Origin of the sequence: Stenotrophomonas sp. AB1(2024), from assembly GCF_037482345.1 — a bacterium.
GTDB lineage: Bacteria > Pseudomonadota > Gammaproteobacteria > Xanthomonadales > Xanthomonadaceae > Stenotrophomonas.
Genome location: NZ_JBBHKO020000001.1, coordinates 1,189,657 through 1,417,479, shown reverse-complemented (window position 1 = coordinate 1,417,479; position 227,823 = coordinate 1,189,657). Strand labels below are relative to the sequence as shown.

Sequence of the window (227,823 nt, the reverse complement as noted above, 5' to 3'; positions counted from 1 at the left end):
CGGTGCCAGCGGTTCCTGGTACTGCAGCTCGGCGTACACCGCATCTTCGATCAACGGCACCTGGTACTGGTTCACCAGCGCGGCCAGGCGCTGCTTGGCCGCCACCGGCATGGTGCAGCCCAGCGGGTTGTGCACGCTGGGCATGGCCACGATCGCGGCCAGCGTGCCCTGCTGCAGCTGCGCTTCCACGGCATCCACGTCGAGCCCCTCGCGCGGGTCGGTGGGCAGTTCGATCGCTTTCAGGCCGAGGTTGCCCAGCAGTGGGTAGAGGTTGAAGTACGACGGCGCTTCGATGCCGACCGCATCACCCGGCTGCGTAACGGCACGCAGCGCCAGCTGCAGCGCTTCCATCGCGCCATGGGTGAGCACCAGCCGCTCCAACGTGGTGTGCAGGCCGAGCCGCGGGCCGCGCCGCACGATCTGTTCCAGCAGCCGTCGCGCGCTGTTGGGGCGCGCATAGGTGCGCACCATGGCCGGGGTGCGGCGCAGCACCTGGGCGGTGGCGCGGGCCAGCCGCGCGGCGGGGTAGAAGCGCTCACCACGCGGCCCGGCGAAGGCCAGGTCGACGATACCCGGCTGCCGCTGGGCATCCAGCACCCGGGCCATCATCAGCTGCTGGGTCTGGGTGGTGGCCAGCGACGGCACCTGGCGCAGTGAACGGGTGGGTTCGGGCAGGCGCGCGCTGACGATGAAGCCGGCCTTGGGCCGGGGCATGACCAGCCCGGCGTCTTCCAGCTGCCGGTAGGCGGCAATCACCGTGTTCAGGCTGAGCTGGCGCTGCGCCGCCAGCCCGCGCAGGGAAGGCAGGCGCGCACCGGCCGGCAGGCGGCCGGTGTGGATGGCGTCGGCCATTTCGTCGGCCAGGAACTGGTAGAGGTTGGCGGCCATGGGATCTGTAACCATGAGGGTCGCCGGTATCGTGCCCTGTACCCGGATGTCCTGCAAGACGGATCGGAACGGCCATACCGCTCACCGCGCCGACAACGTCGAGACCAGTCGCGGCTTCTCGCGGTACAGCTGCGGGTACATCCGCTGCAGCGCTGCCACTTTGGGCTGGTCGTTGATGCGGATGTACAGCGACTCTGGATGCAGCGTCAGGTAATTCTGGTGGTAGCCCTCGGCGGCAACGAACGGCTTGCCGCCATCGACCGTGGTCACCACCGGCGCGGCATACGCGCGCGCTTTCTGCAGCTGCGCGATGTAGGCGCGGGTGGCATCACGCTGCGTGGCGTCGTCGGCAAACACCGCCGAACGGTACTGCGTGCCCCTGTCCGGGCCCTGGCGGTTGAGCTGGGTGGGATCGTGCGCCACCGAGAAGAACACCTGCATCAGTTGGCCGTAGCTCACCTGGCTGGGGTCGTAGGTGACCTGCACCGCTTCGGCATGCCTGGTACCGCCACCGCTCACGCGCGAATACGTGGCATCGGCCGGTTGCCCGCCGATGTAGCCGGACACCGCGTTTTCCACACCCTTGACGTGCTGGAACACGCCCTGCACGCCCCAGAAGCAGCCACCGGCGAACACCACCTGTGCACGCTTGCCGGGCAGCGTGGGATCGGCTGGGCCGGCCGGTGCGGGCACCGCGACCACCGCTTCGGCCGGCGCCGCATGTGCCGGGCGGTCCAGGCTTACCACGGCGCTGATCGTCAGCGCGGCGATGGCGGCGGCAATGCCGCCGGCCACCAGTTTGTCGAGGGAAACTCGCATGGGTGCCTCCTGGTTCAACCAAAGGTGAAGGCGTAGGCGTGCACGCCCGGGTCGAGGAACTCGATCTCGAAGGTGCGCTCGCCCACATCGCCGGACTGGCGGATCAGCTGGTACAGGCGGTGCTCGCTGACCGTGCCGCTGCCATCGGCGCCGACATCGCCACCGGCAGATGCACCGGGCGCCTGGCCATCGATCCGCACACGGAACCGCACCGGCTTCCCATCTGCGCCCGGTGCCAGCACCAGGTGCAGGTCGCGGGCATGGAAACGGAAGGCGATCCGGCCGCCGGCGCGTTGCAGCTGCGCGTCTTCGTCGCCCACCGTCCAGCGCCCGGCCAGCGCCCACTGGTTCAACGCGAACGCAGCCGGCAGCGTGTAATCGGCGGAGGCATCGCGGCGCTGACCGCCCGGCGAGGCGAAGTTCTCCGCGCGTGAATGGCCGAGGTAGGTTTCCGGCGACTTGAGGTTGGACATGTCGGCCTGCAGTTCCACCCCAGCGCGTGGCGCGGTGCCCGCCATCGCCATGGCCTGTGCCGGTTCGTCAGGCAATGTCGCACCGGCTTCGCGCAGCAGCTGGCGGATGATCTGTTCGGACTGCGCGTAGTTGCCTTCGCCGAAGTGATGGGCGCGGATGCGCCCCTGTGCGTCGATGAAGTAATGCGCGGGCCAATAGCGGTTGTTGAAGCCACGCCAGATCGCGAACTCATTGTCGATCGCCACCGGGTAGTCGATCTTCAGTTCCTTCACCGCGCGCTGCACGTTGCCCTGGTTGCGCTCGAAGGCGAACTCCGGCGCATGCACGCCGATCACCACCAGACCCTGGTCGCGGTAACGCTGTTCCCACTCGCGCACGTAGGGCAGGGCGCGCAGGCAATTGATGCAGGAGTAGGTCCAGAAATCGACCAGCACCACCTTGCCGCGCAGGCCCTCGGCGGTCAGCGGCGGGCTGTTGAGCCAGCCGGTGGCACCTTCGAGCGACGGCAACGTGCCTTCAACCGGCAGCTCCGCACCGGCCGGGGCGTCGGCAGCGCGCATCATCATCGCCGGGCCCGCGTCGGGCGCCTGGCCGGGCAGGGCATCGAGCAGGCCCTGTTCCAGCCGCGCGGTGCTGACCGACGACAGCCGGGTGAGCACGCCAGTGTCCCAACCCATCGCAATGGCCACCACCGCCAGCAGTGCGGCCACGCCGAGTGCGCGGCGGATCCATTCGCCCGCACCGAGGCGGCGCTTGAGCGCAGTGAACACGCGTCCGCCGATCCAGATCGCCAGCGCCAGCGAGGTCGCCGCGCCCAGCGCATAGGCCAGCAGCAGCCCGCTGGTGCCCACGCTGGCACCCTGCAGCGCCGCGCCGGTCAGGATCAGGCCAAGGATCGGCCCGGCGCACGGCGCCCACAACAGGCCGGTGGCCACGCCGATCAACAGCGCGGTGCCCACGCCGCCGCGACCGGCATCGGAGGCCGCGTCGGCCGATGCGCTCAGCCGGGCCCCCAGGCGATGGAACGGCGACAACAACCGATCGGCCAGCGCCGGCCACAGCAGCGCCAGCGCGAACAGCGCCATCACCACCAGCGCGATCCAGCGCCCGATCTGGTTGGCCTGCGCCACCCACTGGCTGCCCACCGCGGCCAGGCTGGCCACCACCGCGAACATCAGCGCCATGCCGACCAGCAGCGGCAGGCCACTGCGCAGGAATGGACGGTCCGAGCGCGCGAACACGAACGGCAGCACCGGCAGGATGCACGGGCTGAGGATGGTCAAAACGCCGCCCAGGTAGGCAAGTACAAGCAGGAACATGGAGCATCCTTGGTAGCGCCGGCCGTTGGCCGGCAACGTAAAAATCAAGCCGCGACGAATTGCATCGCCACGCCGTTCATGCAGTAACGCAGCCCGGTAGGCCGCGGTCCGTCATCGAACACATGGCCCAGGTGCCCGCCACAGCGCCGGCAGTGCGCTTCCACGCGCAGCATGCCCAGCGTGGTGTCGCGGTCCTCGCCCACGGCGTCATGCAACGGTGCCCAGAAGCTGGGCCAGCCAGTGCCGCTGTCGAACTTGGTGGACGAGGAGAACAACGGCAGCGCGCACCCGGCACAGGTGAACGTGCCGCGCCGGTGTTCCTTGTTGAGCGGGCTGCTGAAGGGGCGCTCGGTGCCCTGCCGGCGCAGCACGGCGTACTGCGCCGGGCTGAGCTGCTCGCGCCACTGCGCATCGGTGCGCATGACCTCGAAGCGGCGCGTCGGTGCCGGCGCGGCCGGCGCCGAACCACTGCAGGCGGTCAGCCCGAACAGGCCGGCCGCGGCGCCGATGGCGCCCATGCCGAGCAGTCTGCGGCGGGTACAACGCATGGCGATCTCCCGGTCTGGAAACGATGGGGCCATGCTGCGCCCGGGCCGATCAACGAATCCTCACGCAGGGTTAAATTTTCCGTGACACATTCAGGTCCGGATCTGGCCACAATGCGTTCACCTTCCTGCTGCCCGTCACCGTGCCAATGAGCAGTGCCAAGCGCGTCCTGATCGTCGAAGACGACGTCCACATCGCCAACCTGCTGCGCATGCACCTGCGCGACGAGGGCTATGAGGTCACCCACGCCGCCACCGGCGACGAGGGCCTGGCCCTGCTGGAGGCGCAGCCGTGGAGCGCGCTGGTGCTGGACCTGATGCTGCCCGGCGTGGACGGTCTGGAAATCTGCCGCCGCGCGCGCGGCATGGCGCGCTACACCCCGATCATCATCACCAGCGCACGCGCCAGCGAAGTGCACCGCATCCTGGGCCTGGAACTGGGCGCGGACGATTACCTGGCCAAACCGTTCTCGATGCTGGAGCTGGTGGCGCGGGTCAAGGCGCTGCTGCGCCGGGTGGAGGCGATGGCGCAGAACGCGCGCATCGATGCTGGTGAACTGGCCGTGGCCGGGTTGCGCATCGACCCGGTGGCGCGCACCGCACAGGTCGAAGGGCGCGCGCTGGAACTGACCCCGCGCGAATTCGACCTGCTGTACTTCTTCGCCCGCCACCCCGGCCAGGTGTATTCGCGCATGGACCTGCTCAACCAGGTCTGGGGCTACCAGCACGATGGCTACGAGCACACGGTGAATACCCACATCAACCGGCTGCGCAACAAGATCGAGCGCGACCCGGCCTCGCCACAGCGCATCCAGACCGTATGGGGCCGCGGCTACAAGCTTGTCGATGGCAGCGAAGGCGCAGCGGCATGATCCGGTTGTCGTTGTCGCAGCGGTTGTCGGTGGCGTTCTTCGCGTTGTTGCTGGTGTGTTGCGGCGCGCTGATGGCGATCCAGATGCGCAGCACCACCCTGCACGAGCAGGAAACCGTGCAGCGGCTGTCGCGCGGGCTGGCCGAGCACATCGCGCGCAGCGGCGAACTGATGGATGGCAGCGGCATGCGCACCGGTGAGGTGCGCGCGCTGTTCGGCAAGCTGATGGCGGTCAACCCCAGCGTGGAGGTGTACCTGCTCGACGACCAGGGCCGCATCCTTGGCCACGACGCGCCCACCGGCCATTTGAAGCGCGACCGCGTGGACCTGGCGCCGGTGCAGGCACTGCTGCGCGATGACCCGCTGCCGATCCTCGGCGATGACCCGCGCAGCAGCACTGGGCGCAAGGTGTTCAACGCGGCTCCGCTGTTCGTGCAGGGGCGCCAGGCCGGCTACATCTACGTGGTGCTGGTGGGCGAGCAGCGCGAGGCGCTGGCGGCCAACATCGCGGCCAATGCCACGCTGCGCACCACGCTGTGGTCGCTGGCGATCGTGGCCGGCATCGGCCTGCTGGCCGGTGCGGTGGCGTTCCGCTGGGTGACCCGGCCGCTGCGCCAGCTGACCCGGCGCGTGCAGGCGTTCGACGTGGATGCCGCAGCGCCGGCGCAGGCGTTGCCGCCCACGCCGCTGCGCAGCGGCGAGCGCGACGAGCTGGCGATCCTGCAGCACAGCTTCGGGCACATGGGCCAGCGCCTGGGCGAGCAATGGCAGCAGCTGCGCCAGCAGGACCTGCAGCGGCGCGAGCTGGTGGCCAACATTTCCCACGACCTGCGCACACCGCTGTCGTCGCTGCATGGCTACCTGGAAACACTGGCGTTGAAGGACGCCACGCTCAGCGCCGAAGAACGCCAGCGCTACCTGGGCATCGCGCTGTCGCAGAGCCACAAGGTGGGCAGGCTTGCCCAGGCGCTGTTCGAGTTGGCGCGGCTGGAGCACGGCGGGGTGGTGCTGGACCGCCAGGCGTTCTCGCTGCCGGACCTGGTGCAGGACGTATTCCAGAAATTCGAGCTGGCCGCGCAGGCGCGGCGACAGACGCTGGCGGCGGACATTCCGCCCGGCCTGCCGGGGGTGGACGCGGACCTGGCGCTGATCGAGCGGGTGCTGACCAACCTGCTGGACAACGCGATCCGGCACACCCCCGAAGGCGGCCGCATCACGGTGACGCTGCAGGCCGCGCAGGGTGAGGTACAGGTCAGCGTGGCCGACACCGGCCCGGGCATTCCGGCGGCGCGGCGCGAGGACCTGTTCCACACGGCACCGGCGTTCGGCAGCCAGCGGCCGGACAGTGGCGGGCTGGGGCTGTTGATCGTGCATCGCATCCTGCAGCTGCACCAACGCCAGATCCAACTGCTGGACAGCCGCGAGGGCGCGTTGTTCGTGTTCTCGCTGCCGAGTGCATGGGGGTCTGCCGGGAATGTATCCGGAGCCCAAGGTTGATTGATCCAGATCCCAATGGGCCCGTAACGGTTCCGGGCCCATGGTTGGTTAATCCCGATCCCAATGGGCACGCAACAATTCGTAGCCCCGGCCGTTGGCCGGACACCGCGCGCAGCGCGGCCCAAGCGTCCGAAGCCGGTTGCGTATTGCTCGCGGCCATCATCCCGACGTTTACACGTTCCGAAGAAGCCGTCAGGCGTTCATGGCGCCTGATACACGGTTTCGTTCTGGGTTGACGCCTGGATGCAGTGCCGCGGCGACGGCATACCGTGCTCCGGATGCTTGGGCCGCGCTGCGCGCGGTGTCCGGCCAACGGCCGGGGCTACGAATTGTTACGTAATGTCCGTAGATTGGGATCAACCCACCACAGGCCCCGCACATCCGGAGGTTTCATGCGCGCACTCGTCTGCTTGACCCTGCTGCTGTCCGTCACCCCGTCTGCATTCGCCCAATCCTGCCCGGACACTTCAGCGCTGGAACCGGCACGCGCGGTGGTACGCGACCTGCAACGGATCACCACACCGAACGGCATCCAGGAACAGTACGCCACCCCGATTGGCGGGGTGGAACAGTGGCTGACCATCCGCGGAGAGGACCGGACCAACCCGGTGATCCTGTTCGTGCACGGCGGCCCGGCCAGCCCGGTGACGCCCAGCCTGTGGCAGTTCCAGCGGCCGCTGGAGGAATACTTCACGGTGGTGGACTGGGACCAGCGCGGCGCGGGCAAGACCTACGCCGAAGCGTCGCCGGAGGCCATCGCGCCGACGCTGACCATCGAACGCTACGTGGATGATGCCATCGAAGTGGCCGAGCACCTGCGCACGCACCTGGGCCAGCGCAAGGTGATCCTGATGGCGCACAGCTGGGGCACGATCGTGGCGATGCAGGCGGCGCTGAAGCGGCCGGACCTGTTCCACGCGTACGTGGGGATCGGGCAGATCATCAACCAGGTGGAGAACGAGAAGATCAGCTTCGATTACGGCTTGGCGCAGGCAAAGGCACACGGCAATGCCAAGGCCGTGGCCGAGCTGGAGGCCATCGCACCGTACCCGGGCAACACGCCGATCACGCGCGAGCGGATCATCACCGCGCGCACGTGGCCGCAGTACTACGGCGGGCTGACGGCGTACCGCGATGACTCGAAGTACTACTTCGGCGCGGCCAAGCTGTCGCCGGACTACACGGATGCGGACCGCTGCAACATCGACAAGGGCAGTGTGCTGTCGCTTGGGCCGTTGCTGCCGCAGATGCTGAAGGTGGATTTCAACCCGGTCACCCGCTTCCCGATCCCGGTGGTGATGTTCATGGGCCGCCATGACTACACCACGCCCACCGCACCGACCGAGCGCTGGTTGAACCACGTGCAGGCACCGTTCAAGCAGGGCGTATGGTTCGAACACTCGGCGCACATGGTGCCGTGGGAAGAGCCCGGAAAAACGCTGTTGAGCCTGGTCCAGATCGTGCGCCCGCTGGCGCGGTAACCATCGCGACCATGCATCCAAATGCGCTGGTTGATTGATCCAGATCCCAATGGGCCCATGGTTGATTGATCCGGATCAATCAAACCCCCAAAAAAAAGACCCGACAGAGGGAGGGTTCTGTCGGGTCTTGGGATTGCGTGGGGGGAGGGACCCACGCAAATTCTGCTTGATGCAATGCAGCATACGCCGATCGTGATGCATTGCAACAATAAATTGCCGAAACGGTCCGGATTCAATGAAAACCGTTCAGGAACAACCGGTTGGGTCTAAAACTCAGCCCCGGTAGCGGCACCCGGAGGTGCAGGTCTCGTGCACCGTGACCTCGCTCAGCGCCGGCAGGGTGGGCTTGAGCTCGTTCCAGATCCAGATCGCCAGGCGTTCGCTGGTCGGGTTCTCCAGCCCCGGGATGTCGTTGAGGTAATGATGGTCCAGGCGGTCATGGATCGGCCGGAAGGCCGCTTTGACGTCGCCGAAATCCATGATCCAGCCGGTGTGTTCGCCCGGCTCGCCCTCGACCTTCAGTTCCACCCGGAACGAGTGGCCGTGCAGGCGCGCGCACTTGTGGCCCGGCGGCACGTTGGGCAGGCGGTGGGCCGCTTCGAGGGTAAAGACTTTGAAGATTTCCATGCGCGCATTGTAAGGCCTGTACCGCAACGCATTGGACCACCGGCTGGAATGGTTGCAACCAAAAACATATCCATCCGGATGAAGAGATGTTACTTTTCGTTATATCCGCATGAAGCGATGTTATTGGCTCGTTAAGCCCTTGGCATGGACTACTGCGGAACTCGTCGTCCACCACCCCCATTGAGTTCATGCCCAAGCACACCCTTCTTGTGGCGGCCCTTTCCGCCGCTCTGGCTACGCCTTTGTCCGCGTTTGCCCTCGACTCCGCCGTTGGTACCGATGCCAGCCCCGACCCCTCCGCCAGTGGCGAGAGCACCACCCTTGCCGCAGTGCGCGTCACCGGCTCCAACATCAAGCGCACCGACACCGAGACGGCCAACCCGGTGCAGGTGATCGGCCGCCAGGAGATCGAAGCGACCGGCAAGGCCACCGTCGCCGACCTGCTGCGCTCGATCTCGGCCAACACCGGCAACGCCAACAACGAAACCACCAACAACGGCTGGGCCTCGGGTTCGGCCGGCATCGGCCTGCGTGGCCTGTCGCAGAAGAACACCCTGGTGCTGCTCAACGGCCGTCGCCTGGCCAACTACGGTTTCCCGGCCGGCGGGTTGTCCGACACCTTCGTCAACCTCAACGCGCTGCCGATGGTCGCCGTGGAGCGCATCGAAGTGCTCAAGGACGGCGCCTCGGCCGTGTACGGCTCGGATGCGGTGGCCGGCGTGGTCAACATCATCACCCGGCAGAACTTCCAGGGGGCCGAACTGGGCGGCAGCGTCGGCACCGCCGACCAGGGCGGCCTGGACGAGCAGAACCTGAAGTTCATCGGCGGCATCGGCGACCTGGAGGCCGACGGCTACAACATCCTGGTCAGCCTGGAAGGCTACAACCGCGAGCGCCTGGACCAGGACCAGCGCGACCTCACCCAATCCGGCATCTACACCGACAAGCCCGGCGGCCGCTGGAACGGCTGGTCGGCCAAGGGCGCGCGCTTCCTGGTCGACGGCACCTCGGTGCCCATGCTCGACGCCAACGGGCAGTGCCCGGAAAACACCACACTGGTGCCCAGCGCGCCGATCGACGGCCTGGCCGGCGACACCTGCGGCTACAACCTGGCGCCGTACACCACGCTGATTCCCTCGACCAAGCGCTACCAGGCCTACGTCAACGGCACCTTCAAGGTGAACGACAACGTGGAAGCGTTCGGCGAAGTGATCTACAGCGAGATCAAGGGCGTGTCGTGGTTCGGCAGCAGCCCGTTCTTCACCCTGGAAAGCGGCCGCTTCGCGCTCAACGCCGATACCGGCCTGGCCGAGCCGGTGTCGTCCAACCTGCCGGCGAGCAGCCCGTTCAACCCGTACGGCCGCGCCATCCCGATCGAGTACACCTTCTTCAACCTCGGCCCGACCTTCAAGACCAACCGCTCCACCGCCTACCGCGGCGTGTTCGGCCTGCGCGGCAGCCTGCAGGACTGGGATTGGGAAGTGGGCGCGTTCGGCGCACGCAGCAGCGAGCGCGAAACCGTCTCCGGCGGCTTTGCCAACCGCTGGACCCTGGCCGATGCACTGGCCACCGGCAGCTACAACCTTCTCGATCCGTCGGCCACCCCGCAGTCGGTGATCGATGGCATCAACCTGAGCACCCTGCGCCCGGCCGAGTCCGTACTGCAGGGCGTGGACGCCAAGATCTCCGGCGGGCTGGGCAGCACCTGGGCCGGCCCGATCGGCTTCGCCGCCGGCCTGGAATGGCGCCGCGAAAAGCTGGATTCGGAAAACCCGTGGCAGATCGACGCGGGCCTGCAGATCCGCCCGGCCATCGCCGAAGTGCATGGCGAGCGCAAGGTCACTGCCGCCTACGCCGAAGTGAACGTGCCGCTGGCCGAGCGCCTGGAACTGCAGGCCGCCGCGCGTGCCGACCACTACAGCGATTTCGGCGATGCCTTCTCGCCCAAGTTGAGCCTGCGCTGGCAGCCGTTCGACATCCTGCTGGTGCGTGCCGCGGCATCGAAGGGTTTCCGTGCGCCGTCGCTGTCGGAGAACTCCAACAGCACCAGCATCGCCTACGGCAGCGTGATCGACCCGCGCGATCCGGACGTGCCCGGTTCGCGCCAGAACCCGACCTTCTTCACCGTCGGCAACAGCGACCTGAAGCCCGAGCGCACCAGGAGCTACAACCTGGGCCTGGTGCTGTCGCCGTGGTCCAACACCAGCCTGAGCGTGGATTACTACCGCATCGAACTGGAGAACCTGGTCGGCACCAACAACACCCAGACCCTGGTCACCGACGATGTGCCCGGTGCGGTCACCCGTGATGAGCGCGGCAAGCTGCTGGCGGTGTTCAACCGCTACCAGAATCTGAGCGAGCTCAAGACCTCCGGCTTCGACGTGGAACTGCGCCAGCGCTTCCCGACCGAAGCGGCGGGCGACTTCTCGCTGTCCACCGCGTTCACCCACGTGCGCGATTACCGCCGCCCCACCGTGGTGGGTGGCCCGCTGGTGGATTACGCCGGCAGCAACCTGAGCGCCACCCTGCCCAGGAACAAGGCCACCACCACGCTGGACTGGACCTACGCCGATTTCCGCACCGCGCTGACCTGGTACTACACCAGCGGCTACGACCAGAAGGCCAGTGCCGCAGCGGCGGCGGTGCAGGATCGGGTGGATGCCTACAGCCAGTTCGATCTGTACCTGGCCTACACCGGGCTGGAGAAGCTGACCCTGTACGCGAAGATCCAGAACCTGGCCGATGAGGAACCGCCCTACGACGCCTCGTTCCCCGGCATCCGCGCGCCGTACGACTTCAGCCAGTACGACCTGCGCGGCCGCTACTTCACCGTAGGCTTCGATTATCGCTTCTAAGAGGGGAGTTGCTGTGTCCTTGTTCCATGGTTTGTCGCGTCCCATCACCTGGCTGGTGGGTTCGCTGTGGCTGTTGGCCGCGCCGGCGTTCGCGCAGAGCGCTTACTTCTTCCCGCAGGGCGGTGATTTTGATCCGGCCATTCCTACCCCGCAGCAGTTCCTGGGCTACGAGATCGGCAGCCGTTACACCCGGCATGACCAGCTGGTGGCCTACTTCAACGAGCTGGCCAAACACTCGGACAAGATCAAGGTCGAGCAGATCGGCACCAGCTACGAAGGCCGCCCGCTGCTGATCGCCACGGTCACCTCGGCGCAGAACCAGCAGCAGCTGGAAACGCTGCGCCGCCAGCACGTGACCCTGGCCGACCCGGCGCAGCCGCTGTCGGCGGCCGGCAACAGCCCGGTGGTGGTGTGGCTGGGCTACAGCGTGCACGGCAATGAAACCTCCAGTGGCGAAGCCGCGCTGCTCACCGCCTATTACCTGGTGGCCAACCGCAATGCCGACACGGCCAGGTGGCTGCAGCAGGCCGTGGTGCTGTTCGACCCGGCGCAGAACCCGGACGGGCGCGACCGTGCCGCCAGCTGGCACAACGCGTATGCATCGTCGCCTGCATCGGCCGACCCGGCCGACAAAGAGCATGTGGAGCCGTTCCCGCAGGGGCGCACCAACCACTACTTCACCGACCTCAACCGCGACTGGCTGGCGCTCACCCAGCAGGACACACGGCCGAAGATCGCGTACTTCCACCAGTGGTACCCCAACGTCCAGATCGATTTCCACGAGATGGGCAAGGACAGCACCTACTATTTCGAGCCCTCACCGGCGAGCATGCACAGCCCGCTGCTGCCGGCCTCGTCGTACGAGTTCAACAAGACCCTGGCCAGGTACCACGCGCAGGCGCTGGATGCGCTGGGCTCGCTGTACTACACCGGTGAAAACTTCGACAACTTCTCGCCGGTGTACGGCTCGACCTACCCGGACTTCCACGGCGCGGTCGGCGTCACGGTGGAGCAGGCCAGCTCGCGCGGGCGCGTGCAGGAATCGGTCAACGGCCTGCTCACCTTCCCCTTCACCATCCGCAACCAGGTCGCCACCGGCCTGGGCACCGTGCGCGGCGCGGTCACCGAGCGCGATGGGCTGCTGAAACTGCAGAAGGAATTCTTCCAGTCCGCGCTGAAGCAGGCCAACCAGCAGCCGGTGAAGGCGTTCGTGTTCGGCGATGCCAAGGACCCGGGCCTGACCCGACGCCTGCTCGACCTGCTGCTGCAGCACCAGATCACCGTGCAGGCATTGAATGCGGCAGTAACCGTGGACGGCCAGCGTTTCGAGCCGGGCAGTGCCTACGTGGTGCCCACCGCGCAGGCGCAGTTCCGCCTGGTCCATTCAATCTTCGCCGAGACCCCGCCGATCAAGGGTGATGTGTTCTACGGCAGCACCTCCTATGCGATCGCACCGGCCTACGGCGTGGCCTTCGCCGGCAGCCGCAGCCGTGTGGACGGCGGCGCGCGCATCGCCACCCTGCCGGCCACGCGCGGCGGGGTGAGCGGTGGCCAGGCCGGCTACGCCTACGTGTTCGACTGGCGCGATTACAACGCCAGCCGCGCGCTGTATGCATTGCAGGCCAAGGGCGTGCTGACCCGCGCCGCGTTCCAGCCGTTCACTGCGGCCACTGCGTCGGGCGAACAGGCGTTCGCGCGCGGCAGCGTGGTGATTCCGGTCGCCGGGCAGACGCTTGCCGGCGAGGCGCTGCTCGCTGCCGTCGATGAAGCCGCGCGCAGCAGTGGCGTGCAGGTGCATGCGTTGGCCAGCGGGCAGAGCCGCAGCGGCATCGACCTGGGCAGCGACAGCGTCAGATCGCTGCGCAGGCCGGCGGTGGCGCTGGTGATGGGCGAGGGCGTGAGCGCCACCGAGATCGGTTCGGCGTGGTTCCTGCTCGACCAGCAGGTGCAGCTGCCGGCCAGCAAGCTGGACCCAGCGCAGCTGGGCAAGGTCAATCTGGACCGCTACACCACCATCGTGCTGTCCGGTGGCACCTACACCGGCGTGGATGCTGCGGCGGTGGCCGCGCTCAAGCGCTGGATCAACGCCGGCGGTTCGCTGGTGACCTACGGCAGCGCGGCCAGATGGGCGATCGAGCAGAAGCTCAGTGACGAGGTGTTGGGCGCGGAAGAGAAGGAACCCGACAGCGCCCGCCGTGCGTTCGGCGACCAGCGCGACATCGCCGCCATCGAGCGGGTCAGCGGCAACATCCTCAGTGCCGATGTGGATACCAGCCACCCGCTGGGCTTCGGCCTGCCGCGCACCCAGCTGGCCATCAACAAGGAAAACGGGATCAGCTTCAAGCCCAGCCGCAATCCGTTCTCCACCGTGGTGCGCATCGATGAAACGCCGCAGGTGAACGGCTACCTGTCCGAGACCAACCGCAGCCGCGTGGCCGGCGCCGCCTGGCTGCTGGTATCGCCGCAGGGGCAGGGCAACGTGGTGCTGTTCGCCGACGACCCGGCGCACCGCAAGTATTGGCACGGCACCGAGCGGTTGCTGTTGAACGCAGTGTTCTTCGGCAACCTGTTGAACCCGACCAAGCCCAGAGGGTGACGTATCGTAGAGCCACGCCCTGCGTGGCTTCGCGGTGCCCGGCGAAGAGCAGCCACGCAGGGCGTGGCTCTACGTGCCAAGGCAAACAGGCAACAAAAAAGGGCGACGCAATGCGTCGCCCTTTCTGCATTCCCGGTAGCGCCACCCGTAATCCGTGCGAACGGATCAGCTGGGACGACCGCCGCCGCCACCCTGGCCACGGCCACCACCACCACGGCGCTGGCCCTGCGGCGCACCGCCGCGCGGGGCACCGTTGCCGGCGCCACGACCTGCACCGCGGGCGGCGCCGTCACGCTGGCCGCCACCGGTCTTGGCACCGGCGTGGGCGTGGCGCGGCGCATCGCCGTGCGGACGACGCGCGTGCGAGTTCCTGCGCGGCGCACGATCGCCGCCCGGTACTTCAGCCTTGCCCGGCGCGCTGTTGCCCCAGCGGATCGGGGTCTGCGGCTCGAAGCCCGGCACGTCGCGGATGTCCATGTCCTTGTCCAGCAGGCGCACGATCTGGCGCAGCAGCTTGGCTTCGTCCTGGGCCACCAGCGAGATCGCCTGGCCGGTGGAGCCGTTGCGGCCGGTGCGGCCGATGCGGTGCACGTAATCTTCCGGCACCATCGGCAGGTCGTAGTTGATGACCTTCGGCAGTTCGTTGATGTCGATACCGCGCGCGGCGATGTCGGTGGCCACCAGCACGGTCACGCGGCCGGCCTTGAAGTCGCCCAGCGCACGCAGGCGCTGGCCCTGGCTCTTGTTGCCGTGGATCGCCGCGGTCTTGATGCCGGACTTCTCCAGGAACGTGGCCAGCTTGTCGCAGCCGTGCTTGGTACGGCCGAACACCAGGGTCTGCTCGCGGCTGTCCTGGGCCAGCAGGTGCAGCAGCAGGTCACGCTTGCGCGGGCCGTCAACCGGGTGCACGCAGTGTTTGATGGATTCAGCGACGGTGTTCTTCGGGGTCACCTGGATCTGCGCCGGATCGCGCATGAATTCCAGGGCCAGCTGTTTGATGCTCTCTTCGAAGGTCGCCGAGAACAGCAGGGTCTGGCGGTTCTGGCGCGGCAGCTTGGCCAGGATCTTCTTGATCGACGGCAGGAAGCCCATGTCGAGCATGCGGTCGGCTTCGTCCAGCACCAGGATCTCGATACCCGACAGGTCGACGCTGCGACGCTCCAGGTGGTCGATCAGGCGGCCCGGGCAGGCCACCAGCAGGTCCACGCCACGGCGCAGCACGTCGAACTGGTTGCCCATGCCCACGCCGCCGTAGATGCAGGCGCTGGGAATGCGCAGGTACTTGCTGTAGCCGCGCAGGCTGTCATGCACCTGCGTGGCCAGCTCGCGGGTCGGCGCCAGCACCAGCGCACGCGGCTTGCGCGGGCCATTCACGGCCTGCGGGTTGGTGCCCAGGTGCTGCAGCAGCGGCAGGCCGAACGCGGCGGTCTTGCCGGTACCGGTCTGCGCGCCGGCCAGCAGGTCGCGGCCTTCCAGGGCCAGCGGGATCGCCTGCTCCTGGATCGGGGTCGGGTTTTCATAGCCCTGCTCGGACAACGCGCGCAGCAGGAACGGGGCCAGGCCCAGGTTTTCAAAAGACATCGGGTGGAAGCTCCAAAGACAAAGTAACGCCAGGCCGAATGGCCGGACGCGAGGCAGATCGTTGTGATCGGCTGACTCGGAGCGTTCCCGTGAACCGCGCTGCGAGAATTGGGTGCAGCCCACGCGGTGCGCAGACTGGAATGCATGACGAATGGCGTCGGAGTGGGGGCGGGCGAGGGACGGTAATCCCGGTCGCCGGCGATCCCGAAGGGAAACGGACGGCCGCTGCAGACAATGGGATTGTAGCGGAACTGCGGCGCCCATACCAAATCCCCCGTTCAGCTTCGTAGAGCCACGCCCGGCGTGGCTGCGCGCCAATTCGGGGTCATGAACGTCTGATGCGTGGCTTCGGTCGTTGCTGAACGTCGGAAGGGAAGGCGGCATCTTCTGGTTTGGCGGCTCCGGACGATTGGGCCGCGCTGCGCGCGGTCTCCACGCAGGGCGTGGATCTACGCGGCCTTGGCACGAGCGCGGGGATAATCCGGCGCAGCATCAACCGGACGGTGACAGAGTACGGCGGCCTTCTGGATCGTTTATCGTGGTTTCGTGCCGCATCGCAGCTTTGGCGGTACCGCGTATTTGGTTACACTCGAAACCTATTTTCTGCGATTCCCGGATACCCACCCATGAAGCTTGGTTCTTTGAAGGAAGGCGGCCGCGACGGCACCCTGATCGTGGTTTCGCGCGACCTGCGCCATGGCGTGCGCGCCACCGGGATCGCCGCCACGCTGCAGCAGGCGCTGGAAGACTGGAGCCACCTGGCGCCGCGCCTGAACGCCCTGTCCGAATCGCTCAATGACGGCAGCGCCGATGGCGTGTTCGATATCGACCTGCAGGCGCTGGCCGCACCGCTGCCGCGCGCCTATGAATTCGTCGATGGCAGCGCCTACCTGCCGCACGTCGAGCGCGTGCGCCGCGCCCGTGGCGCCGAAGTGCCCGAAAGCTTCTACACCGATCCGTTGATGTACCAGGCCACCAGCGCCGGCTTCCATGGCCCGCGCGATGCGGTGAAGGTGATCAGCGAAGAGTACGGCATCGACCTGGAAGCCGAGCTGGTGGTGATCACCGATGACGTGCCGATGGCGGTCACCCCGGAACAGGCAGCGGGGCACATCCAGCTGGTCGGTCTGGTCAATGACGTCTCGCTGCGCAACCTGATCCCGGGCGAGCTGGCCAAGGGCTTCGGTTTCCTGCAGTCCAAGCCGCGCTCGGCGCTGTCGCCGGTGTTCGTCACCCCCGACGAGCTGGGCGAGGCCTGGCAGGACAGCAAGGTGCACCTGCCGCTGGTCACCCACGTCAACGGCGCCTGGTTCGGCGCGCCGGAAGCCGGCGTGGACATGCAGTTCAACTTCGCCCAGCTGGTCGCGCATGCGGCCAGGACCCGCCCGCTGGGCGCCGGTGCCATCGTCGGCTCGGGCACCATCGCCAACGAGGACACCAGCAAGGGTGCGTCCTGCTTTGCCGAACAGCGCACCGTGGAAACCCTGCGCGACGGCAAGCCGAGCACGCCGTTCATGTCCTTCGGCGACGTGGTCCGCATTGAAATGTTCGACGCCGCCGGCGACAGCATCTTCGGTGCCATCGAACAGCGCATCGAACCGGCGGCACGGCCCTGAACACCTCGGCTGATCGCATCGAGCTGTTCAGCTACTGGCGCTCCAGCGCGGCCTACCGCGTGCGCATCGGCCTGAACCTCAAGGGCCTGGAGCACCAGATCACCCCGGTGCACCTGGTCCGCGACGGCGGCCAGCAGCACAGCGAGGGCTATGCCGCGCTCAATCCGCAGGAGCTGGTGCCCACGTTGTGCCACGGCGAACGGGTGCTGCACCAGTCGATGGCGATCCTGGAATACCTCGATGAGGTGTTCCCGGAGCCGCCGATGCTGCCCGACGATGCCGCGGGCCGTGCCCGCGTGCGCGCACTGGCGCAGCTGGTGGCGTGCGACCTGCACCCGCTCAACAACCTGCGGGTGATGCAGTTCTTCAGCGATACCTGGCACGTGCCGCAACCCGAGCGCGACGACTGGACCCGGCACTGGATGCGGGTCGGCTTCGATGCGATGGAACGGCTGCTGGTCGAGTCGGTGGACACCGGGCGCTTCTGCCACGGCGACACCCCGACCCTGGCCGACTGCTGCCTGGTGCCGCAGTTGTTCAACGCCCGCCGTTTCAATGTGGATCTGAGCCCGTACCCGACCCTGGTGCGGATCGACGAGGCCTGCCTGGCATTGCCGGCGTTCGACGCGGCGCGGCCGGAAAACCAGGTGGATTGCGCGGGGTGATGGGCGGCTTCGGCGCCGTTAAACGTCGGGTGGTTGGCCGCGACGGGTAACCGTACCGCGTTCGGACACTTGTGCCGCGCTGCGCGCGGTTTCCGGCCAACGGCCGGGGCTACGAATTGTTACGGGCCCATTGGGATCCGGATCAATCAACCGAAGGCCGTGAACCGGTAGCGCCGGCCGTTGGCCGGCCCAGGCGGTCCCTGTCGGCAGGGACTGGCCGGACACCGGCCAACCCCATCGAAGCTGCCGTCAGAACCCGTGCGTGATCGCTGCCGGGGTCGCCGCCGAATAATCCGCGTACGGATCATGCTCGCCGCTGCCGCCTTCGGACAGGCGGAACTTCAGGGCCAGGCCATCGCGGGAATCGGCCGCGCGCAGCGCTTCCTCCTGCTCGATGATGCCGCCCTTGGCCATGCGGAACAGGCACTGGTCGAAACTTTCCATGCCTTCTTCCAGCGAGGCTTCCATCGCCGGTTTGATCTCGTGCACCTGGCCGCGGCGCAGCAGGTCGCGGATCATCGGCGTGTTGATCAACACCTCGGTGGCCGGCAGGCGGCGCCCGTCCTGGCCCTTGACCAGGCGCTGGGAAATCACCGCGCGCAGGTTCAGCGAGAGGTTCATCAGCACGTTGCGGTGCGCACTCTCGGGGAAGAAGTTGAGGATGCGCTCGATGGTCTGGTCGGCGTTGTTGGAGTGCAGCGTGGCCAGGCACAGGTGACCGGTTTCGGCGAAGGCGATGGCCGCTTCCATGGTTTCCGAATCCAGGATTTCGCCGATCAGGATCACGTCCGGCGCTTCACGCATCGCGTTCTTCAGCGCGTTGTGGAAGGCGTGGGTATCCAGCCCGACCTCGCGCTGGTTGACGATGGACATCTTGTGCTTGTGCAGGTACTCGATCGGGTCCTCGATGGTGAGGATGTGCCCGGTGGTGGTGCTGTTGCGGTGGTCGATCATCGACGCCAGCGAGGTCGATTTGCCCGAACCGGTCGAGCCCACCACCAGCACCAGCCCGCGCGGGGTCATGATGACGTCCTTCAGGACCTGGGGCAGGTTGAGCTCTTCAATGGTGGGAATCTTGCTGCGGATGGCGCGGATCACCATGCCGACCTCACCGCGCTGCTTGAACACGTTGACGCGGAACCGCCCCGCGTCAGGCAGGGCGATGGCCATGTTGAGCTCAAGGTCGCGCTCGAACTGGGGCACCTGGCCCTCGTCCATCAGCGAGTAGGCGATTTTCTTGACCATCCCGGGCGGCAGCCCGGTATTGCCCAACGGGTACAGCTTGCCCTCGATCTTGATGTACACCGGGGCTCCGGTGGTCAAGAACATGTCCGAAGCGTTCTTTTCGGTCATCAGCTTCAGGAAATAGCCGATATCCATGCGAAATGTTTCCCCAACAATCAGCCGCGTGCCATTGCAAGCACGCCGCAGGCTTCCGACAATGGCCGCGCACCTTCTTCTGGCGAACGGCACCCCCAATGAATCCTAGCTTCGCACAATTACGACGTACTCTGTATGTGATGGCGTGCGCATTCGCGCTCTCTGGGGCCGCCCAGGCGCAGGATGGCGCCCTGGAACTGATGCAGGCCCGGCAGGCCGTGGACAAGGCCACCCAGGCCGACGCCGACCAGTACGCCCCGGACCTGATCGCCGTGGCCCGCCAGGGCCTGGAGCAGGCCCAGCGCGCCGCCGGCGACCGCCGCGAGCGCAAGAACGCCCCGGCCCTGGCCGTGCGCGCCACCGCCGACGCCGACCTGGCCCGTGCCCGCAGCGAGGAGGCCACCGCCACCGCCCAGCTGCAGCTGCGCCGCAACGAGGTGACCCAGCTTGAACGCCAGCTTGCCGCCGGGGAGGACCGCCGATGAAGGCCGCCGCCCTGCGCATGTCGCCCCTGCTGCTCGCCGTTGGCCTGGCCCTGTCGCCACTGGCCGGTGCCGCCGAAGACCCGGCCGTGGCCCAGCTCACCCAGCGCCTGATGGCGATCCAGGCCAATCCGGACGCCTCCGAACTGGCCGCCTATGAGCGCCTGCAGGCCCAGCAGGCCATCGCCGCGCTGGCCAATGCCAAGCGCCGCGACCTCGACCAGGCCCGCTACCTGGCCGACCGTCGGGTGGAAATCGCCGAAACCAGCGTGCGCGCGGCCCTGGCCAAGCGCGAAGTGGCCCAGCTCGAGCGCACCCGCAGCGACCTGCTGATCGAAGCCAGCCGCCGTGATGCCCAGCGTGCCCGCCAGGAAAGCGAACGCCTGCGCGTGCAGGCGCAGATCCAGGCCGAAGAGTCCGAGCGCCTGCGCCTGGCGGCCGAGACTGAAGCGCTGGCCCGCCAGGATGCCGAAACCGCGCTCACCACCGTGGCCGGCAAGCAGACTGCCCGGCTCAGCGCGGCCCAGCAGAGCGCTGCCAAGCTGGCCCGCGAAGAGGCCGAGCTGGTCTCGGGCAACAAGCTGCCGGGCTCGAAGTTCGACAGCCGCGGCGAGGTGTTCACCTTTGCCGGCGATGCCTTTGCCAGCGGCAAGGGCGCGCTCTCGGGCGGCGCCCAGGGCCAGGCCAAGGCGCTGGCCGAGTACCTGAACATCGGCAAGAAGGGCCGGGTCCGGATCGAGGCCTATGACGCCGCCGCCGGGGTAGGGCAGCAGCGTGCCCAAGCCCTGCGCGATGCCCTGGTCGGCGCTGGCGTCAGCGCCAGCCGCCTGCAGGTCAGCGGCAAGAAGGCGGCGGCGACCAAGGCCCGTTCGGCCGAGGTCATCATCGCGCCCTAACCCTCTGTTTTTGTTTAATTTTCGTTGTACTGCGCGTTCAGCCTGAACATCGACTGGAGCGTGTCGCCGAATTCAAACGAAACCCTTGAACCGGCCCTTGGGCAGGCGTAGGGTCGGTTGTCCGGGTAGCCTTCCGCGACCCGGACGATTGGAGGGCCGGGCCGATGCATCAAGGGCACGAACCAGAGCAGTCTGCAGGCCGGGCGGTCCCGGCTGTGTGCCTGGGTTCGGCTGCGATGGCGGTGGATGCCGGCGCTCCTCCCGAAGCAACGCCCCGTGCCTTACCAGCCGGGGCGTTCTTGTTTGTGCTGTAGACGCGATAGGAGGTTCATCATGTTTGAAGGTCAGCCCCAGAGTGAGATCGACGCACGCCGCCAGCGTGACCCGGAATTCAAGGCGCTTTATGATCGGCACCAGAAGTTGAGCAAGAAGTGTATGGATGCCGAATTGCGCGTACTTCCGATCGACAGTGGAACTCTGGGCAAGATGAAGCGTGAGAAGCTGCTAGCCAAGCAACGGTTGCTGCGCATGTTCGAGTCTTCCTCCCCCGTACATTAAGGTCTCATCGTGCCGACCAACGGTCGGCACCTACCGCTGAACGTGCCGGCCCAAGGCCGGCACCCGCCGCCAAACGCCGCGGGCGGCGTCCGTCTCCTCGTCGACGGGCGCTGTCCGCGTCGCTCTTTCCGGGGTCTCCAGACACGCATGGCGTGTCTCTACCATCTGTCGGATAATCGGGGGTCAGGCCGCCCAGCGGCGCGAATCGATGTGACCCGATGGCAATCCACTCCTCCGTACTCGACCTCATTGGCAAGACCCCGATCGTCAAGGCCCAGCGGCTGGACACCGGTGTCTGCGAGCTGTACCTGAAGCTCGAAAGCGCCAATCCCGGAGGATCCATCAAGGACCGCATCGGCCTGTCGATGATCGAGGCCGCTGAAAAGCGCGGCGATCTCAAGCCGGGTGCGACACTGGTGGAAGGCACCGCCGGCAACACCGGCCTGGGCTTGGCGCTGGTCGCCCAGCAGAAGGGCTACAAGCTCATCCTGGTCGTGCCGGACAAGATGAGCCGCGAGAAGATCTTCAACCTCAAGGCGATGGGCGCCGAAGTGCGCCTGACCCGCTCGGACGTGGCCAAGGGCCACCCCGAGTACTACCAGGACATGGCCCAGCGCGTGGCCGAGGAAACCCCGGGCGCGTACTTCATCAACCAGTTCGGCAACCCGGACAATCCGGCCGCCCACGAATTCGGCACCGGCCCGGAGATCCTGGAGCAGATGGACGGCGACCTGGACGCCATCGTGTTCGGCTGCGGCAGCTCCGGCACCATGACCGGCCTGTCGCGCGCCTTCGCCACCCTGTCGCCGAAGACCGAGCTGGTCCTGGCCGATCCGGTCGGTTCGATCCTGGCCGAGTACATCAATGATGGCGTGCTCAACGACAAGTCGGGCAGTTGGCTGGTGGAAGGCATCGGCGAGGACTTCCTGCCCTCGATTGCCGATTTCAGCCGGGTCACCAAGGCCTACGCGATCACCGATGCAGAAAGCTTCCACACCGCGCGCGAGCTGCTGGGCAAGGAAGGCGTGCTGGGCGGCTCCTCCACCGGCACCCTGCTGGCCGCCGCGCTGAAGTACTGCAAGGAACAGACCACCCCCAAGAAGGTGCTGGTGCTGGTCTGCGACACCGGTAACAAGTACCTGTCCAAGATGTACAACGACTACTGGATGCTGGACAACGGCTTCCTGGAGCGCCCGCAGACCGGCGACCTGCGCGACCTGATCCTGCGCCCGTACGGCCAGCGCGACACCGTGGTGATCGGCCCGAACGACCTGCTGACCACCGCCTACCAGCGCATGAAGCTGTACGACGTCTCCCAGCTGCCGGTGATGGATGGCGACCAGCTGGTCGGCATCGTCGATGAAAGCGACGTGCTGCTGCACGTGTATGGCGACGAATCGCGGTTCCGCGACAAGGTGGCCACCGCCATGGTCAGCAAGTTGGACCGGCTGGACGTGAAATCGCCGATCGAGGCCCTGCTGCCCGTGTTCGACCGTGGCCAGGTCGCCATCATCATGGATGGCGGCAGCTTCCTGGGCCTGATCACCCGGATCGATCTGCTGAACTACCTGCGCCGTCGCGTCCAATAAGACCGCGATGGCCGACGATCGGCACTGAACCTCTGTTTATCCGAGTCAACGGCTGATTAAGCCTGCGCTGATAGACTTCCGCTCCATTTAATGCGGGCCCCAATTGGGGCTCTCAATCGCTGGGAACCCCATGTCCGATTCCGCTTCTTCCGGGCACACCAACCGCCCGCTCGCCCTGGCTACGCTGGCCATCCACGGTGGGCAGTCGCCCGACCCGAGCACCGGCGCGGTGATGCCGCCGATCTATGCGACCTCCACCTACGCCCAGTCCAGCCCCGGTGAGCACCAGGGTTTCGAGTACTCGCGTACCCACAACCCGACCCGCTTCGCCTATGAGCGCTGCGTGGCCTCGCTCGAGGGTGGCAGCCGCGGCTACGCCTTCGCCTCGGGCATGGCCGCCACCTCCACGGTGATGGAACTGCTGGACGCTGGCAGTCACGTGGTGGCGATGGACGATATCTATGGTGGTACCTTCCGGCTGTTCGAGCGTGTGCGCAAGCGCACCGCCGGCCTGCAGTTCGGCTTCGTCGACCTGACCGACCTGGCTGCCTTCGAAGCGGCGATCACGCCGCAGACGAAGATGGTCTGGATCGAAACCCCGACCAACCCGATGCTGAAGATTGTTGACATCGCCGCGGTTGCCGCCATCGCCAAGCGCCATGGCCTGATCGTGGTGGTGGACAACACCTTCGCCTCGCCGATGCTGCAGCGCCCGCTGGAGCTGGGGGCGGACCTGGTCCTGCACTCGGCCACCAAGTACCTCAACGGTCACTCGGACATGGTCGGCGGCATGGTGGTGGTCGGCGACAACCCCGAGCTGGCCGAGCAGATGGCTTTCCTGCAGAACTCCATCGGGGGCGTGCAGGGTCCGTTCGACAGCTTCCTGGCCCTGCGCGGCCTGAAGACCCTGCCGTTGCGCATGAAGGCGCACTGCGCCAACGCGCTGGCCCTGGCCCAGTGGCTGGAAAAGCACCCGGCCGTGGAAAAGGTGATCTACCCGGGCCTGGTCTCGCATCCGCAGCATGAACTGGCCACGCGCCAGATGAGCGGCTATGGCGGCATCGTCTCGATCGTGCTCAAGGGCGGGTTCGAGGCGGCGAAGCGGTTCTGCGAGAAGACCGAGCTGTTCACCCTGGCTGAATCGCTCGGCGGCGTGGAGAGCCTGGTCAACCACCCGGCGGTGATGACCCATGCGTCCATTCCGGTCGAGCGCCGCAACCAGCTGGGCATCAGTGATGCGCTGGTGCGGTTGAGCGTGGGGGTGGAAGACCTTGGCGACCTGCAGGTGGACCTGGAAGGGGCGCTGCAAGGCGGCCGTCCCTCTCCCTCAGTCGCCCACTCGTCATGACAGCGTCCGGGAATCACATTGAATTCTAGAAAAGACATGAAGTCGTCCTCCCCATTGGCGTTGTTCCGGACCCTCCGGACACACCGCGATCTGGTCAAGGGACTGGTCGTCCGGGAAGTGGTGGGGCGCTATCGCGGGTCGGTCATGGGGCTGCTGTGGTCGTTCTTCAATCCGATCCTGCTGCTCGCCGTGTATACATTCGTCTTCAGCTACGTGTTCAAGGCGCGCTGGACCGGTGGCGATGGTTCCAAGACGGAATTTGCGCTGGTGCTGTTCGCCGGCCTGATGGTGTTCAACATGTTTGCCGAGGTCTGTAACCGCGCGCCGACGCTGGTGACCGGCAATATCGGGTATGTGAAGAAAGTCGTATTCCCGCTGGAGATCCTGCCCATCGTTTCCCTGGGATCAAGCTTGTTCCACTTGCTGGTCAGTTTCGTGGTGTGGGCCGTCTTCTACACGATATTCGTCGGCATGCCTTCGGCTACGCTGATGCTGATGCCACTGGCCGTGCTGCCGCTGGTGCTGATGACCCTGGGTTTTTCGTGGATACTGGCCGCGTTGGGCGTGTACCTGCGTGACGTCGCTCAAGTGATCGGCGTGGTGACGCTGGTGCTGATGTACCTTTCGCCGATCTTCTACCCGGTGTCGATCATGCCGGAGCAGTACCGCCCTTTCATGAGGCTCAGCCCACTTACCACCACGGTGGAACAGGTGCGTGACGTGTTGATGTGGGGCAAGGTCCTGAATTGGCAGGCATGGGGTATCAGTATGGCGGTGGGTCTGTTCGTTGCGTGGTTGGGATTCGCGTGGTTCCAGAAGACCCGCCGGGGGTTCGCAGATGTCCTCTGATTTCGCCATCACCATCTCGGGCGTGTCGAAGTGCTTCGAGATGTATGACACGCCGCGTGATCGCCTGAAGCAATTCTTCGCACCCCGCGGCAGAAAGTTCTACCGCGAATTCTGGGCCCTCAACGATATTTCATTCGATGTCGCCCCTGGCGAGACGATTGGAATACTGGGGCGCAACGGCAGCGGCAAAAGCACATTGTTGCAGATCATTGCCGGTACCCTCGCTCCCACCGGCGGCGAGGTGCGTGTCAATGGACTGCTGGCGGCACTGCTTGAGCTGGGGTCGGGGTTCAATCCCGACTTCACCGGCCGGGAAAACGTTTTCCTCAATGGCGCGGTGCTTGGTTTCACACGCGCACAGATGCAACAGCGCTTCGCAAGCATCGAGTCCTTCGCCGATATCGGCGAGCACATGGACCAGCCGGTCCGCACCTACTCCAGTGGCATGTATGTGCGTCTGGCGTTCGCCGTCCAGGCCTGTGTGGACCCGCAGGTATTGATCGTTGATGAAGCGCTGTCGGTCGGTGATGAGAAGTTCCAACGGAAGTGCTTCGAGTACATCGAGGGACTACGTGCCCGTGGCTGCGCCATCCTGATCGTGACCCATGCAACGTCCACGGTTGAGAAGTTCTGCCAGCGGGCAGTGCTGCTGCACAAGGGGCGCATTCACGGGATCGGCGAGGCAAAGGTCATCATCGACCAGTACCACGCTTTGTTGTATTCGGATGAAAAAGCCTATCTGCGTTACGTGAACTCGCAGGCAGTCGGTGCGGTTGCATCGGGCCTGGCGACGATGGAGCCTGTGCCGGCGCTGGCGCAGGCCATCGAGGTCACCCCGGCCTCGGCCTCACCGGATGCTCCTGAAGCGGCCACGGCGAACGAGGTTGCCGATGAGGTGCCGGATGCAGCCGAGTACGGCATGCTGCGCGCCTACATCAAGGAATGGGTCGCGCTCGATGCTGGGGGCGAGCGATGTGAAGTCTTCATGGCCGGGCAGGAAGTAACGATCAGGGCCAGGGTGCATGCGCTCGATGCCATCGACGAGATGCAGTTCGGGTTGCTGCTGCGTACCGTTGAAGGCGTATCCGCCTTTGGCACCAGCACGATGTACCAGCGCGCAAACTGTCTGGACGTAAAGCCTGGCGATATCTGCGAGGTCGAGTTCAAGATCGGTTTGAACCTGTGCGAAGGCAGCTATTTCGTCACCTTGGCCTTGGCGGAAGCCATCAGTCACGCGGACATGGCCTATCTTGATCGTAAGACCGACGTCATCATCCTGAAAGTAAATGCGCCGCGCGCGTTGGGCACCGGCATCGCAGCGCTTCCCGTCAGCGTTGCCTTTGACAGGTACCCGGCCGCGTGACTACGTGTGATCTACGTACTGGAGATCCGATGAAGAAATCCCTGATGATCATCACCGAGGCGTTCGAACTGGGCGGGGTTGAAACCTACATCCAGAACGAAGCCATCGAACTGACGAGGCAGGGCTGGGACGTCCATCTGGTCTGCGGCCGTCGTTTCGCGCGGACCCTGCTCCCTGATGGGCTGGCATCGCTGACTACCGACATGGCGATCGGACCGGAAGCGAGCATCCACGAGTTTCTGGACGCGGTGGATGGCATAGTCGCGCTGGCCAGACGCCATCAGGTGAGCGCAATCCACGCGCATCCGTTCACATCGACGATCCCGGCGATGATGTGCGCGGCCCTGCTACGAGTGCCCTTCTTTGTCACATTGCACGGCCCCAGCTCCATTGCGGGCAGCTACGGTGCCGCCTACGACTTCATGCTGGCATCGTTGGTGCTCCCAGCGGCCAACAAAGTGATCGCTGTCTCGGAAGAGATCCGCTCACTGGCGACGGCTTACGTCGGCGCGGATCGCCTGGTGGTCCAGCACAATGCAGTTGCCGTACCCGCGCCCAGCGACGTGGTGGCAGGTGACCGTTGGCTGGCCGTGAGCCGCCTGGATCCAGCGAAGATCAATGGGCTGCTAAGTTTCGTGACCGCGGCTCTGGCCGCTGGAATTGCTGGCATCGATATTTGTGGAACGGGTCCTGCCAAAGGCGTGCTGGAAGAGAGCCTGGCAGAGGAGATCGCGTCCGGACAGCTTCGTCTGATCGGAAGCAGCGACCATGTGAATGAACTGGTGCTCCATTATGCGGGCGTCGCTGGCATGGGGCGCGTTGCCCTGGAGGGTCTGGTGGCGGGCAGGCCGGTGGTGTTGGTGGGATATGACGGCATCAAGGGAGTCGTTACTGAAGACCTGTACCACCAGGCCATCGAGTCCAATCTTTCAGGCCGTGGCATCGAATCGATCAGCGCGCTGGAACTCAGTCGGCAGCTTGGTGCGCTGCCCTCGATGGCGCCGGGCATCCAGGCCATCTGCGAACACGTTCGCGCCGCGCACGATCCGCGCGCCATCTGGTCGCATTTCGCAGAGCAACTCATCGCCAGCGAGTCTGTCGAACATGACGTGGCGACGAGTTTCATCAATCAACTGCGTGCAACCCATCCGCACTCGGAAGCATCTGCTTACTGGTCGCGGGAGGTGATGGACGTGATGGGCAGGGTGGTGGGATCACGCCAAGGCGAAGCAACGGGGTTGCTGGTGCCGTTCTCGTACTTCGCCACCGCCTACAACCGAGGTGTAATGGAGCAGGAAATCGAGCTCCTCCGCCAGCAGTCGAGGATTGAAGTTACAGACAATGTCGAATTGTTGCGGCGCGAAATAATCGGAATGCGCGACGCTGTAATGCAGCAGATATTTGCCGGCATCGAACAGACCAGGCTGGACAGCCGGCTGGCGTTTACAGACGTAGTCAGGGGGACGGAATTGAAGTTGGAACGTTCAATGGAAAGAATGGAATCCGAGATCAGAACGGACATCGCAAGGATAGCTGGCGAACTGGATCATAGCGCCGCTGCGGACCGCAGCCTGGTGGAGCTGCGCGAACACCTCATCGCAGTCGAGGGCGAACTCAACGACGTATACAGGAGTTCGTCCTGGGCACTCACCCGTCCGCTGCGGGTCCTGAAGCGCATGGTACTCAAGCCGAGGGAAACCACGCGCCTAGTCGTCGACAAGTTGAGGGGTGACAGTGGCAAACCTGGCAGCCAAAGCTCGCCCCCCGGCTTCTTGCAGCGTGCGATGAACTTCATCCGCCGCACGGCGAGAACCGGAAAGCTGGATCCTTCCGACAAAGCTCGTTTGATCAACATGGTGCGGACCAACTATTCTGCGGTTGCCCAGAACCTGGGGGTGCCGGTGCCGCTGCTGCCGTTGGCGCCTCGTGGCGAGCTGGAGGACGTGTTCGTGTGGTCGGTCATCGACTGGCATTTCCGGATGCAACGTCCACAGCACCTGGCGGCCGCGATGGCGGGCAAAGGACACCGGGTTTTCTACATTTCCAACAACTTCGTGGATTCCGCCAAAGCCGGGTTCGCCCTCGAGGCACTCGACAAGCATGGTCGCCTGTTCCAGGTGAATCTGCACGTCAAAGGCGCCCCGCAGATATACAGCGATCTTGCTTCGGAGGCGCAGGTAGCGGCCATTCGTGACAGCCTGGCCGAACTGCTGGGTTGGACGGAAACGCGCAAGTCGATATCGCTGGTACAGCATCCATACTGGATTGAGCCAGCGCAGTGCCTGCCCAACATGCGGCTCGTCTACGACTGCATGGACCACCATGGTGGATTCGAGAACAACGCGTCTACCGTCCTGGAAGGCGAGCGCAGGCTGGTTGAGAGGTCCGATCTGCTGATTGTCACCTCGCAGTGGCTGCGCGATGAGATGGAAGGCAGATCGCGCAACATGGCGCTCATCCGAAACGCGACCGAGTACGAGCATTTCTGTAACAGGCCGGACAACGTCTTCAGCGATCCGCAGGGCCGCAAGGTGATTGGTTACTACGGCGCCATCGCGGAATGGTTCGATGTAGAACTGGTGCGGAAAGTCGCGATCGACCATCCGGACGCGCTGGTGATCATGGTGGGTCGCGATACTGCGGAGGCCGAACAGCAGCTGTCGGATGTTCCGAACGTCCGTTTCGTCGGTGAGGTGGCATACAAGGACCTGCCTTACTGGGTGCACGGCTTCGACGCCTGCCTGCTCCCGTTCCAGGTGATTCCACTGACCCTGGCAACAAATCCGGTAAAGGTCTACGAGTACCTGAGCGCCGGCAAGCCGGTAGTTTCGGTCGATCTCCCTGAGATGTCCCAGTTCCAGGGGCTGGTCAAGTTGGCGGCCTCGCCCTCTGCGTTCTCTGCGGCGGTGGGAGAAGCTCTTGCTGATGACGAGGCGTCGGCCGAAGCCGTGGCTGCCCGCCAGGCATTCGCTGCGTGCCAGACATGGGCCCATCGTGCCGCGGATCTTGACTACGCGCTTGAGGCGATCACGGAGCCTGTCGTCAGCGTCGTCGTGCTCTGCTACAACAATCTTGAGTACACCCAAGCGTGCCTGGAGAGCCTGGAAAAATACAGCGATTATCCGAACCTGGAGGTGATCGCGGTGGACAATGCCTCCAGCGACGCCACCCCTGAGTACCTCGCCCGCTGGGAGCGCGAAGGGCGCAACCGCCGATACATCGCCAACGCCACCAACCTGGGTTTCTCGGCAGGAAACAACGTTGGTCTAGCGGCTGCAACGGGCGATTACCTGGTGCTGCTCAACAATGACACCCATGTCACCCCTGGCTGGGTGCGGACGATGTGTTCCCATCTTCGTCGCAACCCCACCGTTGGTCTGGTGGGGCCGGTGACCAACAACATCGGCAACGAAGCTCGCATCGAGATCGAGTATGCGGACATGGAAGAGATGATCGAGAACGCGGCAAGGCATACAAGGAAGCATGCCGGCCTGTCGTATCCCTTGAACACTGCGGCGTTCTTCTGCGTCATGATGACCCGCGCTGCGTATGAGACGGTTGGCGCAATGGATGAAGCGTTCGGGGTCGGATTTTTTGAAGATGATGATTACTGCCGCCGGCTCAACCAGCACAATCTCGACGTGATCTGCGCCGACGATGTCTTTGTTCACCATCACCTGTCCGCAAGCTTCAACAAGCTCAAAGCCGAGGCCAAGCAGGCGCTGTTCGAGCAGAACAAGGCTGTGTACGAAGCCAAGTGGGGACCTTGGACCCCACACGTGTATCGCGACCGCCAGTCGCGGGCGTGATGTTACGGCTGGCTGGAAAGCTGACTAAAAATGAACGCCCCGCGAGGGGCGTTCTTCGTAACGACAATGTGGCTGCCAATCAACTGCGGACGACCCGCTCCACGATCCTGCGGGATGCTGCACCGTCGCCATAGGGATTATGGGCACGGGCCATTGCAGCGTACGACTGGGAATCATCGAGGAGCCGGTTTGCTTCAGCCGTTATGGTCACAGCATGGGTTCCCACGAGCTTTACCGTCCCGGCATCGATAGCCTCAGGACGTTCCGTCGTATCCCGCATGACCAATACGGGCTTCCCGAGGGAAGGCGCCTCTTCCTGCACACCGCCGGAGTCGGTGATGATTACTGTCGAGCGCATCATCAGGTAGACGAACGGCAGGTAATCCTGCGGCGGGATCAGGAACACGTTCTCCTGGTCGCGCAGGATCCGGTTCACCGGCTCCTGTACGTTGGGATTGAGGTGTACCGGATAGACCACCTGGACATCACCACGCTGGGCAAGATCCTTGAGCGCAAGACAGATCTGTTCGAAGCCATCGCCGAAGTTCTCGCGACGGTGGCCAGTAACAAGTACCATTTTGCGGGTGGTGTCCAGGAACGGGAATCGTGCCTCCAGTGTCCGGGTAAGCTCAGGATCGTCGTCGATCTTGGCCGTGACCTCAAGCAACGCATCGATCACCGTGTTTCCGGTGACTTCGATCGCCTCGGGGGCCACACCTTCCCGAAGCAGATTGTCCCGGGAACGTTCGGTCGGAGCGAAGTGCAGCCGCGTCAGCGGAGCCGTCAGGCGCCGATTGCCCTCCTCGGGCCAGGGTGCGTAGATGTCCCCGGTCCGCAGCCCGGCTTCGACATGCCCAACAGGCACCTTGTTGTAGAAGGCCGCCATGGCTGATGCCAGCGTGGTAGAGGTATCGCCGTGCACCAGCACAAGATCTGGGGCATGCCGTTCAATCACCTCGCTCATGCCCGTGAGAATGCGTGAGAAGAGGCCTGGAAGGCTCTGCCCGGGCTGCATCACATCCAGGTCTTCGTCCGGAACGATGGAGAACAATTCAAGGACCTGGTCCAGCATCTGTCGATGCTGTGCGGTCACGGCGACAATGACGTCCATCGAGCCGTCACGCTTGAACGCTTCCACCACCGGTGCCATCTTGATGGCCTCGGGTCGTGTTCCAAAGGCGATCACTACTTTCTTTCGTCGTTCAGTCATTTCTGCTCAGCTGGTCGGCTAGAAGGGGCTGGACCTATTCTAGCCAGTCCGCAATCCAAATGAGGAACGTGCTTCCCGGGGCTGGGTTCGATCGCGGTCAGGCCATCGACTGCAAGAAAAGGAGAGACAGAAACTGCCTCACCTACTTTCGCATTTACATCTGGCCAGGGCAGTCACTCGATGGTGAAGTCGACCTTGCTGCTGCTGAGCGTGCTGCCGTCTTCACCGATGCGAATTTCCAGGCTCAGCGTGCCCGCAGCGGTCAGCATCGAGGCCGAAATCGAGCCGGTCACCGTTGAACCGGAGATGGCGCGATTGTCCAGGCGCTTGCCGCCCAGCCACAGCGCAGCGTCGTAGCCTTCCAGATCGCGGTCGGCCTTGACCCATACGTCCACCCGCCTGTCATCCTGGGCCTCGGACGCGGTAAGCGCCTTGGTGGTCGTCGGGCCGTACCGGACAATCGACAAACCGGTCAGGGCTTCAATGGACTTGACGTCGGGCTCTGCTGCGACTGGCACCGCCTCCAGGGCGTCATCCTTCTCGGTCGCGGGCTGTGAAGGCGGAGAGCACGCGGCCAGCGCAAGGGCGCCAGTAACAGCGGCGCCATACATCCATTGTTTGGTGCGAGTGATGCTCATCATATTCTTCTGCGCGTATTTTCGTCAAAAATCCGACAAGAGCCCCGACTATCAATGCGGAGCCCGCTTCGCCTGGACCTGCGATAATGTATGGCAGGCGCCGGGATATGCTAGCCGTTTACTGCTCGCAATACACGGTCCGGGCAGAAATGGCCTCCGGGGCAGGCTTTGAGCCTTTTCCGGGGCCAGCAGACACCCACGTGGCCACGATCCGGCACGCACTGCATAATGGCGCTGCTTTCCAGGGGGAGCTCAGACGTGAATGCAGGCACGACGGCAATGGTATTACTCATGGTTCTCCTGGCGGGTTGCCAGCGAGAATCCGCGGACATATCCGCTGTGCATTACCGGGTGGTCGACGAAGCTCGCCAGCGTGGGCAATGCAGGTTTTGTGTCGCGCCTGTTCCTGATGCCCGCTGCGAGCAGGGTGGGGGGCATGCCGCCGAGGCTCGCTGGCATTTGCCGGCGGCGACGGAAGGAAAGCATCTGCGCATAAAAGCAGTGCGCATGGGCGATGACATTTTTGAGATGCCTATAGCAGGCCCGACCGGCCGTGCAATGCTGTCCTTGACCCTGCAACCGGATGATCGGATCGTCCTCGTGGACGCAGATGCGTTACGAGAGCTGGTGTTCATCAGGATAACCGAGTCGATTGGATGCGACCTGCGGTCGCCTGGCGTTCCGTCGCGCTGATCAAGGCGCGGGGACAAGCTCTGCTGGTCCCGGATCGGCCTTGAGGGACTGCATGGAATGGCGGTTGAGCACCCGGTTGGAGAAGGCATTGAGGTGATGCGTGCGCAGCAGCTCGATGGAACGGACTCGTTCGGCGCGGCTGGCCTTGCATACGGTGAGCATCGGCTCGCATCGCGCAAGCTGTGCAGCCGGGTCATGCCCGAGCAGGATTATCTGTCGACCGATGGTGTTCCCCCAGGCCTGCACATAGGGCGCCTCGCGCCAGGTAGCGTAGGTCAATGGAAACTGCAGCATCACAACCCCGGCCAACACCAGAGCAACAATGCCGCGTTGAGGCAATTGCCACGTGCGCCAATCGGCGCCTGCAGCCATGAGCGCAAGTGCGACCGTGCCGAGCTGGTACATCAACAGATAGCGCTGTTGCGAGACATATCCAGGCCCAAATACCGGGACGCGGGTCAACACGATTCCTGCGGCCGCGCCATAGCAGAAGAGCATGAGGGTAACCGCAATAAACTGGCTCTGGTTCCAGCGGTCACGTACAGCACGCCACCAGAACCATCCATGCGCCACCACCACCGCAGCGCCTAGAAGCAGATGCAGCAGCTCTGCCTTGCGCGGGAAAACATGCTGGAGCAATGGGCGATCCGACACCGAAAGGGCCGCGATGGAAAGAACCATCTTCAGGAGTTGTTCCGGGCCAAAGGCCAGCAATGTATGTACCGTCGATGGGCCGGCGTGCGTGGAAGCGATGTACGTATGCAGATAGTAGTGGCTGGCGAGGCGGTACCCGATCGCAGCGACGACAATCACTACCAGCGCGGCTGACGTGCTGCGCCAGCTTTTTCCCCGTAGTTTGAGCTCACGCAGCGCCAGCGCGCAGGTGGCGCTGATTGCGCAAATCAGTGCGGTGCCGTCCATCGTGAACAGGACAAGCGGCGCGATCACAAGGATCGGCAGCCACCGGTTCCGCTCCGCCGCCTGCCAGGCCGCCATTGCCAGCATGACCATCGACAACGGGCCGAGATAGCTGAGCGTCACCAGCGACCAGTTGAACGCCATGCCGCCACTGAGCGACACAAGGCTTGCTGCTGCGGCGACCATGGGTAACAGCATCCACCACGCACCAGTGCCGTGCTCCCTGTTATCCTGCCTGACCACGAACAGCATCAGCAGCCATGCGACCGCGGCGATGGCAAGCCCCATGTACGACTCGATGACGAAATCGAGCGAGAAGGTATCCGCGTTCCAGATCAGCAGGAGCTTGTGGATGGGCTGGGCGTGGTCGTCCGCGCTCCGCTTCATGTACAGGTCGGTCAGCGTCACACCACCGTTGTAGTACTTCTGCAGGAACGCATCGACGAAATACCATCCGTCCGATATCACGAACGGATTGCTGGCGTAGGAAATGTAAACAGCTGCATTGGCGAACGCCAGCGACGCCAGGGCCAGGATGACGAGGGTGGGCAGGCTGGACCGTAGTCGACCGGAGGGGGGGGGCATATCCATTGTTCAGCCTGCCAGTGCTTTATCCGCAGCTGCGAAGATGGTCGGCAAATGCTCTTCCACGCCGATCCACAGCGGCATCCGAACCAGGCGTTCGGCGATGTCGTCCGTGACCGTCATGTCCGAACCGGTCCGGCCGAAGGTGCGGCCAGCAGGCGAGGAGTGCAGTGGAATATAGTGGAACACCGCCTGGACACCGTCCTCCTTGAGTGCCTCGATGAACCGGGTGCGCGCCTCCAGCGACGGCAACAGCAAGTAGTACATGTGCGCGTTGTGCGTGCAATGGGCAGGCACGATCGGGCGTCGCAGGTGGCCTGCCAGCTCATGCTGCAGTGCCCAGGCATGGTACTCGTCCCAGATCGCAAGCCGCCTACGCGTGATATCGGCAGCTTCCTCGATCTGCGCGGCGAGGAAAGCAGCGGTGATCTCGCCCGGGAGATAGGACGAGCCAACGTCCACCCAGGTGTACTTGTCGACCTGCCCGCGGAAGAATCGGCTGCGATTGGTACCTTTCTCCCGGATGATCTCGGCCTGCTCTCCGAACTCGTCGTCCCGGCAGAGCAACGCGCCGCCCTCGCCGGAAATGATGTTCTTGGTTTCGTGGAAGCTGAAAGCACCCAGGTCGCCGATCGTGCCCAACGGACGCCCGCGATACGTCGACATGATCCCCTGCGCCGCATCTTCGACCACGCGCAGGCCATGGCGCGCGGCGATCGCCATGATGGCATCCATCTCACACGCGACGCCGGCGTAATGCACGACGCAGATCGCCTTGGTGCGAGGGGTGATGGCGCCCTCGATCAGGTTCTCGTCGATGTTCAGGGTGTCCGTGCGTACATCGACGAAGACCGGCACAGCGCCCCGCAGCGCGAAAGCGCTGGCGGTGGAGACGAAGGTAAACGACGGCAGGATTACTTCGTCGCCCGGCTCCAGGCGCAGCAGAAGCGCAGCCATCTCCAGGGCGGCGGTGCATGAGTGGGTCAGCAGTGCCGTGCGGGCGCCGGTCTGTTCGCGGAACCACTCATGGCAGGTCCTGGTGAACGGACCGTCGCCAGACAGATGGCCATTGCCGTGTGCCTGTTCAATGTAGCTAAGTTCCTTGCCGGTCATGAACGGGCGGTTGAAGCGGATCATGTGTGCGCCTATTTGGACGATTCGGGGGAGATGGCTGTTCAACCCTGGCTGAGGATAATCAGGCCGACAATGACGGTGCCAAGGCCAATGGCCTTGGCCATCGTGAAGGTTTCGCCGAACAAGGGCACGGCGATGATGCAGACCAGCAGGAAATTCAGGGCCATGAATGGATAGGCCTTGCTGAGCTCAAGCCGCGACACGGCGAGCATCCAGCACAGCGAGGCGGCAAACGCGGCCACGAAGGCGGATATCACCCACGGCTGCAGCAGCAGCTGGATGACGACGGGAAGTTTTACGAAATAGCCTTCATCGGCGGGCTTGAAGATCGATGCCTGCCATTTGATGACCAGCTGGCCATAGCTGGTTAGCAGGACGGTCATTCCGACCATCAGCCAGGGAAACACCTTGCTCATCCCAGGTCCTCCTTCAACCCAAGGCGACGGTCCAGATGGTAGGTGTCGTAGGCCTTGAAGAGCCTCAATCCCGCCCGTGACCACTGGCGCTGGACCGTATAGTTCCAGATCTGGGTGGAGATGATCAGCTCCTGCATCGACATCCGGGTGTAGTGATGCTGGATGTGACGCAACAGCTTTCCATACAGGCCCCTGCGTTCGTAGTCCGGATGTACGGCATTGAGGACGATCTCGACCGTTGACGGGCCAATATCACAGGTCGCGAATCCGGCGACCGTGCCTTCCTCGGATACCACCCAGGTCTGGCTGTCTTCCCGCTCGCCTTCCAGCCGACTCAGAGCCCATTCTACGTACCCGGCCAGTATCAGGTCGCGGGGCAGCAATGGGTTCGCCGAATAATGCGCACGGTAGTTGGCAAACCCCATCGCCGCAATTTCAGCGATTGCCTGGCGATGTTCCGCGGTCGCGGGACGCACCTGGAGCTCGGGGCTGGTGTTCGTCGAATCAAGCGCTGCGGAGTAGTAGACCAGGGTATCTGCGTGAATGACTTGATGGCCGCGCCGCTGCAAGGCGGTGGCCAGCGAGGTTTCGCCTGCCGGAACGCGGAAGATCACCAGGTCCGCCTGATCCGCCTCAATCTCTTCGACCAGAAGCCGTGCGTCGTCGATCGATTCCAGCGTACCGCGTGACACCTGGATGTCGAACCGGCGCGAATCCAGGGCCGCGTGGTGGAAGTGCTTCTGTGCGTTCATCGCACCTGCTTCCGTGTGTCCTGCCAGATCAGGTATTGCGGCCGCTTCTTGGCCTCCCCGTGAACGCGACCCAGATACAGCCCCAGCACGCCGATGCAGGCCATGACGATGCTTCCGACGAGCCAGATGGACGCGATGATGCTGGTGAAGCCGGCGACGCGGATGTCGCCCGAGCTGTATCGATACACGCTGTAGACCGCAAACGCAGCTGCAATGGCGGCAATCGCAAGTGCTGCGGTCATCACCAGCCTCAGTGGCTTATCGGAAAAGGAGAGGGCGATGCGGGTCGCCATCTGCAGCAGCTTTCCGAGGCTGTAGCTGCTCTTGCCTTCGGTTCTGCGCCCATGCGAGACCTCCACCTTGCGGGTCTGGAAACCAGTCCAGCGCACCAGTAAGGGCAGGAACCGATCCGACTCGGGCATGTCGTTCAATGTGTCGACGACTTTGCGGCTGTAGGCGCCAAAGTTCGCGGTACTGTGGTCATACTGGGTGTCGGTCAACCAGCCAAGCGTCCGGTAGAACAGCTGGGAGCCGGTTCTTTTGCTCCAGCTGTCCTGGCGATCCACGCGCTGACCAAGAACGACCTCGACGTCGCCTTCAAGCGCGGCGAGCAGCTTCGGAATCTCTTCCGGGACATCCTGGAGGTCGCAGTCCATGACGATCATGTGCTGGCCCTTGGCGTGCGCGAGTCCCGCGCTGATCGCCGCATGTTGCCCGAAGTTACGTGCAAGGCGCAGTCCGCGCACCCGGGGGTTGAGCTGCGACAGCTCCACTATCCGCTGCCACGCCTGATCGGGACTGTTGTCGTCCACCAGCAGGATTTCATGCGTGCGATTGGAGAGCTGCAGCGCGCAGGTCACGCGGTCTACGAGTTCCTCGAGGCAGTTTCTGCAGCCATACACGGGAACGACGACCGAGACATCCAGGTTCGGCTGGGTCGTTTCAAGAGCGTGTTCCGCCGTTGTCGACGTCGTGTTCAATATTCTGACTCGGAAGTGCTGCATGGGGGAACGCGCAATCAAGTTACGGCAACAGCGTGAACAGAATTGGACAAAGGCGTGAACGGGCCGCCCACCTGGCTGAAGTGGGCTAGCCCGAACCTGGGGCGATCCGGCCAGGGGCGGGCCGTTCACCGGGCGCTAGTGTATTTTGAGCGCGCCGATTTTCACACTTTTTTCCGCAGGGCACCTCAAATGAACCGGCAGCTCCCCGGCGACGGCGGTCAGAAGCTCGGTCGGCAGGTCGGCGGTCATCAAGTTGTCCCCAACCACCGTCGGGGCCCAGGTCGAGCCGATCTGGACTTCCGGGCTTCCGCGCAGGCTGTTGAATGTGATCCAGATGCTGCTGCGGCCCTCGGGTGTGGCATTAAAGGCCTGGCCTACCTGGGCTGTGCTCGGCCCCCATGACTTGACCGAGAATTCGCAACTCTTGTAGTTGCTCACGATGTTCAACGGCGCCATGTCGCGGGTCAGCGATTCCGAACCCGCCAACCGCAGGTAGTACCCGGAGCCGGCCACCAGATCCTGGCGGATAAGCCGGTTCTTTGTGTGCTCGGCCCACGCCTCATCGCAGCCAGGGTGCGCTCGAGGCGCGCCCTGTGTCCCACAGTTGAACCATTTATCGTCGATGTTGGCCAGCAGCTGGCCCAGGACCGGGCGGACCACGATGCGGGAGGTACCGCGTACCTGCGGCAACAGGCGGGGGCGATGCAGTTGCTTGCCGATGACACCGGCAAGCTGGAACAGCGGGACGTCATTGGGCAGGTGAACCGGCCCTTCCTCGCCATCGATGATAAGTAGCGGCACCCGGGCCATTCCGATCTGGTGCCGCGTCATCGGTCCATCGAACTGCCCCGACACCTTGCCATTGAGTCGCTTGTAAACATCCGGCTGGCTGTCCAGTACGGGGGCGTGATCGCCGAAGATCACGATCAGCGCATCCGGATCCGCAGCCAGAACGTGCTCGGTCCAGTCCATGACGGCGGCCGTGGTGTAAGCACTGGCATTGAGGTAGTTGGGGAGGAGCTTAAGCCCGTCTCCGGTGAAGGCGACTTTATCGGGGCGGCGCTTGGTGTCGCGGGTATATCCCCAGTGCGACGAAAGCGAGACGATGTAGTTGAAGGTCGGGCGAGCGGACTGGGCCGCGAGCATCGGCAGGTTCTGGTTGAACATCGATCCATCGGCCAGGAACGGGCCATCCAGGTCGTCGAGATTGAATGCATCCACTGCATTGAACTCCTCGAAACCCACGCGAGCATACGCTTCGTTCCGTCCCCAGTTGGAGGCGCGGTGCGGATGGCTGGCCATGGTGCGATAACCCAACTTCTGGAACAGGCCAGGCAGACAGGGTGTGGTGTTCTTCAGGGTTTCCAGGAACGCAATCGAATTCGAGGGGGCCGGCAGCGCACAAAGAACCTCGAACTCCGCATTGGCGGTTGCACCGCCGATCACCGGCGAGAGGCCATGAGGCTTGCCCGCACGTTCCCACAACGCGCGGAAGCGCGGGTCGAGGGCGTCTTCCGTGCCTTCCAGTCCGTCGAGTACGCTGGTGTCCCAGATTGATTCGAGCAGGACGATGTGTACGTTACGGCTTGGCTTGGGGCCAGTGTCTGCGCTCCACCGTTCCGGCGAGGTCGAAGCAACTTCGTCGAAGTCGGGAATGTAGCCGATGTCCCGGCGCATGTCCTGCCAGTCTTTCAGCAGGTATAGCAGGCCTCCCTCTGCCTTGAGCCGTTCCAGCTGTGCACCGTTTCGCGTGGTTTCATCATAGTTTTTCGTGGTCCGCTTGTCTGCGTCGGCGTTGTCGACCAGCCGTCCGATCGGCTCGACCCACGCGCCAGAGCTGAGCACGAGAAGTACCGAGTAGCCCAGGCCCAGTCCTAGCGGCAGGACCGAGCGCCTGCGCGGTTTGAAGCAAAACAGCAGTAGCACGCTGAGCGCCACCAGCAGTACTCCGCCCACGACCAGGTAACGGCCGGACAGCGTGCTGATGAGGAGTGGGACGGCTTCGAAATCGGTGGCCTGGATCGGCGCCTTCATCGCTGCGACCTTCACGGCGTGGCCGATCAGCAGCAGGTGGCACAGGGCCGCGTTGGTCACGCACGCCCATACGACGTTACGGAACGAAGGAGCCAGCAGGACGAAAATGGGGGCTACCAGCAATGCCGTAACGAAGATGGCCCCCGCGCGGTAGTCGAGGAAGAACGCGTGCTGCGCGATCAGGCTTGCGGAGATGCAGCTGGCAGCGGTGACGGCGATCTGCAGCAGATCAATGGGGCGGTAGCGGGGCGGGATCGGTGATTGCAAATTCTGTAGTGCCATTTTTTCTCCAAGCAGGCCGATACCTCTACAGGCAGCCTGCGCTGGTTGGTTCCAGGTGATGGGTAGTCCGGCATCCTATGTGACAGTTGCGTGGCACGGGAGGTGACTAAAGACATGCCCCAGTCAGCTTGGGGCATGCGTTCCAGACGATCAGAGCAGGCGCGTGGCCTGGCTGCGAGGGCTCAACCCAATGCGGCTTCCAGCTCCGGCAGCAGCGTGAACAGATCCCCCACCAGCCCGATATCGGCGATCTCGAAGATCGGCGAGTCCGGGTCCTTGTTGATCGCCACGATGGTGCCGGCGTCCTTGATCCCGGTCAGGTGCTGGATGGCGCCGCTGATGCCCACCGCCACGTACAGCTCCGGCGAGATGATCTTGCCGGTCTGGCCCACCTGCAGGTCGCTCGGCACGTAGCCGGCATCCACCGCAGCACGCGAGGCGCCCACGGCCGCGCCGAGCTTGTCGGCCAGCTGGAAGATCACCTTGAAGTTCTCTTCCGAGCCCACGCCACGACCACCGGAGACCACGCGCTTGGCGCTCTGCAGGTCCGGGCGGTCGGTGGCACCGGCCGCCAGGCCGATGAAGCGGGTGTGGGTCGGCAGGGCCGCGTCCACGCTGGCTGCTTCCACTGCGGCGCTGCCGCCGGTGGCCGCTTCCGGCCAGGACGCCGCACGCACAGTGGCAACCACGATCTGGTCGGCCGGTACGTCCACGGTGATGATGGCGTTGCCCGCGTAGATCGGGCGCTTGAAGCTGTGGCTGCCTTCAACGGTCATCAGGTCCGACACCTGGTTCACGCCCAGCAGGGCGGCCACGCACGGCATCAGGTCCTTGCCGAAGGTGGTTGAAGGACCGAACACGTGGGTGTAGCCCTTGGCTAGCTGTGCAATCTGCGGGGCCAACACCTGAGCCAGCGCCTGCGCGTTGGCCGGGTTGGCCACGGTCAGGACCTTGGCCACGCCTGCCAGGCTGGCGGCCTGGGCGGCAACGGCAGCCGGGTCGGCGGCCAGCACCAGCACGTCGATGCTGGCGCCGCTGATGGCGGCGGCCGCGCTCACGGTCTTGGCGGTAGCGGCGTTGAGTTTGCCGTCATGGTGTTCGGCGACAACGAGGATCTTGGTCATTACAGCAACCCCTTCTGCTTGAGTGCGGCGACCAGTTCGGCCGCGTCCTTGACCATTACGCCCTTGCTGCGCTTGGACGGCGCGGCGTACTGGGTGGTCTTGAACGTATCCGCGGCTTCAACGCCCAGGTCGGCCAGCTGCAGGGTCTCCAGCGGCTTGGCCTTGGCCTTCATGATGTCGGGCAGCTTGATGAAGCGCGGTTCGTTCAGGCGCAGGTCGGTGGTGACCACGGCCGGCAGGTCCACTTCCAGCGTTTCCAGGCCGGCGTCGACCTCCCGGGTGACCGTGGCCTTGCCGTCGGCGATGTCCAGCTTGCTGGCGAAGGTCGCCTGCGGGCGGCCCCACAACGTGGCCAGCATCTGGCCGGTCTGGTTGGCGTCGTCGTCGATGGCCTGCTTGCCCAGGATCACCACGTCCGGTTGTTCCTTCTCGACCAGCTTGAGCAGGGTGCGCGCAGCGGTCAGCGGCTGGATCGCCTGGTCGGTGACCACGTGGATGGCGCGGTTGGCGCCCATGGCCAGGCCATTGCGCAGGTGCGCCTGGGCGTCGGCGGGGGCGATGGTGGCGACGATCACCTCCGTGGCGATGCCCTTGTCGCGCAGGCGCAGGGCTTCTTCCAGGGCGATTTCATCGAAGGGATTGGGGGACAGCTTGACGCCGTCGGTGACCACGCCGGAACCGTCCGGCTTGACCTGAATGCGGACGTTGTAGTCCACCACGCGCTTGTACGCGACGAGGATTTTCATCTGGTGCGGGATCCTTGTAGTGCCGGCCGCTGGCCGGATCACATTTACTGGAAAACGTCCGGTTCCTGGGAAAGCAACCGGTTCGGGGGTGGGACTGCGATTCTAACTGGCTCGGACCAACCATGCTAATGCGTATGGTCGTGCTGCTTTGCGGCAGTACTTGGCGTAAATTTTCCCGTTCACATTGGGCAAGAGGTCGTATACAGGGGCCCGATGTATGCTGTGTGGCTGTACAGCCACCCCTGCGGGGCGGCGTTCCCAGGATCAATACCGAACAGGAGAACGGGTAGTGCCCACATGGCTTGTCACCGGCGGAGCCGGATTCATTGGCGGTAATTTTGTCCTCGAAGCTGTCGCCAAAGGCGCACGGGTCATCAATTTGGACGTGCTTACCTATGCGGGCAATCTGAATACCCTCGCGTCGCTGGAGGGCAACCCAAACCATGTGTTCGTCCAGGGTGATATCGGCGACCGTGACCTCGTGGCCCGTCTGTTGGCCGAGCACCGGCCCGACGCGGTGTTGAATTTCGCAGCCGAAAGCCATGTGGACCGCTCCATTGATGGTCCCGGCGCGTTCATCCAGACCAACGTGGTGGGCACCCTGGGGCTGCTCGAGGCGGTGCGCGACTACTGGAAGGCACTGCCGGCCGACAAGGGCCCGGCGTTCCGCTTCCTGCATGTGTCCACCGATGAGGTGTACGGCACCCTGGGTGAAACCGGCAAGTTCAGCGAAACCACCCCATACGCGCCCAACTCGCCGTACTCGGCGTCCAAGGCTGCCTCGGACCACCTGGTGCGTGCGTTCCACCACACCTACGGGTTGCCGGTGCTGACCACCAACTGCTCCAACAATTACGGCCCGTACCACTTCCCTGAAAAGCTCATCCCGCTGGTGATCGCAAAGGCGCTGGCCGGCGAACCGCTGCCGGTGTACGGCGACGGCAGGCAGGTGCGCGACTGGCTGTTCGTTTCAGACCACTGCGAGGCCATCCGTACCGTGCTGGCCAAGGGCCAGGTCGGCGAGACCTACAACGTGGGCGGCAATTCCGAGAAGGAAAACATCGAAGTCGTCAACGCGATCTGCACGCTGCTCGATGCGCGTCGCCCGCGCGCCGATGGCCAGCCGCGCAGCAGCCAGATCACCTACGTCACCGACCGCCCGGGGCATGATCGTCGCTACGCGATCGATGCGTCCAAGCTCAAGGACCAGCTCGGCTGGGAGCCCAAGTACACCTTCGAGCAGGGCATCGCGTTCACGGTCGATTGGTACCTGGACAACCAGGAGTGGGTCAACGGCGTTCTGGACGGCAGCTACCGTCTGCAGCGCATCGGCACCAGCGCCTGAAGGGATTACTTTCATGACTCAACGCAAAGGCATCATCCTGGCGGGCGGCTCCGGCACGCGCCTCTACCCGATCACCAAGGGCGTCAGCAAGCAGCTGCTGCCGGTGTACGACAAGCCGATGATCTACTACCCGCTCAGCGTGTTGATGTTGGCCGGCATCCGCGAAGTGCTGATCATCAATACGCCGCACGAACAGGTGTTGTTCCAGGCGCTGCTGGGCGACGGCTCTCAGTGGGGAATGAACATCGAATACGCCGTGCAGCCGAGCCCGGACGGGCTGGCGCAGGCGTACCTGATCGGCCGGGATTTCCTGGCCGGCATGCCCAGTTGCCTGGTCCTGGGTGACAACGTCTTCCATGGCCATGGCCTGACCGACGTGCTCAAGCGCGCGGACGCGCGCGAAACCGGTGCAACGGTGTTCGGCTACTGGGTCAACGATCCGGAGCGCTACGGCGTGGCGGAATTCGACAAGGACGGAAAGGTCATCGGGCTGGTGGAGAAACCGGTCCAGCCGCGTTCCAACTATGCGGTGACTGGACTGTACTTCTATGACGGGAAGGCGAGCGATTACGCCGCTGAACTGAAGCCGTCACCGCGCGGTGAACTGGAAATCACCGATTTGAACCAGCGTTACCTCAATGAAGGTGCATTGAACCTGGAGCCGCTTGGCCGCGGCTATGCATGGCTCGATACCGGTACGCATCAGTCATTGCTGGATGCCTCCAACTTCATCGAAACCATCCAGACCCGCCAGGGCTTGCAGGTTTGCTGCCCGGAGGAAATCGCCTTCGGCCTGGGTTGGATCACCGCCGAACAGCTGGAGGCGCTGGCCGCGCCGTTGATCAAGAATGAATACGGCCAGTACCTCCACAAACTGGCAATGCGTGGGGCCGTGCCGTGAAGATCATTGAAACCAAGTTGCCCGGTTGCGTGGTGATCGAGCCGGCGGTATTCGGCGACGAGCGGGGCTTCTTCTTTGAAACCTGGAATGCCGAGCGGTTCGGCCAGCACGGCCTGCCGACGACGTTCGTGCAGAGCAACGTCTCCACCTCCGCCAGGGGCGTGCTGCGTGGCCTGCATTACCAGTGGCCGCGCCCGCAGGGCAAGCTGGTCAGCGTGCTGGAAGGCGAGGTCTATGACGTGGCCGTGGATATCCGCCGCGACTCGCCGACGTTCGGCCAGTGGGAAGCGGTGGTGCTCAGCGCCGAGAACAAGAAACAGTTCTGGATCCCGGAAGGGTTCGCGCACGGGTTTGCCGTGCTGTCCGAGCGGGCGGTGTTCAGCTACCTGTGTACCGAGGTCTATCTGAAGGACTTCGATGCCGGTGTGCGCTGGAACGACGCCGATATCGCGGTGGACTGGCCGATCAGCGGCCCGACCCTGTCGGCCAAGGACGAAGCCGCGCCGTTCCTGAAAGACATTGCCGACGATCGTCTGCCGGTCTTCACCGCATGACGGTGCTGGTGTTTGGCGGCAACGGCCAGCTGGGCCAGGAGCTGTTGCGCGCGCTGGCACCGCTGGGACCCGTGGTGGCGACTACCCGCAATGGCCAGCTGCCTGATGGAAGCCCGTGCGAGGTTGCCGATTTCAACGCGCCCGACGCACTGGCTGCGGTGCTCGAACGCATCCAGCCGACGGTGGTGGTGAATGCCGCCGCCTACACGGCAGTGGACCGCGCAGAGGGCGAGCGTGATGCCGCCTGGCGCGCCAATGCCGAGGCTCCGGGCGTGATTGCGCGCTGGTGTGCGGCGGCAGGCGTGCCGTTGGTCCATTACTCCACCGACTACGTGTTCGATGGGCAGGGCCGCCGCCCGTATCGCGAAGACGATGCCACCGCACCGCTGGGCGTTTACGGTGAAAGCAAGCTGGCCGGAGAGGACGCCGTGCGGGCGGCCGGCGGCCGCCACCTGATCTTCCGCACCGCGTGGGTGTACGCCCCGCACAGCGCCAACTTTCTGCGCACCATGCTGCGCGTCGGCGCCGAGCGCGATGTGCTGCGCGTGGTGGCCGACCAGGTGGGAACGCCCACGCCCGCTGCGCTCATTGCCGATGTGACCGCGCAGGTGCTGCAGCACCGGGGGGAACTGTCCGGCACGTGGCACCTCACTGCGGAGGGCGAAACCAGTTGGCATGGCTTTGCCGAAGCCATTTTTGCCGAGGCGGTCGCCGCAGGAAAACTGGCGCGTGCGCCGACGGTGGAGGCGATCACCACCGCCGAATACCCGACCCCGGCCAAACGGCCAGCCTACTCGCACCTGGACGTGGCCAGGATCCAGTCGGACTTCGGTATCGCGCTGCCCCGCTGGCAGGACGGGTTGAAGCGTGTGATTGCCGAGATTTGAGCAGCCACGCAGGGCGTGGCTCTACGCACAGGAAAAAACCCGGCATCGCCGGGTTTTTTTTGAGGCATGCATCAGCGGCTCAGCTGCGCCCGTAGGTGTCTTCGAAGCGCACGATGTCATCCTCGCCGAGGTAGCTGCCCGACTGCACTTCGATCAGTTCCAACGGCAGCTTGCCCGGGTTGCGCAGCCGGTGGGTCACGCCCAGGGGAATGTAGGTGCTCTGGTTCTCGCCCAGCAGGATCACCTCATCACCGCGGGTGACCTCGGCGGTGCCGCTGACCACCACCCAGTGTTCGGCGCGGTGGTGGTGCATCTGCAGGCTCAGCGTGCCGCCGGGCTTGACCGTGATCCGCTTGACCTGGAAACGATCGCCGCTGTCGATCGAGTCGTAGGCGCCCCACGGGCGGTACACCTTGCGGTGCCAGGTCGCTTCGGGCCGTTCGTCGGCCTTGAGCCGTGCCACCACCTGCTTGATCTCCTGCATGCGGTCGCTGCGGCCCACCATCACCGCATCATCGGTCTCCACCACGATCACGTCATCCAGGCCGACCAGCGCGATCAGGCGCTCGCCGTAGGCATACGTATTGCGGCAGTCGATGGCGATGACATCGCCATGATGGGCGTTGCCATCGGCATCCTGTTCCGACACATCGCGCAGCGCGGTCCACGAACCGACGTCGTTCCAGCCCGCATCCAGCGGCACCACCACGGCATCGGCGGTCTTTTCCATCACCGCGTAGTCGATGGAATCGGCCGGCACGGCCGCGAAGGCCTCCTTGTCCAGACGGGTGAAGTCGGTGTCGCGGCGTGCCAGCTGCCAGGCGTTGCGGCTGGCGGCCAGCATGGCCGGCTGGAAGCGTTCCAGCTCGGCCAGGTAGCGGGAGGCTTTGAACAGGAACATGCCGCTGTTCCAGAAGTACTCGCCGGATTGCACGTACTGCAGGGCAGTGTCGGCATCCGGTTTCTCGACAAAGCGATCCACCGCGCGCACTGCATCGCCGGAAGACGCCTTGATGTAGCCGTAGCCGGTTTCCGGGCCCGTGGGCACGATGCCGAAGGTGACCAGCTTTCCGTCCTGTGCGGCAGGCAATGCACGCATCACGGCCGCACGGAAGGCGGCTTCATCGGCAATCACGTGGTCCGACGGCAACACCAGCAGCACCGGGTCGCCATCTTCCAGCGTGGCTTCGAGCGCGGCCACCGCGATCGCCGGCGCGGTATTGCGCCCGACCGGTTCCAGCAGGATGGCCTGCGGCTGCACATCCAACTGCTGCAGCTGCTCGGCGGCGACGAAGCGGTGCTCCTCGTTGGCTACCACTAGCGGTGCGCGTCCTGCGATGGGTGCCACGCGCTGCCAGGTGGCCTGCAGCATGGTCTGCTCGCCGGCCAGCGCCAGGAACTGCTTGGGATAGGCTTCGCGCGACAGCGGCCACAGCCGTGTGCCGGAGCCGCCAGACAGGATTACCGGAAGGATGTCGTTCATCGGGCCATGCCTCAGGATGCCTTGAGCAACTGGGAAATTTCATCGGTACGCTGCTGCAGCAGCGCGGCATCGCCACGCGCTTCCACGTTCAGCCGCAGCAGCGGCTCGGTGTTGGAGCTGCGCAGGTTGAAGCGCCACTGGCCAAAATCGGCGCTGATCCCGTCGGTATGGTCCAGCACCGGCGATTGCGCGGCGTAGTGCTCCATCACGCGGGCAACGGCGGCTTTGGCATCGGTGACCTTGAAGTTGATCTCGCCGCTGCACGGGAACTTCTGCATGCGCGCTTCCACCAGGTCGGCCAGCGAACGCCCGGATTCGGATACCAGTGCGGCGATGAGCAACCACGGAATCATGCCCGAGTCGGCATAGGCGAACTCGCGGAAATAATGGTGCGCGCTCATTTCGCCGCCATACACGGCGTTCTCGCTGCGCATCTTTTCCTTGATGAAGGCGTGCCCGCTCTTGCACAGCACCGCTTCGCCGCCGGCTTCTTCCACCATCTCGATGGTGTTCCAGAGCAGGCGCGGGTCGTGCACGATCTTGCCGCCCGGCTGGCGGGCCAGGATCGCCTGGGCGAGCAGGCCGACCAGGTAATAGCCTTCGATGAAGCGGCCGGAATGGTCGAAGAAGAAGCAGCGGTCGAAGTCGCCGTCCCAGGCAATGCCGAAGTCCGCGCCATGTTCGCGCACGGCCTGTGCGGTCAGCGCCCGGTTTTCCGGCAGCAGCGGGTTGGGAATGCCGTTGGGGAAGCTGCCATCGGGTTCGTGCGCGATGCGGATGAACTGGAACGGCAGGTGCGGGGCCAGCAGGTCGACGATGGTGCCGGCGCCGCCGTTGCCCGCGTTGACCACCAGCTTCAGCGGCTTGAGCGCGGCGCGGTCCACGTAGCTGAGCAGGTGCTCGATATAGGCGCCCTTGTCGGTATGCGATTCGATGCCCGCCTTGGGCGCCACGGCAGGTGCAGTGTCGGCCTCGACCGCGTCGGAAATCGCGAACAGGCCGGTGTCCGAGCTGATCGGCCGGGCCTGCTGCTTGACCAGCTTCATGCCGTTGTAATCCATCGGATTGTGGCTGGCCGTGACCATCACCCCGCCAGCCGCCTTCAGATGGTCAACCTGGAAGTAGACCTCTTCGGTGCCGCACAGGCCGATGTCCAGCACCTCGCGACCGGCTCCGCGCAGGCCGGCGGCCAGCGCATCCTGCAGGGCGGGGCTGGTCAGGCGCACGTCATGACCCACCACCACCGTGCCCGGCTCCAGCTGGGCAGCCAGGGCCACGCCGATCCGGCGCGCCAGCTCTTCGTTCAGCTCGTCCGGCACGCGGCCGCGGATGTCGTATGCCTTGAATGCGGGGAGGGTCATCGCTGGTCCTTTCCAAAGTCAGTAGTTAAGTTTAGCTGCTGTCTTGTATGGGAATCGTTTTCAGCCGGGGGGATTCCCGACAATGGCTACAATGGGCCCTTACATCAACGAGGTGAGGGCGTAGATGAGCAAGTCCCCAGACAACGGCGGCAAGCGCGGCAAGCGCTACGCCAGCGCCGCCGAGGCGCTGCAGGGTGCGGTGGCCGACGGCCAGACCCTCGCGGTCGGCGGCTTCGGCCTGTGCGGCATTCCCGAGGCGTTGATCGCCGCGTTGCGCGATATCGGGGTCAAGGGCCTGACGGTGATCTCCAACAATGCGGGCGTGGACGGGTTCGGTCTTGGTCAGCTGCTGGAAACGCGGCAGATCAGCAAGATGATTTCGTCCTATGTGGGCGAGAACAAGGAATTTGAACGCCAGTACCTGGCCGGCGAGCTGCAGCTGGAGTTCAACCCGCAGGGCACCCTGGCCGAGCGCCTGCGTGCCGGCGGTGCCGGCATTCCGGCCTTCTTCACCGCTACCGGCTACGGCACGGTGGTGGCCGAGGGCAAGGAAACCCGCGAATTCGATGGCAAGCACTACGTGATGGAAACCGCGCTGCGCGCCGACGTGGCGCTGGTCAAGGCATGGAAGGCCGACGAGGCCGGCAACCTGGTGTTCCGCAAGACCGCACGCAACTTCAACCCGGCCTGCGCGATGGCGGGCAAGTTGTGCGTGGTCGAGGTCGAGGAAGTGGTGCCGGTCGGCAGCATCGACCCGGATCAGGTCCACCTGCCGGGCATCTACGTGCACCGCATCGTGCACAACCCCACCCCTGAAAAACGCATTGAACAGCGCACCGTACGTGCGGAGGGCAACTGACATGGCATGGACCCGCGACGAAATGGCGCAACGCGCCGCCCGCGAGCTGACCGACGGCGCGTACGTGAACCTGGGTATCGGCCTGCCTACCCTGGTGGCCAACCATATTCCTGAGGGCGTGGATGTCTGGCTGCAGTCGGAAAACGGCCTGCTCGGCATCGGCCCGTTCCCGACCGAAGCCGAAGTGGACGCTGATCTGATCAACGCCGGCAAGCAGACGGTCACCGCGCGCAAGGGTGCCAGCTATTTTGGCAGTCACGACAGCTTCGCGATGATCCGCGGCGGTCACGTCAACCTGGCCATCCTCGGCGCGATGCAGGTCACCGACAAGGGCGATCTGGCCAACTGGATGGTGCCGGGCAAGATGGTCAAGGGCATGGGCGGTGCGATGGATCTGGTGGCTGGGGTGCAGCGTGTGGTGGTGCTGATGGAGCACACCGCCAAGAACGGCGAGCACAAGATTCTGCCCGAGTGCAGCCTGCCGCTGACCGGCGTGGGCGTGGTCGATCGCATCATTACCGATCTGGCGGTGTTCGACGTGGCCGAAGACGGGCTGGTGCTGGTGGAAGCGGCACCGGGTGTGGGCATGGACGAGCTGGCGGAAAAGACCGGCGTCCGCTTCCGTAGCTGAGCCTGGTGCGGTTGGCGCCCGGGTCCGGGCGCCGGCGGAATGCTAGACTTTTCGGTTTGGTGTTGGTGAATCTGGAAGGCTGCCGTGATCAAACCCGGGAAGGGTAACCACCCCGTTCTGCAACGCTGGCTGGCCGGTCTGGTGATCGGGGCGGCGCTGTTGGCGGGTCTGCGTGGCATCGCCAAGGACATCGAGTTCGACCGATCGCTGCTCGGCCAGGCGTTCGTTGCAGACGCCGGCTGGACGCAATCGGTACCTGTCGAAGTGGTCGAAGCCCGCGAATTGCTCGCCCGCCATGACCCGGGCCGCCGGCCTATCGCGCTGGACCGGAGCCTGTGGGAGGACCCGCTGGTGCGTGAGCGGCTGTGGGATGGGCTGTACCCCCGCCGTGTCGTGTGGGCCGAAAACGGCCTCATGCTTTTCAGGACCACCGCAGCTGTGCCGGATCACTGCACCGACATCGCAAGGAGTGAGCGCATTGTTCTCGTTGACTGCCCCTGATGCCGGCGCGCGTGCCGCGCTGGGCATGCTGGTCGGCGTACTCCTCTGCTACGCCTTCGCCGCGTTTGGCTGGATAGGGCTGCCCACGCAGCTTGCCTTCATCGCCGTGCTCGGCTGCGCGGCGTGGTCGCTGCTGGCGCTGCGCGACGGCCGTACGGCGTGGATGATCGGCATCGTCGCCGTGCTGCTGGTCTTCGCGCTGGGCAGCCCCACCGACGAATGGGATCCGCGCTCGATCTGGCTGTTCCATGCCAAGCGGATCTACCTCGAGGGGTCGCTCTACACCCAGCTGGACGACTACGCCGTCTTCAGCCACAACGACTATCCCTCGCTGATGCCGCTGTGGTCGGCCACGGCGGCCAAGCTGGTCGGCCACTGGAACGAGATCTTTCCCAAGGCGGCCGCCACACTGCTGCTGTTGCCGCCCCTGCTGCTGATCGCGCGCAGCCTGCGTACGTGGTGGGCGGCCGGTCTGGTGGCGGTGGTGGTGGTGAAGGTGGGCGGACGGTATCTGGTTGACGGGTACATGGACGGCTTTCTGGCCGTCTACGCGGTCGCCGCGCTTGCCATGGCGACCCAGCCGCGCCGGCAGGACAACCGCACTGCGTGGTTCAACCTGGCGGCCTATGCGGCGCTTTCCGCCGTGCTGACCCTGATCAAGAACGAAGGCGCCGTGCTGGCGATCCTGGTGGCCGTCTTCGCGGTGGCGACCGGCGTGCTGCGCGACCGCCGCATGCCGTGGGGCCTGGTGGCCGCGTTCGCGCTTTCGATGCTGCCGCTGCTGGCATGGAAGCTGTCCGTGGCCGGCGCGCACCTGGGCAACGACCTGGCGCAGAGCGATCTGAAGGGCCAGTTGTTGGCGCGCCTGCCCGACCTCTCGCAGAGCGCGCTGATCCTGAAGGCCCTGCTGCGCAGCGACGCATGGATACCCCTGGTGCTGCTGTTGGGCCTGTGGACGCGGACTTGGCGCACGCCCGCCGCACGCGCCGCGCTGCTGGTCGCCGTGGCCTACCTGGGCGTGCTGTTCGCGGTGTACCTGAGCACCCCGCATGACCTGGAATGGCACCTGGCCACCAGTGCCCGCCGCGTTGCGCTGCCGGTGCAGTTGCTGTTGATGTACGCAGTGCTGGTGCTGCTGGACCAGTGGAGATCGGCTGGATCGCGCAATACGGCAGGAGAACAGCATGCTTGAGTCCAGTGAGTCGTTCGTGGTGGTGACGCCGGTCTACGAGGACCACGTGGCCTCGACCCGGTTGTTCGCCGAGCTGGCGCGCCTGTATGGCGACCGCGTCTTCGTGGTGGCGGTGGACGACGGTTCGATCCGCGAACCGGTGCAGCCGTTCCAGCTGTCCGGCTCGGGGGTCAGCGGCGTGGTGCTGAAACTGCGCCGCAATGTCGGCCATCAGAAGGCAATCGCGGTCGGCCTCGGCTATGTCGAAGAGAACCTGCCCGACGCGCAGCGGGTCATCGTGATGGACTCCGACGGCGAGGACCTGCCGGAAACCATTGCCGAACTGCTGGACGCAGCCCGCGACGAGAACGTCGACGTGGCGGTGGCGCGGCGCAGGAGCCGGGTGGAAACCCTGCGCTTCCGCACCTTCTATGTCGTCTACAAATTCATCTTCCAGCTGCTCACCGGGCGCACCATCAGCTTCGGCAACTTCATGGCGATCAAGGTCAGTGCGCTGCACCGGCTCAACGCGATGCACGAGGTCTGGACCCATGTGGCCGCAGGCCTCATCGCCAGCAAGCTGCGCCTGGCGGTGTGCTCGATCGACCGTGGGCCGCGCTACGCCGGGCAGAGCAAGATGAATTTCGTGGGGCTGACCCTGCATGGGTTCCGCGCGCTGATGGTGTTTGCCGAGGATGTCCTGGTACGGGTGGGCCTGATGTGCGTACTGGTCTCCTCGGCATCGATCGTGCTGGCCGTGGTGGCCACCCTGCTCAAGCTGGCTGGCTACGCCACGCCGGGCTGGTTCTCGATGGCGCTCGGGGTCCTGTTCCTGGTGTTCCTGCAGACCGGCACGCTTACCCTGATGACGCTGATGCTCAGTGGCATCGTCCGCGGCACCATCCAGAAGCCGGGTGCCTACCGCGAATACCTCGCCGGTGTCACCGCGGTATCCGCCGATGTCGCGCAGCGCTGATATCCGCCAGCTGCTGCGTTATGTCATCAATGGACTGGTGGCGACCGGCGTGCACTTCGCGGTGTTGACCCTGCTGGTGGAGGTGGTGCATGTGCCCTCCAAAGGCGTGGCCAACCTGCTGGCGGCGGCGGTGGCCATCGTGGCGTCCTTCCTGGGCAATCGCTTCTTCGTGTTCGCCGCTACCCAGGCGCGCGCCAGTGGCCAGCTGTGGCGGTTCGTATTGCTGTATGCCGTCATTGCGCTGGTTAACGGCGGGTTGATGGCGTTATGGTCGGACCTGCTGAAGTTCGATTACCGCGTGGGCTTCGTGCTGATCAGCATCATCCAGTTCATCCTTTCGTTCCTGGGTAACCGCCTGTTGGTATTCAAACCATGAAAACCCTGCGCAACGCACTGCTGCTTACCGCCGTCTACGTGGTGCTGTTGCTGGGCATCCATTTCCTGCATGTGCGTTTCTTCAGCGTGGACGTGGTGTTCTACGCGGCGATCGGCGATGCGCTGCTGGCCGCCGTAGTCACCAGCCTGTTGCTGCTGGTGCCCGCGCTGCGCCGCTTCACCCTGGCGGAAAAAGTACTGCTGGTAGCGGTGTGGCTGCTGGGGGGCTACGCCTTCGCGATTTCAGTGCCGACCGTGATCGACCGTTCGCTGTCGTTCTACATCCTGGAAAAGCTGGACCAGCGTGGTGGCGGCATCCGCCAGGACGCCTTCCAGGACGTGTTCACGCAGGAATACATGGTGGAACACCGGCTGGTTGACGTACGGCTGACCGAGCAGGAAAGCTCGGGCACCGTCCGCATCGAGCATGGCTGCGTGCTGCTCACCGACAAGGGCCGCCGGGTCGCGGCCATGAGCCGCTTCTACCGCCAGCACTTCCTGCCCAAACAGCGCCTGCTGCTGGGCAAGTACTCAGACGACCTCACCGACCCGTTCCGCCACAGCCGCCAGGACGTCACCTACCAGTGCCGGTGAAGCAAGGCGGGCCGCATCACCCGGGAACGCATGACCCCAGAACGAAGCGCGCTCTCAGGCGCTCAACAACCCATTGAAATACGCAATAGTCCGCCGCAACCCATCCTCCAGCTTCACCTGCGGTTCCCACCCGCCCAAGCGGCTCTTCGCCAACGTGATATCCGGCTGGCGCTGCATCGGGTCATCCTGCGGCAGCGGCTTGAACACCAGCTTCGACCCCGAATTGGTCAACGCAATCACTGTTTCGGCCAGTTCGCGAATGGTCAGCTCGGCCGGGTTGCCCAGGTTGCACGGCCCGGTGAAATCCTTGTCGGTGGCCATCATGCGGATGAAGCCTTCAATCAGATCGTCCACATAGCAGAACGAACGCGTCTGCTGGCCCTCGCCGTAAATGGTGATGTTCTCGCCGCGCAACGCCTGCACGATGAAGTTGGACACCACACGCCCATCATTGGGGTGCATGCGCGGGCCATACGTGTTGAAGATGCGCGCCACCTTGATGTCCAGCCCATGCTGGCGGTGGTAGTCGAAGAACAGCGTCTCGGCGCAGCGCTTGCCCTCGTCGTAGCACGAACGCGGCCCGATCGGGTTGACGTTGCCCCAGTACTCCTCGCGCTGCGGGTGCACGCTCGGGTCGCCGTAGACTTCGCTGGTGGAGGCCTGGAAGATCCGGCAGTCCAGCCGCTTGGCCAACCCCAGCAGATTGATCGCCCCATGCACCGAGGTCTTGGTGGTCTGCACCGGGTCATGGCTGTAGTGGATCGGCGAGGCCGGGCAGGCCAGGTTCCAGATCTGGTCGACCTCGATGTACAGCGGGAAGGTCACGTCATGGCGCAGGAACTCGAAGTTCGGGTTGGACAGCAGGTGCGCGATGTTGCGCTTGCTGCCGGTGAACAGGTTGTCCGCGCAGACCACTTCGTGGCCCTGCTCGAGCAGGCGCTCGATCAGGTGCGAGCCGAGGAACCCGGCACCACCGGTGACCAGGATGCGCTTGCTGCTGTCATGACTTCTCATTGCGGGTTCTCTGCCTGTAGGCGGCGTGGTCCGGTCGGCGAGCGCAGGAACCGGGCATGCCGCTGATCATGCTGGGGGGAAAGGGCGATTGTAGGCGGGTCAGGTGCGCCCGGCATAGGGATGGGCTGCCGCGCCAGCGTTGATCTGGCCACACGGCGTGGGAAGGCGCCCGACGGGCGCATGCGGGCAATTCACCGCCATGCTAGCGTTCCACCATGGATCTCCACCTCCCCGATGCGTCGGTGCACTGGCATCGCCACTGGCTGGCCACTGACGCGGCCGACGCGCTGCAGCGCCAGCTGCGCGGCGAGGTACCGTGGGAAGTGCATAAGATCCAGATGTTCGGCAGGCAGGTGGATTCGCCTCGCCTGAGCTGCTGGATGGGCGATCCTGCAGCACGTTACCGCTACTCGGGCACCGATTTCGTGCCGCACGCCTGGCACCCGGCATTACGGCCGCTTCGCGCTGCGCTGGCTGAATTCTGCGGGCAGGATTTCAACAGCGTGCTGCTCAACTGCTACCGCGACAACGACGACGGCATGGGCTGGCACAGCGACAACGAATCAGAACTGGGGCCGACGCCGTTGATCGCATCACTGAGCCTGGGCGCTGCACGCCGCTTCCTGCTGCGCCGGCGCGACGACCATGCACGCAAGGCCGAAGTCACCCTCGGCCACGGCGATCTGCTGCTGATGGGCGGGCGCACCCAGACCTTCTACCAGCACGCATTGCCGAAAAGTGCCCGGCCGCTGGCCGAGCGCATCAACCTGACCTTCCGCTGGATAGGAGACCGGGCGTAGAGCCACGCGCTGCGTGGCTTCGCGGTGTCGGATCCGTTCAGCCACGCAGGGCGTGGCTCTACCGCCGGGACGGCGTCTGGCTGTCGGCCTGCCCGGTGGTCAACGTCCAGCCCACCAGCTCGGTGGTCACTGCCTGCAGGCCCTGCTCGAACGCCTGCGCCACATCGGCGGTGCTGGTACTCGGCACCGGCTGTTCCTGGCGGAACGTACGGTCGGCCACCACGCGCTGGTCGACCACATGGATCAGCTTGGCGTTGATCTCGATCAGCGCGGTCGGCGTGGCCTGGCCGCGGTAGTCGGATTCAAAGCGGCGCACATCCAGCGCCAGCTTGTAGTCGGCGCGGATGCCGGTGGTGGCGCGGGCAACGCCGGCAATGCGGCCGGAATCCTCGAACGCACGCACCAGCGCATCGTCCACCATGTCGGTGGCCGGCTGCGCCCAGCTCACGCCCTTGTAAACCTCCAGCTCGCCGGGGTGGGGGCGCACGTTGATGCGCGGGCTGTCGACCACGCGCGCGGCGGTGGACTTGACCAGCACCAGCTGCCAGTCGACCTTCGGCCACGCCGCATCAGGCTGGATGCGCACCACCGGCGAGTAAATGGTGACCGCACTGCGTTCGTTGCTGCCCAGCAGCGAACACGCACCCAGGGCGATCATCAGGCCGGCCGGCAGCAGCAGGCGGGGCAGGGAGGCAGGCAGGAGAGGGAAGCGGCTCATTTGGGTTCGAACTCCTTCGGCGCGTCGCGGCCGAGCAGATAGCGGGCCGGGTTGTTGTCCAAGCGGTCGCTGACCCGGCGCAGGTCGCGGATCAGCCCGCGCAGTTCGGTCAGCGTCGGGCCAAGCTGGGCCAGCCCATCGTTGGCAAAGCTGTTGATGGCTGCGCGGTTCTCGCCCAGGATCGAATCGGCACTGCCGGCAGCCGAATCGAGCTTGGTCAGGGTGGTTTCCAGTTTGTCCAGGATCGGCGGCAGCTGCTGCACCAGGTTCTTGTCCAGCCGTTCGATGGTGCCGTTGGTGGTCTTGAGCGTCACATCCAGGCTGCGCGCGGCATCGCGCGCACTGAGCAGCAGCGCCTGGGTGCCCTGGTCGCGGTCGGCCAGGCCGCCGCTGATGGTTTCCAGGTTGGCCAGGGTGGCGTTGATGCTGGCCACGTTGCGGTCGCTGAGCACCTGGTCCATGCGCTCAACGATGCGGTTGGCCACGTCGGTGATGTTCTGCAGCGCCGAAGGCGTGGTCGGGATGATCGGGGCGGGGTCCTTGTTCACTGCGCTCAGTGCCTGCGCCTGCGGGGTGCCACCGCTGAGCTGGATGATCGACGGCCCGGTCAGGCTGGTGATGGCCAGCTTGGCGCGGGTATCGGTCTTGACCGGCGTGTTGGAATTCAGGCGGATCCGCGCCACCACCTGGCGCGGGTCATCCGGCACCAGGTTCAGTTCGGTGATCGAACCGACCGCGATGCCGTTGTACTGCACCGGGCTGCCCACCGACAGGCCGGTGACGGCTTCGCGGAACACCACCCGGTATTCGGTCCAGGTGCGATCGGAGGAGTACTTGGCCGCCCACAACCCGAAGGCCAGCAAGGCCAGCCCCACAATCAGGGTGAATGCGCCGATCAGTACGTAATTGGCTTTGGTTTCCATGGCTTACTCGCTCTTCTGCTTTGCGGCGCGTGCGGCACGCGCACGCGGTCCGTGGAAATACTCCTGGATCCACGGGTGCTCCAGTTGTTCAATCTCGTGCAGCGGTGCGTTGGCGATCACCTTGTGGTCGGCCAGCACCGCTACCCGGTCGCAGATCGCATACAGCGTATCCAGGTCGTGCGTGATCAACAGCACGGTCAGGCCCAGCGCTTCCTGCAGGGTCTTGATCAGGCGGTCGAACGCGGCCGCGCCGATCGGGTCCAGTCCGGCGGTGGGCTCGTCCAGGAACAGCAGCGGCGGGTCCAGTGCCAGCGCGCGGGCCAGGCCGGCGCGCTTGCGCATGCCGCCGGACAGCTGCGAGGGCAGCTTGTTGATCGCATCGGCCGGCAGGCCGGCCAGCTTCACCTTGAGCAGGGCCAGTTCGTAATGCCAGCGTTCCGGCAGTTCGCCGTGGTGTTCCTTCAGCGGCACCTGCACGTTCTCGCCCACGGTCATCGAGGAGAACAGCGCGCCATCCTGGAACAGCACGCCGGTGTTGCGCTCGATGTGCAGGCGGTCGGCACGGTTGTCCGAGCGTGCATCCACGCCCAACACCTCGATCTGGCCGGCATCGGGGGTGCGCAGGCCAAGGATGCTGCGCATCAGCACCGACTTGCCGGTGCCCGAACCGCCGACCACGCCGAGAATTTCGCCGCGGCGCACGTCCAGGTCCAGGCCCTCATGCACGGTCTGGCTGCCAAAGCGGTTGGTCAGTCCGCGCACGCGGATGGCCAGCCCGGCGGCGTCGGCCAGGTCGGTGCGGGTGTCCTCGTCAAGGGTGGCTACGGTCGTCATCACCAATCCATGTGCATGAACCACAACGCGGCGAACGCGTCGATGATGATCACCAGCGAGATGGTCTGCACCACGCTGGAGGTGGTGCGCTCGCCGACCGACTGCGCGGTGCCTTCCACCTTCAGCCCTTCCAGGCAGCCGATCAGGCCGATCACGGCGGCAAAGATCGGCGCCTTGGACAGGCCGACCAGCATGTGCCGCACTTCGATGGTGTCGTGCAGGCGCGCCAGGTACATCTGCGGTGGAATATCCAGGTCGAACGCGCCCACGGTGACGCCGCCGGCCAGGCCGGCGATCATCGCCACGAAGGTCAACAATGGCAGCGTGATCAGCAGCGCGATCAGGCGCGGCAGCACCAGCAGGTCGACCGGGTCCAGGCCCAGGGTCTGGATGGCGTCGATTTCCTCGCGTGCCTTCATCGACCCGATCTGCGCGGTAAATGCGCTGGCGGTGCGGCCGGCGAGCACGATCGCGGTGAGCAGCACCGCGAACTCGCGCAGGAAGGCGATGCTGACCAGTTCCACCACGTAGATCTCCGCGCCGAAGTCACGCAGGATCGTTGAACCTAGGAAGGCGATCACCGCGCCGACCAGGTAGGACAGCAGCGCCACCAGCGGCACCGCGTCCAGCCCGACCTGCTCCATGTGGTGCACGGTCGCGGTGAGACGGAAACGGCGCGGCTCGCGCACCAGGCGCCCAGCCTTGACCAGGTTCTCGCCCAGGAAGCTGGCCAGCGCCACGATGTTGTGGCCGGTGGCGTGCACGCTGCGGCCGAGCCGCTCCAGTGCGGCCAGCACGCCGAAGTCGCGCTTGGCCTTGGGACGGTCGTCAGCCACCTCTTCGATGGTGCACACCAGCGCGCGGTGGTCGTCGCGGAAGGTCAGCGCATCCTCGCCCAGATCGGCGCGGTGGGCCACACGAAGCACCTGCAGCACGCCGGCCGAATCGAGCTGGGTGATACCGCTGGCGTCGATGCCGGTGACGTTATCCGGTGCCGCGCGCAGCACTTCGGCCGCGTCCAGCGCGGTGCGCAAGGTCCATTGGCCGGACAACCGGATGAGGCCGGGGTCCTGTGGATCCTGTTCGAGTTTGGGGGCTTGGTCTGGCGTCATGGGGCGTCCTCCGCGCAGCATAACCTGTCTGCGTGGGGGCCAAGTGTGAGCGCGCCACGACATGGTTGTTCAGCCGGGGCGGGCTTCGGGTAATACTACGACGCATGTCTGCCGACGCACCCGCCATCGCCACCCCTCCGGCCACCTACGCACAGCGGGTGGCTTTCGTGTCCGAGATCGCCGGACGGCTGCACAGTTACGGCACCACGGCCCAGCGGCTGGAGGCGGCGGTGGTCGCACTGTCGCAGCGGCTGGACCTGGACTGCGAGCCGTGGTCGAACCCGACCGGGCTGATCCTGAGCTTCAGCGACCCGACCAAGGCCATTGGTTCGTCGGACATCACGCGCGTGATCCGGCTGGCGCCGGGCGAAAACGACCTGCATAAACTCAGCATCGCCGACCAGATCACCGAGGCAGTCTCCAATGGCACGATGAGTATCGCCCAGGGGCATACCGCACTGCGGCAACTGGACAAGGACCCGGGCCGGCGCGGCAAGATCCGCATGATCCTGTCTTACAGCCTGGGCGCGGCCGGCGTGGCCGGGCTGTGGAAGCTGCCGTGGCTGGATATCGCCACGGCCGGGGTGATCGGGTTGTTGATCGGGCTGATGACGCTGATCACGGACCGGCGTCCGGCAAGCCGCGAGGCCAGCGAAGCGCTGGCCGCCCTGCTGGCCGGCACCGTGGCGGCGCTGGTGGCCTCGTTCGTGGGGGCGCTCAACCTCAACACGGTGATCATCGCTTCTCTGGTGGTGATGCTGCCGGGCATGTCGCTGACCAACGCGGTCAACGAACTGGCCAGCCAGCACTGGGTATCGGGCACGGCGCGTTTCGCCGGGGCGATCACCACCATCCTCAAACTGACGGTAGGCGCGGTGATCGCGGTGACGCTGTCGGGCATCCTCGGCCTGGATCCGCTGGTGCGTGCATCGCGCCCGCAGGCGGACTGGGTGGAATGGAGCGCGCTGCTGGTGGCCGCGTTGGCCTTCGCGATGCTGTTCAAGGCCAACCGCCGCGACTACCCGTGGGTAATGGCGGCCTCGGTGGCCGGCTATGCGATTTCGAAGTTCGCGGGACAGGCGTGGGGATTGCCCGCGGGCATCTTCATGTCGGCCATGGTGATGACTGCAGCGGGCAATCTGTTTGGCCGCATCGTGCAGCGCCCCGGCGCGATCATCCGCCTGCCCGGCATCATCATGCTGGTGCCGGGCAGCACCAGCCTGCGCGGCGTGCTTACCCTGGTGCAGCAGCAGGACATGAGCGCGGGCCAGACCGTGTTGATGACCGTGCTCAACGTGGTCATGGCGCTGGTGGCGGGATTGCTGTTCGGCAACCTGCTGGTGCCGGCGCGGAAGAATCTGTGAGCTGACGCGACGTTCGGCAAACCCGGGCGGTAGGGGTGGTTTCCAAACAACCGATAACCTATCAACACACGGTAACGCATTGAAACAATCGATATCGATGCGCCGTGCATGACCTGCGCATCCAACACCGCCTGGGCCGACCAACGGTCGGCGCTACCGTACCAAAAAAAACGCCGGCCATCTTGGCCGGCGTTTCATTTTCCTGCGTCTGTTGCGCATCGCTTACTTCTTGATCAGGAAATCTTCCAGCTTCTTGCCCTTGGTGGTGTGGGCGGCCAGCCAGCGCGGCTGCTTGCCGCGGCCGGTCCAGGTTTCCTTCGGGTTGGCCGGGTTGCGGTACTTGGGGGCCACCTTGCCGAGCTTGCGCACGGCCTTGGCCGGGGCGGCCTTGCTGGCCTTGCTGGTGCGGCCGCGGGTGGAAGCGGCAACGCCCGCCACTTCTTCCAGGGTGTATCCGTTTGCCTTGGCCAGCTTGGTCAGCTGTGCGCGGACCTTGGTGATGGCCGGGCGCTTGGCAACGATGGTCTGCTGCTTCTTGGCGTTCTTGATCAGGGCGCCCAGCTCTTTGGCGGACAAACCACTCAGGTCAATACTCATCAACTGCTCCGGAATCTAAAAATAGAAGGACGGGGTTGAGCCAGTCCGTGGCATCGCCAACAGCATACATTCTCATTTGGAGAATGCACAGCGCGAAGAAATAATCAATGGAATCGGTACAATAAATTGCCGGGGTATTTCATCCGGCACTGTCATCATCTGCTCAGCCTGGCCAGCAGTGCGTCGCGGTCCAGGCTCTCCGCCTCGCTGGCCGTGCGCGCGCGGTACTCGTACGTACCGGCGGCCAGGCCACGTTCGGACACCACCACCCGGTGCGGTACGCCGATCAGTTCCATGTCGGCGAACATCGAGCCCGGGCGCAGGCCGCGGTCATCCAGCGCGGCATCCAGGCCAGCGGCCTGCAGCTGGGCCAGCAGTTCGGCGGCGGCGGTAGCCACGCCTTCGTCCTGTTTCGGGTTGATCACGCACACCACCACCTGCCATGGCGCCATCGCATCGGGCCAGATAATGCCGGCGTCATCATGGTTCTGCTCAATGGCTGCAGCCACGATGCGCGAGATACCGATGCCGTAGCAGCCCATCGCCATTACTGCGGCCTTGCCGTTTTCGTCCAATACCGTGGCATTCAATGCCTGCGCATACTGGCGGCCGAGCTGGAACACGTGCCCCACTTCGATACCGCGCGCCACGCGCAGCTCGCCACCGTCGGCCGCACGGTCGCCTTCCTTCGCATTGCGGATATCGGCCACTTCCGGCTCGGGCAGGTCACGGCCCCAGTTGACGCCGGCAATATGGAAACCGGCTTCGTTGGCGCCGATGACAAAGTCGGCCAGCGCAGCAACGTCGCGATCGGCCACGATGCGGATCGGCTTGGCCGGGTTGAGCGGGCCCAGGAAGCCCGGTTCGCTGCCCAGGTGCGTGGCGATTTCTGCCTCACCGGCCATGCGGTAGCCCTGCAGGCCGTCGACCTTGCCCAGCTTGATCTCGTTGACGTCATGGTCGCCACGCACCAGCGCCAGCACGAAGCCGCCTTCGCTCATGATCGCGATCGACTTGACCGTGCGCTCCAGGCCCAGGCCGAGCAGGGCGGCCACCGCCTCGCAGGTCTTCTGGGTCGGCGTTTCCACCTTGCGCAGCGCTTCGCCGGCGGCCGGACGCGGGCCCGGTGCAGCGGCGACTGCCGCTTCCATGTTGGCTGCGTAATCCGACCCGGTGGAGAACACCAGCGCGTCTTCGCCCGAGTCGGCGATGACGTGGAATTCCTGCGAGGCATCGCCGCCGATGGCGCCGGAATCGGCCTGCACCATACGGAAATCCAGGCCCAGGCGGGTGAAGACGCGGGCGTAGGCGGCCTTCATGTTCTCGTACTCGCGTACCAGACAATCGTCGTCCAGGTGGAACGAATACGCATCCTTCATCAGGAACTCGCGCGCGCGCATCACGCCGAAGCGCGGGCGGATCTCATCGCGGAATTTGGTCTGGATCTGGAAGAAGTTGACCGGCAGCTGCTTGTAGCTGGACAGCTCCTGGCGTGCGAAATCGGCCGCGGCCTCTTCAGCGGTGGGGCTGTAGCAGAACACCTGCTCCTTGCGGTCCTTGATCTTCAGCAACTGCGGGCCGAACTTTTCCCAGCGCCCGGTGGCTTCCCACAGTTCCTTGGGCTGGATGGTCGGCACCTGGAACTCCACCGCGCCGGCGCGCTCCATTTCCTCGCGCACGATGCGCTCGACCTTGCGCAGCACGCGCAGGCCCAGCGGCGACCAGATGTAAAGCCCCGAGGCAAGCTTGCGGATCATGCCCGCACGCAGCATCAGCCGGTGGCTGGTGAGCTCGGCGTCGCTGGGGGTTTCCTTGGTGGTACGCAGATGGAACTGGGAGAGGCGCATCGTCGGCTTCGCTGAACGGCTGGGAGGCAATATTCTGCCAGCCCGGCCCCAATCGACCAACGGTCGATTGGGGCCGGGCGGTAGCACACGACGTCAGTCGTGTGACATTCGAGCCGTTCCCCCGGCGTCCGGACCCCTTCGGGTGGTCAGGCCGCCGGCTTGCAATAGGCCGTGATGCCGGCTTCAGCCAACCCCTTCTGGCTCTGGCGCTGGGCGTCGTCCAGCGGGGAGTCGGGCTTGCCATCGCCATCGGTGTCCTGCAGCACTGCGCCCTTGCCGTTGAGCAGGGCCAGGTTGTTGCGGGCGGTGGTGCAGTCGGCCGATTCGGCCGGAGCGGCCTTGGCAACCGCGCCGCCGCCGGCAGGATCGCGGTTCTGGATCTGGCGCTGTTCGGCCTGCTGGCCGGTGGGGGGCTTTTCCGAGTACTGGGTCACGCCGTTGGCGTCCTTCCACTTGTAGACGGTTCCAGCACTGGCCGAAGCGCTGGCGAGCAGCAGCAGGCAGCACATGAGGGGCAGGGCACGCATGGCAACTCCAGGCACGGGGGACAGAGGCGCGATTGCAGCATTCCCGCCCGGCGCTGGCAAGCCTCCCCCCAAACCGGGCCGCAGCCACTAAACTGGCCGGCATGGATCAGATGAAACCCCCGCCGCGCTCGCGCAGCATTTACCTGCTGCCCAACCTGTTCACCACCGCCGGCCTGTTTGCCGGGTTCTACGCGATCATCGCCGCGGCCAACGGCGATTTCGTCAACGCCGCCATTGCCGTATTCGTGGCTGCGGTGATGGACGGGCTGGATGGCCGCGTGGCGCGCCTGACCGGCACCAGCAGCGAATTCGGCGTGCAGTACGACTCGCTGGCCGACCTGGTCAGCTTCGGCATGGCGCCGGCGCTGGTGATGTACCACTGGTCGCTGTCGTGGCTGAAGTTCGACGATCCCATCCTCGGCCGGGTCGGTTGGGCGGTGGCGTTCCTGTATGCCGCCTGCGCCGCGCTGCGCCTGGCCCGCTTCAACACCCAGGTCAGCGTGGTCGACAAGCGCTGGTTCATCGGCCTGGCCAGCCCGGCCGCGGCCGGGTTGATGATGTCCTTCGTATGGGCCTTCGCCGACGGCACGCTGGGCTGGGATGGCAATGAACTGCGTTACCTGGCGCTGGGCGTGACCCTGGTGGCGGCGCTGCTGATGGTCAGCCGGATCCGTTTCTGGAGCTTCAAGGGCAGCGGCGAGAAAGGCCCGCGTGCCGACCGCGTGCCGTTCCTGGCGCTGGCGCTGGTGCCCATCGCCATTGCGATCATGGTCATCGACCTGCCGCGCGTGCTGTTGGCGATAGGCGTGGTCTACGCGCTGTCCGGGCCGGTCAGCTGGCTGTGGCAGCGCACCCGCAAGACGGCCGAGCCGGGCGCGTGAGCACCCCGGCTGCCCCGCCACTGTGGACCCCGGCGCAGCAGTCCTGGCTGCAGGCGATGGGCTACACGGTGTTCGTGGACGGCAGCGTGGAAGCGGCGCCGAAGGCGGTGGTCGAACTGGGCGCGATACCCGTAGCGCCGGGCTCTGCCCGGCCGGGTGCCGACGCTGACCGGCTGGATGGGGGCTTGGCCCCGGCGCTACGGGAAGCCGGGCAGAGCCCGGCTCTACGGCCGTCCGCGCCGTCGCGCCGCAACGCCCCCACGGCCGAAGATACTGCCGCGCCTGCGCCCACCCGTGCCGGCACCCGCCGCCCGGCGGTCCGCATGCCGCCGCCGCTGCAGATCGCCCTGCTGCGTGCATCCGGCTGCAACCCGAACGATCCTGAAACCCAAGCGCTGATGGCCGCCTGGAAACTGGACGAACTGCGTGGCAATGCCGCCGCCAAGCGCGCGCTGTGGCCGCAGCTGAGGGCACTGCGCAAGCGGGGCCGCGGGTGAGCGCGGTCAGCTCGCCGCGCCCGATGTCGCTGCGCGCGTTGCGCGAAAGCGACTTGGATGCAGTGATGGAGATCGAACTGCGCGGGTATCCGTTTCCGTGGACGCGCGGCATCTTCGTCGATTGCCTGCGCGCCGGGTATCCGGCGCTGGCACTGGAAGACGATGGCGTGCTGGTTGGCTATGGCGTATTGAGCATCGCCGCCGATGAGGCGCATGTGCTCAATGTCTGCGTGGATCCGGCGTGCCAGACCCGGGGCCTGGGCCGCATGCTGTTCCGCGCGCTGGTGAAGCTGGCGCGCGAGCATGGGGCGCAGCGGGTGTTCCTGGAAGTGCGGCCGTCCAACACGCCTGCGGTGGCGCTGTACCACAGCGAAGGTTTCAACGAGATCGGCCGCCGCCCGCGCTATTACCCGGCCCGCGAGGGCCGCGAGGACGCGCTGGTGATGGCGATCGAACTGGTCGACGACGACATCCAGACGATGCCGCCGTTGTAGGGGCAGCCACGCAGGGCGTGGCTCTACGCGCCCTATCCGCATCGCCCCGGGGCAGCCACGCAAGTGAACTGACCCCCAGATGCTGGACAGGTGGGGCTAGGGCACGGAAGCTTGGGTCCGGTACTGAACCGGACTCATGCCATTCAGGCCCAGCTTGATGCGTGTGTGATTGTAGTACCGGATATAGCCATCTAGTCCGCGCTTCAGCTCGTCCACGCTGGCGAAGCTTTTGAGGCGAAAGCATTCCTCCTTCAGCGTGCCGAAAAAGCTCTCCATCGCAGCGTTATCGAAGCAGTTGCCCTTGCGGGACATGCTTTGCGAGATGTTCCGGTCTGCCAGCAGACGCTGATAGGTAGGGTGTTGGTATTGCCAGCCCTGATCGGAGTGCAGCAGGGGTGCTTCCCCAGGTTCCAGCTTTCGGAAGGCTTTTCCCAGCATGTTCTTGATCATTTCCAGCTTGGGACTTGTGCTGATCTGATAGGCCACAATTTCCGCATTGAATAGATCCATGATCGGCGATAGATAGAGCCTTTTGCCGCCTACGTTGAATTCAGTGACGTCAGTGACCCATTTCTGGTTGGGCTGCGATGCTTGGAAGTTGCGATCCAGATGGTTAGGCGCGACCGTGCCCACCGATCCGCGATAGGACCGATATTTCTTTACGCGCACGATGGATTTCAGGCCCATCAGCCTCATCAAGCGCTGCACTACCTTGCGGTTTATCTGTTTGCCTGTTGTCCGGAGCGCCTCAGCAATACGCCGATATCCATACCGACCTTCATGGCGGTGATAGATGGTTTTTATCTCGCGCTTGAGCTTCGCATTCCCATCAGGGCGCTCGGCGACTTGCACCTGGTAGTAGAACGTACTGCGCGAAAGAGTTGCCGCCTTGAGCAGAAGCGACAGCTGATGCTCATGCCTCAATCCTTGGACGGCTTGCGCTGTTGTGCGCGCTCGGTCGCCTGCTCTTCCCGGATCAAGGCATCGTATTTTTTTAGGAACGCGTTCTCCGCGCGCAGGTACTCCAGCTCCTTGAGCAATTCCTTTGGGGTCATGTCTTCAGGTCGCTTGGGAACGGCAGGCTTCTTTTTCATTCGGGGTTGATCTCGAACAGGGGCCAAGGCGCTCATACCCCCCAAATCATACTGAGCTCGCCACCTCTTGATCGCAGTTGCACTGCCTATCCCGAACTTGACCATCGCCTGCCTGACCGACAGGCCATCCCGTTCCATCCGCTTGAGAACAGAAACCTTGAATTTGGGGGAGTAGCGTCGTCCTCGAAGCCCCACGAAGCTTTCTTGGCCGTGCTGGCGATAGGTCTCAATCCAGCGATGGACCATGGTTCGGTCCAGGCCATATCGGCCAGCAAGTGCACTTGCCGGGAGGGTGCTTGCGGCGCCCTCCCGGGCGACCTTGAGCTTGAAACGTCTGTCGTATCGGATCATGAACAAATCCCAGAGGCTGGATGGGTGTCCAACTTCTGGGGGTCAGTTCAAAGGCGTGGCTCTACGCCCGCCCCATCCGCATGCCCCGGTAGAGCCACGCCCTGCGTGGCTGCGAACCCCGGTAGGTGGCGACCGTTGGTCGCCACGTTCCATCCCGTTACAGCTTCGCGCGCTGCGCGACCAGCCCTTCCAGCTGCGCGGTCCAGTCGACCAGGCGCACGCGCTCCTGGTCGATCACCGCCGCCGGCACCTTGTCGGTGAACTTCGACAACTTGGTGGCGCTCTTTTCCTTCTCCGCCTCCACCCGCGCGATTTCCTTGTCCAACCGCGCACGTTCGGCACCCAGGTCGACCAGGCCTTCCAGCGGCACCAGCAACTTCAGCTCGCCCACGATCGCGGTGGCGGCCGGCGGCGTTTCGGCGTCGACCGCCAGCCACTCGATGCGCTCCAGCTTGAGCAGGAACGACAGCGACGAGGTGAAGCGGGCCACGCGGTTGCGGTCTTCCTCGCTGCCACCCTGCAGCAGCAGGCCCACCTGCTTGGCCGGCGGCACGTTCAGTTCGCTGCGCACGCGGCGCAGCGCGCTGACCATCGATTTCAGCCATTCCACGTCGGCTTCGGCACGCCGGTAATCACCTGCGAATTCGTCGGCGGTCGGATAGGCGCGCAGTGAGATGGTGTCACCGTCGATGCCCAGGCGCGGGGCGACCTGGCGCCACAGCTGCTCGGTCACGAACGGGGTGAGCGGGTGCAGCAGGCGCAGCAGTGCTTCCAACACGTAGAGCAGGGTGTGGCGGGTGCTGGCCGCGTCCTCGGCGTTGTCGCCGTTGAGCGCCGGCTTGGTCAACTCCAGGAACCAGTCGCAGAATTCGTTCCAGGCGAACTCGTACAGCGCCTGCGCCAGCAGGTCGAAGCGGTAGTTGGCGTAGTGGGTCTGCGCCTCGGCCGACACCGCCGCCAGTCGCGCCAGAATCCAGCGTTCGGCATCGGTGCGCGGCTGCGGCACGCCGTTGAACTGCGCACCCTCGGTGTTCATCAGGGTGAAACGGCTGGCGTTCCACAGCTTGTTGCAGAAGTTCTTGTAGCCTTCGGCACGGCTCATGTCGAACTTGATGTCGCGGCCGTGGGTGGCCAGCGCGGCGATGGTGAAGCGCAGCGCGTCGGCACCGTGGGCGATGATGCCCTCCGGGAAATCCCTGCGGGTGGCCTTTTCGATCTTCGGCGCGTCCTTGGGTTTCATCAGCCCGGTGGTGCGCTTGGCGACCAGGTCGTCGATGGAAATACCGTCGATGATGTCCAGCGGGTCCAGCACGTTGCCCTTGGACTTGGACATCTTCTGGCCCTGCGCATCGCGGATCAGGCCGGTGATGTAGACGTCCTTGAACGGGATCTTCCCGGTGAAGCTGTCGGTGGCCATGATCATGCGGGCCACCCAGAAGAAGATGATGTCAAAGCCGGTGATCAGCACCGACGACGGCAGGTAGCGCTCGAAACCACGCTCGGCCATGGCCTGCTCGTTCGGCCAGCCCAGGGTGGAGAACGGCCACAGCTGCGAGGAGAACCAGGTTTCCAGCACGTCGCTGTCCTGGCGCAGCACGACATCGTCGCCGAGGTTGGCGCGCGCGCGCGCATCGGCTTCGTCGCGGCCGACGTAGCAGGTGCCGGCTTGGTCGAACCACGCCGGAATGCGGTGGCCCCACCACAGCTGGCGGCTGATGCACCAGTCCTGGATGTTTTCCATCCAGTGGCGGTAGGTGTTGATCCAATTGGCCGGCACGAACTGGATCGAGCCCGGCTTTCCATCAGTACCTTCGACCAGCTCCAGGCCGCGCTTGGCCAGCACGTCCATCTTCACGAACCACTGGTCGGTCAGGTAAGGCTCGATCACCTGGCCGGTACGGTCGCCGCGCGGCACCTGCAGCTTGTGCGCCTTGGTCTCGACCAGGATGCCCAGCGCTTCCAGCTCGGCCAGCACCACCTTGCGCGCTTCGTAGCGATCCAGCCCACGGTACTTTTCCGGTGCGTTGTCGTTGATCGCCGCCACCGGGGTGAACAGGTTGATCATCGGCAGGTTGTGGCGCAGACCGACCTGGTAATCGTTGAAGTCGTGCGCCGGGGTGACCTTGACCACGCCGGTGCCGAACTCGCGGTCGACGTAATCGTCGGCGATCACCGGGATCTCGCGATCGGTCAGCGGCAGTTTCACCATCTTGCCGATCAGGTGCGCATAGCGCTCGTCTTCGGGGTGCACCATCACCGCAGTGTCGCCCAGCATGGTTTCCGGGCGGGTGGTGGCCACGGTCAGGCTGCCGCTGCCATCGGCCAGCGGGTAGCTGATCGACCACATGAAACCGTCTTCCTCCACGCTTTCCACTTCCAGGTCGGAAATGGCGGTCTTCAGCACCGGGTCCCAGTTGACCAGGCGCTGGCCACGGTAGATCAGACCCTGCTCATGCCAGCGCAGGAACGCCTCGACCACCGCCTCGGACGGCTGCGGGTCCATGGTGAAGGTGCTGCGCGACCAGTCGGCGGAGGTGCCCATGCGGCGCATCTGGCGCTCGATGATGTCGCCCGACTGCGCCTTCCATTCCCACACCTTTTCGATGAAGCCATCGCGGCCCAGCGAATCGCGGCTTTCGCCGTTGCCGGCCAGCGCCAGGTTGCGCGACACCACCATTTCCGTGGCGATGCCGGCGTGGTCGGTACCCACCTGCCACAACGTGTCGTAGCCGCGCATGCGGTGGTAGCGCACCAGCGCGTCCATCAGGGTCTGCTGGAAGGCATGGCCCATGTGCAGCGTGCCGGTCACGTTCGGCGGCGGCAGCAGGATGGTGTACGGCTCGCCCTTGCCGGACGGCTTGAAGTGCCCGGCCTTCTCCCAGGAGTCGTAGAGCTCCGTTTCGAAGGTCTTGGGGTCGTAGCTGGAGGCAAGTTGGGTCATGCGGGGGCAACCAGGAGGCAATCAGTAAAGGATCGGGGCGCCGGCAAGCCCGATCAAGGGCGCCGGCACGGGCTTACATGTCGTACTTGTTCAGGTCGAAATCCAGCGCCTTGTACTGGCGCCAGCGCTCGCGCAGCGGCTCGCGGGCTTCCGGGTCGGCCGGCACCACTTCCAGTACCCGGTCGCAGGCGCCCAGGTAGGGGTCGTCGCGCAGGTTGATCACCAGCGGGCGCGAGGGGGCATCGGTACCGGGTACGGCGATCAGCACCAGCGCCTCTTCCTCGTCCACGTCTTCACCGGCGATCTGGTGCGGAATGTAGGCATCGTCGTCGAACGACCACAGCAGCTCGTCCAGCTCCTCGGCCTGGGCCTGGTCGCGCGCCAGCACCAGGGTGAACAATCCGGCGTCGTTGGCCTTGCGGGCCAGCTCGCAGACCAGGCGCAGCGGCTCGGTCAGGAAGCGGGGCTTGGCGATCAGGTAGAAATCAGCACGGGACATGGGCAGGCCTGAAACGGAAAGGAGCCCGGGCGGTGCCGGGCAGGACCGCGGCCGGCGGGCCGCGGTCGAGCGGTGCATCAGGCGCGGGCAACCTGGTCGAGCAGCCACTGGGTCAGCAGGCCGACCGGGCGGCCGGTGGCCATGCCGCGCTTGCCTTCGTCGCTGGCCACGCCGGCGATGTCCAGGTGCGCCCAGCGCTGGCCTTCGGTGAAGCGCGACAGGAAGCAGCCGGCGGTGATGGCGCCGGCCCAGCGGCCGCCGATGTTGTAGACGTCGGCGAAGCTGGAATCCAGCATCGGCTGGTACTCGTCCCACAGCGGCAGGCGCCAGGCGCGGTCGAACACGTGTTCGCCGGCGGCCAGCAGTTCGTTGGCCAGGTCGTCGTGCTTGGTCATCAGGCCGGCGGTCTGGTGGCCCAGGGCCACCATGCAGGCCCCGGTCAGGGTGGCCACGTCCACCAGTGCGGCCGGCTCGAAGCGCTGTGCATAGGTGAGTGCGTCGCACAGGATCAGGCGGCCTTCGGCGTCGGTGTTGCCCACTTCGATGGTCTTGCCCGACATCGAGGTGATCACGTCGGACGGGCGGTAGGCATTGCCGTCGATGGCGTTTTCCACCGCCGGGACCACCACCACCAGGTTCAGCGGCAGCCTGGCGGTGACCGCCGCGACGAAGGTGCCGATGACGTTGGCGCCACCGCACATGTCGTACTTCATCTCTTCGATGCCGCCCTGGGTCTTCAGGTTGACGCCGCCGGTATCGAAGGTGATGCCCTTGCCGACCAGCACATAGGGCTTGGCGCTGCCGCCGTTGTTCCACTTCAGCACCACCAGACGGGGGCGGTTGGCCGAGCCACGGGCCACGGCCAGCAGCGAGCCCATGCCGAGCGCTTCCATCTGCGCCTCGTCCAGAATCTCCGCTTCGGCGCCGGGATGGGCCTGGGCGAAGGCGACCGAGGATTCGGCCAGGTAGGCCGGGGTGCACAGGTTCGGCGGCAGGTTGCCCAGCTCGCGGGCGTGCTGCACGCCGGCTGCGATGGCCTGGCCCTGGGTCAGCGCCTGGGCGTCGGTGCCGGCGATGGCCAGCGTGGCCAGGCCCGGGGCCTCTGCCTTCTTCGTGCCCAGGGTGGCGGTGTAGCGATAGGCGGCGTGATCGGCACTGATCACGGCCTGGCGGATGTTCCAGGCGGCATCGCGGCCCTTGATCCCGATTTCGGCCAGGGTGAACAGCGCGTGGCGGATGACCCCGCTCTTCAGCGCGCGGCTGGCATCGCCCACCGCCTTGAGGTACTGCGGCACGCCGAACTTGGCCGGCTCGCCCAGCCCGACCACCAGCACGCGCGGGGCGGATACGCCGGGCAGGTCGTGCAGCAGGGTGGTGGCGCCGGTCTTGCCGCTGACGTCGCCGCGGGCGACCAGGGCGGTCAGACGGCCGCCCGAAGCGGCGTCCAAGGCCTGTGCCGCCGGGCTCAGGGTCTGGTCGGCGTAGGCGCCGACGATGACGCAATCGACCTCGGCCGAGGCCGCGGTTGCGTGGTTCAGGGTGAATTCCAGGGCCATTGATCAGATTCCATTGGCAAATACGTACAATCGCGAGCTGTTTACGTCCCGTCAGTAGACTGGGCAACCACGCGAACGAATCCGAGAGTTTAAACCACCGCCCCATGTCGAAGCTCGATCGCTATCTCCTGCGTGATTTCGTCCAGAGTTTTCTGGCCACCCTGATCGTATTGCTGGTGGTGAGCGTGGGCGGGGTACTGGTGGACATCCTCGGCAACATCGCCGATGGCCGCCTGCCTGCCCGCCTGCTGTTCTCCCAACTGGGCCTGCAGTTCATCGTCTACATGCCGCTGATCCTGCCGCTGGCGCTGATGCTGGGCCTGCTGCTGGCCACGGCCCGGCTCTATCGGGACTCGGAAATGGCGGTCCTGACGGCCATTGGCGTCGGCCCCAAGCGGCTGCTGCGACCGGTGCTGATGCTGGTGCTGCCGGTGGTGGGGCTGGTCGGGCTGTGCTCGCTCTGGCTGGGCCCCTGGGCCGACCGGACCAGTGAGCAGATGATCGCGAGCGCCAACAAGAGCCTGGTCATGGCCGGGCTGGAATCGGGCAAGTTCACCCTGCTGCCCAATGGCGGGGTGGTCTATCTGTCCTCGGTGAGCGCCGATGGCACCGGCCTGGGCCGCGTTTTCCTGCAGCGTGTCCGCGAGGACCGGATTGAGGTGGTCTCCGCCGAGCGCGGCAGGATGTTCTTCGAGGGCGACCGCCAGCGTTACCTGCAGCTGGAAGCGGGCCACCAGATCCAGGGGCCGATGAACGGGGCCCTGGATTACCGGCTGATGACCTTCGCCCGCAATGACGTGGCCCTTCCCGATGGCGCCGATACCCGCGAGCAGGACGATCCGGAATTGCTGTCGACCGGCCAGCTGTTCGGTGACACCCGGCCGGAGGCGCAGGCGCAGCTGCACTCGCGCATCACCCCGCCGCTGATCGCGCTGGCGTTTGCGCTGATGACCGTGCCGCTGGCGCGCAGTTCGCCGCGCCAGCAGCGCTATGGCCGGATGATGTTGGCCTTCCTGGCCTACATGGTCGGCATGAACTTCATGTTCATCGGTACCCGCTGGATCGCCGATGGCAAGCTGCCGGGGAGCGTGGGGCTGTGGTGGTTGAGCCTGCCCCTGCTGGCCCTGGCCATCTGGATGTATCTGCGCGACGGCAAGCTCTCGCGCCCGCGGAGGACCGCATGAAGCTTCACCCGATGCGGTTTGACCTCTATCTGGGCCGGGCGGTGTTCGGCACCGTGCTGCTGACCTGGGCGGTGCTGACCGGCCTGGACGTGGTGATGGCGTTCTCCGGTGAGTTCAAGGACGTGGGCAAGGGCGGCTATACGCTCGGCCATGCGGCGGCCTGGGTGCTGTACACGGTGCCACGCCGGGCCTACACGTTCTTCCCCACTGCGGCGGTGATCGGTTCGCTGATGGGGCTGGGCCAGCTGGCCGCCACGTCCGAGCTCACCGCGCTGCGCGCGCTGGGGCTGTCGCGCAAGCGGCTCAGCGTCTCCGTGGCGATTGCGTTGTCACTGATGACGGCGGTCATGGTGCTGAGCGGCGAAACGCTGGCACCCTGGGCGCAGGACCGTGCCGACAACATCAAGATCAGCGCGAAGTCGGGGCAGAGCCTGTCCGCCTCGCGTTATTCGGGCGTCTGGGTGCGTGAAGGCGACATCTTCCTCAACGCGACCAGCGGCGAGGAGCAGTTGTTGCCCGGCGGCGGCACGCGGCTGGTGCTCAGCGACGTGCGCCTGTACCAGATCGCGCCTGACGGAAAGGTTGCGTCCCTGACCCATGCCGGCACGGTCGAGCACAGCGCTGACGGTTGGACGCTGAACAAGGTGCGCCGCGATACCTTCGGCGAGCGTTCGGCCACACGCACCACCGCTGAAACCGAGAAGTGGGACTCGCAGCTGGATGCGGGCGCGCTGGCCACCGGGTTCTCCAAGCCGCGCAACCTGGCCGCGCGCGATCTGCGCACCAGCATCGAGTACCGCAAGCGCAACGGGCTGGACGCGCGCGATTACGAAGACATCTACTGGAGCCGCTGGTTCTACCCGCTCAACGTGCTGGCGCTGTGCCTGGCGGCCGTGCCGTTCGCGTTCGGTTCGCTGCGCAGCGGCGGCATGGGCAAGCGCCTGTTCCTGGGCATCCTGTTCGCGCTGGGCTTCTGGCTGCTGCAGCTGTTCTTCGGGCGCATGGCCGGTGCGCTGAAGTTCGATTACCGCATCGCCTATGCGCTGCCACCGATCGTGATGCTGGTGGTGTCGGGGATGTTGTTCCGGCGCAAGTCGGGTTGACCCGGAAACCGGGTCAACCCGACGGTAGCGCCGGCCGTTGGCCGGCCCAGGCGGTTCCCGTTGCGTCCTTATTGCTTCGACAACCTCACCATTCGGGTGCCGCTTGCGCGGTCGTGCCACGTCAGACGCTGGCGATCAACCAACGCCCACCACAAACCCAGACCCCCCAGCAGCACCGACAGGGTACCCACCGCATAGCGCAGCCATAGCTGGCGTCTCGTGGGCGAGGTGCCATCGGCACCTGCCACCTGCAACCGCCACGGCCGCATGCCCAACGTCTGGCCACCGCGCCGCCAGCTTTCGACGGCGTACACACCGGTTACCACCCAGCAGCACAGCCACAGCACCCACTGCAGCGCACTGAACGGGGCGATGTTGTCGCGCGCGGCGTGGCCGGTGGCGTAGCCGGTGGTGAACAACGCGCCGACCAGCATCCACAGCGCCAGCGCCGGGAAGAAGTCGTAGACCAGCGCCAGCAGCCGCCACAACAGCAGCGATGCAGGGCGGGCGGTGTCGGTTGCCACGGCGGTGGGTGTGCTCATGCGCCGAGCATACCTTCGCCCGCTTCCGGTTTGGATGGTCGCCGCCGGCCCGCCTGTATCCTGTGTACATGGCTGACACCTCCACCCCCGCCGCCCGCCGCCAGCTGGTGCAGCACCTGCCCGAGCTGCGTGATGCCGACAACGCGCTGATCCAGCGTTTCTTGGATGGGGTCTGGGCCGAGCAGGGCCTGGCCCGGGCCAGCCTGGACAGCTACCGGCGCGACCTGGAAGGACTGGCGCGCTGGCGCGCTGGCGCCGGCAACGGCCTGGCCGGGATCGACCGCGCGGGCCTGTTCGACTACCTGGCGTGGCGCGCGCGCCATGGCTGGTCGCCGCGCAGCAACGCACGGCTGCTGTCGGCGCTGCGCGCCTTCTTCGCCGATGCGGTGCGGCGTGGTCAGCGCAGCGAAGACCCCAGCGCGCTGCTGGATCCGCCGCGGTTGCCACGACTGTTGCCCAAGGCGCTGGCCGAAAGCCAGATCGATGCGCTGCTGGCCGCCCCGGACGTGGCCCAGCCACTGGGCCTGCGCGACCGCGCCATGCTGGAGCTGATGTATGCCGCCGGGTTGCGCGTGAGCGAACTGGTGGAGCTGCCGGCCAACGCGGTGAACCTGCGCCAGGGCGTGCTGCGGGTGACCGGCAAGGGCAGCAAGGAACGGCTGGTGCCGCTGGGCGAGGAATCCCAGCACTGGCTGGAACGTTACCTGCGCGAAGCGCGGCCACAGCTGGCCGGTACGCGCACGGTGCCGGCGCGCGACGGCGAGGTGCCGCTGTTCCTGGCGCCGTCACTGCATCCGCTGAGCCGCCAGCAGTTCTGGGCGCTGGTGAAGAAATACGCGGTACTGGCCGGCATCGACCCGGTGCGGATCAGTCCGCATGGCCTGCGCCACAGTTTCGCCACCCACCTGCTCAACCGCGGCGCCGACCTGCGCGCGCTGCAGATGCTGCTCGGCCACAGCTCGCTGTCCACCACCCAGATCTACACCCTGGTGGCGCGCGAGCACCTGCAGAAGCTGCATGCCAAGCACCACCCGCGCGGGTAGGATCGCCCCCTCAGGCGCTGGATTCACCCGGTCGCCAGTCGCGCGCCAGGCTTATCGCGCGGGGCTCGCCCAGCCGCGGCGGTTTCGGCGGGGCTGGGCCGGTGGGCAATGGCTGTGCCAGCCACGACGCATGGCGGTCGGCGGTGTCCGGGGCGACCGCCCCGTCGGTTGCGACCCGCCAGCTGGGGCCGTCGGGGTTGGTCAGCATTGCCCGCCGCAGGTAGCGCACCACGTCCCACTCCGGACCTGCCTGGCCTGAACCCACCGGCGCACGCGCCTGCAGACCGTCGAAGACCGCTGCAATCGCCTCGGACTGCCGCAGGGTGGGATCTGCCTCGGCCATGAGATCGGCAGTGGCCCGCACTTCCGCGCGCAGCTCCTTGAGCACATTCAACCGGCCGCTCCACACGTCGCCGGCCAGCTTCTCCATGGCGCGTTTCTGGAACTGTTCGATGGACGTCACCGAAGTCCGGGAGGTGACCGACGTGCGTGACGCCAGCGACTCCAGCGACCCGGAGAGACTGCGCGGGCCGGACACCGGCGACGGGTTGCAGATGCGGGTCAGCATGTTCTGCATGGATACGCTGTGCGCCATGGCCGATCGATCCTGATACAGCTTCTGGTGCAGGTCGGTCAGGTAGCGGCTGCGGTTGTCCAGCTGCTTTTCGGACACCTGGCCCCGCTGCCAGGCCTGGGTCAAACGCGCCTCCCGGTTCTGGATCGCGATGACGGCCGCGTCGAAGCGGCCGTTGTTGGGGGAGCGGACACTCAGCTCCACCTTGGCTGCCGTGCTGCCAAGCTGTGCCTTGAACCAGAGCAGTGGGGAAGGAATGCGCATGCGGCCGGGAATCGATTCGGGGGATGGAATCATCCCCGTACGGGGCGGCGGCGACTTTCAGAAATCCCTCGGCCTCACAGGCTTCACCCGGGCGGCTGTGCGAGAATCCGCCCACTCTCTTCCGTGGATGTACAGATGCGTCGAGTTCTTACCGTGGCCCTGTTCGGTGCGCTCAGCCTGACCGCCTGCGCCCAGCCGGCCGCCCCCGGTGCCACGCCGGGCGGCAAGCCGGGCAGCAACGCTGCCGCCCCTGCCGCCAAGGGCAATGCGGATGCCGACCAGACCGTGCGCAGCGCGCTGGCCGGGCTGGACCCGAAGTTCAAGCCGGACTACATCGGCGCCGCGCCGTTCCCCGGTTTCCGCGAGGTGCTGGTCGGTGGCCAGGTGCTGTACGTCTCCGACGATGGCCGCTACCTGATGCAGTCGCAGCCCTACGACATCCAGAACCGCGCGCCGGCCAGCAGTGCCGGCCTGCTGGCCTACCGCAAGGCGCTGCTGGACAAGGTGCCGCGTGGCGAGCGGATCGTGTTCGCGGCCGCCAAGCCGAAGCACACCATCACCGTGTTCACCGACATCGAATGTGGCTACTGCCGCAAGCTGCATCAGGACCTTCCCGAGCTGAACCGGCAGGGCATCACGGTCGAGTACCTGGCGTTTCCGCGCATGGGCCCGGGCAGCAAGGATTTCACCGACATGATCTCGGTCTGGTGCGCGGCCGATCGGCGCCAGGCGCTCACCCATGCCAAGCAGGGCCAGCCGGTTGCCCCGAAGAACTGCACCAGCCCGGTGGCGATGCAGTACAACCTCGGGCAGCAGGTCGGCGTGAGCGGCACCCCGGCGGTGTTCGCCGCCGATGGCACCCAGCTGGGCGGCTATGTGCCGCCGGCGCAGCTGCTCAAGGCGCTGGAGCGCCAGGCAAACTGAGCCAGCGCCGCGTTGGATCACAGGGTCCGAAGCGGCGCCTCACGCCAGGTCGAATCGTCGACTACGTCGCCCAGCAGTCGTACGCTGATCGCTGTCGGAGTCGTCGTCGGGGTAGGCGCCCTCGGCGGGCATGTCCAAGGCGGCGGTATCCAGCGTCGCGATCGTGATGGGCAGGTCGTCAGTGGCAATGGACAGGCCGTCGTTGGCAGTGCCCCCTCCGGCAGCCGATCTGGATTCGCCGAACAGATCGGCAGTGCTCCTGTCGCAGCGCGGATCCAGGAAGTCTCGCAGTGCGCTTCCGGCGCCGAAACCGTGGTGCAGCCAACTGTGGTTGTCGGGCAGCAGGCTTGTCCGCGCCGCGCCGGCCTCGGGTTGCCCTGCCTGGACGGAGGCCATGGCGGGGCGTGCCTGATCCAGATTGCGCCAGTTCCCGACCCACGCGGGCGGGCGCGTGGCGTTGAAGGGAAGGGATGGCGCGCCTGCGCGGGACGCAGGCCCGGACCGTGGCGGGTCGAATGAATTGCGGAGCCCTTCGCGGCCTTTCTTCCACTCCCGGTTGGCGTTGCGGATGGCGGTGAGGATCGGTGTCTTGAGGGCGCGTCGGCCTTCGAGGGTCTTTTGCGCGTGCCGGTTGCCGAGGGCGGCGCGGATGCACAGCAGGGCGGTGGGGGTCCGCATGGGATACAAGGCGCCATGAAAAGAAGGAACGCCACTATTCAAAAGGCAGTCCCCGTTGGCTTCCAGAAAATGCTCAGGTCCGGACGCGCCTGCACGTCTGGGTCGCTTTCAGTCGTGATTGCCCCGTCCTTGCGCGGGCGACGCAAACCAGTGGCGTTGCGCGTTTGCGATCTCCTCTTCCTCGCGTTCGAAGCGAAGACGGAATGCCGTCAGCTCCTCGACGGTGTAGTTGTCATCGCCGAAATCGCTGCCCCAGTCCTCCCCATCACTGGATGCGTCCGCCGGGGTGGGGATCGTGTTGGTCACGTCACGCAGGGGCATTGGCTGTCTGGCAGCGGTGCCGGCCGTTGCGTGAAGCGGCGCCGAGGTCGTCGACGGAGCACGTTCGGCGTTTGAAATCCCATGCGGCGTCAAGGCACGCTGGGGCGCGGTCCGACGTTCGGGTGCGGTCGCGCGTACGGGACGCGGCGGTATCGGTGGCGGTCGGCCGGCAAGGGGCAAGGGCATGTGGGCCTCCCAAGGCGGCCGTCAGTCATCTGCCGCATATTCTGTCGGCTGCACTCGCGCGACACTTTCAGGAACGTGTCAGTTCATTGCAGTTACGTCATGCATGGCGGCATGCAGGTGCGCCCGGGGCACCGCGGCCCCGGGCGCGGTCGCGCTTATTTCAGGCCATTGCTGATCGTGTTGACCAGCGTGCCCTGGGTGTCATCGCCGCTGAACTCCCAGAAGAACGCGCCGCCCAGTCCCTGGGTTTTCACGTAGCCCATCTTCTCGGTCACCAGCGCCGGGGTGTCGAAGCTCCAGAACGTGGTGCCGTTGTAGCTCCAGGTGGCCCGTGCGTTGGCGTCGGTGAAGACCGGGTGGTTGAGGTTCTTGAGCACCTTCCAGTCTTCGATGCCGGCCTCATAGGTGCCCGCCGCCGCGCTGCCGCTCTGGTACAGGCCGTTGTTGACGTTGGGCACGTTGGTCCAGCCGCGACCGTAGAAGCCGATGCCCAGGTTGAGCTTGCTGGCCGGCACGCCACGGGCGATGAAGGCTTCCATCGCATCGTTGCTGTTGTACAGCCTGGTGTCACCGGTGGAGGGGTCGGCCGGTGAATCGAACAGCGCCGAATGGTGGCCGGTGATCGGATCGAACGCACCGTGGAAGTCGTACGTCATCACGTTGATGTAATCCAGGTAGCCGTGATACGCCGCCGGATCGGTCACCCGGATCTTGTCGATGCCCGCGCCTACCGCCACGGTCAGCAACAGGCCCGGGCGCACTGCATCGAGCTGGCGGCGGAACTCGGCCAGCAGCGCGGTGAAGTTGGCGTTGTCGGCCGCCGTACCGCAGCTCAGCCCGCATGCCACCGGGTATTCCCAGTCGATGTCGATGCCGTCGAACACGCCCGCTGCCGCGCCCACGCCACCGGCGCCGTCTGTGACCGGCAGGTTGCCCTTGATGTAGGCGTCGATGCACGAGGCCACGAACGCCTGGCGGTTGGCCGGCTGCGCCGCACTGGAGAAGCCGCGCGACCAGGTCCAGCCACCCAGCGAGATCAGCACCTTCACGTTCGGGTGCTTGGCCTTGAGCTGCTTGAGCTGGTTCCAGTTGCCGCGCAGCGGCTGGTCCCAGGTGTCGGCGCTGCCACTGACGCTTTCACCGGCCTGGAAGGCCTTGGTGTAATCGGCGAACGCGTCGCCGCCGGCACCGCTGTTCGGGTCGGACGGCTGGGTGACGCCCACTTCGCAGCGGTTGTTGCGCACGTTGCCGAACGCGTAGTTGATGTGGGTCAGCTTGCTGGCCGAACCGCTGGTGTCGATGTTCCTGACCCGGTAGTTGCGCCCGTAGATGCCCCACTGGGTGAAGTAGCCGATCACCCGCTTGCTGCCTCCGTCACCGCTGCCTGTGGCCGTGGTCACGCTGATCGACGCGCTCTGTGCCGACGCGTTGCCGGCGTTGTCGCGCGCACGCACGGTGTAGGTATAGCTGGTGCTGGCGGTGAGCCCGCCGTCGGTGTACTGGGTGGCGCTGGGCGAACCGACCAGGCTGCCGTTGCGGTACACGTCGTAGCCGGCCACGCCGCTGCCGCCGCTGTTGTCGCTGGCCGCGTTCCAGGCCAGGTTCACCGTGGTGGCGGTCCTGGACGGCGCTGCCAGGCCGCCGGGTACGCTGGGCGGGGTGGTGTCGTTGCTGGCTGCGTTGACCGTCACGCTGACAGTGGCCGAGGAGGTCACCGCATTGTTGTTGTCGGTGGCCACGGCCTTGAAGGTGTGGGTACCCGCCGCGGCGTTGGCCCAGGTGACGCTGTAGGGGGCGCTGGTGTCGATCCCGAGCGACGTGCCGCCGCGGAAGAATTCGACCTTGCTGACGCTGCCATCGGCATCGCTGGCGTTGGCGCTGACGGTGATGGTGCTGCCGGCGCTGAAGCTGGCGCCGTTGGCCGGCGAGGTCAGGCTGACGCTGGGGGGCTGGTTGCTGCCGCCGCTGTCGCAGGCGCCCAGGTTGGTGTAGTACGGCGCGCCCGCCGGGTGGTCGGGTGGGGCATTCCAGATGTCCTGGTTGGCCCGGTACAGCACGCCGCCCTTCTGCAGGGTGCTGCCGGCCAGGTAGATCACGTTGCCATTCCACTCCGGCACGCCGCTGCAGCTGGCCGCCAGGGCCAGGCCGGGGCTCAGCGCCGCCGAGCCCAGTGCCAGGGCAAGCAGCCAGCGACGGTGCCGGGCCGGGGAGCGGGGAGATAACGATGTCACCGTACTGCGCGCAATCGGGTCAGCCATGGTCGTACTCCGATCAGGTGGTGGGCGCTGGGCGGCAGGGTGCCGGCCAGCGTTGCAGCAGGTCCGGGGCCGGTGAGAGAGGCCGGCAACAGCAGAGGGGGCGGACACGTGGCCCGCCAGGCGGTGTGCCGGGCAGGTGGTGGCAACGTTGTCATGGTTTGCGGGGGCAATCCGTGCGCCAGCGCAAGGTTCGGGGTGCCGGTGCTTTCGTCCGGACCGGCGGCGGGCAGGCTGGAACCGATCCCGGGACCGACCACCGGCCGGCACGGACCGGTACAATAGTGGGCCCCGTCTCCAACCACGGTTCCCCGGACATGATGGTCCTCGAGGGCGCATCCGCCCTTTCGCCGTTCCGCCGCGAACGTCTTGAATCCCGCCTGCAGTCCCTGGCCGCCGACCTGCGCATCACCGGTGCCTGGCACGTGTACTTCATCCAGACCGAGGGCGATGCAGCCCCGGACCCGGCGATCCTGAGCCGGATACTGGAGGCCCAGCCCGCGCTGGCGCCGCAGGAAACAGGGGCAACCTCCCGCTTCGTGGTGCCGCGCCTGGGCACGCTGTCGCCGTGGTCGAGCAAGGCCACCGAACTGGTGCGTGGCGCCGGGCAGCCGATCCGCCGCGTCGAGCGTGGCCTGCGCATCGACCTGGCCGGGTGGCCGGCCGATGCCGTCGCCCGCGAAGCGGTGATCCGTGCGCTGCACGACCCGATGACCCAGTCGGTGCTCGACGATGCCGCCCAGGCCCAGGCGCTGTTCGCCGCGCCGGCCCGTGGCGAGCTGGAGCGGGTGGCGTTGGAGGATTTGGAAGCGGCCAACCGCCGCCTCGGCCTGGCCATGGCCCAGGACGAGATCGACTACCTGCGCCAGCGCTTCGGCGAACTGGGCCGCAAGCCGTCGGACGTGGAACTGATGATGTTCGCGCAGGCCAATTCCGAGCACTGCCGGCACAAGATCTTCAATGCCAGCTGGACCATCGATGGCGCCGACCAGGCCCACTCGCTGTTCCGCATGATCAAGAACACCCACCAGCAGACCCCGCAGCACACGCTCAGCGCGTACAGCGACAATGCAGCGGTGGTGGCCGGGTTCCCGGCGGCGCGTTATCGCCCCGATCCAGCCACGGGCGAATACCGCAGCGAAGCGGTGGTCGATTCGGCGTTCTGCATCAAGGTGGAAACCCACAACCACCCGACCGCGATCGCGCCGTTCCCGGGCGCCTCCACCGGTGCCGGCGGCGAGATCCGCGATGAAGGCGCCACCGGCCGCGGCGGCAAGCCCAAGGCCGGCCTGACCGGTTTCTCGGTCTCGCACCTGCGCATCCCGACCCTGCCGCAGCCGTGGGAAGCGCCGCGCGCGCTGAACCCGCGCATGGCACCGGCGCTGGACATCATGCTGGAAGGCCCGCTCGGCGGCGCCGCCTTCAACAACGAATTCGGCCGGCCCAACCTGCTGGGCTACTTCCGCAGCTTCGAGCTGCCTGAAGGCGAGGGTCTGACCCGCGCCTACGACAAGCCGATCATGCTGGCCGGTGGCCTGGGTGCGATCGACCAGGTCCAGGTAGAGAAGCTCAAGCTGCAGCCCGGTGATGCGGTGATCGTGCTCGGCGGCCCGGCCATGCTGATCGGCCTGGGCGGCGGTGCGGCCAGTTCGGTGGCGTCGGGCGAAAGCGCCGAGGATCTGGATTTCGCCAGCGTGCAGCGCGACAACCCGGAAATGGAACGCCGTTGCCAGGAAGTGATCGACCGCTGCGTCGCGCTCGGCCTGGACAACCCGATCCGCTGGTTCCACGACGTCGGCGCCGGCGGCTTGTCCAATGCCATTCCCGAGCTGCTGCACGACTCCGGCGTGGGCGGTGTGATCGACCTGGGCAAGGTGCCCACCGACGACCCGTCGCTGTCGCCGATGCAGCTGTGGTGCAACGAATCGCAGGAACGCTACGTGCTCGGCGTGCCGCAGGAGCGCCTGGCCGAGTTCGCCGCGCTGTGCGCGCGCGAGCGCTGCCCGTTCGCCGCCGTCGGCGTGGCCACGGCCGAAGAACGCCTGGTGGTCGCCTACGGCGCAACGGTCGGCAACATTCCGGCCGATGCCCCGATCGACCTGCCGATGGACGTGCTGTTCGGCAAGCCGCCGAAGATGCACCGCGACACCGCACACCCGCCGGCCCCGCGCTGGCCGGCGCTGAAAACCGGTGGCCTGGACCTGCACGACGCCGGCCTGCGCGTACTGGCGCACCCGTCGGTGGCGTCCAAGAACTTCCTGGTCACCATCGGCGACCGCAGCGTGGGCGGTCTGACCGCACGCGAGCAGATGATCGGTCCGTGGCAGCTGCCGCTGGCCGACGTCGCCATCACCCTGGCCGGCTTCGATACGCTTGCTGGTGAGGCGATGTCGATCGGTGAGCGCACCCCGCTGGCCCTGCTTGATGCCGCTGCTTCGGCGCGCATGGCGGTGGGCGAAGCGATCACCAACCTGTGCGCGGCCCCGGTCGATGCGCTGGAGACGGTCAAGCTCTCGGCGAACTGGATGGCCGCAGCCGGCCACAACGGCGAAGACGCGCTGCTGTATGACGCCGTACGCGCGGTGGGCATGGAATTGTGCCCGCAGCTGGACCTGAGCATCCCGGTCGGCAAGGACTCGTTGTCCATGCAGGCGCAGTGGAACGCCGATGGCCAGGGACACAAATCGGTGTCGCCGGTGTCGCTGGTGATCACCGCGTTCGCGCCGGTGGCCGACGCCAGCACCCAGCTGACCCCGTTGCTGGACCGCGATACCGACAGCGAGCTGTGGCTGATCGGCCTGGGCGCCGGCAAGCAGCGCCTGGGTGGGTCGATCCTGGCCCAGGTGCATGCCGACCACAGCGCGCTGCCGGCATTCGCCGGTGCCGTGCCGGACCTGGACGACCCGCAGCGCCTGCGTGCGTTCTTCGACCTGATCCGCGACGCGCGCCAGGCCGGCCTGCTGCTGGCCTACCACGACCGCAGCGATGGCGGCGCGTTCGCCGCGCTGTGCGAAATGGCTTTCGCCTCGCGCCAGGGCCTGGACATCACCCTGGATGCCTGGGGCGATGATGCGTTCCGCAGCCTGTTCAACGAAGAGCTGGGCGCGGTGGTGCAGATCGCCCGCGAAGACCGCGCCGCGTTCGCCGACCTGGTCGAGCGCCATGCGCTGACCGAATGCGCCCAGCGCATCGCACGCCCGACCACCGCACCGGTGGTGCGCGTCTCGCTGCAGGGCGAAAGCCTGGTGGAGTGGCGCTGGGAAGCGCTGTTCGATGCCTGGTGGTCGGTCACCCACGCCATGCAGAAGCTGCGCGACAACCCCGACAACGCCGACCAGGAGCGCGCCATCGCGCGCAGCTTCATCGCGCCGGGCCTGAAGCCGAAGCTCAGCTTCGACCTCAACGAAGACGTGGCGGCGCCGTACATCAACACCGGCGCGCGCCCGCGCGTGGCGGTGCTGCGCGAGCAGGGCGTCAACGGCCAGATCGAGATGGCGAACATCTTCGAACGCGCCGGCTTCACCTCGGTGGACGTGCACATGAGCGACCTGATCGCCGGCCGCGTGGACCTGGCCGATTTCACCGGCCTGGCTGCCTGCGGTGGCTTCAGTTACGGCGACGTGCTCGGTGCCGGTCGTGGCTGGGCGACGTCGGTGCTGGAGCGCAGCGCACTGCGCGATGCGTTCGCCGCGTTCTTCGCGCGCCAGGACAGCTTCGCGCTGGGCGTGTGCAACGGCTGCCAGATGATGAGCCAGCTCAAGGACATCATCCCCGGAGCGGAACACTGGCCGCAGTTCCGCCGCAATCGCAGCGAGCAGTTCGAAGCCCGCACCGCGTTGCTGGAGATCGTGGAGTCGCCCTCCATCCTGCTGCGGGGCATGGCCGGTTCGCGCCTGCCAGTGGCCGTGGCGCACGGGGAAGGCCAGGCGGTGTTCGCCAGCGCAGTGGACCAGGCCGCGGCCCGGGTGTCGTTGCGTTATGTCGATGGCGACGGCAACGTGGCCACCCAGTACCCGCTGAACCCGAACGGCTCGCCCGACGGCATCACCGGCCTGACCACCACCGATGGCCGCGTGACCATCATGATGCCGCACCCGGAGCGCACCCCGCGCGCAGTGAACCTGAGCTGGCGCCCGGCGGACTGGAACGGCGATTCGCCGTGGCTGCGCATGTTCCGCAACGCACGGGTGTGGTGCAACTGACGCACCGCACCCCACGGCGGCACGCCACGCGTGCCGCCTCCGCACACGTCCCGAAGCGGTAGCGCCGGCCGTTGGCCGGCCCACGCAGACACCGCCGCGTTCGCGCAATTCCGTCTTCACATCACACGTTGCCGATGTCGCAGCGCGCCATCGCGCACGCGCGCGCTTTTCGCGACGCAGGCGTATGGAAATGCTGCTCACGCATCCCCATCGGTGAAAGTCACGTGAAATATACAGGTGTACAGAACGCGCGATTCAATACGTGGCAATGAGTTACGTCGGGTTTCACGCGTGATGAAAGATGCTCACATGCATCTAACAAATTGACCGCATGAATGGGCGAATGTGTGACGCTTCTCGCGTTAGAACAATTTCTACTGTCAAAGTCTTGACGTTATGAAAACCCTGCGTTAACACTGAGTTCTCAGTTGGGAAGTGTTCAGTTCGGAAGTAACCGCAAGGATGGCGAGTTCTCTGTTCGTTGATCGCGCCGATAGCGCGCCATCCGGCACTACGCAGTAAATCAAGCGGAAAACGCCCCCAGGGGACGTTGGGCCACGCGGCCTGGCGTTGGCGTCGCTTTGCCCAAAACCAGCCAACCAGGAGTCGCATCGATGAATCGGATTTATCGCAAGGTCTGGAACAAAGCACTGGGGCAGATGGTCGTTGCCTCCGAATTGGCCAGCAGCCAGACCCCGGGCGTGGTTATCGATCAGCGACGATCCGCTGGCGCGCGCAGCGCATCGACATTGTCGGCCGCCATTGCATTGACACTGGGGTTGGGCATGGCGGGAGCGATATCCCATGCGCATGCACAATCGGTGGAAGTGGGCGGCAGCGCGAACTGTGTGGTACTCAACAGCAACGTGATCGACAGCTGCGTGGTGGACGGCAACGCGACCGCATCGGGCGCGAACGCGGTGGCCATCGGCAGCAACAGCACCGCCTCGGCGGCCAACAGCGTGGCGCTCGGCGCCGGCTCGCGGGCCACGCGCGCCAACACGGTCTCGGTCGGCGATGCCGGCAAGGAGCGCCAGGTCACCAACGTTGCTGCTGGCACTGCCGCTACCGACGCGGTGAACAAGGCCCAGCTGGATACGGTCGCTGCCACTGCTGCAGGCGCGACCCGCTATTTCAAGGCAGATGGTGAAGGCAACGACAGCGATGCGGCCAGCATCGACGGTGACGGCGCGCTTGCGGCCGGTGCCGATGCCACCGCCGACGGTGATGGCGCCACTGCACTCGGCCACGACAGCCAGGCGCTGGCCAATGCCACCACGGCGGTCGGCAGCGATGCCGTTGCGGCAGGCCTGGGTGGCAGCGCATTTGGCCAGGGCAGCCTGGCCATCGGTGACGCCACCGTCGCGGTCGGCCAGAACGCAATGGCATTCGGCCTGGGCGACGTCGCACTCGGCGCGTCCGCATTCGCCGCCAGCGAGAACGGCGCCGCGACCGCGATTGGGGGTCTGGCAGAGGCCAGTGCCGACGGTGCCACTGCCATTGGCGGCGGCGCGCTGGCCATCGGCGCGGGCAGTACTTCGCTCGGCCGCGGCGCCGGAAGCGGCGGTGAAGCGTCCATTGCGGTGGGTGCCTTCAGCACTGCCGTGGCCGATTTCAGTGCGGCACTCGGTTCCAACTCCGCAGCGGTTGCGGTCGGCAGCGTGGCGCTGGGCGCCGGCTCCTACGCTGATCGCGTGGACACCGTCTCGGTCGGCAACAACAACGGCCTGCAACGGCAGATCACCAACGTTGCCGCCGGCACAGAAGCCAACGACGCGGTGAACAAGACCCAGCTGGATGAAGTGGGGGACGTGGCCTCGACCACGGCGAAGTATTTCCAGGCCACCGGCAGCGCTGACAGCGACGCCGGTGCGTTTGCCGATGGCGACAACGCCACGGCGATTGGCGAAGCCAGCAACGCGCTCGGCAACGGCGCCACCGCGCTCGGCAGTGGTGCAACGTCGGTGGCGCAGAATGCTACGGCGGTCGGCTACAACGCCTTGGCCAGCGGCCAGAACAGCGCAGCGTTCGGCACCAACGCGCAGGCCAGCGGCCCGGGCAGCGTCGCCGTTGGCGGTGCAGCCGTGGACGAAGACGGCAACCCGCTGATCACCAATGGCGGGGTACCGGTCGATACCGGTGCCACCAGCGCCGGCGTGGGCGGTACCGCAGTCGGCGCCAGTGCGGAAGCGGCGGGCTTCGCGGCGTCCTCCTATGGCGTCGGCGCGTATGCAGCCGGTGCGCAGTCGTCGGCGTTCGGCGCGGTGGCCAATGCAACGGGAGATTACGCCACCGCGGTCGGCACGCAGACCGCGGCCAGCGGTACCAGCAGCACCGCCATCGGCGGTCCGGTCGACCTGATTCCCGGGCTGGGCTTCTTCGTCGATACCCAGGCCAGCGGCGAGGCCGCCACCGCAGTAGGCGCCGGCGCGATTGCCAGTGGCGACTACGCAGTGGCCAACGGCACGCTCAGCGAAGCCTCCGGCACCGAAGCCACCGCCGTAGGCTACTTCGCGTATGCACCGGGCGAGGGCGCTTCCGCCCTCGGCGCGGAAAGCTGGGCCAGTGGTGAACTGAGCACGGCGGTCGGTTTCTACAGCACCGCGCGCGGCGCCAACAGCGTCGCCCTGGGTGCCAACTCCACGGCCGTGCGCGACAACACCGTCTCGGTTGGCGATGTCGGCAACGAACGCCAGATCACCCATGTCGCCGCCGGCAGCGAAGCCACCGATGCGGTCAACAAGGCGCAGCTGGATGCCGTCGCGGAGACCGCCGACAGCACGGCTTACCGCTTCAAGGCCAATGCCTCCCAGGACAGCGACGTGGGCGCCTTCGCCGACGGCGACGGCGCGCTGGCGGCGGGTGAGGCCAGCAACGCCTTCGGTACCGGCGCCACCGCCGTGGGCAACGGCGCTTCGGCCATCGGCGATGACACCGTTGCGGTCGGCCGCAATGTCGCCGCGAACGGCAACGGCAGCGTCGCCATCGGTGGTGTCGGCCAGGCCTACGACCAGTACAACCAGCCGATCGTGGACGCCGACGGCAACGCGGTGACGGTGGGCACCACCGCTGCACAGGATGCGGTCGCAGTGGGTGCGGGCGCACAGGCCACCGGCGCGCTCAGCAACGCTTATGGCAGCGGCGCACAGGCCACCGGCGACAACAGCCTGGCGCAGGGCTACAAGTCGCGCGCCACCGGTGATTACAGCATCGCGCAGGGCGACAACGCCTTCGCCAGCGGCAGCGAAAGCATCGCCACTGGCGCCTACGCATGGGCCACCAGCGACGGCGCCACCGCGTTCGGCTCCAGCGCCTGGGCCACCGAGGCCAACGCCACCGCCGTGGGCACTGCGGCCTGGGCCGACGGCAGCGGCGCCACTTCGATCGGCTACAACAGCTGGGCGCGTGGCAACAGTTCCACCGCGCTGGGCCGTGGTGCGTTCGGCTACGGCGACAACAGCGTGGCCGTGGGCTACCAGGCGCTGGGCGACGGCATCAACACCATTGCCATCGGCACCAATGTGGTGGCCGGTGGTGAAAGTGCGATCGGCATCGGTGCGGGCAGCAATGCCAGTGCCGCCAACGCGGTAGCACTGGGTGCCGGCGCGCGTGCCGATAGGGCCTACACCGTGTCGGTCGGCAATGACGACCAGCAGCGCCAGATCACCCAGGTCGCTGCCGGTACTGAAGGCACCGATGCAGTGAACGTCGATCAGCTCACGGCTGCCACCGACACGTTCCAGGCAACCGGTGATGGCGTGGCCGTGGCGGGTGGCGAAGAAAGCGTGGCGGCGGGTTCCAATGCCGCCACCGATGGCGACTACGCCACGGCTGTGGGTTCCAGCAGCTTCGCCAGCGGCACGGGTGCCTCGGCAGTGGGCAGCGGTGCATTCGCCCTGGCCGACGGTGCCACCGCCGTCGGCCTCAACGCGTTGGCCAGTGCGGCCAATGCCACCGCAGCGGGTGCCGATGCACAGGCCACTGCCGAATACGCCACGGCCAGCGGTGCGGAAAGCCTGGCGTCGGGCGAGCAGAGCACCGCCAACGGTGCGGCCAGCATCGCCTCGGGCGCGGGCAGCCTGGCCAGTGGCGCGCTGTCCGAAGCGGCCGGTGAAGAATCGGTAGCGCTGGGCTACTACAGCACCGCCAGCGGCTCGGGTGCGACTGCCGTCGGCGCCGAAAGCGTGGTCAGCGGCACCCTGTCGGCCGGCTACGGCTTCGCCTCGGAAGCCACCGCTGGTTACACCACCGCGATCGGTGGTTATGCCGCCGCCACCGCGTTCAACGCCACCGCGCTGGGCAGCTTCGCCCAGGCCACCGGCTCCAACAGTGTCGCGCTCGGCGGTGATGCCGAAGCGAGCGGCGCGTACAGCACCGCCACCGGCCAGGGCAGCCTGGCCAGCGGCACGAACAGTGTTGCCATCGGTGGCGCGCTGTTCGGTCTGCTGCCGACCGAAGCGTCCGGCAATTACTCCACCGCCGTGGGCGGGGGGGCGTGGTCGCCGGGCCTGAACAGCACCGCCTTGGGCAACGCGGCCACTTCCGAAGGCGTCAACAGCGTGGCGCTGGGAGCGGACTCGATTGCCGACCGCGACGACAGCGTGTCGGTTGGCAGTGCCGGCAGCGAGCGCCAGATCACCAACGTTGCCGCCGGTACCGAAGGCACCGATGCGGTGAACGTGGACCAGCTCAATGCGGTGGCTGATACGGCCGCCACCACCAGCAAGTATTTCCAGGCCAGCGGCAGCGATGCCAGCGATGCCGGCGCGTTCGTGGATGGCGATGATGCGCTGGCAGCCGGTGAAGCCAGCAATGCGATCGGCAACGGCGCCACGGCGCTGGGTGCCGGCAGCACGGTGGTCGCCAACGAGGCGACTGCGGTTGGCTTCAACGCCACGGCCACCGCCGACAATGCGGTGGCCGTGGGCAGCAATGCGGCCAGCACCGGCGCAGGCGCCATCGCGGTGGGCGACCTCAGCGCGGCCAGTGGCAACGCGTCGGTGGCCATCGGCGGCGGCGCGCTGTCGCAGGGGCTTGGTGCCGTCGCGGTGGGTGCGGGATCCGAGGCCAGTGGCCTTGCCTCCACCGCCGTAGGTTACGGTGCCTGGGCGCTGGGTCGCGAAACCACGGCCATCGGCAACTTCGCCACGGCCGATGGCTGGGCCGCCAGTGCCTTCGGTGCGGGTGCCACCGCAGGTTCCTTCGGCACCGCGCTGGGGACCTACAGCTACGCGGACGAAGTAGCCACTGCGGTTGGCCAGGGCACCCGCGCCAACGTAGCCGGTGCCGCGTTCGGCGTGCAGGCCAATGCCGGCGAGTACGGCGTCGCGCTGGGCAACAACGCGGCCACCGCGCAGAACGGTGTGGCGGTTGGTTTCAACGCGCTGGCCGGTGCCGATGCCAACAGTGCGACCCAGGGCATCCAGACCACGGCCATCGGCAGCGAGGCGTGGGCGACCGAAGACGGCGCCACCGTGGTCGGCTACAACAGCTACGCGCAGGCCCTGAACTCCACGGTGGTGGGCAGCAATACCTGGACCACCAAGGATGCCGAAAACAGCGTCGCGCTCGGGGCCGGAACGCTGGCCGACCGTGCCAACACGGTGTCGGTCGGCGCCGCAGAAGCCTGGACCGATGCGGCCGGCGTGGTGCACGACGCCATCGACCGCCAGATCACCAACGTGGGTGCCGGTACCGAAGACACCGATGCGGTGAACGTGGCGCAGCTGAAGGAAGTGGCCGCAGTGGCCGAAACCACCAGCAAGTACTTCCAGGCCAGTGGCAGCGGCGACAGCGATGCCGGTGCCTATGTGGAAGGCGACAACGCGCTGGCGGCCGGTGAAGCATCCAACGCGATTGGCGATGGTGCCAGCGCGCTTGGCAGTGGTGCCAATGCACTGGCCAACAACGCCACCGCCATCGGCTTCAACGCGTTGGCTGCCGGCGCAGGTGCGGCGGCGCTGGGCAGTGAGGCCCAGGCCACCGGCGAAAACAGCGTGGCGGTCGGCACGGGAGCGTCGGCCAGCGAGATCGGCGCCAGCGCCACTGGTGCCGGTGCGCAGGCCTCCGGTGCATACAGCACCGCCAACGGCAGCGAAGCCATCGCGTCGGGCCAGCAGGCCACCGCGAATGGCTTCCGTTCCACCGCCTCTGAAGCAGGTGCGTCGTCATTCGGCAGCTATAGCGAAGCGACCGGCGAGTTGTCTTCGGCGCTGGGTTACGGTGCAGTGGCATCCAATGCCTACGCAACCGCCGTCGGCGCAGCGGCCACGGCCTCTGGCGCCAGTGCGGTTGCAGTGGGTGAGTTCAGCGAAGCCACCGGCGATGAAAGCGTGGCGGTGGGCGGCAGCACGTTCTTCGGTTTCATTCCGGCGCGCGCGTCGGGCACCGGTGCATCGGCGTTCGGTGCCGGTGCCTGGGCGACCGATGACTACACCACGGCGATCGGTTGGAACTCGTGGGCCGATGCGGCCAGCGCCACTGCGCTGGGTGAGAGTGCCACGGCGACCGGCGTGAACAGCGTGGCCTTGGGTGCCGGCTCCAGCGCGGACCGCGACAACAGCGTCTCAGTCGGCTCCGCCACGTCGCAGCGCCAGATCACCAACGTTGCAGCCGGCACCGAAGGCACCGATGCGGTCAATCTCGACCAGCTCGATGCCGTGGCCGATACCGCCGAGGAAACCAACCGTTACTTCAAGGCCTCCGGCAGCGGCAATGGCGACGACGTGGGCAGCTATGTCGATGGCAGCTACGCCACTGCGGCGGGCGAAGCGTCCAACGCCTTCGGCACCGGTGCATCGGCCTACGGCAGCGGTTCGCTGGCGTCGGGCCGCTACGCCTCGGCGTCGGGCTACAACGCCTCGGCCACGGCCGATTCGGCTACCGCCATCGGTGGTTCGCTGTACTACGAGGATGCCAACGGCAACGTGCTGTTGGACAAGGCCACCAGCGCAAGCGGCACCGGTGCCACCGCGCTGGGTGCCGGTGCGCAGGCAAGCGGTGTGTTCAGCACCGCCAGCGGTGCCGGCGCAACCTCGGCGGGGCTGCAGTCGTCGGCGTTCGGCTACAGCGCCGAAGCCGGCAGCGACTACAGCACCGCCGTGGGCGCGTTCAGTGCCGCCAGCGGCGTGCGCACCACCGCACTCGGTTACGGTGCCGAAGCCAGCGGCGATTACGCCTCTGCGTTCGGCTGGGGCAGCACCGCCTCGGGCGCCTACGGCATCGCCATCGGCAACAGCGCGCAGGCCAGCGGGGCCAACAGCTTCGCCGGTGGCGCCAGCGCCTGGGCCACGGCGGCGCAGACCACTGCCGTGGGCCAGCTGGCGTGGGCCACCTCGGCCGGCTCCACCGCGATCGGCCAGGACAGCTACGCCTACAGCGGCATCAATGCCACCGCACTGGGCAAGAGCGCCTGGGCCAGCGGCACCGGCAGCGTGGCGCTGGGCGCAGGCTCGCGCGCCACTGAAGCCGACGTGGTGTCGGTGGGGGGCGGCAACGGCACTACCGGTCCGGCCACCCGCCGCGTCACCAATGTGGGTGCGGCGGTGAATGCCAACGACGCGGTCAACAAGGCGCAGCTGGACAGCGTGGCCGCTACCGCCGATGCGGTGGGCCAGCACTTCCAGGCCAGTGGCAGCGGGGTGGCCAACGCCAGTGGCAGCGATGCGCTGGCGGCCGGCTCGGGCGCCACCGCCAGCGGCACCCGCAGCAGCGCACTGGGCACTGCGGCAACCGCCTCGGCCACCGGTGCGACGGCCGTCGGTGCAGATGCCTCGGCACGCGGTGACAACAGCACCGTGGTCGGCCGCCTCGCCTCGACCAACGCCACCAATGGCGTGGCGGTCGGCAACGGTGCCTTCGTCAGCAACGGGGCCAATGGCATCGCCATCGGTTCCAGCGCGGGCGCTTCCGGTGCCAATTCAGTGGCGTTGGGCGCCGGTTCGCGTGCCGTGGAAGCCAACGTGGTCTCGGTCGGTGGCGGCAACGGCACCGATTCGCCGGCCACCCGCCGCATCGTCAATGTCGCGGCAGGTCGCATTGCCGCCAACAGCACCGATGCGGTCACCGGCGGCCAGCTCAATACCACCAACCAGCGCGTGGGCGCGGTGGAAACCCGGGTCGGTGACATCGACGACCGGATCGGTTCGGTCGAGAACGTGACCGCCAACGCGCTGACCTACGACGACAGCAGCCGCGACAAACTCACCTTGTCGGGCGTGGACGGCACCACGCTGGACAACGTCGCCACCGGTTCGATCGCCAGTGGCAGCCGCCAGGCCATCAATGGCGGCCAGCTGTTCCAGGCGCTGACCGACACCGCCAGCTTCCTCGGCGGCGGGGCCAGCGTCGGCATGCAGGGTGTGTTCGTTGCGCCCAACTACGTGATCCAGGGCAGCACGTACAACAACGTGGGCGATGCGCTCGGCGCGCTGGATGCCAAGGTCAGCGACCTCGACCAGCGCGTGGCCGGCGGCAGCAGCAACGTGGCGCGCGCGCGCAGCGCATCGGTGTCCACCGCCAGCGTGGCCGCCGCACCGGAGGCTGCGGAAACCACCGCGACGGCGGTCGCCGGTACCGACACGGCCCGCGTGGCCAGTGCCGATGCCGTCGCTCCGATCGTGCAGGGCACCCCGACTGCCGCCAGTGTCGGCACCCCGCAGCCGGTGGCTGCGGTGGCACCGGTCACCTCGGTGGCGATGGGCGAGGGCGCCGTGGCCAGCGGTGCCTCGGCCACCGCGATCGGGCAGGGGGCCACCGCCACGGCCGCCAACTCGGTCGCGCTCGGGCAGGGCTCGGTTGCTGATCGCGCCGACACAGTGTCGGTCGGAGCCGTCGGTGCAGAACGCCAGGTCACCAATGTCGCCGCCGGCAGCGCCGCTACCGATGCGGTCAACAAGGGCCAGCTGGACGGTGGCATCGCCACCGCCAACAGCTACACCGACCAGCGTTACAACGCGATGGCCGACAGCTTCGACATCTACAAGGGCGAAATCGACGAACGCCTGCGTCACCAGGATCGCCGCATCGACCGCCAGGGTGCGATGAACGCGGCCATGCTCAACATGGCCACCAGTGCCGCCGGTATCCGCACGCAGAACCGCGTCGGTGTCGGCGTCGGCTTCCAGAGCGGCGAATCGGCGTTGTCGCTGGGCTACCAGCGCGCCCTCAGCGAGCGCGCCACCGTCACTGTCGGCGGTGCGTTCAGCAGCGATGACAGCTCGGTCGGCGTCGGTGCCGGCTTCGGTTGGTAAGCAATGCAAGGCCTGAGGGGGCGGGTCACGGGAACCCTGGCCAGGGCCGGCCGGGGTTTCCGCATGGAGTGTTGGCCTGAACAGTCGTTTGATCCATGACCTTGAAGAGGATTACACCGTGACCAGAAAGCAGAACCTTCGCATCAATGTGCTGGCAGCCGCCGTGCTGTCGCTGTCCGTGGGCGCCAGCGCCTATGCCGCCGGGTTGCCGGTCAAGGAACCGGCGAAGCAGGCCAGCACCGCCCAACAGGGGTCCGAACGCATCATCGTCAAGTACGCCCCCGGCAGCGCGGCTGCCTCCGACCGTTCGGCCAAACTGGCTGCGGTGACCTCGGCGGTGTCGCGCGCCAGCCTGGGCGCCACCGCCTCGCGTGCCGCCGCCGCCAGCCCGCAGCACCTGCGCCGGCTCGGCACCGGTGCCGATGTGATCCGCCTGCAGGGCAAGCTCAGCCAGGCCGAGCTGCAGAAAGTGCTGAAGGAAATCCAGGCCGATCCGTCGGTCCAGTACGCCGCCGTCGACGTCAAGCTGCAGCGCGCAGATGTGCGCGCCAAGGAAACCCCGCAGCTGGTACCGGACGACCAGTACTACGCGCAGTACCAGTGGCACCTGCACAGCCCCACCGGTGGCGTGAACGCGCCCGCTGCATGGGACGTGGCCCAGGGCGAGGGCGTGGTGGTGGCGGTGCTCGACACCGGCATCCTGCCGCAGCATCCGGATTTCGCCGCCGGCACCCTGCTGGAAGGCTATGACTTCATCAGCGACGCCGAAACCTCGCGCCGTCCCACCGATGAACGGGTGCCGGGTGCGCTGGATTATGGCGACTGGGTCGAGAACGACAACGAGTGCTACGCCGGTTCGCTGGCCGAAGACAGCTCCTGGCACGGCACCCATGTGTCGGGCACGGTCGCCGAGGCCACCAACAACACCATCGGCATGGCCGGCCTTGCCTACAAGGCCAAGGTGCTGCCGGTACGCGTGCTCGGCAAGTGCGGCGGCTACCTGTCCGATATCGCTGACGCGATCACCTGGGCCTCCGGCGGCACCGTTGCCGGCATCCCGGCCAACCCGAACCCGGCCGAAGTGATCAACATGAGTCTGGGCGGCGGCGGTGCGTGCGACCCGGCCTACCAGGATGCGATCAACGGCGCGGTGTCGCGTGGCACCACGGTGGTGGTGGCGGCCGGCAACCAGGCCTCCAATGCCTCCGGCTACCGTCCGGCCAGCTGCGCCAACGTGATCGCCGTGGGCGCCACCCGCATTACCGGCGGCATCGCGTCGTATTCCAACTTCGGCGCGGTCGTGGACCTGTCCGGTCCGGGCGGCGGCGGCGGCGTGGATGGCAACCCGGGCGGCTACGTCTGGCAGGCCGGCTACGACGGCCTGACCACGCCGACCTCCGGTGCCTACACCTACATGGGCATGGGCGGTACCTCGATGGCCTCGCCGCACGTGGCCGCCGTGGCCGCGCTGGTGCAGGGCGCGCTGGCCTCGGCCGGCAAGGACCCGCTGACCCCGGCACAGTTGGAGACCCTGCTCAAGCAGAGCGCACGCAACTTCCCGGTGACCATCCCGGCGGCTACCCCGATCGGCAGCGGCATCGTCGATGCCAAGGGTGCGCTGGACAAGGCCCTGGAAGAACCGTGCACGGAAGACTGCGCGCCGGATGCGACGCCGCTCACCAACCGCGTGGCGGTCAGCGGGCTGACCGGCGCTGGTGGCAGTGAAACGCTGTACAGCTTCGAAGCGACGGCGGGCAAGACGCTGAGCGTCCTCACCTATGGCGGCAGCGGCAATGTGTCGGTGTACGTCAGCGCTGGCGCCGAGCCGACCGCGACGGACTTCGATGCCAAGTCCGCGCGTCCGGGCAACAGCGAAACCGTGCGCTTCACCGCGCCGGTGGCCGGCACGTACTACATCAAGCTGGTGGGTGAGTCGGCTTACAGCAACGTGAGCATCCAGGCCGTCCAGTAACGGTCAGGGAAGTCCCACGGGAGCCCGTCATGTGACGGGCTCCCGTTTTCTGTTGGCCACCACCGCATGTGGCATCACGGCGAGCTGCTAAAGTCTGCGGGTCGCCAGGAGAGCTTTCGTGAATGCGGTAACCCACGATCTTGCTGAAGAGTCAGCCATGGATGCGGAACGCCGCATCGTGGCGCTGTTGCTGCGCAATGGGCGGCTGAAGGAGGCCGACCTGGCCCGCGCACGGCCGCTGCAGCGCGAGGCCGGTGGCAGCCTGTTGCCGCTGCTGGTGCGGCTGGGCCTGGTGTCCGAACGCGACCACGCCCAGGCCTGTGCCGAGGTGCTGGCGCTGCCGCTGCTGGAGGGCAAGGGCGTGCCCGAAGCGCCCCCCGAATCCCTGATCGATGCGCTGCCGTTGTCGCTGCGCTTCCTCAAACAATTCCATGCCTGTCCGCTGGCGCTGCGCGACGGCGTGATAGACCTGTGGCTGAGCGACCCCCAGGAGCCCTACGTGGCCGACGCGGTGCGGCTGGCGATGGCGGTACCCGTGCGCCTGCACGTGGGCCTGCGCTCGGAGATCGATGACGTCATTGAACGCTGGTTTGGCCAGGGCCGCAGCGCCATGGGCGCCATCATCGAAACCGCCGACGGGGAAGGCAGCATCGTCGACGATATCGAGCACCTGCGCGACCTGGCGTCCGAAGCGCCGGTGATCCGCCTGGTCAACCTGGTGATCCAGCGTGCGGTGGAACTGCGCGCGTCGGACATCCATATCGAACCGTTCGAAAACCGGCTCAAGGTGCGCTACCGCGTCGACGGCGTGCTGATCGAGGGCGAAAGCCCGCCGGCCAACCTCACCGCCGCGGTGATCAGCCGCATCAAGATCATGTCGCGGCTGAACATCGCCGAGCGCCGGCTGCCCCAGGATGGCCGCATCATGCTGCGGGTGCAGGGCAAGGAACTGGATCTGCGCGTGAGCACGGTACCCACCGCGCACGGCGAAAGCGTGGTGATGCGCCTGCTCGATCGCGACACGGTGGTGTTCGATTTCCATCGCCTTGGTTTTACCGATGCTTTCCTGCCGCAGTTCCGCAAGGTGCTCGAGCAGCCGCACGGGATCCTGCTGGTCACCGGCCCCACCGGTTCGGGCAAGACCACCACGCTGTATACCGCGCTCAGCCAGCTCAACACCGCCGACGTCAAGATCATCACCGTCGAGGATCCGGTCGAATACCAGATCGAAGGCATCAACCAGATCCAGGCCAAGCCGCAGATCGGGCTGGATTTCGCCAACGCGCTGCGCAGCATCGTGCGCCAGGACCCGGACATCATCATGATCGGCGAAATGCGCGACCTGGAAACCGCGCGCATCGCGATCCAGTCCGCGCTGACCGGCCACCTGGTGCTGTCCACGCTGCATACCAACAACGCCGCCGGTGGCATCACCCGCCTGCTCGACATGGGCGTGGAAGACTACCTGCTCACCTCCACCATCAACGGCATCCTGGCCCAGCGCCTGGTGCGCCGGCTGGAGCCGCAGCACGCGCTGCGCTACCCGGCGTCGCCGGAGGAGATCGAAAAGTTCGGGCTGCGCCGGCTGCAGCCGGAGGGCGAGATCTTCCTGTACCGCGCACAGCCCTCTGCGATCGCCCCGACCGGCTACCTGGGGCGGACCACCATCATGGAATTCCTGGTGATGAACGACGAACTGCGCCGTGCGGTGATGCGCCGCGCCGGCATGGGCGAAGTGGAGCAGATCGCCCGCGCCGCCGGCATGCGCACCATGTATGAAGATGGCCTGGCCAAGGCGCTGCAGGGCCACACCACCATCGAAGAAGTGCTGCGCGTGACCGAGGAAAGCTGAGCATGCCGCAGTACCGCTACAAGGCCCTCAACGCGCACGGTGAGCTGTTCGACGGCCAGATGGAGGCTGCCAGCGAAGCCGATGTCGCCGCGAAGCTGCAGGACCAGGGCCATCTGCCGATGGAAGCGCGCCTGGCCGGCGAGGGCAGTGCGGGCGGCACCTCATGGGCGGCGCTGCTGCGGCGCAAGCCCTTCGACGGTGGCGCGCTGGTGCAGTTCACCCAGCAGCTGGCGACCCTGCTGGGCGCCGGGCAGCCGTTGGACCGCGCGCTGACCATCCTGCTGGAACTGCCTGAAGACGAGCGCAGCCGCCGGGTGATCACCGACATCCGCGACGTGGTGCGTGGCGGTGCCGCGCTGTCCACCGCGCTGGAACGCCAGCATGGGGTGTTCTCGCGCCTGTACATCAACATGGTGCGCGCCGGCGAGGCCGGCGGCAGCCTGCACGACACCCTGCAGCGGCTGGCCGATTACCTGGAGCGCAGCCAGGAGCTGAAGGGCCGGGTGATCAACGCGTTGATCTATCCGGCGATCCTGCTGGCGGTGGTGGGCGGCGCACTGATGTTCCTGCTGGGCTACGTGGTGCCGCAGTTCGCGCAGATGTACGAAAGCCTGGATGTGGCGCTGCCGTGGTTCACCCAGTGGGTGCTCAGCGCCGGCCTGCTGGTGCGCGAAGGCTGGCTGGCGATGATCGTGGTGCCGGCGTTGGCGCTGCTGGTGATCGAACGCAAGCTGCGCCAGCCGGCCGCACGACTGGCGCTGGATGGCTGGCTGCTGCAGCGCAAAGGCATCGGCGGGCTCGTCGCCAAGCTGGAAACCGCACGATTGGCACGCACCCTGGGCACGTTGCTGCGCAACGGCGTGCCGCTGCTGGCCGGCCTGGGCATCGCGCGCAACGTGCTGGGCAACCGCGCGCTGGCCGCCGATGTGGATGCGGCCAGCGACGAGGTCAAGAACGGCAACGGCCTGTCCGCTTCGCTGGCCAAGGGCAAGCGCTTCCCACGCCTTGCCCTGCAGATGATCCAGGTCGGCGAGGAATCCGGCGCGCTGGATGTCATGCTGCTCAAGACCGCCGATACCTTCGAACAGGAAACCGCGCGCGCCATCGACCGCCTGCTGTCGGCGCTGGTCCCGGTGATCACCCTGGTGTTGGCCTCGGTGGTCGGCCTGGTGATCGTCGCCGTGCTGGTGCCCCTGTACGACCTCACCAATGCCATCGGCTGACCGCCATGGCGCACTTCGTCCCGACATGCTGCAAGGAGCTTCCATGATCCATCGCCGAAAACTGGTCCGTCTGTCTTCGCCGCGCAACCAGTCGGGCATGAGCCTGCTGGAAATCATCATCGTCATCGTGCTGATCGGCGCGGTGCTCACCCTGGTTGGCAGCCGCGTGCTGGGCGGTGCCGATCGCGGCAAGGCCAACATCGCCAAGTCGCAGGTGCAGACCATGGCCGGCAAGATCGAGAACTACCAGCTCGATACCGGAAAGCTGCCGGCCAAGCTGGACGATCTGGTCACCCAGCCCGGCAGTGCCAGTGGCTGGCTGGGCCCGTATGCCAAGGCAACGGAACTCAATGATCCGTGGGGCAACGCGCTGGAATACCGTGCGCCGGGCGAAGGCCAGCCGTTTGATCTGATCAGCCTGGGCAAGGATGGCAAGGTGGGCGGCAGCAGCTACGACGCGGACATCAAGTACGAGTAAGCGCGCTTGCGTCCATCCACCACGCCGTGCGGCACCCGGAGCCCTCGCGCCATGTCGCGACGGTATGCCGTGCGCGGCGTTTCGCTGCTGGAAATGCTGCTGGTGGTCGCCCTGATCGCGATCATCGGGGTGATCACGGCCACCGCCATGAACGGTGGCATCGACGGCGTGCGCCTGCGCAACGCCGGCAAGGAAGTGGCCAGCCAGTTGCGCTATACCCGCACCCAGGCCATCGCCACCGGTGAACGCCAGCGTTTCCTGATCGACCCGCAGGCGCGCACCTGGGAAGCGGCCAACGGCCGCCATGGCAGCCTGCCTGCTGCGCTGGAGGTCCACTTCCGTGGTGCCGGCCAGGTGGCCGGCGTGGTCAATGGCAAAGGCGGCATCGCCTTTCATCCCGACGGCGGCTCCAGTGGCGGCACCATTGAACTGGGCGTGCGCGACGCACTGTGGCGCATCGACGTGAGCTGGATCACCGGTGAAGTGCGCTCGGGTCCGGTCCGGAGCGCGCGATGAAGCGCCAGCGCGGCTATTCGCTGCTGGAAGTGATTGTCGCCTTCGCGCTGCTGGCGCTGGCGTTGACCCTGTTGCTCGGCAGCCTGTCCGGTGCCGCGCGCCAGGTGCACCACGCCGACCTGCGCACGCGCGCGATGCTGCATGCGCAGTCGCTGCTGGCCGCGAGCGGCATCGAGGCGCCGCTGCAGGAAGGGCGCTCGCAGGGCGAATGGGAGGATGGACGCTACCGCTGGGACCTGCAGGTGGAACCGTACGTGGATGCGCGCACCAGCGCGCTGCCCCAGGCCGCCGCCAACACCGCCATCGGCCCGACCCTGGCCCAGCTGACCCTGCAGGTGCGCTGGGGCGAGGGTAACGGCGAACGTCTGCAATGGCGCTCGTTGCGGCTGCTGCCGAATACGCCCGGGGCGGCGCGATGAGCCGGCGCGCTGCACGCGGTTTCACCCTGATCGAAGTCCTGCTGGCGACCGTGCTGCTGGTCGGTGGGCTGGCGCTGGCTTTCGCCACCGTGCGTTCGGCGATGAACATCGCCCAGCGCGGCGAACGCGTGGCCGCGCAGAATGAGCGCATGCGTGCGGTGGAGGGGTTCCTGCGCAGGCGCCTGGGCATGGCGCTGCCCACCGCCGCCGAGCCGCCCGATCCCACCCGCGAGCCGCTGTATTTCCAGGGCGAGCCACAGCGCATGCTGTTCGTGTCCGAACTGCCCGGTTACCTGGGCCGTGGCGGTTCCTACGTGCATGAGCTGCAGGTCAACCGCAGTGGCGCGGAGCTGCGGCTGGAGGTTGCACTGACCCTGGTGCAGAACGGCGAGCGCATCGACGAGACCCCGCCGCGTGCGCCGGAGCTGCTGGCCGACGCGCTGCGCGAGGTTGCGTTCCGCTATCGCGGCATCGATCCACGCAGCGGCCAGCTGGGCGACTGGCAGACCCGCTGGGACGACACCCGGCGCTTGCCGCTGCTGGTGGAGATCCGCATCGTGCCGCAGCAGGGGCCGGCGTGGCCGCCGATGGTGGCCGCGTTGTCGCAGGCACGCGGGGCTCGCTCATGAGGCGCGCCCGTGGCGCGGCGCTGGTGCTGGTGCTATGGCTGATCGCGCTGCTCACGGCGGTAGTGGGCGCGTTTGCGCTCAGTGCACGCGTCGAGCACCTGCAGCAGCGGGTCATTGGCGACGATGCCATCGGCCAGGAATACGCCCGTGCGGGACTGGAATACGCCCTGTACAGGCTGCGCCCCTCTGCGCTGCAACCGCCGTGGCAGGCCGATGGCCGCCGCTATCGCTGGACATTCGACGGCCGCCAGATCGATCTGCGGGTGGTCGACGAAAACGGCAAGCTCAATCTCAATCTGGCCGACACGGCGTTGTTGACCGCCTTCCTGCGCGCGTTGGACGTGGAGCCCGGGCGCGCCCGGCAGCTGGCGGGTGCGATCGCCGACTGGCGCGATCCCGACAACCTCAAGCAGCCCGCCGGTGGCGCGGAAACCGCCGATTACCAGGCGGCCGGCCTGCCGTATGGCGCGCGCAACGGGCGCTTTGAGACGCTGGGCGAACTGCAGCGGGTGCTGGGCATGGACGCCGAACTGTATGAACGGATGGAGCCGATGCTGACCCTGTACAGTCGGCAGTCGCGTCCGGATCCCCGGTTCGCGGCCGGGCCGGTGTTGAACGCGCTCGGGCTGGATGCCGAACGCCTGCTAGCCGAACGCGAGCGGGCCGAAGCGGCCGGCGATGAAAACGTGACCGGTGCGCTTGCCAGTGGCAGCGGCACCTATAGTATCGAGAGCCGCGCACTGGATGAACGCGGCCGGGTCTCGGTATTGCGCGCTGTGGTGCGCATGGGCGCGGCGGGCACGCCGGGCACGACTTACACAGTACTTCGCTGGGAACAGGGAATGGCAGCACGATGACGGCATGGCGGGACAGTCTGGTGCAGGCACGGGGACGGTTCGCACCCGGTGTGGGCAATGGCCTGCGCTGGTGGCGGCGTTCGCTGCTGGCCTGGCTGCCGGTACGCTGGCAGTGGGCCATGGGCTGGTCACGTTCGCGCCTGCTGCTGTCGCGGCAGGCCGAGCAGCTGGTGCTGCGCCGCGATACCGCTACCCAGGTACAGGCCGTGGCCGAACTGCCGTGGCCGACCACGCCGGCCGATCTGGAACGGGTAGTGGATGCGCGCCTGCGTGCGCTGCCACGGCACTGGGTGCTGCCGGCCGCCGCCGTGCTGCGCCGCCCGTTGCGCCTGCCGGCCGCCGCCGCGCCGCGCCTGCGCGATGTGGTCGGCTTCGAGATCGACCGCCAGACCCCGTTCGAGGCCAGCCAGGTCCATTACGACGTACGCGAACTGGACACGCTGCCCGACGGCCAGCTGCAGGTGGAGCTGGTGGTCATTCCGCGCCAGGCACTGGAGCAGTGGTCGCAGCAGGTCGGCAGCTGGGCACAGCAGCTGGCCGGCGTGGATGCCGATGACGGCAGCAGCCAACCGCTGGGCGTGAACCTGCTGCCGCCGCGCCAGCGCCGCGTGGCCCACGACCCGATGCGGCGCTGGAACCTGCTGCTCGCCATCGCCACCGTGGTGCTGCTGGCGTTGGCCGGCACCCAACTGCTGGACAACCGGCAGGCCGCGGCCGATCACCTGCGCGAGCAGGTCGATGCGGCCGCACAGGATGCGCGCCGCGTGGCCGCACAGCGCCAGCAGCTGCAGGAGCTGGTCGACGGCGCCGCGTTCCTGGAGGGCAAGCGCACCGCGCACGCCAGCACCGTGGAGCTGTGGAACGAACTGACCCGGTTGCTGCCCGACGGCACCTACCTGGAAAAGCTTTCCGTGGAGGGCAATACGCTGCAGCTGATCGGGCTCAGCCGGGAAGCCTCGCAGCTGGTCTCGCTGCTGCAGGATTCGCCACTGTGGCGCAAGGTCAACCTGACCGGCGTACTGCAGGCCGATGGCGGTGCCGCTGGTCGCGACCGCTTCACCCTCACCGCCGAGCTGCAGCCGTTGCCCGGTGCCCCGGCTGCTGCCGCGCCCGCCACGGAGGTTGCCGATGGCAATGCCGCCAACACGCCGTGACCGCTGGCTGGCGCTGGCGCTGCTGCTGGCGGTGATCGCACTGGGCTATCTGGTGCTGGTGCATCCGTGGTTCACCCGGCCGCTGCTTGACATCAACCAGGGCATTACCGAACTGCAGGAACGCGAGCAGCGCGTGCAGGCACAGCTGCAGCAGCGCGCCCAGGTGCAGCAGCGCCTGCAGCAGGTGCAGGCCGCGCTGGAAGGGCGCCCCGGTTTCCTGCGCGAGCCCACTGCCGAATCGGCCGCCGCCGCATTGTCGAGCCGGCTGCAGGATGCAGTGGCCTCGGCCAGCCCCGGCAACCGCAGCTGCACCATCAGCAACCGCTCGCCGCTGACCGACACCGCCCGCGATGCGCAGTTCCCGCGCGTGGCGCTGCAGGTGCGCCTGCGTTGCGGCGTGCCGGAAATGGCTGCGGTGCTGCACACCTTGGAAACCGGCAGCCCGCGCCTGTTCGTGGGCAACCTCAACCTGCTGGCGCAGCGTTTCCAGGCCTCGCCCAACGAGACCGGCACCGGACTGGATGTGTCGTTCGAACTGGTCGGCTACCTCAAACCGGGCGCAGGCGGTGACGCGGCCGCCGCAGCGCCTGCCGCGCCCGAGCCCGACGCGCCGCCAGCGGGGTTGGAACCGGCGCCCTCGGCCATGGCCGCGCCGAGCGACCCGGGAACGACCGAACCGGACGAGGGGGCCGCCATTGAAGATTGAACTCGCGCCCCTGCGCAGCTGGTGGTTGGGCGGCGTGGCCGCCTGGGCCGCCGCGATCTGGATCGCCACGCTGTTCGGCGCCGGTGGCCGCATCGCCCCGGTGGGTGCCGCTGATCGCGCGCCGCCGCCGCTGCCCACGCTGGCCCAAGCTGCGCCGGAACGGATCGCCTCGGCCGAGGCATACGCCGCCATCGGCGCCCGCCCGCTGTTCGCCGAAGACCGCAAACCGCGTCCGTACCTGTTGGGCGGCAATGAACCGGGCACCAGCGCCAGCGCGGTCACACTGACCGGCGTGCTGCTCACCTCCGAATTCGGCATGGCCATCCTCACCACCGACCAGAAGCAATCGCTGCGCCTGCGCCTCAACGGCGAGGCAGTGAACGGCTGGCAGCTGGTCGCGCTGGAACCGCGCAGTGCCACCGTGGCCGGCCCCAGCGGCACGCAGACGCTGGAACTGGTGACCTTCAGCGGGCAGGGAGGGGAACCGCCCACCGTGCTGGGCACGGCGGCCGGCGCGGCACAGGGAAATGGCGTGCGCCCACCCCCGCCACCGCCCGGGCAGAACGCTGGGCGGGGGCCGACAACGAACTTCACCGGCGCGGTACCTCCGGCCGCGCAGGCGGGCGCCGAAGCAGCCGCGAATGCAGCCGCCGCTGCGGCGGCGCAGAAGCCGGCCGCGCAGGGCCCGAGCGAAGAACAGATGCAAGCCATCCGCGCCCGCATCCAGGCGCGTCGCCAGCAACTGCAGCAACAGCAACAGTCGCAGCAGCCGCCCGCAGGCGGCTCCGGCCAAACCAAATAGAGTGAAAGCATGACATTGCGTCTTTTCTCCCTGTCGTTCGCCGTGGCCCTGCTTGCAGGCTGCGCCTCCGTGCCCGGTCCCGAAGTGCGCCGCGACGCGGTCCTCGATGGCAAGCACCACGTGGTGGCGGGTGACGGCTCGCACGATGGCGTGGAGGCGCAGCCGCAGGGCACCGACGGCGCGCCGCAGGCAGTGATCCGCCGGGGCAGCGGCACCATGATCAACCGCAGCGCGGCCGCAGCGCCGTCACCGGCGTTGTCGCAGGCCAGTACGGGCACGGCCACCTTCAATTTCGAAGGCGAGTCGGTGCACGCGGTGGTCAAGGCGATCCTGGGCGACATGCTGGGCCAGAACTACGTGATCGCGCCGGGCGTGCAGGGCACCGTGACCCTGGCCACGCCCAAGCCGGTGTCCTCGGCACAGGCGCTGAACCTGCTGGAGATGGTGCTGGGCTGGAACAACGCGCGCATGGTCTACAGCGGTGGCCGCTACAACATCGTCGCCGCCGACCAGGCGTTGGCCGGCACCGTCGCGCCGAGCACCGCGCCGCCGGCCAACGCGCGCGGTTTCGAGGTGCGGGTGGTGCCGCTGCAGTACATCTCCGCCACCGAAATGAAGAAGGTGCTGGAGCCCTACGCGCGCCCGAATGCGATCGTCAACGTCGACAGCGGCCGCAACGTGATCACCCTGGGCGGTACCCGCAGCGAACTGGAAAACTACCTGCGCACGGTGGAAATTTTCGACGTGGACTGGTTGTCGGGCATGTCCGTGGGCGTGTTCCCGATCCAGACCGGCAAGGCCGAGCAGGTGGCGGCGGATCTGGAAAAGGTCTTCGGCGAAGAGAGCAAGACGCCCAGCGCCGGCATGTTCCGCTTCCTGCCGCTGGAGAATGCCAACGCGGTGCTGGTGATCACCCCGCAGGCGCGATACCTGGACCAGATCCAGCAGTGGCTGGAACGCATCGACACTGCCGGCGGCAGCGCCCGGCTGTTCTCCTACGAACTGCGCTATGTCAAAGCCAAGGACCTGGCCGAGCGCCTGGCCGAAGCCTTCGCCAGCGAGAACAGCCGCAGCGGCCGCGGCGGCGGCGGTTCGCTGGCACCCGGCGCGAACGTGCAGGAGCTGGGCAGCCGCGATGGCACCAATGGCAACAGCCTCAACAGCACCGGCAACAGCGGCACCACCCGCACCGGTGGCATGGGCGACGGCACCATGAGCCTGCCGCAACGCCAGTCCGGCAACGCCAGTTTCAATCTGGAAATCCAGGGCGATTCGGTCGGCGTATCGGCGGTGGAAGAAACCAACACGTTGCTGGTGCGCTCCACCCCGCAGGCTTGGCGCTCGATCCGCGAGGTCATCGAAAAGCTTGATGTGATGCCGATGCAGGTGCACATCGAAGCGCAGGTGGCCGAAGTGGCGCTGACCGGCGACCTCGCCTACGGCGTGAACTGGTTCTTCGAGCAGGCGGTGGCCACCGGCAAGACCGAGAGCGGCATCGACCTGCCCAGTGCGCTGGGTCGTTCGATCTGGGGCAGCATTTCCGGCCGCGTGGGCGACACCGGGCTGGGCTGGACCTTCCTGGGCAAGAACGCCGCTGCGGTGGTGACCGCGCTGGACAAGGTCAGCAACCTGCGCCTGCTGCAGACCCCGTCGATTTTCGTGCGCAACAACGCCGAAGCCACGCTCAACGTCGGCACCCAGATCCCGATCAACTCGGTGTCGGTCAATACCGGCGTGGGCGGCGACAACACCTACAGCCAGGTGCAGTACCTGGACACCGGCGTGATCCTGAAAGTCCGCCCGCGCATCACCCGTGATGGCGTGGTGTTCCTGGACATCGTGCAGGAAGTCAGCTCGGCCGGTGCCATACCGGCCGGCTGCGATCCCACCCGCACCACCTGCAACCCGCCGATCAACACCCGCAAGATCTCCACCGAAGCGGCAGTGCAGAGCGGCGATACCATCATGCTGGCCGGCCTGATCACCAATTCCGACGAGAACGGCGCCAACGGCGTGCCGGGCCTGAGCCGGATCCCGGTGATCGGCGCGCTGTTCGGCAGGAAGACCCAGAACACCGACCGCTCCGAAGTGATCGTGCTGCTGACCCCGACCATCGTGCGCAACGCGCAGGAGTCGCGCAACCTGACCGACGAATACAGCAACCGCTTCCGCGCCATGGAACCGTTCCCGTCCCGCCCCAGGCGCTGAGTCCTGCTACGCTGCGGTCACGACGCCGCACACAGAGGGACGGATGGGAACGATCGTGTTGCTGCCGATCGGGGTCGATGACAGCGCCCTGGACCGCTGCCTGGGGGCGCTGGACGCCGGTACCCCGGCGCAGACCCAGGTGTGGCTGGCCGACGACGGCCAGGCCGGGCCGCGCGCGCAGGCGGTGATCGAACACTGGCTGGCACACACCCCACTGCGGGCCGAGTACACCCGCCGCGCCCGCGCCATTGGCGAGGTAGCGCACCTGGATGAAATGCTGCGCGCCTGCGAAGGCGGCGACGTGGTGGTGCTGGCACCCGATGCGGTACCGGCACCGGGCTGGCTGCAGCAGCTCGATGCCTGCTTCGCGCGGGACGCCTCGATCGGCTCGGCCACGCCGTGGTGCAACGCCGGCGAAACCGCCGCCTGGCCGCGGCTGGGCGAGATCAATCCGGTCCCTGGAGATCTGTCCGCCATGGCCCAGGCGTGCGCTGCCCTGCCGACGCTGGACCCGGAACTGCCATCGGCGGTAACCCACGCTGTGCTGCTGCGTGCCAATGCGCGGCGCAAGGCCGGTGGCCTGGACATGCACAGCTACGCCTCATGGAATGCAGCCCTGATCGACCTGAGCCTGCGCATGGCCGGGCTGGGCTGGCGCAATGCGCTGTGCGCCAATGCCTTTGTGGCGCGCGATGGCGAAGCGCAGGCGCAGGACGGCGACCTGGAGGCGCTGGGCACGCGCTGGCCGGCCTGGCAGCCGCGCCTGGCCGGGTTCCTGATGGGCGATCCCCTGCAGCAGGTCCGCCAGGATCTGCAGCGTCTGCACCAGCAGGCGATAATGCCCCGGTCCCAGGGCGATCTGTTCGGAACGCCTGCCGCCGCCGCACCGGAGTCGCCTGTTTGAACCCCTGCATTGCCGTCATCATCGTCAGCTACCAGAGCGCCAGCACGCTGGACACCTGCCTGACGCGGCTGCGTGCGGCCGACGAGGTCGCCGAGATACGCGTGGTCGACAACGATTCCGACGACGGCACGCTGGAGATCGTGCAGCGCCACGCCAGTGCGGACCTGCGCGTGCGCTTCATCGCCAACCCCGACAACCCCGGCTTTGCCGCCGCCAACAACCAGGGCGTGGCCGACAGCCAGGCCCCGTGGTTGGCCTTCATCAATCCAGACCTGATGGTCCAAGCCGATACCCTGGCCCAGCTGCGCGCGCGCGGGCAGGCGTTGGGCGATTGCGTGCTGGGCGTGGAGCAGGTCGATGAGCAGGGCCAGCCCGATGCGGCGGTGCGCCGCCGTGATCCGGATTTCGGCGCCATGCTGCGCCACCCGGGGCAGGGCGCACGCCTGGCAATCCCCGCCGATCCAGCCCAGGCGCTACAGCCGGTGCCGGCGCTGTCGGGCGCGCTGCTGCTGATGCCGCGCGCGCTGTTCGACCGCATCGGCGGCTGGGATGCCGGCTACCGCCTGCATGCCGAGGACCTGGACCTGTGCCGGCGCGCGCGCGAGGCCGGTGCGGTGGTCGCCATCGCCAATGACCTGCAGGTGGTGCACGTGCGCGGCGTGTCGAGCCGGTCGCGGCCGTTCTTCGTGGAATGGCACAAGCATCGTGGCCTGTGGCGTTACTTCCGCCGGTTCGAGGCGCCGCGGCGCAACCTGCTGGTACAGGCAGCGGTGTGGGGGGCGATCTGGGCGCATGCGGCGGCCCAGGTCCCGCGGTTGCTGCGGTCGTGAATCCGCATTCGCGTATTCACCCCACGGTTCGCTGCGCAAACCGCGGGCCCCACCTCACCAGTTTCCTCATCCCCGCGCCTGTCGGCGCGCCCCCTTGAACACCAAGGGGGCTCTCCACCTCATGCATGCCTTGCAATCGGACAAGCGCCGCGTTGGTCGGTACATGCTGGGGGGCGCATAATCCGGGGATGATCATCCAGTCCCTGCTCGACACCGACCTGTACAAATTCACCATGATGCAGGCGGTGCTGCACCAGCACCCCGGCGCGCAGGTCCAGTACCGGTTCAAGTGCCGTACGCCGGGCATCGACCTGGCCAGCTGCATCGACCAGATCAACGCCGAAATCGACCATCTGTGCCAGCTGCGCTTCAGCACCGAAGAACTGGACTACATGCGCGGGCTGCGTTTCGTGAAGCCGGACTTCGCCGATTTCCTCGGCCTGTTCCACCTGGACCGCAAGTACATCGACCTGCGGCCGTCGCAGACCGTGCCGGGCGAGATCGAACTGGACATCACCGGGCCGTGGCTGCACACCATCCTGTTTGAAGTGCCGCTGCTGGCGATCATCAACGAAGTCTGGTTCCGCAACACCAGTACGCCGGACTTCGCCGAAGGCGAGCGCCGGCTGCAGGCCAAGACCGCGCTGTTGCGCGATACACCCGGTTTCGAGCTGTGTCGCATTGCCGACTACGGCAGCCGCCGCCGCTATTCGCGCGACTGGCACGCGCGCATGCTGCCGATGATGCGCGAGGCGCTGGGCGAGCAGTTCGTGGGCACCAGCAACGTGCATTTCGCGCGGCTGTACGGCATGACCCCGCACGGCACGATGGCCCACGAATACCTGCAGGCGTTCCAGGCGCTCGGCCCGCGCCTGCGCGATTCACAGGTGGCGGCGCTGGAATCGTGGGCGCGCGAGTATCGCGGCGACCTTGGCATCGCGCTGTCGGACGTGGTCGGGTTGGACGCGTTCCTGCGCGATTTCGACATGTATTTCTGCAAGCTGTTCGATGGCGTGCGACATGATTCGGGCGACCCCTTCAGCTGGGGCGACCGCATGCTGGCGCACTTCAAGGAACGCCGCGTGGACCCGCGCAGCAAGGTGCTGGTGTTCAGCGACGGGCTCAACATCGAGAAGGTGATGCGGCTGTTCGATTACTTCCGTGGGCGCTGCCAGGTCGCGTTCGGGGTCGGCACGCACCTCACCAACGATCTCGGCCCGACCCCGCTCAACATCGTGATCAAGATGGTCCGCTGCAACGGCCAGCCGGTGGCCAAGCTCAGCGATTCGCCGGGCAAGAGCATGTGCGACGACCCGGGTTACCTGGCCTACCTGCGCCAGGTCTTCGAGCTCCCGCCGGAATAATCGCGTCGAAGGCGTAACGCCCAACGGCCGCTACCTACCGGTAGGGTTGGCTCCCAAACAACTGCCGACCTTGCTGATCGGCACGGTAACGCATGAACTTGACCGAAGGCGTAACGACCAACGGTCGTTACCTACTCCAGCGCGTATCGGGCCACGAACAATGCCGCTACCAACCAGACCGCCGGGTGCACCTCGCGCCAGCGCCCGGTACCGGCCTTCAACACCGCATAGGCAATGAACCCGAACGCCAACCCATTCGCAATCGAATAGGTAAACGGCATCGCCAGCGCACACAGCGCGGCAGGCACCGATTCGGTCAGGTCGTTCCACTCCACATCCACCAGTTCGCGCAACATCAACCCGGCCACGAACAGCAGCGCCGGTGCGGTGGCATAGCCAGGCACCATGCCGGCCAGCGGCGAGAACAGCAGCGCGGCCAGGAACAACGCCGCCACCACCAGCGCGGTGAGCCCGGTACGGCCACCGGCCTGCACGCCGGAGGCGCTTTCGGCAAACGCGGTAGTGCTGCTGGTGCCCAGCAGTGAGCCGGCGACGATGGCGGTGCTGTCGGCCAGCAGCGCGCGCCCGAAGCGCTTCTGCGCGCCCGGCAGCTTGAGCAGGCCGGCACGTCCCACCACGCCATACAGGGTGCCGGTGGCATCGAACACTTCCACCAGCACGAACACCAGCACCACCTGCAGCAGCACGGCAATGGGCGCGCCGCCGTCGTGGTGCAGCAGGCCGGGCAGGTCCAGCTGCAGGAAGGTCGGGGCCAGGCTGGGCGGCAGCGAGATCACGCCCTGGTACTGCACGGCGCCCAGCAGCCAGGCCGCGCCGGTGACGGCGAGGATGCCGATCAGGATGGCACCACGCACGCGGCGTGCTTCGAGGATGGCGATCAGCAGGAAGCCGGCCAGTGCCAGCAGCGGTGGGGCGGTGTTGAGCGGGCCCAGCGCGACCAGTGTGTCGGAGTTGGCGATGATCACGCCGGACTTCTGCAAGGCGATGATGGCCAGGAACAGGCCGATGCCGGCCACGATGGAGGCGCGCAGAGAGGCAGGAATACCGGCGACCAGCCAGGCGCGCACGCCGGTAAGCGACAGTGCCAGGAACACCAGGCCCGAGATGAAGACAGCGGCCAATGCCTGCTGCCACGGCAGGCCGGCGGCACCCACCACGGTGAAGGCGAAGAAGGCATTCAGGCCCATGCCCGGGGCCATGCCCACGGGAAAGTTGGCGGCGAACGCCATCACCAGCGAGCCGAGCGCAGCGGCCAGGCAGGTGGCCACGAACACCGCGCCCGGGTCCATGCCGGTGGTGGACAGGATGTCGGGATTGACGAAGACGATATAGGACATCGTCAGGAACGTAGTCAGCCCGGCCAGCAGTTCGGTCCGCACGGTGGTGCCGTGCTGTTTGAGCTGGAACAGGTTTTCAAGCAGCTTCATGGCGGGGGTCCAAATCAAGAGCCTTCGTCTGGTGCATCACGTGATGAGGGCCGACGGGTGCGGGGGTACCGGGTGCGCCGTGAACCCTTCCATGGGGGCTCTTGCGAAACATCCATGTTTCGCAAAGCCCCCGTACCCCCGCACCCGCCGGCCCTCCCGGATACGGTCGGTGGCCATGGAAGATCAAATGCCGTTTCGATCATTTCCATGCGTTATCGGGTGTGGATTCTGCAATGGCGGTCGTTCGGGAACCGACCCTACCGACATTCTGCGTAGAGCCACGCCCTGCGTGGCTGCTCTTCGTATCCGCCTGCGACCATCTGTCGAGGGAGGCCGGCGGGCAGCCCCTGTAGGGACTGTCAAAAACATGGATGTTTTTGCCAAGCTCCCATGGATGGGTTTACGGCGTGTCCCGTAAGGGGCTGCCCGACGGCCTCCCTGCACGCAGCAACGGAGACGCTGCCGTAAACACCAGAATGCAAAACGGCCGCGCGAGCGCGGCCGTTTTGCATTCTTACTTCAGCGCCTTGAAGCGCAGGCGCTTCGGGGCGGCGTCGTCGCCCATGCGGCGGCGCTTGTCTTCTTCGTATTCGCGGTAGTTGCCCTGGAAGAACTCCACGTGCGAATCGCCTTCGAACGCCAGGATGTGGGTCGCAATGCGATCCAGGAACCAGCGGTCATGCGAAATGACGAACGTGTTGCCCGGGAACTCCAGCAGCGCGTCTTCCAGCGCACGCAGGGTTTCGATGTCCAGATCGTTCGACGGTTCGTCGAGCAGCAGCACGTTGCCACCCTGCAGCAGGGTCTTGGCCATGTGCAGGCGGCCACGCTCACCACCGGACAGCGAACCGACCAGCTTCTGCTGGTCCTGGCCCTTGAAGTTGAAGCGGCCGATGTAGGCGCGCGACTGGATCTCGATGCCGTTGATGTTGAGGATGTCCAGGCCGCCAGCGATTTCCTGGAAGACGTTGTGGTTGCCTTCCAGCGCGTCGCGGCTCTGGTCCACGTAGGACAGCTTCACGGTCGGGCCGACCACGATTTCGCCGGAATCCGGCTTTTCCTGGCCGGTGATCATCTTGAACAGGGTCGACTTGCCCGCACCGTTGGGGCCGATGATGCCCACGATCGCGCCGGCCGGGACCAGGAAGCTCAGCTCGTCGAACAGCAGGCGGTCGCCGAACTTCTTGGAGACGTTCTTGAATTCCATCACCGAATTGCCCAGGCGCTCGCCCGGCGGGATGAAGATTTCATTGGTTTCGTTGCGCTTCTGGTAATCGACCGACTGCAGCTCTTCCAGGCGGGCCAGACGGGCCTTGCCCTTGGTACGGCCGCCCTTGGCATTCTGGCGCGACCACTCCAGTTCCTTCTGGATCGCCTTCTGGCGGGATTTTTCCTGGTTGTCTTCCTGCTTCAGGCGCTCGTCCTTCTGCATCAGCCAGTCGGTGTAGTTGCCCTTCCACGGAATGCCGCGGCCGCGGTCCAGTTCCAGGATCCACTCGGCGGCGTTGTCCAGGAAGTAGCGGTCATGGGTGACGGCCACCACGGTGCCGGTGTAGCGCGCCAGGAACTGTTCCAGCCATTCCACCGACTCGGCGTCGAGGTGGTTGGTCGGTTCGTCGAGCAGCAGCATGTCCGGCTTCTGCAGCAGCAGGCGGCACAGTGCCACGCGGCGCTTTTCACCACCGGAGAGCTTGCCTACGATGGCGTCCCACGGCGGCAGGCGCAGTGCGTCGGCGGCCACGTCCAGCTGGTTTTCCAGGGTGTGCGAGTCGCCGGCGGCAAGGATCGCCTCCAGGCGCTCCTGTTCCTTGGCCAGCTTGTCGAAATCGGCACCTTCCTCGGCATAGGCCAGGTACACCGCGTCCAGCGCGGCCTGGGCCTGCAGCACTTCGCCCACGCCTTCCTCGACCGCTTCGCGCACGGTCTTGGTCGGGTCCAGCTCCGGTTCCTGGGCCAGGTAGCCGACCTTGATGCCGGCCTGCGGGCGGGCTTCGCCCTCGAAGTCGGTGTCCACGCCGGCCATGATCTTCAGCACCGTGGACTTGCCGGCGCCGTTCAGGCCCAGCAGGCCGATCTTGGCACCCGGGAAGAACGACAGCGAGATGTCCTTGATGATCTGCCGCTTGGGCGGGACCACCTTGCTGACTTTGTTCATGGTGTAGATGTATTGCGAGGACATGAGCTCTCCGAAGGCGCAACCCTGCGCCCGTTCCGTCAGGAACAAGCACAGATGAAAAGGGATGTCGCCAATTATAGCCGGAAGCGATGTCCACCGCCGGTCGGCCCGTGGGGCGGGGCTTGCCGCTGCCTGAATGGCCCGTCAAAGCCGCTGAATTGGAAACCGTTTCCAGCTGGAAACCGTTCAGATGTCGTCAGCATGATAGGAACCATCAATCCACCAGGCGAGGCCAATCATGCGCATGAATCGAATTGTGGTCGGGACCGTGGCCTCGCTGCTCGCGCTGGGCAGCATCGCCCCGGCCTTCGCTGATGACCATCGTGGCCGCGGGCATGACCGTCACCACGACGATCGCCACGACCGCCACGATGACCGCCGCGACTGGCGCGACGACCATCGCCGTGAAGCCCGCCACGACCGCCGTTACTACGACAATCGTGGCTACTACCGTCCGGCGCCGCCGCCGCGCGTGGTCTACCGCCCGGCCCCGGGCCGCGGCTACGGCTGGGCGCGCGGGCACCGCTACAACGAGTACTACCGGGGCCCGGTGTACGTGGTCAACGACTACGGCCGCTACTCGGTGCGCCGCCCGCCGCACGGCCACCACTGGATCCGCGACGACCGCGGCAACCTGCTGCTGGTGGCCATCGCCACCGGGATCATCGCCGATTACGTGATCAACAACCGGTAGTCTTCCCGGATCGGGTAGAGCCACGCCCTGCGTGGCTGCCACCGAACCCAACACCAACCAGCGCGCCCCCCGGGCGCGCTTTTTCGTTCCGGGGTGGGTTCGGCCTTACAATCAGGGGCCCGCTGTTCCCCCCTTCTGCTCTGGAGTAAGCGATGTTCCCGCGTGACGTCCGCATCGAAACCTACGATCCCGAACTGGCCAAGGCCATCGCCGCCGAAACCCAGCGCCAGGAAGACCATGTCGAGCTGATCGCCAGCGAGAACTACACCAGCCCGGCGGTGATGGAAGCCCAGGGCAGCCAGCTGACCAACAAGTACGCCGAAGGCTACCCGGGCAAGCGCTACTACGGTGGCTGCGAATACGTGGACATCGCCGAGCAGCTGGCGATCGACCGCCTCAAGCAGCTGTTCGATGCGGACTACGCCAATGTGCAGCCGCACAGCGGCTCGCAGGCCAACCAGGCGGTGTACTTCGCGCTGCTCAAGCCGGGCGACACCCTCCTGGGCATGAGCCTGGCCCATGGCGGCCACCTGACCCACGGCGCCAAGGTCAATGCCTCGGGCAAGCTGTTCAACGCCGTGCAGTACGGGGTGAATGAGCAGGGCCTGATCGACTATGACGAAGTCGAACGGCTGGCCCTGGAGCACAAGCCGAAGATGGTCGTGGCCGGTTTTTCGGCCTATTCGCAGGTGGTGGACTGGGCGCGCTTCCGCGCCATCGCCGACAAGGTCGGTGCCTATCTGTTCGTGGACATGGCCCATGTCGCCGGCCTGGTCGCTGCTGGCGTGTACCCCAGCCCGCTGCCGCACGCGCACGTGGTTACCTCCACCACCCACAAGACCCTGCGCGGCCCGCGCGGCGGCATCATCATCGCCAAGGGCGCCGGCGAAGAGATCGAGAAGAAGCTGCAGTCGATCGTGTTCCCGGGCATCCAGGGCGGCCCGCTGATGCATGTCATCGCGGCCAAGGCGGTGGCCTTCAAGGAAGCGCTGGAGCCGGGCTTCAAGGCCTACCAGCAGCAGGTGGTCAAGAATGCCCAGGCGATGGCCACCACGCTGATCGCGCGCGGCTACAAGATCGTCTCCGGCGGTACCGAGAACCACCTGATGCTGGTCGACATGATCGGCAAGGATGTGTCCGGCAAGGACGCAGAGGCCGCGCTGGGCAAGGCCCACATCACCGTCAACAAGAACTCGGTGCCCAACGACCCGCGCTCGCCGTTCGTGACCTCGGGCCTGCGCCTGGGCACCCCCGCCGTGACCACCCGCGGTTACCTGGAAGCGGACTGCGTGGAACTGGCCACCTGGATCGCCGACGTGCTCGACGCCCCGGCCGATGAGACGGTGATCGCCCGCGTGCGCGATGCGGTCAGCGCGCAGTGCCGCAAGTACCCGGTCTACGGGTAATGGAAGAAACCCGGCAGCAGCGCCTGTATCGCGCAGGCGCTGCTGCCGGGGTTGGCTTTGTCGTTTACAGCCCCTTTCCGGCAGCTCCTGGCGGGCGCTGGATTACCTGATGGCGGGGCCGCCGCTGCGGGTCTGCAGCCCACACCTGGTGTGGCTGGGGGCGCTCCCGGCCGCTGCCGGCGACTGATGAATCACGTCCCGATTTGTACGCCGGGGTCTTCTCAGGTACCGTTGCGACGCTGCCGTGACCACGGCGTGACGTTTTTCTGATGCAAGGCGTTCCATGTACTGTCCGTTCTGCCAGCATGCCGATACCCGGGTGATCGACTCGCGCGTCTCCGAAGACGGTGCGACGATCCGCCGTCGGCGTGAGTGCGAGGCCTGCAGCGAGCGCTTCAGCACCCTGGAAACCATCGAACTGAAGCTGCCGGCGATCGTCAAAAGCGACGGCAGTCGCGAAGCCTTCGACGCGCGCAAGCTGCGGGTCGGCTTCGACCGTGCGCTGCAGAAGCGCGCCGTGCCCGAAGACAAGATCGAACTGGCGGTGCGCGCGGTGATGCAGCAGCTGCGCATGTGCGGCGAACGCGAAATCCCGTCGATCAAGGTCGGCGAGTTCGTGATGAACGAACTGCGCAAGCTCGATCACGTGGCTTACGTACGGTTTGCGTCGGTCTACCGCAGCTTCGAGGACGTGGCCGATTTCCGCGAGGAGATCGAGAAGCTCGAACGCGAGCTGCCGTCCAGTACCGAACAGCTGCAGCTGCTGGGCGATGTGATTGCCCTGACCAAAAAGAAAAAGGGGTAGAGCGGGGCTCTGCCCCGCTGCTTGGCTCTGCCCCGCTGCTTGGCTGAAGGGGGCTCTGCCCCGCTGCTTGGCTCTGCCCCGCTGCCCAGGAATGCAGCGGGCCAGAGGCCCGCTCTACGTCGCACCCGCCGCCGGGCGTTACCATGGCCGACATGACCGACTTCTCCACGCTCGACCACCTGCACATGGCGCGCGCGTTGCGCCTGGCCGAACGCGGCCTGTATACGGCCCGACCCAACCCGATGGTGGGCTGCGTGATCGCGCACGGCGACCGCGTGGTCGGCGAGGGCTGGCACCAGCGCACCGGCGGCCCGCATGCGGAAGTGTTCGCGCTGCGCCAGGCCGGGGACGCGGCGCGCGGTGCTACCGCCTACGTGACCCTGGAACCCTGCGCCCACCATGGGCGCACCCCGCCATGCGCGCTGGCCCTGATCGACGCCGGGGTGGCACGGGTGGTGGCCGCCGTGCGCGACCCGTTCCCGAAGGTCGATGGCGGCGGGTTCGTGCTGCTGCGCGAGGCGGGCATCGAGGTGGCCGAAGGATTGATGGCGGCGCAGGCGCGCGAGCTCAATCATGGCTTCCTGTCGCGTGTTGAACGCGCCCGGCCTTGGCTGCGGGTCAAGCTGGCCGCCAGCCTGGACGGGCGCACGGCAATGGCCGATGGCAGCTCCAAATGGATCACCGGTGAAGCGGCCCGAAACGATGTGCAGCGGTGGCGCGCACGGGCTGGCGCGATCCTGACCGGCGCCGATACCGTGCTGGCCGATGACCCGCAATTGACCGTACGTCTGCCTGACACCGAAGTGATGGCGCCGCTGCGCGTGGTATTGGATTCGCGCCTGCGCTCACTGGAATGCGCCCGGGTCCGCGAGGGTGGGGCACCCACGCTCTACCTGCACGCCGCCGCCGTGAGCCCTCCCGATGCGGCCGATGCCGAGTTCGCGAGCGTGCCCAGCAAGAATGGCCGGCTCGATCTGGGAGCAGTGTTGACCCTGCTGGCGGAGCGCGGCATCAACGAAGTGCACACGGAAGCAGGCGCCACCCTATGCGGCGCGCTGCTGGCCGGCGACTGGGTGGATGAACTGCTGCTCTACCAGGCGCCGACCCTGCTCGGCGAGCACGGCCGGCCGCTGCTGGGCGGGCTGGGCATCCACGCCATGGAACAGCAGCGTCGGCTGCGGCTGGTGGACCAGCGTCAGGTAGGCGACGACCTGCGCTTGCTGCTGCGGCCCCACTAAGTCTTGGTGCAGCGTTACGCTGCCGCCGCACCGAGTGCTGCGAGATGCTGCACGGTCTGCGGATAAGCCTGGACAAGCCGGATCAGCGTCGCCGCCTGTGCATTGGGTCGCGCACGCCCTTGCTCCCAGTTCTCAAGGGTGCGTGCGTTGGTCCGCAGGTACATCGCGAAGATCGATCTCGACATGTTGAGTTTCTCGCGAATGGCGATCAGCTCATTTGCAGCCAGTGGGGGCAGCGCAGCCAGTTTTATCGCATGTGTGCGCAGGGTGACCTTGCCCCCCCGCGCATGGGCGAGTTCCTCCATCCCCTCGACCAGCTCTGCGAAAATGTCTCGTTTCATCTTGGGCTCCTCGCCTTCCGCTCCTGATCCAGCAGCCTTGAAAGAAGCTGCCGTTGTGCCGGATCCAGGTCGTCCTGGATGCCTTTGCCGTACACCGTGAACAACCAGAACTGCGCACCATCGGGCCACCAGTAGTAGATCAGCCGCAGGCCCCCGCGCTTGCCACGCTGGCGACCTTCATCAGCAAATCGAACCTTCCGCAGCCCACCCGTGCCCACGATCAGATCGCCGCGCTCCGGTTCGCGCATCAGCCACTGCTGCAGCTCACGAAAGCCCGCGTCATCCAGGTGCGCTGCCCGGTTACGGGCAAATCCCGCCAGTTCCACAAACACGGCCTGCATGAGTGTACGTTATCTGCGTATGGTTACATGTGAACGATACGCAGGGCCCGGCCCCTGTTCCCGGCTGCAGGTCACATCCAGGTTGCGCTGCCGGACGCAGAATCAATCGACACGCGCGAATCGATAGGCAATAAAAAACGGGCCCCTTGCGGGGCCCGTCGATCATGGCGCGGGTTAGCGCTGCCCGATCAGTAACTCAGAAGCTGGCGCGCACGCCGACCGTGTACTGGGTCACGTCGTCGTAGTACTGCACTTCGCCGACCACACCCCAGGTGCGATTGAAGCTGACCTGGCCGCCCAGGGTGCCGATCCAGACGCCGTCCATGTCGCTGCCGTCGATGTAGCCGGCCTTCAGCCAGGCTTCGGTGGCGCGCGAGGGCTTGCCGCGCAGGCCCAGCGAACCACGGCCGGCGTTGGTGTGGAACTTGACGGTGTCGCTTTCAACGCCGTCGTCGAACTCCACTTCGTTGTTGATGCGGGTCCAGGCGAGGTCGGCGGTGAAGTCCAGGCGGTCGGTCATCGGCATGTGGTAGCCAATGCCCAGTTCCGGCTGCTCCAGGGTGTTCTTCAGGCGGAATTCGCCGATCTCGTCTTCCAGGTGGTAGGTCTTGGAGGTGGTGCTGTAGCCGCCGAACACAAACACCTGCTCGGCAATTGCGAACGAACCGCGGATATAGCCGCCGTCCAGTTTCGGGTTGCTGCCGGGGTTGTTGATCTGCTGCTGCATCCAGCCGCCTTCAACCCAGGTGTAGCTCATGGGGCCGGCAGCAGAGGCGGCCATCGGAGCGGCGGCCAGCAGCGTGGCGGCCAGGACGAGCATCTTGCGCATGGAAAGTCCTTGAAAAAGTGAGGTCCATTTCAGCCTGCCCATCATGGGCGGCAGGGCGGCGGTCAGCGCCGCGCGGGCGCATCTTAACAAATTGTTTACAGAAAGCGAGCGCTCAGCCAGCGCTGCTACAATGGCAGCGCCGGTTCGCCGGTATACAAACGTCTTCAGGGCGGGGTGCGATTCCCCACCGGCGGTAGGTGCGCAAGCACGAGCCCGCGAGCGCTTCCGGCCCCGCCGGAAGGTCAGCAGATCCGGTCCGATGCCGGAGCCGACGGTATAGTCCGGATGAAAGAAGACGGTGCTACAGGGCCTGCGTGGCCCTGCGCCCGCCTGTTTGCCTTGCGGCGTTTTTCGCTCACTTTTCGCGGAGAACGTTAGTGTTTACTGGAATCATCGAAGGCGTCGGCCATCTGGCCGCACGCGATCCCCTTGGCGGCGATGTCCGCTTCACCTTCCACGTTGGCAGCCTGCCGTTCGAGCACGTGCAGCTGGGCGAGAGCATTGCCATCAACGGCGTGTGCCTGACCGTCATTGCCTTTGACGGCACCTCGTTCCAGGCCGATGCCTCGACCGAGACCCTGGGCCTGACCACGCTGGGCCAGCTGGCGCCGGGTGCGGTGATCAACCTGGAACGTGCCATGCGCCCGACCGACCGCCTCGGCGGCCACCTGGTCAGCGGCCATGTCGACGGCCTGGGCCAGGTGCTGTCCATCCACGAGGATGCGCGCGCCCAGCGCTGGCGCTTTGCCGCGCCGGCCAGCCTGCTGCGCTACATCGCCAGGAAGGGCTCGATCTGCGTGGACGGGGTCAGCCTGACCGTCAACGAGGTGGACGATGCCGGCTTCGAGGTCGCGCTGATTCCGCATACCGTGGCCAACACCGCCTTTGCCGCCACCGGCGTGGGCAGTGCGGTCAATCTCGAAATCGATCTGGTCGCCCGTTACGTCGAACGGTTGGTCGCTCCCCAGGTACAGGACACCCGCGCATGAATTTCGCTCCCATCCCCGAGATCCTCGAGGACATCTGCCTGGGCCGCATGGTGGTCATCGTCGACGACGAAGACCGCGAGAACGAAGGCGACCTGATCATGGCCGCCGAGCTGGTCAAGCCGTCGGACATCAACTTCATGGTCACCCACGGCCGGGGCCTGGTGTGCCTGCCGCTGACCCGCGAGCGTGCCGCCGACCTGGGCCTGGCGCCGATGGTGCAGGCCAATACCGCCCAGTTCCAGACCAACTTCACCGTCAGCATCGAAGCCGCTGAAGGGGTCACCACCGGCATTTCGGCCTACGACCGCGCCCATACCATCCGCACTGCGGTCAAGCCCGATGCCAAGCCGGCCGACCTGCACCAGCCCGGCCACATCTTCCCGCTGATCGCCCAGCCGGGCGGCGTGCTGACCCGCGCCGGCCACACCGAAGCGGGCGTGGACCTGGCCATGCTGGCCGGGCTGGAGCCGGCCGGCGTGCTGGTGGAGATCCTCAACCCCGACGGCAGCATGGCGCGCCGCCCGGAGCTGGAAGTGTTCGCGCGCGAGCACGGCCTGAAGATCGGCTCGATCGCCGACCTGATCGCCTACCGCCTGGCCACCGAGAAGACCGTCGAGCGCGTCGATGAGCGTGAGATCGACACTGAGTTCGGCCCGTTCAAGCTGGTGACCTACCGCGACCGGATCGCCCACGACCTGCATTTCGCCCTGGTCCGCGGCACTCCGGATACCCAACCGACCCTGGTCCGGGTGCAGGTGGAGAATCCGCTGGCCGACCTGCTGCACTGGCGCCGCGATGATTTCGGCGTGGCCCCCACCGACGCCCTGCGCGCCATCGCGGCGGCCGAGCGTGGCGTGATGGTGGTGCTGTCGGCCCCGCGCGACAGCAACAGCCTGCTGGCCCGCCTGCGCCAGCAGCCGCAGCCGGTCACCCCGGGCAAGGACAAGGACGTGAGCCAGTGGCGCCGCAACGGTGCCGGCGCCCAGATCCTGTCCGACCTGGGCCTGGGCCAGCTGCGCGTGCTGGGCACCCCGCGCCGCCAGATCGGCCTGGCCGGCTACGGCCTGGAAGTCGTCGAGACCGTCACGCCCTGACCTGACCGCACCTCCCGTAGAGCCACGCCCTGCGTGGCTGCGTGGTCCCGGATGGTTCGCGCAGCCAGGCAGGGCCTGGCTCTACGGACCTCGTATCGCCCCATGCAACCAAGCAAGTCTTGGCGGTGCGGTAGAATGTCCCTCTTTATTGAATAACCTGCCGATCATGAGCCATTACGAAGGCGATCTCCGGACACCGGAACAGGCCCGTTTCGCCATTCTCGCCAGCCGCTGGAACGCACGTATCACCGACGTGCTGGTGGCCGGCGCGCGCCAGAGCCTGGCCGGCAACGGGATCGGGGAAGCGGCCATCGACGTGATCCGGGTGCCCGGCGCGTGGGAACTGCCGCTGGTCGCCGCGCGCCTGGCGGCGGCGCATGAACATGCCGCGATCATCGCCCTGGGCTGTGTGATCCGTGGCGACACCCGCCACTACGAACACGTGGCCGATGGCTGCGCCGAGGGCCTGATGCGCGTGCAGCTGGATTTCGGCGTGCCGGTGCTCAATGGCGTGCTGGCGGTCGAACGCGCCGAGGATGCCGAGGCGCGTGCCGGCGGCAGCCACGGCAACAAGGGTGAGGAAGCCGCACTGACGGCGTTGGAAATGGTCAATCTTCTGGAGCAGTTGCCGTGAACAAGTCAAACCCGGGCAAGCCCTCCGGCAAGCCGGTCCGCCGCGATGGCATCGACCCGGTGCTGCGCTCGCGCGCCCGCCGTCGTGCCCTGCAGGCGATCTACGCCTGGCAGATATCCGAAGGCAATGCACAGCAGTTGATCGCCCAGTTCGCCCATGAACAGGCCCGCGAAGTTGCCGACCTGGCCTATTTCGAGGCACTGGTGCAAGGCGTGCTCGACCATCGCAAGGACCTGGACGAGGCGCTGCTGCCGTTCGTGGACCGCGGCATCGAGGAAGTCGATGCGATCGAACGCGCCGCGCTGCGCGTGGCCGCCTACGAGCTGCGCTACCGCATGGACGTGCCGTACCGCGTGGTGATCAACGAAGCCATCGAATCGACCAAGCGCTTCGGTTCCGAACACGGCCACACCTATGTCAACGGTGTGCTGGACCGCGCGGCGGTCGAGTGGCGCAAGGTCGAAAGCGGGAACTGACCCCGGCCGGGGAACGCCCATGTCCCTTGCCGAATTCTCCCTGATCGAACGCATCCGCACGCGCACCCGCGCGCGCGCCGATGTGGTGCTCGGCATCGGCGACGATGCCGCGTTGCTGCAGCCGCGTGCCGGCGAGCAGCTGGTGGTCACTGCCGATACGCTCAACAGCGGCGTGCATTTCCCGGCGGAAACGCCGGCTTACGACATCGGCTGGAAAACCCTGGCGGTGAACCTGTCCGACCTGGCCTCGATGGGTGCACGCCCGGCCTGGTGCGTGCTGGCGCTGTCGCTGCCCGATGCCGATCCGGACTGGATCGATGCCTTTGCCGATGGCTTCTTTGCCCTGGCCGACGCCCACGACATCGTGCTGATCGGGGGCGACACCACGCGCGGCCCGCTGTCGCTGTCGGTGACGGCATTGGGGCAGGTCGCGCCCGGGGCTGCATTGCGCCGCGATGGTGCCCGCGTCGGCGACGACGTGTGGGTCAGTGGCACGCTTGGCGATGCGGCCGTGGCGCTGCGCGCCTGGCAGGGCGGCACGCTCGATGTGCGCCGCCCGGCCGATGATGCCCAGGTCGACTTCCTGCGCCAGCGCCTGGCCCGGCCCACGCCGCGCGTTGCACTCGGCTGCGCGCTGGTGGGTGTGGCCCACGCTGCGGTCGACATCTCCGACGGCCTGCTGGCCGATCTCGGCCACATCTGCGAACGCAGCGGCGTCGGCGCCCAGCTCAACGCCGAGCGCCTGCCGGTATCGGCCGCCGCACGCGCACGCATCGGTCAGGCGCACGCCCGCGAAGCCGCCCTGCGCGGCGGCGACGATTACGAACTGTGTTTCATCGCCGCGCCCACCCAGCGCACGGCGATCGAGGCGTTGGCCAAGCGCCTGGCGTTGCCACTCACCTGCATCGGTGGGATCGTGGCAGGCCAGGGCGTCACCACCGGCACCGACCTGGGTGGCCCGCGCGGCTATGAGCACTTCACCGAACTGTAGCGGGCCGTCGGCCCGCAGTGCCTACCAACGCCAATCGATTCCCAGCCGCGCGCTGCTTTCCCGGAAGCCAGCGTCGCCACGAACGTGGCTGATCCCGCTCCAGGCCGACACCCCCGAACGCCACGCCACCCGCGCGCCGGCATCGAGCCCATAGCGGTTGACCGGCGTACTGGTCCCGAGCATTTCATCGTCGAACGCCAGGCCACCGAGTGTGCCATCGCGGTACCAGTTCGCCGCCAGGTAGGGGCGCAAGCCGCTGCCGCTGCGCGGATCGCCCTGCAGGCGCAGGCCCATCCGTACCGACAGAGCGTCTTCGGCCAGGCTGCGCACCACGGTTCCGTTGGCCTCGCGGTGTTCTACGGCAGCAGCAACGGTGTGCACCAGCTGCAGCTCCGGCTGCAGGTGCAGTGCCATCGCGCCCAGCTGCCCGATGTCGAAGCGGTAGCCTGCTTCCAGGGCGGTCTGCCACAGGCTGGTGTCATAGCGCTCAGGCGCCAGGCCGTCGCCCTGTACGCGATTGTTGAATCGGCCCCGTTGCAGCGAAGCATCCAGGTGCAGCGCGTCGTTGCTCCAGTTGGCATAGACCCCGGCCGCGCCGCCTTCGACCGTGCCGCGCGCGGCATAGCCCGTGCGTTGCGAGCGCGAGGTCGCCTCCGACCGCGCGGCGGCAAGCATCACGCCCACCCGGCCCCGTTCCGCATCGAACACGCCCACGTCCGCGCCCAGCAGCAGCCGACGCCGTTCCAGCCGGAGCGCCAGCTGATCCTGCACCGCCGCCAGCCGGCTGTGGGTCGAGCCGATGTTGGCCCACACGTGCACGCCTTCACCGGTCGCGCCATCGCCGTCGCGGTCACGCCAGCTGTGGCGCAGGCCGTGGTGCAGGGCGTACTGGTTGGCCAGGTAGGCGCCGGTCTCCGGCCGCAGCACGGGTGTCGGAGGAACGGGATCACCCGGGTCCACCGGGTCGATGGGATCGATCGGCGCATCCGGATCTTCCGGGTCAACGGGATCGACCGGATCAACAGGATCAACAGGGTCGACGGGATCAACCGGATCAACCGGATCAACCGGATCGGTGGGTCCGCATTGAGGCAGGTTGGGATCCACGTCACACGGATCCGGTGCGGGTCCGCCCTCGGACCGCAGATACCAGTTGCCGTCCACGCCCTGGACCAGGAAATACTCGTACTGACCACCCACGGCACGGCCGATCAGATCGAACCGGGCATTGGACTGGCCGGCGATGCTGATCAGTTCGATGCCCCGGTCGGTTTTCGCCCCCGCGCCGCCGGCGTTGAGTACGCGCACCCCCGCCTGGCCGCTGGCATCGCCGTGGACCACCAGTGTGTCGGTGGCCGACGCGTCGTCGCCCAGGACCGTGTTGAACACCAGCATGCCACCGTTGCCGACGAAGTCGTCGACGCTGAGCGCGTTGAACGTGCTGCCGTCGCCGAGTGCCACGGTACCGTTGCCGTCGAGCTGGAGGCGCCCCACGCTGCTGTCGCCGGTCAGCATCCAGTTGCTGTCGGTACCGACGGCGGCGGAACTGACGTTGGAGAAGCGTCCGGTGATGCGGGCGTGGTTCTCCAGCGTCACGTCGATGCGTCCGCCGGCCGCGCTGGCGTCCAGCGCGATGTCGCCCTCCAGCCGCGCGTCGTTGACCGCGAAGGTCACATGGGATTGGCCGGCCTTGTCGCCGCTGGCCGAGTTGTGAACCCGCAGCAGGTGGCCATCGCCACCGGTCAACGTGGCACCGTTGACGACGCGTACGTCGTAGCGGTGGTTGGCGTCGAATACCTCGATCGCCGCGCCTCGCCGGGAGGTGATCGCCGAGCGATCCACCGTCAGGCTCGCATCGTCGCGGTTGTCGTACAGCATCACGCCGACGTTGCCGGCGTCGATCTCCGACTGATTTTCAAGGTGCACGCGTCCGGCGCCCTGGCGGATGCCGATGCCGCTCATGTGGTGTGGATCAGCTGGCCTGTCCAGCACATGGATGCTGCTCTTCACCAGCGCGACACTGGCTTCGCGGGTGCTGCCGACCATGAATATGCCCATGTTGGCGACCGAGTCCGGCGTGTCTTCGCCAACGTTGATGGTGCTGTATTGCAGGTACACCCGGGAGCTGTCCCACAGCCGCACGCCGGCGTTATTGATACGCGAGTTATCGGACAGGAGTTCGGACCCACCGCGCAGTTGGATGGCGTCATAGTCGAAAGCTCCGCGTTCCACCCGTGCATTGGCCAGACTGACCAGGCTGCCGCCATCTGCATGGATGCTGTAGGTGTCGCCGCCGTTGACGAGCAGATATGCGGCATTGGTGAGGAACCAAAGCTCTTGTTTGTCGCCATATCCGACTTCATGTGCTTCGCCGTCCAGGTCGCGCGCGGATGCGGTGGCGCCGGCCAGGCCGGTCATGGCAAGTACCACGCCGCAGACGAGCGGGCACAGTGCTGGAGTGCGGCGACGCGCGCCGACGTTCATGGTCATCGTGATGTTTGTCCTTGGGGGAGGGGGCCCAGGACACGCGCGCGGACGACACGGCAGCGCGGGATGCGCTGCCAACGGGTCACCTCATCATCGGGCAGGGGGTTCCGGGCCGACGGCAACGATCCCGGAATGCATAGATACGGTCTATGCAAACAATTGCAGGGCGGGGCAGGCGGTCAATCCGCTGGCGGCAGCACCTTGCCTGGATTGAGAATCCCATCGGGATCCAGCGCCAGCTTGATCGCCCGCATCGCCGCTAACGTCGCCGGCGTGAATGCCCGTGCCATGAAGTCGCGTTTGGCCAGGCCGATGCCATGCTCGCCCGACAGCGTACCGCCCAGTGCCAGGGTCAAATCGAAGATCTTCGGCAATGCCGCCTGCGCACGTGCGTTCTCGTCCGCATCGTCCGGGTGGTACAGGATATTGACGTGTAGATTGCCGTTGCCGGCATGCCCGAACGTGACAATGGTCAGCGCATGTTCCTGCGCAAGCGCCTGCACCCCGGCCACCAGATCGGGGATGCGCGACACCGGCACCACCACGTCTTCGTTGATCTTGCCCGGCGCGATGCTGCGCAGCGCCGGCGACAGTGCCTTGCGCGCGGCCCACAGTTTCTCGCGCGCGCTGCCCTCCATTGCCACGTCCAGTGCCAGCATGCCGTCGCCTTCGGCCGCCGTGGCCAGGGCCTGCAGCAGGTAGGGCAGGGTGTCGTGATCGCCATCGGCTTCGACCAGCAGCATCGCGCCGGCGGCGGGTACGTCGGCGCCATTGCGACGCAGCAGCTCCAGGCTGCGTGCATCCATGAATTCCAGGCGGGTGGGTACCACCGGCTGCGCCATCAGCCGCGATACTGCCGCCGCTGCCGCGTCCGCGTCGCGGTACAGCACGCGCAGCCCGGCCTGCGTCACCGGCAACGGGGTCAGCTTCAAGGTGGCTTCCACGATCAGCGCCAGGGTGCCCTCGCTGCCCACCAGCAGGTGGGTCAGGTCGTAGCCGGTGGCGTCCTTGGTATACGCGCCACCGCACTGGATCAGCTCACCGGCGCCGGTCACCGCCACCAGCCCGAGTACGTTGTCGCGGCTGGTGCCGTACTTCACCGCGCGCGGCCCACCGGCATTGCAGGCCAGGTTGCCACCGATGCTGCAGATGTCGGCGCTGGAGGGATCCGGTGCCCAGAACAGGCCGTGTTCGACCAGCGCGTGTTGCAGGTCGCCATTGAGTACGCCCGGTTCGACCACCGCGCAGCGGTTGCCGGGCTGGATGTCGAGAATGCGGTTCATGCGGGCGAACGAGAGCACGATGCTGCCGTTGACCGGCACCGCCGCTCCGGTGGTGCCGGTACCGGCGCCGCGTGCCACCACCGGCACGCCGTGCGTCCGGCAGGCGCGCACGATCTGCACCACCTGCTCGCGATCGCGCGGCAATGCCACGCCGTCGGGCAGGGCATGCCGCCAGGAGTTGTCCTGTGCATGCGCCGCCAGGGTCGCGGCATCAGTGCGCCAGCCATCGTCACCGAGCAGCGCATGCACCGTGGAGACAAATTCAGCAGGCAGTGTCGTCGTCATATCCGCTTCCGGTAACGCCGGCCGTTGGCCGGCCTGCAGGTCATCGATCAAATCCACACTCTTCCAGCCGGAAGGCATCGCGCAACCAGTCCAATCGGGGTGGATCGCCACGGGCGTCGACCACATCGAAGCGGCAGGGCTGCTGCGCCAGCGCCGGGTGCGACTGCAGGAACAGCTGCGCGGCCAGTACCAGCTTGCGCCGCTTGCGCAGGTCGACCGAGGCCGCGCCACCACCAAAGTCGGCCGTGGCGCGGTAGCGCACCTCGACGAACACGGTGGTGTCGCCATCGCGCATCACCAGATCCAGTTCACCGCCCTTGTAACGCACATTGCGGGCGATCGGGCTCAGCCCGGCGCGGCGCAGGTGCGCCAGCGCGGCGGTTTCCACCGCCGCACCCCGCTGGGCCCGCTCGGTGGGCACGGCCTCAGTTGTTGCTCACCGGCATCGGCCGGCCGCCGCTGAAGGTCGACCAGGCCGGCACGCGCAGCACGTTGCCGTTGCTGTCCAGGAACAGGGTGCCGGTGGCGCCGGCCAGGCCGCCCTCGGTGGCGATCTTGTCCAGGTAGGCGCTGATCTTCCAGGCGTCGAAACCGAAGGCGAACAGGCGGCCGGCCGCACCGCGTGCGGTCGGCAGGATCTGCCCGGCGGTGGCGGCCGAAGGCAGGCCGGCCACGCCGCGCACGTTCCAGGCTTCATTCGGGTAGACGATGCCGTCCAGCGCCATGTCTTCTTCCGGCGTGCCGGTGCCCAGGGTCAGCTGCGAGGTGCCCACGCGGGTGGCACCGCCGGCGCCGGCCAGTGCCAGCTGCGGCGCCAGCGCGCGTGCCTGCGGTGCCTTCACCGCCAGCAGCACGCCGTCCACCGCACCAGCGGCACGCACCTGCGCGCCGATGTCGCCGACCGCATCGCTCACGCCCACGGTGGCCAGCACCTGGCCGCCGCGCTGGGTGAAGCGCTCGCGGAAGGCGGCAGCGGTACGGCGGCCGTTGTCGTCATTGCTGTGGATCACCAGCACCTTGCTGCGTTCGCGGCTGCGCAGGTATTCGGCGGCGATGATGCCGTCGTCTTCCGGCGCCAGCGAGAAACCGGCGCTGCCAGCCGGCGGGCTGCTCTTGCCGCGGTTCAGCGCCAGCACCGGCACCGGCAGTTCGGTGCGGCCGAACACCGCATCCACTTCATCGCGGCCCAGCGGCCCGACGATGAAGTCCACGCCGGCAACGACCGCCTTGTCATACGCGGCCACGGCGCCGGCAGGGGTGCCGGCGGTATCGATGAACTGGATATCCGGGCGCTGCCGGCTTTCGCCGTAGTAGCCGCTGAGCAGGCCATCGCGTACCGGCTGGGCGGCGGTGGCCAGCCGGCCACTGAGCGGCAGCAGCACGGCCATCTTCACCGGTGGGCGGTAGCCATCGCTCATCGCCGGCGGGCGCTTGCTGGTATCGAACTGGGCCACGCCATCGCGATCGAACGGGCGCGGCAGCGGCAGGCCACGCGCGATCAGGGCGCGGCCGGCGAAGTTGTACAGCGGTTCGTTGGCCGGCAGCGCAGCAGCGCGTGCGCGCAGGGTGGCGTCGTCGAGCGTGCCGAGCAGGCTGGCGATGGCCTGCTGGTTCTCGGTGCGGGCCTGGCCGGTCAGCGCCGCGTGCGCGCGTGCGCGCTCGGTAGCCGCGCCGATCGCATCGCCGGTGGCCTGCAGTGCATTGGCGCGGGCCAGCTGCCAGCGCGTGCGCAGCGGCGGGGCTACCGTATCGGAGGATTCCTTCAGGAACGCCAGGGCCTGCGCTGGCTGCTTGTCGGCCAGGGCCAGCTCGGCGCTGGTCAGGTGGAAGCGCTGCAGGCTGGCGCCGCTGAGCTGGCGTGCAGTGACCTGGGCCAGCAGACTGCGTGCGCGGGCGTTGTCGCCGGCCTCGTGCCAGGCGAAGGCTGCATCGGCCAGCGCCGCGCTGCGGGCGTTGCCGCGCAGGGTGTTGGCCAGCGCTTCGAGCTGCACGGCGGCATCACGCGGCTTGCCCTGGTCGATCAGCGCCAGTGCCTGGCTCTGCGCCGGCGATTCCGGGGCGCTGGTCAGGCTGGTCGTGGCGCAGCCGGCAAGCAGCAGCAGCGACAACGACAGGGCGGAGATGCGTGCGGCGGGCTTGTTCATGATCAGGTCCATTCGAGGGTGGCTCGTACACGTTAGGATTCTACCCTTGACCTGTGAGTGCCGTTGCGATGAGTGCTGTCCCCACGCTGTATGTCGTTGCCACCCCGATCGGCAACCTGTCCGACCTGACGCCGCGGGCGCAGGAGGTGCTGCGCTCGGTGGCCGCGATCTGCGCCGAGGACACCCGCCGCAGCGGCCAGCTGCTGGCCCACTTCGGTATCCAGCAGCCGCTGGTGGCGCTGCATGACCACAACGAAGAGGCGCTGGCCCAGCGCATCGTGGCGCGGCTGCAGGCCGGCGAATCGCTGGCGCTGGTCAGCGATGCCGGCACGCCGCTGGTCAGCGACCCCGGCTACCGGCTGGTCCGCGCCGCGCGCGAAGCCGGCATCCGGGTCAGCCCGGTGCCCGGCGCCTGCGCGGCCATCGCCGCACTGAGCGTGGCCGGCCTGCCCAGCGACCGCTTCACCTTTGAAGGCTTCCTGCCGGCCAAGGGCTCGGGCCGTCGCGAGCGCCTGCAGGCGCTGGCAGGGGAAACCCGTACGCTGGTGTTCTATGAATCCTCACACCGCATCGCGGAATCGCTTGCGGACATGGTTGCCGCATTCGGCGCAACACGGCCGGCGGTGCTGGCGCGCGAACTGACCAAGCTGTTCGAGACCGTGCTCGACGGCGACCTGGCCAGCCTGCTGCACCAGGTCGAAGCCGACGACAACCAGCGCAAGGGCGAATTCGTGGTGATGGTGCAGGGCGCGGCCAACGACGAAGAGGCCCAGTTGGCCCAGGGCCGGCGCCTGTACGCCAAGCTCAGCGAGCACCTGCCGCCTTCCACCGCAGCCAAACTGGCCGCAGAGCTCACCGGCGCTCCCCGAAAAGCCCTCTACGGCAGCTGAAGGTCGGGCGCATGGCCCGTTGCTTCTCTGGAGCGGGACAGGGATATCAGCAGCTTCACCCGCGGGTCGTGTTGGCGGGCGCCCGCCATGTATTTCCAGGCCGGATAGTCCTTCGCGTAGCCGAAACGGCGGCTGACCATGGCGGCATGTTGGTACGCCTCTGCGTTCAACGTGCGCAGTTGTTCGCGGCAAGCGTTGCGCTCGGCACGTGCCGACGTGCTGTCGTCGTGTCCCCTGGTCGCGCTGAGCGCAGCGGTTGCCTGCTGCAGGGCGGTGGCGCCGGTGGATGGCAGCAGCAGATCCAGCGTCGGCGCGAAATCGCGCGTACCGGCAGAGCCGTCTGGGGCATCCGTCCCTTCCACATCCAGGACGTCGGAGGCGCCGGCAGCGGCATCGTCCTCGGTCAGCCCGAGCCAGGCACGCAGTGAGGCCGGGTGGCAGCCGATATCGCGCAGGACCTTGGCCAACTGAAGGCGGTGCGGCATGGACAGTTCGCCCAGGCGCACCCGGCGCAGAACCTCGGTCAGCCCCGCGTGCTGGATGCGAAGCTTCAGCCTGTCCGGCTGCAGCCTTGCTCCCGGGTCCACGCCGCTCAGCCAGTGGTGCAGGGTTGCGCTGGTGCGTTGGGCCAGTGCGACCCGTAGCCCGCCCAGTTCTTCGATGGTCTCGATGACGCGTTGACGCCCGGACGGGATCGGGTCGCGGGTGGGGCGCTGCGCCATCCATTGGCACAGGTAGGCATCTCCTGCCGCGATACACTCCATGAGCGCCGTCGATGAAAGCGGGGATGTTCCTGGCCTGGGGGACGGGGCATTGCTGACGGTGTCGAGGGCAGGGAGGGCGGTGCTGGCCGTGCGGGGAACGGCGTCTGTCACGGGGGCAGGGAACGACGCGGTGGCGGTGGGCGGTGCAGATCGGATCATGCGGGCGCTCCAAAGGTCGGTGCGGCAAGCCTGTACGTTCTGGCTGGCAACGACTTCCAGAATTCCTCCCTGTGGCCGGGCAGCAGCGCGCTGGTCACCTGTGGCGTGCTGTGGGATGATGCCCCTGGCAGAGTCGGCCAGGCAGTCGCGTCATTCCTTCGGGAATGCCGAGGAAAGTCCGGGCTCCGCAGGGCAAGGTGCCAGGTAACGCCTGGGCGGCGCGAGCCGACGGAAAGTGCAACAGAAAGATACCGCCTACGTTCCCTTCGGGGAGCCGGTAAGGGTGAAATGGTGCGGTAAGAGCGCACCGCGAGTCTGGCAACAGACCGGCACGGCAAACCCCACCTGGAGCAAGACCAAATAGGGTCCTCATGGCGCGGCCCGCGTCGGGACCGGGTAGGTTGCTTGAGCGTCACGGTGACGTGGCGCCTAGAAGAATGACTGTCCACGACAAAACCCGGCTTATCGGCCGGCTCTGCCGCTTTTTTCGCAGAATGCGAAAAAAGCGCCCTTTCTTCGCATTCTGCGAAGAAGCCCCCAAGGTTTGCGACGCAAACCTTGGGCCCCGGGCGCCACCAACATCCAATTCCCCGCGGCTGTCGCCGCGCCCCCTTTACTAAAGGGGGCTGTGCCTCCAGGTGCATTGTTGGGGGCTCACTGGAGCGTGGTTGCGGTTGTGCCGCTCCTTGGGGGTGCGGGATTTCAGGCTGGCTCTTCCAGGCCGTTGCGGTATTGGGCCGCTGAGATGAACTGACTGAAGGCTTCGCACCAGACCACGACGGTGGTGTAGTCGTCGATGTCCACGTTGTCGGGCACGTCCAACAGGAAGCGGTTGAAGGTCTTTACGTCGCCGATCAGGGTGGCGTCCTGCTTGATGCGCAGGAAATCGCCGCGGTTGTCGACGAACTCGCGCGACAGGTACACCTTGTAGTCCGGGCCTGGGCCCATGCGGCCGTCGAAGGCGATCCGGTCGTGGCTCACGCTTACCTTGCCGTCGGCCCAGTGCACCGCGTCGCTGCCCTTGAGGTCGCGACGGAAGCGGGCTTCATGGGTGCTGTTGGCCATCGCCTCGGCAACGCTGGCAGCGCTTGGACCATCCGGTGCGGTGAGGATCGGCAGCAGGTATACGCCGCTACCGAAGCCCGCTGCCAGGGTCAGCACGTGGGTGGCGAGGAACAGGGTGATGCGTCGATTCATCGGGACTCTCAACGGGAAGGCGCGGACTGCGCCGGTGCCAGACAAGAGCGTGCGGTGACGCGGATCGATCCGCGCGGCGCGCCGCAGCGCGCCCTTCCATTCACAGTGCAGCGGGGTTGGGCAGCGGCCCGGGCGTGCCGACCGTCAGCGTGGTTTCCCCGCTGCAGGCGCCCGAGGGGGCGAACCGGCGCTCGCAGATGAAGCCCTGGCCCTGGGCGTCCAATGCGATCACGGTACTGGCCCGGGTGCCGTACCCGGGGCTGCGGATGAAGGCGGGCGACAGCCAGCGCTCGCGTTCCAGGCCGATCCCGGTATCTGGCAGGTCGGCGTCGTCGGCGCGGGTTTCGTCGGCCAGTGCCGCCCACAGTGGCGAGAGGTCCTCGTGGCCGGCATCCACCCAGGCCTGCAGGGCCGCGTTCAATGCCAGTGTCTTGGGCCACGGCGCATCCAGCGGACCGTTGGACATGCCGTGGATGCCCGGTGCCAGCGCCTGGTGCAGCAGGGGGTGGTTGCCGAGGAACTGGCAGCTGTCGCGGTCGGCGAGCAGCAGGTTGAACGGGGCGAAGGCGGGCGCGTCGGCGGCCAGCAGGTTGACGAAGTCGGCGGCCGGGGTGGTGCCGCGCAGGTAGTCGGCCACCAGTGCGCCGCGCGACGGACCGGTCTGCCGCGCCAGCGGGTCGCGCACGTTGGTCACCACGGCCATCCGGCCATCGCGACCGACGCCAGCCCAGGTGCCCCCCGAACGCAGATCACGGCCAGCCAGCACGCCAAGGTCCGGGGCAGGCCATGCGGCCAGCCCGGCGGTCGGGCGCTCGTGGAATTCATCACGGTTGCCGGCCATCAGCAATTGCCAGCGGGGGTGGACCTTCCAGGCCAGGGCGAGCAGACACATGCCGCGCATTGTGCCGGGTTTGCGCAACACCGGGTTGCCGGCGACGTGCAGGCCGATGAATGCGCAGCGATGTTTCACGCGGCCTCCACGGGCCTGAACTTCGGCCCAATCTCAAAAGATGAGACGAAACAGCAACTTGTGGATAAGCCTTGAACAAGTCTCTAAACATTGCTGCAAGCCCTTGATGTCCAAGGCGATTTCCCCTTCGCAAAACTGTTGACAACCCAATCGGCACTGCTAAGGTGGGCAACAGAGGGAAAACCGGGTTTTTTGTGGTTTTTCGTGGTTCAATGTTTCACCGGGCGAAGGAAAAGGTGCACGCGTCGTGTTTCAAGGCGAGACGGCCATCACGGTTGACGAAAAAGGACGCATGGCGGTTCCCACCGCGCATCGCGACCTCGTCGCGCGCGTGAGCAACAACCGCCTGGTCCTGACCTACAACCCCTTCGAGTCCGGCTGCCTGTGGCTGTACGCCGAACAGGAGTGGGAGCGGGTCCGCGACGACGTCATGGCCAAACCCAACACACAGCGCGTCGTGCGCCTGCTGCAACAGAAGCTGGTCGGTTCGGCCGCGCATCTGGAGCTGGATGGCAACGGCCGCATCAGTATTCCGGCAAGCCACCGTGGCGCTGTTGGCATTGAAAAGAAGGCGGTGTTGCTCGGCATGGGCGACAAATTCGAATTGTGGAGCGAGCAGGCTCATCGCGCATTGATCCAGCAGACGTTGTCTGACGGGGATCTGGGCGATGGGTTGCTCGACCTGAAGTTGTGAGCCGGGGTGCCCGGATGCGCGGTGGCGCGCAGGCCGGTCACCTTCCGGTGTCGCAGTCGCCGGCGGGCCACCTGCCGGTCCTGTACACGCAGGTCCTGGACGGCCTGAGGGTGATCGAAAACGGAACGTATCTCGATGGCACGTTTGGTCGTGGCGGTCACGCGCGCGGCGTGCTTGAGCAACTCGGTCCTGGAGGCCGGCTGCTGGTCATGGACAAGGATCCGGAGGCAATCGCGGTAGCCGAGCGCGATTTCGCGCCGGATCCGCGCGTCTCGATCTTCCGTGGCAGCTTCGCCGACCTGCTGCACTGGAGCGAAACCGCCGACGGCCTGGATGGCGTGCTGTTCGACCTGGGCGTGTCCTCGCCGCAGCTGGACGTGGCCGAGCGCGGTTTCAGCTTCGGCAAGGACGGCCCGCTGGACATGCGCATGGACCCGGACAGCGGCGAAAGCGCGGCGCAGTGGCTCAACCACGTCGAAGAGCGTGAGCTGATGGATGTGCTGTGGACCTACGGCGAGGAGCGCCAGGGGCGCCGCATCGCCCGTGCGATCATCGCGCGCCGCGACAAGCAGCCGTTCACCCGTACCGCCGAACTGGCCGAGCTGATCGCCTCGGTGATGCCGCGCGGCAAAGACAAGATCCACCCGGCCACGCGCAGCTTCCAGGCCATCCGCATCCACATCAACCGCGAACTGGCCGACCTTGAAGCCGGCCTGGACGCGGCAATGGCGCGGCTCAAGCCCGGCGGCCGGCTGGCGGTGATCAGCTTCCATTCGCTGGAAGACCGCATCGTCAAGCAGTTCATGAACCGCCACGCCAAGGCCCCGCCGACCAACCGCCGGCTGCCCGAGCTGGCCGCGTTCGTGCCGACGCTGGACCTGGTCGGCGGTGCCATCAAGGCCGAGGACGACGAGCTGGCGGTCAACCCGCGTTCGCGCAGCGCCGTGCTGCGCGTGGCCGAAAAGCGCGGGGTGGCGTGATGAGCCGCCTGCTGCTGGTCGTGCTGCTGGCCTGCACCATCGCCTCGGCGATCGGTGTGGTGTTCATGCGCCACCGCCACCGGCAGACCTTCGTCGAACTCTCGCGCGTGGAGCGCGCCCGCGACGAACTGAATATTGAATTCGGCCGCCTGCAGCTGGAGCAGGCGACCCTGGCCGAAGCCACCCGCGTCGACCGCGTGGCGCGCGAGCGGCTGGGCATGAAGTTCCCCGAAGCGGCCGATGTCGTGGTGGTACGGCCATGAACAAGACCGGCCGCAACCGCACCCGCAACGCCTTCAACCTGCGCCAGCGCCTGAAGTGGGTGGGCCTGGCGCTGGGCCTGTGCTCGGTGTCGCTGGTCGGCCGCGCCGCGTACGTGCAGATCATCAACAGCGACTTCTACCAGCGCCAGGGCGAAGCCCGCTACCTGCGCGAGCTGCCGATCAACACCTCGCGCGGCATGATCACCGACCGCAACGGCGAGCCGGTGGCGGTGTCCACCCCGGTTGCCTCGATCTGGGTCAACCCGCAGGAGTTGATGCGCTCGCCCGACCGCATCCCGGAACTGGCCACCGCGCTGGGCATGCCGCTGGACGAGCTGACCTCCAGGCTCAGCCAGAAGGCCGACAAGGAATTCATGTACCTGCGCCGCCGGATCAATCCCGACGACGCCGAAAAGGTAGTGGCGCTGAAGATCCCCGGCGTGGCCTCGCAGCGCGAGTTCCGCCGCTTCTACCCGCAGGGTGAGGCGATGGCGCACGTGCTGGGCTTCACCAACATCGACGACCGCGGCCAGGAAGGGCTGGAACTGGCCTTCGACGAATGGCTGCGTGGCAAGGCCGGCGCCAAGCGGGTGATCCGCAACCGCAAGGGCGACACGGTTGAAAGCGACCTGCTGCGCGCCGCCGAGCCGGGCAAGGACCTGACCCTGAGCATCGACCGCCGCATCCAGTTCCTCGCCTTCAAGGAGCTGCGCAACGCGCTGATCGAGAACAAGGCCGCCGGCGGTTCGATGGTGATCATGGACGTGGCTACCGGCGAAGTGCTGGCCATGGTCAACCTGCCGACCTACAACCCCAATGCGGTGGGCGGGGCTGCACCGGATACGCGCCGCAACCGCGCCGTGACCGACCTGGTTGAGCCGGGTTCGACCATGAAGCCGCTGACCATCGCCTCGGCGCTGCAGTCCGGCGTGGTCACCAAGGACACCACGGTCGACACCAACCCGGGCTACATGGCGATCGGCCGCTACACCATCAAGGACGTGCCGCGGAACAACGGCGTGCTCACCGTCACCGGCGTGATCACCCGCAGTTCGAACATCGGTGCGGCCAAGATCGCCGCCAAGATGCCCGACCAGGTCTTCTACGACCACGTCCACAGCTTCGGCTACGGCGTGGCCCCGCACAGCGGTTTCCCCGGCGAATCGGCAGGCGTGTTCCCGCGCCCGGCGCGCTGGAGTGGTTCTTCCAAAACCACCTTGTCCTACGGCTATGGTTTGAATGTCACGCCGCTGCAGATCGCTACGGCCTATTCGGCGCTGGGCAACGGCGGCAAGCTGATCGCGCCGACCTTCGTCAAGGGCCAGCGCAACGAAGGCAGGCAGATCATCGACGAGAAGGTCGCCAAAGAGGTCGTGGCGATGATGGAAACGGTGGTTACCCAGGGCGGCGCCAAGCAGGCGGCGGTGCTGGGCTACCACGTGGCCGGCAAGACCGGTACCGCACGCAAGGCCGGTCCCGGCGGCTATGAGCGCGGCCATTACAACGCGCTGTTCGCCGGCGTGGTGCCGGCCAGCAACCCGCGCTTTGCCACGGTGATCGTGATCAACGACCCGCAGGGCGGCAAGTACTACGGCGGCCTGGTATCGGCGCCGGTATTCCACAACGTCATGGAAGGCGCGCTGCGCCTGATGGATGTGCCGCCGGACGATATCGATTCCTGGCTGGCTGCCCAGCAGTCCGGAAAGATGGGGCATGCCGCTTCCTCGCTGCCGACCCCGCCGCCGGCGGAGACGGTTGCCGCGCCCGATGCCGCCGCTGAATTCGATGCCGCGCTGCCCAGCGCGCACGCCACGTTGCCGCCCGCGCAGGGAGGCACGCAATGAGCCAGATGATGTTGCTTTCGCAGTTGCTTCCCGATGTGGTGCTGAGCCACGACCCGTCCATCACCGGCCTGGTGCTGGACAGCCGCGCCGTGCGCCCCGGCAATGCCTTCGTGGCCATTGCCGGCTTCGGCGCGCATGGCCTTGGTTTCGTCGACCAGGCCCGCGCCGCCGGCGCGGCCGCGATCCTGTTCGAGCCGCCGGCACCGGTGGAACTGCCGGCACCGGCCGATGCCATTGCCGTGCCGGGCCTGCGCACGCGCATGGGCAACATGGCCGACCAGTTCCACGGGCATCCGTCGCGCGCGATGACCATGGTCGGGGTGACCGGCACCAACGGCAAAACCTCCACCGTGCAGCTGCTGGCCCAGGCCTGGCACCTGCTGGGCACCGTCAGCGGAAGCATCGGCACGCTGGGCGTGGGCCTGTACGGCGATGTCGTGCCGACCGGCTTCACCACCCCGCTGGTGCTGCAGATGCATGAGGTGCTGGCGCAGCTGCGCGACCAGGGCGCCAACGCGATCGCGATGGAAGTCAGCTCGCATGCGCTCGACCAGGGCCGCGTGGATGCCGTGCACTACGACGTGGCGGTGTTCACCAACCTCACCCGCGACCATCTGGATTACCACGGCGACATGGCCCGCTACGGCGCGGCCAAGGCCAGGCTGTTCCACCGCGCCGGCCTCAAGGCGGCCGTGGTCAACCTGGACGACAGCTTCGGCAGCGAGCTGCTGCGTACCGTCGATGCCGGCATCGCCCGGATCGGAGTCAGCTCGCGCGGTGCGCAGCAGGCCACGCTGCGCGCCGATTCGCTCAAACTCGATGGCCGTGGCATCGCCTTCGACCTGGTGGTCGGCGGTGCGCGGCACCCGGTGCAGTCGCCGCTGCTGGGCCGCTTCAACGTGGACAATCTGCTGGCCGTGGCCGGCGTGCTGCATGCGCTGGGCCATGCCCCGGGCGCCATTGCCGCGCTGATCGCGCAGCTGCAGCCCATTGCCGGGCGCATGAACCGCCTCGGCGGGGAGCGCGGCCTGCCGACCGTGGTGGTCGATTACGCCCACACCCCCGATGCGCTGGAACAGGCGCTGCAGAGCCTGCAGGGCCACCTGCAGGGCAGGTTGTTCTGTGTGTTCGGCTGCGGCGGTGAGCGTGATGCCGGCAAGCGCCCGCAGATGGCCGCCATCGCCGAGCGCCTGGCCGACCAGGTGATCGTCACCGACGACAACCCGCGTGGCGAAGACGGCGACGCGATCGTGGCCGACATCCTGGCCGGTTTCACCGCACCTGATGCCGTCACCGTGCAGCGCAACCGGGCGCGCGCGATCGGGCTGGCCGTGAAGCTGGCCGGCGCGGGCGACATCGTGCTGCTGGCCGGCAAGGGCCACGAACCCTACCAGGAAGTGCGTGGGGTCAAGCACGACTTCGACGACACCCTGGTGGCTGCGGCCGCGCTCAGCGCCAAGGAGGGCATCCTGTGAAGCGCACGCCGCTCTCCCTGATCGCCCACTGGGCCGGTGGTGAAATCCATGGCGAAGACACCGCCATCGACACCATCAGCAACGACACCCGCACCCTGGCGCCCGGCAGCCTGTACGTGGCGCTGCGCGGTGAACGCTTCGACGGCCATGACTTCGCCGCTGACGCGGTGGCCCGTGGCGCCAGCGCGATGCTGGTAGAACGCCTGCTCGAGGTGGCCGTTCCGCAGATCGTGGTGGGCGACAGCGAACATGCACTCGGCCGCATTGCCGCCGGCATGCAGCGCGACCGCGCCGCGCAGGTCTTCGCCATCACCGGCAGCAACGGCAAGACCAGCGTCAAGAGCCTGCTGCTGGCGATCCTGGAGCAGGTCGCGCGCGAACAGCATTCTGTCGTGTACGCCAACCCGGGCAACCGCAACAACGAGATCGGCCTGCCGTTGGCGGTGATCGATGCGCCGGAGGATGCCGACTTCGCCATCTACGAGATGGGTGCCGGCAAGCCGGGCGACATCGCCTACCTCACCGATATCGCGCGCCCGCGGTACGCGCTGGTCAACAACATCGCCCCGGCACACCTGGAGCGGATGGGCAGCCTGCAGGGCGTGGCCAGCACCAAGGGCGCCATCTATGCGGCGCTGCCAGCCGATGGCGTGGCGGTGATCAACGCCGACGATGCCTTCGGCATCTGGTTCGAACAGCATATCGTCGGCCAGCCGCCGCGCAGCCGCCTGCTGCGCTACGCCCTGGACCACAGCGCCGACGTGACCGCGCAGGGCATCCGCGCGACCGCCGACGGCAGCCAGTTCCTGCTGGTCAGTCCGGTCGGCAACGTGGAGATCGCACTCGCCCTGCCGGGCCGGCACAACATCAGCAATGCCCTGGCCGCCGCCTCGCTGGCGCTGGCGGCGGACATCGGCCTGGCATCGATCGCCGCCGGCCTGGCCCGCGCCGAACCGGTGCCCGGCCGCCAGATCGCCCACCGGCTGCCCAACGGCGCGGTGTTGATCGATGACAGCTACAACGCCAACCCCGGCTCGCTGGCGGCCGCCATCGACGCGCTGGCCGCGTCGAAGGACGAGGCCTGGCTGGTGCTGGGCGACATGCGCGAGCTCGGCCCGGACGGCGAGGCGCTGCACGCGCAGGCCGGCCGCCGCGCACGCGAGGCCGGGCTGAAGCGGCTGTACGCGCTGGGCACGTTGAGCGCGGCGGCATCGCACGCGTTCGGCGATGGCGGCCGTCACTTCCAGAGCCACGACGCGCTGGCTGCCGCGCTGGCCGACGAACTGCATGCTGGCGTGCGCTGCCTGGTCAAGGGCTCGCGCGGCAGCGCCATGGACAAGATTGTAAAAGCGCTGCTGGCGCGAGGAGAGGAAACCCCCCATGTTGCTTGAACTGGCCCGATGGTTGCAGCAGTTGGAGAGCCTGTTCGGGCTGTTCGGCTATCTGACTCTGCGCGGCATCCTGGCCGCGCTTACCGCGCTGTTCCTGTCGTTGTGGCTGGGCCCGGCGATGATCCGCAAGCTGGCCCAGTTCAAGGGCGGCCAGCCGATCCGCAAGGATGGTCCGCAGACCCACTTCTCCAAGGCCGGTACGCCGACCATGGGCGGCTCGCTGATCCTGCTCACCATCACCCTGTCGGTGCTGCTGTGGGCCGACCTGCGCAACCGCTACGTGTGGGTGGTGCTGGCGGTGATGCTGTGCTTCGGTGCGATCGGCTGGTACGACGACTGGATCAAGATCGTCCGCCGCGACCCGAACGGCCTGAAGTCGCGCTGGAAGTACCTGCTGCAGTCGATCTTCGGCCTGGCGGCGGGTCTGTTCCTGTTCTACACCGCCGATGTGCCGGCGGCGCTGACCTTCTACATCCCGATGTTCAAGTCCGTGGCCCTGCCGCTGGCCGGGATCAGCTTCGTGGCCATCGCCTACTTCTGGATCGTCGGCTTCTCCAACGCGGTCAACCTGACCGACGGCCTGGACGGGCTGGCGATCATGCCGACCGTGCTGGTGGCTTGCGCGCTGGGCGTATTCGCCTACGCCTCGGGCAACGTGGTGTTCTCCAACTACCTGCAGATCCCGCAGATTCCGGGTGCGGGCGAGCTGGTGATCATCTGTGCGGCCATCGCCGGCGCCGGCCTGGGCTTCCTGTGGTTCAACACCTACCCGGCCATGGTGTTCATGGGCGATATCGGCGCGCTGGCGCTGGGCGCGGTGCTGGGCACGATTGCGGTGATCACCCGCCAGGAACTGGTGCTGGTGATCATGGGCGGGGTGTTCGTGATTGAAACGCTGTCGGTGATGATCCAGGTCGCCTCGTTCAAGCTGACCGGCAAGCGCGTGTTCCGCATGGCGCCGATCCACCACCACTTCGAACTGAAGGGCTGGCCGGAGCCGCGCGTGATCGTGCGCTTCTGGATCATTTCGGTGGTGCTGGTGCTGATCGGCCTGGCCACGTTGAAGGTCCGCTGATGAACGACCTGTCGCGCCAGGCAACCCGCCTTGAAGCCATCGGAGGCCACTTCGACAAGTGGCTGCTGGGCGCGATCATCGCGCTCACCGGGCTGGGCGTGGTGATGGTCGCGTCGAGTTCGATCGCGCTGATGAGCAGCCCGTTCTACTACCTCAACCGCCACCTGGTGTTCCTGGCGGTGGGTATCGCGTTGGCAGCCATCGCCATGCGCACCGAGCTCAAGAGCATCGAGCAGTACAACCAGATGCTGCTGCTGGGCTGCTTCGCGCTGCTGGTGGTCGTGTTCATTCCCGGCCTGGGCAGCAGCGTCAACGGCGCCCGGCGCTGGATCAACCTGGGCTTCTCCAAGTTCCAGACCGTCGAAGCGGTGAAGGTGCTCTACATCGTGTGGCTGTCCAGCTACCTGGTGCGCTTCCGTGATGAGGTCAATGCGACCTGGCCGGCCATGCTCAAGCCGCTGGGCGTGGCCGGTGCGCTGGTGGTGCTGTTGTTGCTGCAGCCCGACTTCGGTTCCTCGACCCTGCTGCTGGCGATCACCGCCGGCATGCTGGTGCTGGGCGGGGTGAACCTGCCGCGCATGTCGATGCCGATCGTGTTCGGGCTGGTGGCGATGAGCGCGCTGGCGATCATCGAACCGTACCGCATGCGCCGCATCACCTCGTTCTGGGATCCGTGGGCCGACCAGCAGGGCGATGGCTACCAGCTGTCCAACGCGTTGATGGCGGTGGGCCGTGGCGAGTGGACCGGCGTGGGCCTGGGCAACTCGGTGCAGAAGCTGTACTACCTGCCCGAAGCGCATACCGATTTCATCTTCTCGGTCACCGCCGAAGAGCTGGGCTTCATCGGCACCTGCCTGATCGTGGCGCTGTATGCGCTGCTGGCGGGCCGCGCGTTCTGGATCGGCATGCGCTGCGTGGAAATGAAGCGCCACTTCTCCGGCTACATCGCCTTCGGCATCGGCCTGTGGGTGAGCATGCAGAGCTTCGTCTCGATCGGGGTGAACCTGGGCATCCTGCCGACCAAGGGCTTGACCCTGCCGCTGATCTCGTCGGGCGGCTCGAGCGTGCTGATGACCTGCGTGGCGATGGGCCTGCTGCTGCGCGTGTCCTATGAGCTGGACCGTGCCGAGCGCCGCCAGGCGGTGCGCATGGGCGCCGCCGAGCTGGACGATGCCGCGCCGGTCGATGCCCCCGCCAGTGCCAGTGCCGTGGCCGCCGCGATGCAGGACAGCGCCCCGCGCCCGTCCGTGCAGCGCGACAGTGCGCCGCGGGGTACCAGTCGCATGCAGCAACGCATCGAGCCGACGTTGGGGAGGATGGGATGAGCGCCCAGAATGCTCCGCGTCCGGTAATGATCATGGCTGGCGGTACCGGTGGCCACATCTTCCCTGGCCTGGCCGTGGCCAAGGTACTGCGTGAGCGCGGCATTCCGGTGACCTGGCTGGGCAGTGTCGGCGGCATGGAAACCCGCCTGGTGCCCCAGCACGACATCCACATCGACACGCTGGCCATCAGCGGCCTGCGTGGCAAGGGCACGCTGGCGCTGCTGACCGCGCCCGGCCGCCTGCTGCGCGCGGTGCGTTCGGCCGGCTTCCTGATCCGCGACCGCCAGCCGCGTGCGGTGATCGCCTTCGGCGGCTTCGCCTCCGGTCCGGGTGGGCTGGCCGCACGTCTGCATGGGCTGCCGTTGCTGGTGCACGAACAGAACCGCGCACCGGGCCTGACCAACCGCGTGCTGTCGCGCTTCGCGCGCCGCGTGCTGACCGGCTTCCCGGGCAGCTTCGCCCAGCGCGAAGAAGCGGTGGGCAACCCGGTGCGTGCCGAGATTGCCGCGATTGCCGTACCGGAACAGCGCCTGGCCGGCCGCGCAGGCCCGCTGCGGGTGCTGGTGCTCGGCGGCAGCCAGGGCGCACGCGCGCTCAACAACGCCGTGCCGCAGGCGCTGGCCGCACTTGCCGGCAGCGTTGTCGTCGAGGTGCGCCACCAGAGCGGCGAAAAGCTGCACGCCGAAGCACTGCAGGCCTATCAGGACGCCGGTGTCAGCGCGCGCGTGGAGCCGTTCATTGCCGACATGGCAGAAGCCTTCGGCTGGGCCGATCTGGTGGTGTGCCGCTCCGGTGCCTCCACCCTGGCCGAGCTGTGCGCGGTCGGCGTGGGCAGCGTGCTGGTGCCGTTCGCTGCGGCCGTCGACGATCACCAGACCCGCAATGCGGAATACCTGGTCGAGCGCGGCGCGGCCGTGTTGCTGAAGCAGGATGAAACGCTGGCCGCCCGCCTGCAGGACGTGCTGCGCGATCTGTCCGAAAATTCCGCCCGCCGCATGCAGATGGCAACCGCCGCGCGTGCCCTGGCCAAGGTCGATGCCGCCGAGCGCATTGCCGACATCATTCTCGAGGAATCCAAATGAACACCGTTACGCGAGGCCGCGCATGATCCGCCGCCTGCACGACACCAATGACCTGGTGCGCGCCTTCCCGCGCGTGCACTTCGTCGGCATCGGTGGCACCGGCATGAGCGGCATCGCCGAAGTGATGCTGACGCTGGGCTATGAAGTGTCCGGCTCGGACAACGCCGACAACGCCGCCACCCGCCGCCTGGCCGGGCTGGGTGCGCGCGTGATGCGCGGCCATTCGGCCGCCAACGTGCTCGGCACCGACTGCGTGGTGGTCTCCAGCGCGATCCGTGAAGACAACCCGGAGCTGATGGAGGCGCGCAGCCAGCGCATTCCGATCATGCCGCGCGCGGCCATGCTGGCCGAGCTGATGCGTTTCCGCCGCGGCATCGCCGTGGCCGGCACCCACGGCAAGACCACCACCACCAGCCTCACCGCTGCCGTGCTGAGCGAAGGCGGGCTGGACCCGACCTTCGTGATCGGTGGCCAGCTGCTGGCGGCCGGGGCCAATGCCAAGCTGGGCAGTGGCCAGTGGCTGGTGGCCGAAGCCGATGAAAGCGACGGCAGCTTCCTGCGCCTGAACCCGCTGGTGTCGGTGATCACCAACATTGATGCGGACCACCTGGAGAACTACGGCAACGACTTCTCCCGCGTGCAGGCCGCCTTCGCCGAATTCCTGCAGCGCCTGCCGTTCTACGGGCTGGCGGTGCTGTGCATCGACGACCCGGAAGTGGCCGCGCTGGCCGCGCAGACCCCGCGCCACGTCATGAGCTATGGCATGAGCAGCAATGCGGATGTACGTGCCGAAGACGTGGTCCAGGACGGCCCGCGCATGCGCTTCACCCTGCGCCTGCCCGAAGGCAGCAGCCACCCGGTGACGCTGGCGCTGCCGGGCGCGCACAACGTGCTCAATGCGTTGGCCGCCGCTGCGGTGGGTTGGCAGCTGGGCGTGGCCCCGGATGCGATCGCGCGCGCGCTGGAAAGCTTTGCCGGCATCGGCCGCCGCTTCAACGACCTGGGCATCGTCACCACCCGCACCGGTGCCAAGGTGCGCGTGATCGACGACTACGGCCACCATCCGCGCGAACTGGCTGCCGTGTTCGCCGCCGCCCGGGGGGGCTGGCCGTCGCAGCGCCTGGTGGTGGCGTTCCAGCCACACCGCTACAGCCGTACCCGCGACCAGTTCGATGCGTTTGCCGCCGTGTTGTCCGAAGTGGATGCGCTGGTGCTGAGCGAGGTCTACCCGGCGGGTGAAGCGCCGATTCCCGGTGCCGATTCGCGCTCGCTGGCCCGCGCCATCCGTGCGCGTGGCCGCAGCGAACCGGTCGTGGTCGGCCAGGCGTCCGAGCTGCAGCACGTGCTGCCCGATGTACTGCAGGATGGCGACCTGCTGCTGATGATGGGGGCCGGCGATATCGGCCACGTCGCCCAGCAGGTGGCTACCGATGGCTTCAGCGAGGTGCCGGCGGCATGAGCACGCTGACCTTCCCGCCGCTGCGCACCACCGACCCGGCCATGTTCGGCCGTGTCGCCGTGCTGCTGGGCGGTACCTCCAGCGAACGCGAGGTGTCGCTGGATTCGGGCCGCAACGTGATCGAGGCGCTGCGCGCGCGCGGCGTCAACGCCACCGCCGTGGACGGCATTCCGGCGTTGGCGCTGGCCTTGGTGGAAAAGCGTTTCGACCGCGTCTTCAACATCCTGCACGGCCATAATGGTGGCGGTGAGGACGGCATCGTGCAGGGGCTGATGGAAGCCTTCGGCGTGCCGTATACCGGTTCGAACGTGCTCGGCTCGGCGCTGGGCATGGACAAGATCCGCACCAAGCAGGTGTGGCTGTCGCTCGGCCTGCCCACCCCGCAGTACAGGAAGGTGGACAGCAACAACGTCCATGCGCTGGCGGCCGAGCTCGGCCTGCCGGTGGTGGTCAAGCCGGCCAACGAAGGCTCCAGCGTCGGCATCAGCCGGGTCACCGATGAGGCCGGCCTGGATGAGGCGGTGGCACTGGCGGCGCGTTACGACGGCCAACTGTTGATGGAGCAGATGGTGGTCGGCGACGAACTGACCGTCGGCATTCTCGATGACCAGGCGTTGCCGTCGATCCGCATCGTGCCCAAGGGCCAGTGGTACGACTACAACGCCAAGTACATCGCCGAGGACACCCAGTACCTGTGCCCGGGCCTGGAAGGCGACGACGAAGCGGAGATCCGCCGCATCGCGCTGGAAGCGTTCCGCGCCGCCGGCTGCCGTGGCTGGGGTCGCGTTGACGTGATGCGCGACCGCAACAGCGGCGCGTTCTACCTGCTCGAAGTGAACACCGCGCCGGGCATGACCAGCCATTCGCTGGTGCCCAAGGCGGCCGGCCAGGCGGGGATCGGCTTTGAAGAGCTGGTCTGGCGCGTGCTGGAACAGACCCTGGAGCACACCCACCCATGAACGCCGTGCTGCGCATCTTCGTCTGGTTGCTGGCCCTGTCGCTGGTAGCGCTGCCCGTGGTGGCGGTGCTCAACGGCTGGGTGGGTGCCGAACGCTGGCCATTGGCCAAGCTGCGCGTGCACGGTGAGTTCAAGCGGGTGCCGGCCGAGCAGCTGCAGCAGGTGGTGCTGCCGTATGCGAAGTCCGGCTTCTTCGCGGTCAAGCTGCAGGACGCGCAGGACGCGATCGAAACGCTGCCGTGGGTGGAAAGCGCGCAGGTGCGCAAGCAGTGGCCGGACGTGCTGGAAATCACCCTGGTCGAGCACAGGCCGTTCGCGCGCTGGGGCAAGGACCGGCTGCTGTCCGAGCAGGGCAAGCTGTTCGCCACTCCGCAGAAGCTGCAGGACCTGGCGCTGCCGGACCTGGAAGGCCCGGACACCCAGACCGAAGAAGTGGTGGCGCTGTACAACGATGCGCGCGCGCTGTTCGCACCGGCCGGGGTGGACGTTACCCGGGTCAGGATGGATGCGCGTGGCAGCTGGTCGCTGCAGCTGAGCAACGGCACCGAAGTGGTGGTCGGCCGCGACGACGCACGCTCACGCCTGCAGCGTTTCGTGCGCGTGCTGCCGCAGCTGGCCAACCAACAGGCACCGATTGAACGTGCCGACCTCCGATATACCAATGGTTTCACGCTGAGCTGGGGTAACCCGGCCGCGGCCGCGCCGGCCAATGTGGCGCACAGGACGCAGGACAGGACATGAATCGCAAGGGTGACAAATCGCTGATCGTCGGGCTGGATATCGGCACCTCCAAGGTGGTGGCGCTGGTGGGCGAATACTCGCCGGGCAACCCCATCGAGGTGATCGGCATCGGTTCGCATGAGTCGCGCGGACTCAAGCGCGGCGTGGTGGTGGACATCGAATCGACCGTGCAGTCGATCCAGCGCGCGGTCGAAGAGGCCGAGCTGATGGCCGGCTGCGAGATCCGCTCGGTGTATGCCTCCATCTCCGGCAATCACGTGCAGTGCAAGAACTCGCCCGGGATCGTGCCGATCCGCGATGGCGAAGTGACCTGGGGCGACCTGGACCGCGTGCTCGACGCCGCCAAGGCGGTGGCGATCCCGGCCGACCAGAAGATCCTGCATGCCATCCCGCGCGAGTACGTGCTGGACGATTCGCAGGAAGGCATCCGCAACCCGGTCGGCATGACCGGCGTGCGCCTGGAGGTGCATGCGCACCTGGTGGTGTGCGCGCAGTCGGCTGCGGCCAACATCAGCAAGTGCGTACAGCGCTGCGGCCTGCAGGTGGACGACCTGGTGCTGTCCTCGCTGGCCTCCAGCGTGGCCGTGCTGACCGCCGACGAACGCGAACTGGGTGTGGTGCTGGTCGACATGGGCGCCGGCACCACCGACCTGGCCGTGTTCGTGCAGGGCGCGATCTGCCATACCGCTTCGCTGCCGATCGCCGGCGACCACGTCACCAACGACATCGCGCACATGCTGCGCACGCCGACCCCGGAAGCCGAGCAGATCAAGGTGCGCTACGCCTGCGCCCTGGCCCAGCTGGCCACCGCCGAGGAAAGCATCCAGGTGCCCAGCGTCGGCGACCGTCCGCCGCGCCGCATGCCGCGCCACGCGCTGGCGCAGGCGGTGCAGGGCCGTTACGAGGAAATCTTCGAGATGGTGCAGGCCGAACTGCGCCGTTCCGGCTTCGAGGAACTGGTGCGCGCCGGCATGGTGCTTACCGGCGGCGCCTCGAAGATGGAAGGCGTAGTCGAACTGGCCGAGGAAATGCTGCAGATGCCGGTACGCGTGGGTATCCCGCAGCACGTCACCGGGCTGGGCGAAGTGGTCGGCAACCCGGTGCACGCCACCGGCGTGGGCCTGCTGCTGATGGGCAGCCAGATCGAACACCCGCGCCGCCCGTCGCTGCCCACCGGGCGCGCAGGCAGCATGTTCAACAAATTGAAAACCTGGTTCCGCGGCGAATTCTGATGCCGTGGCGTGCTTCAAACCGGTTCCGGCCGGTGCTTCAAAACGCAACACACAACCCACACAGCCGCAACGGCAACATGCAGCGCGATGGCAGGACGCCAGGACGCCCATGCCGCCCCAAGCGGATACAAACGAGGACACGGACATGGCGCATTTCGAACTGATTGAGAAGATGGCACCCAATGCGGTGATCAAGGTGATCGGCGTGGGCGGCGGCGGCGGCAACGCCGTGGCGCACATGGTCAACACCAGCGTGGACGGCGTGGAATTCATCACCGCCAACACCGACTCGCAGGCCATCAAGAATTGCGGTGCCAAGCTGCAGCTGCAGCTGGGTACCAACGTCACCAAGGGCCTGGGCGCAGGCGCGAATCCGGAAGTGGGCCGCCAGGCCGCGCTGGAAGACCGCGAGCGCATCATGGATGCCCTGCAGGGCGCGGACATGGTGTTCATCACCGCCGGCATGGGCGGTGGCACCGGTACCGGCGCTGCACCGGTGGTGGCGCAGCTGGCCAAGGAGATGGGCATCCTGACCGTTGCCGTGGTCACCAAGCCGTTCCCGTTCGAAGGCCGCCGCCGCATGCAGGTTGCGCTGAAGGGCATCGAGGAACTGAGCCAGCACTGCGACTCGCTGATCACCATCCCCAACGAAAAGCTGATCACCGTGCTGGGCCGCAACGCCACCATGATCCAGGCCTTCCGTGCCGCCAACGACGTCCTCCAGGGCGCCGTGCAGGGCATCGCCGACCTGATCGTGCGCCCGGGCCTGATCAACGTCGACTTCGCCGACGTGCGCACCGTCATGTCCGAAATGGGCCTGGCGATGATGGGTACCGGTACCGCCCGTGGCGATGACCGCGCCCAGGCCGCCGCCGAAGCCGCCATCCAGAACCCGCTGCTGGACGATGTGAACCTGGCCGGTGCCAACGGCATCCTGGTCAACATCACCGCCGGCGCCGACTTCACCATGGCCGAGTTCGACGAGATCGGCCGCACCATCGATGGCTTCGCTTCCGAAGACGCCACCGTGGTGGTTGGCACCGTGCTGGATCCGGACATGCAGGACGAAGTCCGCGTGACCGTGGTCGCCACCGGCCTGAACCGTGCCGTGGCCGCCAAGTCCCAGCGTCCGGGCGAGCGCGCGCCGATCAAGCTGGTCCGCAACGCCACCACCGGCCAGCCGGAGTTCGGCGATTTCGACAACGGCGGCGATGCCGTGTCCAAGGCCGTCGGTGGCATGGGCCTGGGCCTGCGTCGTCCGAGCGCCGATACCGTGGCCGCGTCCGCACCGTCGGCCTCGGGTCCGGCCGCGGCCGAGCTGCCCAACGATTACCTGGACATCCCGGCGTTCCTGCGCCGCCAGGCGGACTGAGGGTTGTCGGCCGGGGCCTTGTCCTCCCCGGTCTGCGCCTCCATGTCCCTTGCTGCCGGGCCAGGATAGGCCCGGCAGTCTGCCGCCCCCGGTTCAGAAAGGAGCGGTGGTAGTGCGTGTTATTCTTGTTTGTCATTGTCGCGCTGACTGCGCGCTTTTTCCGGCTGGCCCCCATGATCCCGCAACGCACCCTCAAGAACACGATCCGCGCCACCGGCGTTGGCCTGCACAGCGGCGACAAGGTCTACATGACCCTGCGCCCGGCACCGGTCAACCATGGCATCGTGTTCCGCCGCGTGGACCTGGACCCGGTGGTGGAAGTGCCGGCACGCGCCGACCTGGTCACCGAAGTGACCCTGTGCACCGGGCTGACCTGCAACGACGCCAAGATCCAGACCGTCGAACACCTGATGTCGGCCCTGGCTGGCCTGGGTGTGGACAACATCATCGTGGAGCTGTCCTCGGCCGAGTTGCCGATCATGGACGGTTCCTCGGGCCCGTTCGTGTTCCTGCTGCAGTCGGCGGGCATCGCCGAACAGGACGCGCCCAAGCGTTTCATCCGCATTCTCAAGACCGTGGAAGTGACCGAAGGCGACAAGGTCGCCCGCTTCGAGCCCTATGAAGGCTACAAGCTCGGTTTCACCATCCAGTTCGACCATCCGATGATTCCGGCCAAGCAGTCGCGCGCCGAGATCGAGTTCTCCACGGCCGCCTACACCAAGGAAATCTCCCGCGCGCGCACGTTCGGCTTCATGCGTGACCTGGAGTACATGCGCGAGCGCAACCTGGGCCTGGGCGGATCGATGGACAACGCCATCGTGCTCGACGAATTCCGCGTGCTCAACGATGACGGCCTGCGTTACGCCGACGAGTTCGTGCGCCACAAGATCCTCGATGCGATCGGCGATCTGTACCTGGCCGGCGGCCAGGTGCTGGGCGCGTACGAGGGCTTCAAGTCCGGCCACGCGCTCAACAACAAGCTGGTCCGGGCCCTGCTGGCCGACGCCAGCGCCTGGGAATGGGTGAGCTATGACGCGCCCAGCAATGAGGTGCCGGTTGTCTATGGCGTCCCTACATACGCCTAAGTCATTGAAATGGCATGAAAAAGAACGGCGCCTTGAGCGCCGTTCGGCGTTTTCAGGGGTTTGCGTGGTGTGACGTTGACGTCAATGAACCGTGTACGTACCTGGGTCACGTTTTTGTGAACCCGATCCGGCTCTGAGCTGAATTTAACTTCTTTTTAATAAAAGCCTAACGACTGGACGGCCAAGCACGGCTACGATGGCCGCCGGCTCCCCACCAGATTCACGTGATCGTGACGACGGCGGGGAAGGGGCGGGATGCCCCGATGCCTTCAGGAGGTGGAGGAATCCACGTCCTTTAGACAAGCCAACGCGTCGCGTAGCCCTTTGTGCGTGGCGGCTGAAACTGCGTGGGGGCCATTCCTGTTGTCGATCGCTGGGGAGCGTGGAGGAGCGGCAGCCGCAGTTTTGACGGTCACCTTGGTGACCTTCAGCCCGATGGACCGGGCCGCGTCGATCAACTGAGCCTCGGCAAGCCGCACTTTGGCGTGCCAGACAGGGGATTCGACGAGAAAAACGAGGTGTTCGCCGTTCACATTCGCCAACCGGCAACGGGTGGCCAGGGTGGGCGGCAAATGGGGGCGCAACTGACGGTCCAGCGCATCGAGCCACAGGGCACGACGCAGCGGATTGCCAGTTTTGTCACCCATGACTGCATCCAGCGCCGGTTTCGGCGTTGACGCAGGACGGGCACTGGATTTCGGCTCAGACATGAAAACTCACTGATGGCATTCAAAAAGATCGTAATCAAAACGCGTGAAGGACAGGCCAGGACGCCGCTGACGCGTTTGCGTTTCTACTTCGAGGACAGGCCCCGCGCCCTGCTGGGCAGCATACTCGGGCTGGGCTGCCTGATCGGCTTCGGTGCCGGTCTGGGTGGCAGCATGTTCAACGATTCCCGGCTCCAGGCCAAGGTCGCCCAACAGGAGCGCGATCTGGTGCAGGCCCGCAAGGACGCCCAGACCCAGGTCAACGCCCTGGCCGCCCGCATGGGCGAGCTGCAGGCGCAGGCGACCCGTCTCAACGCGCTGGGCGAACGCCTGACCCAGATGGGCAAGCTGGAAGATGGCGAATTCGACTTCAACGAGACCCCCGGCCTCGGTGAAGGCGAGCCTGGCCCGACCCAGGACATCCCGGTCAGCGCGGTCAACACCGACTTACAGGTGCTGGAGCAGCGTTTCGCTGCTTCAGGCCGCCAGCTGTCGGTGATGGAGTCGCTGCTGTTCGACCACCAGCTGCAGCAGAACGCGGTGCCGGGTCGCATGCCGATCCGCAACAGCTACGTTACCTCCGGCTTCGGCGGCCGCAATGACCCGTTCGGTCGCGGCCGCGGCAACCACAAGGGCATGGACTTCCACGCCAAGGTCGGTGACCCGGTGATGTCCGTGGCCGACGGCGTGGTCAGCTTCGCCGGCGTGAAGGGCGGCTACGGCAACGTGGTCGACGTGGACCACGGTAACGGCTATGTGACCCGCTATGCGCACAATTCGCGCCTGGTGGTGAAGCCCGGCGACCTGGTGCGGGCCGGCCAGGAAGTGGCCAAGGCCGGTTCCACGGGCCGTTCCACCGGTGCCCACGTGCACTTCGAGGTCTGGGAACGCGGCCAGGTGGTCAACCCGCGCAAGTTCCTGGGCGATGGCGGCAACACCCCGGTCGGGCGGGTTTCCCGCGGCTGAGGGCGCCATCTGGCGGATTGGGGGCGCTTGAAACCACGTGCCCTCGTCCCAAGCTACAATGGGTGTTGCCATAGACAGGGCGCGATGCGCCCTGTTTCGTTTGCGGCGGGCGGCTCCCGAGGGAGCGCCGCCGTTGGGGCGTCTCATTCCAACCGGTTCCTTCAATGATCAACAGCCTGCTTACCCGCGTCTTCGGCAGTCGTAATGAACGCCAGCTGCGCCAGCTCAACCGCATCGTCGCCAAGATCAATGCGTTGGAGCCGGACATCGAAAAGCTCTCCGACGAGCAGCTCAAGGCCAAGACCCCGGAGTTCAAGCAGCGCATCGCTGACGGTGAAGCCCTGGACAAGGTGCTTCCGGAAGCCTTCGCGGTCTGCCGTGAAGCCAGCCGCCGCGTGCTCGGCATGCGTCACTACGACGTCCAGCTGATCGGCGGCATGGTCCTGCACCTGGGCAAGATCGCCGAAATGCGCACCGGTGAAGGCAAGACCCTGGTGGCCACGCTGCCGGTGTACCTGAACGCGCTGGAAGGCAAGGGCGTCCACGTGGTCACCGTGAACGACTACCTGGCCCGCCGCGACTCGGCGCAGATGGGCAAGCTGTACAACTGGCTGGGCATGAGCGTCGGCGTGGTCTACCCGGGCATGCCGCACAGCGACAAGCGCGAGGCATACGCCAGCGACATCACCTACGGCACCAACAATGAATTCGGCTTCGACTACCTGCGCGACAACATGGCGCTGTCGCGGGCCGACCGTTACCAGCGTGGCCTGCACTACGCCATCGTCGACGAAGTCGACTCGATCCTGATCGACGAAGCGCGTACCCCGCTGATCATCTCCGGCCCGGCCGACGATTCCCCGGAGCTGTACATCCGCGTCAACCGCGTGGTGCCCAACCTGATCCGCCAGGAAGCCGAAGAAGGCGAGGGCGACTACTGGGTCGATGAGAAGGGCAAGCAGGTGCACCTGTCCGAAGCAGGCATGGAGCACGCCGAGCAGCTGCTGGTCGACGCCGGCATCCTCGACGCCGAAACCGAAGGCCTGTACGCCGCGCAGAACCTCACCGTGGTCCACCACCTCAATGCCGCGTTGCGCGCGCATGCCATCTACCAGCGCGATGTGGATTACATCGTGCGCGATGGCGAAGTGGTGATCGTGGACGAATTCACCGGCCGTACCCTGGCCGGCCGGCGCTGGTCCGATGGCCTGCACCAGGCGGTGGAGGCGAAGGAAGGCGTGCCGGTCCAGCGCGAGAACCAGACGCTGGCCAGCATCACCTTCCAGAACCTGTTCCGCATGTACAAGAAGCTGTCCGGCATGACCGGTACGGCCGACACCGAAGCCTACGAATTCCAGAGCATCTACGGCCTGGAAGTGGTGGTCATCCCGACCAACCGCCCGACCATCCGCAAGGATTCGCCGGACCAGGTGTTCCTCAACCGCAACGGCAAATTCAATGCCGTGCTGCTGGACATCCAGGAATGCAACAAGCGCGGCCAGCCCGTGCTGGTGGGCACCACCTCGATCGAAACCTCGGAAATGCTGTCCGAGCACCTGCGCAAGGCCGGCGTGCACCACGAAGTGCTCAACGCCAAGCAGCATGACCGCGAAGCGACCATCATCGCCAACGCCGGCATGCCCGGTGCGGTGACCATCGCCACCAACATGGCCGGCCGTGGTACCGACATCGTGCTCGGTGGTTCGCTCGAAGCGCAGCTGCATGAGCTGGGCGAAGACGCCACGGCCGAACAGCGCGCCCAGGTCAAGGCCGACTGGCAGGCCCGCCACGACCAGGTAAAGGAAGCCGGCGGCCTGCACATCGTGGGTACCGAACGCCACGAATCGCGCCGTATCGACAACCAGCTGCGTGGCCGTTCCGGCCGCCAGGGCGACCCGGGTTCGTCCCGCTTCTACCTGTCGCTGGAAGACAACCTGATGCGCATCTTCGCCTCGGACTGGGTCCAGAAGGCGATGCGCATGATGGGCATGAAGGAAGACGACGTCATCGAAGACCGCCTGGTCAGCCGCCAGATCGAAAAGGCGCAGCGCAAGGTGGAAGCGCACAACTTCGACATCCGCAAGAACCTGCTGGACTTCGACGACGTCAACAACGACCAGCGCAAGGTCATCTATGCCCAGCGCGATGAGCTGCTGGACGCCGAGTCGGTGAAGGACAACGTCGATGGCATCCGTGGCGATGTGATCTATGACATCGTTGCCCGCTTCGTGCCGCCGAACTCGATCGACGAACAGTGGGACCTGCCGGGCCTGGAAGCCACGCTGGAATCCGAGCTGGGCGTGCAGATGGACGTCGTGGGGCTGGTCAAGGACCACGAAGAACTCGACGCCGAAGCCATCGCCAACAAGGTGCAGGTCCGCGTGGACGAGCACTTCGAGCAGAAGGAAACCGGCGTGGGCGAGGAAACCATGCGCGCGCTGGAAAAGCACGTCATGCTCACCGTGCTCGACCAGAGCTGGAAGGAGCACCTGGCGCGCATGGATTACCTGCGCCAGGGCATTTACCTGCGCGGTTACGCGCAGAAGCAGCCCAAGCAGGAATACAAGAAGGAAGCCTTCGAGCTGTTCTCGGAAATGCTGGAGAACGTCAAGCGCGAAGTGGTGACCCTGCTGGCGCGCGTGCGCATCCGCAGCGAAGAAGAAGTAGCGGCGCTGGAAGCGGCCGAACGCCAGCAGGCCGAAGCGCGCCTGCTGCAGTCGCAGTTCCGGCACCAGAACATGGGTGGCTACGGCGCCGACGAAGAGGCTGCGGACGTGGAAGCCCAGCGTAACGGCGTGGGGCAGGTCACCCGCGACGAGCCCAAGGTTGGCCGCAACGATCCGTGCCCCTGCGGCAGTGGCAAAAAGTACAAGCACTGCCACGGGCAGTTGAGCTGACAAAAAGAACCCCGCGAAAGCGGGGTTCTTTGCTCTCGCTCGTGCGCCGAGACGGCGTGCATCGTGACGGTGTGCCCGGTGAAGCTGCATCACGTGGCCTGCCATCTTTAGGACGCTATTCAACGCGGTAACGTCTTCCGCTGGCTACAGTGATCTCCGGGTACATCTTTTGAATCTGGAGGTGGTTGTGGGCCGCTTAAAGCAAGGTGTTGTGGCGTCTATGGTGGCCCTGGCGACGATGCCAATGGCGGGATTCGCCAAAGATCAGGCGAACAACCCAATTACTGGATTTTGCTGCGCAGGCGGGGACCACGGGCAGGAGGCGCAATCAACCGGCTTGGGTCAATCGTATCCGTCGGTCACTGATTTGAGTATGGATCCGGCGTGGCGCGTCTATGGGTTCGAACGGGACGGCGTTGAGTACTTCCAGGTGAATGATCTTGCGGGTCGTGTGCAACTGATTGTCGGCAGTCTGGATGGCCTGTTCTGGGCCCTGCCTGCCGGTGAAGCGTCGAGCCAACTCGTGCTGCCTCCGCAGCGGATTACGGTGCTTCAGACGGCCCCGCGCTCCGAGGTTTACCGGCAACCGGCGTTCTCAGTGGTGCGCTATCTAATCGGCGACAGCGCGGTGTGGTCGGTTGAGGTTTCCGGCGCTGCGCGTTGAGCATCTGGCGTGTCCAAGAACAGCATGCGGATGCGATTACGGCGGCACTGCACGGTGCCGCCATAGGTCAATGCGCGACCTGAGAGCCGATCGACTGCAAGTGCGCGGGTTCTCTCGGACAACGGACGACGCGAATCAAGCACCGCCACCACGATCAGAATGCCTTCATGGTTTCCGACACGTCCACAGCGAGCACTCACGCGCAATTGCCCTGACTCATGCTCCAGTAGAAGCGATACCGCTTCGGTCAGCGTGCGGTACGCCGCGAGCTGCAATGCGATAGTCAGGCGGCACGGATCGCCTATCAGGCGAGGCTGAACGATGCAGCCGGTATTCGACCATGCGTCACTGATTCCGCCTACCTGCAGAGCCAGATACAGACCCACGTGTTCCAGCGTTGTGGGGTACACCATGCTGGCCTGCTCTCGGAACTTGCGTGAGTACACGCTGGAAGTGCGAATAAGCTTGCTGGCAATCTCCTCATGGCCTTGTCGCCTCAGCCAGTCTGCGGTCTCGCTGAGGTAGCTGTCGATGCCTTCGCCGATCTGGTTGATCTCCAGCGCCCGTCGCCGAAGGTCCATTTCCCCGACAAGCTGCGACGTCTTCGTCAGCGATGCTGTTTGTGCCCCTTTGAAAGCGTGAGCTTTGTAGCGGTGGTAATAGTCGCTGACGGTTGACCCCAGTGCCAGTAGGGCGGCACTTGCAACTGCAAGGATCTGCTGAACGGTGAACGTTGAAGAGTCGAACGACCAAGGAAGGCCGCTGGTGGGCATCGTCAGGCCGACAATCAGATTCAACAGGGGGACGGAGAGCGCCGCTCCTCGCCAGCCGTATACGCAGGTAAGTGCAATGGCCGGAAGCGCCACCAATAGTTGCAGGCTGGTTCTGGCTGCCGTGTGATCGGAAGTAGCCTGCGTGGAGCATAAGCCGAGCAGGAGCATCAGGGCGAGACATGCGCTGGCCGGAACAAGAAATCGGGTGCCCCATTCTTTGTGGGCGCTTCGGCGTACCCACAGCAGGGCCAGGGGGGCAACGGTCAGAATAGCGATGAAGTCGCCGAGGGCGTAGCGCGCAGCTCGGGAGGGCAGCGGGATGCTTGGCGGCGCTGGCCACAGCCATTGCGACATGCCCACATTGAGTAACGTAACAGCCATGGCCGCTGTAGCTGCCACTGAAAGTATCCAGGCATCTTTCGTGTTGGACATCATCTTTCGATGCAGCCTTACGGTCAGCATGACAACCGGCATCAGCAAGGCCGAACCAAGGACGACCCAGGAGAGTCCGTGTGTCCCGATCATCGGATACCGCATATGCGCGAAGTATGCGTACTCTCCGATCAGCAGATACGGCCATAGCTTGGGCGGGAAAACCAGGAGTGCAGCTACCCGGATGCCGGCACCAAGATAGAACTGATCAACCGATATCTGTCGCGCACCCCAGCAGGCCAGTGCATATAAAACGGCAATCAACAGCCCATGGGGATAAATGCGCATGCCCAACTTCACCTGCAGTCCGTTCCTCCACCAGTTCAACAGCACTTTCCGCCTCCTGTTCAGTGCATGACGGCATCAAAGATGTGTTGTCTGCGCGCGTCGGTGCGGGGAAGGTATCGACGGTGAGCAGTGCACGCAATGGGTTGGCCGCATTTTCAGAGTTGGTTGATTTCCGGGTATTTATCGTGATCTGCGATGGCTATCGCCTTTTTAATTTGATGTAGTACCAAGATGGGTGTTCAAAGCGACCTCTTGGTTGTGTTTCTGCCTGTTTGGCGCATATGGCCGTATGGCGTCATTGGCTCGCCCAGGCGAGGGGATTGCGCTCCCCCGCATTCATTCGGCATCCTGCCCCCATGCCATCCCCCAAACGATCGATCCACGTCGTGGCCGGCGTCATCACCGACGCCCGCGGCCGTATCCTGCTCAACCGCCGTACCGAAAACCGCGACATGGCCGGCCTGTGGGAATTCCCCGGTGGCAAGCGCGAGGACGGCGAAACCTCCGAACAGGCGCTGGTACGCGAACTACGCGAGGAGTTGGGCATCGAGGCCGAAATCGGCGACTGGATCATGGACGTGCCCCAGGAATACCCGGACAAGCACCTGCGCCTGGAGGTGTGGCATATCCGCAGCTGGAAAGGCTCCCCCCGCGGCCGTGAAGGACAGGCCATCACCTGGGTGGCGCCGGACAAGCTGTCGCGCTATTCGATGCCGCCCGCCGACCTGCCCGTGGTGGCCGCGCTGCGCCAGCCAGACCGTTACCTGATCACCCCCGAACCGGACAGCGACGCCGCTCACCAGGACTGGTACGCGCGGCTGGCGCGCGCGCTGGATGCCGGCGTCCGCCGCGTGCAGCTGCGCACCCCGACCAGCGCAGCGCGGATCCAGCTGGCCGAGCAGGTGGTGTCGCGTCACCGCAGCGGGGTGCAGTGGCTGCTCAACCGCGATATTGAACTGGCCCGCCGGCTCGGCGTGGGCGTTCATCTGGGCGGTGAACAGCTGCTGCAGCTGGAAACGCGGCCGCTGCCGGCCGACCAGCTGGTGGCTGCCTCCTGCCATGACCTGGCCCAGCTGCAGGCCGCGCAACGGCTCGGCTGCGACTTTGCGGTGCTGGGCCCGGTCCAGGCCACCGCCAGCCACCCCGGGGCCGCGCCGCTCGGCTGGGAGGCCTTCGACGCCCTGCGTGCGCAGGTCTCGCTGCCGATCTACGCGCTGGGCGGCCTGGGCGCCGATGACATCGTGCAGGCCCGCCGCCATGGCGCCCAGGGCATCGCTTCGATCCGCGCCCTGTGGCCTTCCTGACCGTGTGCAGCCACGCAGGGCGTGGCTCTACGCGGGATGCGCGTCGCCATCGGTAGAGCCACGCTGCACGCGGGATTCGCGTTGCCATCGGTAGAGCCACGCCCTGCGTGGCTGCGTTGCCCGACGCAGGCGTTACAGCGTGATCCAGAAACACCCATACTGCCGCCGCAGCCCAAACAGGGTCCGCGCCGGCGTAGCGCTGCTGCCCAGCGTCTGTTCCAGCCGCAACCCGATCGGACGCGGTTTGCCGGCCGGCGGCGCCGTTGACTCCACCGCCTCGGCCAGCGTCGCATTCGGATCCACCGGCAACGGTGCAGGCGCCACTGGCGCTTCCGGGTATACCGGCGCGATATCGATCAGCGGCCGCTGCACCACCGATTCCAGCCGCCCGATGATCTGGTTGGCGGCGGCATCGGAGACATTGCCCCACAGGTAGATCGACGACAGCCGGTTGACGTCCTGCAGGTTGACCGCATCGCGGATCTGCCCGGTCAGCTCGCTCAACCGGCGCGCGCACCCGGCGCGATAGATGCCGGTGTTGCCCACCGAATCACCGCGGGGTGGCATCCGCGCCGTAGCGCCCAGTGCATCGCAGCTGCGGTCGGTAAACACCGTTTCGCCCTGCGCATTGGTACAACGGTTCACGCGCTGCGCCTGTGCGTGCGCCCACGGGGCCCAGCACAGCACGCACAGCGACAGCAGCAACGGAACGACCGGTCTCATCGCAGCAGGGTAGCGGCCTGCGCATTATCTGCAAGCGATTGCGTGGGTGATGTTCAGCGGCCCAGCAGCTTCAATACCTGGGTGGTGGGCTTGGCCAGGTTGAGGGTGTAGAAATGCAGCCCCGGTGCGCCGCCGGCGACCAGCCGCTCGCACAGCTGCGCGACCACTTCGGCACCGAACGCGCGCACTGAATCGGCGTCGTCGCCATAGGCCTGCATGCGCTTGCCGATCCAGCGCGGGATCTCGGCGCCGCATTGTTCGGAAAAGCGGCGCAGCTGGCTGAAGTTGGAGATCGGCATGATGCCCGGCACGATCGGGACCTGCACGCCCAGCTTGCGCACCGCGTCGACGAAGTGGAAATAGGCGTCGGCATTGAAGAAGTACTGGGTGATGGCCGCGTCGGCACCGGCGTCGATCTTGGCCTTGAAGTACTGCAGGTCGCGCAGCGCATCGTCGGATTGCGGATGCGTTTCCGGGTAGGCGCCCACCTCGATGTGGAAGGCGTCGCCGTGTTCGGCGCGGATGAAGGCGATCAACTCGGCGGCATAGCGCAGGTCGCCGGGGTGGCCCATGCCCGAGGGCAGGTCGCCGCGCAGCGCGACCAGGCGCCTGCAGCCGATCGCACGGTACAGCTTGAGCAGCTCGCGGATCTCTTCGCGGCTGCCGCCCACGCAGGACAGGTGCGGCGCTGCGTCGAAGCCGTGGTGCTGCTTGAGGTGGCGCACCGTTTCGGAGGTGTAGCTCAGGGTCGACCCGCCGGCGCCGAACGTGCAGGACACGTATTGCGGCGCGAAGGCCTTGAGCTTGCCCGCGGTACGGTCGAGCTGGGCGCGCTGGTCGTCGGTCTTGGGTGGGTAGAACTCGAAGCTGAGGGCGGTCATGGGTGGCAGCGGCAGCGGGTGTTGGTCAATCATATCGCTTCATCGCGATGAATGTAAAAGACGCGACCATGCCGCCTGTACGCCGGGCCGGCTACAGTGGGCCCAATCCCGTGGAGATGGCGCATGGACATCCTGATCACCGGCGGCACCGGCTTCATCGGCCACCGGCTGTGCCAGCGCCTGCTGGTCGCCGGCCACCGGGTCGCGGTACTGACCCGCGCGCCCGGCCGGGCAGGCCTTCCCGGCGTGGAGTACGTGGCTGCGCTGGGCGATGTGGGCCCGGTCCATGCCGTGGTGAACCTGGCGGGGGAACCGTTGACTGAAGGCCGCTGGAACCCAGCGCGCAAGCAGGCCTTCCTCGACTCGCGGATCGGCACCACCCGGGCGTTGCTGGCCTGGATGCACGGGTTGCCGACCCGCCCGCAGGTGCTGGTGTCGGGTTCGGCGATCGGCTATTACGGCCCGCGCGATGGCACCCCGCTGGACGAATCGGCATCGCCTGGCCATGACTTCGCTGCCACGCTGTGCCGCCACTGGGAGGCCGAAGCGGTGAAAGCCGAAGACCTTGGCGTGCGTACCTGCCTGCTGCGCACCGGGATCGTGCTCGACCGCGACGGCGGCGCACTGGCGCGGATGCTGCCGCCGTTCCGGATGGGCATGGGCGGGCCGATGGGCGATGGCCGGCAATGGATGAGCTGGATCCACCGCGATGATCTGGTGGGCATCATCCTGTGGCTGCTGGCAGATCCCGACATTCGCGGCGCCTGCAACGGCACCGGCCCGGCCGCGGTCACCAATGCGGAATTCGCCCGCACCCTGGCGCACGCGCTGGGCCGGCCGGCATGGGTGAGAACACCGGCGTTCGCGCTGAAGCTGGCGTTCGGCGAGATGGCGGGCCTGCTGCTGACCGGGCAGAACGTGGTGCCTGCGCGCGCGCTGCAGGAAGGCTACCGGTTCCAGTACCCGACGCTGGACGCGGCGCTGCGCGCGATTGTCGACTGAGCGCGTGTGCGCGTGGACGGTGGCGCAGCGGTTACCCTGTGCACCTGTTTCCCGCCGTGCCCGCCATGTCCATTGTCCTCACCGAATTTGCCCGTCCCCGCCTGTTCCCGCGCGTGCCGCGCGGCAACACCCTCCAGGACTGCAGCGCCGAGCAGTTCCAGGCGCATCTCAATGCGCACGCACCGTTCAAGGTGCTGGATGGCTACGCGCCGTTCTGCAAGCTGTTCGTGTATGAAAACTGGACGTCCACGCGCTGCCTGACGGTGCCGATCACCGACGCCAACCGCCACCAGCTGCGCAGCGCCTACGAGGCCCGCAACCGCGAGGAGCTGCCGGTGCTGGTGCGCTGGTTCGAGGGCGTGCGGTCGCCGCGCGCGAATTACCTGATGGTGATTCTGTACAGTGCCGAACAGTTGGCGAAAGAAGGATCGCCGATCGACGCGGACTGGGGCATTGTCGGCTGCATCTACACTGCCGAACCGGAAGAGGTGCCGATGGCGCCGATCACGATGATGCGCAATGCGCTGGGGGTGGAGGAGGGCGGCTCGGGCGTGCCGCTGGACCGCGAGGCGTACCAGCGCGCGGTGGCGTATTGGGAAAGCCACGCCAATTGGCGGCCGTAACCAGGGGAACGGGGAATCCGGGAGTTCTGGATTCTGGGATTCTGGGACTTCGGGACTTCGGGATGCGTAGAGCCACGCCCTGCGTGGCTGCTCTCCGTTCCGGCACCGCGAAGCCACGCAGGGCGTGGCTCTACGCCCGTGCGATATCGGCCAGGCGCCCTTCGGTCAACGCGATCAGATCCCCCGGCGCCAACGCCACCTCCAATCCGCGCCTTCCCGCACTCACGTGCATCGCGGGCAACACCTGCGCGCTGGCATCGATGAAGGTGCGGTGCTTTTTCTTCTGCCCCAGCGGGCTGATTCCACCCACCAGATAACCGGTGGCGCGCTGTGCCGTGCCCACCGCCGCCATCTCGCATTTGCGGCAGCCGGCCGCGTCGGCCAGCGCCTTCAGGTCCAACGTGCCGCTGACCGGCACGATCGCTACCAGCAGCTCGTGTTTCTCGGTGCTGGCCAGCAGGGTCTTGAACACCAGCGCCGGATCCAGCCCCAGCTGCTGCGCGGCCTCTCCGCCATACGAGCACGCGTTGGCATCATGGTGGTAACCCAGTATCTGGTGGGCGATGCCAAGCTTCTTGAGCAGGTTGATGGCAGGGGTCATGGGACGTGCGGGTGGGAGGGCGTCGCCTTACATTAGCGTGGGTGCTGGCGGCATGCCTTGACCTGGACGATTGCGCGGCGCTGGCCACCTGGCATGGACAACGGCCGCTGCTGGCGGCGTTGCTGCCGCCAGCAACTGGAAACCCGTGCTACTTCGGAACAGGGCCGCAGGAAACGGAATCGACCTTGGCTCCATGCGTCTTGGCGGCCTCCTTCTTGGCGATGTCATCGGCTTCATCTTCGGTCTTGGCCTGGACAATGTAATAACCTTCAGCTGGACCTTTCAGTACATTGCCGTCCGCGTCGTGGACGGCACAGCGGTAGGAGTTCGTCGCGGTTGTTTCCGCCTGGGCGATACCGGCAATGCAGCACAGCAATACCGCTGCCATGATCTTTGCGTTCATGAATGCTATCTCCGGAGAGTGGTTGGAAGAGTGTCTCGGTGTCCCCCGACCCGGTGCCCCAGGCACGGGCGGCACACTAGCAAAGGCAGGTAATTGCCGGGTGAAGTCGAGTCTTCACAAACAGAAACGGGCGCCCGAAGGCGCCCGTCCCTGACCCGGTAGCACCGGCCGTTGGCCGGCGTCCCGATGACTCAGTAGCGGTAATGTTCCGGCTTGAACGGACCGTCCACCGGCACGCCGATGTAGTCGGCCTGTTCGGTGGTGAGGGTGGTCAGCTTCACGCCGATCTTCTCCAGGTGCAGGCGCGCCACTTCCTCGTCCAGCTTCTTCGGCAGCAGGTACACCTTCTTCTCGTAGCTGTCCTTGTTCGCCCACAGGTCGATCTGGGCCAGGGTCTGGTTGGCGAACGAGTTGGACATCACAAAGCTCGGGTGGCCGGTGGCGCAGCCCAGGTTGACCAGGCGGCCTTCGGCCAGCAGGAAGATCGCATTGCCGTTCGGGAACACGTACTTGTCCACCTGCGGCTTGATGTTGATGTGCTGCACGCCCGGGAAGCCCACCAGCGCATCGACCTGGATTTCGTTGTCGAAGTGGCCGATGTTGCAGACGATGGCCTGGTCCTTCATCGCGCTCAGATGCTCGATGCGGATGATGTCCTTGTTGCCGGTGGTGGTGACGTACAGGTCCGCACGGCCCAGGGTGGATTCGATGGTGTTGACCTCGAAGCCTTCCATCGCCGCCTGCAGGGCGCAGATCGGATCGATTTCGGTCACCACCACGCGCGCGCCATAGGCACGCAGCGAAGCGGCGCAGCCCTTGCCCACGTCACCGTAGCCGCAGACCACGGCGACCTTGCCGGCCAGCATCACGTCCATCGCGCGCTTGAGGCCGTCGGCCAGCGATTCGCGGCAGCCGTACAGGTTGTCGAACTTGCTCTTGGTGACCGAGTCGTTGACGTTGATCGCCGGGATCAGCAGCGTGCCGGCCTGGGCCAGCTGGTACAGGCGGTGCACGCCGGTGGTGGTTTCTTCCGAAACGCCCTTCCAGTCCTTGACCACGCGGGCCCAGTAACCCGGGCGCTCCTTGGCCACGCGCTTGAGCAGGTTCTTGATGACCTGTTCTTCGTGCGAGGCGGCCTTTTCGTCGACCCAGGTGCTGCCGTTCTCGAGCTCGTAGCCTTTGTGGATCAGCAGGGTGACATCGCCGCCGTCATCGACCACCAGTTCCGGGCCGGTCAGGGTGCCATCGGGCAGGGTGAAGGTCAGCGCGTCCAGCGTGCAGTCCCAATACTCCTCCAGCGACTCGCCCTTCCAGGCGAACACCGGGGTGCCCGAGGCGGCGATCGCGGCAGCGGCATGGTCCTGGGTCGAGAAGATGTTGCACGAGGCCCAGCGCACGTCGGCGCCGATGTCCTTCAGCGTTTCGATCAGCACGGCGGTCTGGATGGTCATGTGCAGCGAACCGGTCACGCGCACGCCCTTCAGTGGCAGGGTGGCGGCGTGCTTGCGGCGGATCGACATCAGGCCCGGCATTTCGTGCTCGGCGATATCCAGTTCCTTGCGGCCCCAGTCGGCCAGCGAGATATCGGCAATCTTGTAATCACCTTCGGCGGAGAAGGTCTTGGCAACAGCGTTCATGCAAAAGCTCCGGTAATGGACGAATGGCTCGTCTTCGCCGGGCGCCGTTGGAACCAGCCCTGCCACCGAGCCTGGCCGTGCGGATCGGGTCCGGCAGCGGTCGCAGCGCCCCTCGGTGGAGGGGATGCCCATTATATCCCGGCGCACCACCCGGGCATGAATCGGTGCCGGCCCCCAACCATCGGCAGGGGGGCAAACCGCGCCCCGCTGTTAAGGTCCAAGGTTTGCACAGCATGGGGTGGGAAGATGACAGGCAATGACCATACGCGCCGCGCGCGCTGGAGCAGCCGGCTGATCGTGGGCATGGCCTTGTTGGCGGTGGCACCGCTGGCGCTGGCGGCAACGCCCACTGCCGGCAGGAAGGCACCGCCGGCCGCTGCGGCCTCGGCCGGGCAGGGTTACCAGCTGCCGTCGCCCGCGTTGCAGGCGGTAGCCAATGCGCCGCGCCCGCCCACCTTGAGCCTGTCGCCGCGCCGCGACCTTGCCGCCCTGCTGCAGACCCCGCCACTTCCGTCGATCAACGAGGTGGCCCAGCCCGAGCTGAAACTGGCGGGTGTGCGGATCAACCCGGCTACGTATTCGGCCAGTACGTTCACGTTTGCCGACAAGCTGTGGCTGATGAACATCGCTGACGGCAGGGAGCGCCAGATCACGGGCCTGCCGCAGCCGTTGTCGGTCGCCTCGCTGGCCTGGTCGCCGGACCAGCAGTACCTGGCCTTCAACCAGGTGCACGCCGCCAGCGGCGCCAACGAGCTGTGGATCATCGACGTGGCCAGCGGTAGTGCGCGCCGCCTGCTGGCCGATCTCAACACCGTGTTGGGCAGTGGCTACAGCTGGCTGCCCGACAGCCGTGGTCTGCTGGTTACCCAGCAGGTCAAGGGCCAGGGCCCAGCGCCCGCCCCCGGCGGCATTCCGACCGGACCGGCGATCCAGCAGACCCAGGCCGATGCCGGCGTGCGTGCGATCCGCACCTACCAGGACCTGCTGGGCAACGAAGCCGACGCGCGCCTGTTCGATCACTACGCCAGTGCGCAGCCGGTGCGGGTCGCGCTCAACGGGGTGGCCGCGCCGCTGTCGACCCCCGGTGTCTACCTGGATGTCAGCCTGTCGCCGGATGGACAGCATGTGCTGGCCCAGCGCGTACAGCGTCCGTACTCCTACCTGGTGCCGGCCGACGATTTCCCGCGCCGCATCGAAGTGCTCTCCGCCGCCGATGGCCGGCTGCAGCACACCGTGGCCACCCTGCCGCTGGTGGAAGGCCTGCCGACCGGCAACGACGCGGTGCCGACCGGTGTGCGTGAGGTGAGCTGGCGCGCGGATGCGCCGGCCACGCTGGTCTGGGCTGAAGCCCAGGACGGCGGCGACCCTGCCCGCGAGACCAAGGTGCGCGATGCGGTGCTGATGCAGGCTGCGCCGTTCGAGGCGCCGCCGGTCACGCTGGCGCAGTTGGGCAGCCGCTATGCCGGCATCCAATGGGGACGGGGCGACCTGGCGCTGCTCAACGAGGCGTGGTGGAAGTCGCGCGTGGTCAAGCAGTGGCGGATCGCGCCGGACCAGCTCGACCAGGCGCCGCAACTGCTCTCCGAACGCTCTTCGCAGGACCGCTACAACGATCCGGGCAAGCCGGCGCTGGTGCGCGACGTGAACGGTCGCCCGCGCCTGCAGATCACCGCCGATGGGCGCAGCATCTTCCTGATCGGCCAGGGGGCCTCACCGGAAGGCGACCGCCCGTTCGTGGACCGCTTCGACCTGGACAGCCGCACCGCCACCCGCCTGTTCCATTCGCAGGCACCGACCTATTCGCTGCCGCAGGCGCTGCTCGACCAGGAAGGCACCTCGGTGCTGCTGACCCGCGAATCGCCCGATACGCCGGCCAACTACTTCGTGCAGTCGCTGGACGACGCCACGGCCGCACCGCGCGCTTTGACCCGTTTCGAACACCCGTTGCCGCAGCTGCGCGGGGTGAGCAAGGAGCAGATCCGCTACAAGCGCAACGACGGCGTGGACCTGACCGCGACGCTGATGCTGCCGCCCGGCTACAACGCGAAGAAGGATGGCCCGCTGCCGATGCTGATGTGGGCCTACCCGGGTGAGTTCAAGACCGCTGCGGCAGCCAGCCAGGTGACCGATTCGCCGTACCGTTTCAACGCGATCAGCTACTGGGGGCCACAGGCGTTCCTGGCCAAGGGCTATGCGGTGCTGGTGAGTCCGTCGATGCCGATCATCGGCGAAGGCGACAAGGAGCCCAACGATACCTACCTGCCGCAGCTGGTGGCCAACGCCGAAGCGGCAGTGGATGAAGTGGTGCGTCGTGGCGTCACCGACCGCGAGCACATCGCCATCGGCGGGCACTCGTATGGTGCGTTCATGACCGCCAACCTGCTTGCGCATACGCGCCTGTTCAAGGCCGGCATCGCGCGCAGCGGCGCCTACAACCGCACGCTCACCCCGTTCGGGTTCCAGGCCGAAGAACGCAACTTCTGGCAGGCGCAGGACGTGTACCTGAAAATGTCGCCGTTCAACTTCGCGGACAGGATCAAGGATCCGATCCTTTTCATCCACGGCGAGGACGACAACAACTCCGGCACCTTCCCGATGCAGAGCGAGCGGATGTTCGCTGCGGTGAAGGGGCTGGGCGGTACGGCGCGGCTGGTGATGCTGCCCAACGAGTCGCACCACTACCGTGCGCGCGAGTCGTTGATGACCATGCTGGCCGAGAGCGAGCGTTGGCTGGAACAGACGATCGGGCCGGGGAAACAGACGAAGTGATGTGCGCGGGGTTGACGCCCGGTGCGTAGAGCCACGCCCTGCGCGGCTGGCGGAGAACCGGACAACACATGCAATTGAAACCATTTGCGCGGCAGGGATTGCCGCGCATTCTGGGTTAGGCTTGATGCGATTCCGTTCCCGAGGCCAGTGCGTCGCAGATGAACGAGTACCGCAGCAGCATCGTCTTTGCCACCCCCGACATTCCCCTGCGTGACGATGTGCGCCGATTGGGCGCGCTGGTCGGCGACCTGCTTGCCGAGCAGGTGTCCACGCAGTTCTTCGATGATGTGGAACAGGTGCGTACGCGCGCCATCGCGCGCCGTGAAAGCGATGCGCCGCTGTCCGACCTCAACGATGCGCTGACCGGGCTGCCGCCCGACCGTGCCGAAGCGATGGTGCGTGCGTTCAGTACCTACTTCCAGGTGGTGAACATCGCCGAGCGGGTGCACCGCATCCGCCGCCGCCGCGATTACCAGCGTGCCGGCACCGCCGCGCCGCAACCGGATGGCCTGCAGGACGCGCTGCAGCAGCTCAAGGCCCAGGGCGTCACCTTGGATGAGCTGGCCAGCTGGCTGCCGCGTATCGACATCGAACCGGTGTTCACCGCGCACCCGACCGAAGCAGTACGCCGCGCGTTGCTGGAAAAAGAGCAGCTCATGGTGGCCAGCCTGGTCGACAACCTCGACGGCCAGCGCACCCCGGGCGAGGCCGCCGCCGATGCGGCGCGTTTCCGCATGGCGCTCACCGCGTCCTGGCAGACCACCGATTCCTCGCCGGTGCGCCCCACCGTGGACGACGAGCGCGAGCACGTCGGCTTCTACCTGGTGCAGGTGCTGTACCGGGTGATTCCGGTGCTGTACGAATCGCTGCAGCAGGCGCTGCTCGATACCTACGGCGACAGCGTGCCGCTGCCGCGCCTGCTGCGCTTCGGCACCTGGGTGGGTGGGGACATGGACGGCAACCCCAACGTGGACGCCGGCACCATCCGCAACACCCTCGATGCGCAGCGCCAGGCGGTGCTGAGCCGCTACCAGAAGGACCTGCTGCAGCTGGCCAGCCTGCTCAGCCAGTCCACCGAGCGGGTCGCGGTCAGCGACGCGCTGCAGGCACGGGTGGCGCACTACCAGCAACTGCTGCCACGGGTGGTCTCGCGCCCGCGCCATGCCGACATGCCCTACCGCCTGCTCAACGACCGCATGCGCGCGCGGGTGCAGGCAACGGTGGAGGACGCCGAGGGCGCCTACGCCTCGCCACAGGAGCTCGAGGACGACATCACGTTGATCCTCGACAGCCTGCATGCCAACAAGGGCGACCACGCCGGTGGCTTCGCGGTGCGCCGCCTGCTGTGGCGGGTGCGCACGTTCGGTTTCCACCTGGCCCGCCTCGACGTGCGCCAGGAGTCGAGCGTGCATGGACGTGCGCTGGCCAGCGTGCTGGACGGCCAGCAGGCCTGGGACGCGGCCGATGCGATTGCCCGTGCGCGCCGGTTGGCGCCCTTCGCCAGCGGTGAGCAGGCGCTGCCGGCCAGTACGGAGGAGGGCGGGCAACGCCTCGATGCGGTGTTCGCCGCGCTGGCCGATGCCCGCCGCCGCCACGGTGCCGATGCGTTGGGCACCTATATCATTTCCATGGCGCATGACCGCAGTGACGTGCTGGCGGTGCTGGCGCTGGCACGGCGTGGCGGGCTGGTCGATGACGCCGGTGCGGTGCCGTTGGACATCGCCCCGCTGTTTGAAACCGTGGACGACCTGCGGCGCGGCACCGACACGCTGCGCGACCTGCTGGCCGACCCGGTGTACCGCGCGCACCTGGCCGCGCGCGATGACGTGCAGATGGTGATGCTGGGCTACTCCGACAGCGGCAAGGATGGCGGCATCGCCGCTTCGCGCTGGGGCCTGCAGCGCGCCCAGGTGGAACTGCTGGACGTGGCGACCGGGAGCGGTATCCGGCTGACCTTCTTCCATGGTCGCGGCGGCTCGATCAGCCGCGGTGGCGGCAAGACCACCGATGCGGTGGATGCCTCGCCACGCGGCAGCATCGACGGCCGCCTGCGCGTGACCGAACAGGGCGAGGTGATCCACCGCAAGTACGGGATCCGCGCGCTGGCGCTGCGCTCGCTGGAGCAGTCCACCGGCGCGGTGCTGCGCTCCAGCCTGCGCCCGCGTGCGCCCGAGCCGCGCGAGGTGCAGTGGCGCCCGGTGATGGACCTTGTGGCGGAGAAAAGCGCCGAGGCCTATCGGGCGTTCGTCGGCCAGCGCGATTTCATGCAGTACTTCCGCCAGGCAACGCCGATCGATGTGATCGAACGGATGACCCTGGGCTCACGGCCATCGCGCCGGCTGGGCGAGGATGCGGCGTTGACCAACCTGCGTGCGATTCCGTGGGTGTTCGCCTGGAGCCAGGCGCGTGCGGTGATTCCGGGCTGGTATGGCGTGGGCAGCGGGCTGCAGGCGGCGATGGATGCCGGACACGAAGCCGCGTTGCAGGAGATGGCGCGCGACTGGCCGTTCTTCAGTACCTTCCTGGACGACATCGCGATGGTGTTGTCCAAGGGCGACATCACCATCGCCGAGCAGTTCTCGCGATTGGCCGGTGCGCTGCACGCCACGTTCTTCCCGCAGATCCAGCGCGAGCTGGCGCTGACCGGGAAGCTGATCCTGGATATCACCGGGCAGGACGAACTGCTGCAGCACGACCAGCGCCTGGCGCTGTCGATCCGCCTGCGCAATCCCTACATCGACCCGATCAGCGTGCTCCAGGTGGACCTGCTGCGCCGCTGGCGGGAAAGCGGTGGCGAGGATGACGAGGTGCTGCGCGCACTCGTAGCCTGCGTCAACGGCGTATCACAAGGCGTACAGAATACCGGTTGATCCATTCCCTGGATGCAAGCCACCCCGGTAGCGCCGGCCGTTGGCCGGCCCAAGCGGTGTATCCGCAGGTCCGGTAGCGCCGGCCGTTGGCCGGCCCAAGCGGTATATCCGCAGGTCATCAAGGCCGGCCAACGTTATGCCCGCCGTCCTGGCGGGCACCCTTCGGGCCGTTGCTGCGCGACGTTGAGAACGGCTCCTGCCGTTCTCTTCGGCGCTACCGGGGTTTCAGGATCCGTCCGAAGACGGTGGATTGGACGCCAGCAGCTCGCGCTGGCGCTGTTCCATCTCCGCCCGCAACTGCCTGCGCAGCAGCGCGGCCGCCTGGCGGCGGCGCTGGTCGCTCGATTCCAGCTGCAGCGGCGGCACCGGCGTCGGGCGGCCGTCGTCATCCACCGCCACCATCGTGAAGAAGCAGCTGTTGGCGTGCCGCACGCTGCGCTTGAGGATGTCCTCGGCCACGACTTTCACCCCGACCTCCATCGACGAGGTGCCGGTGTAGTTCACCGAGGCCAGGAAGGTGACCAGCTCACCCACCGCAATGGGCTCGCGGAAGGTCACCTGGTCCACCGACAGGGTGACCACGTAACGGCCGGCGTAGCGGCTGGCGCAGGCATAGGCAACCTGGTCGAGCAGGCGAAGCACCGCGCCGCCATGGACCTTGCCGGAGAAGTTGGCCATCTCCGGCGACATCAGCACGGTCATGGTCAGCTGGTGGGATTTGATATCGGTAGGCATGGGGGGATTGTAGCGCTCCAAACGAAAACGGCCCGCTTGCGCGGGCCGTTCTCAACAAACCGCCGGGCAGAGCCCGGCGCTACGCCGTGTGTTATTTCAGTTTCGCATCGGCGCGCAGGGCGGCGGCGCGGTCGGTCTTCTCCCAGGAGAAGGCCGTGGCGTTGACCGTGTCACCGGCAGCGTTGAGGTAGCTGAAGTCCTTCGGCTTGCGGCCGAAGTGGCCGTAGGCCGCCGTCTGCTGGTACATCGGGTGGATCAGGTCCAGCATCTTGATGATGCCGTACGGGCGCAGGTCGAAATGCTTGCGGATCAGCTTTTCGATCTTGTCATCGCTGATCTTGCCGGTGCCGAAGGTGGTGACCGAAATCGAGGTCGGCTCGGCCACGCCGATGGCGTAGGAAACCTGCACTTCGCAACGATCAGCCAGGCCGGCGGCCACGACGTTCTTGGCCACGTAACGGGCCGCGTAAGCCGCCGAACGGTCGACCTTGGACGGATCCTTGCCCGAGAACGCGCCACCACCGTGACGGGCCCAGCCGCCGTAGGTGTCGACGATGATCTTGCGGCCGGTCAGGCCGCAGTCGCCCACCGGGCCGCCGATCTCGAACTTGCCGGTCGGGTTGATGTGGAACTTGGTGCCCTTATGCAGCCACTTGGCCGGCAGCACCGGCTTGATGATCTCTTCGCGGACGGCCTCGATCAGGTCCTTCTGCTTGATCCCCGGGGCATGCTGGGTCGACAGCACCACTGCGTCGATGGCCGCCACGGCGCCGTTTTCATAGCGCAGGGTGACCTGGCTCTTGGCGTCCGGGCGCAGCCACGACAGCGGCGAGTTCTTCTTCTTGCGGATCTTGGCCTGCTGCTCGACCAGGCGGTGCGACAGGTGGATCGCGGCCGGCATGTAGCTGTCGGTTTCGTTGGTGGCATAGCCGAACATCAGGCCCTGGTCGCCAGCGCCCATTTCTTCGGGCTTCTTGCGGTCCACGCCCTGGGCGATGTGCGGCGACTGCTTGCCGATCAGGTTCAGCACGCCACAGGTGGCGCCGTCGAAGCCGACGTCGGAGCTGTCATAGCCGATGTCCAGGATCACCTTGCGGGTCACCGCTTCCAGGTCGATCCAGGCGGAGGTGGTGATTTCACCGGCCACGATCGCCACACCGGTCTTGACCATGGTCTCGCAGGCCACGCGGGCACGCTGGTCCTGGGCAAGGATCGCGTCCAGCACCGCATCGGAGATCTGGTCGGCAATCTTGTCCGGATGGCCTTCGGAGACCGATTCGGAGGTGAACAGGTAGCTGGACATCAGGCGTAATATCCTTTGATTCGGATGGAAAGATGGGCGCGAATGATACACGGCAAGTCACGCTGTTGCATTGTGGCCCAGTGGGGGTTGCCCATGGTTAAGCCGGCGTGCCCACCGCCAAAGGCCGCCGAAGCGTGATTGCCCCCCACCATAGGCCCCCAGCGTTCCACCAGCGTGACACCGCCCCATCCCAGACGACCCCCACCCCGGGCGACCAGGGATCGTGGTGACACGCCATGCGTGTCAAAGCCATGCCCCTGCGCCCATACACCGCCTCCATCGCGCACCCGTCATCCGCCTGCCGCCAAACGGTCACGCGCCTGCCGCACGCCAGGCGCAGGCTCCCGGCCATTCAGCCGCCGGGCAGGAGCACGCGCCATGCACGCCATCGAGCAGCGTCTGCGGTATCACGGTGTGGACCGGGGCGATGTCGGCCGACCCCCGGGGCCGGATGGCCACCTGGCCTGCGACCTGGATGAGCCGCACCGGCCACCTGCCGTGAGCGGTCCGGGCCCGTGGCGGCGGACGGTGTTCCTGTCCGACGTCCACCTGGGCTCCCGGCATTGCCACGCCGCCGAACTGGCCGCCTTCCTCGGCCGCCTGCGCTGCCAGCGCCTGTACCTGGTCGGCGACATCATCGACCTGTGGTGGCTGGCGCACCGTCGCGCCCGCTGGAACGCGGCACACAGCGAGGTGATCCAGGCGCTGCATGCGTTGCGCCGGGCGGGCACCGAGATCGTCTACATTCCCGGCAACCACGATGCTTCGCTGCGGCAGTTGTGCGGGCTGATGCTGCCGGCCATGCGGGTGCGCCGTCGCGCCATCCACACCACCGCCGATGGCCGCCGGCTGCTGGTGGTGCACGGCGATGACTACGACGGGGTCACCCACTTCGGCGACCTGCAGGAGCGCTTCGGCGACTGGCTGTACTACCGCATCCTCACCGGCAACCGCCTGCTCAACGCGGTTCGGCGCCGGCTGGGCCTGCGCTATTGGTCGCTGTCGGAGTTCCTGAAGAAGCGCAGCAGCGCGGCCGAGCGCTACATCGAACGGTTCGTGCAGGCTGGCCTGGCCGATGTGCGCCAGCGCGGCTTGGACGGCATCGTGTGCGGTCACATCCACCGCGCCGCGCTGGTCGAGCGCGACGGCCTGGTCTACGCCAACGACGGCGATTGGGTCGAGAGCCTGACCGCCCTGGCCGAAGACCCCGACGGCAGCCTGCGCCTCATCGACCACCACGGCCACACCGTGGTGCAGCTCGTCGCGCTGCGCAGGGCCGCCGCCTGACACCGCCGTCCCGTACCATCGACGAATGGATTCCCTAAGCCAGATCGTTCTGGGCGGCGCCGTCGCCGCCGCCATCGCTCCCGCCGGCCACCGCCGCGCCGCCCTGCTTGCCGGCGCCGCGCTGGGCACCCTGCCGGACCTGGATGCACTGCTGCTGGCCTTCACCGTTACCGACCCGGTGGCGCTGATGACCGAGCACCGCAGCTACAGCCACTCGCTGCTGGTGCTGCCGTGGGTGGCGCTGCTGATCTGGTGGGGATTCAAGCGTTTCGGCCATGGCCGCGTGGCGCAGGCACCGGGGCGCTGGTTCTGGGCGATCCTGCTGGCGTTGATCACCCACCCACTGCTCGACGCGTTCACCGTCTACGGCACCCAGCTGTGGTGGCCGTTCACCCCGCCGCCGACGATGTGGTCCAGCGTGTTCATCATCGACCCGTTGTATACGGTGTGGCTGCTGCTGGGCTGCGTGGTGGCCTGGTTCGCGCGCAGCCGGCCACTGGCGCAGAAGGCGTTGCTGGCCGGGCTGGTACTGAGCACCGGGTACCTGGGCGGGTCGCTGCTGGCCAAGCAGCAGGTCGAGCGCCAGGCCGACCGCGCGCTGGCGGCGATGGGGCTGGGCGATGCGCCGCGGTTCTCGGTCGCCACCCCGTTCAACACCCTGTTGTGGCAGGTGGTGGCGATGACGCCCAGCGGTTACGTGATCGGCGAGCGTTCGTTGGTGGCCGACAGCGGTCCGATGACGTTCCGGGGCTATCCGTCAAACGTGCAGGCCTTGCGCCAGGCTGCCCATGTTCCAGCGGTGGCGCGCCTGAACTGGTTCAACCGCGGTTTCATGCGCGCGCAGGTGGTCGATGGCCAGCTGCAGCTGAGCGACCTGCGCATGGGGCTGGAACCGGACTACACCTTCACCTTCGCGGTGGCGCGCGCCGACGGCGAGCGCTGGGTGGCGATCCCGCCCGAGCAGCTGCGCCCGGCCTATGAAGGCGAGGAGGGCAGGGCGCGGGTGAAGCGCCGCTTCGCAGCGATGTGGGAGCGCATCTGGAACGCGCCGGCGGACGTGAACGCACCGACCACGAATGCACCCCACCGGTAGGGGCGCATCCCGATCGACCGCCGGTAACGGTGCCGCGCTTCAATACACCGTGGCGCGCGCCTGCACGAACGAGAAGAAGAACACTGCGTTCGGGTCGTTCTGCACCAGGCTGAACTCGCGGCGCATGCCGTCCACCGTTTCCTGGTCCACCAGCCCGGCTTCCAGCAGCGGGGCGGCGGCCGACAGCAGCAGCTGTTCCCAGAACGCGATCATGGTCTTGCGCCGGGCAGGTTCGCGGTTGTCCAGGTGGATGGTCTTGATCTCGGTGTGCACGTCGCGGAAGCCACCGGCCAGCAGCAGGTTGCCAAGCTTGGCGCCCACGAACGGGTCGCCGCCGTGGTCGTACTGGAAATCGTTGAAGGCCATCCAGTAGCGCCAGATGTGCGGCGAGTACGGATCGAGCAGGAACGAGGCATTCATCACTTCGGTCACATACACCGGCGAGCCGGGCACCAGTACGCGGCGCACTTCGTTGAGCACGCGCGCGGGCGAGGGCACGTGTTCGAGCACCCAGCACAGGAAGGCCGAGTCGAATTCGCGCGCGCCGAACGGCAGGTTGCCGGCGTCGGCCTGCAGCAGGGTGTAACGGTCGCTGCACCAGGGCGTCTTTTCCAGGTTCTGGCGCGCGGTGGCCAGCTGCGCTTCGCTCAGGTCCACGCCGGTGACGTGCAGCTCGGGGAAGCGGCGCAGCAGGATTCCGGTCTGCGCGCCGACGCCACTACCCACTTCAAGCAGGCGCTGGGCGCCGCTGTAGTCGATGGTGTTGAAGATGGACGACTCCAGCAGCCGGGCCTGGGTGAGCAGACGGTGCTGTTCGGTGTCGGAGAAGCCGTGCAGGTAGGTGGGTGCGGCAATCGGGGTCATGGCGGTCACGTGGCGTCGAGGCAGGCTCGGCAGTGGGGGTGGATCAGGCAGCGGACGACAGCGGTTCGCCGGCAGCCAGTGCAGAGAAATATTCGGTGGTCAGCGCAATCTGCGCATCGGCATTCTCGGCACGGTTGACCACGGCGCGGAACGCGGCATTCTCGGGGCGATCCTTGGCATACCAGCCAAGGTGCTTGCGGGCGATGCGCACGCCCTGTGGTTCGCCGTAGAAGTCATGCAGGGCGTGCAGGTGGCCGAGCAGGATGTCGCGCACTTCGTCCAGCGACGGCGGCGGCAGCAGGGTGCCGGTAGCCAGGTAGTGCGCGACTTCGCGGAAGATCCATGGGCGGCCCTGAGCGGCGCGGCCGATCATGACGGCGTCGACGCCGGTGTGCGCCAGGACGTGCGCGGCCTTCTGCGGCGAATCGATGTCGCCGTTGGCGATCACGGGAATGCGCAGGGCGGCCTTGATGGCGGCGATGGTCTCGTATTCGGCGCTGCCGGTGTAATGCTGGTCGCGGGTGCGGCCGTGGACGGCGAGGGCGGCGATGCCGCTGTCTTCGGCGATGTGGGCGATGCGCGGGCCGTTGCGGTGGTCGCAGTCCCAGCCGGTGCGGATCTTGAGGGTAACGGGCACTTCGACGGCGTTGACGACGGCACCGAGGATGCGGGCAACGAGGTCTTCGTCGCGCATCAGGGCCGAGCCTGCCCAGGCGTTGCAGACCTTCTTGGCGGGGCAGCCCATGTTGATGTCGATGATCTGGGCGCCGTGGTCGACGTTGTAGCGGGCGGCGTCGGCGAGCTGCTGGGGCTCGGTGCCGGCGATCTGGACGCTGATGGGGTCGGGTTCGCCGGCATGGTCCATGCGGTGCAGGGATTTGCGGGTGGTCCAGAAGCGGGGGTCGGAAATGGTCATTTCAGACGCGGCCAGGCCGGCGCCCAGGCGCTTGCACAGCAGCCGGAACGGCTTGTCGGTGACGCCGGCCATGGGGGCGAGCACCACGTTGGGCTGGATGTTGTAGGGACCAATCTGCATGCCGGCATTGTAGTGCCGGCCCATGGCCGGCAACCACGCAAACCCCTGCGATCCAGCGCCAGGTTCAGGCCAATCCGGAAGGCTCTGATGCCATACGGGCATCAACAGATGCTTGACGGTTGCTTCCCACGCCCCCAAGGCTGCGGGATGTTGGACGGTTGGGTGGGTAGCCCCGGCCGTTGGCCGGACACCGCGCGCAGCGCGGCCCAAGCGTCCGAAGGCGGTCACGCAACGATCGCGACAAGCCATCCGGCGTTTACAACATCCGAAGCCGCGCGTCAGGCGCTCATGACCCTGAAACGAAGAGCAGCCGGCCAACGGCCGGCGCTACCGCGCGCCTCGTCTCTGCGGCCTTATACGTCCGCGGGCGTGAAATGTGGCATCGCCACGGCGGCGCCTTCCTTCTCCGTCGACTTGCCGGCGAACTGGTTGGCGAAGCGGACGTGGCGCGAGAAGGGGGCGTCCGGGTCCTGGGCCAGCGAGGCGACCAGGGCGCCGTTGAAGGCGTCGCCGGCGCCGGTGGTGTCGACCACCTGGACCTGTTCGGCGCCCACGCGATAGTACGGCTGGGTGTCGCCGCGCAGGTTCTCTTCGGCGTGCGAGACGAACACGCCGACGGCGCCGAGGGTGACCACGACGGTGCCGTTGCCGACCAGCTTGCGGCACAGCGCGTGCAGGCTGGCGCCGTCGAGGGCGGCAACGTCGTCGGCGTCCACGCGTTCGCCGACATGGCGGCCGAGCAGGGCGGCGAACTCGGTTTCGTTAGGGGTGAGCACGTCGGCGAGCTTGAGCAGGCCGATGCTGGAGGGGGCGTCGGCCGGTGCGGCGTTGAGCACGGTGGTGGCACCGGCTTCGCGGGCGATGGCCAGGGCTGCTTCGATGGTTTCGACCGGCGATTCGAGCTGGGCCAGTACCACCTTGGCAGCGGTCAGCAGCGCGCGCTGCTGTTCGATGTAGGCGGTGCTGAGCGCTGCATTGGCGCCGGGGCCGATCACGATGGTGTTGCGGCCTCGGCTGTCGACGTAGATGCCACCGGTGCCGGTGGGCTCGGTGCTGACTTCGACGCTCAGGGCGAATCCGTCCTGCTCGGCCAGGCCACGGGCCATGGCGCCGCCGACGTCATCGCCCAGGGCGCACAGGAGGGTGGTCGGGGCGCCGGCACGGCGCGCGGCCACGGCCTGGTTGAAGCCCTTGCCGCCGGGGCCGGTGCTGTAGCGGCCGGCGATGGTCGCGCCCGGGGCGGGGAGCGATTCGCAACGCCACACATGATCCACGTTGAAGGAACCGACAACGACGACACTGCTACTCATAAAGACTGTTTCTCAGGGAACGGATATCAGCTGAAATGCGTCAGCACGCCGGCGATGGTCGCCGTCATGAAGGTGGCGATGGTACCGCCCAGCACTGCGCGCAGGCCAAACTTGGCCAGGTCGTGGCGGCGCTCCGGTGCCAGCCCACCAATACCACCGATCTGGATGGCGATCGAGCTGAAATTGGCAAAACCGCACAGGGCGTAGGTGGCGATCAGGCGGCCTTCAGCCGACAGCGACACGCCGGGCACCTGGCCGTTGACGATTTCCGAGAGCTTGGAATACGCCACGAACTCATTGATGACCACTTTCTGGCCGATCAGCGAACCCACGGTAGTGGCATCGGCCCACGGGGTGCCGATCACCCAGGCGATCGGGGCCAGCACGTAGCCGAAGATGGTCGACAGGTCGGTCGGGCGGCCCAGCATGGCCTGCAGGCCGGTCACTTCGCCCAGCCAGGTCAGCGGGGCGTTGAGCAGGGCGATCAGGGCGATGAAGGCCAGCAGCATGGCGCCGATGTTCAGGGCCAGCTTCAGGCCGTCGCCGGCGCCGGCCGCAGCGGCGTCGATGATGTTGCTGGAGGTCTTCTCCACTTCCATCTTCACGGTGCCACGGGTCAGCGGGGTGCCGGTTTCGGGCACCAGCAGCTTGGCCACCACCAGGGTGGCCGGCGCAGCCATGATGCTGGCCGCCAGCAGGTGCTTGGCGTAGAAGGCCTGCTGCACCGGATCGCTGCCGCCCAGCATGCCCACGTAGGCAGCCAGCACGCCGCCGGCGATGTGCGCCATGCCGCCGATCATCATGGTGATCAACTCGGACTGGGTCATCTTGGCGATGTACGGGCGCACGGTCAGCGGCGCTTCGGTCTGGCCGATGAAGACGCTGGCGCAGACGCTGGTGGTTTCCGCGCCGGACACGCGCATGACCTTGGTGATCGCCCAGGCCATGCCGCGCACGATCTGCTGCATCACGTTGAGGTGGTACATGACCCCCATCAGCGCGGAGAAGAAGATGATGGTCGGCAGCACCTGGAAGGCGAAGATGAAGCCGAACTGCTTGGTGTCCATCAGGCTGCCGAAGATGAAACCGGAGCCTTCATTGACGAAGCTCAGGATCTTCACGAAGCCCTTGCCCAGCGCATCGAAGACGTCGCGGCCGCCCGGCAGCAGCAGCACTACCGCTGCGAAAGCGATCTGCAGGACGATGCCGGTCACCACCAGCCGCCAGTCGACGGCACGCTTGTTGTTCGAGAACAGCCAGGCAATGCCGATCAGCACTGCCAACCCGAACAGGCCGAAGCCAATCCTGCCCAAACCTTCGACCATGAGACTTCCCTTGGGGCGCCGCGAAAAACGGGAAGCCTAGAGCAGCGGCAGGGGCGGGGCAAGGAAAAGCAGCGTCCGGGGGGCGATCGGCCGCGATCGGGCAAGTATCCACAGGGGTTCGGGCCTGCCGGGCGATACACTGATGCGACTCATTCCGACTTCGCCCCGGTATCCCGGCGCGGCCATCCAGCAGGAGAAAACGCATGCATTACCGCCGCCTGGGCTCGTCCGGGCTGAAGTTGTCGGCCTTGTCCTTCGGGGCCTGGGTCACCTTCGGCGACCAGATCAGCCGTGACGAGGCCCGCAACCTGGTCGCCTGCGCCTGGGACCACGGGATCAACTTCTTCGACAACGCCGAGGGCTATGCGCGCGGCCGTGCCGAGCAGGTGATGGGCGATGTGATCGCCGACCTGCGCCTGCCGCGCGACGGGGTGTGCGTGTCCAGCAAGGTGTTCTTCGGTGCGGTGGACGATCCACGGCCGACCCAGCACGGGTTGTCGCGCAAGCACGTGACCGATGCCTGCCACGCCGCGCTCAGGCGCCTTCGGGTGGACTACCTGGACCTGTACTACTGCCACCGGCCGGACCCGGAAACGCCCATCGTCGAGACCGTGCTGGCCATGGACACGCTGATCCGGCAGGGCAAGGTGCTGTACTGGGGCACCTCGGAATGGTCGGCCGCGCAGATCCAGGAAGCGGTGGCGGTCGCGCGCAGCCGGAACCTGCACCTGCCCACGATGGAGCAGCCGCAGTACAACCTGCTGCACCGTGAGCGGCTCGAGCGCGAATACGCCCCGCTGTACGCCGATCCGGGCCTGGGCACGACGATCTTCTCGCCGTTGGCCTCAGGCCTGCTGAGTGGCAAGTACAACAGCGGTTTCGACCCGGACTCGCGGCTGGGCCAGGCCCAGATGGGATGGCTTCGGGAGCTGGTACTGGGCGAATCGGCCGACGCCCGCCTGGACAAGGTGCGCGCCTACAGCGCGCTGGCCGCCGAGCTGGGCCACGCCCCGGCGCAGTTGGCGATCGCCTGGTGCCTGCGCAACCCGAACGTCTCCAGCGTGATCCTCGGCGCCAGCCGGGTCAGCCAGCTGGAACAGAACCTGGTCGCGCTGGACGTGCTCGAGCAGGTAGCCGACGCCGACTGGCGCAGGGTGGAGGCGATCTTCGCCGCATGACGTAACTGCGTAGAGCCACGCCCTGCGTGGCTGCGCGGTGCATGACACCAGACATAGAGCCACGCCCTGCGTGGCTGCGCGGCGCATGACACCAGACGTAGAGCCACGCCCTGCGTGGCTGCGCGGTGCCAGACACCCCCCCGCAGCCACGCAGGGCGTGGCTCTACCGATAGATGCGGTCTATCAAAAATTGGAAATCAATCATAAATCCCATCAATGAACATGAGAATGGTTGTTGATTGTGAACTGAGAATCATTATCATTTAACTCGTCCCTCGCACGAGTCCAGACGATGAACACTCAAGCTGCTGTACTGCTGCGCCCCGAAACGTTGACCCTCCGCGACCGCCCGGTCCGCGCCGTTCCGGCCGAAGAAGTGATCGACAGCGAGGCCCTGCTCAAGGGGCGTCGCGAAATCCTGATCCAGCATGGCGACCGCTTCTACCGTCTGCGCCACACCAGCAACGACAAGCTCATTCTGACCAAGTAGTGCCGGCCGCTGGCCGGCTCCAGGCGATCCCTGCCACCGGGCCGGCTCCACGCGATCTCTTGCCCCGCTCTCTCCCCCTCGGCACGCCGCGACCGCTTGGTCCCGGCGCCTGTCGGGGGTCTCCTTCCGCGTCAAACCGACCCTGTCAACCACCATGATCCATCTTCCTGCTCTGCCGGCCAGAGGCCGGCGCTACGGCTTGTCTGTATGGCTGGCGCTGCCAATGGCCGCCCACGCCGCTGCCCCTGCCACCCCCGATGCCACCCAAGCGCGCGACTTCGACCGCGTGCAGGTCACCGCTACCCGCACCGAGCGTGCGCTGAGCGATGTGGCCGCCACGGTCGATGTGATCGACCGCGAGCAGCTGGACGATCACCTGGTGCGCAACATCAAGGACCTGGTCCGTTACGAGCCTGGCATTTCGGTGACCAGCAGCCCGGCCCGGTTCGGCCTGGGCGGCTTCCGCATCCGCGGGCTGGACGGCAACCGCGTGCTGATCCAGACCGACGGCATCGCCATGCCGAAGGCCTTCGACATCGGCAGCTTCGCCAACGCCAACCGCAACTTCACCGACCTGGAAACGCTCAAGCGGGTCGAGATCGTGCGCGGCCCGGCCAGCGCGCTGTATGGCTCGGATGCACTGGGTGGCGTGGTCGCCTTCGTCACCAAGGACCCGGCCGATTACCTCAAGGATGGAAAGAACAGCTACGTCGGCCTGAAGTTCGGCTATGACGGTGAATGGAAGGGCCTGTTCGGCAGCGCCACCACCGCGTTCGGCGGCGACCACTGGAGCGGCATGGTCAATGTCAACCATCGCCAGGGCCAGGAAACCGAGAGCATGGGCGATGTGCGCAGCAACGACCGCACCCGCACCGCCGCCAACCCGCAGGACCGCGACGGCCGCAGCGTGCTCAGCAAGCTGGTTTACGCGCCCAGCGAGGACCAGCGCTTCCGCCTGACCGTGGAAGGCAACGAGGACAGCGTGGACACCGATGTGCTGTCGGCCATCGACCACACCACCACCACGGGCATGCAGGCGCGCGACCACCAGACCCGCGCGCGGGTGTCGTTCGCCCACGAGATGGACAACCTGGCCGCCGGTTTCGCCGACAGCTTGTCCTGGCAGCTGTACCGCCAGGACAGCGAAACCACCCAGCGCACCGACGAACAGCGCGCCAACCGCACCACGCGCCACCGCGAATTCAACTTCGACCAGCGCGTATACGGCCTGCAGGCCGCGTTCCACAAGGGCCTGCAGACTGGCTCTGTCGAGCACGCGCTGACCTGGGGCTTCGATGGCACCTGGACCGAAACACGCCAGAAGCGCGACGGCTACCAGGTGCTGGCCAACGGCCAGACCAGCACCACGATCCTGCCCGATGCGTTCCCGGTGCGCGATTTCCCGATCAGCAAAACCACCGAGCTGGGCCTGTACGTGCAGGACGAAATGCGTTTCGCCGATGGCCGTTTTTCGCTGGTGCCGGGCGTGCGCGTGGACCACTACGAACTGCGCCCGGAGGTGGACCCGATCTTCGCGGCCGACAATCCGGGCATGCCGGTATCGGACCTGACCAAGACCAGCGTCTCACCGAAGCTGGGCATGGTGTGGCGCTTCGCCGATGCCTGGTCGCTGTTCGCCGGCTACTCGCACGGCTTCCGCTCGCCGCCGTACAACGACGTCAACCTGGGCTTCACCAACGTGATGTTCGGGTACACCGCCATTCCCAATCCGGACCTCAAGCCGGAAACCAGTGATGGCCTGGAGCTGGGCCTGCGCTTCCTGACGCCCGCCGCGTACGTCAGCCTGAGCGGCTACTACAACGACTACAAGGACTTCATCGAGTCCCAGCGCCAGGTGGGCGTCAACCCGCAGGGGCTGATCGTGTTCCAGTCGCAGAACATCGCCGATGCGGAAATCCATGGTGCCGAACTCAAGGCCGGTGTCGACTTCGGCGAACTCAGTGCGGCACTGGCCGGCTGGTCGTTGAACGGCGCAGTGGCCTGGTCGCGCGGCCAGGACAAGACCGAAGACGTGCCGCTGGAATCGATCGATCCGCTGCGCGGCACGCTCGGCGTTGCCTATGATCGCGATGCCTGGGGCGTGGAGCTGCTCGGCACGTTCGCCAGGCGCAAGGACCGCATGGCCAGCGCCACCGCGTTCCGCCCCGCCGGTTACGGCGTGCTGGATCTGGTGGCGCACTGGGACTTCGCGCCCGGCGCGAAGATCAACGTCGGCGTGTTCAACCTCGGCGACCGCACGTACATCGATTACTCCGCGATCACCTCCACGCTGGCGTCCGGCAGCGCGGTGATCGACCGCTACACCAACCCTGGCCGCAACGTGTCGGCCAGCCTTGCCGTGAGCTGGTAGCCATCATGAGCCGAGCCCTTTCCGCACTGCGAACCACCGACCGGTACCTGCGCCCTGGCCAGTTGCCTTCCCCGGAACAGCTGGCGGCACTGGGCACGGTGCTGTGCCTGTACCGCCCCGACAGCAGCGAGCTGGGCGGCTGGATGCACGCCGTTTCCGCCCATGCCTGCCAGGGCATGGACAGCGAGGGAATCCGCGAAAGCCTGTGCTTCGCCGATGCGCGCGGGCGTTGTTGCTGGCGCCTGTACCTGCTGCCCGACAGCGATTTCCTGGCCTGGGACCGCCTGGTATCGGCGTACCCGGCACGCCCGGAGCCGGCCAATGATGGTGGCGTGGCAGAGCGCCTGTGGCGCCGCCTGGCCACGCGGCTGGGCGGTGAACCCTGGCGCATGTGCGCGCTGCGCCTGCATGCCCGCGATGGCCGGGGCCTGGCCGCCAGCGTGGCCTCGCTGTCGGCACTGGGCGCCACCGCCGCGCGGCGCATCGCGCGGGTCGAGGGCGCCGACGGCGAACTCTGGGTCGACGAATCCAACGTGGTACCGCTTGTCCACTTTTCTTCCACCCGACCTTCCTGAAGGGACCTTCGTAGATGAAACTCAAGACAGCCAGCGCGTGGCTGCTGCTTGCCGCCAGCGGCATCGCCCACGCCCAGCCCTCCGACCTGCAGCGCGACCACGCCAGCATCCTGGCCATGAAGGGCGAGTACATCGTCGATTTCGCCTTCGACGAAACCGTGCTGCTCAAGCCCGGTTACGAGCGTGCGCCGGCCGTGCGCAGCGGCGGCAATGAAGTGGTGATCGTGGTCGAGGACAGCCCCGCGCGCATCGTACTCCAGCACCTGCTGGTGGATGGCAAGAGCGGCCATGTAACCAAGCACTGGCGGCAGGACTGGGTGTACGAGGCCCAGAACCGCTTCGAGTTCAGTGCCGACCAGACCTGGCAGGTGCGCCCGATCGATCCGGCCGTCAACGCCGGCGCCTGGACCCAGTGCGTGTATGAAGTCAGCGATGCGCCGCGCTACTGCGGCACCGGCAAGTGGGACTACAGCAACGGTGTGGCGACCTGGACCAGTGACCTCAGCTGGCGCCCGCTGCCGCGCCGCGAGTACACCCGCCGCAGCGATTACAACGCACTGGCGGTGGTCAACCGGCATACGCTCACGCCCAACGGCTGGACCCACGAACAGTTCAACACCAAGATCCTGCGCGGCGCCGACGGCAGCCAGCAGCAGATCGCCCGCGAGTTCGGCTTCAACGATTACAACCGCACCACCGAGGTCGATTTCAAGCCGGCCTACGACTACTGGAACGCGACGGCCGACTACTGGGCCAAGGTGCGCACGCGCTGGAACGGCTTTCTCGGGCAGGCGCCGGGCGTGCACCTGAAGACCAAGCTGGACGGCATGGCAATGATCATCCCACTGTTCACCCAGGCCCAGGACATCCAGGACGGCAAGAAGGTGAAGGATGCGCAGGTCGATGCGGTGTTCAGGCAGTGGGTGGAAAAGGCCCCGGCCGAAGCCGCGCGCTGAGTGACGTAATGATCGAAACTTGAAGGTTGTCCCGGCGTTGCAGGTAGCTACTTACTGCACCTGCATACCGGGATCCTTCTTGCGATGCAATTCTCCACGCTGTTCACCACGCTTCTCGGCGCTGCCGCCGCGTTCCAGGGCACCCGTGCTGCGCCCATCGCCCCGACCCGGGGCGGGGTGTTCCCGCTCACCGGCATCTGCAACGGCAGCCCATCGCTGCCCGATACATTGCTCACGCCGTTGAATCGCAACTACGCCGCGTGCCACCGCCGCATGGAAGAAAACCCGCGCCTGTTCGGTGGACTTACCGCCGGTGGCGCGCAGGCGCTGTGCATTGCACAGGCTGGGTTCGACACAGGGTTGAGCCGCACGTTGCAGGAGCGGCCCAGCGAGATTCCGGTACTGCGCGAAGGGCTTCACCGGCTTGCCGGCAGCCGTGCCGACAATCCGATGCCCAGCCCCCGTACCGCAGGGCTCACGCTGGAGCAGCTCCGCGAGACCAACTTCAACGACTACCGGTTCAGTGCTTCCACGCAGTACAACAGTCAGCTGGAACGCCAGGTAGCGGTGCTGCGCGCCCACATTCCTGCATCGCAGCGCGGGTCCCTGCGCGATGCCCGCCGCGCGGCAGCCTCACCGGCATGCAATAAGGCATGGAAGCGCCACCTGCCGGAGTGGGTGCGCACCGAGATCGCCGAACGCACCACGCTGGTCACCATGCGTGAAGTTGGCAAGCCCGAATCGATCAGCCATGCGCAGGCCGATGCACTGCGTACCGAGCTGGTGCAGATGCGCTTCGGCCGCACCGCGATGAAGCGACGCATGCGCGAAGATGCGCTGGTGGCGCTGGTCAATCACTCTTTGAACATCAGAAGCGCCGCCACCACGATCAACCCGAACGCCGCGTAGTGGTTCCACTTCAACGGCTGGTCCAGGTAGAACGCGGAGAACACCGCGAACACCACCAGCGTGATCACTTCCTGCATACCCTTGAGCTGCGGGGCCGAGTACACCGCGCTGCCCAGCCGGTTGCCCGGCACCTGCAGGCAGTACTCGAAGAAGGCGATGCCCCAGCTGACCAGAATCACCGTCATCAACGGCGCGCTCTTGTACTTGAGGTGGCCGTACCAGGCGAAGGTCATGAAGATGTTGCTGCCCAGCAGCAGCAACACGGGGTAGAGATAGGCAGTGAACGACGGGCCGGGCATCGCGGGGGCTCTCGAGGACGTTGAGGGCGTGATTATCCATGGATGGCAGCCCCGGCCGTTGGCCGGGGTAGGTGGTGCGGGTCAGGTTTCGCGCAGGGCCAATGCCGGGGGGGTATGCAGGATGCGCCGGGTGCCCCACCAGCCGGCCAGCATGCTCAGCGCCACGCCCAGCGCGCCGCCCAGCAGCAGTTGCGCCCACGGCGGACTGAGCTGCAGTTCGAATACCTGCCGGGCCACCACGCTGCCCAGCAGCGCCGCGGTGCCCACTGCAAGCAGCGAGGACAACAGCCCCAGCGCGCCGAATTCGACCAGCACCGCCCCGCGCAGCTGGGTGCGGGTGGCACCAAGGGTGCGCAGCACCGCGCTGTCGTAACGACGCTCACCGGCGGTGGCCTGCAGCGCGGCCAGCAGCACCAGCACCCCGGCCAGCAGGCTGAAGCCCATCACCAGCTGCACCGCCTGGGTTACCCGGTCCACCACCTCGCGCACCCGCTGCAGGATGCTGTCGATATCCAGCAGGGAAATGTTCGGGTACTGCCGGGTCAATCCGGCCAGTGCCGGCGCCTGTTCGCGCGGCAGGTGGAAGGCGGTGATCAGGTTGTAGGGTGCATCGCCGACCGCGCCTTCGTTGAGCAGCAGGAAGAAGTTGACCCGGAACGAGTCCCAGTCGGCCTTGCGGATGCTGGTCACGGCGAAGCGCCGTTCCTGTTCGCCCATCTGCAGGGTCACCGTGTCGCCCAGCTTCATCCCGTAGCGCTCGGCCCAGCCCTGTTCGATGGACGCTTCGGCGGCGCTGCTGCCCGCTGCCCAGTACGTACCGCTCAACAGGGTATTGGCCGGCGGGAAGTCATGCCGCCAGGAGAAGTTGACCGGGCGGTTGGCGTCGTCATCGTCGTTGCTGTTGTCTTCGCGTGCCTGCCGCTGCGGCGGCTTGTCGTTGACCGCCAGCAGCCGCCCAGTGCTGAACGGCTCGATCCCCGGCGACTCCACGCCCAGCTCGCCGAGTGCGGCCAGTACGGCCTGGCGCTGTTCGGGCTGGATGTTCATCAGGAAATAGTTGGGGGTGTCGCTGGGCAGGCGGTCGCGCCACTGCGCCAGCAGCCCCGGGCCGATCACTGACAGCAGCAACAGCGCGCACAGCGACAGCGACAGTCCCACCAGTTGCATCACCGCCAGCCCCCGGCGGCGGGTCAGGGCGGCCAGGCCCAGCTTCCAGCGCCCGCGCAGGCGCGGCTGCAGCCCACGCAGCAGCCACAGCAGGGTTGCACCGGCCGCACCGGCCAGCAGCGCCAGCGCCGCCAGCCCGCCCAGTACCCAGGCCGCCAGCCGCACATCGCCGGTGGCCTGCACGGTCAGCGCCACGGTGGCCGCCAGTGCGGCGGCATAGACCAGCAGCGAACTGGGCGGCAGGGGGGCGAAGCTGCGGTTGAGCACCCGCATCGGCGGCACCTTGCGCAGCCGCAGCAGCGGCGGCAGGCCAAAGCCGAGCAGCAGCACCAGCCCGATCCCGGCCCCGCTCAGCGCCGGGGTGGCCTGCGGCAATGGCAAACGGCCCGGAATCAGCCCGCCCAGCGCCTGCACCAGCCCAGCCTGCGCGGCCATGCCCAGCCCGATTCCGACCAGGCAGGCCGGGATCGCCAGCAGTACCAGCTGCAGCGCCATCGCACTGAGGATGTCGCGCTGGCGTGCGCCCAGGCAGCGCAGCACCGCCACCTGGTCGATCCGGCGCAGCGCGAAGCGGTTGGCCGCCAGTGCCGTGGCCACCCCGGCCAGCAGTACCGCCAGCAGCGCGGCCAGCGACAGGAAGCGGCCGGCCAGGTCGAACGCACCGCGTACGCCACGTTGTGCATCGGCAATGCCGACAATCCGCAGGCCTTTGGCGCGCGGTTGCAGCCAGCCGCGGAAATCGGCAATCGCCTCTGCGTTGCCGGCGAACATCATCCGGTACGAAGCGCGGCTGCCCGGCCCGAGCAGGCCCGCGCGATCCACGTCGACGCGGTTGACCAGCAGGGGCGGGGACAGCTGCATCAGCTCGCCGGACGTATCGGGCTCGGCCTGCAGCACGCGGGTCACGGTGAGCGTGCCGGCGCCGAATTCGAGCGCATCGCCGACGTTCAGGCCCAACGCCTGCATCAATCGCGGATCGGCATATGCCTCGCCTGCGGCGGGAGTCCCGGCCACTTCGCCGGCGCCGCCGGGGGCGCGGCTGACGCGCAGCTCGCCGCGCAGCGGATAGCCGGCACCGACCGCCTTGATATTGGCCATCTGACTTTCATCGCCGTGGAACAGCACGCTGGGGAAGCTGACCATGCGCGTGCTCGCCAGGCCACGTGCGTGCGCCTCGTCGGCGATCGCCTGCGGCACGTCCTCGCGGCCGCCCAGGCCGAGATCGCCACCGAGCATTTCCGCGGCGCTGCTGGTCAGGGCCAGCGTGACCCGGTTGACCAGCGTGCCTACCGCGGTCATCACCGCCACGCCCAGCACCAGCGCGGCGAACACGGTCAGCAGGTCGCCGGCAAGAAACTCCCGGCGCAGTGCACGCCCGGCATGGCGCAGTACGTTCATGCGGTGATTCCGCTGGCATCGACCAGGCGGCCGCCATCAAGCCGGTAGATGCGTTCGCAGCGCTGGGCCAGGCGCAGGTCATGGGTGACCAGCACCAGCGTGGTATCGCTGGTGGCGTTGAGGGCGAACAGCAGGTCGCTGATCTGTTGCCCGGTGGCCTGGTCCAGGCTGCCGGTGGGCTCGTCGGCAAACAGGATGCGCGGCCGCGCCACGAACGCGCGGGCCAGCGCCACGCGCTGCTGCTCACCGCCGGACAGCTGGCGCGGATAGTGGCGCGCGCGATGGGTCAGGCCCACCTGCGCCAGCACCTCGCGGACCCGCGCGGCATCCTCGCGGCCGGCCAGTTCCAGCGGCAGCGCGATGTTCTCTTCAGCGGTCAGCGCCGGCAGCAGATGGAAGCTCTGGAACACGAAGCCAACCTCGCGCGCACGCAGCTGCGCGCGGGCTTCCTCGTCCAGCGCACCCAGCGTGGCCCCGGCCAGGGCGATGTCGCCGCGGCTGGGCAGGTCCAGTCCGGCCAGCAGGCCGAGCAGGGTGGTCTTGCCCGAGCCGGAGGCACCGACGATGGCCACGCTCTCGCCTTCATGGACGGTCATGTCAATGTTGTCCAGTATGTGGACTTCACCCTCCGGGCCACGTGCGGACTTGCCCACGTTGTGGGCGGCGATGGCGACGGGCGCGCTGCGGGGGGACAGGCTGTCGATGAGGATTCTCCAATGTACCGAGCAAGGTGGGCGGGCCGCGCGGCCCAGACGTTCTGGCTGCTGGCAGGGTTGCTGCTGTTGCCTGCGCTGGCATGTGCCAAAGGTGCGGACACCAGGCAGGCGGTGCTGGTGGTCGGCGACAGCCTCAGTGCTGCCCACAATATCCCGGCCGCATCGGGCTGGGTGAACCTGCTTCAACTGCGGGTTGGCGAGCAGATCAAACCGCCGCCTGCGATCATCAACGCCAGCATCAGCGGTGAAACCACCGCCGGCGCGCTGACCCGGTTGCCGGCGCTGCTGGACAAGCACCGGCCCACGGTGGTGGTCATCGAACTGGGCGGCAACGATGCCCTGCGCGGGCTGAGCCCGGCGCAGCTGCGCGGGAACCTGGAGAAGATGATCGTGGCCAGTCAGAAGGCCGGGGCCAAGGTGCTGCTGCTGGGCATCGATGTGCCGCCCAACTATGGGCCGGCCTACCGCGACCGGCTGCGGCAGGTCTATACGGGTCTGTCCAACCAGTACAAGGTGGCGCTGCTGCCGTTCCTGCTCGACGGGGTGGCCCTGCAACCGGGGTTGATGCAGAGCGACGGCCTGCACCCCACCGCCAAGGCCCAGCCGAAGGTGCTGGACAACGTCTGGCCGCTGCTCAAGCCCCTGCTGAACACCCAGTAGCGCCACGCCCTGCGCGGCTGGCAGGTTGCGAACGGCTTCACACCACGTCCACTGCCAATCCGGCATGTTTCACAAAGCTGAAGAAAGAGGGACTCCCATGCGTCAGACAAAGGAAACCTCCGGCCTGGTGCTGGTGGTCGAAGACAACCGCAATATCTCCGAGATGATCGGGGAATATCTGGAAGGCCGTGGGTTCGAAGTGGACTATGCCCAGGACGGACTGGACGGCTATCGGCTGGCGGCTGAAAACAGTTACGACGTGGTGGTGTTGGACCTGATGTTGCCGCGTCTGGACGGCATCGAAGTCTGCCGCCGGCTGCGCAACGACGCGCGCAAGTCAACGCCGGTGTTGATGCTCACCGCGCGCGACACGCTTGATGACAAGCTCACCGGCCTGGGCTTTGGCGCCGACGATTACCTCACCAAGCCGTTCGCGATCCAGGAGCTGGAAGCCCGCCTGCGCGCGCTGATCCGGCGCGAACGTCGCCAGGTGGGGTCGGAAGTGCTCAAGGTTGCCGACCTGGTGCTGGACCCGGTCAGCATGCGCGCCACGCGTGCCGGCACCGAGCTGCAGTTGTCGCCCATCGGTCTGCGCCTGCTCACGATCCTGATGCGCGAGTCGCCGCGCGTGGTGACCCGCCAGGAAATCGAACGCGAGATATGGGGCAATGGCCTGCCGGACTCGGATACGCTGCGCAGCCACCTGTACAACCTGCGCAAGATCATCGACAAGCCGTTCGACCGTCCGCTGCTGCATACCGTGCAGAGCGCCGGCTACCGTATTGCCGATATCGCCCAGCCGATGAGCTGATGCGTCCCACCGCAGGGCGTACGGCGGCATGGGCCTTTGCCGGCCCCGGCCTACACGATGCCCCGGCACTTGCCGGGGCATTGTCTTAGCTTGCATGATGAAATAACGGCGCGCCTTCCTATAATCGCGGCGACCCGCTCTGGACTTCGTAATGCCGCACGGTCTGCCGCGCAAGATCCGCATCGCCTTCATCCTGCAGGCCGTACTGGCCAGCCTGGGCATCCTGCTGGGTGCCTGGCTGGTGTCGCTGGTGATCAAGCACAGCCTGGTCAGCAGCGCGCTGCAGGAGGAAGCGACCTATTTCTGGGACCTGCACGCGGCCTCGCCGGTGCAGCCGCCGCCGAACACGCGCAACATCCGCGGTTATCTGCTCGAAACCGGGCAATCGGCACTCAGCCTGCCGGCCAACCTGCGCACGCTGGCGCCGGGCTTCCACGAATTGAAGGCCGACGACCAGCTGGTGCTGGTCGACGCGCGCCCGGAAGGCCAGCTGTACCTGGTGTTCCTGCGTTCGCGCGCGGAGATGCTGGCGTTCTGGTTCGGCATCGTACCGGTGCTGCTCACGTTGTTGGCGGTGTACGGGGCGTCGTGGATCACCTACCGCGCGTCGAAGCGGCTGGTTTCGCCGGTCAACTGGCTGGCGCGACGGGTGTCGCGCTGGAACCCGGGCCATCCGGAAGCGTCGGACCTGGCGCCGGACAAGTTGCCGGCGGACATGCAGGGCGAAACACGGCAGCTGGCGGCGGCACTGCATTCGTTGGCCACGCGGGTCACCGCGCATGTGGCGCGCGAGCGTAACTTCACCCGCGATGCGAGCCACGAGCTGCGCACGCCGCTGACGGTGATCCGGGTGGCCAGCGACATGGCATTGGGCGATCAGGACATGACACCGCGCCTGCGTCGCGGTCTGCACCGCATCCAGCGGGCCGGGCGGGACATGGAGGCGGTGATCGATGCGTTCCTGATCCTGGCGCGCGAGGCGGACGTGGAACCGCAGATCGAGCTGTTCGACGTGAACGAGATCGTGCGCTACGAGGTGGACAACGCGCGCGAGCTGATCGCGGGCCGGCCGGTGGAGATCCACCTGCACAGCGAAGCGCCGGTGCACCTGCACGCGCCGCCGCGGGTGTTGCAGGTGGTGGTCAGCAACCTGTTGCGCAACGCCTGCAGTTACACCGACGAAGGCCGCATCGACGTGGACGTGCTGGACGACCGGGTAGTGGTGCGCGACACCGGCATCGGCATGTCGGCCGAGGCGCTGTCGCGCGCGTTCGAGCCGTTCTACCGCGCCGAACCCAGCCGGCCGCAGGGCACGGGCCTGGGCCTGTCGATCGTGCGCCGCCTGTGCGACCGCTTCGGCTGGAAGATCGCCCTCACCAGCGAACCCGGCATCGGCACGCAGGCGACGATCATTTACCGATAGGGGCGCACTGCACTTTGGGCGCCAACGCCTTGCGCCAGATCGCATACCCGTCCGCCGTCATGTGCAGCATGTCTTCCCGGAACAGCGCCGCGCGCGGCTGCCCATCCTCGCCCAGCATCGGGGTGTAGATATCGGTGTAGCCCGTGTTGGGCAGCTTCGCCAACGCCTGCTGGATCAGCCCATTGGCTTCCTGCACCGCAGGCAGCAGCTGCGCCCGCGACGGGCTGGGCTTGATCGAGATGACCTCGACGGTGGTCCTGGGCAGGTCGCGGTGCACGCGCTGCACGAACACCACCACGTCGTCGCGCACCTGGGTGGGCGTGCGGCCGCTGTTGAGGTCGTTGTCGCCGGCGTAGAAGAACACCTTGCAGGGGGCGTAGGGAATCAGGATCTGGTCGGCGTACCAGGTGCTGTCGCGCACTTCCGAACCGCCGAAGCCGCGGTTGAACACCTTCTGGCCCGGGAAGTCGGCAGCCAGCGTGTCCCACATCCGGATCGAGGAGCTGCCGATGAACTCGATGCCGCCGCGCGGCGGCGGGGTGGCGGCGTCAGCCTTGGCGAAGGCGGCCATGTCGCCGGCCCAGGCCACGTTGGAGACCTGCGCAGGGGCCTGCGGCGGGGCCGGCACCGGGGCGGGCTTGAGGGCCAGGGCGGGCAGGCTGGCGGTCAGTGCCAGGGCGAGCAGCAGGGGGCGGGTGAAGCGCTGGGACATGAACGACTCCTTTGGTGCGTGGGGGTCATTCTAGGCGCGCGATGGCATCCGGCTCCGCCTGGGCCGGCCAACGGCCGGCGCTACCGACCGTCAGGTACGGGTTCAACCGGGAGGTACCTCCCTTCCTTGTGGCAAAATGTCCGATTCTTCAATTGCCTGCCGCGCTGCCCATGACCCGTTGTCGTGCCCCGCACCTGCTGTCCTGCCTCCGTTCCCGCCGTGGGGTGTCCCTGCGTGGCTGATGAAATCGGGCACATGCCGCGCGGCCCCAAGCGCATCTTCAAGGCGGCGGTGTGGTCCTGGCAGGGGCTGAGGGCGGCCTGGCTGCACGAGTCCTCGTTCCGGCTGGAGGTCTACCTGCTGGTCGTGCTGGCACCGCTGGCGCTGTGGCTGGGCCAGACCCCGGTCGAGCGCGCGCTGATGATCGGTTCGATGTTGCTGGTGCTGGCCATGGAGCTGGCAAATTCGGCCATTGAAGCGGTGATCGAGCGCTACGGCGCCGAATTCCATGAGCTGGCCGGCCGCGCCAAGGACATGGGCTCGGCGGCGGTGTTCGTGCTGATGGTGAATGTTCTGCTGTGCTGGGGCCTGGTCCTGGCGCCGCGCGTGTTCTGACGCGCCTCCGTACCGTTCCCCCCCTTAGTAAGGATCCTGGTCCATGTTTCTTGAGTTGCTGTCCGACCCGAACGTCTGGTTGACCCTGTTGACCCTGAGCGCACTGGAAATCGTGCTCGGCATCGACAACCTGGTATTCATCTCCATCGCCGTGAGCAAGCTGCCCGAAGCGCGCCGCCCGTTCGCGCGCAAGCTCGGCATCGCCGTGGCCTGCATTACCCGCATCCTGCTGCTGGTCTCGCTGGCCTACCTGGCGCACATGCAGGCCAACCTGTTCACCGTGGCCGGCATGGGCATCTCCATCCGCGACCTGGTGCTGATCCTCGGCGGCCTGTTCCTGATCATCAAGGGCGGTATGGAAATCCGCGAGCTGATCACCGGCGGCGAAGACGAAGACCCCTCCACCACCAAGGCCTCGGCCGTGTTCGGCATGGTGATCGCGCAGATCGCCATCATCGACATCGTGTTCTCGCTGGACTCGGTCATCACCGCGGTCGGCATCGCCGACCACGTGCCGGTGATGGTGGCGGCCATCCTGCTGTCGGTGGCGGTCATGCTGCTGGCCGCCAACCCGCTGGGCCGTTTCATCGACGCCAACCCGACCGTGAAGATGCTGGCCCTGGCCTTCATCCTGCTGATCGGCGCGGTGCTGATCCTGGACGGCCTGGACGTGCACGTGCCCAAGCCCTACATCTACGCCGCCATGGGCTTCTCGGTGCTGGTGGAGTGGCTGAACCTGCTGATGCGCCGCCGCGCGCTGGCGCACCACGTGCCGGGTGCGGGCAACTGGTAAGGGGACGCCGCCGCCCCCTGACTCAGGGGGCGGGGCGCGCGAGGCGACCCTAACGGCGAATTCACCCCTATTCATGGCATTCTCCGGCTCCCGACCACCCGATTCCGGAGCCGGCCATGCGTACATCCACCCGACTGATCCTGCTGGCCCTGCTGGCCAGCCTGTTGTCCGGTTGTGGTTACAACTCCATCCAGCAGAAGGATGAACAGGTCAAGGCCGGCTGGGCCGAGGTGCTCAACCAGTACAAGCGCCGTGCCGACCTGATCCCCAACCTGGTGCAGACCGTGGAAGGCTATGCCAACCAGGAACGCCAGGTGCTGACCGATGTGACCAACGCCCGCGCGCGGGTGGGCCAGGTCAACGTGAACGCCGATGATGCCGACTCGCTCAAGCAGTTCCAGCAGGCACAGGGCGAGCTGAGCGGGGCGCTGTCGCGGTTGCTGGTGGTGACCGAGAACTACCCCAACCTGAAGTCCGACCAGGGTTTCCGCGACCTGCAGGCGCAGCTGGAAGGCACCGAAAACCGCATCACCGTGGCGCGCGGCCGCTATATCCAGCAGGTGCAGGACTACAACACCTACATCCGCTCGTTCCCGCAGCTGATCACCGCCAAGATCTTCGGCTACAAGGAAAAGCCGAACTTCACGGTGGAGAACGAAGCGCAGATCTCGCAGCCGCCGGCAGTGAAGTTCGGTTCGCAGCCCGCGGCCCCCGCGCCGCCGCCGCAGCAGCAGGCTCCGGCGCCGGCCCAGTAACCCGGTGAACATCCGCCTGCTGCTGCGCGCGCTGTTGCTGCTGGGTCTGTGCCTGGCGGGGTCCGCGTGGGCGCAGACAGACGCGGCAATTCCGCCGCTGACCTCGCCGGTGGTGGACACCACCGGCACCCTGGATGCCACGCAGAAGCAGGCCCTGGAAGCACAGGCGCTGGCGCTGCAGCAGCGCAAGGGCAGCCAGTTGCAGATCCTGATGGTGCCCAGCACCCAGCCCGAGACGATCGAGCAGTACACCCAGCGGGTGTTCGAGCAGTGGAACATCGGCCGCAAGGGCGTGGACGATGGCGTGTTGCTGGTGGTGGCCAAGGACGACCGGCGGGTGCGGATCGAGCCGGGCTACGGGCTGGAAGGCGCCATTCCCGATGCCATCGCCAACCGGGTGATCCAGGAATACCTGGCGCCGCACTTCCGCAGCGGCGATTACGCCGGCGGGCTGGTTGACGGCAGTGCCGCGCTGGTCAAGCTGATCGATGGCGAGGAACTGCCGGCGCCGGTCAGCGCCCACCGCGATGCCCGGGGCAGCGGTGGCGATGGCTTCACGATGGCGCTGGTGATCGGCTTCTTCGTCGGCACCTTTGCCCGCGCCCTGCTGGGTTGGCTGCCGCGCCCGGTGCGCGCGCTGCTGGGCGGCGGCGGGGCGGCGGTGGCCGCGTTCCTGTTCACTTCGCTGTGGCTGGCCAGCGGCCTGGCCGGGCTGATCGGCCTGTTCGTCGGTTTCTCCTCCGGCCGCGTGGGCCGCTTCGCCCGCAACAGCGGTTGGGGCGGCGGCGGCTTTGGCGGAGGCGGTGGCTGGGGCGGTGGGGGTGGCGGTTTCGGCGGCGGAGGCGGCTGGGGCGGTGGCGGTGGGCGATCCGGAGGCGGTGGCGCCTCGGGAGGCTGGTGATGCGCGGGTGGCGTCATCTGTTCGCGCCGTCGCTGCGGCGCACCTTTCCGCCGGCTGCGCTGCAGGCGATCACCGAAGCAATCGCGGTGGGTGAGCGTCGCCACGGCGGCCAGGTGATGTTCGCGGTGGAAGCAGATCTTCCGCTGCTGGCGCTGTGGCGGGGCGTCACCCCGCGCCAGCGCGCCGAGCATGCCTTCGCCCAGCTGCGCACCTGGGACACCGAGCAGAACAACGGCGTGCTGGTCTACCTGCTGCTGGCCGACCACGCCATCGAGCTGGTGGCCGACCGTGGCCTGCGCGGCAGGGTGGGCGAGGCGCAGTGGCAGGCGGTCTGCGCGCACATGCAGCAGCAGCTGCGCAACGGCGCGCTGCAGGACGCGGTGCTGCTGGCCATCGCCGAGGTATCGGACCTGCTGGCCGGGCACTATCGGCCCGGCAGCGGGTCCGAGGATGACGCCTTGCCCAATACGCCTCAACTGCTTGGTTGAGGTACGGTGGCGCTGGCCCGAGAATAGCCGCTTACCTGCAAGGCATCGCCCATGATCTATTTCCACGACATCGACCCCATCGCCATCTCGCTTGGGCCGGTCAAGGTGCACTGGTACGGCATCATGTACCTGCTTGGCTTCACCGCGGCCTGGTGGCTGGGGCGGCGGCGGATCGCGGCCGGACGCCTGCCGGGCGTGGACGCCAACGGATTCTCCGACCTGCTGTTCTACGCCATGCTCGGTGTGGTGGTCGGCGGGCGCGTGGGCTACATGCTGTTCTATGCGCTGGGCGATTTCCTGCACAACCCGCTGTTGCTGTTCAAGGTGTGGGACGGCGGCATGAGCTTCCATGGCGGCCTGCTGGGCGTGCTGTTCGCCTCGTGGTACTGGTCGCGCAAGCACCGCCTGCACCTGGGCGACACCATCGACTTCATGGCGCCGCTGGTGCCGTTGGGCCTGGGCTTCGGCCGCATCGGCAACTTCATCGGCGCCGAGCTGTGGGGCAAGTACACCGACGGCACCTGGGGCGTGGTGTTTCCCTCGGGCCTGCCGGCACCGTTGAACCAGCTGGACATGCCGGCGCTGCGCGAGCAGTTCGCCACCGGTGCGCTGAATCAGTTCGCCCGCCACCCCTCGCAGCTGTATGAAGCGCTGCTGGAAGGGCTGGTGATGTTCGCGGTGCTGTGGGCGGTGTCGGCCACCCCGCGCCACCGTTACCTGGTCTCGGGCCTGTTCGCGCTGATGTACGGCGTGTTCCGCTTCGCGGTGGAATTCGTGCGCATGCCTGACAACGGCGTGTACCTGGCCTTCGACTGGTTCACCCGCGGCCAGCTGCTGAGCCTGCCGCTGGTCGCGTTTGGCCTGGTGCTGCTGGTGCTGTCGCGCCGCGCGCCGGTGCTGCAACCGGTGCTGCCGGTCACCCCTGCCACCGCCGGGGGCAAGGCATGAAAGCCTACCTGGACCTGCTCGAGCACGTGCTCGAACACGGCACGGAAAAATCCGACCGCACCGGCACCGGCACGCGCAGCGTGTTCGGCTGGCAGATGCGCTTCAACCTCAACGATGGTTTCCCGCTGGTCACCACCAAGAAGCTGCACCTGCGCTCGATCATCCACGAGCTGCTGTGGTTCCTGAAGGGCGACACCAACATCGGCTACCTGCAGGACAACCAGGTGCGGATCTGGGACGAGTGGGCCGATGAGAACGGCGACCTCGGCCCGGTCTACGGCAAGCAGTGGCGCAGCTGGGCCACGGCCGATGGCGGCAGCATCGACCAGATGCAGTGGCTGGTGGACGAGATCAAGCGCAACCCGGATTCGCGCCGGCTGGTGGTCAGCGCCTGGAACGTGGGCGAGCTGTCGCAGATGGCGCTGATGCCCTGCCACAACCTGTTCCAGTTCTACGTGGTGGACGGCAAGCTGAGCTGCCAGCTGTACCAGCGCAGCGGCGACATCTTCCTGGGCGTGCCGTTCAACATCGCCAGCTACGCGCTGCTGACCCACATGGTGGCGCAGGCCACCGGGTTGGGTGTGGGCGATTTCGTGCACACACTGGGCGACGCGCACCTGTATTCGAACCATTACGAACAAGCCCGCGAGCAGTTGGCGCGCGAGCCGCGCGCGCTGCCCACGCTGTGGCTGAACCCGGAGGTGACCGATCTGTTCGGCTTCCAGTTCGACGACATCCGCATTGACGACTACCACCCGCATCCGGCGATCAAGGCGCCGGTGGCGGTATGAGGCCGATGGCGGGCGCTGCGCTGCGGGCCGCACTGCTGATGGTGTTGCCGGCAGCAGCACAGGCCGCCGCGCCGTCCGTGCCGCTGGCCACACAGGTCAACGCGCAGATCGTGCAGCGGCAGGTCAATGAAGGCGTGGCCGCCATGGCCGGTGCCTCCGGCGCGGGCCTGATGCCGCGCGATCTTCCTGCTGCCTGTGAGCCCGTCATGCGCGGTGCGGTAGCGGGCATGTCCGCCGAGCTGGTGCGCTTCATGCAGGGCGCCTTCAATGATCCGGTCTACCAGCGCACGTTCGAGCAGCAACTTGCCCAGGCGTATTCGCCGGTGCAATTGCAGGCGTTCCTGGACCGTGGCGCGGCCGGCGACCTCAATGCGTTGAGCGCCGAGGTGATGTCCGCACCTGGCCTGCAGGCTGCGCAGGATGCCCATCTGGCCCACCTCACCGAGCAGGCTGATCAGGCAATGGAGGCCGATCCACGTTTGCAGAAGGCATTGGCTGATGTGCGTGCCGCGCAGGAGCGCTGCGACGTCGTGCGCATGGAAACGGACGAATGAAGCTCTCGCTGATCGCGGCCCTCGACCACGACCATGGCATCGGCCATGCCAACCAGCTGCCTTGGCAGCTGCCCGATGACCTCAAGCGTTTCAAGGCGTTGACGATCGGCAAGCCCATCCTGATGGGCCGCAAGACCGCGCAGTCGCTGGGCCGCGTGTTACCGGGCCGCCCGAACCTGGTACTGACCCGCTCGGGACAGGTGCCGTTCGATGGCATGCAGGCGGTGGCCTCCATCGACGAAGCACTTCAGTTCGCGGCCACGGCCGGCGCAAGCGAACTGTGCGTGATCGGCGGCGGCGAGATCTACCGCCTCGCCATGGCGCAGGCCACCGACCTGCACCTGACCTGGGTGGATACCCGTGTCCAGGCCGATACCCATTTCCCGCCGGTCGACCCGCAGCTGTGGGTTGAAACTGCGCGCGAGCACCATCCCGCAGATGCGAAGCATCCGTTTGCGTTCGATTTCGTGGATTACACGCGAAAGGCGTAACAGCAACAGCCTTCGCCTGCGACGGTCTCTGGCTTGGCCCACGCCGGCTCTCGACGCCTACGCTGCCAGATTCCGAACAGATAAGGCTCGTTCGCGCCTTGCTCGTGCACGCAATCCTGCGTACACGGCAAGACCGGGGTTGGGCGTCCTGCCCAACCCGCGCGGCACATGCGCCGCGCCCATGGCGCTCTACGCTCCCGCAAACCCACCGCCGCCAGCCCAGTGCAGATACGTTCGCAGGCCAAGGCTCTTAGCGGTTCACGGCTGCAGCCAGGCAGGGCCTGGCGCTACGGATCACGCGGTCGTCGGGGTACCGTCGCCCGCATTCCCCGCTGGCTCACGCGCACGACGTGGCTGCTGTTGCTGTTGATTCTGGCGCTGCCCACGCGGCGGGCGACCATTGCCGTTGTTTCCCGGATTGCCTTCGCCGGCCGGACGCCGTGCCGGTGGGCGCGGCGGCGTCACCGGCTTGGGCACATCGCGGCCCGGCACCTGCACCACGCGCAGTTCTTCGGTATCCAGCTGCAGCGCCGTGAGCTTGCCGCCCCAGACCGCGCCGGTGTCGATCGCATGCACGCCCTGGGTGATCGTCAGGCCCAGCGCCGACCAGTGCCCGCACACGATCTTCAGATCGCGTTCGACCCGGCCCGGCACCTCGTACCAGGGATAGAGCCCCTGTTCCTGCGTGCCCGGCGTGCCCTTGTCCTCGATGCCGATCCGCCCGCGCGGCGTGCAGTAACGCATCCGCGTGAGCAGGTTGATGATCGCCCGCGAACGGTCGTAGCCGGCCAGCCCGGGCGACCAGCCCGGCTTGTCGCCGTACATGTTGCGGAACAATTTACGGTAGCCGCTGCCGTGCAGCTGCGCCTCGACTTCGCGCGCGTGCTTTTCGGCCAGCTGGGTGGTCCACTTCGGGGCCAGGCCCGCGTGCACCATCATCCAGCCCAGTTCGCGGTCTACGTGCACCAGCTTCTGCAGGCGCAGCCATTCCAGCAGCACATCGCGGTCCTCGGCCTGCACGACCCGCAGCAGGTCCGGGTTGACCTTGCGCTGCTCTTCCTCGGTGCGGGCACCGACGGCCAGCAACGACAGATCGTGGTTGCCCAGCACCACCACGCTCTGGTCGCGCAGCGAATGCACCAGCCGCAGCGTTTCCAGCGATTGGCCGCCACGGTTGACCAGATCGCCACAGAACCACAGTCTGTCCACCGCCGGGTCGAAGCGGATCTTCTCCAGCAGACGCTGGGTCACGTCGTAACAGCCCTGCAGGTCGCCGATGGCCCAGACACTCATGCGTGCGCCTCCATCAGTGCAGCGTGCGCGGAATGGTCAACACGAACGGCGCGATGGGGGCGGCGAACTCGGTGCCATCGTCGGCCACCATGTCGTAATGCCCCTGCATCGTGCCGTGCTCGGTTTCCAGCATGACACCGGAGGTGTAACGGAAGTCTTCACCCGGGCGCAGGCGCGGCTGCTCACCGATCACGCCATCGCCGTCCACGTGCTCCACCCGGCCGTTGCCGTCGGTGATTCGCCAATGGCGGGCCACCAGCCGTGCAGCGACGCGGCCGCCGTTATGGATGCGGATCGTATAGGCGAACGCAAAGCGCCCATCCTCGGGTGTGGACTGGTCATCCAGGAAGCGCGGGGCGACCTCGACGGAGATCGCATAGTTTGCAGCGTCGTTCATGCGGGCAGTTTAGAGGGAGTTTCAATCTTCCGCGCGCGGCACGTTGGCCAACGCGATGAACTGCGCCACTTCCAGCTGTTCGGCGCGCGCATCGCTGCGTACCCCGGCGGCCTCGAACTGCTCGGGCGTGACCACCCCGTTCAGTGCGTTGCGCAGTGTCTTGCGGCGCTGGCCGAAGGCGGCCCGGACCACATCGGCAAAGCGACGCCGGTCCAGGATGCCGACGCTGGCCGGATCGCGCGGAACCAGCCGGACAACGGCCGAATCGACCTTCGGCGGCGGCCGGAACGCGCCCGGAGGTACCACGAACAGCGAGGTGACCCTGCACCAGGCCTGCAGCATCACACTGAGGCGGCCATAGACCTTGCTGCCCGGTTCGGCGGCCATGCGGTCCACCACTTCTTTCTGCAGCATGAAGTGCATGTCGCGGATCACCGCCGCGTGCTCCATCGCGTGGAACAGGATCGGCGAGGAGATGTTGTAGGGCAGGTTGCCCACCAGCCGGATCTGGCCGTCGCCGGCCAGCTCGGTGAAATTCACCTGCAGCACGTCGCGGTGCACGATGGTCAGTTCGCCCAGCGGTGCGGCGGCGGCGGTCAGCGGCGCGATCAGGTCGCGGTCGAATTCGATCACGGTCAGGCGCGGATGGCGGCGCAGCAGCGGCAGGGTGATGGCGCCCTGGCCCGGGCCGATTTCGACCAGGCGGTCGTCGTCCTTCGGGTTGACCGCCAGTACGATCTTGTCGATATAGGTGCGATCGGCCAGGAAGTGCTGGCCCAGCTGCTTTTTGGCCGGCGCGGTAAATCCGGCGGCAGAGGGAGAATACGGGGAAGTCATGGCACCAGTGTACGTTGGCACGCCAGCCGGGCACACAACTGCGTGGCCGCGAGCAGGCTGGAGGGGTCGGCAATGCCGCGCCCGGCCAGGTCCAGCGCGGTGCCGTGGTCGACCGCCACGCGGGGGTAGGGCAGGCCCAGGGTGATGTTCACTGCCTGCTCGAAACCGCTGTATTTGAGCACCGGCAGGCCCTGGTCGTGGTACATCGCCAGCACCGTGTCGAATCCGGCCAGCTTCTGCGGCAGGAAGGCGGTATCGGCCGGCAGCGGCCCGACCAGGTCCATGCCCTCGGCGCGCAGCTGCGCCAGCAAGGGAATGATCAGGTCCAGCTCTTCACGGCCCAGGTGCCCATCCTCGCCCGCGTGCGGGTTCAGGCCGAGCACCGCGATCCGCGGCGCGGCGATGCCGAAGGCTCCCCGCAGTGCGTCATGCACGATCCGCAGCGTGCGCGCCAGGCCATTGGTGGTGATGGCATCGGCCACCGCGCGCAACGGCAGGTGGGTGGTGGCCAGGGCCACGCGGACGATGTCGTTGGCCAGCATCATCACCACCTCCACCCGGGCCTGGTCGGCCAGCAGCTCGGTGGTGCCGCTGTAGGCGATGCCGCCCTGGTTGATCACCGCCTTGTGCACCGGGCCGGTCACCACCCCGTGCAGGCGGCCGTCCAGGCAGGCCTGGCCGGCCTGCAGCAGGGCGCCGATCACCGCGCCGGCGTTGGCCGGGTCGGCCTGGCCGAAGCGTGAGGGGGCCGCATTGCGCACCTCACGCAACGGCAGATCGCCCGGCTGGCGGGCGATGGCGTCTTCAGGCAACAGGTTCAGCGGCAGCGACAGCGCTGCGGCGGCCGCCCGCAGGGTATCCGGGTCGGCGAAGGCCAGCAGCCGGCAATCGGTGCGCGGCTGCTGGATCAGGCGAAGGCAGAGTTCGGGGCCGATCCCGGCGGGCTCGCCCGGTACCAGAGCGAGCTGCGGGATCATCGCCAGTGCCTCAGGGCTTGGCCGGTGCCGGGTCGGCTGCCGGAGCCGCTGCTGCGGCAGTGCGCAGGTCCACGTAGGCTTCGCCACGCAGTTCCTGCAGGTACCGGTTGTACTCTTCTTCCAGCTTGCGGCGACCGATGGTCTCGCGGATCTGGGCACGCTTGTTGTCGGTGCCCGAATCCGTCTGGCGGGTCGCCACGCGCTGCACGATGTGCCAGCCGGCGTCGGTACGGAACGGCTGGCTGACGCCACCGTCGCTCAGACCGGACACCTGCTTGCCGAAGTCCGGGCCGAAGGCATCGACCGGGAACCAGCCCAGGTCGCCGCCCTGGCCCTTGCTGTTGCTGTCTTCAGACGACGCCTTGGCTTCGGTCTCGAAGTCCACGCCACCGGCGATCCGCGCACGAGCCGAGTCGATCTTGGCCTTGGCGGTGGCATTGTCCTGCTGGTCGTTGACCCGGATCAGGATGTGCCGGCCGTGGTACTCGGTGATGGTCTGGCCGCCGGCGGCGGCGCTGGCATCGCGCACTTCCACCAGCTTCAGCAGTTGGAAACCGCTCGGGCCACGCAGTGGGCCAACCACGTCGCCGGCTTTCATGCCGGTCATCATCTGCGCGAACGCGCCGGGAATTTCATCCAGCGAACGCCAGCCCAGGTCGCCGCCTTCCAGCGCGTTGGGGCTGTCGGAATAACGCACCGCCGCGGCATTGAAGTCCAGTTCGCCCTTGTCCAGCAGTCCCTTGACGCCTTCGACCTTCTTCTGGCCGGTGGCGATCTGCTCGGCGGTCGCGCCTTCGGGTAGGGCGATCAGGATGTGGGCCAGGTGGTACTGGGTACCGGCGGTGGCTTCCTGCTTGAGCGCGGCATCCACTTCACCTTCGCTGACGCTGATGCGGCTCTGCGCGAAGCTCTGGCGCAGGCGCTGCACGGTGATCTCATCGCGGACCGAGTTGCGGAAGTCGTTGAAATCCACGCCGTCGGCGGCCAGGCGCTGGCGCAGGGCGTCCAGGTTGGAGCCGTTCTGCTGGGCAATGGCGTTCAGGGCCTGGTTGAGCTCCTGGTCGCTGACCTTGATGCCGCTGCCTTCGGCCCGCGTCACCTGCAGCTTGACCAGCACCAGGCGTTCGAGCACCTGGCGGCTGAGCACGTCATCCGGCGGCAGCTGGCCTTCACGCCCGGCGTACTGGGCCTTGATGTTCACGATGGCACGGTCCAGCTCGCTCTGCAGCACGACATCCTCGTCGACGATGGCGGCAATGCGGTCCAGCGACTGGGTCTGCTGGGCCAGCACCTGCAGCGGTGCGGAGACGGTGCTGACCGCGATCAGGGAAGCGAGTAGGACGGGGAAGGTCTTGGTCATGGGATCAGGTTCGGATCGTAGTCTTCGCGCGTGGGGGCGCCCGTGTTGGCGGGCGGCACGAGATAGAGGTCGTCTCGGTAGTAACCGAGAATAGCACGGCGCAAAGTGCGGTCCGTGTTCTGGCCGACGGAGCTCAGGCCCTTGAGCACGAACTCGATCTGGAAGGAATTGTTCAGTTCACCCTCGCGGTTGCGCACGTAGCGGCGGGCCAGGGCGCGTACCGCAAGGCAGCAGCTGTCCCACTGCACGCCGCCGATGATTTCCAGCGGCGCCTTGTCCTCGATGGAGTAGTAGTAGCGGCCCACCAGGCTCCAGGTTTCGTTGATCGGGTACAGGAAGGACAGGTCCACCTGTTCCAGCAGGGTGCGTTCTTCCTTGGTCGCGGTGCTGGGGGCGGCCGTATTGAGGCGGTGGCGGTAGGTCAGGTTGACGATGCCGTCGTTGGACATCAGGTAGCGCGCGCGCACGCTGGCCAGGTCCTCGCGCTTGTACTTGGGGTCCCACTGGTAGGTGGCACCCAGGTTCCAGCGGTCGTTGATGGCGTAGTTGGCGTCGGCGATCCAGGCCGACTTGCCCTGTTCCACCTGTGAGGTGGCCCCGGGCAATGTCACCCGCGAATCGTCGAAGTACAGGATCTGGCCGATGCTGCCGGAGAAGCGCTCGCGGCCGGTTTCCTGGTTGATGAAGCGGGTGCTCAGCGCCATGGTCAGCTGGTTGGCGTCGTTCTGGCGGTCCGCGCCGGTGTAGCGCGAATCGCGGAACAGCTGGCCCCAGCTGAAGGTGAAGTCGCGGGTATCGAAGATCGGCAGGTCGCTCTGGTCGCGGTAGGGCGTGCGCAGGTAGAACAGGCGCGGCTCCAGCGTGTGCAGGTACGAGGTGCCGCCGATGGTGGTCTCGCGATCGAAGAACATGCCCGCGTCCAGGCTGGCGATCGGTACGCTGCGGTGCGGCGAGGTATCTCCGCGCAACTGTTCAGGGGTCGCCGTGGCCGGATTGATGCCCGCATCGCGCAGCGCCCGGAGGCGGGTCTGGTCGGCAAGCCCGCGGTCCAGCTCGTAGGCCGTGTAGCGGTAGGCCAGGGTCGGGGTGACATACCAGGAAGCGCCGGCAAACGGTAGCGATACGTAAGGTTTCACGTCCAGTCGCGAGCCGTTGTAATAGGGCGTTACCACGCCGTTGCGGACGTAGTCGCCATCGGGCTGCCTGACCTTCTGGTTGACGTCGTCATGGGTGAAGTGGACGGCCTCGGCGTACACCCCCACTTCCAGCCATGGCAGCAGCGGCTTGTCCCAGGTACCGAACAGCCTGGGTTGGCGCGCGTACGGCAGCGAGGACTCGGTCAGGGTGTAGTCGGTCAGCTGCCAGTAATCGGCCATCAGCCCGCCCCGCCAGTTCTCGCCGGTGCCGTAGATGCCGGCCTGGCTCTGCAGGCTGGAGGTGGTCACCCCCAGCAGCTTGCTGGAGAAATCCTCGGTGTAGCGCTCGTCGCTGACCCAGGCGATATTGGCGCGGGCCTGCCAGGTCCGGTTGACGCTGTGGTAACCCGAGTACTCGACCTGGCCACGGTCCCTGTCGCGCAGCTTGTCATTGGGCAGGTAGGCGGTCTGCAGTTCGCCACGGCCGCCGTCGTAGAGATAGCGGAACTCGTTGTCGAGCATCAGGCCGCGCTTGCTCATGTAGCGCGGGGTCAGGGTGTCGTCGTAGTTCGGCGCCAGGTTGAAATAGATCGGCTGGGCGTAGTCGAAGCCGTTGCGCCCGGACATGCCCAGCTGCGGGTAGAGCAGGCCGGTCTGGCGGCGGTCGTCGATCGGGAACTTGAAGTACGGCGCCCACATCACCGGCACGTTGCCGATGCGCAGCACCGCATTGCGTGCCGTACCGAAGCCTTCTTCGTTGTCCACGTCGATCTGCGGTGCCGACAGTTTCCACACCGGCTGCGAGGGATCGCAGGTGGTGTAGGTGGAGCGGTGCATCTGGCCCACCGAGCCCTGTAGGTCGATCGAATCGGCGCCGCCGTGGCCCCGCCGGTCCACCAGCTGGTACTGGATGTCACTGATCTTGTGGGTGTCCGACTCCTGGTTGCCTTCGGCGCGCTTGGCGGTCATCCGGATCGACGAATCCTGGTAGCGCACATTGCCTTCGGCGATGTAGTTGCCGCTTTCGGTGTCGAAGCTCAGTTGGTCCGTGCCCAGGAACTGGTCGCCGCGCTTGAGCGCCACATTGCCCTGGTACTGCGGCACGGTGCTGGTACCAAACAGCGCGTCGCCTTCGATATCGGTGGGTTGCTGGTCGCGGGTTTCGGCCGCGGCCTTGTCCGCTACAGGGGCGTCCTGGAAGACGGGCAGGACATCGGTCACCGGGCACAGGCCCCAGTTCACCGGTTTGTCGTCGGCCATGGCCGGCAGGCAGATGGCGATGCTCAGGGGGAGAGGCAGCAGGCGGAGGGCTCGGCGCACGCGGGATTCGGATTCGGACGAAAACGGATCGTAGCTTGCCCCATCCCTTGCATAGGGGCAATGAAGGCTTGCCGCGAGCAAGGGTTCAGGTTCATTTGAAACCCGGTAGCGCCGGCCGTTGGCCGGCCCTCAATCACAACATCGCGCCCACGTGCGCGACCGAGCATTCGGCAAGCGCCTGCAGGTCATATCCGCCCTCCAGCATGGACACCACGCGGCCGCCACCATGGCGACGGGCGAGGGCGCGCAGCTCGGCGGTGATCCAGGCGAAGTCATCGGTTTCCAGCATCAGGTCGGCCTGCGGATCGCGCAGGTGGGCATCGAAGCCGGCCGAGATCAGCAGCAGCTGCGGGCGGAAATCATCGATGGCCGGCAGCATCTCATCGGCCCACGTGTTGCGGAAGCGGAAGCCCCCGCTGCCCGGTGGCAGCAGGATGTTGAGCAGGTTGCCGGCGCCCCGGTCACGGCGCAGGCCCGAATTGGGGAACAGCCCGGCCTGGTGGGTGCTGTAGTAGGCCACGCGCGGATCGGCCACGAAGATGTCCTGGGTGCCGTTGCCGTGGTGGACGTCGAAATCGACCACCGCGATCCGCTCCAGTCCATAGCGGTCACGCGCGTAAGCGGCCGCGATGGCGATGTTGTTGAAGAGGCAGAACCCCATCGCCGTGCTTGCGGTGGCGTGGTGGCCGGGCGGGCGCACCGCGCAGAACGCCACCGGGTCCTCACCCAGCATCACGGCATCGACTGCCGCCACGCCGGCGCCGGCAGCATGCAGCGCGGCGCTGGCCGAGCCGGGCGAGGTCATCGTGTCCATGTCGATCAGGCGCAGCGGCTCGGTCTGGGGCGCCAGCACCCGATCGATCAGCTCACTGTCGTGCACGCGGGCCAGTTCGCCGAACTTGGCCGGCGGCGCCTGGCGCCAGTCCAGCTGGTCGGGGTAGGCGGCGCGCAGGGCATCGAGCACCACCTGCAGGCGTTGGGGGCATTCGGGGTGGCCGCTGCCGGGATCGTGTTGCAGACAGGCGGGATGGGTGAAAACCAGCATGCGGGCAGGGTTCCGGGGCGGTGGGCGGCTCAGCCGTGGCGGCGGGTGTGCTGCCAGAGGACCTCGCCGTGGCCGTCGGCGCGGGCGAGTACGCGGGCCAGCACGAACAGCAGGTCCGACAGCCGGTTGAGGTAGTGCAGCGCCTCGGCGCGTACCGGTTCCTGGCGGGACAGGGTGACGGTTTCGCGCTCGGCGCGGCGCACGATGGTGCGGGCCAGGTGGCAGCGCGCGGCGGCTTCGCCGCCACCGGGCAGGATGAACTCCTTCAACGCGGGTAGATCGGCGTTGTAATGGTCCAGCTGGCGCTCCAGGGCTTCGACGTCGGCCGCGTGGATTGCCGCATGCCCGGGAATGCACAGCTCGCCGCCCAGGTCGAACAACTGGTGCTGCACGGTCGTCAGCAGCGCGCGTACGTCCTCGGGCAAGGGTACCGCCAGCAGCACGCCCAGCGCCGAATTGGCCTCATCCACCGTGCCGAAGGCGTTGACCCGGGCAGCATCCTTGGCCACACGGCTGCCGTCACCGAGCCCGGTGCTGCCGTCATCGCCGGTGCGGGTATAGATGCGCGACAGCCGGTTGCCCATGCGCGCCGGGCTCAGTGCAGCGCGTCGCGGCGGGCCTGCAGCAGCTTGACGACCTGTTCGGTGGCCAGCTGCAGCGCGGCCGCCAGGCCGACGTAGATCGCCGCGGTACGCAGGTAAGGCAGGAACCAGTCCGCATAGTTCCGCGCCCAGCCCTGCAGGGTGGGCGTGGCGACCACGTCGCTGGTCCAGTAGAAGCCGCTCTGGGCGAACACGTGGCAGACCGCCACTGCCGCCACCAGCAGCGCCGCTGCCTTGGCCAGTGCGGTCCAGTCCGCGCTGCGGTAGCCCCGGCGCAGCAGCGCGCCACCGGCCCACATCGCGAAATAGGCCGGCACCAGCAGCGCGGTACCCGGCGACACGCAGTAGTGCTGCCAGTAGCCGATGCCGCTGGCACGGATCACCAGCACGTCGATCACGATGGCCAGCACCATCAGCAGCGGGAAGGCCCAGCGCGTCCAGCTGCGCAGATGGAAGCCGGCGATGAAGAACACCGCCCACGACGCGTCGGGGATCGCCGCGAAATGATTGACCCGGGTTGCCGCCATCAGCAGCACGAGCACGAACAGGATGAAGGCGCGTTGGGCGGTGGTGGTCATGGGGGCAGGCGTTGGGAATCCAGCGTTCATTCTAGCGCCTGCCGCCACGGGGCGTAGCCGGGCCGCACGCACTATCATGGGCGGCATGAGTGAACGTCATGACGTAGTGATCGTGGGCGGCGGCCTGGTCGGCGCCAGCCTGGCCATTGCCCTGGACCGGGGCGGCCGCGATGTCGGGCTGGTCGAGGTTGCCCCGGCTGGCGCGCTGCCGCCGGTGTTCGACCAGCGCAACCTCAGTTTCGCCGCGGCCACGGTCAACGCCCTGACCGCGCTGGGGGTGATGTCGCTGCTGGGTTCGGCGGTTGGCCCGATCACCCGCATCCACGTCAGCCGCGCCGGTGACTTTGGTCGGGTCCAGATGGATGCTGCCCAGTACCAGCGGCCGTGGTTCGGTCAGGTAGTGATGGCGCGCGATTTTGGCCAGGCGCTGGAAACCCGCCTGCAGACCCTGCAGCAGCTGACCCGCTATCGCCCGGCGCGTTTCGTGCGGCTGGGTGCCACGGTCGATGGCTATCGCGAGGTGGTCATCGCCGACGATGCCGGCGAGCGCACCCTGCAGGCGCGGCTGGTGGTGGGCGCCGATGGCACCCGCAGTGGCGTGCGCGAGGCGCTGGGCATCGGCGTGGACGAACATGATTTCCAGCAGACCCTGTTCGTGGCCCGCGTGCGCTCGGCGCGCGCGCCGGACGGCACCGCATTCGAACGCTTCACCGACACCGGCCCGACCGCCCTGTTGCCGCGTGGCGACCGCCACTACGGTGTGGTGCACGGCGTGGCCCGCGACCAGGCCGATGCGGTGATGGCGCTGGACGACGCGGCCTGGCTGGCGCGACTGCAGCAGGCCATCGGCTGGCGCGCGGGGCGCCTGTTGGAAAGCGGCCCACGCAGCGCCTACCCGCTGGTGCAGGTGCTGGCGCGTGGACGGGTGGGCGAGCGCGCGGTGCTGCTGGGCAATGCGGCCCAGACCATCCATCCGCTGGGAGCGCAGGGCTTCAACCTTGGCCTGCGCGATGCGCTGACCCTGGCCGAGCTGATCGAAACGGCCGAGGACGTTGGCAGTGATGCGCTGCTGCAGGCGCACGTGGCGCGCCGGGAAGAGGATCGCCGCCAGACCATCGCGTTCTCCGGCGGGCTGGCGCGGCTGACCAGCAATCCCGCGCCCTTGATGCGCCCGCTGCGCAGTCTCGGGCTGCTGGCGGCGCAGGCTACCTCGATGCAGTCGATGCTGGTCGGCGGTGCCATGGGCTTCCGCGGCGAGGTCCCGGCGTTGTGCCGTGGAGCCGGCGCATGAGCCGGCGCGCGCGCGATGTGATCGTGGTGGGCGGCGGCGTGGTCGGTGCGGCCTGTGCGCTGGCGCTGGCCGATGCCGGGCTGGAGGTCACGCTGGTGGAAGGCCGCGAGCCAACGGCGTGGCAGCCGCAGCAACCTGACCTGCGCGTCTATGCGTTCGCACCGGACAACGCGCAGCTGCTGCGCGCGCTCGGGGTGTGGCCCTCGGTGCTGGCCGCGCGCGCCTGCGCCTACCGGCGCATGCGGGTCTGGGATGCCGCTGGCGGGGAGGAACTGCAGTTCGATGCCGACCGGCTGGGCCGCGAGCAACTGGGCTGGATCGTGGAGAACGACCTGCTGGTGGACCGGCTGTGGGCCGCTTTGCCCGTTGCGGGCGTGCAGCTGTGCTGCCCGGCGCGGGTGGAGGCGCTGGAGCAGGATGCCGCCGGCGTGCGCGTGCGACTGGAGGACGGGCGGCGGCTCGACGCCGCGCTCGCCATCGCCGCTGACGGCGCGGACTCGACCCTGCGCCGCCTGGCCGGGCTGGAGGTCAGCCGGCAGGACTACGGCCAGCGCGGGGTGGTGGCCTATATCGATACCGAACTGGACAACCAGGCCACGGCCTGGCAACGCTTCCTGGTCACCGGCCCGCTGGCGGTACTGCCGGCCGGCCCACGGCGCAGCTCCATCGTGTGGACGTTGCCCGATGCCGAGGCCGAGCGTGTGCTGGCACTGGACGAGGCCGCGTTCAACGTGGAACTGACCCGCGCGTTCGGGGGGAGGTTGGGGGCGATGACGCTGGCCTCGCGCCGTGCCGCCTTCCCGCTGCGGCGGCAGCTGGCCAGTGCCTATGTGGCCGGGCGTGTGCTGGCCCTGGGCGATGCGGCGCATGTGGTGCACCCGCTGGCCGGGCAGGGCGTGAACCTGGGCCTGCGCGATGTGGCCGCCCTGCACGCGACGGTCGTGCGTGCGCAGCAGCGGCGGCAGGACTGGGCATCGCCCGACCGCCTGCAGCGCTGGGCCCGCGAACGTCGCAGCGAGAACACGATGTCCGCTTACGGTTTTGACGCAATCAACACTATTTTCTCCAATGACGAGATGCACCTGACCCTGGCACGCGGCTGCGCGTTGGGCAGCGTGGGCCGGTGGCCACCGCTGGTGTCGGCATTGTGGAAGCGCGCGGCGGGACTGTAAGCCGAGGAGATCGAAATCTGGAAGTGGAACGAAGCGGCACGACGCAGACTGCGGCGCGGCTGCCGTTGCCCGGCCCCGGCAATCTCGCCGCGCCTTCCCCCTTTCCGGAATCCCCCTTCATATGGAACTGCCGTCCCTCGTCCGTCCTCTGCAGCCGTCGTCGGCGCACAGCACCATGGCCGGCGCGCCTCGGGTCCCCGGCGAACTCAAGTGGCAGCTCACCAGCGTACGCAACAGTGGCATGGCCTTGAATTCGCCGCAGGACATCGCCGCAGGCACGCGCACAGCGGAATGCCCCGCGCCCAGGATTGTCTCCCAGGCTGAAAAAAAGGTGCCGGCCGAGCTGCGGAACGAGGGCCCGAGCGCCAGCTGCGAGGAGGCGCTGAAGCGGTTGATGTCCAGGAAACAGGGCCGCCCCCTGAAAGAATGCCTCATGGCCAACAAACGCAGCCAAGGCTGAGGCGCGCCCACGGTCGTGGCGCAACCGGCCACGGGTGATCGAATCTTGAAAGTTGGTGGCCTCCATGTTTCAGCAGACTGGGTAGGTCTGGATGCGTCTCACCGCAATTGGGTGTGGACGCATCTCTCCCTTCTCCGAGGAAGAATCATGAGCATTGCCAAGGTTCTCAATCAGATTTTCCGGCCGGCCTCCGTCAACGCTGAAAAGACCGTGCGTGCGATCGTTGCCCATCCGGAGGCGGCCGCCAGGGGTTTTGACGGGCTGCTTACGCACATCAACAACAAATGCCACCCGTTCGGCATCGGGTGCCGGGGTCAGGAAGGCTTCCAGGCGCAGACGAACCTCGACAAATTCGTTCGCTCGCAACGCGTCGCCGCGCCTACCGAGGGCCAGGCCAAGCTGCTGTTGAACAGCCTCAAATCCCTGCAGCGCGACCTCGAGAGCCAGCGCCGCCCAGCTCAGTTGGCCTCCGGAGCACATGACAGCTGGAACAATGACCGCCTCAGGCAATTGAACCAGGCGCTGGAACTGACCCGCAGTCTGCAGCATTTCCGGGGGCCCACTACGGGCTGAGGCGTTCTCAGGGCAACAGCCAGCCCTGCAGCTGGCTGCGGTCCAGGCGGCCGCGGTGCAGCGTATCCAGCGACTTGAATTCATCCGCCAGCGCGGGATTGGCCTGCGCTTCTTCCCGGCTGATGTAGCTGTCGCCATCGATATCCAGCGACTCGAACGCGAAACGATACTGCCCCACCACGCTGTCGGCCTGCACCGAGCGCACCGTGACCGTGGCTTCGCCTGCGGTCGGCGGCAGGGTCACCGCGTGGGTGACCTCGCCGCTGGACAGCGGCTGGGTGCGCACGCTGACCGGATTGTCGCGCAATGCCTCACTGGTGGCCGGCGCAGGCGTGCGCACCTGCGCCCACGCGGCCATAGGCAACAGCGACAGCAGCAGCGCTGTGCGGAGCACCCGGATCATCGCCCGCTCCAGGCCAGCACGGTGATCTCCTCGCGGTCGTGGTAGAGCTGCTTGGCGCGCACGGTGAGCGGTCGGCCCGCCTGCGCTTCGAACAACTCCAGGCACAGGCGGGTCTCGTCCCAGCGCTTCTTCATCGGCAATTTGAGGTTGAAGATCGCATGCCGGCACCAGCCCTCGCGGAACCAGGTGGCCATGCGTTCGGCCACGCGGCGCGGCTGCTCGACCATGTCGCAGACCATCCAGTCCAGCGGCGCCTCGGGCTGCCAGTGGAATCCATCGGCGCGCAGGTGCTCGACCAGGCCGGTTTCCAGCACGTGCTCGCGCAGCGGTCCGTTGTCCACGCTGATCACGTGCATGTGCTGGCGGGTAAGTACCCAGGTCCAGCCACCGGGCGCGGCGCCCAGGTCGGCCGAGCGCATGCCGGGCTTGACCAGCTGTTCGCGTTCTTCCGGGCTCATCAGGGTCAGCAGGGCTTCGTCCAGTTTCAGGGCCGAGCGCGACGGCGCGTCGGGCAGCAGCTTCAGGCGTGGAATGCCCAGCGCCCAGGGCGCGCTGTCGCGGGTGTCGGCCACGCACACGAACGCATGGCGGCCATCGACGAACACGAGGTGCAGGCGCGGCAGGCTGGTGTTGGGCTTGTCGGTGAGCAGGCCGGCCTTGCGCAGCGCCGGGCGCAGCGCATTGCCGAAGGCGCGGGCCAGGCCGGCCAGCGGCTTGCCTTCGTCCGAATCGGGATGCTCCACCCACATGTCGCCAAAGCGCTGCTGGCCTTCCAGCGCGGCCAGGATCGGGGTGATCCGGTCGGTCGGATCCAGTTCGCGCAGTTCGGCCAGCACCACCAGCTTCTGCCGGGCAAAGATCAGCGAACGCCAGGGCAGCGCCTTGGACAGCGCAGCGCCCTCGTCGGTGGCGAACAACACGTAGCCATCGTTGCGCTGGGTGCGGGCGTAACCGGCAATGTTCGCGTAGGCGGCGCGCTCGGCAAGCTCACCGGCCAGTTCGGGCTCGAAGCCCTGCCGGCACAGGCACAGCAGGCCGCTCATCGCGGCACGCCCGTGGCGTGGGAATCAGTAATGCGCACCGTTGATCTCCCCGTACTGGCGCAGCACCGCGCGCGCGGCATCGCGCTCGATGTCGCGCACGACCTCGATGCCGCGCTTGTTGAGTTCACCGATCCAGTCGGCCGGCAGCGGGCCTTCATCGAACGGGGTCAGTTCTTCCACGTCCTGCGCGCTGGCACCGATCAGCAGCCGGTCGATGCCGGCCCAGATGGTGGCGCCGTAGCACTGGCAGCACGGCTGCGAGGAGGTGGCCAGGGTGATCGGCGACAGCACGTCGTTCAGGCGCGGGGTCTGCAGGCGCTGCTGGGCCAGCATGTAGGCCATGTTTTCTGCATGCGCCAGCGAGGTGCTGTGCGGCACCACGCGGTTGACGCCGGCCGCGATGACGCGGTCGTCCGGCCCGAACACCACCGCGCCGAACGGGCCACCGGTCTCCGCCTCGACATTCAGCCGCGACAGCTCGATGGCCAGCGTGACCTTGGCGGCATCGCCGGGCCAGGCGCGGGTCAGGTCGATCTGGTCATGGATCCAGGCGGGCAGGGTGAGGTGGACTTGCGCGTACAGCATGGGACAGGCCTTTCGAATGCGGTGGGGCTTACGCCGACCAGGTGTCGCGCAGGGTGACGCTGCGGTTGAAGACCGGTGCGGCGGTGGTGTGGTCGCGGCGATCAGCGACGAAGTAACCGGTGCGCTCGAACTGGAACGACTGCTCGGGCGCGGCGGTTGCGGCGGCCGGTTCGACGTAGCCGGTGACGGTGCGACGCGATTCGGGGTTGAGGTAATCGCGGTAGGTCTTGCCTTCGGACTCGTCGTCCGGGTTCGGCACCGAGAACAGGCGGTCGTACAGGCGGATCTCGGCCGGCACGCCATGCACGGCACTGACCCAGTGGATGGTGCCCTTGACCTTGCGGTTGGCGCCTTCCATGCCCGGGCGCGATTCCGGATCCAGCCAGCCACGCAGTTCGGTGATGGTGCCGTCGGCATCCTTGATCACTTCATCGCAGCGGATGATGCCGGCACCACGCAGGCGTACTTCGCCACCCGGCACCAGGCGCTTCCAGCCCTTGGGCGGTACTTCGGCGAAGTCTTCGCGCTCGATCCACAGTTCGCGCGCGAACGGCACTTCGCGGTTGCCGACGGTGTCGTCCTTGGGATGGTTGGCGAAGGTCAGCGTTTCGGCATGGCCCTCGGGCAGGTTGGTCAGTATCAGCTTGACCGGATCGACCACGGCCATGCGGCGTGCGGCGGCACTGTCCAGGTCTTCGCGCAGCGCGCCTTCCAGTACGCTGAAATCGATCATCGAGTTCTGCTTGCTGATGCCCACGCGTTCGGCGAACAGGCGCATCGCCGCCGGGGTATAGCCACGACGACGCAGGCCCTGCAGGGTCGGCATGCGCGGGTCTTCCCAGCCATCGACCAGCTGTTCGGTGACCAGCGCCATCAGTTTGCGCTTGCTCATCACGGTGTAGTTGATGTTCAGGCGCGAGAATTCGATCTGGCGCGGTTTGGCGGCTTCGCGCGGCAGGCCGCGTTCGACCAGCGGCGCGGTCAACGCGTCGTCATGGGCGAAGTCGACGTTGTCCACGCACCAGTCGTACAGCGGGCGGTGGTCTTCGAATTCCAGCGTGCACAGCGAGTGGGTGATGCCTTCGATGGAATCGCCCAGGGCATGGGCGAAGTCGTACATCGGGTAGATCGGCCAGGCGTTGCCGGTGTTCTGGTGTTCGACGTGCTTGATGCGGTACAGCGCCGGATCGCGCAGGTTGATGTTGCCGCTGGCCATGTCGATCCTGGCGCGCACGGTGCGCGCGCCATCGGGGAACTCACCGGCGCGCATGCGGCGGAACAGGTCCAGGTTCTCGTCCACGCTGCGGTCGCGCCAGGGCGAGGGGCGGCCGGGTTCGGTCAGGGTGCCGCGGTAGGCGCGCACTTCCTCGGCCGACAGGTCGCAGACATAGGCCTTACCGTCGCGGATCAGCTTTTCGGCGGCCAGGTAGTAGGCGTCGAAGTAATCCGAGGCATGCCGCAGTTCGTTCCAGGTAAAGCCCAGCCAGCGCACGTCGTCCTGGATGGCGGCCACGTACTCGGGGTCTTCCCTGGCCGGGTTGGTATCGTCGAAACGCAGGTTGCACACGCCGCCGAACTCACCGGCGATACCGAAGTTCAGGCAGATCGACTTGGCATGGCCGATGTGCAGGTAGCCGTTGGGCTCGGGCGGGAAGCGCGTCTTGATCGCGGCATGCTTGCCGGCGGCCAGGTCCTCGCGGACGATCTGACGGATGAAATCCCGTTTTTCGTGGGTTTCCGGAAGGGCGTCGGTGGGGGCGGCAGTAGGCTCGGACATGATGCGCAGGCAGAAGGCAGAAAGATCGCCAGTCTATCGCGTCCGGCCGTTGGCCGGGCGCGATAGACGGTAGCCCCGGCCGTTGGCCGGACCACGCACGCCTTCCACCGTTCATGAGGGCCGGCCAACGGCCGGCGCTACCGAATCCCTCCTTCATCGTGTTCATCCGTCCGGCGTATGCTGGCTCGAATCCCCGCGGAGCCCCACCCATGCACGTGATCTACCAGGCCGACAACCTGTTCGACGCCCATCTGGTCAAGCACGCGCTGGAGGCGGCGGGAATTCCCGCCTTTGTCTTCGGCGAGTCGCTGCTGGGCGGGATGGGCGAGCTGCCGCTGTTCGGGGTGCTGCGGGTGTGCGTACCGGACCTGGCCAGGCCTGAGGCCGAGCAGATCGTGGCCGGGCTGGACTTGGGCGGCCCCCAGGACGACCCCATATTGGACGGTGACGAAAGCGCCGGTCTGTTGCCGGCCTAGGAGAGCGCCATGTTGGGGATTGCCAAGGGCCTGTTGGGTATTGGAGCGTTCAAGCAGCGCCTGCCACGCCCGGAAGAGGCACTGGCCGGCCGCGAGCACCCGCTGCCGCTGCACAACCAGCACTATGTGAACAGCCATCCGCTCAAGGACGGCTTCGCCGGGCTGGAGCGCATCCGCTTCGCCATGGGCTGCTTCTGGGGCGCGGAGCGCAAGTTCTGGACCCTGCCGGGGGTGTATTCGACGTCAGTCGGCTATGCCGGCGGGGTGACCCCGAACCCGACCTACGAGGAAGTCTGCTCGGGCCTGACCGGGCACACGGAGATCGTGGAGGTGGTGTTCGACCCGGCGATCATCCGCCTGGGCGAGCTGCTGCAGGTGTTCTGGGAGAACCACGATCCCACCCAGGGCATGCGCCAGGGCAACGATACCGGCACCCAGTACCGTTCGGCGATCCACGCGACCAGCCAAGCCCAGTACGACGCCGCGCTGGCCAGTCGTGATGCCTACCAGCAGCGTCTGGCCGACAAGGGCTACGGTCCGATCACCACCGAGATCGCGTTCCCCGCACCGGCGTACTACTACGCCGAGGACTACCACCAGCAGTACCTGGCCAAGAATCCGAACGGCTACTGCGGCATCGGCGGCACCGGCGTCAGCTGCCCGATCGGCGTGGACGCCTGATCACAGCCTCGCTTGATTGCCCGATTGCCCGATTGCATGCGATCCCGTAGAGCCGGGCTCTGCCCGGCTGCTTCACGCTTTCCGGCGAACAGCCGGTAGCCTGCGCAGGGTCCGGGCAGGGCCGGCGGGTGCGGGTTTGCGGGACACGCCGTAAACCCATCCCTGGGGGCTCGTAGAAAACATCCATGTTTTCTACGGTCCCGCAAACCCGCCCCCGCCGACCCTCGACGGTGGTTCGGTGGCCACTGGAGAAATCAACGGCGACCGCAACGGCGAAAGCGTTTCCGTTTCATGGTCATGCGTTTCCGTGCCGATCAACATCGATGGCAGTCGTTTGGGAACCGACCTGCCGACTCCCGGCCGCCCCTGCGCGTAGAACTGAGGCGCCGGCTCTCGGCGAGGACACAAAAAAACGGGACGGCTGCAATCAACGCAAACCGTCCCGCTTTTGTACTAAACGGAACCGAACTTACAAACGCTCGCGAATCGTCTCCCGCAGCGCTTCCAGATCCTTCGCGAACGCATCGATACCCGCCGCCAGCTTCTCGGTCGCCATCGGATCGGCGGCCAGATCGGCAGCGAACGTCGCCGCGTTGATCGGCGTCACATCGACCGATTCCGCCGCACCCGCCACCAGCTTGCGCGGCAGCTCGCCGTGGTCGGCGTCCAGCTTTTCCAGCAGGTCCGGGGAGATGGTCAGGCGGTCGCAGCCGGCCAGCGCTTCGATCTGCGCGGTGGAGCGGAACGAGGCGCCCATCACCACCGTCGCCGAACCGCGGCGCTTGAACTCGGCGTACACGCCGCGCACGAACACCACGCCCGGGTCGGCATCGATGCTGGCCGGGGCCTGGCCGTTGGCCACGTACCAGTCCAGGATCCGGCCGACGAACGGCGAGATCAGGAACGCACCGGCCTCGCTGCAGGCCAGTGCCTGGGTCGGGTTGAAGATCAGCGTCAGGTTGCAGTCGATGCCTTCGGCCTGCAGCCGGCGTGCGGCTTCCACGCCTTCCCAGGTTGCCGCGATCTTGATCAGTACCTTGCTGCGCGGCACACCGGCTGCTTCGTACATCGCGATGAACTGGCGCGCCTTGGTCACCGTTTTCGCGGTGTCGTGCGCCAGGTCCGCATCCACCTCGGTGGAAACGCGACCCGGCACCAGCGTGCTCAGCAGCGTGCCCACGCCCACGGTCAGGCGGTCGGCCACCGCATGCACGATGGTTTCGCGCTCGCCCGTCTGCGTACGGCCCCAGGCCAGTTCGCGATCGATCAGCTCGGCGTAGACCGGCAGGTCCAGCGCCTTCTTCACCAGCGTGGGATTGGTCGTGCAGTCGACCGGCTTCAGGCGCTTGATCGCCTCGTAGTCGCCGGTATCGGCGACGACCACGGACAGATCGCGCAGCTGCGAAAGTTTGGACGGGGTTGCGGTGCTCATTGCGGCTCCTGGAACGTTACCTGGGCCCTGCGCGGCGCGCGGCAGGGATGATCAAATCCGGGGGTTGTGGACGGCAGTCACCCGCAGGCGCAGCTTGCGGCCGCCAGGTGCATCCCAGTCCATGGACTGGCCAACGGCAAGACCCAGCAGCGCAGTGCCTACCGGTGCCAGGATGGAGACCTTGCCCTGGTCGACATCGGCTTCGCGCGGGTAGACCAGCGTCAGCTCGTGCTTGTCGCCGTGCACCTCATCTTCGCATTCCACCCGCGAATGCATCATGACGACACCGTCCGGCATCTGTTCCGGCGCCACCACGGTCGCACGGTTCAGTTCCTTGCCCAGTGCCAGCGCGGCGGGGGTGCTGGCAACGGCAGGCGAATCAAGCATGGCCTCCAGGCGGTCCATGTCGTGGCTGGAAACGGTGATGGAAGGCGGCAGGCCGCTGGCGGTGGACATCTGAAACTCCTTTCGATTATGGAAGACCCATGCAAAAGGCGGCGCCAGCTGGCACCGCCTTGTTCTATTGTGCTGCCTATCAGCGGCGGATGCGACCCGGGCCCGGGTCGCCCCGCTACGGCCGGTTCAGCGTGACCGTCAGACCCGCGGCTGGCGCGCGCGCGGGCTGTCCGGTGCGCTATCGCCGGTATCCAGCAGGAACAGGGCCTCCGGCAGTCGTTTGAACTGTTCGGCCAGCTGCTCCAGGAACCCGGTCATGGCCGAACTGCGCCGCCAGGCCATGGCAATGCGCCGGCTGGGCCGGTCATCACCCTGGAAATCGAGCAGGCGGATGTTGTCCGAGCGCGGTACCGGCGGCTTCACCGACAAGGTCGGCAGCAGCGTGATGCCGACATCGGCTGCAACCATCTGCCGCAGCGTTTCCAGGCTGGTGGCGCGGAACTCGGATTTCTCGTTGGCACCGAACAACCGGCACACGGCCAGTGCCTGGTCGCGCAGGCAGTGCCCGTCCTCGAGCAGCAGCAGCTTCTGCGAGGACAGCTCCTGCACATCCAGGTGGTGGCGTCGCGCCAGCGGATGCTGGCCGGAAACGGCGAGCAGGAACGGTTCCTCGAACAGAAACTCGGCGTGCAGCTGGTCATCGTCCAGCGGCAACGCCAACAGCGCCGCATCCAGCCGGCCGTCGCGCAGCCGGTTCAGCAGTTCATCGCTTTTTTCCTCGACCAGCAGCAGCTCCAGTTGCGGAAACCGGCTGCGGATGTTGGGGATGACATGCGGCAGCAGGTACGGGCCAAGGGTGGGGAAAATGCCCAGCCGTACCGTGCCCGCTTCCGGGTCGCGGCTGCGCCGCGCCGCTTCCTTCAGTTGTTCGATTTCGGCCACGATGGAGCGTGCGCGTGCGGCCGCTTCCAGCCCGGCCGGGGTCAACATGACCTTGCGGGGCGAGCGCTCCACCAGCGGCAGTCCCAGCTCATCCTCGAGCTTGCGGATCTGGGTCGACAGCGTGGGCTGGCTGACGAAGCAGGATGCCGCCGCTCGACCAAAGTGGCGATGGTCGGCCAGCGCCACCAGATATTTCAGATCACGTAGGTTCATTTCCTTGTACCTCTAGACGGTAATGGACCGGGTGATGGCGTGGTTTACCCAGCAGGTAAAAAAGTTCCCCGCAAGCGGGGAACCGGACGTTTCAGGCAGCTTCGGCGACAGCGCCGCTGCTCTTGGGAACGGTAGTGCGGATCAGGTGATCAAAAGCGCTCAGCGCTGCGGTAGAGCCGGCGCCCATGGCGATGATGATCTGCTTGTAGGGTACGGTTGTGCAATCTCCTGCGGCGAACACGCCCGGAACACTGGTCTGGCCCCGGTCGTCAATGACCACTTCGCCGCGCGGCGACAGCGCCACCGAGTCCTTCAGCCACTCGGTATTGGGCAGGAGGCCGATCTGCACGAAGATGCCTTCCAACTCGACCCGGTGGGCATCGCCGCCGGCGCGGTCCTTGTAGACCAGGCCGGTGACCTTCTGGCCGTCGCCCAACACTTCCTGGGTGAGGGCGCTGGTGATGATGGTGACGTTGCCCAGGCTGCGCAGCTTCTTCTGCAGTACCTCATCGGCGCGGAGTTTCTCATCGAATTCCAAAAGGGTCACATGCGTCACGATGCCGGCCAGGTCGATGGCGGCTTCCACACCGGAGTTGCCGCCACCGATCACCGCCACGCGCTTGCCCTTGAACAACGGGCCATCGCAGTGCGGGCAATACGCCACGCCCTTGTTGCGGTACTGGTCTTCACCGGGCACGTTCATCTGGCGCCAGCGCGCGCCGGTGGACAGGATCACCGTGCGCGACTTCAGCGATGCGCCGTTCTCCAGTTTGATCTCCACCAGGCCATCGTCGCCGGCCGGCACCAGGCCGCTCGCGCGCTGCAGGTTCATGATGTCCACGTCGTATTCGCGCACATGCTGTTCCAGCGCCATGGCCAGTTTCGGACCTTCGGTTTCCTTGACCGAGATGAAGTTTTCAATCGCCATCGTATCCAGCACCTGGCCACCGAAACGCTCGGCCGCCACGCCGGTGCGGATGCCCTTGCGCGCCGCGTAAATGGCGGCTGCCGCGCCGGCGGGGCCACCGCCGATCACCAGCACCTCGTACGGCGCTTTGGCGGCCATCTTCGCCGCGTCGCGCTTGGCCGAACCGGTGTCCAGCTTGGCCACGATCTGCTCCAGGCTCATGCGGCCCTGATCGAACACTTCCCCGTTGAGGTACACGGTGGGCACGGACATGATCTGGCGCGCTTCGACTTCGGCCGGGAACAGGCCGCCATCGATCGCCACGTGCTGGATGCGCGGGTTCAACACCGCCGCCAGGTTGAGCGCCTGGACCACGTCCGGGCAGTTCTGGCAGGACAACGAGAAATAGGTTTCAAACCGGTATTCGCCTTCCAGCCCCTGCACCTGTTCGATCACTTCGGCGGTGGCCTTGGACGGGTGGCCACCCACCTGCAGCAGCGCCAGCACCAGCGAGGTGAACTCGTGGCCCATCGGCAGGCCGGCGAACGCCAGGTGGATGTCCTGGCCCGGCGTGGTCAGGGAGAAGGAGGGGGTGCGTTCGGCGCCGTCGCGGCGGATCTCCAGCGTGATCTGGGCGGACAGGCTGACCAGGGTCTCGAGCAGCCCCAGCATCTCCTGCGACCTGGCGCCCTCATCGGCGTGCGCGGTGATCTGGATCGGCCGGGTGACGCGTTCCAGATAGGTCTTCAGCTGGGACTGGAGGTTGGCATCCAACATCGAATAACTCCTTGATTCAGGCAAAGGAACGGCGTCGACGTACCGCTACGGTACATCTGGGCGGCGTAGGGGTGAACCGAAGCGGGCGCGGGCGCACCGGCTTGGATTCACCCCCACTCCCGTCGAAACGGGAATGGGGATGAGGCGTTGCGGTTAGATCTTGCCGACCAGGTCCAGCGACGGGGTCAGGGTCTTTTCGCCTTCCTTCCACTTGGCCGGGCACACCTGGTTCGGGTTGGCGGCGGTGAACTGGGCAGCCTTCAGCTTGCGCAGGGTCTCGGAGACGTCACGGGCGATCTCGTTGGAGTGGATCTCCAGGGTCTTGATCACGCCTTCCGGGTTGATGATGAAGGTGCCGCGCAGGGCCAGGCCTTCTTCGGCAATGTGCACGCCGAAGGCGTTGGTCAGCTGGTGGGTCGGGTCGCCGACCAGCGGGAACTGGGCCTTGCCGACGGCCGGCGAGGTTTCGTGCCACACCTTGTGCGAGAAGTGGGTGTCGGTGGTGACGATGTACACCTCGGCACCGGCCTTCTGGAACTCGGCGTAATGATCGGCGGCATCTTCAATCTCGGTCGGGCAGTTGAAGGTGAAGGCGGCCGGCATGAAGATCAGGACCGACCACTGGCCCTTCAGGGTGCTGTCGGAGACCTTGATGAACTCGCCATTCTGGTAGGCGTTGGCTTCAAACGGCTTGATCTGGGTGTTGATGAGCGACATCGATGTTCCTCGTGGTGAAGGGGATGGGTGAAGCAGCCAACACAGAGTAGCGGCTCGCTTTCGATAAGGACAATGAATTGATTTCATCCATGCGATAGATGCAGTCTATTGAAGTGGCCTGATCCTTGAATGAATGTCGTAGGCTATTCATAAATAAGCTGTTGTTTTGTAAGAATTGTTGTGGATTTTCTGGTCAGGGCGCTGATAGTCGTTGCTTATCCGCGCGATCGGGAGGCTGAACAGCCTTTCAGCGCTGGCAGGCCGCTGCGACATCCGGTCGCGGTGGCCGGCCTGTGCCGCCATTGGCCTACACTGCGCCCCCACCGTCGCCCAGGCCCGCCATGACCGCCGCCCCGCAGGAGATCCGACAGCTGCTCGCCGCCGCCGCCCGCGACCTGCCCGGGGTGGAGGGCAGGCACGAAGCCGAACTGCTGCTGCTGCATGTGCTGGGGCGCGAGCGCGGATGGCTGTTCGCGCATGCCACCGACGTGCTCGATCCGGTCACGGCCGAAGCCTTCGCCGCCCTGCTGCAGCGTCGCATCGCCGGTGAGCCGGTGGCCTACCTGCTCGGCCGCCGCGGTTTCTGGACACTGGACCTGGCCGTCAGCCCGGCCACGCTGATTCCCCGCCCGGAAACCGAGCGGCTGGTCGAGCTGGCTCTGGAGCGCCTGCCGGAAGGCGTGCCGCTGCGGATTGCCGACCTGGGCACCGGCAGTGGCGCCATCGCGCTGGCCCTTGCCAGTGAACGCCCGCAGGCTCACGTACTGGCGACCGACATGAGCGCGGCGGCGCTGGCGGTGGCCGCCGGCAACGCACGCGCGCATGGGCTGGCCAACGTCGCATTCCGGCGGGGTTGCTGGCATGCGCCGCTGGCCGGCGAGCGCTTCGACCTGATCGCCAGCAATCCGCCCTACATCGCCAGCGACGACCCGCACCTGGCGCGGGGCGACCTGCGCTTTGAACCTGCCACTGCGCTGGCCTCCGGGCACGATGGGCTGGACGACATCCGCCTGATCATTGCCGGCGCGCCCGCGCATCTGCAGCCGGGCGGTTGGCTGCTGATGGAGCATGGCTGGGACCAGGGCGAGCCGATCCGCGCGCTGCTGGCGGACGCCGGGTTTGTCGAGGTCGACACTGCCGTCGACCTGGAGCAGCGTGACCGGGTCAGCCTGGGCCGGTGGCCGGCCACGCAACGGTAGAATGAGCGACCGCGATTCCACTGGAGCTCCACCCATGCGCACGCTGTACCCGGCCATCACCCCTTACGACGTTGGCAGCCTGAAGGTCGACGACCGCCATACGCTGTACTTCGAACAGTGCGGTAACCCGGAGGGCAAGCCGGTGGTGATGCTGCACGGCGGGCCCGGCGGCGGCTGCAGCGACAAGATGCGCCAGTTCCACGACCCGGCCAGGTACCGCATCATCCTGTTCGACCAGCGCGGTGCCGGCCGTTCCACCCCGCACGCCGACCTGGTCGACAACACCACCTGGGACCTGGTGGCCGATATCGAAAAGCTGCGCGAGCACCTCAAGGTGGAGCGCTGGCAGGTATTCGGTGGCAGCTGGGGCTCGACCCTGGCGCTGGCTTACGCGCAGACCCACCCGCAGCGGGTGACCGAACTGGTGCTGCGCGGCATCTTCATGCTGCGCCGCTGGGAACTGGAGTGGTTCTACCAGGAAGGCGCCAACCGCCTGTTCCCGGATGCATGGGAACACTACCTGGCGCCGATCCCGGCAGTGGAGCGCCATGACCTCATCTCCGCCTTCCACCGTCGCCTGACCAGCGACGATGAGGCCACCCGCCTGGCCGCGGCCAAGGCGTGGAGCGTGTGGGAAGGGGCGACCAGTTTCCTGCACGTGGACGCCGACTTCGTGAACAGCCATGAAGACCCGCGCTTCGCGCTGGCGTTTGCGCGCATCGAGAACCATTACTTCGTCAACGGCGGCTTCTTCGAGGTCGAAGAGCAGCTGCTGCGCGATGCGCACCGCATCGCCGACATCCCCGGCGTGATCGTGCATGGCCGTTACGACGTGGTGTGCCCGCTGCAGAACGCGTGGGAGCTGCACAAGGCGTGGCCGAAATCGACGCTGGAGATCAGCCCGGCGTCGGGCCATTCGGCGTTCGAGGCGGAGAACATCGACGCGCTGGTGCGTGCTACGGATCGGTTTGCGGGTTGATCTTTGCCTGATCTTCAACGCGTAGAGCCACGCCCTGCGTGGCTGCTTTTTCCAACCGCACACAACCATGTATGGGGGCTGCCCGGCGACCGCCCCAGCACGTAGCAACTGAAGCGCTGCTGTTGGCGGAGACGGTGCAGCCAGGCAGGGCCTGGCTCTACAGGCGCAGCAACTGCGGTTGCAGAACTGAAAACACACGCGCCAACCGCTCTGCCCAGGCTTGCTGCCCGGCAGCATCGGCAATCAGGTCCTGGCGGATTTCAAGCTCCACATGCAGCAGGCCGCGGCCTTCGCCATGCACCGGCACCGCGTAATCGCTGGTGCTGTTGACCGAGTAGGGTTCGTTGTCGCCCACCACCAGGTCGCCCTCATCGCGCAGTGCCTGCAGCAACGCATGTGCAAAGCGCGTGTCGCGGTGGTACAGCACGCCGGCGTGCCACGGCCGCGCCACGCCGTTCATGCACGGGGTGAAGCTGTGCATCATCACCAGCAGGGTCGGGCGCTTGGCGTCGGCGCGGGCCGCCAGCTCCGTCTCGATGCGTGCGTGGTACGGCACATGGATCGCATCGATGCGCTGCCGTCGCTGGACGTCGGACATCCCCGCATTGCCCGGCACTACGGTGCCGTCGCTGGCCTCGGGAATCAGCGTCGGCGAAGCCAGCGGCCGGTTGCAGTCGATCAGCAGGCGCGAATAGGTCTGCTCGATCGCCCAGGCGTCCAGCCGCGCCGCCAGCGCTCGCGTAACCCCGGCAATGCCGATGTCCCAGCCGATATGCCGGTCCAGCTCCGCCTGCGGCAGGCCCAGACCGGCCAGTGCCCGGGGCACCTGCTGGCCGGCATGGTCGGCCAGCAGCACATAGGCAGACGTACCGTGCGCCCGGTGAACGGTGTAGATGTCCGGATCATCGCCGCCAAGCAGCGCCGACACTGCCTGCGTGCCCGAATCAGCCACGCGCGGTGCCATCCAGATGGTGTTCGATCATCCACAGGCCGGCCCACAGCTTGGCATCCAGCTCATAGCCCTGGCCCATCTTCTCCACCAGCCATGCCGCCGCGCGGGCGCGCGGAATTTCATGCACGGTAATGTCCTCGCTGGCGTCGCCGCCGCCATCGCCCACTTTGCGCAGGCCGGTGGCGCGCACGAAGGCGATTTTTTCGCTGCTGGCGCCGGAGGAGGTCGGGCCGATCATCAGCACTTCGGCATGCTCGGCGGTCCAGCCGGTTTCTTCTTCGAGTTCGCGGACTGCCGAGACCTCGATCGATTCGCCCGCGTCGATATCGCCGACCAGGCCGGCCGGCATCTCGATCGTGTTGGCCTGCAGCGGTACCCGGAACTGCTCGACGAACAGCACGTTGTCGTCGGGGGTAACGGCGATGATGATCGCGGCCAGGCCGCCGGCATGGGTGCGTTCGCTGTATTCCCAGCTGCCGCGTACGACCATGCGCTGGTACTTGCCTTCGTAGACGACCTTCGGGGCTTGCGTGTTGGGGCTCATGCGAACTCGCTGGCGGGTGGGGAAACATCGGAAATGCCGGCGGCGGTGAACAGCCGGCGCCGGGTCAGTGGGCCCAAGCGCAGGGCCTCGCACAGGCCCTGCAACATCTGCGGGTCGGCACTGGAACGGCTGAAATCGGCCTGGCTCGCATCCAGCGGCGCATCCAGCGCGATCGTGGTCAGCTGCCGCCACAGCAGCGCGTGCTCGCGCTGTTCGCGCAGCCGCACCGCCATCTGGGCGGCGCCGCGCAGGCGCAGGAACGGCACTTCGTCCAGGCGCTCGTACAGCGTGTCCAGGCTGCCGAAATGGGCAAGCAACACTGCAGCGGACTTGGCGCCCACCCCGGTCACCCCCGGGATGTTGTCGACCGCATCGCCACACAGCGCCAGGTAATCGGCGATCTGGTGGGCATGCACGCCATGGCGGGCCTTGACCCCAGCCATGCCCCAGCGCTGGTTGCGCGCGTAATCCCATTGCTCGTCATGCTCGAACAACAACTGCGAGAGGTCCTTGTCGGCCGACACGATCACCCCGCGCATGCCGGCCGGGCGGCGCGCGTGCAGCGCGCTGCCGATCAGGTCATCGGCCTCGTACTCATGGTGTGCCAGTACGGCCAGGCCCAGCGCGCTGCATAGCGCCTTGCAGTGCGCGAACTGCCGGCGCAGTGCATCCGGGGCCGGGTCGCGGTTGGCTTTGTAGGCTGCATACAGGCTGTGCCGGAAGCAGCTGTCCAGTGCCTCATCAAAGGCAATGGCGATGTGCTGCGGCCGCTCGCGCTCGAGCAGGTCCAGCAGGAAGCGGGCAAAGCCGTGCACCGCGTTGGTCGGCCAGCCCTGTTGGTCCTGGAACTCGTCGGGCATCGAATGCCAGGCCCGGAACACGTACAGGCTGGCATCGACCAGATAGAGAGGCCTGTGCACTCAGCCCACCCAGTCCTGCAGCAGCGCGGCCGGATCGGGGCGTTCGCGTTCCGGCACGCGGGTCCTGGGCGTGCCGATATGGATGAAGCCGGCAATGCGTTCATGCCCGGCCAGGCCCAGGTGGGCGTGCACGGCCGGGTCGAAGGCCATCCAGGCGGTCAGCCACTGCGCACCGAAGCCCAGCGCCTGCGCGGCCTGCAGCAGGGCGAAACAGACACAGCCGGCGGTCATCAGCTGCTCCTGTTCGGGCACCTTCGGGCTCGGCGTGGGGGCGGCGATGACCGCGATGATCAGCGGCGCATGCGAAAAACGCAGCCGGTCTTTTTCCACCTGCGCGTCGGATGCAGTGGGGTCGCGCTCGCGGCTGCGCCGGGCCAGGAACTCGCCCAGTTGCAGGCGGGCGTCACCGGTGATGCGCAGGAAGCGGTAGGGCACCCGCTTGCCGTGGTCGGGCACGCGCACGGCCGACACCAGCATTCGTTGCAGGGTGGCCGGGTCAGGTCCGGGCGCACCCAGTTGCAGGACGGGAACCGAACGGCGGGCGTCCAGGGCTTGCAGCGCAGGGGAGTCGAGCATGGGGTCTCAGTCAGGCGTCGTGGTGTTCCCGATTATAGTCGGGGCAGTTTGTGACTCGACTTGGGGCAATCTCCGGCCCATTTGCGACAAACCGTGATGAACCGCACTTAATTAATGGCAATCCTTCACGTCGCTGTACTCGCTTCCCACCGACGCTGGCCTTACGATACAAGGCCTGCCGGCACCCGGGTCTGAGGTTCAAAGTGCGGACTGTTTCACTGTCCCTGACCGGTGGGCCGTCCTACCATCCGTGTGCTGGTGTCTTGGGGACGCCGGTGCCCGTTGTTTCCATGTTGCATTCTGTGCCTGCGAGGGTGGGGAGCCTTTTCGCATGATCGCCACGCCCAATGTACCGGGGCAGCCGGGTCGCGACCCGGCGC

Annotated in this window: 200 protein-coding genes, 1 other RNA gene, 2 pseudogenes and 2 riboswitches (2 of these 205 cut by a window edge); of the genes and pseudogenes, 116 read left to right on the top strand and 87 right to left on the bottom strand. The window is 66.8% G+C overall.

What is annotated here, in order from left to right; all coding sequences use genetic code 11:
- The 4 genes from WIX41_RS06685 to msrB form a co-directional block, all read right to left on the bottom strand.
- Window positions 1-903, bottom strand: the 5' portion of a protein-coding gene (locus WIX41_RS06685; protein WP_409187339.1) for a PLP-dependent aminotransferase family protein. The gene continues 543 nt to the left of window position 1, outside the view; the window shows 903 of its 1,446 coding nt (coding positions 1-903); it begins with the start codon at window positions 901-903; its stop codon lies beyond the left edge, outside the window.
- A 66-nt stretch (window positions 904-969) separates the two neighbouring features.
- Window positions 970-1,707, bottom strand: coding sequence for a peptide-methionine (S)-S-oxide reductase MsrA (gene msrA / locus WIX41_RS06680; RefSeq protein WP_339446318.1), 738 nt, complete (start codon window positions 1,705-1,707; stop codon window positions 970-972).
- A gap of 14 nt (window positions 1,708-1,721) precedes the next feature.
- On the bottom strand, window positions 1,722-3,500 hold the full coding sequence (locus tag WIX41_RS06675; protein ID WP_339446317.1) for a cytochrome c biogenesis protein DipZ: 1,779 nt from the start codon (window positions 3,498-3,500) through the stop codon (window positions 1,722-1,724).
- A 44-nt stretch (window positions 3,501-3,544) separates the two neighbouring features.
- Entirely contained in the window at window positions 3,545-4,048 is a 504-nt protein-coding gene (msrB, locus tag WIX41_RS06670) for a peptide-methionine (R)-S-oxide reductase MsrB (protein ID WP_339446316.1), read from the bottom strand.
- Between the two features lie 146 nt (window positions 4,049-4,194).
- Between msrB and WIX41_RS06665 the strand changes: the two genes are divergently transcribed.
- The 3 genes from WIX41_RS06665 to WIX41_RS06655 all read left to right on the top strand — a co-directional run bounded on the left by WIX41_RS06665 (window position 4,195) and on the right by WIX41_RS06655 (window position 7,894).
- Complete coding sequence (locus WIX41_RS06665) at window positions 4,195-4,917, top strand: response regulator transcription factor (RefSeq protein ID WP_184124568.1); 723 nt, start codon at window positions 4,195-4,197, stop codon at window positions 4,915-4,917.
- Window positions 4,914-6,413 (top strand): sensor histidine kinase, encoded by a 1,500-nt coding sequence (locus WIX41_RS06660; RefSeq protein WP_339446315.1) that lies wholly within the window; start codon window positions 4,914-4,916, stop codon window positions 6,411-6,413. Before WIX41_RS06665 ends, WIX41_RS06660 begins: the two co-directional genes overlap by 4 nt.
- A 392-nt stretch (window positions 6,414-6,805) precedes the next feature.
- Complete coding sequence (locus WIX41_RS06655; protein WP_339446314.1) at window positions 6,806-7,894, top strand: alpha/beta fold hydrolase; 1,089 nt, start codon at window positions 6,806-6,808, stop codon at window positions 7,892-7,894.
- A 273-nt stretch (window positions 7,895-8,167) separates the two neighbouring features.
- Here WIX41_RS06655 and queD read toward each other — a convergent pair whose 3' ends face one another.
- Window positions 8,168-8,521, bottom strand: coding sequence for a 6-carboxytetrahydropterin synthase QueD (gene queD, locus WIX41_RS06650; RefSeq protein WP_339446313.1), 354 nt, complete (start codon window positions 8,519-8,521; stop codon window positions 8,168-8,170).
- A gap of 188 nt (window positions 8,522-8,709) precedes the next feature.
- On the opposite strand from queD, the gene WIX41_RS06645 reads away from it, so the two are divergent.
- Together WIX41_RS06645 and WIX41_RS06640 are read left to right on the top strand one after the other, a co-directional pair.
- Window positions 8,710-11,376 carry a TonB-dependent receptor plug domain-containing protein gene (locus WIX41_RS06645; protein ID WP_409187338.1) on the top strand — a complete coding sequence of 889 codons (2,667 nt, stop codon included), beginning with the start codon at window positions 8,710-8,712 and terminating at the stop codon, window positions 11,374-11,376.
- Window positions 11,377-11,407: 31 nt separating this feature from the next.
- Complete coding sequence (locus WIX41_RS06640) at window positions 11,408-13,972, top strand: M14 family zinc carboxypeptidase (protein WP_339446311.1); 2,565 nt, start codon at window positions 11,408-11,410, stop codon at window positions 13,970-13,972.
- A gap of 165 nt (window positions 13,973-14,137) precedes the next feature.
- On the opposite strand, the gene WIX41_RS06635 is transcribed toward WIX41_RS06640, so the two are convergent.
- The gene (locus WIX41_RS06635) at window positions 14,138-15,553 is read right to left on the bottom strand and encodes a DEAD/DEAH box helicase (protein ID WP_339446310.1); all 1,416 of its coding nucleotides are present in this window, start codon (window positions 15,551-15,553) and stop codon (window positions 14,138-14,140) included.
- A gap of 626 nt (window positions 15,554-16,179) precedes the next feature.
- On the opposite strand from WIX41_RS06635, the gene WIX41_RS06630 reads away from it, so the two are divergent.
- Entirely contained in the window at window positions 16,180-17,169 is a 990-nt protein-coding gene (locus tag WIX41_RS06630) for a fumarylacetoacetate hydrolase family protein (RefSeq protein ID WP_339446309.1), read from the top strand.
- Window positions 17,166-17,834 carry a maleylacetoacetate isomerase gene (gene maiA, locus WIX41_RS06625; RefSeq protein ID WP_409187462.1) on the top strand — a complete coding sequence of 223 codons (669 nt, stop codon included), beginning with the start codon at window positions 17,166-17,168 and terminating at the stop codon, window positions 17,832-17,834. The genes WIX41_RS06630 and maiA overlap by 4 nt, the downstream gene beginning before the upstream one ends.
- A 249-nt stretch (window positions 17,835-18,083) precedes the next feature.
- Here maiA and WIX41_RS06620 read toward each other — a convergent pair whose 3' ends face one another.
- Window positions 18,084-19,214 (bottom strand): PilT/PilU family type 4a pilus ATPase, encoded by a 1,131-nt coding sequence (locus WIX41_RS06620; RefSeq protein WP_339446308.1) that lies wholly within the window; start codon window positions 19,212-19,214, stop codon window positions 18,084-18,086.
- Window positions 19,215-19,312: 98 nt separating this feature from the next.
- Between WIX41_RS06620 and WIX41_RS06615 the strand changes: the two genes are divergently transcribed.
- The 8 genes from WIX41_RS06615 to WIX41_RS06580 all read left to right on the top strand — a co-directional run bounded on the left by WIX41_RS06615 (window position 19,313) and on the right by WIX41_RS06580 (window position 30,108).
- Complete coding sequence (locus tag WIX41_RS06615) at window positions 19,313-19,699, top strand: DUF4398 domain-containing protein (protein WP_409187337.1); 387 nt, start codon at window positions 19,313-19,315, stop codon at window positions 19,697-19,699.
- Complete coding sequence (locus tag WIX41_RS06610) at window positions 19,696-20,592, top strand: hypothetical protein (protein WP_339446306.1); 897 nt, start codon at window positions 19,696-19,698, stop codon at window positions 20,590-20,592. Before WIX41_RS06615 ends, WIX41_RS06610 begins: the two co-directional genes overlap by 4 nt.
- Before the next feature lie 333 nt (window positions 20,593-20,925).
- Complete coding sequence (locus WIX41_RS06605) at window positions 20,926-21,150, top strand: YdcH family protein (protein WP_339446305.1); 225 nt, start codon at window positions 20,926-20,928, stop codon at window positions 21,148-21,150.
- 218 nt (window positions 21,151-21,368) lie between these two features.
- Window positions 21,369-22,739 carry a pyridoxal-phosphate dependent enzyme gene (locus WIX41_RS06600; protein WP_339446304.1) on the top strand — a complete coding sequence of 457 codons (1,371 nt, stop codon included), beginning with the start codon at window positions 21,369-21,371 and terminating at the stop codon, window positions 22,737-22,739.
- Window positions 22,740-22,869: 130 nt separating this feature from the next.
- Complete coding sequence (locus WIX41_RS06595; RefSeq protein ID WP_339446303.1) at window positions 22,870-24,087, top strand: cystathionine gamma-synthase; 1,218 nt, start codon at window positions 22,870-22,872, stop codon at window positions 24,085-24,087.
- A gap of 36 nt (window positions 24,088-24,123) precedes the next feature.
- A complete protein-coding gene (locus WIX41_RS06590) occupies window positions 24,124-24,936 on the top strand; it encodes an ABC transporter permease (protein ID WP_339446302.1) in 813 nt (270 codons plus the stop codon).
- Window positions 24,926-26,299, top strand: coding sequence for an ABC transporter ATP-binding protein (locus tag WIX41_RS06585; protein ID WP_339446301.1), 1,374 nt, complete (start codon window positions 24,926-24,928; stop codon window positions 26,297-26,299). Before WIX41_RS06590 ends, WIX41_RS06585 begins: the two co-directional genes overlap by 11 nt.
- Before the next feature lie 29 nt (window positions 26,300-26,328).
- A complete protein-coding gene (locus tag WIX41_RS06580; protein WP_339446300.1) occupies window positions 26,329-30,108 on the top strand; it encodes a glycosyltransferase in 3,780 nt (1,259 codons plus the stop codon).
- Window positions 30,109-30,187: 79 nt separating this feature from the next.
- On the opposite strand, the gene wecB is transcribed toward WIX41_RS06580, so the two are convergent.
- Both wecB and WIX41_RS06570 read right to left on the bottom strand, forming a co-directional pair.
- Window positions 30,188-31,318: a non-hydrolyzing UDP-N-acetylglucosamine 2-epimerase gene (gene wecB / locus WIX41_RS06575; RefSeq protein ID WP_339446299.1), complete on the bottom strand. Its 1,131-nt coding sequence runs from the start codon at window positions 31,316-31,318 to the stop codon at window positions 30,188-30,190.
- A 173-nt stretch (window positions 31,319-31,491) separates the two neighbouring features.
- Window positions 31,492-31,956 (bottom strand): hypothetical protein, encoded by a 465-nt coding sequence (locus tag WIX41_RS06570; RefSeq protein WP_339446298.1) that lies wholly within the window; start codon window positions 31,954-31,956, stop codon window positions 31,492-31,494.
- A gap of 228 nt (window positions 31,957-32,184) precedes the next feature.
- Between WIX41_RS06570 and WIX41_RS06565 the strand changes: the two genes are divergently transcribed.
- Window positions 32,185-32,649, top strand: a complete 465-nt coding sequence (locus WIX41_RS06565) for a hypothetical protein (protein ID WP_339446297.1) — start codon at window positions 32,185-32,187, stop codon at window positions 32,647-32,649.
- On the opposite strand, the gene WIX41_RS06560 is transcribed toward WIX41_RS06565, so the two are convergent.
- The 8 genes from WIX41_RS06560 to WIX41_RS06525 form a co-directional block, all read right to left on the bottom strand.
- The gene (locus WIX41_RS06560; RefSeq protein ID WP_339446296.1) at window positions 32,650-34,158 is read right to left on the bottom strand and encodes a hypothetical protein; all 1,509 of its coding nucleotides are present in this window, start codon (window positions 34,156-34,158) and stop codon (window positions 32,650-32,652) included.
- A gap of 3 nt (window positions 34,159-34,161) precedes the next feature.
- Window positions 34,162-35,289: a dTDP-4-amino-4,6-dideoxygalactose transaminase gene (gene rffA / locus WIX41_RS06555; RefSeq protein ID WP_339446295.1), complete on the bottom strand. Its 1,128-nt coding sequence runs from the start codon at window positions 35,287-35,289 to the stop codon at window positions 34,162-34,164.
- 38 nt (window positions 35,290-35,327) lie between these two features.
- A complete protein-coding gene (locus WIX41_RS06550) occupies window positions 35,328-35,702 on the bottom strand; it encodes an EamA family transporter (RefSeq protein WP_339446294.1) in 375 nt (124 codons plus the stop codon).
- Window positions 35,699-36,454: a GNAT family N-acetyltransferase gene (locus tag WIX41_RS06545; RefSeq protein WP_339446293.1), complete on the bottom strand. Its 756-nt coding sequence runs from the start codon at window positions 36,452-36,454 to the stop codon at window positions 35,699-35,701. The genes WIX41_RS06550 and WIX41_RS06545 overlap by 4 nt, the downstream gene beginning before the upstream one ends.
- A complete protein-coding gene (locus WIX41_RS06540; protein ID WP_339446292.1) occupies window positions 36,451-37,434 on the bottom strand; it encodes a glycosyltransferase family 2 protein in 984 nt (327 codons plus the stop codon). Before WIX41_RS06540 ends, WIX41_RS06545 begins: the two co-directional genes overlap by 4 nt.
- 159 nt (window positions 37,435-37,593) lie before the next feature.
- Window positions 37,594-39,774 carry an LTA synthase family protein gene (locus WIX41_RS06535; RefSeq protein WP_339446291.1) on the bottom strand — a complete coding sequence of 727 codons (2,181 nt, stop codon included), beginning with the start codon at window positions 39,772-39,774 and terminating at the stop codon, window positions 37,594-37,596.
- Between the two features lie 182 nt (window positions 39,775-39,956).
- Window positions 39,957-40,898: an electron transfer flavoprotein subunit alpha/FixB family protein gene (locus WIX41_RS06530; protein ID WP_339446290.1), complete on the bottom strand. Its 942-nt coding sequence runs from the start codon at window positions 40,896-40,898 to the stop codon at window positions 39,957-39,959.
- Window positions 40,898-41,644: an electron transfer flavoprotein subunit beta/FixA family protein gene (locus tag WIX41_RS06525; protein ID WP_339446289.1), complete on the bottom strand. Its 747-nt coding sequence runs from the start codon at window positions 41,642-41,644 to the stop codon at window positions 40,898-40,900. The genes WIX41_RS06530 and WIX41_RS06525 overlap by 1 nt, the downstream gene beginning before the upstream one ends.
- 289 nt (window positions 41,645-41,933) lie before the next feature.
- On the opposite strand from WIX41_RS06525, the gene rfbB reads away from it, so the two are divergent.
- The 4 genes from rfbB to rfbD are packed head-to-tail and all read left to right on the top strand — an operon-like array spanning window position 41,934 to window position 45,331.
- Complete coding sequence (rfbB, locus tag WIX41_RS06520) at window positions 41,934-42,989, top strand: dTDP-glucose 4,6-dehydratase (protein ID WP_339446288.1); 1,056 nt, start codon at window positions 41,934-41,936, stop codon at window positions 42,987-42,989.
- A gap of 13 nt (window positions 42,990-43,002) precedes the next feature.
- Window positions 43,003-43,890, top strand: a complete 888-nt coding sequence (rfbA, locus tag WIX41_RS06515) for a glucose-1-phosphate thymidylyltransferase RfbA (RefSeq protein WP_339446287.1) — start codon at window positions 43,003-43,005, stop codon at window positions 43,888-43,890.
- The gene (rfbC, locus tag WIX41_RS06510) at window positions 43,887-44,444 is read left to right on the top strand and encodes a dTDP-4-dehydrorhamnose 3,5-epimerase (protein ID WP_339446286.1); all 558 of its coding nucleotides are present in this window, start codon (window positions 43,887-43,889) and stop codon (window positions 44,442-44,444) included. Before rfbA ends, rfbC begins: the two co-directional genes overlap by 4 nt.
- A complete protein-coding gene (rfbD, locus tag WIX41_RS06505; RefSeq protein WP_339446285.1) occupies window positions 44,441-45,331 on the top strand; it encodes a dTDP-4-dehydrorhamnose reductase in 891 nt (296 codons plus the stop codon). The genes rfbC and rfbD overlap by 4 nt, the downstream gene beginning before the upstream one ends.
- A gap of 79 nt (window positions 45,332-45,410) precedes the next feature.
- Here rfbD and WIX41_RS06500 read toward each other — a convergent pair whose 3' ends face one another.
- Window positions 45,411-46,814 carry a mannose-1-phosphate guanylyltransferase/mannose-6-phosphate isomerase gene (locus WIX41_RS06500; RefSeq protein WP_339446284.1) on the bottom strand — a complete coding sequence of 468 codons (1,404 nt, stop codon included), beginning with the start codon at window positions 46,812-46,814 and terminating at the stop codon, window positions 45,411-45,413.
- Between the two features lie 11 nt (window positions 46,815-46,825).
- Window positions 46,826-48,175: a phosphomannomutase CpsG gene (locus tag WIX41_RS06495; protein WP_339446283.1), complete on the bottom strand. Its 1,350-nt coding sequence runs from the start codon at window positions 48,173-48,175 to the stop codon at window positions 46,826-46,828.
- Window positions 48,176-48,299: 124 nt separating this feature from the next.
- On the opposite strand from WIX41_RS06495, the gene WIX41_RS06490 reads away from it, so the two are divergent.
- The 7 genes from WIX41_RS06490 (at window position 48,300) to WIX41_RS06460 (ending at window position 53,282) form a co-directional block, all read left to right on the top strand.
- Entirely contained in the window at window positions 48,300-49,034 is a 735-nt protein-coding gene (locus tag WIX41_RS06490; protein ID WP_339446282.1) for a CoA transferase subunit A, read from the top strand.
- A gap of 1 nt (window position 49,035) precedes the next feature.
- The gene (locus WIX41_RS06485) at window positions 49,036-49,665 is read left to right on the top strand and encodes a CoA transferase subunit B (protein WP_339446281.1); all 630 of its coding nucleotides are present in this window, start codon (window positions 49,036-49,038) and stop codon (window positions 49,663-49,665) included.
- 84 nt (window positions 49,666-49,749) lie between these two features.
- Entirely contained in the window at window positions 49,750-50,166 is a 417-nt protein-coding gene (locus WIX41_RS06480; protein WP_339446280.1) for a hypothetical protein, read from the top strand.
- On the top strand, window positions 50,144-51,358 hold the full coding sequence (locus WIX41_RS06475) for a hypothetical protein (protein ID WP_339446279.1): 1,215 nt from the start codon (window positions 50,144-50,146) through the stop codon (window positions 51,356-51,358). Before WIX41_RS06480 ends, WIX41_RS06475 begins: the two co-directional genes overlap by 23 nt.
- Window positions 51,351-52,313: a glycosyltransferase gene (locus tag WIX41_RS06470; RefSeq protein WP_339446278.1), complete on the top strand. Its 963-nt coding sequence runs from the start codon at window positions 51,351-51,353 to the stop codon at window positions 52,311-52,313. Before WIX41_RS06475 ends, WIX41_RS06470 begins: the two co-directional genes overlap by 8 nt.
- Window positions 52,297-52,689: a GtrA family protein gene (locus WIX41_RS06465; protein WP_339446277.1), complete on the top strand. Its 393-nt coding sequence runs from the start codon at window positions 52,297-52,299 to the stop codon at window positions 52,687-52,689. Before WIX41_RS06470 ends, WIX41_RS06465 begins: the two co-directional genes overlap by 17 nt.
- Window positions 52,686-53,282: a hypothetical protein gene (locus WIX41_RS06460; protein ID WP_339446276.1), complete on the top strand. Its 597-nt coding sequence runs from the start codon at window positions 52,686-52,688 to the stop codon at window positions 53,280-53,282. The genes WIX41_RS06465 and WIX41_RS06460 overlap by 4 nt, the downstream gene beginning before the upstream one ends.
- Before the next feature lie 54 nt (window positions 53,283-53,336).
- Here WIX41_RS06460 and WIX41_RS06455 read toward each other — a convergent pair whose 3' ends face one another.
- Window positions 53,337-54,296, bottom strand: coding sequence for a UDP-glucuronic acid decarboxylase family protein (locus WIX41_RS06455; protein WP_339446275.1), 960 nt, complete (start codon window positions 54,294-54,296; stop codon window positions 53,337-53,339).
- Window positions 54,297-54,511: 215 nt separating this feature from the next.
- Here WIX41_RS06455 and WIX41_RS06450 point away from each other — a divergent pair, with 215 nt between their 5' ends.
- Window positions 54,512-55,096: an alpha-ketoglutarate-dependent dioxygenase AlkB family protein gene (locus tag WIX41_RS06450; protein ID WP_339446274.1), complete on the top strand. Its 585-nt coding sequence runs from the start codon at window positions 54,512-54,514 to the stop codon at window positions 55,094-55,096.
- A 58-nt stretch (window positions 55,097-55,154) separates the two neighbouring features.
- Here WIX41_RS06450 and WIX41_RS06445 read toward each other — a convergent pair whose 3' ends face one another.
- The 4 genes from WIX41_RS06445 to WIX41_RS06430 are packed head-to-tail and all read right to left on the bottom strand — an operon-like array spanning window position 55,155 to window position 58,683.
- A complete protein-coding gene (locus WIX41_RS06445; protein WP_339446273.1) occupies window positions 55,155-55,814 on the bottom strand; it encodes an ABC-type transport auxiliary lipoprotein family protein in 660 nt (219 codons plus the stop codon).
- Window positions 55,811-56,737 carry an MlaD family protein gene (locus tag WIX41_RS06440; RefSeq protein ID WP_339446272.1) on the bottom strand — a complete coding sequence of 309 codons (927 nt, stop codon included), beginning with the start codon at window positions 56,735-56,737 and terminating at the stop codon, window positions 55,811-55,813. Before WIX41_RS06440 ends, WIX41_RS06445 begins: the two co-directional genes overlap by 4 nt.
- A 3-nt stretch (window positions 56,738-56,740) precedes the next feature.
- Window positions 56,741-57,571, bottom strand: a complete 831-nt coding sequence (locus WIX41_RS06435; protein ID WP_339446271.1) for an ABC transporter ATP-binding protein — start codon at window positions 57,569-57,571, stop codon at window positions 56,741-56,743.
- A complete protein-coding gene (locus tag WIX41_RS06430) occupies window positions 57,571-58,683 on the bottom strand; it encodes an ABC transporter permease (protein ID WP_339446270.1) in 1,113 nt (370 codons plus the stop codon). The genes WIX41_RS06435 and WIX41_RS06430 overlap by 1 nt, the downstream gene beginning before the upstream one ends.
- Before the next feature lie 104 nt (window positions 58,684-58,787).
- On the opposite strand from WIX41_RS06430, the gene WIX41_RS06425 reads away from it, so the two are divergent.
- Entirely contained in the window at window positions 58,788-60,047 is a 1,260-nt protein-coding gene (locus WIX41_RS06425) for a threonine/serine ThrE exporter family protein (RefSeq protein WP_339446269.1), read from the top strand.
- A 225-nt stretch (window positions 60,048-60,272) separates the two neighbouring features.
- On the opposite strand, the pseudogene WIX41_RS06420 reads toward WIX41_RS06425, so the two are convergent.
- From WIX41_RS06420 to WIX41_RS06410, 3 genes and pseudogenes are all read right to left on the bottom strand, one after another.
- Window positions 60,273-60,644 (bottom strand): annotated as a pseudogene (locus tag WIX41_RS06420) (H-NS histone family protein); the annotation flags it as partial.
- Window positions 60,645-60,799: 155 nt separating this feature from the next.
- Window positions 60,800-62,491 (bottom strand): proline--tRNA ligase, encoded by a 1,692-nt coding sequence (locus tag WIX41_RS06415; RefSeq protein ID WP_339446267.1) that lies wholly within the window; start codon window positions 62,489-62,491, stop codon window positions 60,800-60,802.
- 146 nt (window positions 62,492-62,637) lie between these two features.
- Window positions 62,638-63,018, bottom strand: a complete 381-nt coding sequence (locus WIX41_RS06410) for a DUF4124 domain-containing protein (protein ID WP_339446266.1) — start codon at window positions 63,016-63,018, stop codon at window positions 62,638-62,640.
- Between the two features lie 101 nt (window positions 63,019-63,119).
- On the opposite strand from WIX41_RS06410, the gene pssA reads away from it, so the two are divergent.
- Genes pssA through rimI form a run of 3 tightly spaced genes read left to right on the top strand, consistent with a single transcriptional unit; the run spans window position 63,120 to window position 64,890 of the window.
- Window positions 63,120-63,899, top strand: coding sequence for a CDP-diacylglycerol--serine O-phosphatidyltransferase (gene pssA, locus WIX41_RS06405; RefSeq protein ID WP_409187336.1), 780 nt, complete (start codon window positions 63,120-63,122; stop codon window positions 63,897-63,899).
- A complete protein-coding gene (locus tag WIX41_RS06400) occupies window positions 63,896-64,396 on the top strand; it encodes a hypothetical protein (RefSeq protein WP_339446264.1) in 501 nt (166 codons plus the stop codon). The genes pssA and WIX41_RS06400 overlap by 4 nt, the downstream gene beginning before the upstream one ends.
- Window positions 64,393-64,890: a ribosomal protein S18-alanine N-acetyltransferase gene (gene rimI, locus WIX41_RS06395; RefSeq protein WP_339446263.1), complete on the top strand. Its 498-nt coding sequence runs from the start codon at window positions 64,393-64,395 to the stop codon at window positions 64,888-64,890. The genes WIX41_RS06400 and rimI overlap by 4 nt, the downstream gene beginning before the upstream one ends.
- A gap of 96 nt (window positions 64,891-64,986) precedes the next feature.
- Here the strand turns inward: rimI and WIX41_RS06390 are convergent.
- The 4 genes from WIX41_RS06390 to WIX41_RS06375 form a co-directional block, all read right to left on the bottom strand.
- Window positions 64,987-66,335 (bottom strand): IS3 family transposase gene (locus WIX41_RS06390; RefSeq protein ID WP_409187300.1). Its coding sequence is split into 2 segments (ribosomal slippage): window positions 64,987-65,879 and window positions 65,879-66,335, totalling 1,350 coding nucleotides; the frame shifts between segments, so codons are not numbered across the junction.
- Window positions 66,336-66,492: 157 nt separating this feature from the next.
- Window positions 66,493-69,276, bottom strand: coding sequence for a valine--tRNA ligase (locus WIX41_RS06385; protein WP_339446262.1), 2,784 nt, complete (start codon window positions 69,274-69,276; stop codon window positions 66,493-66,495).
- 73 nt (window positions 69,277-69,349) lie between these two features.
- A complete protein-coding gene (locus tag WIX41_RS06380) occupies window positions 69,350-69,775 on the bottom strand; it encodes a DNA polymerase III subunit chi (RefSeq protein WP_068849130.1) in 426 nt (141 codons plus the stop codon).
- Window positions 69,776-69,852: 77 nt separating this feature from the next.
- Entirely contained in the window at window positions 69,853-71,331 is a 1,479-nt protein-coding gene (locus WIX41_RS06375) for a leucyl aminopeptidase (RefSeq protein ID WP_339446261.1), read from the bottom strand.
- Window positions 71,332-71,435: 104 nt separating this feature from the next.
- Here WIX41_RS06375 and lptF point away from each other — a divergent pair, with 104 nt between their 5' ends.
- Complete coding sequence (gene lptF, locus WIX41_RS06370) at window positions 71,436-72,515, top strand: LPS export ABC transporter permease LptF (protein ID WP_339446260.1); 1,080 nt, start codon at window positions 71,436-71,438, stop codon at window positions 72,513-72,515.
- A complete protein-coding gene (gene lptG / locus WIX41_RS06365) occupies window positions 72,512-73,618 on the top strand; it encodes an LPS export ABC transporter permease LptG (RefSeq protein WP_339446259.1) in 1,107 nt (368 codons plus the stop codon). Before lptF ends, lptG begins: the two co-directional genes overlap by 4 nt.
- Before the next feature lie 68 nt (window positions 73,619-73,686).
- On the opposite strand, the gene WIX41_RS06360 is transcribed toward lptG, so the two are convergent.
- Window positions 73,687-74,160 carry an RDD family protein gene (locus tag WIX41_RS06360; protein ID WP_339446258.1) on the bottom strand — a complete coding sequence of 158 codons (474 nt, stop codon included), beginning with the start codon at window positions 74,158-74,160 and terminating at the stop codon, window positions 73,687-73,689.
- A 68-nt stretch (window positions 74,161-74,228) separates the two neighbouring features.
- On the opposite strand from WIX41_RS06360, the gene xerD reads away from it, so the two are divergent.
- Entirely contained in the window at window positions 74,229-75,203 is a 975-nt protein-coding gene (xerD, locus tag WIX41_RS06355) for a site-specific tyrosine recombinase XerD (RefSeq protein ID WP_339446257.1), read from the top strand.
- A gap of 10 nt (window positions 75,204-75,213) precedes the next feature.
- On the opposite strand, the gene WIX41_RS06350 is transcribed toward xerD, so the two are convergent.
- Window positions 75,214-76,041, bottom strand: coding sequence for a hypothetical protein (locus tag WIX41_RS06350; protein WP_339446256.1), 828 nt, complete (start codon window positions 76,039-76,041; stop codon window positions 75,214-75,216).
- A gap of 135 nt (window positions 76,042-76,176) precedes the next feature.
- Between WIX41_RS06350 and WIX41_RS06345 the strand changes: the two genes are divergently transcribed.
- Complete coding sequence (locus tag WIX41_RS06345; protein WP_339446255.1) at window positions 76,177-76,965, top strand: thioredoxin fold domain-containing protein; 789 nt, start codon at window positions 76,177-76,179, stop codon at window positions 76,963-76,965.
- Between the two features lie 39 nt (window positions 76,966-77,004).
- On the opposite strand, the gene WIX41_RS06340 is transcribed toward WIX41_RS06345, so the two are convergent.
- The 3 genes from WIX41_RS06340 to WIX41_RS06330 form a co-directional block, all read right to left on the bottom strand.
- Window positions 77,005-77,643, bottom strand: coding sequence for a hypothetical protein (locus WIX41_RS06340; RefSeq protein ID WP_339446254.1), 639 nt, complete (start codon window positions 77,641-77,643; stop codon window positions 77,005-77,007).
- 108 nt (window positions 77,644-77,751) lie between these two features.
- Complete coding sequence (locus tag WIX41_RS06335; RefSeq protein ID WP_339446253.1) at window positions 77,752-77,964, bottom strand: hypothetical protein; 213 nt, start codon at window positions 77,962-77,964, stop codon at window positions 77,752-77,754.
- Between the two features lie 341 nt (window positions 77,965-78,305).
- Window positions 78,306-80,408 (bottom strand): glycosyl hydrolase family 18 protein, encoded by a 2,103-nt coding sequence (locus tag WIX41_RS06330; protein ID WP_339446252.1) that lies wholly within the window; start codon window positions 80,406-80,408, stop codon window positions 78,306-78,308.
- Between the two features lie 314 nt (window positions 80,409-80,722).
- On the opposite strand from WIX41_RS06330, the gene purL reads away from it, so the two are divergent.
- The 17 genes from purL (at window position 80,723) to pncB (ending at window position 109,772) form a co-directional block, all read left to right on the top strand.
- A complete protein-coding gene (gene purL, locus WIX41_RS06325; protein ID WP_339446251.1) occupies window positions 80,723-84,607 on the top strand; it encodes a phosphoribosylformylglycinamidine synthase in 3,885 nt (1,294 codons plus the stop codon).
- A 614-nt stretch (window positions 84,608-85,221) separates the two neighbouring features.
- The gene (locus WIX41_RS06320) at window positions 85,222-93,858 is read left to right on the top strand and encodes an ESPR-type extended signal peptide-containing protein (protein WP_339446250.1); all 8,637 of its coding nucleotides are present in this window, start codon (window positions 85,222-85,224) and stop codon (window positions 93,856-93,858) included.
- 118 nt (window positions 93,859-93,976) lie between these two features.
- The gene (locus WIX41_RS06315) at window positions 93,977-95,830 is read left to right on the top strand and encodes a S8 family peptidase (protein WP_339446249.1); all 1,854 of its coding nucleotides are present in this window, start codon (window positions 93,977-93,979) and stop codon (window positions 95,828-95,830) included.
- Window positions 95,831-95,948: 118 nt separating this feature from the next.
- On the top strand, window positions 95,949-97,682 hold the full coding sequence (gene gspE / locus WIX41_RS06310) for a type II secretion system ATPase GspE (RefSeq protein WP_339446248.1): 1,734 nt from the start codon (window positions 95,949-95,951) through the stop codon (window positions 97,680-97,682).
- Between the two features lie 2 nt (window positions 97,683-97,684).
- On the top strand, window positions 97,685-98,905 hold the full coding sequence (xpsF, locus tag WIX41_RS06305; protein ID WP_339446247.1) for a type II secretion system protein XpsF: 1,221 nt from the start codon (window positions 97,685-97,687) through the stop codon (window positions 98,903-98,905).
- Between the two features lie 43 nt (window positions 98,906-98,948).
- Window positions 98,949-99,383, top strand: coding sequence for a type II secretion system major pseudopilin GspG (gene gspG / locus WIX41_RS06300; RefSeq protein WP_339446246.1), 435 nt, complete (start codon window positions 98,949-98,951; stop codon window positions 99,381-99,383).
- Between the two features lie 51 nt (window positions 99,384-99,434).
- Window positions 99,435-99,899 carry a type II secretion system protein XpsH gene (xpsH, locus tag WIX41_RS06295; RefSeq protein WP_339446245.1) on the top strand — a complete coding sequence of 155 codons (465 nt, stop codon included), beginning with the start codon at window positions 99,435-99,437 and terminating at the stop codon, window positions 99,897-99,899.
- Complete coding sequence (xpsI, locus tag WIX41_RS06290) at window positions 99,896-100,318, top strand: type II secretion system protein XpsI (protein ID WP_339446244.1); 423 nt, start codon at window positions 99,896-99,898, stop codon at window positions 100,316-100,318. The genes xpsH and xpsI overlap by 4 nt, the downstream gene beginning before the upstream one ends.
- A complete protein-coding gene (locus WIX41_RS06285; protein ID WP_339446243.1) occupies window positions 100,315-100,947 on the top strand; it encodes a type II secretion system protein J in 633 nt (210 codons plus the stop codon). Before xpsI ends, WIX41_RS06285 begins: the two co-directional genes overlap by 4 nt.
- Window positions 100,944-101,804 (top strand): general secretion pathway protein GspK, encoded by an 861-nt coding sequence (locus tag WIX41_RS06280; protein ID WP_339446242.1) that lies wholly within the window; start codon window positions 100,944-100,946, stop codon window positions 101,802-101,804. The genes WIX41_RS06285 and WIX41_RS06280 overlap by 4 nt, the downstream gene beginning before the upstream one ends.
- Window positions 101,801-102,958, top strand: coding sequence for a PilN domain-containing protein (locus WIX41_RS06275; protein WP_339446241.1), 1,158 nt, complete (start codon window positions 101,801-101,803; stop codon window positions 102,956-102,958). Before WIX41_RS06280 ends, WIX41_RS06275 begins: the two co-directional genes overlap by 4 nt.
- Window positions 102,933-103,664: a type II secretion system protein GspM gene (gene gspM, locus WIX41_RS06270; RefSeq protein ID WP_339446240.1), complete on the top strand. Its 732-nt coding sequence runs from the start codon at window positions 102,933-102,935 to the stop codon at window positions 103,662-103,664. Before WIX41_RS06275 ends, gspM begins: the two co-directional genes overlap by 26 nt.
- Complete coding sequence (locus WIX41_RS06265; protein ID WP_339446239.1) at window positions 103,654-104,466, top strand: hypothetical protein; 813 nt, start codon at window positions 103,654-103,656, stop codon at window positions 104,464-104,466. Before gspM ends, WIX41_RS06265 begins: the two co-directional genes overlap by 11 nt.
- Before the next feature lie 9 nt (window positions 104,467-104,475).
- The gene (gene gspD, locus WIX41_RS06260) at window positions 104,476-106,674 is read left to right on the top strand and encodes a type II secretion system secretin GspD (RefSeq protein ID WP_339446238.1); all 2,199 of its coding nucleotides are present in this window, start codon (window positions 104,476-104,478) and stop codon (window positions 106,672-106,674) included.
- 43 nt (window positions 106,675-106,717) lie between these two features.
- The gene (locus WIX41_RS06255; protein ID WP_409187335.1) at window positions 106,718-107,578 is read left to right on the top strand and encodes a glycosyltransferase family 2 protein; all 861 of its coding nucleotides are present in this window, start codon (window positions 106,718-106,720) and stop codon (window positions 107,576-107,578) included.
- On the top strand, window positions 107,575-108,408 hold the full coding sequence (locus WIX41_RS06250; RefSeq protein WP_339446236.1) for a glycosyltransferase family 2 protein: 834 nt from the start codon (window positions 107,575-107,577) through the stop codon (window positions 108,406-108,408). Before WIX41_RS06255 ends, WIX41_RS06250 begins: the two co-directional genes overlap by 4 nt.
- Before the next feature lie 188 nt (window positions 108,409-108,596).
- Window positions 108,597-109,772, top strand: coding sequence for a nicotinate phosphoribosyltransferase (pncB, locus tag WIX41_RS06245; protein ID WP_339446235.1), 1,176 nt, complete (start codon window positions 108,597-108,599; stop codon window positions 109,770-109,772).
- Window positions 109,773-109,903: 131 nt separating this feature from the next.
- Here the strand turns inward: pncB and WIX41_RS06240 are convergent, their stop codons facing one another.
- Window positions 109,904-111,220: an NCS2 family permease gene (locus WIX41_RS06240; protein ID WP_409187334.1), complete on the bottom strand. Its 1,317-nt coding sequence runs from the start codon at window positions 111,218-111,220 to the stop codon at window positions 109,904-109,906.
- 514 nt (window positions 111,221-111,734) lie between these two features.
- Entirely contained in the window at window positions 111,735-113,399 is a 1,665-nt protein-coding gene (gene ettA, locus WIX41_RS06235; RefSeq protein WP_068849183.1) for an energy-dependent translational throttle protein EttA, read from the bottom strand.
- A 235-nt stretch (window positions 113,400-113,634) separates the two neighbouring features.
- Between ettA and WIX41_RS06230 the strand changes: the two genes are divergently transcribed.
- From WIX41_RS06230 to ribD, 4 genes are all read left to right on the top strand, one after another.
- On the top strand, window positions 113,635-114,090 hold the full coding sequence (locus tag WIX41_RS06230) for an RcnB family protein (RefSeq protein ID WP_409187333.1): 456 nt from the start codon (window positions 113,635-113,637) through the stop codon (window positions 114,088-114,090).
- Between the two features lie 152 nt (window positions 114,091-114,242).
- Window positions 114,243-115,496: a serine hydroxymethyltransferase gene (gene glyA / locus WIX41_RS06225; protein WP_339446233.1), complete on the top strand. Its 1,254-nt coding sequence runs from the start codon at window positions 114,243-114,245 to the stop codon at window positions 115,494-115,496.
- Between the two features lie 283 nt (window positions 115,497-115,779).
- A complete protein-coding gene (gene nrdR / locus WIX41_RS06220; protein ID WP_339446232.1) occupies window positions 115,780-116,301 on the top strand; it encodes a transcriptional regulator NrdR in 522 nt (173 codons plus the stop codon).
- A gap of 152 nt (window positions 116,302-116,453) precedes the next feature.
- Window positions 116,454-117,539: a bifunctional diaminohydroxyphosphoribosylaminopyrimidine deaminase/5-amino-6-(5-phosphoribosylamino)uracil reductase RibD gene (ribD, locus tag WIX41_RS06215; protein ID WP_409187461.1), complete on the top strand. Its 1,086-nt coding sequence runs from the start codon at window positions 116,454-116,456 to the stop codon at window positions 117,537-117,539.
- 14 nt (window positions 117,540-117,553) lie between these two features.
- On the opposite strand, the gene WIX41_RS06210 is transcribed toward ribD, so the two are convergent.
- The 3 genes from WIX41_RS06210 to WIX41_RS06200 form a co-directional block, all read right to left on the bottom strand.
- Window positions 117,554-117,880: a helix-turn-helix domain-containing protein gene (locus WIX41_RS06210; protein ID WP_339446230.1), complete on the bottom strand. Its 327-nt coding sequence runs from the start codon at window positions 117,878-117,880 to the stop codon at window positions 117,554-117,556.
- Window positions 117,877-118,221: a toxin gene (locus WIX41_RS06205; RefSeq protein WP_339446229.1), complete on the bottom strand. Its 345-nt coding sequence runs from the start codon at window positions 118,219-118,221 to the stop codon at window positions 117,877-117,879. Before WIX41_RS06205 ends, WIX41_RS06210 begins: the two co-directional genes overlap by 4 nt.
- Before the next feature lie 196 nt (window positions 118,222-118,417).
- Entirely contained in the window at window positions 118,418-119,050 is a 633-nt protein-coding gene (locus tag WIX41_RS06200) for an outer membrane beta-barrel protein (protein ID WP_339446228.1), read from the bottom strand.
- A gap of 156 nt (window positions 119,051-119,206) precedes the next feature.
- Window positions 119,207-119,351, top strand: a riboswitch (FMN riboswitch).
- A 76-nt stretch (window positions 119,352-119,427) separates the two neighbouring features.
- Here WIX41_RS06200 and WIX41_RS06195 point away from each other — a divergent pair.
- The 5 genes from WIX41_RS06195 (at window position 119,428) to thiL (ending at window position 123,234) form a co-directional block, all read left to right on the top strand.
- A complete protein-coding gene (locus tag WIX41_RS06195; protein WP_339446227.1) occupies window positions 119,428-120,039 on the top strand; it encodes a riboflavin synthase in 612 nt (203 codons plus the stop codon).
- On the top strand, window positions 120,036-121,133 hold the full coding sequence (gene ribB / locus WIX41_RS06190; RefSeq protein ID WP_339446226.1) for a 3,4-dihydroxy-2-butanone-4-phosphate synthase: 1,098 nt from the start codon (window positions 120,036-120,038) through the stop codon (window positions 121,131-121,133). The genes WIX41_RS06195 and ribB overlap by 4 nt, the downstream gene beginning before the upstream one ends.
- A 166-nt stretch (window positions 121,134-121,299) precedes the next feature.
- Window positions 121,300-121,767, top strand: coding sequence for a 6,7-dimethyl-8-ribityllumazine synthase (gene ribH, locus WIX41_RS06185; RefSeq protein ID WP_339446225.1), 468 nt, complete (start codon window positions 121,300-121,302; stop codon window positions 121,765-121,767).
- Window positions 121,764-122,243, top strand: a complete 480-nt coding sequence (gene nusB / locus WIX41_RS06180; RefSeq protein WP_339446224.1) for a transcription antitermination factor NusB — start codon at window positions 121,764-121,766, stop codon at window positions 122,241-122,243. Before ribH ends, nusB begins: the two co-directional genes overlap by 4 nt.
- A gap of 19 nt (window positions 122,244-122,262) precedes the next feature.
- Window positions 122,263-123,234 (top strand): thiamine-phosphate kinase, encoded by a 972-nt coding sequence (thiL, locus tag WIX41_RS06175; RefSeq protein WP_339446223.1) that lies wholly within the window; start codon window positions 122,263-122,265, stop codon window positions 123,232-123,234.
- A gap of 21 nt (window positions 123,235-123,255) precedes the next feature.
- Here the strand turns inward: thiL and WIX41_RS06170 are convergent, their stop codons facing one another.
- From WIX41_RS06170 to WIX41_RS06155, 4 genes are all read right to left on the bottom strand, one after another.
- Window positions 123,256-125,724: an autotransporter outer membrane beta-barrel domain-containing protein gene (locus tag WIX41_RS06170; protein WP_339446222.1), complete on the bottom strand. Its 2,469-nt coding sequence runs from the start codon at window positions 125,722-125,724 to the stop codon at window positions 123,256-123,258.
- A 176-nt stretch (window positions 125,725-125,900) separates the two neighbouring features.
- Window positions 125,901-127,289, bottom strand: coding sequence for an FAD-binding oxidoreductase (locus WIX41_RS06165; protein WP_339446221.1), 1,389 nt, complete (start codon window positions 127,287-127,289; stop codon window positions 125,901-125,903).
- Between the two features lie 40 nt (window positions 127,290-127,329).
- The gene (locus tag WIX41_RS06160) at window positions 127,330-127,710 is read right to left on the bottom strand and encodes a YraN family protein (RefSeq protein WP_339446220.1); all 381 of its coding nucleotides are present in this window, start codon (window positions 127,708-127,710) and stop codon (window positions 127,330-127,332) included.
- 4 nt (window positions 127,711-127,714) lie between these two features.
- Window positions 127,715-129,433, bottom strand: a complete 1,719-nt coding sequence (locus WIX41_RS06155; protein WP_339446219.1) for a penicillin-binding protein activator — start codon at window positions 129,431-129,433, stop codon at window positions 127,715-127,717.
- 68 nt (window positions 129,434-129,501) lie between these two features.
- On the opposite strand from WIX41_RS06155, the gene rsmI reads away from it, so the two are divergent.
- Complete coding sequence (rsmI, locus tag WIX41_RS06150; RefSeq protein WP_339446218.1) at window positions 129,502-130,323, top strand: 16S rRNA (cytidine(1402)-2'-O)-methyltransferase; 822 nt, start codon at window positions 129,502-129,504, stop codon at window positions 130,321-130,323.
- Here the strand turns inward: rsmI and WIX41_RS06145 are convergent.
- Window positions 130,311-131,045 (bottom strand): hypothetical protein, encoded by a 735-nt coding sequence (locus tag WIX41_RS06145; protein WP_339446217.1) that lies wholly within the window; start codon window positions 131,043-131,045, stop codon window positions 130,311-130,313. The genes rsmI and WIX41_RS06145 overlap by 13 nt on opposite strands.
- A 330-nt stretch (window positions 131,046-131,375) precedes the next feature.
- Here WIX41_RS06145 and rnpB point away from each other — a divergent pair.
- Window positions 131,376-131,727, top strand: an RNA gene (rnpB, locus tag WIX41_RS06140) — RNase P RNA component class A.
- Between the two features lie 221 nt (window positions 131,728-131,948).
- Here the strand turns inward: rnpB and WIX41_RS06135 are convergent.
- Window positions 131,949-132,443: a DM13 domain-containing protein gene (locus WIX41_RS06135; protein WP_339446216.1), complete on the bottom strand. Its 495-nt coding sequence runs from the start codon at window positions 132,441-132,443 to the stop codon at window positions 131,949-131,951.
- A 100-nt stretch (window positions 132,444-132,543) separates the two neighbouring features.
- Complete coding sequence (locus WIX41_RS06130) at window positions 132,544-133,335, bottom strand: NRDE family protein (protein WP_409187460.1); 792 nt, start codon at window positions 133,333-133,335, stop codon at window positions 132,544-132,546.
- A 325-nt stretch (window positions 133,336-133,660) separates the two neighbouring features.
- Here WIX41_RS06130 and mraZ point away from each other — a divergent pair, with 325 nt between their 5' ends.
- The 15 genes and pseudogenes from mraZ to lpxC all read left to right on the top strand — a co-directional run bounded on the left by mraZ (window position 133,661) and on the right by lpxC (window position 150,389).
- Complete coding sequence (gene mraZ / locus WIX41_RS06125) at window positions 133,661-134,107, top strand: division/cell wall cluster transcriptional repressor MraZ (RefSeq protein ID WP_339446214.1); 447 nt, start codon at window positions 133,661-133,663, stop codon at window positions 134,105-134,107.
- A 14-nt stretch (window positions 134,108-134,121) separates the two neighbouring features.
- On the top strand, window positions 134,122-135,087 hold the full coding sequence (gene rsmH / locus WIX41_RS06120) for a 16S rRNA (cytosine(1402)-N(4))-methyltransferase RsmH (protein ID WP_339449427.1): 966 nt from the start codon (window positions 134,122-134,124) through the stop codon (window positions 135,085-135,087).
- Window positions 135,087-135,350, top strand: a complete 264-nt coding sequence (gene ftsL / locus WIX41_RS06115) for a cell division protein FtsL (protein ID WP_068849221.1) — start codon at window positions 135,087-135,089, stop codon at window positions 135,348-135,350. Before rsmH ends, ftsL begins: the two co-directional genes overlap by 1 nt.
- Complete coding sequence (locus tag WIX41_RS06110; RefSeq protein ID WP_339446213.1) at window positions 135,347-137,194, top strand: peptidoglycan D,D-transpeptidase FtsI family protein; 1,848 nt, start codon at window positions 135,347-135,349, stop codon at window positions 137,192-137,194. Before ftsL ends, WIX41_RS06110 begins: the two co-directional genes overlap by 4 nt.
- On the top strand, window positions 137,191-138,669 hold the full coding sequence (locus WIX41_RS06105) for a UDP-N-acetylmuramoyl-L-alanyl-D-glutamate--2,6-diaminopimelate ligase (protein WP_339446212.1): 1,479 nt from the start codon (window positions 137,191-137,193) through the stop codon (window positions 138,667-138,669). The genes WIX41_RS06110 and WIX41_RS06105 overlap by 4 nt, the downstream gene beginning before the upstream one ends.
- Window positions 138,666-140,060 (top strand): UDP-N-acetylmuramoyl-tripeptide--D-alanyl-D-alanine ligase, encoded by a 1,395-nt coding sequence (locus WIX41_RS06100; protein ID WP_339446211.1) that lies wholly within the window; start codon window positions 138,666-138,668, stop codon window positions 140,058-140,060. Before WIX41_RS06105 ends, WIX41_RS06100 begins: the two co-directional genes overlap by 4 nt.
- On the top strand, window positions 140,050-141,135 hold the full coding sequence (gene mraY, locus WIX41_RS06095) for a phospho-N-acetylmuramoyl-pentapeptide-transferase (RefSeq protein ID WP_214905340.1): 1,086 nt from the start codon (window positions 140,050-140,052) through the stop codon (window positions 141,133-141,135). The genes WIX41_RS06100 and mraY overlap by 11 nt, the downstream gene beginning before the upstream one ends.
- Window positions 141,135-142,460 carry a putative lipid II flippase FtsW gene (ftsW, locus tag WIX41_RS06090; RefSeq protein ID WP_339446210.1) on the top strand — a complete coding sequence of 442 codons (1,326 nt, stop codon included), beginning with the start codon at window positions 141,135-141,137 and terminating at the stop codon, window positions 142,458-142,460. Before mraY ends, ftsW begins: the two co-directional genes overlap by 1 nt.
- Window positions 142,457-143,542: an undecaprenyldiphospho-muramoylpentapeptide beta-N-acetylglucosaminyltransferase gene (gene murG / locus WIX41_RS06085; protein ID WP_339446209.1), complete on the top strand. Its 1,086-nt coding sequence runs from the start codon at window positions 142,457-142,459 to the stop codon at window positions 143,540-143,542. Before ftsW ends, murG begins: the two co-directional genes overlap by 4 nt.
- Window positions 143,543-143,564: 22 nt before the next feature.
- On the top strand, window positions 143,565-145,001 hold the full coding sequence (gene murC / locus WIX41_RS06080) for a UDP-N-acetylmuramate--L-alanine ligase (protein ID WP_339446208.1): 1,437 nt from the start codon (window positions 143,565-143,567) through the stop codon (window positions 144,999-145,001).
- Complete coding sequence (locus tag WIX41_RS06075) at window positions 144,998-145,960, top strand: D-alanine--D-alanine ligase (RefSeq protein ID WP_409187332.1); 963 nt, start codon at window positions 144,998-145,000, stop codon at window positions 145,958-145,960. The genes murC and WIX41_RS06075 overlap by 4 nt, the downstream gene beginning before the upstream one ends.
- Window positions 145,957-146,634: pseudogene (locus WIX41_RS06070) on the top strand (cell division protein FtsQ/DivIB); the annotation flags it as partial. The gene WIX41_RS06075 and the pseudogene WIX41_RS06070, both read left to right, overlap by 4 nt.
- Before the next feature lie 62 nt (window positions 146,635-146,696).
- The gene (gene ftsA / locus WIX41_RS06065; RefSeq protein ID WP_068849240.1) at window positions 146,697-147,932 is read left to right on the top strand and encodes a cell division protein FtsA; all 1,236 of its coding nucleotides are present in this window, start codon (window positions 146,697-146,699) and stop codon (window positions 147,930-147,932) included.
- A 145-nt stretch (window positions 147,933-148,077) separates the two neighbouring features.
- The gene (gene ftsZ, locus WIX41_RS06060) at window positions 148,078-149,304 is read left to right on the top strand and encodes a cell division protein FtsZ (RefSeq protein ID WP_339446206.1); all 1,227 of its coding nucleotides are present in this window, start codon (window positions 148,078-148,080) and stop codon (window positions 149,302-149,304) included.
- A gap of 173 nt (window positions 149,305-149,477) precedes the next feature.
- Window positions 149,478-150,389: a UDP-3-O-acyl-N-acetylglucosamine deacetylase gene (gene lpxC, locus WIX41_RS06055; RefSeq protein ID WP_339446205.1), complete on the top strand. Its 912-nt coding sequence runs from the start codon at window positions 149,478-149,480 to the stop codon at window positions 150,387-150,389.
- 269 nt (window positions 150,390-150,658) lie between these two features.
- Here the strand turns inward: lpxC and WIX41_RS06050 are convergent, their stop codons facing one another.
- Entirely contained in the window at window positions 150,659-151,099 is a 441-nt protein-coding gene (locus WIX41_RS06050; RefSeq protein ID WP_409187331.1) for a DUF721 domain-containing protein, read from the bottom strand.
- 12 nt (window positions 151,100-151,111) lie between these two features.
- Between WIX41_RS06050 and WIX41_RS06045 the strand changes: the two genes are divergently transcribed.
- From WIX41_RS06045 to WIX41_RS06035, 3 genes are all read left to right on the top strand, one after another.
- Entirely contained in the window at window positions 151,112-152,062 is a 951-nt protein-coding gene (locus WIX41_RS06045) for a M23 family metallopeptidase (RefSeq protein ID WP_339446203.1), read from the top strand.
- 164 nt (window positions 152,063-152,226) lie between these two features.
- A complete protein-coding gene (gene secA / locus WIX41_RS06040) occupies window positions 152,227-154,959 on the top strand; it encodes a preprotein translocase subunit SecA (protein WP_339446202.1) in 2,733 nt (910 codons plus the stop codon).
- 169 nt (window positions 154,960-155,128) lie between these two features.
- Window positions 155,129-155,623: a hypothetical protein gene (locus WIX41_RS06035; protein ID WP_339446201.1), complete on the top strand. Its 495-nt coding sequence runs from the start codon at window positions 155,129-155,131 to the stop codon at window positions 155,621-155,623.
- On the opposite strand, the gene WIX41_RS06030 is transcribed toward WIX41_RS06035, so the two are convergent.
- On the bottom strand, window positions 155,566-157,116 hold the full coding sequence (locus WIX41_RS06030) for an MASE1 domain-containing protein (protein ID WP_339446200.1): 1,551 nt from the start codon (window positions 157,114-157,116) through the stop codon (window positions 155,566-155,568). The two genes, WIX41_RS06035 and WIX41_RS06030, sit on opposite strands and share 58 nt — an antisense overlap.
- Before the next feature lie 356 nt (window positions 157,117-157,472).
- Here WIX41_RS06030 and WIX41_RS06025 point away from each other — a divergent pair, with 356 nt between their 5' ends.
- Window positions 157,473-158,420: a Nudix family hydrolase gene (locus tag WIX41_RS06025; RefSeq protein ID WP_409187330.1), complete on the top strand. Its 948-nt coding sequence runs from the start codon at window positions 157,473-157,475 to the stop codon at window positions 158,418-158,420.
- Window positions 158,421-158,552: 132 nt separating this feature from the next.
- Here the strand turns inward: WIX41_RS06025 and WIX41_RS06020 are convergent, their stop codons facing one another.
- Window positions 158,553-159,143 (bottom strand): hypothetical protein, encoded by a 591-nt coding sequence (locus tag WIX41_RS06020; protein WP_339446198.1) that lies wholly within the window; start codon window positions 159,141-159,143, stop codon window positions 158,553-158,555.
- Between the two features lie 53 nt (window positions 159,144-159,196).
- Window positions 159,197-160,024 (bottom strand): methylenetetrahydrofolate reductase [NAD(P)H], encoded by an 828-nt coding sequence (metF, locus tag WIX41_RS06015; RefSeq protein WP_409187459.1) that lies wholly within the window; start codon window positions 160,022-160,024, stop codon window positions 159,197-159,199.
- A 123-nt stretch (window positions 160,025-160,147) separates the two neighbouring features.
- Here metF and WIX41_RS06010 point away from each other — a divergent pair, with 123 nt between their 5' ends.
- Window positions 160,148-161,026, top strand: a complete 879-nt coding sequence (locus WIX41_RS06010; protein ID WP_339446197.1) for a TIGR01777 family oxidoreductase — start codon at window positions 160,148-160,150, stop codon at window positions 161,024-161,026.
- Between the two features lie 65 nt (window positions 161,027-161,091).
- Window positions 161,092-161,649, top strand: coding sequence for a DUF3228 family protein (locus tag WIX41_RS06005; RefSeq protein WP_339446196.1), 558 nt, complete (start codon window positions 161,092-161,094; stop codon window positions 161,647-161,649).
- Window positions 161,650-161,779: 130 nt separating this feature from the next.
- On the opposite strand, the gene ybaK is transcribed toward WIX41_RS06005, so the two are convergent.
- The 3 genes from ybaK to ahcY all read right to left on the bottom strand — a co-directional run bounded on the left by ybaK (window position 161,780) and on the right by ahcY (window position 164,290).
- Window positions 161,780-162,250: a Cys-tRNA(Pro) deacylase gene (gene ybaK, locus WIX41_RS06000; protein WP_339446195.1), complete on the bottom strand. Its 471-nt coding sequence runs from the start codon at window positions 162,248-162,250 to the stop codon at window positions 161,780-161,782.
- Between the two features lie 148 nt (window positions 162,251-162,398).
- On the bottom strand, window positions 162,399-162,653 hold the full coding sequence (locus WIX41_RS05995) for a hypothetical protein (protein WP_339446194.1): 255 nt from the start codon (window positions 162,651-162,653) through the stop codon (window positions 162,399-162,401).
- A 191-nt stretch (window positions 162,654-162,844) separates the two neighbouring features.
- Window positions 162,845-164,290, bottom strand: coding sequence for an adenosylhomocysteinase (ahcY, locus tag WIX41_RS05990; RefSeq protein WP_339446193.1), 1,446 nt, complete (start codon window positions 164,288-164,290; stop codon window positions 162,845-162,847).
- A 32-nt stretch (window positions 164,291-164,322) separates the two neighbouring features.
- A riboswitch (S-adenosyl-L-homocysteine riboswitch) is annotated at window positions 164,323-164,410 on the bottom strand.
- Window positions 164,411-164,536: 126 nt separating this feature from the next.
- On the opposite strand from ahcY, the gene WIX41_RS05985 reads away from it, so the two are divergent.
- Window positions 164,537-167,059, top strand: coding sequence for an alpha/beta hydrolase family protein (locus WIX41_RS05985; RefSeq protein ID WP_339446192.1), 2,523 nt, complete (start codon window positions 164,537-164,539; stop codon window positions 167,057-167,059).
- 158 nt (window positions 167,060-167,217) lie between these two features.
- Window positions 167,218-169,929, top strand: a complete 2,712-nt coding sequence (ppc, locus tag WIX41_RS05980) for a phosphoenolpyruvate carboxylase (protein ID WP_339446191.1) — start codon at window positions 167,218-167,220, stop codon at window positions 169,927-169,929.
- A gap of 225 nt (window positions 169,930-170,154) precedes the next feature.
- Here ppc and WIX41_RS05975 read toward each other — a convergent pair whose 3' ends face one another.
- Both WIX41_RS05975 and metK read right to left on the bottom strand, forming a co-directional pair.
- Window positions 170,155-170,664 (bottom strand): acyl-CoA thioesterase, encoded by a 510-nt coding sequence (locus tag WIX41_RS05975; RefSeq protein WP_339446190.1) that lies wholly within the window; start codon window positions 170,662-170,664, stop codon window positions 170,155-170,157.
- Window positions 170,665-170,755: 91 nt separating this feature from the next.
- On the bottom strand, window positions 170,756-171,967 hold the full coding sequence (gene metK / locus WIX41_RS05970; protein ID WP_214905395.1) for a methionine adenosyltransferase: 1,212 nt from the start codon (window positions 171,965-171,967) through the stop codon (window positions 170,756-170,758).
- Between the two features lie 378 nt (window positions 171,968-172,345).
- On the opposite strand from metK, the gene WIX41_RS05965 reads away from it, so the two are divergent.
- Together WIX41_RS05965 and WIX41_RS05960 are read left to right on the top strand one after the other, a co-directional pair.
- Complete coding sequence (locus tag WIX41_RS05965) at window positions 172,346-173,254, top strand: UDP-2,3-diacylglucosamine diphosphatase (protein WP_339446189.1); 909 nt, start codon at window positions 172,346-172,348, stop codon at window positions 173,252-173,254.
- A 25-nt stretch (window positions 173,255-173,279) separates the two neighbouring features.
- Complete coding sequence (locus WIX41_RS05960) at window positions 173,280-174,347, top strand: metal-dependent hydrolase (RefSeq protein WP_339446188.1); 1,068 nt, start codon at window positions 173,280-173,282, stop codon at window positions 174,345-174,347.
- A gap of 39 nt (window positions 174,348-174,386) precedes the next feature.
- On the opposite strand, the gene WIX41_RS05955 is transcribed toward WIX41_RS05960, so the two are convergent.
- From WIX41_RS05955 to WIX41_RS05940, 4 genes are all read right to left on the bottom strand, one after another.
- Window positions 174,387-175,211, bottom strand: a complete 825-nt coding sequence (locus WIX41_RS05955) for a class I SAM-dependent methyltransferase (RefSeq protein ID WP_339446187.1) — start codon at window positions 175,209-175,211, stop codon at window positions 174,387-174,389.
- Between the two features lie 43 nt (window positions 175,212-175,254).
- Window positions 175,255-176,247 (bottom strand): tRNA dihydrouridine synthase DusB, encoded by a 993-nt coding sequence (gene dusB / locus WIX41_RS05950; RefSeq protein ID WP_339449423.1) that lies wholly within the window; start codon window positions 176,245-176,247, stop codon window positions 175,255-175,257.
- 353 nt (window positions 176,248-176,600) lie between these two features.
- Window positions 176,601-177,557, bottom strand: coding sequence for a ribokinase (locus WIX41_RS05945; protein ID WP_339446186.1), 957 nt, complete (start codon window positions 177,555-177,557; stop codon window positions 176,601-176,603).
- 26 nt (window positions 177,558-177,583) lie between these two features.
- Window positions 177,584-178,882 (bottom strand): NupC/NupG family nucleoside CNT transporter, encoded by a 1,299-nt coding sequence (locus tag WIX41_RS05940; RefSeq protein ID WP_339446185.1) that lies wholly within the window; start codon window positions 178,880-178,882, stop codon window positions 177,584-177,586.
- 203 nt (window positions 178,883-179,085) lie between these two features.
- Here WIX41_RS05940 and WIX41_RS05935 point away from each other — a divergent pair, with 203 nt between their 5' ends.
- The 6 genes from WIX41_RS05935 (at window position 179,086) to WIX41_RS05910 (ending at window position 185,361) form a co-directional block, all read left to right on the top strand.
- A complete protein-coding gene (locus WIX41_RS05935; RefSeq protein ID WP_339446184.1) occupies window positions 179,086-180,060 on the top strand; it encodes a potassium channel beta subunit family protein in 975 nt (324 codons plus the stop codon).
- A gap of 292 nt (window positions 180,061-180,352) precedes the next feature.
- On the top strand, window positions 180,353-180,550 hold the full coding sequence (gene hemP, locus WIX41_RS05930) for a hemin uptake protein HemP (protein ID WP_068849295.1): 198 nt from the start codon (window positions 180,353-180,355) through the stop codon (window positions 180,548-180,550).
- Window positions 180,551-180,704: 154 nt separating this feature from the next.
- A complete protein-coding gene (locus tag WIX41_RS05925) occupies window positions 180,705-182,921 on the top strand; it encodes a TonB-dependent hemoglobin/transferrin/lactoferrin family receptor (protein WP_409187329.1) in 2,217 nt (738 codons plus the stop codon).
- Between the two features lie 5 nt (window positions 182,922-182,926).
- Window positions 182,927-183,496 (top strand): hypothetical protein, encoded by a 570-nt coding sequence (locus tag WIX41_RS05920; RefSeq protein WP_339446182.1) that lies wholly within the window; start codon window positions 182,927-182,929, stop codon window positions 183,494-183,496.
- A 14-nt stretch (window positions 183,497-183,510) separates the two neighbouring features.
- Window positions 183,511-184,452, top strand: a complete 942-nt coding sequence (locus WIX41_RS05915; protein ID WP_339446181.1) for a DUF6607 family protein — start codon at window positions 183,511-183,513, stop codon at window positions 184,450-184,452.
- Window positions 184,453-184,536: 84 nt separating this feature from the next.
- Entirely contained in the window at window positions 184,537-185,361 is an 825-nt protein-coding gene (locus tag WIX41_RS05910) for a hypothetical protein (RefSeq protein ID WP_339446180.1), read from the top strand.
- Here WIX41_RS05910 and WIX41_RS05905 read toward each other — a convergent pair.
- The 3 genes from WIX41_RS05905 to WIX41_RS05895 all read right to left on the bottom strand — a co-directional run bounded on the left by WIX41_RS05905 (window position 185,307) and on the right by WIX41_RS05895 (window position 188,821).
- The gene (locus tag WIX41_RS05905) at window positions 185,307-185,660 is read right to left on the bottom strand and encodes a DMT family protein (protein WP_339446179.1); all 354 of its coding nucleotides are present in this window, start codon (window positions 185,658-185,660) and stop codon (window positions 185,307-185,309) included. The genes WIX41_RS05910 and WIX41_RS05905 overlap by 55 nt on opposite strands.
- Before the next feature lie 81 nt (window positions 185,661-185,741).
- Window positions 185,742-188,225, bottom strand: a complete 2,484-nt coding sequence (locus tag WIX41_RS05900) for an ABC transporter permease (RefSeq protein WP_339446178.1) — start codon at window positions 188,223-188,225, stop codon at window positions 185,742-185,744.
- Window positions 188,222-188,821 carry an ABC transporter ATP-binding protein gene (locus tag WIX41_RS05895; RefSeq protein WP_409187328.1) on the bottom strand — a complete coding sequence of 200 codons (600 nt, stop codon included), beginning with the start codon at window positions 188,819-188,821 and terminating at the stop codon, window positions 188,222-188,224. Before WIX41_RS05895 ends, WIX41_RS05900 begins: the two co-directional genes overlap by 4 nt.
- A gap of 120 nt (window positions 188,822-188,941) precedes the next feature.
- Between WIX41_RS05895 and WIX41_RS05890 the strand changes: the two genes are divergently transcribed.
- From WIX41_RS05890 to WIX41_RS05880, 3 genes are all read left to right on the top strand, one after another.
- Window positions 188,942-189,601: an arylesterase gene (locus WIX41_RS05890; RefSeq protein ID WP_339446177.1), complete on the top strand. Its 660-nt coding sequence runs from the start codon at window positions 188,942-188,944 to the stop codon at window positions 189,599-189,601.
- 97 nt (window positions 189,602-189,698) lie between these two features.
- Window positions 189,699-190,412: a response regulator transcription factor gene (locus WIX41_RS05885; protein WP_019182442.1), complete on the top strand. Its 714-nt coding sequence runs from the start codon at window positions 189,699-189,701 to the stop codon at window positions 190,410-190,412.
- A 151-nt stretch (window positions 190,413-190,563) separates the two neighbouring features.
- Window positions 190,564-191,835 (top strand): sensor histidine kinase, encoded by a 1,272-nt coding sequence (locus WIX41_RS05880; RefSeq protein ID WP_339446176.1) that lies wholly within the window; start codon window positions 190,564-190,566, stop codon window positions 191,833-191,835.
- On the opposite strand, the gene WIX41_RS05875 is transcribed toward WIX41_RS05880, so the two are convergent.
- Window positions 191,822-192,547 (bottom strand): SGNH/GDSL hydrolase family protein, encoded by a 726-nt coding sequence (locus WIX41_RS05875; protein ID WP_339446175.1) that lies wholly within the window; start codon window positions 192,545-192,547, stop codon window positions 191,822-191,824. The genes WIX41_RS05880 and WIX41_RS05875 overlap by 14 nt on opposite strands.
- 234 nt (window positions 192,548-192,781) lie before the next feature.
- Between WIX41_RS05875 and WIX41_RS05870 the strand changes: the two genes are divergently transcribed.
- From WIX41_RS05870 to WIX41_RS05830, 9 genes are all read left to right on the top strand, one after another.
- Window positions 192,782-193,162, top strand: a complete 381-nt coding sequence (locus tag WIX41_RS05870) for a diacylglycerol kinase (protein WP_339446174.1) — start codon at window positions 192,782-192,784, stop codon at window positions 193,160-193,162.
- A gap of 43 nt (window positions 193,163-193,205) precedes the next feature.
- Entirely contained in the window at window positions 193,206-193,955 is a 750-nt protein-coding gene (locus WIX41_RS05865; RefSeq protein WP_339446173.1) for a TerC family protein, read from the top strand.
- A gap of 116 nt (window positions 193,956-194,071) precedes the next feature.
- Window positions 194,072-194,710 carry a LemA family protein gene (locus WIX41_RS05860; protein ID WP_339446172.1) on the top strand — a complete coding sequence of 213 codons (639 nt, stop codon included), beginning with the start codon at window positions 194,072-194,074 and terminating at the stop codon, window positions 194,708-194,710.
- Window positions 194,711-194,720: 10 nt separating this feature from the next.
- The gene (locus WIX41_RS05855; RefSeq protein WP_409187458.1) at window positions 194,721-195,611 is read left to right on the top strand and encodes a TPM domain-containing protein; all 891 of its coding nucleotides are present in this window, start codon (window positions 194,721-194,723) and stop codon (window positions 195,609-195,611) included.
- Window positions 195,611-196,099, top strand: a complete 489-nt coding sequence (locus WIX41_RS05850; protein ID WP_339446170.1) for a TPM domain-containing protein — start codon at window positions 195,611-195,613, stop codon at window positions 196,097-196,099. Before WIX41_RS05855 ends, WIX41_RS05850 begins: the two co-directional genes overlap by 1 nt.
- Window positions 196,100-196,150: 51 nt before the next feature.
- The gene (lgt, locus tag WIX41_RS05845; protein WP_339446169.1) at window positions 196,151-197,047 is read left to right on the top strand and encodes a prolipoprotein diacylglyceryl transferase; all 897 of its coding nucleotides are present in this window, start codon (window positions 196,151-196,153) and stop codon (window positions 197,045-197,047) included.
- Window positions 197,044-197,838, top strand: a complete 795-nt coding sequence (locus tag WIX41_RS05840) for a thymidylate synthase (protein ID WP_339446168.1) — start codon at window positions 197,044-197,046, stop codon at window positions 197,836-197,838. The genes lgt and WIX41_RS05840 overlap by 4 nt, the downstream gene beginning before the upstream one ends.
- Window positions 197,835-198,392 carry a hypothetical protein gene (locus tag WIX41_RS05835; RefSeq protein WP_339446167.1) on the top strand — a complete coding sequence of 186 codons (558 nt, stop codon included), beginning with the start codon at window positions 197,835-197,837 and terminating at the stop codon, window positions 198,390-198,392. Before WIX41_RS05840 ends, WIX41_RS05835 begins: the two co-directional genes overlap by 4 nt.
- The gene (locus WIX41_RS05830) at window positions 198,389-198,883 is read left to right on the top strand and encodes a dihydrofolate reductase (RefSeq protein ID WP_339446166.1); all 495 of its coding nucleotides are present in this window, start codon (window positions 198,389-198,391) and stop codon (window positions 198,881-198,883) included. Before WIX41_RS05835 ends, WIX41_RS05830 begins: the two co-directional genes overlap by 4 nt.
- A gap of 294 nt (window positions 198,884-199,177) precedes the next feature.
- Here WIX41_RS05830 and WIX41_RS05825 read toward each other — a convergent pair whose 3' ends face one another.
- The 9 genes from WIX41_RS05825 to WIX41_RS05785 form a co-directional block, all read right to left on the bottom strand.
- The gene (locus tag WIX41_RS05825; RefSeq protein ID WP_339446165.1) at window positions 199,178-200,176 is read right to left on the bottom strand and encodes a symmetrical bis(5'-nucleosyl)-tetraphosphatase; all 999 of its coding nucleotides are present in this window, start codon (window positions 200,174-200,176) and stop codon (window positions 199,178-199,180) included.
- A 13-nt stretch (window positions 200,177-200,189) separates the two neighbouring features.
- The gene (gene apaG / locus WIX41_RS05820) at window positions 200,190-200,573 is read right to left on the bottom strand and encodes a Co2+/Mg2+ efflux protein ApaG (RefSeq protein WP_339446164.1); all 384 of its coding nucleotides are present in this window, start codon (window positions 200,571-200,573) and stop codon (window positions 200,190-200,192) included.
- Between the two features lie 21 nt (window positions 200,574-200,594).
- The gene (rsmA, locus tag WIX41_RS05815) at window positions 200,595-201,410 is read right to left on the bottom strand and encodes a 16S rRNA (adenine(1518)-N(6)/adenine(1519)-N(6))-dimethyltransferase RsmA (RefSeq protein ID WP_339446163.1); all 816 of its coding nucleotides are present in this window, start codon (window positions 201,408-201,410) and stop codon (window positions 200,595-200,597) included.
- Window positions 201,407-202,387 carry a 4-hydroxythreonine-4-phosphate dehydrogenase PdxA gene (gene pdxA, locus WIX41_RS05810; RefSeq protein ID WP_339446162.1) on the bottom strand — a complete coding sequence of 327 codons (981 nt, stop codon included), beginning with the start codon at window positions 202,385-202,387 and terminating at the stop codon, window positions 201,407-201,409. Before pdxA ends, rsmA begins: the two co-directional genes overlap by 4 nt.
- A 10-nt stretch (window positions 202,388-202,397) precedes the next feature.
- Window positions 202,398-203,747 (bottom strand): peptidylprolyl isomerase, encoded by a 1,350-nt coding sequence (locus WIX41_RS05805; RefSeq protein ID WP_339446161.1) that lies wholly within the window; start codon window positions 203,745-203,747, stop codon window positions 202,398-202,400.
- Window positions 203,744-206,203, bottom strand: a complete 2,460-nt coding sequence (gene lptD, locus WIX41_RS05800; protein WP_339446160.1) for an LPS-assembly protein LptD — start codon at window positions 206,201-206,203, stop codon at window positions 203,744-203,746. Before lptD ends, WIX41_RS05805 begins: the two co-directional genes overlap by 4 nt.
- 133 nt (window positions 206,204-206,336) lie before the next feature.
- Window positions 206,337-207,248, bottom strand: coding sequence for a histone deacetylase family protein (locus WIX41_RS05795; RefSeq protein WP_339446159.1), 912 nt, complete (start codon window positions 207,246-207,248; stop codon window positions 206,337-206,339).
- Window positions 207,249-207,277: 29 nt separating this feature from the next.
- Window positions 207,278-207,832 carry a cob(I)yrinic acid a,c-diamide adenosyltransferase gene (locus WIX41_RS05790; RefSeq protein WP_339446158.1) on the bottom strand — a complete coding sequence of 185 codons (555 nt, stop codon included), beginning with the start codon at window positions 207,830-207,832 and terminating at the stop codon, window positions 207,278-207,280.
- Between the two features lie 11 nt (window positions 207,833-207,843).
- Window positions 207,844-208,428, bottom strand: coding sequence for a hypothetical protein (locus WIX41_RS05785; RefSeq protein ID WP_339446157.1), 585 nt, complete (start codon window positions 208,426-208,428; stop codon window positions 207,844-207,846).
- Window positions 208,429-208,513: 85 nt separating this feature from the next.
- On the opposite strand from WIX41_RS05785, the gene ubiH reads away from it, so the two are divergent.
- The 4 genes from ubiH to WIX41_RS05765 all read left to right on the top strand — a co-directional run bounded on the left by ubiH (window position 208,514) and on the right by WIX41_RS05765 (window position 211,924).
- Window positions 208,514-209,719 (top strand): 2-octaprenyl-6-methoxyphenyl hydroxylase, encoded by a 1,206-nt coding sequence (ubiH, locus tag WIX41_RS05780; RefSeq protein ID WP_339446156.1) that lies wholly within the window; start codon window positions 208,514-208,516, stop codon window positions 209,717-209,719.
- Window positions 209,716-210,891, top strand: a complete 1,176-nt coding sequence (locus WIX41_RS05775) for a UbiH/UbiF family hydroxylase (RefSeq protein ID WP_339446155.1) — start codon at window positions 209,716-209,718, stop codon at window positions 210,889-210,891. Before ubiH ends, WIX41_RS05775 begins: the two co-directional genes overlap by 4 nt.
- Window positions 210,892-211,012: 121 nt before the next feature.
- Window positions 211,013-211,351 (top strand): hypothetical protein, encoded by a 339-nt coding sequence (locus tag WIX41_RS05770; protein WP_339446154.1) that lies wholly within the window; start codon window positions 211,013-211,015, stop codon window positions 211,349-211,351.
- A 147-nt stretch (window positions 211,352-211,498) separates the two neighbouring features.
- Complete coding sequence (locus WIX41_RS05765; RefSeq protein WP_339446153.1) at window positions 211,499-211,924, top strand: hypothetical protein; 426 nt, start codon at window positions 211,499-211,501, stop codon at window positions 211,922-211,924.
- A 7-nt stretch (window positions 211,925-211,931) separates the two neighbouring features.
- Here the strand turns inward: WIX41_RS05765 and WIX41_RS05760 are convergent, their stop codons facing one another.
- The 4 genes from WIX41_RS05760 to WIX41_RS05745 are packed head-to-tail and all read right to left on the bottom strand — an operon-like array spanning window position 211,932 to window position 215,732.
- Entirely contained in the window at window positions 211,932-212,327 is a 396-nt protein-coding gene (locus WIX41_RS05760) for a hypothetical protein (protein WP_339446152.1), read from the bottom strand.
- Window positions 212,324-213,370, bottom strand: a complete 1,047-nt coding sequence (gene rlmM, locus WIX41_RS05755) for a 23S rRNA (cytidine(2498)-2'-O)-methyltransferase RlmM (protein WP_339446151.1) — start codon at window positions 213,368-213,370, stop codon at window positions 212,324-212,326. The genes WIX41_RS05760 and rlmM overlap by 4 nt, the downstream gene beginning before the upstream one ends.
- Before the next feature lie 24 nt (window positions 213,371-213,394).
- A complete protein-coding gene (locus WIX41_RS05750; RefSeq protein ID WP_339446150.1) occupies window positions 213,395-213,955 on the bottom strand; it encodes a nucleoside deaminase in 561 nt (186 codons plus the stop codon).
- Window positions 213,956-213,983: 28 nt separating this feature from the next.
- Window positions 213,984-215,732, bottom strand: coding sequence for a glutamine--tRNA ligase/YqeY domain fusion protein (locus WIX41_RS05745; RefSeq protein ID WP_339446149.1), 1,749 nt, complete (start codon window positions 215,730-215,732; stop codon window positions 213,984-213,986).
- Between the two features lie 209 nt (window positions 215,733-215,941).
- Here WIX41_RS05745 and WIX41_RS05740 point away from each other — a divergent pair, with 209 nt between their 5' ends.
- On the top strand, window positions 215,942-216,208 hold the full coding sequence (locus tag WIX41_RS05740) for a DUF2007 domain-containing protein (protein WP_339446148.1): 267 nt from the start codon (window positions 215,942-215,944) through the stop codon (window positions 216,206-216,208).
- Window positions 216,209-216,238: 30 nt separating this feature from the next.
- Window positions 216,239-216,889: a peptide-methionine (S)-S-oxide reductase MsrA gene (msrA, locus tag WIX41_RS05735; protein ID WP_409187457.1), complete on the top strand. Its 651-nt coding sequence runs from the start codon at window positions 216,239-216,241 to the stop codon at window positions 216,887-216,889.
- A 469-nt stretch (window positions 216,890-217,358) separates the two neighbouring features.
- Here msrA (WIX41_RS05735) and WIX41_RS05730 read toward each other — a convergent pair whose 3' ends face one another.
- From WIX41_RS05730 to ahpC, 5 genes are all read right to left on the bottom strand, one after another.
- On the bottom strand, window positions 217,359-218,321 hold the full coding sequence (locus tag WIX41_RS05730; RefSeq protein ID WP_339446146.1) for a transaldolase: 963 nt from the start codon (window positions 218,319-218,321) through the stop codon (window positions 217,359-217,361).
- Window positions 218,322-218,372: 51 nt separating this feature from the next.
- The gene (rnk, locus tag WIX41_RS05725) at window positions 218,373-218,777 is read right to left on the bottom strand and encodes a nucleoside diphosphate kinase regulator (RefSeq protein WP_339446145.1); all 405 of its coding nucleotides are present in this window, start codon (window positions 218,775-218,777) and stop codon (window positions 218,373-218,375) included.
- 138 nt (window positions 218,778-218,915) lie between these two features.
- Window positions 218,916-219,872, bottom strand: coding sequence for a DNA-binding transcriptional regulator OxyR (gene oxyR, locus WIX41_RS05720; RefSeq protein ID WP_339446144.1), 957 nt, complete (start codon window positions 219,870-219,872; stop codon window positions 218,916-218,918).
- Between the two features lie 91 nt (window positions 219,873-219,963).
- Window positions 219,964-221,556, bottom strand: coding sequence for an alkyl hydroperoxide reductase subunit F (gene ahpF / locus WIX41_RS05715; RefSeq protein WP_339446143.1), 1,593 nt, complete (start codon window positions 221,554-221,556; stop codon window positions 219,964-219,966).
- A 153-nt stretch (window positions 221,557-221,709) separates the two neighbouring features.
- Window positions 221,710-222,273: an alkyl hydroperoxide reductase subunit C gene (ahpC, locus tag WIX41_RS05710; protein WP_068849365.1), complete on the bottom strand. Its 564-nt coding sequence runs from the start codon at window positions 222,271-222,273 to the stop codon at window positions 221,710-221,712.
- 341 nt (window positions 222,274-222,614) lie between these two features.
- Between ahpC and prmC the strand changes: the two genes are divergently transcribed.
- Window positions 222,615-223,472: a peptide chain release factor N(5)-glutamine methyltransferase gene (gene prmC / locus WIX41_RS05705; RefSeq protein ID WP_339446142.1), complete on the top strand. Its 858-nt coding sequence runs from the start codon at window positions 222,615-222,617 to the stop codon at window positions 223,470-223,472.
- Between the two features lie 34 nt (window positions 223,473-223,506).
- On the top strand, window positions 223,507-224,451 hold the full coding sequence (pip, locus tag WIX41_RS05700) for a prolyl aminopeptidase (RefSeq protein ID WP_339446141.1): 945 nt from the start codon (window positions 223,507-223,509) through the stop codon (window positions 224,449-224,451).
- Window positions 224,452-224,608: 157 nt separating this feature from the next.
- On the opposite strand, the gene WIX41_RS05695 is transcribed toward pip, so the two are convergent.
- From WIX41_RS05695 to WIX41_RS05680, 4 genes are read right to left on the bottom strand one after another with little or no spacing between them, the layout of a single operon-like run.
- Window positions 224,609-225,415: an N-formylglutamate amidohydrolase gene (locus WIX41_RS05695; RefSeq protein WP_409187327.1), complete on the bottom strand. Its 807-nt coding sequence runs from the start codon at window positions 225,413-225,415 to the stop codon at window positions 224,609-224,611.
- Window positions 225,396-225,947, bottom strand: a complete 552-nt coding sequence (locus tag WIX41_RS05690; RefSeq protein ID WP_339446139.1) for an NUDIX hydrolase — start codon at window positions 225,945-225,947, stop codon at window positions 225,396-225,398. Before WIX41_RS05690 ends, WIX41_RS05695 begins: the two co-directional genes overlap by 20 nt.
- On the bottom strand, window positions 225,944-226,867 hold the full coding sequence (locus WIX41_RS05685) for a 5'-3' exonuclease (RefSeq protein WP_339446138.1): 924 nt from the start codon (window positions 226,865-226,867) through the stop codon (window positions 225,944-225,946). Before WIX41_RS05685 ends, WIX41_RS05690 begins: the two co-directional genes overlap by 4 nt.
- Entirely contained in the window at window positions 226,868-227,443 is a 576-nt protein-coding gene (locus WIX41_RS05680; protein ID WP_339446137.1) for a nitroreductase family protein, read from the bottom strand. It lies immediately after the preceding gene.
- A 331-nt stretch (window positions 227,444-227,774) separates the two neighbouring features.
- Between WIX41_RS05680 and WIX41_RS05675 the strand changes: the two genes are divergently transcribed.
- Window positions 227,775-227,823: the start of a DUF1631 domain-containing protein gene (locus tag WIX41_RS05675; RefSeq protein ID WP_339446136.1), read on the top strand. The gene runs 2,261 nt beyond the window's last position; 49 of the gene's 2,310 nt are visible here — the first part of the coding sequence; it begins with the start codon at window positions 227,775-227,777; its stop codon lies beyond the right edge, outside the window.

What these genes read in the sequence shown, in the direction of transcription:
- msrA (WP_339446318.1), bottom strand. Translation starts at nt 1,707, where the DNA reads ATGCGAGTTTCCCTCGACAAACTGGTGGCCGGCGGCATTGCCGCCGCC.
- WIX41_RS06675 (WP_339446317.1), bottom strand. Translation starts at nt 3,500, where the DNA reads ATGTTCCTGCTTGTACTTGCCTACCTGGGCGGCGTTTTGACCATCCTC.
- msrB (WP_339446316.1), bottom strand. Translation starts at nt 4,048, where the DNA reads ATGCGTTGTACCCGCCGCAGACTGCTCGGCATGGGCGCCATCGGCGCC.
- WIX41_RS06665 (WP_184124568.1), top strand. Translation starts at nt 4,195, where the DNA reads ATGAGCAGTGCCAAGCGCGTCCTGATCGTCGAAGACGACGTCCACATC.
- WIX41_RS06660 (WP_339446315.1), top strand. Translation starts at nt 4,914, where the DNA reads ATGATCCGGTTGTCGTTGTCGCAGCGGTTGTCGGTGGCGTTCTTCGCG.
- WIX41_RS06655 (WP_339446314.1), top strand. Translation starts at nt 6,806, where the DNA reads ATGCGCGCACTCGTCTGCTTGACCCTGCTGCTGTCCGTCACCCCGTCT.
- queD (WP_339446313.1), bottom strand. Translation starts at nt 8,521, where the DNA reads ATGGAAATCTTCAAAGTCTTTACCCTCGAAGCGGCCCACCGCCTGCCC.
- WIX41_RS06645 (WP_409187338.1), top strand. Translation starts at nt 8,710, where the DNA reads ATGCCCAAGCACACCCTTCTTGTGGCGGCCCTTTCCGCCGCTCTGGCT.
- WIX41_RS06635 (WP_339446310.1), bottom strand. Translation starts at nt 15,553, where the DNA reads ATGTCTTTTGAAAACCTGGGCCTGGCCCCGTTCCTGCTGCGCGCGTTG.
- WIX41_RS06630 (WP_339446309.1), top strand. Translation starts at nt 16,180, where the DNA reads ATGAAGCTTGGTTCTTTGAAGGAAGGCGGCCGCGACGGCACCCTGATC.
- WIX41_RS06620 (WP_339446308.1), bottom strand. Translation starts at nt 19,214, where the DNA reads ATGGATATCGGCTATTTCCTGAAGCTGATGACCGAAAAGAACGCTTCG.
- WIX41_RS06615 (WP_409187337.1), top strand. Translation starts at nt 19,313, where the DNA reads ATGAATCCTAGCTTCGCACAATTACGACGTACTCTGTATGTGATGGCG.
- WIX41_RS06610 (WP_339446306.1), top strand. Translation starts at nt 19,696, where the DNA reads ATGAAGGCCGCCGCCCTGCGCATGTCGCCCCTGCTGCTCGCCGTTGGC.
- WIX41_RS06605 (WP_339446305.1), top strand. Translation starts at nt 20,926, where the DNA reads ATGTTTGAAGGTCAGCCCCAGAGTGAGATCGACGCACGCCGCCAGCGT.
- WIX41_RS06600 (WP_339446304.1), top strand. Translation starts at nt 21,369, where the DNA reads ATGGCAATCCACTCCTCCGTACTCGACCTCATTGGCAAGACCCCGATC.
- WIX41_RS06595 (WP_339446303.1), top strand. Translation starts at nt 22,870, where the DNA reads ATGTCCGATTCCGCTTCTTCCGGGCACACCAACCGCCCGCTCGCCCTG.
- WIX41_RS06590 (WP_339446302.1), top strand. Translation starts at nt 24,124, where the DNA reads ATGAAGTCGTCCTCCCCATTGGCGTTGTTCCGGACCCTCCGGACACAC.
- WIX41_RS06585 (WP_339446301.1), top strand. Translation starts at nt 24,926, where the DNA reads ATGTCCTCTGATTTCGCCATCACCATCTCGGGCGTGTCGAAGTGCTTC.
- WIX41_RS06580 (WP_339446300.1), top strand. Translation starts at nt 26,329, where the DNA reads ATGAAGAAATCCCTGATGATCATCACCGAGGCGTTCGAACTGGGCGGG.
- wecB (WP_339446299.1), bottom strand. Translation starts at nt 31,318, where the DNA reads ATGACTGAACGACGAAAGAAAGTAGTGATCGCCTTTGGAACACGACCC.
- WIX41_RS06570 (WP_339446298.1), bottom strand. Translation starts at nt 31,956, where the DNA reads ATGAGCATCACTCGCACCAAACAATGGATGTATGGCGCCGCTGTTACT.
- WIX41_RS06565 (WP_339446297.1), top strand. Translation starts at nt 32,185, where the DNA reads ATGGCGCTGCTTTCCAGGGGGAGCTCAGACGTGAATGCAGGCACGACG.
- WIX41_RS06560 (WP_339446296.1), bottom strand. Translation starts at nt 34,158, where the DNA reads ATGGATATGCCCCCCCCCTCCGGTCGACTACGGTCCAGCCTGCCCACC.
- rffA (WP_339446295.1), bottom strand. Translation starts at nt 35,289, where the DNA reads ATGATCCGCTTCAACCGCCCGTTCATGACCGGCAAGGAACTTAGCTAC.
- WIX41_RS06550 (WP_339446294.1), bottom strand. Translation starts at nt 35,702, where the DNA reads ATGAGCAAGGTGTTTCCCTGGCTGATGGTCGGAATGACCGTCCTGCTA.
- WIX41_RS06545 (WP_339446293.1), bottom strand. Translation starts at nt 36,454, where the DNA reads ATGAACGCACAGAAGCACTTCCACCACGCGGCCCTGGATTCGCGCCGG.
- WIX41_RS06535 (WP_339446291.1), bottom strand. Translation starts at nt 39,774, where the DNA reads ATGGCACTACAGAATTTGCAATCACCGATCCCGCCCCGCTACCGCCCC.
- WIX41_RS06530 (WP_339446290.1), bottom strand. Translation starts at nt 40,898, where the DNA reads ATGACCAAGATCCTCGTTGTCGCCGAACACCATGACGGCAAACTCAAC.
- WIX41_RS06525 (WP_339446289.1), bottom strand. Translation starts at nt 41,644, where the DNA reads ATGAAAATCCTCGTCGCGTACAAGCGCGTGGTGGACTACAACGTCCGC.
- rfbA (WP_339446287.1), top strand. Translation starts at nt 43,003, where the DNA reads ATGACTCAACGCAAAGGCATCATCCTGGCGGGCGGCTCCGGCACGCGC.
- rfbD (WP_339446285.1), top strand. Translation starts at nt 44,441, where the DNA reads ATGACGGTGCTGGTGTTTGGCGGCAACGGCCAGCTGGGCCAGGAGCTG.
- WIX41_RS06500 (WP_339446284.1), bottom strand. Translation starts at nt 46,814, where the DNA reads ATGAACGACATCCTTCCGGTAATCCTGTCTGGCGGCTCCGGCACACGG.
- WIX41_RS06495 (WP_339446283.1), bottom strand. Translation starts at nt 48,175, where the DNA reads ATGACCCTCCCCGCATTCAAGGCATACGACATCCGCGGCCGCGTGCCG.
- WIX41_RS06490 (WP_339446282.1), top strand. Translation starts at nt 48,300, where the DNA reads ATGAGCAAGTCCCCAGACAACGGCGGCAAGCGCGGCAAGCGCTACGCC.
- WIX41_RS06485 (WP_339446281.1), top strand. Translation starts at nt 49,036, where the DNA reads ATGGCATGGACCCGCGACGAAATGGCGCAACGCGCCGCCCGCGAGCTG.
- WIX41_RS06470 (WP_339446278.1), top strand. Translation starts at nt 51,351, where the DNA reads ATGCTTGAGTCCAGTGAGTCGTTCGTGGTGGTGACGCCGGTCTACGAG.
- WIX41_RS06465 (WP_339446277.1), top strand. Translation starts at nt 52,297, where the DNA reads ATGTCGCGCAGCGCTGATATCCGCCAGCTGCTGCGTTATGTCATCAAT.
- WIX41_RS06460 (WP_339446276.1), top strand. Translation starts at nt 52,686, where the DNA reads ATGAAAACCCTGCGCAACGCACTGCTGCTTACCGCCGTCTACGTGGTG.
- WIX41_RS06455 (WP_339446275.1), bottom strand. Translation starts at nt 54,296, where the DNA reads ATGAGAAGTCATGACAGCAGCAAGCGCATCCTGGTCACCGGTGGTGCC.
- WIX41_RS06450 (WP_339446274.1), top strand. Translation starts at nt 54,512, where the DNA reads ATGGATCTCCACCTCCCCGATGCGTCGGTGCACTGGCATCGCCACTGG.
- WIX41_RS06445 (WP_339446273.1), bottom strand. Translation starts at nt 55,814, where the DNA reads ATGAGCCGCTTCCCTCTCCTGCCTGCCTCCCTGCCCCGCCTGCTGCTG.
- WIX41_RS06440 (WP_339446272.1), bottom strand. Translation starts at nt 56,737, where the DNA reads ATGGAAACCAAAGCCAATTACGTACTGATCGGCGCATTCACCCTGATT.
- WIX41_RS06435 (WP_339446271.1), bottom strand. Translation starts at nt 57,571, where the DNA reads ATGACGACCGTAGCCACCCTTGACGAGGACACCCGCACCGACCTGGCC.
- WIX41_RS06430 (WP_339446270.1), bottom strand. Translation starts at nt 58,683, where the DNA reads ATGACGCCAGACCAAGCCCCCAAACTCGAACAGGATCCACAGGACCCC.
- WIX41_RS06425 (WP_339446269.1), top strand. Translation starts at nt 58,788, where the DNA reads ATGTCTGCCGACGCACCCGCCATCGCCACCCCTCCGGCCACCTACGCA.
- WIX41_RS06415 (WP_339446267.1), bottom strand. Translation starts at nt 62,491, where the DNA reads ATGCGCCTCTCCCAGTTCCATCTGCGTACCACCAAGGAAACCCCCAGC.
- WIX41_RS06410 (WP_339446266.1), bottom strand. Translation starts at nt 63,018, where the DNA reads ATGCGTGCCCTGCCCCTCATGTGCTGCCTGCTGCTGCTCGCCAGCGCT.
- pssA (WP_409187336.1), top strand. Translation starts at nt 63,120, where the DNA reads ATGGATCAGATGAAACCCCCGCCGCGCTCGCGCAGCATTTACCTGCTG.
- WIX41_RS06385 (WP_339446262.1), bottom strand. Translation starts at nt 69,276, where the DNA reads ATGACCCAACTTGCCTCCAGCTACGACCCCAAGACCTTCGAAACGGAG.
- WIX41_RS06380 (WP_068849130.1), bottom strand. Translation starts at nt 69,775, where the DNA reads ATGTCCCGTGCTGATTTCTACCTGATCGCCAAGCCCCGCTTCCTGACC.
- WIX41_RS06375 (WP_339446261.1), bottom strand. Translation starts at nt 71,331, where the DNA reads ATGGCCCTGGAATTCACCCTGAACCACGCAACCGCGGCCTCGGCCGAG.
- lptF (WP_339446260.1), top strand. Translation starts at nt 71,436, where the DNA reads ATGTCGAAGCTCGATCGCTATCTCCTGCGTGATTTCGTCCAGAGTTTT.
- lptG (WP_339446259.1), top strand. Translation starts at nt 72,512, where the DNA reads ATGAAGCTTCACCCGATGCGGTTTGACCTCTATCTGGGCCGGGCGGTG.
- WIX41_RS06360 (WP_339446258.1), bottom strand. Translation starts at nt 74,160, where the DNA reads ATGAGCACACCCACCGCCGTGGCAACCGACACCGCCCGCCCTGCATCG.
- xerD (WP_339446257.1), top strand. Translation starts at nt 74,229, where the DNA reads ATGGCTGACACCTCCACCCCCGCCGCCCGCCGCCAGCTGGTGCAGCAC.
- WIX41_RS06350 (WP_339446256.1), bottom strand. Translation starts at nt 76,041, where the DNA reads ATGCGCATTCCTTCCCCACTGCTCTGGTTCAAGGCACAGCTTGGCAGC.
- WIX41_RS06345 (WP_339446255.1), top strand. Translation starts at nt 76,177, where the DNA reads ATGCGTCGAGTTCTTACCGTGGCCCTGTTCGGTGCGCTCAGCCTGACC.
- WIX41_RS06340 (WP_339446254.1), bottom strand. Translation starts at nt 77,643, where the DNA reads ATGCGGACCCCCACCGCCCTGCTGTGCATCCGCGCCGCCCTCGGCAAC.
- WIX41_RS06335 (WP_339446253.1), bottom strand. Translation starts at nt 77,964, where the DNA reads ATGCCCCTGCGTGACGTGACCAACACGATCCCCACCCCGGCGGACGCA.
- WIX41_RS06330 (WP_339446252.1), bottom strand. Translation starts at nt 80,408, where the DNA reads ATGGCTGACCCGATTGCGCGCAGTACGGTGACATCGTTATCTCCCCGC.
- purL (WP_339446251.1), top strand. Translation starts at nt 80,723, where the DNA reads ATGATGGTCCTCGAGGGCGCATCCGCCCTTTCGCCGTTCCGCCGCGAA.
- WIX41_RS06320 (WP_339446250.1), top strand. Translation starts at nt 85,222, where the DNA reads ATGAATCGGATTTATCGCAAGGTCTGGAACAAAGCACTGGGGCAGATG.
- xpsF (WP_339446247.1), top strand. Translation starts at nt 97,685, where the DNA reads ATGCCGCAGTACCGCTACAAGGCCCTCAACGCGCACGGTGAGCTGTTC.
- gspG (WP_339446246.1), top strand. Translation starts at nt 98,949, where the DNA reads ATGATCCATCGCCGAAAACTGGTCCGTCTGTCTTCGCCGCGCAACCAG.
- xpsH (WP_339446245.1), top strand. Translation starts at nt 99,435, where the DNA reads ATGTCGCGACGGTATGCCGTGCGCGGCGTTTCGCTGCTGGAAATGCTG.
- xpsI (WP_339446244.1), top strand. Translation starts at nt 99,896, where the DNA reads ATGAAGCGCCAGCGCGGCTATTCGCTGCTGGAAGTGATTGTCGCCTTC.
- WIX41_RS06285 (WP_339446243.1), top strand. Translation starts at nt 100,315, where the DNA reads ATGAGCCGGCGCGCTGCACGCGGTTTCACCCTGATCGAAGTCCTGCTG.
- WIX41_RS06280 (WP_339446242.1), top strand. Translation starts at nt 100,944, where the DNA reads ATGAGGCGCGCCCGTGGCGCGGCGCTGGTGCTGGTGCTATGGCTGATC.
- WIX41_RS06275 (WP_339446241.1), top strand. Translation starts at nt 101,801, where the DNA reads ATGACGGCATGGCGGGACAGTCTGGTGCAGGCACGGGGACGGTTCGCA.
- gspM (WP_339446240.1), top strand. Translation starts at nt 102,933, where the DNA reads ATGGCAATGCCGCCAACACGCCGTGACCGCTGGCTGGCGCTGGCGCTG.
- gspD (WP_339446238.1), top strand. Translation starts at nt 104,476, where the DNA reads ATGACATTGCGTCTTTTCTCCCTGTCGTTCGCCGTGGCCCTGCTTGCA.
- WIX41_RS06255 (WP_409187335.1), top strand. Translation starts at nt 106,718, where the DNA reads ATGGGAACGATCGTGTTGCTGCCGATCGGGGTCGATGACAGCGCCCTG.
- pncB (WP_339446235.1), top strand. Translation starts at nt 108,597, where the DNA reads ATGATCATCCAGTCCCTGCTCGACACCGACCTGTACAAATTCACCATG.
- WIX41_RS06240 (WP_409187334.1), bottom strand. Translation starts at nt 111,220, where the DNA reads ATGAAGCTGCTTGAAAACCTGTTCCAGCTCAAACAGCACGGCACCACC.
- ettA (WP_068849183.1), bottom strand. Translation starts at nt 113,399, where the DNA reads ATGTCCTCGCAATACATCTACACCATGAACAAAGTCAGCAAGGTGGTC.
- WIX41_RS06230 (WP_409187333.1), top strand. Translation starts at nt 113,635, where the DNA reads ATGCGCATGAATCGAATTGTGGTCGGGACCGTGGCCTCGCTGCTCGCG.
- glyA (WP_339446233.1), top strand. Translation starts at nt 114,243, where the DNA reads ATGTTCCCGCGTGACGTCCGCATCGAAACCTACGATCCCGAACTGGCC.
- nrdR (WP_339446232.1), top strand. Translation starts at nt 115,780, where the DNA reads ATGTACTGTCCGTTCTGCCAGCATGCCGATACCCGGGTGATCGACTCG.
- ribD (WP_409187461.1), top strand. Translation starts at nt 116,454, where the DNA reads ATGACCGACTTCTCCACGCTCGACCACCTGCACATGGCGCGCGCGTTG.
- WIX41_RS06210 (WP_339446230.1), bottom strand. Translation starts at nt 117,880, where the DNA reads ATGAAACGAGACATTTTCGCAGAGCTGGTCGAGGGGATGGAGGAACTC.
- WIX41_RS06205 (WP_339446229.1), bottom strand. Translation starts at nt 118,221, where the DNA reads ATGCAGGCCGTGTTTGTGGAACTGGCGGGATTTGCCCGTAACCGGGCA.
- WIX41_RS06200 (WP_339446228.1), bottom strand. Translation starts at nt 119,050, where the DNA reads ATGCGCAAGATGCTCGTCCTGGCCGCCACGCTGCTGGCCGCCGCTCCG.
- ribB (WP_339446226.1), top strand. Translation starts at nt 120,036, where the DNA reads ATGAATTTCGCTCCCATCCCCGAGATCCTCGAGGACATCTGCCTGGGC.
- ribH (WP_339446225.1), top strand. Translation starts at nt 121,300, where the DNA reads ATGAGCCATTACGAAGGCGATCTCCGGACACCGGAACAGGCCCGTTTC.
- thiL (WP_339446223.1), top strand. Translation starts at nt 122,263, where the DNA reads ATGTCCCTTGCCGAATTCTCCCTGATCGAACGCATCCGCACGCGCACC.
- WIX41_RS06170 (WP_339446222.1), bottom strand. Translation starts at nt 125,724, where the DNA reads ATGACCATGAACGTCGGCGCGCGTCGCCGCACTCCAGCACTGTGCCCG.
- WIX41_RS06165 (WP_339446221.1), bottom strand. Translation starts at nt 127,289, where the DNA reads ATGACGACGACACTGCCTGCTGAATTTGTCTCCACGGTGCATGCGCTG.
- WIX41_RS06155 (WP_339446219.1), bottom strand. Translation starts at nt 129,433, where the DNA reads ATGAACAAGCCCGCCGCACGCATCTCCGCCCTGTCGTTGTCGCTGCTG.
- rsmI (WP_339446218.1), top strand. Translation starts at nt 129,502, where the DNA reads ATGAGTGCTGTCCCCACGCTGTATGTCGTTGCCACCCCGATCGGCAAC.
- WIX41_RS06145 (WP_339446217.1), bottom strand. Translation starts at nt 131,045, where the DNA reads ATGGCGCAGCGCCCCACCCGCGACCCGATCCCGTCCGGGCGTCAACGC.
- WIX41_RS06135 (WP_339446216.1), bottom strand. Translation starts at nt 132,443, where the DNA reads ATGAATCGACGCATCACCCTGTTCCTCGCCACCCACGTGCTGACCCTG.
- WIX41_RS06130 (WP_409187460.1), bottom strand. Translation starts at nt 133,335, where the DNA reads ATGTGTCTGCTCGCCCTGGCCTGGAAGGTCCACCCCCGCTGGCAATTG.
- rsmH (WP_339449427.1), top strand. Translation starts at nt 134,122, where the DNA reads ATGCGCGGTGGCGCGCAGGCCGGTCACCTTCCGGTGTCGCAGTCGCCG.
- ftsL (WP_068849221.1), top strand. Translation starts at nt 135,087, where the DNA reads ATGAGCCGCCTGCTGCTGGTCGTGCTGCTGGCCTGCACCATCGCCTCG.
- WIX41_RS06110 (WP_339446213.1), top strand. Translation starts at nt 135,347, where the DNA reads ATGAACAAGACCGGCCGCAACCGCACCCGCAACGCCTTCAACCTGCGC.
- WIX41_RS06105 (WP_339446212.1), top strand. Translation starts at nt 137,191, where the DNA reads ATGAGCCAGATGATGTTGCTTTCGCAGTTGCTTCCCGATGTGGTGCTG.
- mraY (WP_214905340.1), top strand. Translation starts at nt 140,050, where the DNA reads ATGTTGCTTGAACTGGCCCGATGGTTGCAGCAGTTGGAGAGCCTGTTC.
- ftsW (WP_339446210.1), top strand. Translation starts at nt 141,135, where the DNA reads ATGAACGACCTGTCGCGCCAGGCAACCCGCCTTGAAGCCATCGGAGGC.
- murG (WP_339446209.1), top strand. Translation starts at nt 142,457, where the DNA reads ATGAGCGCCCAGAATGCTCCGCGTCCGGTAATGATCATGGCTGGCGGT.
- murC (WP_339446208.1), top strand. Translation starts at nt 143,565, where the DNA reads ATGATCCGCCGCCTGCACGACACCAATGACCTGGTGCGCGCCTTCCCG.
- WIX41_RS06075 (WP_409187332.1), top strand. Translation starts at nt 144,998, where the DNA reads ATGAGCACGCTGACCTTCCCGCCGCTGCGCACCACCGACCCGGCCATG.
- ftsA (WP_068849240.1), top strand. Translation starts at nt 146,697, where the DNA reads ATGAATCGCAAGGGTGACAAATCGCTGATCGTCGGGCTGGATATCGGC.
- ftsZ (WP_339446206.1), top strand. Translation starts at nt 148,078, where the DNA reads ATGGCGCATTTCGAACTGATTGAGAAGATGGCACCCAATGCGGTGATC.
- lpxC (WP_339446205.1), top strand. Translation starts at nt 149,478, where the DNA reads ATGATCCCGCAACGCACCCTCAAGAACACGATCCGCGCCACCGGCGTT.
- WIX41_RS06050 (WP_409187331.1), bottom strand. Translation starts at nt 151,099, where the DNA reads ATGTCTGAGCCGAAATCCAGTGCCCGTCCTGCGTCAACGCCGAAACCG.
- WIX41_RS06045 (WP_339446203.1), top strand. Translation starts at nt 151,112, where the DNA reads ATGGCATTCAAAAAGATCGTAATCAAAACGCGTGAAGGACAGGCCAGG.
- secA (WP_339446202.1), top strand. Translation starts at nt 152,227, where the DNA reads ATGATCAACAGCCTGCTTACCCGCGTCTTCGGCAGTCGTAATGAACGC.
- WIX41_RS06030 (WP_339446200.1), bottom strand. Translation starts at nt 157,116, where the DNA reads ATGCGCATTTATCCCCATGGGCTGTTGATTGCCGTTTTATATGCACTG.
- WIX41_RS06025 (WP_409187330.1), top strand. Translation starts at nt 157,473, where the DNA reads ATGCCATCCCCCAAACGATCGATCCACGTCGTGGCCGGCGTCATCACC.
- WIX41_RS06020 (WP_339446198.1), bottom strand. Translation starts at nt 159,143, where the DNA reads ATGAGACCGGTCGTTCCGTTGCTGCTGTCGCTGTGCGTGCTGTGCTGG.
- metF (WP_409187459.1), bottom strand. Translation starts at nt 160,024, where the DNA reads ATGACCGCCCTCAGCTTCGAGTTCTACCCACCCAAGACCGACGACCAG.
- WIX41_RS06010 (WP_339446197.1), top strand. Translation starts at nt 160,148, where the DNA reads ATGGACATCCTGATCACCGGCGGCACCGGCTTCATCGGCCACCGGCTG.
- WIX41_RS06005 (WP_339446196.1), top strand. Translation starts at nt 161,092, where the DNA reads ATGTCCATTGTCCTCACCGAATTTGCCCGTCCCCGCCTGTTCCCGCGC.
- ybaK (WP_339446195.1), bottom strand. Translation starts at nt 162,250, where the DNA reads ATGACCCCTGCCATCAACCTGCTCAAGAAGCTTGGCATCGCCCACCAG.
- WIX41_RS05995 (WP_339446194.1), bottom strand. Translation starts at nt 162,653, where the DNA reads ATGAACGCAAAGATCATGGCAGCGGTATTGCTGTGCTGCATTGCCGGT.
- ahcY (WP_339446193.1), bottom strand. Translation starts at nt 164,290, where the DNA reads ATGAACGCTGTTGCCAAGACCTTCTCCGCCGAAGGTGATTACAAGATT.
- WIX41_RS05985 (WP_339446192.1), top strand. Translation starts at nt 164,537, where the DNA reads ATGACAGGCAATGACCATACGCGCCGCGCGCGCTGGAGCAGCCGGCTG.
- ppc (WP_339446191.1), top strand. Translation starts at nt 167,218, where the DNA reads ATGAACGAGTACCGCAGCAGCATCGTCTTTGCCACCCCCGACATTCCC.
- WIX41_RS05975 (WP_339446190.1), bottom strand. Translation starts at nt 170,664, where the DNA reads ATGCCTACCGATATCAAATCCCACCAGCTGACCATGACCGTGCTGATG.
- metK (WP_214905395.1), bottom strand. Translation starts at nt 171,967, where the DNA reads ATGTCCAGCTACCTGTTCACCTCCGAATCGGTCTCCGAAGGCCATCCG.
- WIX41_RS05965 (WP_339446189.1), top strand. Translation starts at nt 172,346, where the DNA reads ATGCACGCCATCGAGCAGCGTCTGCGGTATCACGGTGTGGACCGGGGC.
- WIX41_RS05960 (WP_339446188.1), top strand. Translation starts at nt 173,280, where the DNA reads ATGGATTCCCTAAGCCAGATCGTTCTGGGCGGCGCCGTCGCCGCCGCC.
- WIX41_RS05955 (WP_339446187.1), bottom strand. Translation starts at nt 175,211, where the DNA reads ATGACCCCGATTGCCGCACCCACCTACCTGCACGGCTTCTCCGACACC.
- dusB (WP_339449423.1), bottom strand. Translation starts at nt 176,247, where the DNA reads ATGCAGATTGGTCCCTACAACATCCAGCCCAACGTGGTGCTCGCCCCC.
- WIX41_RS05945 (WP_339446186.1), bottom strand. Translation starts at nt 177,557, where the DNA reads ATGAGTAGCAGTGTCGTCGTTGTCGGTTCCTTCAACGTGGATCATGTG.
- WIX41_RS05940 (WP_339446185.1), bottom strand. Translation starts at nt 178,882, where the DNA reads ATGGTCGAAGGTTTGGGCAGGATTGGCTTCGGCCTGTTCGGGTTGGCA.
- WIX41_RS05935 (WP_339446184.1), top strand. Translation starts at nt 179,086, where the DNA reads ATGCATTACCGCCGCCTGGGCTCGTCCGGGCTGAAGTTGTCGGCCTTG.
- hemP (WP_068849295.1), top strand. Translation starts at nt 180,353, where the DNA reads ATGAACACTCAAGCTGCTGTACTGCTGCGCCCCGAAACGTTGACCCTC.
- WIX41_RS05925 (WP_409187329.1), top strand. Translation starts at nt 180,705, where the DNA reads ATGATCCATCTTCCTGCTCTGCCGGCCAGAGGCCGGCGCTACGGCTTG.
- WIX41_RS05920 (WP_339446182.1), top strand. Translation starts at nt 182,927, where the DNA reads ATGAGCCGAGCCCTTTCCGCACTGCGAACCACCGACCGGTACCTGCGC.
- WIX41_RS05915 (WP_339446181.1), top strand. Translation starts at nt 183,511, where the DNA reads ATGAAACTCAAGACAGCCAGCGCGTGGCTGCTGCTTGCCGCCAGCGGC.
- WIX41_RS05910 (WP_339446180.1), top strand. Translation starts at nt 184,537, where the DNA reads ATGCAATTCTCCACGCTGTTCACCACGCTTCTCGGCGCTGCCGCCGCG.
- WIX41_RS05905 (WP_339446179.1), bottom strand. Translation starts at nt 185,660, where the DNA reads ATGCCCGGCCCGTCGTTCACTGCCTATCTCTACCCCGTGTTGCTGCTG.
- WIX41_RS05900 (WP_339446178.1), bottom strand. Translation starts at nt 188,225, where the DNA reads ATGAACGTACTGCGCCATGCCGGGCGTGCACTGCGCCGGGAGTTTCTT.
- WIX41_RS05895 (WP_409187328.1), bottom strand. Translation starts at nt 188,821, where the DNA reads ATGACCGTCCATGAAGGCGAGAGCGTGGCCATCGTCGGTGCCTCCGGC.
- WIX41_RS05890 (WP_339446177.1), top strand. Translation starts at nt 188,942, where the DNA reads ATGTACCGAGCAAGGTGGGCGGGCCGCGCGGCCCAGACGTTCTGGCTG.
- WIX41_RS05885 (WP_019182442.1), top strand. Translation starts at nt 189,699, where the DNA reads ATGCGTCAGACAAAGGAAACCTCCGGCCTGGTGCTGGTGGTCGAAGAC.
- WIX41_RS05880 (WP_339446176.1), top strand. Translation starts at nt 190,564, where the DNA reads ATGCCGCACGGTCTGCCGCGCAAGATCCGCATCGCCTTCATCCTGCAG.
- WIX41_RS05875 (WP_339446175.1), bottom strand. Translation starts at nt 192,547, where the DNA reads ATGTCCCAGCGCTTCACCCGCCCCCTGCTGCTCGCCCTGGCACTGACC.
- WIX41_RS05865 (WP_339446173.1), top strand. Translation starts at nt 193,206, where the DNA reads ATGTTTCTTGAGTTGCTGTCCGACCCGAACGTCTGGTTGACCCTGTTG.
- WIX41_RS05860 (WP_339446172.1), top strand. Translation starts at nt 194,072, where the DNA reads ATGCGTACATCCACCCGACTGATCCTGCTGGCCCTGCTGGCCAGCCTG.
- WIX41_RS05850 (WP_339446170.1), top strand. Translation starts at nt 195,611, where the DNA reads ATGCGCGGGTGGCGTCATCTGTTCGCGCCGTCGCTGCGGCGCACCTTT.
- lgt (WP_339446169.1), top strand. Translation starts at nt 196,151, where the DNA reads ATGATCTATTTCCACGACATCGACCCCATCGCCATCTCGCTTGGGCCG.
- WIX41_RS05840 (WP_339446168.1), top strand. Translation starts at nt 197,044, where the DNA reads ATGAAAGCCTACCTGGACCTGCTCGAGCACGTGCTCGAACACGGCACG.
- WIX41_RS05835 (WP_339446167.1), top strand. Translation starts at nt 197,835, where the DNA reads ATGAGGCCGATGGCGGGCGCTGCGCTGCGGGCCGCACTGCTGATGGTG.
- WIX41_RS05830 (WP_339446166.1), top strand. Translation starts at nt 198,389, where the DNA reads ATGAAGCTCTCGCTGATCGCGGCCCTCGACCACGACCATGGCATCGGC.
- WIX41_RS05825 (WP_339446165.1), bottom strand. Translation starts at nt 200,176, where the DNA reads ATGAGTGTCTGGGCCATCGGCGACCTGCAGGGCTGTTACGACGTGACC.
- apaG (WP_339446164.1), bottom strand. Translation starts at nt 200,573, where the DNA reads ATGAACGACGCTGCAAACTATGCGATCTCCGTCGAGGTCGCCCCGCGC.
- rsmA (WP_339446163.1), bottom strand. Translation starts at nt 201,410, where the DNA reads ATGACTTCCCCGTATTCTCCCTCTGCCGCCGGATTTACCGCGCCGGCC.
- pdxA (WP_339446162.1), bottom strand. Translation starts at nt 202,387, where the DNA reads ATGATCCCGCAGCTCGCTCTGGTACCGGGCGAGCCCGCCGGGATCGGC.
- WIX41_RS05805 (WP_339446161.1), bottom strand. Translation starts at nt 203,747, where the DNA reads ATGACCAAGACCTTCCCCGTCCTACTCGCTTCCCTGATCGCGGTCAGC.
- WIX41_RS05795 (WP_339446159.1), bottom strand. Translation starts at nt 207,248, where the DNA reads ATGCTGGTTTTCACCCATCCCGCCTGTCTGCAACACGATCCCGGCAGC.
- WIX41_RS05790 (WP_339446158.1), bottom strand. Translation starts at nt 207,832, where the DNA reads ATGGGCAACCGGCTGTCGCGCATCTATACCCGCACCGGCGATGACGGC.
- WIX41_RS05785 (WP_339446157.1), bottom strand. Translation starts at nt 208,428, where the DNA reads ATGACCACCACCGCCCAACGCGCCTTCATCCTGTTCGTGCTCGTGCTG.
- ubiH (WP_339446156.1), top strand. Translation starts at nt 208,514, where the DNA reads ATGAGTGAACGTCATGACGTAGTGATCGTGGGCGGCGGCCTGGTCGGC.
- WIX41_RS05775 (WP_339446155.1), top strand. Translation starts at nt 209,716, where the DNA reads ATGAGCCGGCGCGCGCGCGATGTGATCGTGGTGGGCGGCGGCGTGGTC.
- WIX41_RS05770 (WP_339446154.1), top strand. Translation starts at nt 211,013, where the DNA reads ATGGAACTGCCGTCCCTCGTCCGTCCTCTGCAGCCGTCGTCGGCGCAC.
- WIX41_RS05765 (WP_339446153.1), top strand. Translation starts at nt 211,499, where the DNA reads ATGAGCATTGCCAAGGTTCTCAATCAGATTTTCCGGCCGGCCTCCGTC.
- WIX41_RS05760 (WP_339446152.1), bottom strand. Translation starts at nt 212,327, where the DNA reads ATGATCCGGGTGCTCCGCACAGCGCTGCTGCTGTCGCTGTTGCCTATG.
- rlmM (WP_339446151.1), bottom strand. Translation starts at nt 213,370, where the DNA reads ATGAGCGGCCTGCTGTGCCTGTGCCGGCAGGGCTTCGAGCCCGAACTG.
- WIX41_RS05750 (WP_339446150.1), bottom strand. Translation starts at nt 213,955, where the DNA reads ATGCTGTACGCGCAAGTCCACCTCACCCTGCCCGCCTGGATCCATGAC.
- WIX41_RS05745 (WP_339446149.1), bottom strand. Translation starts at nt 215,732, where the DNA reads ATGTCCGAGCCTACTGCCGCCCCCACCGACGCCCTTCCGGAAACCCAC.
- WIX41_RS05740 (WP_339446148.1), top strand. Translation starts at nt 215,942, where the DNA reads ATGCACGTGATCTACCAGGCCGACAACCTGTTCGACGCCCATCTGGTC.
- WIX41_RS05730 (WP_339446146.1), bottom strand. Translation starts at nt 218,321, where the DNA reads ATGAGCACCGCAACCCCGTCCAAACTTTCGCAGCTGCGCGATCTGTCC.
- rnk (WP_339446145.1), bottom strand. Translation starts at nt 218,777, where the DNA reads ATGTCCACCGCCAGCGGCCTGCCGCCTTCCATCACCGTTTCCAGCCAC.
- oxyR (WP_339446144.1), bottom strand. Translation starts at nt 219,872, where the DNA reads ATGAACCTACGTGATCTGAAATATCTGGTGGCGCTGGCCGACCATCGC.
- ahpF (WP_339446143.1), bottom strand. Translation starts at nt 221,556, where the DNA reads ATGTTGGATGCCAACCTCCAGTCCCAGCTGAAGACCTATCTGGAACGC.
- ahpC (WP_068849365.1), bottom strand. Translation starts at nt 222,273, where the DNA reads ATGTCGCTCATCAACACCCAGATCAAGCCGTTTGAAGCCAACGCCTAC.
- prmC (WP_339446142.1), top strand. Translation starts at nt 222,615, where the DNA reads ATGACCGCCGCCCCGCAGGAGATCCGACAGCTGCTCGCCGCCGCCGCC.
- pip (WP_339446141.1), top strand. Translation starts at nt 223,507, where the DNA reads ATGCGCACGCTGTACCCGGCCATCACCCCTTACGACGTTGGCAGCCTG.
- WIX41_RS05695 (WP_409187327.1), bottom strand. Translation starts at nt 225,415, where the DNA reads ATGGCACCGCGCGTGGCTGATTCGGGCACGCAGGCAGTGTCGGCGCTG.
- WIX41_RS05690 (WP_339446139.1), bottom strand. Translation starts at nt 225,947, where the DNA reads ATGAGCCCCAACACGCAAGCCCCGAAGGTCGTCTACGAAGGCAAGTAC.
- WIX41_RS05680 (WP_339446137.1), bottom strand. Translation starts at nt 227,443, where the DNA reads ATGCTCGACTCCCCTGCGCTGCAAGCCCTGGACGCCCGCCGTTCGGTT.